The sequence below is a fragment of the Pseudomonas sp. GW821-FHT07B01 genome, assembly GCF_059419065.1.
Window position 1 is genome coordinate 1 of record NZ_JBWKRA010000013.1, and the last position, 170,791, is coordinate 170,791.

At 60.3% G+C, this 170,791-nt stretch carries 148 protein-coding genes, 1 tRNA gene and 3 pseudogenes; 83 read left to right on the forward strand and 69 right to left on the reverse strand.

What is annotated here, in order from left to right:
• Positions 1 to 107 precede the first annotated feature (107 nt).
• Positions 108 to 1,313 carry a tyrosine--tRNA ligase gene (gene tyrS / locus AC07S6_RS15790; protein ID WP_054896812.1) on the reverse strand — a complete coding sequence of 402 codons (1,206 nt, stop codon included), beginning with the start codon at positions 1,311 to 1,313 and terminating at the stop codon, positions 108 to 110.
• 209 nt (positions 1,314 to 1,522) lie between these two features.
• Here tyrS and AC07S6_RS15795 point away from each other — a divergent pair, with 209 nt between their 5' ends.
• Positions 1,523 to 2,935, forward strand: coding sequence for a peptidoglycan DD-metalloendopeptidase family protein (locus tag AC07S6_RS15795; RefSeq protein WP_054920661.1), 1,413 nt, complete (start codon positions 1,523 to 1,525; stop codon positions 2,933 to 2,935).
• 3 nt (positions 2,936 to 2,938) lie between these two features.
• Entirely contained in the window at positions 2,939 to 4,030 is a 1,092-nt protein-coding gene (locus AC07S6_RS15800) for an anhydro-N-acetylmuramic acid kinase (RefSeq protein ID WP_495112608.1), read from the forward strand.
• 64 nt (positions 4,031 to 4,094) lie between these two features.
• Here the strand turns inward: AC07S6_RS15800 and erpA are convergent, their stop codons facing one another.
• Complete coding sequence (erpA, locus tag AC07S6_RS15805) at positions 4,095 to 4,445, reverse strand: iron-sulfur cluster insertion protein ErpA (RefSeq protein ID WP_003176443.1); 351 nt, start codon at positions 4,443 to 4,445, stop codon at positions 4,095 to 4,097.
• A gap of 165 nt (positions 4,446 to 4,610) precedes the next feature.
• The gene (argC, locus tag AC07S6_RS15810; RefSeq protein ID WP_014720162.1) at positions 4,611 to 5,645 is read right to left on the reverse strand and encodes an N-acetyl-gamma-glutamyl-phosphate reductase; all 1,035 of its coding nucleotides are present in this window, start codon (positions 5,643 to 5,645) and stop codon (positions 4,611 to 4,613) included.
• Positions 5,646 to 5,779: 134 nt separating this feature from the next.
• Here argC and hemJ point away from each other — a divergent pair, with 134 nt between their 5' ends.
• The 6 genes from hemJ (at position 5,780) to coq7 (ending at position 10,186) form a co-directional block, all read left to right on the forward strand.
• A complete protein-coding gene (gene hemJ / locus AC07S6_RS15815; RefSeq protein ID WP_495112609.1) occupies positions 5,780 to 6,208 on the forward strand; it encodes a protoporphyrinogen oxidase HemJ in 429 nt (142 codons plus the stop codon).
• Between the two features lie 24 nt (positions 6,209 to 6,232).
• A complete protein-coding gene (locus tag AC07S6_RS15820) occupies positions 6,233 to 7,195 on the forward strand; it encodes an NAD(P)H-dependent flavin oxidoreductase (protein ID WP_014720163.1) in 963 nt (320 codons plus the stop codon).
• Positions 7,196 to 7,262: 67 nt separating this feature from the next.
• Complete coding sequence (locus tag AC07S6_RS15825) at positions 7,263 to 8,219, forward strand: DUF805 domain-containing protein (RefSeq protein WP_197880471.1); 957 nt, start codon at positions 7,263 to 7,265, stop codon at positions 8,217 to 8,219.
• A gap of 61 nt (positions 8,220 to 8,280) precedes the next feature.
• Positions 8,281 to 9,069 carry an SDR family NAD(P)-dependent oxidoreductase gene (locus AC07S6_RS15830; RefSeq protein WP_003194680.1) on the forward strand — a complete coding sequence of 263 codons (789 nt, stop codon included), beginning with the start codon at positions 8,281 to 8,283 and terminating at the stop codon, positions 9,067 to 9,069.
• Between the two features lie 45 nt (positions 9,070 to 9,114).
• Positions 9,115 to 9,453 (forward strand): histidine triad nucleotide-binding protein, encoded by a 339-nt coding sequence (locus AC07S6_RS15835; RefSeq protein WP_003194682.1) that lies wholly within the window; start codon positions 9,115 to 9,117, stop codon positions 9,451 to 9,453.
• A gap of 85 nt (positions 9,454 to 9,538) precedes the next feature.
• Positions 9,539 to 10,186, forward strand: coding sequence for a 2-polyprenyl-3-methyl-6-methoxy-1,4-benzoquinone monooxygenase (gene coq7 / locus AC07S6_RS15840; protein ID WP_197880472.1), 648 nt, complete (start codon positions 9,539 to 9,541; stop codon positions 10,184 to 10,186).
• A 47-nt stretch (positions 10,187 to 10,233) separates the two neighbouring features.
• Here coq7 and AC07S6_RS15845 read toward each other — a convergent pair whose 3' ends face one another.
• Entirely contained in the window at positions 10,234 to 10,656 is a 423-nt protein-coding gene (locus AC07S6_RS15845; RefSeq protein WP_003194686.1) for an OsmC family protein, read from the reverse strand.
• Positions 10,657 to 10,901: 245 nt separating this feature from the next.
• Between AC07S6_RS15845 and crp the strand changes: the two genes are divergently transcribed.
• Positions 10,902 to 11,546, forward strand: a complete 645-nt coding sequence (crp, locus tag AC07S6_RS15850) for a cAMP-activated global transcriptional regulator CRP (RefSeq protein WP_054896815.1) — start codon at positions 10,902 to 10,904, stop codon at positions 11,544 to 11,546.
• Here crp and AC07S6_RS15855 read toward each other — a convergent pair.
• The 4 genes from AC07S6_RS15855 to AC07S6_RS15870 form a co-directional block, all read right to left on the reverse strand.
• Positions 11,543 to 12,238 (reverse strand): lipoate--protein ligase family protein, encoded by a 696-nt coding sequence (locus AC07S6_RS15855; RefSeq protein ID WP_054896806.1) that lies wholly within the window; start codon positions 12,236 to 12,238, stop codon positions 11,543 to 11,545. The two genes, crp and AC07S6_RS15855, sit on opposite strands and share 4 nt — an antisense overlap.
• A gap of 142 nt (positions 12,239 to 12,380) precedes the next feature.
• The gene (trpC, locus tag AC07S6_RS15860) at positions 12,381 to 13,217 is read right to left on the reverse strand and encodes an indole-3-glycerol phosphate synthase TrpC (protein ID WP_034128811.1); all 837 of its coding nucleotides are present in this window, start codon (positions 13,215 to 13,217) and stop codon (positions 12,381 to 12,383) included.
• Positions 13,214 to 14,263, reverse strand: a complete 1,050-nt coding sequence (trpD, locus tag AC07S6_RS15865) for an anthranilate phosphoribosyltransferase (RefSeq protein WP_003194694.1) — start codon at positions 14,261 to 14,263, stop codon at positions 13,214 to 13,216. Before trpD ends, trpC begins: the two co-directional genes overlap by 4 nt.
• Positions 14,264 to 14,272: 9 nt before the next feature.
• Entirely contained in the window at positions 14,273 to 14,866 is a 594-nt protein-coding gene (locus AC07S6_RS15870; protein WP_044269431.1) for an aminodeoxychorismate/anthranilate synthase component II, read from the reverse strand.
• A 411-nt stretch (positions 14,867 to 15,277) separates the two neighbouring features.
• Between AC07S6_RS15870 and estP the strand changes: the two genes are divergently transcribed.
• A complete protein-coding gene (estP, locus tag AC07S6_RS15875) occupies positions 15,278 to 17,200 on the forward strand; it encodes an esterase EstP (RefSeq protein ID WP_495112610.1) in 1,923 nt (640 codons plus the stop codon).
• Positions 17,201 to 17,322: 122 nt separating this feature from the next.
• Here the strand turns inward: estP and trpE are convergent, their stop codons facing one another.
• The 4 genes from trpE to AC07S6_RS15895 form a co-directional block, all read right to left on the reverse strand.
• Positions 17,323 to 18,804: an anthranilate synthase component I gene (gene trpE / locus AC07S6_RS15880; protein ID WP_495112611.1), complete on the reverse strand. Its 1,482-nt coding sequence runs from the start codon at positions 18,802 to 18,804 to the stop codon at positions 17,323 to 17,325.
• Between the two features lie 69 nt (positions 18,805 to 18,873).
• The gene (locus AC07S6_RS15885; RefSeq protein WP_044269436.1) at positions 18,874 to 19,692 is read right to left on the reverse strand and encodes a phosphoglycolate phosphatase; all 819 of its coding nucleotides are present in this window, start codon (positions 19,690 to 19,692) and stop codon (positions 18,874 to 18,876) included.
• The gene (rpe, locus tag AC07S6_RS15890; protein ID WP_003194703.1) at positions 19,689 to 20,363 is read right to left on the reverse strand and encodes a ribulose-phosphate 3-epimerase; all 675 of its coding nucleotides are present in this window, start codon (positions 20,361 to 20,363) and stop codon (positions 19,689 to 19,691) included. The genes AC07S6_RS15885 and rpe overlap by 4 nt, the downstream gene beginning before the upstream one ends.
• 84 nt (positions 20,364 to 20,447) lie before the next feature.
• On the reverse strand, positions 20,448 to 21,596 hold the full coding sequence (locus AC07S6_RS15895; RefSeq protein WP_003194705.1) for an iron-containing alcohol dehydrogenase: 1,149 nt from the start codon (positions 21,594 to 21,596) through the stop codon (positions 20,448 to 20,450).
• A gap of 213 nt (positions 21,597 to 21,809) precedes the next feature.
• Here AC07S6_RS15895 and AC07S6_RS15900 point away from each other — a divergent pair, with 213 nt between their 5' ends.
• Positions 21,810 to 22,784, forward strand: coding sequence for an alpha/beta hydrolase family protein (locus tag AC07S6_RS15900; protein ID WP_060764001.1), 975 nt, complete (start codon positions 21,810 to 21,812; stop codon positions 22,782 to 22,784).
• 75 nt (positions 22,785 to 22,859) lie between these two features.
• Here AC07S6_RS15900 and AC07S6_RS15905 read toward each other — a convergent pair whose 3' ends face one another.
• Together AC07S6_RS15905 and murU are read right to left on the reverse strand one after the other, a co-directional pair.
• Positions 22,860 to 23,627: a TerB family tellurite resistance protein gene (locus AC07S6_RS15905; RefSeq protein ID WP_198863113.1), complete on the reverse strand. Its 768-nt coding sequence runs from the start codon at positions 23,625 to 23,627 to the stop codon at positions 22,860 to 22,862.
• A 1-nt stretch (position 23,628) separates the two neighbouring features.
• Positions 23,629 to 24,303: an N-acetylmuramate alpha-1-phosphate uridylyltransferase MurU gene (gene murU, locus AC07S6_RS15910; RefSeq protein ID WP_034128818.1), complete on the reverse strand. Its 675-nt coding sequence runs from the start codon at positions 24,301 to 24,303 to the stop codon at positions 23,629 to 23,631.
• 182 nt (positions 24,304 to 24,485) lie between these two features.
• Here murU and AC07S6_RS15915 point away from each other — a divergent pair.
• Positions 24,486 to 24,578, forward strand: a pseudogene (locus tag AC07S6_RS15915) (hypothetical protein); the annotation flags it as partial.
• Positions 24,579 to 24,611: 33 nt separating this feature from the next.
• Here AC07S6_RS15915 and AC07S6_RS15920 read toward each other — a convergent pair.
• A pseudogene (locus AC07S6_RS15920) lies at positions 24,612 to 25,325 on the reverse strand (aminoglycoside phosphotransferase family protein); the annotation flags it as partial.
• A 130-nt stretch (positions 25,326 to 25,455) separates the two neighbouring features.
• On the opposite strand from AC07S6_RS15920, the gene AC07S6_RS15925 reads away from it, so the two are divergent.
• From AC07S6_RS15925 to AC07S6_RS15975, 11 genes are all read left to right on the forward strand, one after another.
• A complete protein-coding gene (locus tag AC07S6_RS15925) occupies positions 25,456 to 28,230 on the forward strand; it encodes an LPS-assembly protein LptD (protein WP_034128820.1) in 2,775 nt (924 codons plus the stop codon).
• Positions 28,211 to 29,545: a peptidylprolyl isomerase gene (locus AC07S6_RS15930; protein ID WP_136624693.1), complete on the forward strand. Its 1,335-nt coding sequence runs from the start codon at positions 28,211 to 28,213 to the stop codon at positions 29,543 to 29,545. The genes AC07S6_RS15925 and AC07S6_RS15930 overlap by 20 nt, the downstream gene beginning before the upstream one ends.
• Positions 29,542 to 30,531 carry a 4-hydroxythreonine-4-phosphate dehydrogenase PdxA gene (gene pdxA / locus AC07S6_RS15935; RefSeq protein WP_054920698.1) on the forward strand — a complete coding sequence of 330 codons (990 nt, stop codon included), beginning with the start codon at positions 29,542 to 29,544 and terminating at the stop codon, positions 30,529 to 30,531. Before AC07S6_RS15930 ends, pdxA begins: the two co-directional genes overlap by 4 nt.
• Positions 30,528 to 31,340 (forward strand): 16S rRNA (adenine(1518)-N(6)/adenine(1519)-N(6))-dimethyltransferase RsmA, encoded by an 813-nt coding sequence (gene rsmA / locus AC07S6_RS15940; RefSeq protein ID WP_034128823.1) that lies wholly within the window; start codon positions 30,528 to 30,530, stop codon positions 31,338 to 31,340. Before pdxA ends, rsmA begins: the two co-directional genes overlap by 4 nt.
• A gap of 232 nt (positions 31,341 to 31,572) precedes the next feature.
• Positions 31,573 to 31,953: a Co2+/Mg2+ efflux facilitator ApaG/CorD gene (apaG, locus tag AC07S6_RS15945; RefSeq protein WP_003194726.1), complete on the forward strand. Its 381-nt coding sequence runs from the start codon at positions 31,573 to 31,575 to the stop codon at positions 31,951 to 31,953.
• On the forward strand, positions 31,953 to 32,804 hold the full coding sequence (locus AC07S6_RS15950; RefSeq protein WP_495112612.1) for a symmetrical bis(5'-nucleosyl)-tetraphosphatase: 852 nt from the start codon (positions 31,953 to 31,955) through the stop codon (positions 32,802 to 32,804). The genes apaG and AC07S6_RS15950 overlap by 1 nt, the downstream gene beginning before the upstream one ends.
• 9 nt (positions 32,805 to 32,813) lie before the next feature.
• Positions 32,814 to 33,143 carry a thiosulfate sulfurtransferase GlpE gene (gene glpE, locus AC07S6_RS15955; protein WP_495112613.1) on the forward strand — a complete coding sequence of 110 codons (330 nt, stop codon included), beginning with the start codon at positions 32,814 to 32,816 and terminating at the stop codon, positions 33,141 to 33,143.
• Positions 33,144 to 33,428: 285 nt separating this feature from the next.
• Positions 33,429 to 35,351: a PrkA family serine protein kinase gene (locus AC07S6_RS15960; RefSeq protein WP_003194732.1), complete on the forward strand. Its 1,923-nt coding sequence runs from the start codon at positions 33,429 to 33,431 to the stop codon at positions 35,349 to 35,351.
• Between the two features lie 113 nt (positions 35,352 to 35,464).
• Positions 35,465 to 36,736 (forward strand): YeaH/YhbH family protein, encoded by a 1,272-nt coding sequence (locus AC07S6_RS15965; RefSeq protein ID WP_003194735.1) that lies wholly within the window; start codon positions 35,465 to 35,467, stop codon positions 36,734 to 36,736.
• A complete protein-coding gene (locus AC07S6_RS15970) occupies positions 36,733 to 38,298 on the forward strand; it encodes a SpoVR family protein (protein WP_003194736.1) in 1,566 nt (521 codons plus the stop codon). The genes AC07S6_RS15965 and AC07S6_RS15970 overlap by 4 nt, the downstream gene beginning before the upstream one ends.
• Positions 38,299 to 38,361: 63 nt before the next feature.
• Positions 38,362 to 39,591, forward strand: a complete 1,230-nt coding sequence (locus tag AC07S6_RS15975) for a multifunctional CCA addition/repair protein (RefSeq protein WP_495112614.1) — start codon at positions 38,362 to 38,364, stop codon at positions 39,589 to 39,591.
• A 134-nt stretch (positions 39,592 to 39,725) separates the two neighbouring features.
• Here AC07S6_RS15975 and folK read toward each other — a convergent pair whose 3' ends face one another.
• Positions 39,726 to 40,244 carry a 2-amino-4-hydroxy-6-hydroxymethyldihydropteridine diphosphokinase gene (gene folK, locus AC07S6_RS15980; RefSeq protein ID WP_034128829.1) on the reverse strand — a complete coding sequence of 173 codons (519 nt, stop codon included), beginning with the start codon at positions 40,242 to 40,244 and terminating at the stop codon, positions 39,726 to 39,728.
• Entirely contained in the window at positions 40,235 to 40,588 is a 354-nt protein-coding gene (folB, locus tag AC07S6_RS15985) for a dihydroneopterin aldolase (protein WP_032895029.1), read from the reverse strand. Before folB ends, folK begins: the two co-directional genes overlap by 10 nt.
• A gap of 74 nt (positions 40,589 to 40,662) precedes the next feature.
• Here folB and plsY point away from each other — a divergent pair, with 74 nt between their 5' ends.
• Positions 40,663 to 41,232, forward strand: coding sequence for a glycerol-3-phosphate 1-O-acyltransferase PlsY (gene plsY, locus AC07S6_RS15990; RefSeq protein WP_014720187.1), 570 nt, complete (start codon positions 40,663 to 40,665; stop codon positions 41,230 to 41,232).
• A 31-nt stretch (positions 41,233 to 41,263) separates the two neighbouring features.
• On the opposite strand, the gene tsaD is transcribed toward plsY, so the two are convergent.
• A complete protein-coding gene (tsaD, locus tag AC07S6_RS15995; protein ID WP_003194748.1) occupies positions 41,264 to 42,289 on the reverse strand; it encodes a tRNA (adenosine(37)-N6)-threonylcarbamoyltransferase complex transferase subunit TsaD in 1,026 nt (341 codons plus the stop codon).
• 203 nt (positions 42,290 to 42,492) lie between these two features.
• Here tsaD and rpsU point away from each other — a divergent pair, with 203 nt between their 5' ends.
• From rpsU to pqqE, 14 genes are all read left to right on the forward strand, one after another.
• Entirely contained in the window at positions 42,493 to 42,708 is a 216-nt protein-coding gene (gene rpsU / locus AC07S6_RS16000; protein WP_002551877.1) for a 30S ribosomal protein S21, read from the forward strand.
• A 442-nt stretch (positions 42,709 to 43,150) separates the two neighbouring features.
• Positions 43,151 to 45,121, forward strand: coding sequence for a DNA primase (gene dnaG, locus AC07S6_RS16005; protein WP_014720188.1), 1,971 nt, complete (start codon positions 43,151 to 43,153; stop codon positions 45,119 to 45,121).
• 67 nt (positions 45,122 to 45,188) lie between these two features.
• On the forward strand, positions 45,189 to 47,036 hold the full coding sequence (gene rpoD / locus AC07S6_RS16010) for an RNA polymerase sigma factor RpoD (protein ID WP_034128833.1): 1,848 nt from the start codon (positions 45,189 to 45,191) through the stop codon (positions 47,034 to 47,036).
• A 134-nt stretch (positions 47,037 to 47,170) separates the two neighbouring features.
• Positions 47,171 to 50,914, forward strand: coding sequence for a bifunctional diguanylate cyclase/phosphodiesterase (locus AC07S6_RS16015; protein ID WP_288855038.1), 3,744 nt, complete (start codon positions 47,171 to 47,173; stop codon positions 50,912 to 50,914).
• Positions 50,915 to 50,929: 15 nt separating this feature from the next.
• Positions 50,930 to 51,006 (forward strand) — tRNA-Ile (locus AC07S6_RS16020).
• A gap of 108 nt (positions 51,007 to 51,114) precedes the next feature.
• The gene (locus AC07S6_RS16025; RefSeq protein ID WP_096144789.1) at positions 51,115 to 51,561 is read left to right on the forward strand and encodes an Lrp/AsnC family transcriptional regulator; all 447 of its coding nucleotides are present in this window, start codon (positions 51,115 to 51,117) and stop codon (positions 51,559 to 51,561) included.
• A gap of 147 nt (positions 51,562 to 51,708) precedes the next feature.
• Complete coding sequence (locus AC07S6_RS16030; protein ID WP_034128835.1) at positions 51,709 to 53,412, forward strand: flavin monoamine oxidase family protein; 1,704 nt, start codon at positions 51,709 to 51,711, stop codon at positions 53,410 to 53,412.
• A gap of 10 nt (positions 53,413 to 53,422) precedes the next feature.
• Positions 53,423 to 54,217, forward strand: coding sequence for a carbon-nitrogen hydrolase family protein (locus AC07S6_RS16035; RefSeq protein WP_057976574.1), 795 nt, complete (start codon positions 53,423 to 53,425; stop codon positions 54,215 to 54,217).
• A 48-nt stretch (positions 54,218 to 54,265) separates the two neighbouring features.
• Positions 54,266 to 56,641, forward strand: coding sequence for a pyrroloquinoline quinone biosynthesis protein PqqF (pqqF, locus tag AC07S6_RS16040; RefSeq protein WP_495112615.1), 2,376 nt, complete (start codon positions 54,266 to 54,268; stop codon positions 56,639 to 56,641).
• 158 nt (positions 56,642 to 56,799) lie between these two features.
• Positions 56,800 to 56,874, forward strand: a complete 75-nt coding sequence (gene pqqA / locus AC07S6_RS16045; RefSeq protein ID WP_003194766.1) for a pyrroloquinoline quinone precursor peptide PqqA — start codon at positions 56,800 to 56,802, stop codon at positions 56,872 to 56,874.
• Positions 56,875 to 56,945: 71 nt separating this feature from the next.
• Positions 56,946 to 57,857, forward strand: coding sequence for a pyrroloquinoline quinone biosynthesis protein PqqB (gene pqqB, locus AC07S6_RS16050; protein ID WP_034128837.1), 912 nt, complete (start codon positions 56,946 to 56,948; stop codon positions 57,855 to 57,857).
• 11 nt (positions 57,858 to 57,868) lie between these two features.
• Positions 57,869 to 58,621 carry a pyrroloquinoline-quinone synthase PqqC gene (pqqC, locus tag AC07S6_RS16055; protein WP_003194770.1) on the forward strand — a complete coding sequence of 251 codons (753 nt, stop codon included), beginning with the start codon at positions 57,869 to 57,871 and terminating at the stop codon, positions 58,619 to 58,621.
• Positions 58,618 to 58,893, forward strand: a complete 276-nt coding sequence (pqqD, locus tag AC07S6_RS16060) for a pyrroloquinoline quinone biosynthesis peptide chaperone PqqD (protein ID WP_034128838.1) — start codon at positions 58,618 to 58,620, stop codon at positions 58,891 to 58,893. Before pqqC ends, pqqD begins: the two co-directional genes overlap by 4 nt.
• On the forward strand, positions 58,886 to 60,016 hold the full coding sequence (pqqE, locus tag AC07S6_RS16065; protein ID WP_495112616.1) for a pyrroloquinoline quinone biosynthesis protein PqqE: 1,131 nt from the start codon (positions 58,886 to 58,888) through the stop codon (positions 60,014 to 60,016). Before pqqD ends, pqqE begins: the two co-directional genes overlap by 8 nt.
• A gap of 5 nt (positions 60,017 to 60,021) precedes the next feature.
• Here pqqE and AC07S6_RS16070 read toward each other — a convergent pair whose 3' ends face one another.
• From AC07S6_RS16070 to AC07S6_RS16085, 4 genes and pseudogenes are all read right to left on the reverse strand, one after another.
• Positions 60,022 to 60,180, reverse strand: a complete 159-nt coding sequence (locus AC07S6_RS16070; protein ID WP_003194776.1) for a YqaE/Pmp3 family membrane protein — start codon at positions 60,178 to 60,180, stop codon at positions 60,022 to 60,024.
• A gap of 93 nt (positions 60,181 to 60,273) precedes the next feature.
• Positions 60,274 to 60,591, reverse strand: a complete 318-nt coding sequence (locus AC07S6_RS16075) for a helix-turn-helix domain-containing protein (RefSeq protein WP_014720197.1) — start codon at positions 60,589 to 60,591, stop codon at positions 60,274 to 60,276.
• Positions 60,575 to 60,940: pseudogene (locus tag AC07S6_RS16080) on the reverse strand (type II toxin-antitoxin system RelE/ParE family toxin). Before AC07S6_RS16080 ends, AC07S6_RS16075 begins: the two are co-directional and overlap by 17 nt.
• Before the next feature lie 225 nt (positions 60,941 to 61,165).
• Positions 61,166 to 62,428 carry an aspartate aminotransferase family protein gene (locus AC07S6_RS16085; RefSeq protein WP_495112617.1) on the reverse strand — a complete coding sequence of 421 codons (1,263 nt, stop codon included), beginning with the start codon at positions 62,426 to 62,428 and terminating at the stop codon, positions 61,166 to 61,168.
• Between the two features lie 209 nt (positions 62,429 to 62,637).
• On the opposite strand from AC07S6_RS16085, the gene AC07S6_RS16090 reads away from it, so the two are divergent.
• Entirely contained in the window at positions 62,638 to 63,537 is a 900-nt protein-coding gene (locus AC07S6_RS16090) for a LysR family transcriptional regulator (protein ID WP_205548384.1), read from the forward strand.
• 226 nt (positions 63,538 to 63,763) lie between these two features.
• Here AC07S6_RS16090 and AC07S6_RS16095 read toward each other — a convergent pair whose 3' ends face one another.
• The 10 genes from AC07S6_RS16095 to bioB form a co-directional block, all read right to left on the reverse strand.
• Positions 63,764 to 65,542, reverse strand: a complete 1,779-nt coding sequence (locus AC07S6_RS16095; RefSeq protein WP_495112618.1) for an acyl-CoA dehydrogenase C-terminal domain-containing protein — start codon at positions 65,540 to 65,542, stop codon at positions 63,764 to 63,766.
• Between the two features lie 186 nt (positions 65,543 to 65,728).
• Positions 65,729 to 67,498, reverse strand: a complete 1,770-nt coding sequence (locus AC07S6_RS16100) for an acyl-CoA dehydrogenase C-terminal domain-containing protein (protein WP_495112619.1) — start codon at positions 67,496 to 67,498, stop codon at positions 65,729 to 65,731.
• Between the two features lie 90 nt (positions 67,499 to 67,588).
• Positions 67,589 to 68,878 (reverse strand): GGDEF domain-containing protein, encoded by a 1,290-nt coding sequence (locus AC07S6_RS16105; protein WP_014720203.1) that lies wholly within the window; start codon positions 68,876 to 68,878, stop codon positions 67,589 to 67,591.
• A gap of 220 nt (positions 68,879 to 69,098) precedes the next feature.
• Positions 69,099 to 70,904 carry a phenylacyl-CoA dehydrogenase gene (locus tag AC07S6_RS16110; protein ID WP_034128845.1) on the reverse strand — a complete coding sequence of 602 codons (1,806 nt, stop codon included), beginning with the start codon at positions 70,902 to 70,904 and terminating at the stop codon, positions 69,099 to 69,101.
• Positions 70,905 to 71,226: 322 nt separating this feature from the next.
• Positions 71,227 to 71,508, reverse strand: coding sequence for a hypothetical protein (locus AC07S6_RS16115; RefSeq protein WP_054896780.1), 282 nt, complete (start codon positions 71,506 to 71,508; stop codon positions 71,227 to 71,229).
• A gap of 106 nt (positions 71,509 to 71,614) precedes the next feature.
• Positions 71,615 to 72,295, reverse strand: coding sequence for a dethiobiotin synthase (bioD, locus tag AC07S6_RS16120; protein WP_197880494.1), 681 nt, complete (start codon positions 72,293 to 72,295; stop codon positions 71,615 to 71,617).
• On the reverse strand, positions 72,292 to 73,104 hold the full coding sequence (gene bioC / locus AC07S6_RS16125; RefSeq protein WP_495112620.1) for a malonyl-ACP O-methyltransferase BioC: 813 nt from the start codon (positions 73,102 to 73,104) through the stop codon (positions 72,292 to 72,294). Before bioC ends, bioD begins: the two co-directional genes overlap by 4 nt.
• Positions 73,097 to 73,828, reverse strand: coding sequence for an alpha/beta fold hydrolase (locus AC07S6_RS16130; protein WP_054896778.1), 732 nt, complete (start codon positions 73,826 to 73,828; stop codon positions 73,097 to 73,099). The genes bioC and AC07S6_RS16130 overlap by 8 nt, the downstream gene beginning before the upstream one ends.
• On the reverse strand, positions 73,821 to 75,002 hold the full coding sequence (gene bioF / locus AC07S6_RS16135; protein ID WP_495112621.1) for an 8-amino-7-oxononanoate synthase: 1,182 nt from the start codon (positions 75,000 to 75,002) through the stop codon (positions 73,821 to 73,823). The genes AC07S6_RS16130 and bioF overlap by 8 nt, the downstream gene beginning before the upstream one ends.
• Before the next feature lie 65 nt (positions 75,003 to 75,067).
• Positions 75,068 to 76,123: a biotin synthase BioB gene (gene bioB, locus AC07S6_RS16140; protein ID WP_014720209.1), complete on the reverse strand. Its 1,056-nt coding sequence runs from the start codon at positions 76,121 to 76,123 to the stop codon at positions 75,068 to 75,070.
• Positions 76,124 to 76,215: 92 nt separating this feature from the next.
• Between bioB and AC07S6_RS16145 the strand changes: the two genes are divergently transcribed.
• The 5 genes from AC07S6_RS16145 (at position 76,216) to rarD (ending at position 81,951) form a co-directional block, all read left to right on the forward strand.
• Positions 76,216 to 76,953 carry a ComFC family protein gene (locus tag AC07S6_RS16145; protein ID WP_495112622.1) on the forward strand — a complete coding sequence of 246 codons (738 nt, stop codon included), beginning with the start codon at positions 76,216 to 76,218 and terminating at the stop codon, positions 76,951 to 76,953.
• A 58-nt stretch (positions 76,954 to 77,011) separates the two neighbouring features.
• Positions 77,012 to 77,776, forward strand: coding sequence for a TOBE domain-containing protein (locus tag AC07S6_RS16150; RefSeq protein ID WP_236452388.1), 765 nt, complete (start codon positions 77,012 to 77,014; stop codon positions 77,774 to 77,776).
• Between the two features lie 79 nt (positions 77,777 to 77,855).
• Entirely contained in the window at positions 77,856 to 79,754 is a 1,899-nt protein-coding gene (locus AC07S6_RS16155) for a PhoX family protein (RefSeq protein WP_495112623.1), read from the forward strand.
• 161 nt (positions 79,755 to 79,915) lie between these two features.
• Positions 79,916 to 80,890, forward strand: a complete 975-nt coding sequence (locus tag AC07S6_RS16160) for a serine/threonine protein kinase (protein ID WP_122735979.1) — start codon at positions 79,916 to 79,918, stop codon at positions 80,888 to 80,890.
• Positions 80,891 to 81,066: 176 nt separating this feature from the next.
• A complete protein-coding gene (rarD, locus tag AC07S6_RS16165) occupies positions 81,067 to 81,951 on the forward strand; it encodes an EamA family transporter RarD (protein ID WP_057976553.1) in 885 nt (294 codons plus the stop codon).
• Positions 81,952 to 82,173: 222 nt separating this feature from the next.
• Here the strand turns inward: rarD and AC07S6_RS16170 are convergent, their stop codons facing one another.
• The gene (locus tag AC07S6_RS16170; RefSeq protein WP_003194815.1) at positions 82,174 to 82,686 is read right to left on the reverse strand and encodes a glycine cleavage system transcriptional repressor; all 513 of its coding nucleotides are present in this window, start codon (positions 82,684 to 82,686) and stop codon (positions 82,174 to 82,176) included.
• Positions 82,687 to 83,004: 318 nt separating this feature from the next.
• Here AC07S6_RS16170 and AC07S6_RS16175 point away from each other — a divergent pair, with 318 nt between their 5' ends.
• Positions 83,005 to 85,182, forward strand: coding sequence for a malate synthase G (locus AC07S6_RS16175; RefSeq protein ID WP_495112624.1), 2,178 nt, complete (start codon positions 83,005 to 83,007; stop codon positions 85,180 to 85,182).
• A 159-nt stretch (positions 85,183 to 85,341) separates the two neighbouring features.
• On the opposite strand, the gene AC07S6_RS16180 is transcribed toward AC07S6_RS16175, so the two are convergent.
• Positions 85,342 to 85,788, reverse strand: coding sequence for a response regulator (locus AC07S6_RS16180; protein WP_019817416.1), 447 nt, complete (start codon positions 85,786 to 85,788; stop codon positions 85,342 to 85,344).
• A gap of 246 nt (positions 85,789 to 86,034) precedes the next feature.
• Here AC07S6_RS16180 and AC07S6_RS16185 point away from each other — a divergent pair, with 246 nt between their 5' ends.
• The 8 genes from AC07S6_RS16185 to AC07S6_RS16220 all read left to right on the forward strand — a co-directional run bounded on the left by AC07S6_RS16185 (position 86,035) and on the right by AC07S6_RS16220 (position 95,079).
• The gene (locus AC07S6_RS16185) at positions 86,035 to 87,957 is read left to right on the forward strand and encodes a putative nucleotidyltransferase substrate binding domain-containing protein (RefSeq protein WP_495112641.1); all 1,923 of its coding nucleotides are present in this window, start codon (positions 86,035 to 86,037) and stop codon (positions 87,955 to 87,957) included.
• A complete protein-coding gene (locus AC07S6_RS16190; RefSeq protein ID WP_495112625.1) occupies positions 87,954 to 88,661 on the forward strand; it encodes a 3'-5' exonuclease in 708 nt (235 codons plus the stop codon). The genes AC07S6_RS16185 and AC07S6_RS16190 overlap by 4 nt, the downstream gene beginning before the upstream one ends.
• A 148-nt stretch (positions 88,662 to 88,809) precedes the next feature.
• Positions 88,810 to 89,328, forward strand: coding sequence for an RNA polymerase sigma factor (locus AC07S6_RS16195; RefSeq protein ID WP_073525848.1), 519 nt, complete (start codon positions 88,810 to 88,812; stop codon positions 89,326 to 89,328).
• Complete coding sequence (locus AC07S6_RS16200) at positions 89,325 to 90,293, forward strand: FecR domain-containing protein (protein ID WP_495112626.1); 969 nt, start codon at positions 89,325 to 89,327, stop codon at positions 90,291 to 90,293. The genes AC07S6_RS16195 and AC07S6_RS16200 overlap by 4 nt, the downstream gene beginning before the upstream one ends.
• A gap of 219 nt (positions 90,294 to 90,512) precedes the next feature.
• Positions 90,513 to 92,942: a TonB-dependent siderophore receptor gene (locus AC07S6_RS16205; protein WP_495112627.1), complete on the forward strand. Its 2,430-nt coding sequence runs from the start codon at positions 90,513 to 90,515 to the stop codon at positions 92,940 to 92,942.
• A 62-nt stretch (positions 92,943 to 93,004) separates the two neighbouring features.
• The gene (locus AC07S6_RS16210) at positions 93,005 to 94,108 is read left to right on the forward strand and encodes a PepSY-associated TM helix domain-containing protein (RefSeq protein ID WP_259038923.1); all 1,104 of its coding nucleotides are present in this window, start codon (positions 93,005 to 93,007) and stop codon (positions 94,106 to 94,108) included.
• The gene (locus AC07S6_RS16215) at positions 94,105 to 94,287 is read left to right on the forward strand and encodes a hypothetical protein (RefSeq protein ID WP_014720221.1); all 183 of its coding nucleotides are present in this window, start codon (positions 94,105 to 94,107) and stop codon (positions 94,285 to 94,287) included. The genes AC07S6_RS16210 and AC07S6_RS16215 overlap by 4 nt, the downstream gene beginning before the upstream one ends.
• Positions 94,288 to 94,449: 162 nt before the next feature.
• Positions 94,450 to 95,079, forward strand: a complete 630-nt coding sequence (locus tag AC07S6_RS16220) for a glutathione S-transferase (protein ID WP_495112628.1) — start codon at positions 94,450 to 94,452, stop codon at positions 95,077 to 95,079.
• Positions 95,080 to 95,286: 207 nt separating this feature from the next.
• On the opposite strand, the gene creD is transcribed toward AC07S6_RS16220, so the two are convergent.
• Genes creD through rloA2 form a run of 4 tightly spaced genes read right to left on the reverse strand, consistent with a single transcriptional unit; the run spans position 95,287 to position 99,304 of the window.
• Positions 95,287 to 96,636, reverse strand: a complete 1,350-nt coding sequence (gene creD, locus AC07S6_RS16225) for a cell envelope integrity protein CreD (protein ID WP_032902314.1) — start codon at positions 96,634 to 96,636, stop codon at positions 95,287 to 95,289.
• 51 nt (positions 96,637 to 96,687) lie between these two features.
• Positions 96,688 to 98,127 (reverse strand): two-component system sensor histidine kinase CreC, encoded by a 1,440-nt coding sequence (creC, locus tag AC07S6_RS16230; protein WP_495112629.1) that lies wholly within the window; start codon positions 98,125 to 98,127, stop codon positions 96,688 to 96,690.
• Positions 98,127 to 98,795 carry a two-component system response regulator CreB gene (gene creB, locus AC07S6_RS16235; protein ID WP_495112630.1) on the reverse strand — a complete coding sequence of 223 codons (669 nt, stop codon included), beginning with the start codon at positions 98,793 to 98,795 and terminating at the stop codon, positions 98,127 to 98,129. Before creB ends, creC begins: the two co-directional genes overlap by 1 nt.
• A gap of 8 nt (positions 98,796 to 98,803) precedes the next feature.
• Entirely contained in the window at positions 98,804 to 99,304 is a 501-nt protein-coding gene (gene rloA2 / locus AC07S6_RS16240) for a retropepsin-like aspartic peptidase RloA2 (RefSeq protein WP_014720226.1), read from the reverse strand.
• A gap of 171 nt (positions 99,305 to 99,475) precedes the next feature.
• On the opposite strand from rloA2, the gene yihG reads away from it, so the two are divergent.
• Positions 99,476 to 100,360 carry a 1-acylglycerol-3-phosphate O-acyltransferase, YihG family gene (gene yihG / locus AC07S6_RS16245; RefSeq protein WP_054896763.1) on the forward strand — a complete coding sequence of 295 codons (885 nt, stop codon included), beginning with the start codon at positions 99,476 to 99,478 and terminating at the stop codon, positions 100,358 to 100,360.
• On the opposite strand, the gene AC07S6_RS16250 is transcribed toward yihG, so the two are convergent.
• On the reverse strand, positions 100,357 to 100,929 hold the full coding sequence (locus tag AC07S6_RS16250) for a DUF2780 domain-containing protein (RefSeq protein WP_034128869.1): 573 nt from the start codon (positions 100,927 to 100,929) through the stop codon (positions 100,357 to 100,359). The genes yihG and AC07S6_RS16250 overlap by 4 nt on opposite strands.
• A gap of 136 nt (positions 100,930 to 101,065) precedes the next feature.
• On the opposite strand from AC07S6_RS16250, the gene AC07S6_RS16255 reads away from it, so the two are divergent.
• Positions 101,066 to 101,524, forward strand: coding sequence for an anti-sigma factor domain-containing protein (locus AC07S6_RS16255; RefSeq protein WP_034128870.1), 459 nt, complete (start codon positions 101,066 to 101,068; stop codon positions 101,522 to 101,524).
• Between the two features lie 189 nt (positions 101,525 to 101,713).
• On the opposite strand, the gene fdhA is transcribed toward AC07S6_RS16255, so the two are convergent.
• The 8 genes from fdhA to AC07S6_RS16295 all read right to left on the reverse strand — a co-directional run bounded on the left by fdhA (position 101,714) and on the right by AC07S6_RS16295 (position 111,670).
• Positions 101,714 to 102,913, reverse strand: a complete 1,200-nt coding sequence (gene fdhA, locus AC07S6_RS16260; RefSeq protein ID WP_014720230.1) for a formaldehyde dehydrogenase, glutathione-independent — start codon at positions 102,911 to 102,913, stop codon at positions 101,714 to 101,716.
• Between the two features lie 181 nt (positions 102,914 to 103,094).
• Positions 103,095 to 103,952: a formyltetrahydrofolate deformylase gene (gene purU / locus AC07S6_RS16265; protein ID WP_005792124.1), complete on the reverse strand. Its 858-nt coding sequence runs from the start codon at positions 103,950 to 103,952 to the stop codon at positions 103,095 to 103,097.
• Positions 103,953 to 104,077: 125 nt separating this feature from the next.
• Complete coding sequence (locus tag AC07S6_RS16270; protein ID WP_014720232.1) at positions 104,078 to 104,710, reverse strand: sarcosine oxidase subunit gamma; 633 nt, start codon at positions 104,708 to 104,710, stop codon at positions 104,078 to 104,080.
• 136 nt (positions 104,711 to 104,846) lie between these two features.
• Positions 104,847 to 107,864, reverse strand: a complete 3,018-nt coding sequence (locus AC07S6_RS16275) for a sarcosine oxidase subunit alpha (RefSeq protein ID WP_236282383.1) — start codon at positions 107,862 to 107,864, stop codon at positions 104,847 to 104,849.
• The gene (locus tag AC07S6_RS16280) at positions 107,861 to 108,163 is read right to left on the reverse strand and encodes a sarcosine oxidase subunit delta (RefSeq protein WP_003194855.1); all 303 of its coding nucleotides are present in this window, start codon (positions 108,161 to 108,163) and stop codon (positions 107,861 to 107,863) included. The genes AC07S6_RS16275 and AC07S6_RS16280 overlap by 4 nt, the downstream gene beginning before the upstream one ends.
• A gap of 15 nt (positions 108,164 to 108,178) precedes the next feature.
• Complete coding sequence (locus AC07S6_RS16285) at positions 108,179 to 109,429, reverse strand: sarcosine oxidase subunit beta (protein WP_003176546.1); 1,251 nt, start codon at positions 109,427 to 109,429, stop codon at positions 108,179 to 108,181.
• A 22-nt stretch (positions 109,430 to 109,451) separates the two neighbouring features.
• Positions 109,452 to 110,705 carry a serine hydroxymethyltransferase gene (gene glyA / locus AC07S6_RS16290; RefSeq protein WP_003194857.1) on the reverse strand — a complete coding sequence of 418 codons (1,254 nt, stop codon included), beginning with the start codon at positions 110,703 to 110,705 and terminating at the stop codon, positions 109,452 to 109,454.
• A 236-nt stretch (positions 110,706 to 110,941) separates the two neighbouring features.
• The gene (locus tag AC07S6_RS16295) at positions 110,942 to 111,670 is read right to left on the reverse strand and encodes a TraX family protein (protein WP_495112642.1); all 729 of its coding nucleotides are present in this window, start codon (positions 111,668 to 111,670) and stop codon (positions 110,942 to 110,944) included.
• 90 nt (positions 111,671 to 111,760) lie between these two features.
• Between AC07S6_RS16295 and AC07S6_RS16300 the strand changes: the two genes are divergently transcribed.
• Positions 111,761 to 112,801, forward strand: coding sequence for a threonine aldolase family protein (locus AC07S6_RS16300; protein WP_003194862.1), 1,041 nt, complete (start codon positions 111,761 to 111,763; stop codon positions 112,799 to 112,801).
• 193 nt (positions 112,802 to 112,994) lie between these two features.
• Positions 112,995 to 113,195 (forward strand): hypothetical protein, encoded by a 201-nt coding sequence (locus AC07S6_RS16305; RefSeq protein WP_003194864.1) that lies wholly within the window; start codon positions 112,995 to 112,997, stop codon positions 113,193 to 113,195.
• Between the two features lie 73 nt (positions 113,196 to 113,268).
• Here the strand turns inward: AC07S6_RS16305 and AC07S6_RS16310 are convergent, their stop codons facing one another.
• Positions 113,269 to 115,086: a flavin monoamine oxidase family protein gene (locus AC07S6_RS16310; RefSeq protein ID WP_495112631.1), complete on the reverse strand. Its 1,818-nt coding sequence runs from the start codon at positions 115,084 to 115,086 to the stop codon at positions 113,269 to 113,271.
• A gap of 277 nt (positions 115,087 to 115,363) precedes the next feature.
• On the opposite strand from AC07S6_RS16310, the gene AC07S6_RS16315 reads away from it, so the two are divergent.
• Complete coding sequence (locus AC07S6_RS16315) at positions 115,364 to 116,806, forward strand: purine-cytosine permease family protein (protein ID WP_197880516.1); 1,443 nt, start codon at positions 115,364 to 115,366, stop codon at positions 116,804 to 116,806.
• Positions 116,803 to 117,618 (forward strand): nitrilase-related carbon-nitrogen hydrolase, encoded by an 816-nt coding sequence (locus AC07S6_RS16320; protein ID WP_197880517.1) that lies wholly within the window; start codon positions 116,803 to 116,805, stop codon positions 117,616 to 117,618. The genes AC07S6_RS16315 and AC07S6_RS16320 overlap by 4 nt, the downstream gene beginning before the upstream one ends.
• A gap of 3 nt (positions 117,619 to 117,621) precedes the next feature.
• Here AC07S6_RS16320 and gbcB read toward each other — a convergent pair whose 3' ends face one another.
• A complete protein-coding gene (gene gbcB, locus AC07S6_RS16325; RefSeq protein ID WP_014720237.1) occupies positions 117,622 to 118,722 on the reverse strand; it encodes a glycine betaine monooxygenase reductase subunit in 1,101 nt (366 codons plus the stop codon).
• A 282-nt stretch (positions 118,723 to 119,004) separates the two neighbouring features.
• On the opposite strand from gbcB, the gene gbca reads away from it, so the two are divergent.
• Positions 119,005 to 120,300: a glycine betaine monooxygenase oxygenase subunit gene (gene gbca, locus AC07S6_RS16330; protein ID WP_127881615.1), complete on the forward strand. Its 1,296-nt coding sequence runs from the start codon at positions 119,005 to 119,007 to the stop codon at positions 120,298 to 120,300.
• Between the two features lie 848 nt (positions 120,301 to 121,148).
• Here gbca and etfB read toward each other — a convergent pair.
• The 6 genes from etfB to AC07S6_RS16360 all read right to left on the reverse strand — a co-directional run bounded on the left by etfB (position 121,149) and on the right by AC07S6_RS16360 (position 128,893).
• Positions 121,149 to 121,925: an electron transfer flavoprotein subunit beta gene (etfB, locus tag AC07S6_RS16335; RefSeq protein ID WP_420030036.1), complete on the reverse strand. Its 777-nt coding sequence runs from the start codon at positions 121,923 to 121,925 to the stop codon at positions 121,149 to 121,151.
• A 4-nt stretch (positions 121,926 to 121,929) separates the two neighbouring features.
• The gene (gene etfA / locus AC07S6_RS16340; protein WP_495112632.1) at positions 121,930 to 123,150 is read right to left on the reverse strand and encodes an electron transfer flavoprotein subunit alpha; all 1,221 of its coding nucleotides are present in this window, start codon (positions 123,148 to 123,150) and stop codon (positions 121,930 to 121,932) included.
• Positions 123,150 to 125,093 carry a dimethylglycine demethylation protein DgcB gene (dgcB, locus tag AC07S6_RS16345; RefSeq protein ID WP_495112633.1) on the reverse strand — a complete coding sequence of 648 codons (1,944 nt, stop codon included), beginning with the start codon at positions 125,091 to 125,093 and terminating at the stop codon, positions 123,150 to 123,152. The genes etfA and dgcB overlap by 1 nt, the downstream gene beginning before the upstream one ends.
• A 137-nt stretch (positions 125,094 to 125,230) precedes the next feature.
• Positions 125,231 to 127,291 carry a dimethylglycine demethylation protein DgcA gene (dgcA, locus tag AC07S6_RS16350; RefSeq protein ID WP_014720244.1) on the reverse strand — a complete coding sequence of 687 codons (2,061 nt, stop codon included), beginning with the start codon at positions 127,289 to 127,291 and terminating at the stop codon, positions 125,231 to 125,233.
• Positions 127,292 to 127,306: 15 nt separating this feature from the next.
• Complete coding sequence (locus tag AC07S6_RS16355) at positions 127,307 to 127,837, reverse strand: DUF5943 domain-containing protein (protein WP_008033249.1); 531 nt, start codon at positions 127,835 to 127,837, stop codon at positions 127,307 to 127,309.
• Between the two features lie 78 nt (positions 127,838 to 127,915).
• Complete coding sequence (locus AC07S6_RS16360; protein WP_032879065.1) at positions 127,916 to 128,893, reverse strand: dipeptidase; 978 nt, start codon at positions 128,891 to 128,893, stop codon at positions 127,916 to 127,918.
• Between the two features lie 218 nt (positions 128,894 to 129,111).
• Here AC07S6_RS16360 and AC07S6_RS16365 point away from each other — a divergent pair, with 218 nt between their 5' ends.
• From AC07S6_RS16365 to AC07S6_RS16375, 3 genes are all read left to right on the forward strand, one after another.
• A complete protein-coding gene (locus tag AC07S6_RS16365) occupies positions 129,112 to 129,513 on the forward strand; it encodes a lysozyme inhibitor LprI family protein (RefSeq protein ID WP_014720247.1) in 402 nt (133 codons plus the stop codon).
• A gap of 96 nt (positions 129,514 to 129,609) precedes the next feature.
• A complete protein-coding gene (locus AC07S6_RS16370; protein WP_197880520.1) occupies positions 129,610 to 130,224 on the forward strand; it encodes a hypothetical protein in 615 nt (204 codons plus the stop codon).
• A 40-nt stretch (positions 130,225 to 130,264) separates the two neighbouring features.
• Entirely contained in the window at positions 130,265 to 130,681 is a 417-nt protein-coding gene (locus AC07S6_RS16375) for a DUF3010 family protein (protein ID WP_495112634.1), read from the forward strand.
• 131 nt (positions 130,682 to 130,812) lie between these two features.
• Here the strand turns inward: AC07S6_RS16375 and AC07S6_RS16380 are convergent, their stop codons facing one another.
• The gene (locus tag AC07S6_RS16380) at positions 130,813 to 131,757 is read right to left on the reverse strand and encodes a GlxA family transcriptional regulator (protein ID WP_019817453.1); all 945 of its coding nucleotides are present in this window, start codon (positions 131,755 to 131,757) and stop codon (positions 130,813 to 130,815) included.
• A 194-nt stretch (positions 131,758 to 131,951) separates the two neighbouring features.
• Here AC07S6_RS16380 and AC07S6_RS16385 point away from each other — a divergent pair, with 194 nt between their 5' ends.
• From AC07S6_RS16385 to AC07S6_RS16405, 5 genes are all read left to right on the forward strand, one after another.
• Positions 131,952 to 132,896 (forward strand): choline ABC transporter substrate-binding protein, encoded by a 945-nt coding sequence (locus tag AC07S6_RS16385; RefSeq protein WP_034128887.1) that lies wholly within the window; start codon positions 131,952 to 131,954, stop codon positions 132,894 to 132,896.
• 86 nt (positions 132,897 to 132,982) lie between these two features.
• Positions 132,983 to 133,870 (forward strand): 3-dehydrocarnitine:acetyl-CoA trimethylamine transferase CdhC, encoded by an 888-nt coding sequence (gene cdhC, locus AC07S6_RS16390; RefSeq protein WP_034128888.1) that lies wholly within the window; start codon positions 132,983 to 132,985, stop codon positions 133,868 to 133,870.
• A gap of 143 nt (positions 133,871 to 134,013) precedes the next feature.
• Positions 134,014 to 134,979, forward strand: coding sequence for an L-carnitine dehydrogenase (locus AC07S6_RS16395; protein WP_060763975.1), 966 nt, complete (start codon positions 134,014 to 134,016; stop codon positions 134,977 to 134,979).
• Positions 134,980 to 135,080: 101 nt separating this feature from the next.
• The gene (locus tag AC07S6_RS16400; RefSeq protein ID WP_014720255.1) at positions 135,081 to 135,575 is read left to right on the forward strand and encodes a thioesterase family protein; all 495 of its coding nucleotides are present in this window, start codon (positions 135,081 to 135,083) and stop codon (positions 135,573 to 135,575) included.
• A gap of 222 nt (positions 135,576 to 135,797) precedes the next feature.
• On the forward strand, positions 135,798 to 136,061 hold the full coding sequence (locus AC07S6_RS16405; protein ID WP_105228800.1) for a hypothetical protein: 264 nt from the start codon (positions 135,798 to 135,800) through the stop codon (positions 136,059 to 136,061).
• A gap of 87 nt (positions 136,062 to 136,148) precedes the next feature.
• Here AC07S6_RS16405 and gbdR read toward each other — a convergent pair whose 3' ends face one another.
• Positions 136,149 to 137,252 (reverse strand): choline metabolism transcriptional regulator GbdR, encoded by a 1,104-nt coding sequence (gene gbdR / locus AC07S6_RS16410; RefSeq protein WP_003194907.1) that lies wholly within the window; start codon positions 137,250 to 137,252, stop codon positions 136,149 to 136,151.
• Positions 137,253 to 137,746: 494 nt separating this feature from the next.
• The gene (locus tag AC07S6_RS16415; RefSeq protein WP_014720257.1) at positions 137,747 to 139,123 is read right to left on the reverse strand and encodes an L-serine ammonia-lyase; all 1,377 of its coding nucleotides are present in this window, start codon (positions 139,121 to 139,123) and stop codon (positions 137,747 to 137,749) included.
• A gap of 416 nt (positions 139,124 to 139,539) precedes the next feature.
• On the opposite strand from AC07S6_RS16415, the gene AC07S6_RS16420 reads away from it, so the two are divergent.
• The 3 genes from AC07S6_RS16420 (at position 139,540) to choV (ending at position 142,577) form a co-directional block, all read left to right on the forward strand.
• Positions 139,540 to 140,487, forward strand: a complete 948-nt coding sequence (locus tag AC07S6_RS16420; protein WP_034128893.1) for a choline ABC transporter substrate-binding protein — start codon at positions 139,540 to 139,542, stop codon at positions 140,485 to 140,487.
• Positions 140,488 to 140,556: 69 nt separating this feature from the next.
• Complete coding sequence (gene choW, locus AC07S6_RS16425; protein ID WP_003194913.1) at positions 140,557 to 141,402, forward strand: choline ABC transporter permease subunit; 846 nt, start codon at positions 140,557 to 140,559, stop codon at positions 141,400 to 141,402.
• Positions 141,399 to 142,577 (forward strand): choline ABC transporter ATP-binding protein, encoded by a 1,179-nt coding sequence (gene choV, locus AC07S6_RS16430; protein ID WP_054922367.1) that lies wholly within the window; start codon positions 141,399 to 141,401, stop codon positions 142,575 to 142,577. Before choW ends, choV begins: the two co-directional genes overlap by 4 nt.
• Before the next feature lie 168 nt (positions 142,578 to 142,745).
• Here the strand turns inward: choV and AC07S6_RS16435 are convergent, their stop codons facing one another.
• Positions 142,746 to 144,680, reverse strand: coding sequence for a BCCT family transporter (locus AC07S6_RS16435; RefSeq protein ID WP_229999343.1), 1,935 nt, complete (start codon positions 144,678 to 144,680; stop codon positions 142,746 to 142,748).
• A gap of 389 nt (positions 144,681 to 145,069) precedes the next feature.
• On the opposite strand from AC07S6_RS16435, the gene betI reads away from it, so the two are divergent.
• From betI to yccS, 10 genes are all read left to right on the forward strand, one after another.
• Positions 145,070 to 145,663 (forward strand): transcriptional regulator BetI, encoded by a 594-nt coding sequence (gene betI / locus AC07S6_RS16440; protein ID WP_054898188.1) that lies wholly within the window; start codon positions 145,070 to 145,072, stop codon positions 145,661 to 145,663.
• Positions 145,664 to 145,773: 110 nt separating this feature from the next.
• On the forward strand, positions 145,774 to 147,246 hold the full coding sequence (gene betB / locus AC07S6_RS16445; RefSeq protein ID WP_120247525.1) for a betaine-aldehyde dehydrogenase: 1,473 nt from the start codon (positions 145,774 to 145,776) through the stop codon (positions 147,244 to 147,246).
• A 194-nt stretch (positions 147,247 to 147,440) separates the two neighbouring features.
• Entirely contained in the window at positions 147,441 to 149,144 is a 1,704-nt protein-coding gene (gene betA, locus AC07S6_RS16450) for a choline dehydrogenase (RefSeq protein ID WP_054898187.1), read from the forward strand.
• A gap of 219 nt (positions 149,145 to 149,363) precedes the next feature.
• Positions 149,364 to 150,806 (forward strand): TldD/PmbA family protein, encoded by a 1,443-nt coding sequence (locus AC07S6_RS16455; RefSeq protein ID WP_054922362.1) that lies wholly within the window; start codon positions 149,364 to 149,366, stop codon positions 150,804 to 150,806.
• Complete coding sequence (locus tag AC07S6_RS16460) at positions 150,806 to 152,122, forward strand: TldD/PmbA family protein (RefSeq protein ID WP_495112635.1); 1,317 nt, start codon at positions 150,806 to 150,808, stop codon at positions 152,120 to 152,122. The genes AC07S6_RS16455 and AC07S6_RS16460 overlap by 1 nt, the downstream gene beginning before the upstream one ends.
• A 164-nt stretch (positions 152,123 to 152,286) precedes the next feature.
• Positions 152,287 to 153,177, forward strand: coding sequence for an alpha/beta fold hydrolase (locus AC07S6_RS16465; RefSeq protein WP_197883874.1), 891 nt, complete (start codon positions 152,287 to 152,289; stop codon positions 153,175 to 153,177).
• 36 nt (positions 153,178 to 153,213) lie between these two features.
• On the forward strand, positions 153,214 to 154,641 hold the full coding sequence (gene mdtD, locus AC07S6_RS16470; protein WP_197883876.1) for a multidrug transporter subunit MdtD: 1,428 nt from the start codon (positions 153,214 to 153,216) through the stop codon (positions 154,639 to 154,641).
• Positions 154,642 to 154,771: 130 nt separating this feature from the next.
• Positions 154,772 to 156,109 carry an ATP-dependent RNA helicase DbpA gene (dbpA, locus tag AC07S6_RS16475; RefSeq protein ID WP_229999345.1) on the forward strand — a complete coding sequence of 446 codons (1,338 nt, stop codon included), beginning with the start codon at positions 154,772 to 154,774 and terminating at the stop codon, positions 156,107 to 156,109.
• A gap of 150 nt (positions 156,110 to 156,259) precedes the next feature.
• Positions 156,260 to 157,438 (forward strand): BaiN/RdsA family NAD(P)/FAD-dependent oxidoreductase, encoded by a 1,179-nt coding sequence (locus AC07S6_RS16480; RefSeq protein WP_034129071.1) that lies wholly within the window; start codon positions 156,260 to 156,262, stop codon positions 157,436 to 157,438.
• Between the two features lie 207 nt (positions 157,439 to 157,645).
• Positions 157,646 to 159,829, forward strand: coding sequence for a YccS family putative transporter (yccS, locus tag AC07S6_RS16485; protein WP_495112636.1), 2,184 nt, complete (start codon positions 157,646 to 157,648; stop codon positions 159,827 to 159,829).
• Between the two features lie 106 nt (positions 159,830 to 159,935).
• On the opposite strand, the gene AC07S6_RS16490 is transcribed toward yccS, so the two are convergent.
• Complete coding sequence (locus tag AC07S6_RS16490; RefSeq protein ID WP_288855297.1) at positions 159,936 to 160,673, reverse strand: substrate-binding periplasmic protein; 738 nt, start codon at positions 160,671 to 160,673, stop codon at positions 159,936 to 159,938.
• Between the two features lie 197 nt (positions 160,674 to 160,870).
• Here AC07S6_RS16490 and AC07S6_RS16495 point away from each other — a divergent pair, with 197 nt between their 5' ends.
• Positions 160,871 to 161,323: a GNAT family N-acetyltransferase gene (locus AC07S6_RS16495; protein WP_495112637.1), complete on the forward strand. Its 453-nt coding sequence runs from the start codon at positions 160,871 to 160,873 to the stop codon at positions 161,321 to 161,323.
• 97 nt (positions 161,324 to 161,420) lie between these two features.
• Here AC07S6_RS16495 and AC07S6_RS16500 read toward each other — a convergent pair whose 3' ends face one another.
• The 3 genes from AC07S6_RS16500 to AC07S6_RS16510 are packed head-to-tail and all read right to left on the reverse strand — an operon-like array spanning position 161,421 to position 164,383.
• Positions 161,421 to 161,717, reverse strand: a complete 297-nt coding sequence (locus AC07S6_RS16500; RefSeq protein WP_495112638.1) for a winged helix-turn-helix domain-containing protein — start codon at positions 161,715 to 161,717, stop codon at positions 161,421 to 161,423.
• A gap of 17 nt (positions 161,718 to 161,734) precedes the next feature.
• Positions 161,735 to 162,235: a M48 metallopeptidase family protein gene (locus AC07S6_RS16505; RefSeq protein ID WP_103451971.1), complete on the reverse strand. Its 501-nt coding sequence runs from the start codon at positions 162,233 to 162,235 to the stop codon at positions 161,735 to 161,737.
• A gap of 42 nt (positions 162,236 to 162,277) precedes the next feature.
• On the reverse strand, positions 162,278 to 164,383 hold the full coding sequence (locus AC07S6_RS16510; RefSeq protein WP_197883884.1) for a putative bifunctional diguanylate cyclase/phosphodiesterase: 2,106 nt from the start codon (positions 164,381 to 164,383) through the stop codon (positions 162,278 to 162,280).
• Positions 164,384 to 164,695: 312 nt separating this feature from the next.
• Here AC07S6_RS16510 and AC07S6_RS16515 point away from each other — a divergent pair, with 312 nt between their 5' ends.
• A complete protein-coding gene (locus tag AC07S6_RS16515; protein WP_133633513.1) occupies positions 164,696 to 165,361 on the forward strand; it encodes a polysaccharide lyase family 7 protein in 666 nt (221 codons plus the stop codon).
• 292 nt (positions 165,362 to 165,653) lie between these two features.
• On the opposite strand, the gene AC07S6_RS16520 is transcribed toward AC07S6_RS16515, so the two are convergent.
• The 6 genes from AC07S6_RS16520 to epd form a co-directional block, all read right to left on the reverse strand.
• Positions 165,654 to 166,082, reverse strand: coding sequence for a hypothetical protein (locus AC07S6_RS16520; protein ID WP_495112639.1), 429 nt, complete (start codon positions 166,080 to 166,082; stop codon positions 165,654 to 165,656).
• Positions 166,083 to 166,574: 492 nt separating this feature from the next.
• Complete coding sequence (gene fba / locus AC07S6_RS16525) at positions 166,575 to 167,639, reverse strand: class II fructose-bisphosphate aldolase (protein ID WP_003177554.1); 1,065 nt, start codon at positions 167,637 to 167,639, stop codon at positions 166,575 to 166,577.
• Positions 167,640 to 167,763: 124 nt separating this feature from the next.
• Positions 167,764 to 168,096 (reverse strand): MliC family protein, encoded by a 333-nt coding sequence (locus AC07S6_RS16530; RefSeq protein WP_014720277.1) that lies wholly within the window; start codon positions 168,094 to 168,096, stop codon positions 167,764 to 167,766.
• Positions 168,097 to 168,157: 61 nt separating this feature from the next.
• Positions 168,158 to 168,385, reverse strand: coding sequence for a hypothetical protein (locus AC07S6_RS16535; protein WP_003194953.1), 228 nt, complete (start codon positions 168,383 to 168,385; stop codon positions 168,158 to 168,160).
• 31 nt (positions 168,386 to 168,416) lie between these two features.
• The gene (locus tag AC07S6_RS16540) at positions 168,417 to 169,580 is read right to left on the reverse strand and encodes a phosphoglycerate kinase (RefSeq protein WP_495112640.1); all 1,164 of its coding nucleotides are present in this window, start codon (positions 169,578 to 169,580) and stop codon (positions 168,417 to 168,419) included.
• A 17-nt stretch (positions 169,581 to 169,597) separates the two neighbouring features.
• Positions 169,598 to 170,653: an erythrose-4-phosphate dehydrogenase gene (gene epd, locus AC07S6_RS16545; protein ID WP_003194958.1), complete on the reverse strand. Its 1,056-nt coding sequence runs from the start codon at positions 170,651 to 170,653 to the stop codon at positions 169,598 to 169,600.
• Between the last annotated feature and the right edge of the window lie 138 nt (positions 170,654 to 170,791).

Below are 170,791 nucleotides of genomic sequence, written 5' to 3' on the forward strand. Positions count from 1 at the left end.
CTGTCGAGAACTGCGTAACTTATTGTTTACCAAGAAGTTTTCCGTTTCGACTGCGCCGGAAGTGGGGCGAATTATAGACAGTTATAATTCGCCGTCAACACCTATTTTCAGACTTGTTCGGATTTGAGCGTAATTCGCGCAAATGCCTTCTTGCCCGCCTGGCAAACGTGAGTGGCGCCCAGCTCGTATATAAAGGTGCGATCAACCACCTCACCATCTATACGTACACCGCCCGAACCCAAGAGATCACGCGCGACCGCCGAATTCTTCACCAGGCCAGCCTTATTAAGCACAGCCGCAATCGGCATCGCCTCGGCAGCAGTCAATTCAATCTCCGGCAGATCGTCAGGCAGCTCGCCGTCTTTCATGCGATTACCTGCCGCGCGGTGAGCGCTGGCCGCAGCCTCCTCACCATGGAAACGCGCAACGATTTCTTCAGCCAGCTTAATCTTCACATCGCGAGGATTAGCGCCCGCCTCGACATCCGCACGCAGCGCATTGATCTCGTCCATCGAGCGGAAGCTCAACAGCTCGAAGTAGCGCCACATCAGCGCATCCGGAATAGACACCAACTTGCCGTACATCACACCTGGTGCTTCCTGGATACCGACATAGTTCCCCAGAGACTTGGACATCTTCTTGACGCCATCCAAGCCTTCCAACAGCGGCATGGTCAGAATGCACTGAGCCTCCTGACCATAGGCGCGTTGCAATTCACGCCCCATCAGCAGGTTGAACTTCTGATCGGTGCCACCCAACTCAACGTCCGCGCGCAGCGCCACCGAGTCGTACCCTTGAACCAGCGGGTAAAGGAACTCATGGATGGCGATTGGCTGATTGGTCGAGTAGCGCTTGTCGAAGTCATCGCGCTCGAGCATGCGTGCCACGGTGTACTGGGACGTCAGACGAATGAAATCTGCCGGCCCCATTTTGTCCATCCAAGTGGAGTTGAACGCCACCTCAGTCTTGGCTGGATCAAGGATCTTGAATACCTGGGTCTTGTAGGTCTCGGCATTATCGAGCACCTGCTCACGAGTCAGCGGCGGGCGCGTAGCGCTCTTGCCGCTTGGATCACCGATCATCCCGGTGAAGTCACCTATAAGGAAGATGACCTGATGGCCCAACTCCTGAAACTGACGCAGCTTATTAATAAGCACGGTATGACCCAGGTGCAGATCCGGCGCAGTCGGATCAAAGCCAGCCTTGATACGCAGGGGTTGGCCACGCTTGAGCTTTTCGATCAGCTCGGCCTCGACCAACAGTTCTTCCGCACCACGTTTTATCAGCGCTAGCTGCTCTTCAACCGACTTCATAACAGACCCGCAAGGCTCAGATTCAAAAGGGAACCAACCATACAAGATCAGGGACTAATTACAAGTTTTGCCCTGCGCACGGACACCGTTCAGCAAGCCCAGCGTTCGCGAGCTTGCGCCACAGATGATTTGGTTATATTTTATACAGTTATTTCATCTTCATCATGTCATTCATCTTTTCCATTTCATCTTCAAAGTCAAAATTACTTATGACCACTGAACCGTCTAAAGCGCCGCCGCTTTACCCGAAGACCCACCTGCTCGCCGCAAGTGGTATCGCCGCCCTTCTCAGCCTGGCACTGCTGGTATTCCCTTCCAGTGACGTTGAAGCCAAACGAACATCCCTGAGCCTCGATCTGGAAAGCCCAGTTGAACAACTGACACAAGATCAAGACGCTTCCGACGCTCAACAAGCCACAAATGCTCCGGCCGAATCACCTTTCGCACAGATCGAAAGCGCTCCAGAAGACACTCAACAAGCCACCCAGGAAGCACCTGCGGCAGCCGCAGCCAAGAATCCCCAGCACCGCGAAGTCATCGTGGGCAAAGGCGACACACTATCTACCCTGTTCGAAAAGGTTGGATTGCCTGCCGCCGCTGTAAATGAAGTGCTCGCTAGCGATAAGCAAGCCAAGCAATTCACTCAGCTCAAACGTGGCCAAAAGCTCGAGTTTGAGCTGACGCCAGACGGCCAGCTGAACAACCTGCACACCAGTATCAGCGACCTGGAAAGCATCAGCCTGAGCAAAGGCGCCAAAGGCTTCGCATTCAACCGAATCACCACCAAACCCGTCATGCGTTCCGCCTACGTACATGGCGTGATCAACAGCTCACTGTCGCAATCGGCCGCGCGTGCGGGCCTGTCGCACAGCATGACCATGGACATGGCCAGCGTATTTGGCTACGACATCGACTTTGCCCAGGACATCCGTCAAGGCGATGAGTTCGACGTGATCTACGAGCAGAAAGTAGCCAACGGAAAAGTCGTGGGCACTGGCAACATCCTGTCTGCACGCTTCACCAACCGCGGCAAAACCTACACCGCCGTGCGCTACACCAACAAACAAGGCAACAGCAGCTACTACACAGCTGATGGCAACAGCATGCGCAAGGCTTTCATCCGTACCCCCGTTGACTTTGCTCGTATTAGCTCGCGTTTCTCCATGGGCCGCAAGCATCCAATTCTGAACAAAATTCGCGCACACAAGGGCGTCGACTATGCCGCGCCGCGTGGCACGCCAATCAAAGCGGCGGGCGACGGCAAGGTCTTGTTGGCAGGGCGCCGGGGTGGTTACGGCAATACGGTGATCATCCAGCACGGCAACACTTACCGCACGCTGTACGGCCACATGCAAGGCTTCGCCAAGGGCGTCAAGACTGGCGGCAACGTGAAACAGGGGCAAGTGATCGGCTACATCGGCACTACCGGCCTCTCCACCGGCCCGCACTTGCACTACGAGTTCCAGGTCAACGGCGTACACGTCGACCCATTGGGCCAGAAGCTGCCGATGGCTGACCCGATTGCCAAGGCCGAACGCGCGCGCTTCATGCAGCAGAGCCAGCCGCTGATGGCACGCATGGATCAAGAGCGCTCCACCATGCTGGCTTCGGCGAAGCGTTAAGGTATGCCGCTCTATATCGGTGTGATGTCCGGGACCAGCCTCGACGGCCTGGATATCGCCCTTATCGAACAAGGCGCGGCGGTCAATCTGATCGCCACCCATTACATCCCGATGCCTGACGCCTTGCGCACAGAACTGCTGAGCCTATGCGCCAGTGGCCCGGATGAAATCGCCCGCTCGGCAATTGCACAGCAACAATGGGTAACGCTCGCTGCGCAAGGCATCCACGCCTTGCTGGATCAACAGAACCTCAAGCCTCAGGACATTCGGGCGATTGGTAGCCATGGCCAGACGATTCGCCATGAACCCGCCCGAGGCTTTACCGTTCAGATCGGCAACCCTGCCCTTCTCACCGAGCTGACAGACATCACCGTCGTCAGCGACTTCCGTAGCCGCGATGTCGCTGCCGGCGGCCAAGGCGCTCCTTTGGTTCCAGCCTTTCATGAAGCATTGTTCGGCGAACAGACGGGCAATCGCGCGGTATTGAATGTCGGCGGGTTCAGCAACCTCAGCCTGATCGAGACGGGCGAGCCTGTCGCCGGTTTCGACTGCGGCCCGGGGAACGTCCTCCTCGATGCCTGGATTAACCTGCAGCGCGGCGAACACTTTGATCGGAACGGGCAATGGGCGGCCAGCGGCAAGGTCCAACCCCAACTGCTCAATACGTTGCTCAGCGATCCGTTCTTCATGACCAAAGGCCCGAAAAGCACGGGCCGCGAAGTGTTCAACCTGGCCTGGCTGCAGCAGCACCTTGGCCGTTTGCCCGCCTTTGAACCCCAAGACGTACAGGCCACCCTGCTGGAGCTGACGGCCCTGACCATCGTCGAGTCCCTGCAAAGCGCCCAGACTGACACAACAACCTTGCTGATCTGCGGGGGCGGCGCCCATAACGGGGCACTGATGAGCCGGCTGACAACGTTGCTGCCTTCCACTCATGTCAGCACTACAGCGGCCTACGGCGTAGATCCTGACTGGGTAGAAGCAATGGCCTTCGCCTGGCTGGCACATTGCAGCCTGGAAGGCATCGCCGCCAATCGCCCCAGCGTCACTGGCGCACGTGGGCTTCGAGTGCTTGGCGCGATCTACCCCGCCTGACCCCAGACAGCAAAACGCCGCTTGGCCCGTAAAAGCCAAGCGGCGTTTTTGTACCTGCTACCGATCAGATCGAGAACGAAGACCCGCAACCACATGTCGTGGTGGCATTAGGGTTCTTGATCACGAAACGCGAGCCTTCCAGACCTTCCTGATAATCCACCTCGGCACCTGCCAGGTATTGGAAGCTCATCGGATCCACGACCAGGCTCACACCCTCGCGCTCAACGATAGTGTCGTCATCGGCCACATCTTCATCGAAGGTAAAACCGTACTGAAACCCTGAACAACCGCCGCCCGTAACGAATACGCGCAGCTTCAAGCGATCATTACCCTCTTCATCGACCAGGCTCTTCACCTTGTGCGCAGCACCGTGGGTGAATTGCAAAGCCGTGGGGGTGAAGGATTCAACGCTCATGCTGATAATCTCCCGGCGTAGCGCCGCCATATGCGTAATGGCCGGTATTATCCGCTTCTCCTAGAAAAGCGGTCAACTATTGTTACGGTATATCAATCCGCCCAGCGACCATTAAAAATGCAAAAGGCCCGATCAAAGGGCCTTTTGCGCAACGGTGATCCCGCGTTAAGGCAACATCCCCGCGTGGGACAGGCCCAACTTCTCGTCCAGGCCGAACAGGATATTCATGTTCTGCACCGCCTGGCCCGAAGCGCCCTTGACCAAATTGTCGATCACCGACAACACCACCACCAGGTCGCCATCCTGCGGACGATGCACCGCAATACGGCACACATTGGCACCACGCACGCTGCGCGTTTCCGGATGGCTGCCGGCCGGCATCACATCGACGAACGGCTCATTGGCATAACGCTTTTCAAACAGCGCCTGCAGGTCTACCGAGCGATCAGTGACGGTCGCATACAGCGTGGAGTGAATCCCGCGGATCATCGGTGTAAGGTGCGGCACGAAGGTCAGCCCCACATCCTGGCCGGCAGCGCGACGCAAACCCTGGCGGATTTCCGGCAAGTGCCTATGACCTTTTACCGCATAGGCTTTCATGCTTTCCGACGTTTCGGAGTAAAGCGAACCTACCGCCGCACCACGGCCCGCACCACTGACGCCCGACTTACAGTCCGCGATCAGGCGCGACGCATCCGCCAAGCCAGCTTCCAGCAATGGCAGAAAGCCCAATTGCGTCGCCGTCGGATAGCAACCCGGCACGGCAATCAGGCGCGCTTGCTTGATCTGCTCGCGATTGACTTCCGGCAGGCCGTAAACCGCCTCTTCCAACAGCTGCGGCGCACCATGGGGCTGGCCGTACCACTTGGCCCACTCATCGGCGTCTTGCAGGCGGAAGTCTGCCGACAAGTCGATAACCTTGGTACCGGCCGCCAGCAGCTCACCGGCCAGAGCATGGGCGACACCGTGAGGCGTGGCGAAGAACACCACGTCGCAGGCACCCAGGGTCTTGGTGTCCGGCACACTGAACGCCAGACCGTCATAGTGGCCTCGCAGGTTCGGGTACATATCGGCCACGGCCAGCCCGGCTTCGGATCGGGAAGTGATGACCACCACCTCAGCTTGCGGATGCTGAGCCAACAGACGCAGCAATTCGACACCGGTGTAACCCGTGCCGCCGACGATACCGACCTTGACCATAAACCTGCCCTCAACGAACCCACTGGAAAGCCGTCGATAATAGGGGCCGTATCGTCCTGCGACAACCGTCAACGTGACGTACGGGCGCATGAGCCACTACTATCTTCGCTACCGTGAACCTGGGAATAACTAAAATGCTCTATCTATGGGTCAAAGCCTTCCATATCGTCAGCATCGTTTGTTGGTTTGCCGGGCTGTTCTACCTGCCGCGCCTGTTCGTCTACCACGCCCAAAGCGAAGACACCGTCAGCAAGGAACGCTTCAGCATCATGGAGCGCAAGCTGTACCGGGGCATCATGGGCCCGGCGATGGTTGCCACACTGGCCTTCGGCATCTGGATGCTGGCCCTCAACCCCGGCATTTTCCAGTCGGGCGCCTGGATCCACGCCAAGCTGACCCTGGTCGTCCTGCTGATTGGCTACCATCACATGTGCGGCGCACAGGTAAAGCGCTTCGCCCGTGGCGAAAACACCCGCAGCCATGTCTTTTATCGCTGGTTCAATGAAGTCCCGGTTCTGATATTGCTGGCTATCGTAATTTTGGTCGTGGTCAAACCGTTCTAACGTCAATTACTCGGGGAACCTCCAATGTCGCTGCCCGCTCTGCTGGAACAACGTCTGCGCCTGCCCGTGGTGGCCGCGCCGATGTTTCTGATCTCTAATCCGCAACTGGTCCTGGCCTGCTGTCGCAACGGGGTAGTTGGGAGTTTCCCGGCGCTCAACCAACGCGAAAGCAGTGGCTTCAAGGCCTGGCTGGAAGAAATCGAAGCGGGCCTGGCTCAGTTGGACAACCCTGCGCCCTATGCCGTGAACCTGATCGTGCACAACAGCAACCCGCGCCTGGAGGCAGACCTGGCGATCTGCGTCGAGCACAAGGTGCCCATCGTCATCACCAGTCTCGGTGCGGTAAAGGAGTTGGTGGACGCGGTTCATAGCTACGGCGGCCTGGTATTTCATGACGTCACTACCCGACGCCATGCCGAGAAAGCCGCTGAGGCGGGTGTTGATGGCCTCATTGCCGTCGCCGCTGGTGCGGGTGGCCACGCTGGCACCTGGAGCCCCTTTTCACTGATTGCCGAAATTCGCCAGTTCTTCGACAAAACCCTACTGCTGGCGGGCTGCCTTAACCATGGGCATGAAATCCTTGCCGCCCAGGTGCTGGGGGCAGACCTCGCATATTTCGGCACGCGCTTTATCGGCACCACCGAAAGCCAGGCACCGGATGCCTATAAGGAGATGCTGCTCACATCGCGCGCCGCCGACATCGTGCACACTCCAGCAGTCTCCGGCGTACCTGCCAGCTTCATGCGCCAGAGCCTGGAAAATGCCGGGTTTGACCTCGCTGCGCTTCAAGGCAAAGGTGAAGTCAACTTCGGTTCCAAGCTCAAGCCATTGAGCGATGAGGCCAAAGCGTGGAAAACTGTATGGTCTGCTGGCCAAGGCGTCGGTGAGATCAATGATGTACCCAGTGTGGATGACCTCGTTGCCCGCCTGGATGCCGAATACCGCAAAGCACGCGAGCACGCCGCGCAACTGCGCTGGCCACGCTGACCCACTGGCAGGCCTGCCGATTGGGAGGCCTGCATACTCTCCCTGATTAAGTGACAAGGATGCCCGCATGAGCGACAGCCGTTTCAAGATTGTGTTTGACGGAGCCTTGCGCCCAGGTGTCGAAAGCACCACCGCCAAGCTGAACCTCGCCGAGTTATTCAAAAGTGATGTTGAAGCGATCGAAAAGCTCTTCACCGGCCGCCCCGTCGCGCTCAAGCGCGACCTGTCCCACCCCGACGCGCAAACTTACCTCACGGCACTGCACAACGCCGGGGTCGACGCTCGCATCGAGGCCGAACAACCCGTGGCGTTCAACCTTGCAGAAACCCACGAGACGGACTCGTCAACCTCTGACCGCGCCACTGCGTCGCCTTATGCACCGCCACGCGCCGCAGTTGGCGACGACCTGCCGGAGTTCGCAACCCTCAAGGTCTTCACCATCCACGGGCGCATCGGGCGCCTGCGCTACCTGGCCTGGACGCTGGCACTGACCGTCGCGATGCTGGTGGCAGCGGGCATCATCAGTACGGTGGGCTTCGCGGTGGCGACAGCCTCGCCAACCATCGCCATCATTATTGGCTCGCTGCTGGGTTTCGCGCTGTTTGTGGCATTGGTAGTGGTGAGCGTGCAAATCGGCGTGCAGCGCCTGCATGACCTGGGCTGGTCTGGCTGGCTGTACCTGCTCAACCTGGTTCCGCTGGTAAACAGCGTATTCCCACTGTTGTTGCTGGTATTGCCAGGCAATACGGGCGCCAACCAGTACGGCGCGCCACCACCACGCAACTCCACTGCGGTGAAAATCCTGGCCTCGCTGTGGCTGGCGTTCATTCCCTTGATGCTCATCATCGTCGTCACCCTGGGCATGAATGGCTACCTGGACCAGCTTGAAGCCAACATGGACAGCAGCTACGAAAGCAGCTCCATTACCTCCGATGCAGACGCCGATCAAAGCGCTATCGTTGACGAAGCCGAAGCGCAAAGTGCTGACGATGCAGCCGAACCTGTAGACTCTCCAGAACAGTGAAGAAACGCCCGCCGCCTGTGACGCACTGTCATAGGCCGGTGGCGTTGCGATGGAGAAAGGCATGACCCGTTACGCTCTGATCACCGGCGCCTCCAGTGGCATCGGCCTGGCATTGGCCGAGGCCTTGGCACGGCGCGGCCGTAGCTTGATTCTGGTGGCCCGCCAGCGTGATCAGTTGGAAAGCATTGCATTGGAGTTGACCCAACGCTTCGGCGTCGAGGTGCTGTTTCGTGCCTGTGACCTGGGCGAGCCGCTGCGTTTGTCCGGCTTTTTGCTGGAGCTCGAAGAGGGTGAGCGACAGATCGACCTGCTGGTCAACTGCGCCGGCATCGGCACCAGCGGGCCGTTCCTGGCCCAGGACTGGATGACCGAGCAGGACCTCATCGAAGTCAATATCCTGGCCTTGACCCGCATGTGCCACGCACTGGGCAATGCCATGGCCCTGCATGGCGGCGGGCAAATCCTCAATGTGGCTTCGGTCGCCGCCTTCCAGCCTGGGCCGTGGATGAGCAGCTACTACGCCAGCAAAGCCTACGTGCTGCACTTCTCCGAAGGGTTGCGCGAGGAATTGAAGACCTGCGGCATCAAGGTTTCAGTGCTGTGCCCCGGCCCTACGCGCACCGCATTCTTCGGCACCGCGCAGATGGATACGGCGAAACTCGACCGCAGCCAGCAGCTGATGAGCCCGGAAGAAGTCGCGCTCTACACCGTGCGGGCGCTGGAAAAGAACAAGGCCATTATCATTCCCGGGCGCCGCAATCGATGGCTGACGTTCAGCCCACGCCTGAGCCCACGCTGGCTCACTCGCAAAATTGCCGGCGCCATCAACAAGGCCTATTGCCCACGCTGATGGCCTACGTACACTCACCTCACTTTTCACGATGGAGATACAGCTGTGGATACTCTGTTCACCAAGATCATCAACAGGGAAATACCGGCGAAGATCATCTATGAAGATGACCAAGTCCTGGCTTTTCACGATATCGCCCCGCAGGCACCAGTACATTTCCTGGTTATCCCGAAAAAACCCATTCGCACCCTCAACGACCTGACCGAGGACGATAAGGCACTGGCCGGCCATATCCTGTTCACCGCCCAGCGCCTGGCCGTGGAACAGGGCTGCGAAAAAGGCTTTCGCGTGGTGATGAACTGCAATGAAGACGGCGGGCAAACCGTTTACCACATCCATATGCACGTGCTGGGTCAGCGCCAGATGAACTGGCCACCGGGCTGAGTGCACAAGGGCAAATTGACTCAGCACAAACGCTGGACGCTCTCTTGCGGTAAACTGGCCGCCGAGATTCTTCCCGGAGGTCAGCATGACTACCCAACGTCACTACTCGCCGATTGACCGTCTGTTGCTGCAAGCCGACATGGCCATGCGCACCCTGCTGCCATTCAGCGGCCAGCCCTACCGTCCATCGCCCGCCATCGTGCAGCCGGATGTACAGCTGAGCGAGACCGATACCCGTCACGTCGCTGGCCTGATGCGCATCAACCATACCGGCGAAGTCTGTGCCCAGGCGTTGTACCAAGGCCAGGCGCTGACCGCCAAGTTGCCACAGGTACGCACGGCGATGGAGCATGCGGCCGAGGAAGAGATCGACCATCTGGCCTGGTGCGAACAACGCATCCGTCAGTTGGGCAGCCATCCCAGCGTGCTCAACCCACTGTTTTATGGCTTGTCGTTTGGTATCGGCGCGGCTGCCGGGCTGATCAGCGACAAAGTCAGCCTGGGGTTTGTGGCCGCGACAGAACATCAGGTGTGCAAGCACCTGGATGAACACCTGGAGCAACTGCCGGCCGAAGACGAAAAGTCACGGGCCATTCTTGAGCAGATGCGCATTGACGAAGAGCACCATGCAGAAAGCGCGCTGGGCGCGGGCGGCTTCCGCTTTCCAGCCCCGGTACGGTTCGGCATGAGCCTGTTGGCCAAGGTCATGACCAAAAGCACTTATCGAATCTGAACCGAAAAAAAGGGCGCCCGAAGCGCCCTTTCTTTTGCCTGCTGCAATCAACCCAGCTCGATGATTTCGTAGTCGTGGGTAATGACTACGCCCGCGGCCCCCAGCATGATCGATGCTGAGCAGTACTTCTCTGCCGACAGCTCGATGGCACGCTTGACCTGGGCTTCTTTCAGCGCCCGGCCCTTGACCACGAAATGCATATGGATCTTGGTAAAAACCTTGGGGTCTTCAGTGGCGCGTTCAGCTTCCAGGAAGGCTTCGCAGCTTTCTACGGCCTGGCGGGACTTCTTCAAGATGCTGACCACGTCAAAATTGCTGCAACCGCCCACACCCAGCAGCAACATTTCCATGGGGCGTACACCCAGGTTACGACCGCCGGCTTCCGGCGGACCGTCCATGACCACCACATGGCCGCTGCCCGACTCACCGAGGAACATGGCTTCGCCCGCCCATTGGATGCGTGCCTTCATCGCCCAGACTCCACTGCTAAAAAAGGGTCGCCAGCTTAGCACAGGGCCTTGAAACAGCAGCGCTCTGCATAAATTCGATAAATGACAGCGTTTGCCGCTAAATTGGCTAATCGCGACAGAAGGTGTCTGGTAAGCTGGCGCCAAATGAATGGCGCATGGCCATGACTTGTACAGCGTATATCAATGAGATGCCGCTGGATAAAAACAACGCCAACGACACCGCGCAGTCTTTTCGGGATACAACCATGGTTGCTCTTACTCCCACACCCAAGATCAAGAACCTCGACAAGCTTTTGCTGCATTGCCAGCGCCGACGTCATCCGGCCAAGCACAACATCATCTGCGCCGGCGAGCGCTCAGAAACCCTGTTCTTCATCATCAAGGGCTCAGTCACCATCCTGATCGAGGATGAGGATGGCCGTGAGATGATCATTGCCTACCTCAACGCCGGAGACTTCTTCGGGGAGCTGGGTTTGTTTGAACAAGCAGGCAAAGAGCAGGAACGTAGTGCTTGGGTACGGGCCAAAGTTGAGTGCGAAGTGGCCGAAATCAGCTATGCGAAATTTCGCGAATTGGCCCAGCATGATCCGGACATCTTGTACGCCCTGAGCGGCCAGATCGCCCAGCGCCTGCGTGACACCACCCGCAAAGTCGGCGACCTGGCGTTCTTTGATGTCACCGGCCGCGTCGCTCGCTGCCTGCTGGAGCTATGCAAGCAACCCGATGCCATGACCCATCCCGACGGCATGCAGATCAAAGTCACGCGCCAGGAGATCGGACGTATTGTCGGGTGTTCGCGGGAAATGGTCGGCCGCGTGCTCAAGGATTTGGAAGAACGCAACCTGGTGCATGTCAAAGGCAAGACAATGGTGGTATTTGGTACCCGTTAAACCGGCAGGAAGCCAGTCAGCATCTGCCGGTACAACGTGTCGAGCCGACTGATCGCGTCCGGCGCGGGAAACGCTTCGTGCAGTGCGATATGGCTATCGGCGCGAACCCGCTGCTCCAAGCCGCAGGCTTGATTGAAGCGGTTGACCGCCGCAATCAATTCCTCCCGATCATTCTCCAGCAACATCGCCCCGTGCACCAACCCGACCGGGCGGCCACCGCTTTGTCGCCAACGCTGGGCAGTGCCCACCATTTTGCGGCCATTGAGGTTGACGTTGTAACGACCGTCGCAAAAAGCACCGTCAATTTCGCCGACGGACGCATCGCCACCCAACTCGATCAACAGATCACAGATCGGTTGGCACAAGCGCTGATAGCCGGTTTCGATGCGCCCCTGGTCGCCTTCGCTACGCGGTGGGGCATAGACCAGGGCGATGTTGACCGTGGCGCCGGACTGCGGCACCGGCTCACCGCCGGTTTCACGCAGCAATACCGGCCAACCCGCATCGGCCGAAACCTGGCTCGCCACCGCGAATGCCGGCAGCCGGCTCAAACGGCGCGGCATGACCAGTGCTTGGTCACTGGGCTGCCAGAACAGCAATCCGAATGCCTGCTCACCCGCGCAAACGGCTGCCAATAGGTCTTGCTCGGCGGCAAGGCCAGCTTCGACAGTCATGATCACGGGCTGGAGCATCGAACACCTACCTACCTGAATAAACACAAAACCAATGTGGGTGCTGGCTTGCCTGCGATAGCGGTGTGTCAGCTACACAGAGGTTGGCTGACCCGCCGCTATCCAGACAAGCCAGCTCCTACAGTTCCGAGCGTATTTCAAATCAGTCTAGTGTCGAACCGCTGATCGTCGTACCGCGCTCCGGGAAGAACAAACGCTGCAGTTCCGCCCCCGGGTTCTCGGCGCGCATAAAGGTCTCGCCCACCAGGAACGAGTACACACCACTGATTTCCATCAATTCCACATCGGCGCGATTGACGATGCCACTCTCGGTAATCACCAAGCGATCGCGCGGAATACGCGGCAGCAGGTCGAGGGTAGTTTCCAGGCTGACGTCGAAGGTATGCAGGTTACGGTTGTTGACGCCTACCAGCGGAGTATCGAGGGTCTTCAATGCGCGCTCCAGCTCGTCGCCGTCATGCACTTCGACCAGCACGTCCAGACCGACGCTCTTGGCCACGGCCGCCAGCTCGGCCATCTTCACGTCATCCAATGCCGAGACAATCAGCAACACGCAGTCGGCACCCAAGGCACGAGCTTCGACGATTTGGTACGGGTCGACCATGAAATCCTTGCGGATCACCGGCAGCTTGCACGCAGCGCGCGCCTGTTGCAGGAACGGGTCGGAACCCTGGAAGTAGTCAATATCCGTCAGCACAGACAAGCAGGTTGCCCCACCCTTCTCGTAACTGACGGCGATCTCAGCGGGTACGAAGTGTTCGCGAATCACGCCTTTGCTCGGCGAGGCCTTCTTGACCTCGGCGATCACGGCCGGCTGCTTGAGCTTGGCCTGGGCGATCAAGGCATTGGCAAAGCCGCGTGGTGCCTCGGCGCTTTTCGCCTGCGCTTCCAACTCGGCCAGGCTCACGCGGGCGCGGCGCTCGGCCACTTCTTCAGCCTTGCGGGCCAGGATCTTTTCCAGAACAGTTGGCACACTCATCCTTCATTCTCCATCTTGAATACGGCGGTGAATGCTCCCAGCTCTTCGAGCTTCTCACGAGCCAGGCCGGTGTGCAGCGCATCGTGGGCCAAGGCGACACCTTCCTTGAGACTATAGGCATGGTCGGCGGCGTAAAGGGCTGCGCCAGCATTGAGCACAATCATTTCCGCAGCTTTCTGACCGTTTTCGGTCTTGCGACGCCCCAAGGCGTCACGAATCAGCTCCAGTGAAGCTGCCGGGCTTTCCACCGCCAGGCCGTGCAAGCTCTGGCTTTTCATACCCAGGTCTTCGGGCTCGACCCAATATTCGGTGACCTCGTCGTTCTTGAGCTCCGCCACGAAGGTCGGCGCCGCCAGGCTGAATTCGTCGAGGCCATCCTTGGAATGCACCACCAGCACATGCTTGCTGCCCAGGCGTTGCAAGACTTCGGCCAGCGGCCGGCACAGCGCCTGGCTGAACACGCCTACCACCTGGTGCTTCACACCGGCCGGATTCGTAAGCGGGCCGAGCATGTTGAACAGGGTACGCAAGCCAAGGTCCTTACGCGGGCCGGCAGCGTGTTTCATTGCGCCATGATGGGACTGGGCAAACATGAAGCCGATACCAACGCTGTCAATGCAGCGCGCTACTTGCACCGGCGTGAGGTTCAGGTAAATACCGGCCGCTTCCAGCAAGTCGGCACTGCCGCTCTTGCCAGACACTGCACGGTTACCGTGCTTGGCGACGGTGCAACCAGCGGCGGCCACCACGAAGGATGAGGCGGTCGACACGTTGAAAATATTCGCACCGTCACCGCCGGTACCCACCACATCGACGACGCCGTCGAGGGTCTTGAGTTCGACCTTGTCCGCCAGCTCACGCATCACCGACACCGCACCGACGATTTCGTCGATGCTTTCGCTCTTCATGCGCATCGCCATCATAAAAGCACCGATCTGAGCATCGGTGCATTGACCGGTCATGATCTCGCGCATCACATCGCTCATTTCCGCGGTGCTCAGGTCCAGATGGCCGACGATACGGCTCAGGGCAGTCTTGATATCCATGAAAAGTCCTTAGCGCGTGCCGCCGCTCTGCTTGAGAAAGTTGGCGAACAGCTCGTAGCCCTGCTCGGTCAGGATTGATTCAGGGTGAAATTGCACCCCTTCGATGTTCAGCGTCTTGTGACGCAAGCCCATGATCTCGTCGACCGAGCCGTCTTCCAATTGGGTCCAGGCGGTCAGTTCCAGGCATTCGGGCAAGGTTTCACGCTTGACCACCAGTGAGTGGTAACGGGTCACGGTCACCGGCAGGTTCAGGCCCTGGAACACACCCAGGTCACGATGGAACACCGGGCTGGTCTTGCCGTGCATGACCTCCCGCGCGCGCACCACATCACCGCCAAACGCCTGGCCGATGGACTGGTGGCCCAGGCAGACGCCCAGGATCGGCAGCTTGCCGGCGAAATACTGGATAGCTTCCAAAGAGATGCCCGCTTCGGTCGGCGTGCACGGGCCAGGTGAGACGACGATGCGCTCGGGGTTCAACGCGGCGATTTCGGCAACAGTGAGTTCATCGTTGCGCACCACCTTGACCTCGGCACCCAGCTCGCCCAGGTACTGCACAACGTTGTAGGTAAAGGAGTCGTAGTTATCAATCATCAGCAACATGTGGGTTCAAACCTCTTGAATTCACTGATTTCAAATGACCGCCTTCCAAGCGTGTGACCCGCTGCCAGACGCACGTTCCGGTTGCCAGGGTGAGTTGGCAAGGGGCGTCAGACAACGGGTGAAGAAGGCAAATCGGTACAGGTCCGGCCAGGCCGGCAGAGAAAAATGTCAGGCGCGCCAACGCCAACGGGCGTGTGCCTTGACTACTCGCATCAAGAGTTTGCTGATGATCAACACGGGGAGGGTCTCATTCATACGTTCAGGCACAGTAACGTAGGCTCGCCAGCGGTGCAATATGGAGCCGCAAATACGGGGGCCAACGTAGGCAGATTCCACATATCCCTACAGAAAATGCTAGAAATTTTGCTAGTGTTTCACTTCCTACATAAAAACAACCGAATGGAATCTTGCATGCTCAGACCAGCGTTTTTCGCGCCCCTTGCCGGCTGCCTCCTGTCATTGGCCTGCGCCCAGGCGTTCGCAGCCCCGTCACCTTATTCAACCATGGTGGTTTTCGGCGATAGCCTGGCTGATGCAGGCCAGTTTCCCGACGGTTCGGCCGGTGCCACGTTGCGCTTTACCAACCGAACCGGGGCGAACTTTCAGGGTGAATACGGCCTGGTCTCTTCAACCCTATTGGGTGCCAAATTGGGGGTAGCCCCCAACGACCTGAATGCCTCCACCTCACCCGTTCGCGCAGCCCAAGGTTTGCCAGACGGGAACAACTGGGCAGTGGGTGGTTACCGTACCGACAATATCCTCGACTCTATTACCTCAGTCTCCGATGCTGCGATTCCCCCCGGCAATGCCGGCGGTGGCACCGTGTTGCGCAGCCGGCAGGGCTATTTGCCGGCCAATGGTGGGAGAGCTGACCCGAACGCGCTCTACTTCCTTTCCGGTGGCGGCAACGACTTCCTCCAAGGCCGGGTACTCAGCCCCGCTCAAGCGGTCGCCGCAGGTGGGCGACTGGCGGACAGCGCCCAGGCCCTGCAACAGGCCGGCGCACGTTACATTATGGTCTGGATGCTACCCGACCTGGGGCTGACGCCGGCCATCAACGGCACCCCACAGCAAGCAGCGACCTCGGCCCTGAGCAATATTTTCAACCAGTCCCTGGTACAGCGCCTGTCACAAGTGGATGCGCAGGTTATTCCGCTGAACATCCCGCGGTTATTGAACGAGGCTTTCGCCGATCCGTCCCGTTTCGGCCTCGCCACCGGCCAGAACCTGACCGGCACCTGCTTCAGCGGCAACAGTTGCACCGCCAACCCAACCTACGGCATCGGCGGTACCAATCCGGACCCGACCAAGCTGATCTACAACGACTCGGTCCACCCTACTGTGGCCGGGCAACGCTTGATTGCCGACTACGCCTATTCGCTACTCGCCGCGCCGTGGGAACTGACCTTGCTGCCGGAAATGGCCCAAGGCACATTGCGCGCCCATCAGGACGAGCTGCGTAACCAATGGCAAGCGGACAACGGCAGTTGGCAAGCCGTCGGCCAATGGCGCGCCATAGTGGCCGGCGGCGGCCAACGCCTGGATTTCGATGATCAGAGCAGTTCGGCCAGTGGCGACGGCAGCGGCTACAACCTGAATATCGGTAGCAGCTACCGGCTCGATGAAAACTGGCGCGTGGGCGTTGCCGCTGGCCTGTATCGGCAGACCCTCGAAGCCGGTGCCAATGATTCGGACTATAAGCTCAACAGCTATATGGGCACGGCTTTCGCTCAGTATCAGCAAAATCACTGGTGGGCCGATGCCGCATTGACCGGCGGCAAGCTGGACTTCGACAGCCTCAAGCGCAAGTTCGCCCTGGGTGTCAGTGAAGGCTCGGAGAAAGGTGATACCGATGGCTGGCTCTGGGCTCTGAGCGGCCGCATGGGGTATGACATCGCCGCACCGGGCAGCGAATGGCACCTGTCGCCGTTCATCAGCGCCGATTACGCGCGGGTTGAAGTCAATGGTTACTCGGAGAAAAACAGCCGCTCCACCGCCTTGACCTTTGATGATCAACAACGCGACTCCAAGCGCCTGGGCGTCGGCCTGCAAGGCAGCTACCGCATCACGCCGCAAACCCAGGTTTTTGGCGAAGTGGCACACGAGCATGAGTTTGAAAATGACACCCAGAAGGTGAACATTTCGCTCAACAGCGTCCAGGGAATCGACTTCAAGCTGGACGGGTATACGCCTCGCAGTAATTCTGACCGTTTGAGCCTGGGTGTCAGCCACAAGCTGACTCAGGACCTGGCGTTGCGGGCGGCGTATAACGTGAGAAAGGATGACAACTTGACCCAGCAAGGCATCAATGTCGGAGTCAGTCTGGATTTCTAAATACTGCGCAAAATAAATGTGGGAGCTGGCTTGCCTGCGATGGCGGTGGATCAGTCACTGAATATCTCAAGTGACACACCGTCGTCGCGGGCAAGCCCGCTCCCACATTTTTTATTCCAGCTTCAGTCTTGTGGAGTTTGCTCTGCCAATGCCACGGCGCGAAACATCGCACGACGCTTGTTCAGGGTTTCTTCCCATTCAAGGGCCGGCACCGAGTCCGCCACAATCCCGCCGCCCGCCTGCACATGCAGTTCGCCGTCCTTGATCACCGCCGTGCGGATCGCAATGGCGGTGTCCATATTGCCGTTCCAAGCAAAATACCCGACGGCGCCGCCGTAGACACCACGCTTGACCGGCTCCAGTTCGTCGATGATTTCCATCGCACGGATCTTCGGCGCCCCCGACAATGTGCCCGCCGGCAAAATCGCCCGCAGTGCGTCCATCGCTGTCAGCCCGGCCTTCAGCTCGCCGGTGACGTTGGACACGATATGCATCACATTGGAGTACCGCTCGATGACCATCTTCTCGGTCAGTTTCACCGAGCCGATTTCCGAGACACGCCCGGTGTCGTTGCGCCCCAGGTCGATCAGCATCAGGTGTTCGGCGATTTCCTTGTCGTCGCTGAGCAGGTCTTCTTCCAGCGCCACGTCGGCTTCTTCGGTCGCGCCACGGGGGCGCGTGCCGGCAATCGGGCGCACGGTGATCAGGTTGTCTTCAACCCGCACCAGCACTTCCGGCGAACTGCCGACGACGTGGAAGTCGCCAAAATTGAAGAAGTACATATATGGCGTCGGGTTGAAGCAACGCAGTGCGCGGTACAGGTCAATCGGCGCCGCATTGAAGTCGATGGACATGCGTTGCGACGGCACCACTTGCATACAGTCACCGGCGAGGATGTATTCCTTGATGGTATCGACGGCACGCTCGTAGTCATCCTGGGTAAAGCTTGAGCGGAACACCGGGTCGGCCGCCGGTGGGCGGCTGAGGTCCAGGCCGCGACGCGGGGTGATCGGCTGGCGGAGTTTCTCAAGCAGCGCTTCCAGGTTGGCCTGGCCTTGCTCGAAGGCATCAGCCTGGGCCGGGTCGGCAAGGACAATCGCATGCATCTTGCCGGCGAGGTTGTCGAACACCACCACCGCGTCGGACACCATCAGCAAAATGTCCGGTACGCCCAGCGGGTCCGGGTTCGGGCATTTGCCCAAGCGCTTCTCCACATAGCGCACGCAGTCATAGCCGAAGTACCCCACCAGGCCGCCATTGAAGCGCGGCAGGCCAGCGATGGTCGGCACGTTGTAGCGCGCCTTGAAGGTTTCGACAAAAGCCAGCGGATCTTCTACGTCATGGCTTTCGATCTCCACGCCATCATGGGAGATGCTCACATGATGGTCGTGTACCCGCAGCACCGTACGGCATGGCAGGCCAATGATCGAGTAACGACCCCACTTCTCACCGCCCTGTACCGACTCGAGCAGGTAGGAGTTGGGCTCGTCGGCCAGCTTCAAGTAGATCGACAGTGGCGTATCGAAGTCGGCCAGGGTTTCGCAAGCCATGGGGATACGGTTATAGCCGGCAGCGGCCAAACGCAGGAATTCTTCGCAGGTCATGAGGTGCCTCGTGGTGTGAGGGTCAAACAGTCAGGTAGGCAAACGTGCCGCAAACGCGGCCAGGATCAGTCAGGCGCGCCAACGCCAGCGGGCCAGGGCCTTGATGACTTTCATCCAGAGTTTGCGAGTGACCACCACGATGGAATTTCCAGAAGGGGACGAATCAATGTCGGGCAACGTTATCTCAGCGCCAGCGCCCAAGCAACCGGGGATTAGCAGTCGCAGGTCATCAATGACCAGCGCTGGGGATTCCTCCGCAATCGGCCGGCCATGGTTGTAACCATAACTCAAGGCCACACACTGCACGCCCGCCGCTTTGGCCGCCAGCACATCACTGCGCGAATCGCCGACAAACAGCGACTGAGACGCCGGAATATTGGCCATTTTCATCACGAAAAACAGCGCCGCCGGGTCGGGTTTTTTCTGCGGCAAGGTATCGCCGCCGATGATCCAGCGGAAGTAGCGCCCGATTTTCATCTGGTCCAACAACGGCGCAACGAAGCGCTCCGGCTTGTTGGTGATCAGGGCCATTTCCACGCCCTGCTTGCTCAACCACTTGAGGGTGTCGCGAACACCGGGGTAAACCACGGTCAGTTCGTGGCTGCTTTCATAAGCGGCATTGAACAGTTCCAAGGCATGCTCTGCCTCTACCTCATCCACACCCGTGGCATCGATGTCGTTGGCCAGGGCCCGGCGCACCAACATCGGCGCGCCATTGCCGACCCACTCGCGCACCGACTCGATGCCTGCCGGCTTGCGCCCCAGCTTGAGCAGCATCTGGTCCACCGCGGCCGCCAGGTCGGGCACCGAGTCGATCAAGGTACCGTCCAGATCGAACATCACCAGCCGTGGCAATTTGCCGGGGAACAACTGCTCAAAACCGCTCATGGACGCGCCAGCGCCAGTTCGGCACGCATCTTGTCGATGACGGCCTGGTAGTCCGGGGCGTTGAAGATCGCCGAGCCGGCCACGAAGGTATCGGCACCCGCTGCGGCGATCTCACGGATATTGTTGACGTTGACCCCGCCGTCGATCTCCAGGCGAATGTCACGCCCCGACGCATCGATCAGCGCACGGGCCTCACGCAGCTTGTTCAAGGTGCCAGGGATGAACTTCTGCCCGCCGAAGCCTGGGTTGACGCTCATCAGCAAGACCATGTCGACCTTGTCCATCACGTACTCAAGCACGCTCAGCGGAGTGGCCGGGTTGAATACCAGGCCCGCCTTGCAGCCGCCTTCGCGGATCAGTTGCAAAGTGCGGTCAACGTGCAACGTAGCTTCCGGGTGGAAGGTGATGTAAGTCGCACCCGCCTCGATGAAGTCACCGACGATACGGTCCACCGGGCTGACCATCAAGTGCGCATCAATCGGCGCAGTGATGCCGTACTTGCGCAACGCGGCGCACACCATCGGGCCGATGGTCAGGTTGGGTACGTAGTGGTTGTCCATGACATCGAAGTGCACGAAGTCGGCACCGGCGGCCAACACCTTGTCCACTTCCTCACCCAGGCGGGCGAAGTCGGCAGAGAGAATCGATGGAGCAATGACGAAGGGCTGCATGACGCACCTTTTTTGAGCTAAATCACGATGGCGCGCATTGTATACCTCATGCTTTGCTGCGCGCACCGTGACCTATCTCAACGGTTAGTAAGCTGCCCGGTAGATTTTTTCGATATCGGCGGCGCTGAGCTTGCGCGGGTTGTTACGCATCAAGCGTTCAATGCCTGCAGCTTCGCTGGCCATGGCCGGGATGGCGTCCTCGGGCACGCCGAAACTGCGCAGGCCGGACGGGATCTCCACCGCCGCACACAGCCGCGTCATCGCCGCTACAGCCTGGTCAGCAGCATCATTCACACTCAGCCCGGCAATATTGACGCCCATGGCTTGGGCGATGTCCTGCATACGCTCGACGCAGGCCAATTTGTTCCAGTGCATGACATACGGCAGCAACAGCGCATTACTGACGCCATGGGCAATATTAAAGCGCCCACCCAACGGGTACGCCAGCGCATGCACGGCACCGACGCCCGCGTTGCCAAAGGCCATGCCGGCCATCAGGCTGGCGGTGGCCATGTCGTCACGGGCTTGCAAGTTGGCCGGGTTGGCGTAAGCCTTGGGTAACGCGCTGGCAATCAATTTGATAGCACCGATGGCCAGGGCGTCGGTAATCGGCGAGGCATTCAGCGACAGGTAGGACTCGATGGCGTGCACCAAGGCGTCCACGCCACTGGCGGCCGTGACACCGCGTGGGCAGGTCAAGGTCATTTGCGGGCTGATCAGCGCGACATCCGGCAGCAAGTAATCGCTGACGATGCCTTTTTTCAGCTGTGCAGCCTTGTCGGACAGTATCGCCACATTGGTCACCTCCGAGCCGGTACCGGCCGTGGTGGGGATGGCGATCAACGGCGGGCCTTTGCGCGGCACCTGATCGACGCCAAACAAGTCCGCCAGCGCGCCGTGATAACCGGCATAGGCCGCCACGCTCTTGGCGATGTCGATGGCACTGCCGCCGCCCACACCGATCAGGCCGTCATGCCCCCCTTCGCGGTACGCACGCATGCAGTCTTCGACGATGGCAATTTCCGGATCGGGCAGCACGCGGTCGAAGATTTCGTAGGCTCGGTCACCCAGATGCTCCAAGGCCAGCGCCACGGTACCGGACTGGACCAGCGCGGCGTCGGTGACGATCAACGGATTATCCACATCCAGGCGCGTGAGTTCGGCAGCCAGTTGTTCGATGGCACCTGCACCGGTCAGCAGTTTGTGGGCGATCTTGAATGAGGAAGTACTCATGTGCGCGGCCTCTTATGAATGATGGGCTGGCACAAGAATAGCCGCACCTGGCGTGTTGTCTGCCATTCACTGGTTGAATGGTCGCGCCGCGCCCATCAAGGCAGCCAACAAACCGCCGATAGCTTGTTGGTAACGAGAACCACGCCTCATACCCCTGACAAATACCGACCAACCCATTAGGCTGCTGGAATCACTTCTGGCCGGAAATCAACGATGCTTTTTCTTCACCGTTCGGCACTGCCAGCACTGTGCCTGTCACTCCTGTTTACCAGTGTCTTGCCTGTTCAGGCCGAGGATGCGCCCTCGCCTGCCGTCGAAAAACCGGCTGAACGCCAGGCCTTGCCCGAGCGTAGCCAGCAAGAAGCCAGTGCGCTCGAACGGCAGGTGCCGCAGCAGGAGCAACAGCAATTGCAAGCTGGTAGCGATTCGTTCCTGGCGCTATGGAAACCCGCCAACAGCGCCGAAGCCGAGGGTGTGGTGATTCTCATACCAGGTGCTGGGGAGAACGCGGACTGGCCGCAAGCAATCGCGCCTCTGCGGCGCAAGTTACCGGACGCAGCCTGGGGCACCCTCAGTCTGTCATTGCCTGACGTCAGTGTGGACACCCTGCCGCCACGGCTCATCGAACCGCCGACAGCGGCGGTCGATACCAGCAGCAAGGAAGGCAGCACCGCAGCCAAGCCGGTCGAACAAGCCGCCAGTGCCGAGGCCGAGGGCACAGACCCGGCGGTGGTGCCGGGGGCGGATGAACAGGACAAGACCGACGCCAAGCGCATCTTCGACCGTATCGACGCCGCCGTCGCCTTCGCCCAGACCCAAAGCGCCCGCAGCGTGGTGTTGCTCGGCCATGGCACCGGGGCCTGGTGGGCGGCACGCTACCTCAGCGAGAAACAACCCTCCCAGGTGCAGAGGTTGGTGATGGTGGCCGGCAAGACGCCCGCAGCTCGCCAACCGGACCTGCAGCAACTGGCGCCGGCCTTGAAGGTACCCACGGCGGACGTGTTCTATCAAGAAGGCGCCCTGGAACGCAAAAACGCCCAGGAACGACTCCAGGCGGCCAAGCGCTCGAAGAATGACACCTATAAACAGGTATCGCTCACCGCGCTGCCCGGCAATAGCGCGGCAGAGCAGGAGCAGCTGTATCGCAGGGTTCGCGGCTGGTTGAGCCCACAGGGCGGCGCCGACTGACACTCCACTAACGGGGCGACATCGCTCCTACAATCAGGGCTTGCCACTGCCACATAGAGTTGAGTGGCGATAGCCTCAGCGAAAATCGCGCCGCTCACGAATCAACGCATAGGCGTTATGCAATTCACGGGTTCGTTCAGTCGCCTCCCGTACTTGCGCGGGGCTGGCACCCGTGCCGGCGATCTTGTCCGGATGGTGACGGCTGAGCAGGCGGCGGTAGGCGCGCTTGATCACCGAAGGCTCAGTGGTTGCCGTCACCCCCAGGATACGCAACGCCTCCTGATAGGCCCCCCCACGATTGGCCACTGGCTTGCGCTCCGGCGCGTAATCGGTCGCCAATGCCTGAAGCTGCTGCGGCGTCCAGCCCAACCACTTGCCCCACTGGTCGATCAGGTCGCGCTCGGCAGCATCCGCTCGACCGTCCGCCCACGCCATGCGCCAACAGGCGCGCAGTACGCCTTCCGCCGCATGGGGCTGCGTCTTGAGCACCCGCAGGTAACGGCGAACCCGGTCGCTGCCGGACTTGCCACGGTTGAAGGCGCTGATCGCGCGGCGCTGGGCCGGCTCACTCATGTCCAGTGCGCGCATCTCCTGGCGCGCTTGCTGGATATGTCCGTCGACAACCCGGCCATTACTCTTGGCCAGGCGTCCCAGCAGCACAAACAACAGTTCGTCGTTGCGCAAGGCCGGGCGCCCACCCAGGCGTTCACGTAACTGCGCCCAGCTGTGCAGTTGCAGACGGCGATCCAGCGCCTGCCCCAGCAATGCCCCCAACAGAGCCCCCGGAATACTGGCAATGGCAAAGCCAGCCCCGGCGCCGATCAGCGTCCCTGGCCACAACATCCTACTGCCCCGCTGTCAGCAAGGTTTCGACCTGCGCCAGTCGCTCCAGCGTCCCCACATCCACCCAGCGTCCTGCCATGTGCTCCCCCGTTACCAAACCTTTGGCCATGGCCTCGCGCAAAAGCGGGGCCAGCTTGAAGGCACCGGCGCTGCAACCCGCGAACAACTTGGGGTCGAGCACTGAAATGCCACTGAAGGTCAGGTTATCGGCACCGGGCGCAGCATCATGAAGCACACCGTGATCCAGGTAGAAATCCCCGCCCGACGGGTGGTGCGCAGGGTTGTCGACCATCACCAAGTGCGCCAGGCCCCGGATCGGCTGCTTGAGCTGGGTGAAATCGTAGTCAGTCCAGATATCGCCATTGACCACCAGAAACGGTTCGTCGCCCAGCAGCGGCAATGCCTGGAATATGCCGCCCCCCGTTTCCAGCGGTTCACCCTCCGGGGAGTAGCGGATGCGCAGACCGAACTGGGCACCGTCGCCCAGGTAGCTTTCGATCTGCTCGCCGAGCCAGGCGTGGTTGATCACGATCTCGGTAAAACCGGCCTTCGCCAAGGCTTCAAGGTGATACTCGATCAGCCGCTTGCCGCCGGCTTGCACCAGCGGCTTGGGCGTATGCAGGGTGAGCGGGCGCATGCGCTCGCCCTTGCCCGCCGCCAGGATCATCGCCTTCATACGCTGGCCTCAGCAGGTTCGCGCAGGCTGGCGAGCAATTCGCCCAGGTCACTCAACTCAGGTCGGTCGGCCAGCACCGCTTCTATATAAGCAAAGAAACGCGGCACGTCGGCCAGGTAGCGTGGCTTGCCGTCACGGTGGCAGATACGCGAAAAAATGCCGATAACCTTGAGGTGACGCTGCACGCCCATCAGGTCGCTGGCACGCAGGAACTCTTCAAAGTCGTCCTGTACGGGAATTCCCAGCTGCCCGGCGCGCTGCCAATAGCCGCGCTGCCATTCACGAACGCGGGCCTGGGGCCAACTGAGGAAGGCGTCCTTGAACAGGCAGGTAATGTCATAGGTCACCGGGCCGTAGACCGCGTCCTGAAAATCCAGCACGCCTGGGCTTGGCTCACTGACCATTAGGTTGCGCGGCATGTAGTCGCGGTGCACCAGCACCTTGGGCTGGGCCAGCGCGCTGTCGATCAACTGCTGGCTGGCACGTTGCCAGAGGGCTTGTTGCTCAGGGTCGAGGTCGATGCCCAAGTGACGGCGCACGTACCATTCCGGGAACAGTTCCAGCTCGCGACGCAATAAGGCCACGTCATAGCTGGGCAACGGCGCATCCATCGGCAATTGCTGGAAAGCCAGCAGCGCTTCGATGGCATCGGCAAATAATTGATCAGCATTTTCACCGTCAATCACGTCTAGATAGGTTTTTCTGCCCAGGTCATTGAGCAAAAGAAAGCCACGGGGCAAATCTTCTGCATAAATTTTTGGCACATTTATTCCCGATTTCGCGAGCAAATGCGCAATATCGACGAAAGGTTTGCAGTTTTCCTGGGGGGGTGGCGCGTCCATGACGACGAACGTATGGGCACCGCCCTCCCATCGGAAATAACGCCTGAAACTCGCGTCGCTGCTGGCCGCGGTCAATGTGGCCGGGGGCACGGGGCCCCAGTCCTGAGCGTTGAAGAGGATCGGCAACTGCTCATCCAGCCAGACTTCCAGCTGTTGTAAACGTAGATCTTGCTCGGGCATTACAAGGGTCTCCGACGGCGCTAGCCGTCAAGCGGGGCATGCTTTATTATCACGCATCTTTTTCAGACCATCGAGAGGCGTGCGGCCCAAACCGCGGGCAGATGGCACGCAGGAAGCCCGGACTAATAAGATGGCATTGAAATCCCCCGCGTTTCGTAGAAAATTTCCGTTGCTGGTAACCGGCAGTCTGCTGGCCTTGCAACCTTTCGCCACCTCATTCGTGGTCGCCGCGGAACAGTATGACTGCTCAGTCTCTGCTTCGGGTGCCTGGGATTGCGCGCCGAAGACCGCCGCCGCCCCATTGCCACCGCGCCCGGTGCATGACGGTGCTGCCGTCAGCTCGGCCAACAGCACGCCGCAAGGCAAAGCTGGCGGCAGCGTCGACGCCGAACCCAAGACCATGCTGGTCACCGAAGCCAAGGGCCGTGGCCTGCGTTCGCGCAGTGCCGACTACAGCCACCTTGACTGGGTACCTCGCGACAAGCTGACCGCAGCACAGCTGGCCGAAACCGGCCCTTACTGCGGCGGCGCCTACATCGAGCCGACTCGTCCTGGCATGAACGACAAGACGAACAAGAGCGATGCGCCGACCTTCATCGGCGCCAAGGCTTCTCGTTACGAGCAGGAGCAGCAGGTCGCTACCCTGGCCGGTGACGTGGTCATGCGCCAGGGCAGCATGCAGCTGGAATCGGACGAAGCCAGCCTGTACCAGGCGGAGAACCGTGGCGAACTGAATGGCAAGGTGCGCCTGCGCGACAACGGCGCCCTGATCGTGGGCGACCATGCCCAGGTCCAGCTCGACACCGGTGCCGCCCAGATCGACAACGCCGAATACGTGATGCACAAGTCACGCATCCGCGGTAACGCGCTGTACGCCAAGCGTGCAGAAAACGCGATCATCCGTCTCAAGGACGGTACGTACACCACCTGCGAGCCGGACAGCAACGCCTGGCAGCTCAAGGGCAACAACATCACGTTGAACCCGGCCACCGGTTTCGGTACGGCGACCAACGCGACGTTGCGGGTCAAGAACATCCCGATCCTGTACACCCCGTACATCTACTTCCCGATCGATGACCGTCGTCAATCCGGCTTCCTGCCGCCGAGCTTCAGCACCGGCAGCGAGACTGGCTTTACATTGGTAACGCCGTACTACTTCAACCTGGCACCGAACTACGATGCCACGTTGTACCCGCAGTACATGACCAAGCGCGGCTTGTTGATGGAGGGCGAATTCCGCTATCTGACCAAGTCGAGTGAAGGGCAGTTTGGTGGGGCGTATCTCAACGACGATAACGATGAGCGCAAGAACCAGACCGATTACGAAAAGACCCGCTATATGCTCAATTGGCAGCATAAAGGTGGGTTGGATTCACGTCTGACGTCACAGGTGGATTACACCCGGATCAGCGATCCTTACTACTTCCAGGATTTGAAGTCGTATGAGGAAGGGGTTGAGAGCCAGGACTTCCTGAATCAGCAAGGTTCCCTGACGTACCGGGGCGACTCATATCAGGCTCGCCTGAATCTCCAGGCATACCAGTTAGCGACGATTTCTCAGATCACACCGTATGATCGGTTGCCGCAGCTCACTCTCAACGGTCAATTGCCATTCCATCCGGGTGGCTTGAACTTTAGTTATGAGACTGAAGCCGTCCGCTTTGATCGTGACTTGGAAAATGGCACCTTTACCGACGAGAACGGTGCAGTGACACCTCGTTTGGATACCAATGTCAGAGGGCTCACCCGCGCAAACGGCACTCGTTTAAACCTTGCGCCAGCGGTTGAATACCCGATGAACTGGACTTACGGTTTTATTACGCCGAAGCTCAAGTACGTCTATACAAAGTATGACTTGGACCTTGATACGATCGGTAAAAACTCACTGGCTGCCGGAGATAAATTCAAAAGCTCCCAAGACCGTGCGGTACCTATCGCCAGCGTAGACAGCGGCCTGTACTTCGACCGCAAAACCAATTGGTTCGGCAAAGACTTTAACCAGACCCTCGAACCGCGGGCGTACTACCTCTACGTACCGAACAAAGACCAGAGTGATATTCCGGTCTTCGATACCAGCGAATACTCGTTCAGCTACTCCTCGCTGTTCCGCGACAACCGCTTCAGCGGCTCCGACCGGATCGGTGACGAGAACAAACTATCCCTGGGCGTAACCAGCCGTTGGATCGAAGAAAACGGCTTTGAACGCCAACGTGTTTCCGTCGGCCAAGCGCTGTACTTCAAGGATCGCGAGGTTCAACTGCCGGGTGTACTGGCCGCTGATCGTGACGACGCTCGCACAGACGTCTCGCCTATCGCTCTGGAATATGAGTTCCGCTTCAACCGCGACTGGCGCGCCACGGCTGACTACAACTGGGACACTGAGAGCCATGCCCCACGTTCCGGCAGCGCAATGTTCCACTACCAGCCGGAAGACAACCCGAACAAGGTCGTCAACCTCGGTTATCGCTATCGCAACGACCAAGTGGTCTACAACCAGTTGACCGGTAAATGGCAGTTCGGTGGCGACTACGGCCAACCAGGCGATCCGAACTTCGTGAAGGATTACTACAAAATCCAGCAACACGACTTCTCGATGATGTGGCCGATCATTCCGCAGTGGAATTTGATCACCCGCTGGCAGTATGACTATGCCCGCAACCGTACCCTGGAAGCCTTCGGTGGTTTCGAGTACGACAACTGCTGCTGGAAACTGCGCGTCATCAACCGTTACTGGGTTTCCAACGACGAATATACCCAGATCGCCCCCCTTAACGAAAAGGGTGACCACGGGCTCTTCTTCCAGATCGTCCTCAAAGGACTCGGCGGCCTGACCGGCGCCAAGGTAGAGAGCTTCCTCGACAAAGGCATTGAAGGTTATCGTGAACGTGAAGACAAAGCTTTCTGAGTGTTTGCGCCCGCTAGTGCTGGGCGCGCTGTTCCTGGGTACTGTTTCGGCACACGCCGCAGTTCAACAGCTGGATAAAGTAGCGGCCATCGTCGACAACGACGTGATCATGCAGAGCCAGCTGGACCAGCGGGTCAAGGAAGTTCAGCAGACCATCGCCAAACGTGGCGGTGGGGTGCCACCGACCAGCGTCCTGGAATCTCAGGTACTGGAACGCCTGATCGTCGAAAACCTGCAACTGCAGATTGGCGAACGTTCCGGCATCCGTATTTCGGACGAAGAACTGAACCAGGCTGTTGGCACCATTGCTCAACGCAACAACATGAGCATTGATCAGTTCCGCGCCGCCCTGGCCCACGATGGCCTGTCCTATGAGGACGCCCGTGACCAGATCAAGCGCGAAATGATCATCAGCCGTGTGCGCCAGCGCCGTGTGGCCGAACGGGTTCAGGTGTCCGAGCAGGAAGTGAAGAACTTCCTGGCTTCGGACCTGGGCAAGATGCAGCTCTCCGAAGAGTTGCACTTGGCCAATATCCTGATTCCAACCCCGGACGGAGCCAACTCGGAGCAGCTCAATGCCGCTGCCGCTAAAACCCAGGCGATCTACGAGCGCCTGAAAGCGGGTGCAGATTTTGCCCAGATGGCCATTGCTCAGTCCGGCAGCGATAACGCCCTCGAAGGCGGTGACATGGGCTGGCGTAAAGCCGCTCAATTGCCACCTCCGTTTGATCGCGAATTGAGCGCCATGGAAGTCGGCGGCATTACCCAGCCAGCCCGCACCCCGGGTGGTTTTATCATCCTCAAGCTGCTGGAACGTCGCGGCGGCGAAACCTCGTTGAAAGACGAAGTTCATGTTCGTCACATCCTGGTCAAACCGAGCGAAATCCGCACCGAAGCACAAACCAAGGAACTGGCCCAGAAGATCTATGACCGCATTGAAAGCGGTGAAGACTTCGCCACCCTGGCTAAAAGCTTCTCGGAAGACCCAGGCTCTGCCCTTAACGGCGGCGACCTGAACTGGATCGACCCGAGGGCACTGGTGCCCGAGTTCCAGCAGGTCATGGCCGACACGCCACAAGGTGTATTGTCCAAGCCGTTCAAGACCCAATACGGTTGGCATGTCCTGGAAGTCCTTGGCCGTCGCGCCACTGACAACACCACCCAGGCGCGCGAGCAGCAAGCCCTGACCGTGCTGCGTAACCGCAAATACGACGAAGAGCTGCAAACCTGGCTGCGTCAGATCCGTGACGAAGCTTATGTAGAGAACAAGCTGCCAGGCGCCGAGCAAACAGGCACCGACCAGGCAACCCAGTGAAACCCCAGTGTTTCGCGGTGACACCCGGCGAGCCGGCCGGCATTGGTCCAGACCTGTGCCTGCTGCTCGCCTCGCAACCCCAGCCACACCCCCTGATTGCCATTACCAGCCGCGACCTGCTCCTCGAGCGGGCCGCGCAGCTGGGTGTGGCCGTCAACCTGCTGGACGTGGGGCCAGGCAACTGGCCCGACCTGCCGGCCCCCGCAGGCAGTCTGTATGTGTGGGACACCCCGCTGCAAGCCAAAGTGGTTGCCGGGCAGTTGAATACGGCCAACGCGGCATTTGTGCTGGAGACGTTGACCCGTGCGGGCCAAGGCTGCATCGACGGCGACTTCGCCGGCATGATCACCGCACCGGTGCACAAAGGCGTGATCAACGAATCCGGCATCGCCTTTTCCGGCCATACCGAATTCCTAGCGGAACTGACCCATACCGCTCAAGTGGTGATGATGCTCGCCACCCGTGGCCTGCGTGTGGCGCTGGTGACCACCCACTTGCCGCTGCGTGAAATCGCCGATGCCATCACTGCCGAGCGTGTGGAGCGTGTCACGCGCATCCTGCATAGCGACCTGCAACACAAATTCGGCATTGCCCAACCGCGCATCCTGGTCTGCGGGCTCAACCCCCACGCCGGTGAAGGCGGCCACTTGGGCCATGAAGAAATCGACATCATTGAACCAACACTAGAGCGCCTGCGCCAAGAAGGCATGGACCTACGCGGCCCATTGCCTGCAGACACTCTGTTCACCCCCAAATATCTGGAGCACTGCGATGCAGTGCTGGCGATGTACCACGACCAGGGGCTGCCCGTGCTGAAATACAAAGGCTTCGGCGCCGCAGTCAACGTGACACTGGGCCTGCCGATCATCCGCACCTCCGTCGACCATGGCACCGCCCTGGACCTCGCAGGCAGCGGCAAGATCGATACCGGCAGCCTGCACGTGGCCCTGGAAACCGCCTATCAGATGGCCGAGACCCGTATATGACTGAGCATTACCAACACCGGGCGCGCAAGCGTTTCGGGCAGAACTTCCTGCACGACGCAGGTGTAATCGATCGCATCCTGCGCTCAATCCACGCCAAGCCAGAAGACCGCCTGCTGGAAATCGGCCCGGGCCAGGGCGCGCTGACCCAGGGCCTGCTGGCCAGCGGCGGGCAACTGGACGTCGTGGAACTGGACAAGGACCTGATCCCGATCCTCAACCAGCAGTTCGCCGGCAAAGCCAACTTCAACCTGCACCAGGGCGACGCGCTGAAGTTCGACTTCAACAGCCTTGGCGCTGCGCCCAACAGCCTGCGGGTGGTGGGTAACCTGCCGTACAACATTTCCACGCCGCTGATTTTCCACCTGCTGAACAACGCCGGGATCATCCGCGACATGCACTTCATGCTGCAAAAGGAAGTGGTGGAGCGCCTGGCCGCAGGCCCTGGCGGTGGTGATTGGGGTCGTTTGTCGATCATGGTCCAGTATCACTGCCGCGTGGAGCACCTGTTCAACGTCGGTCCGGGCGCGTTCAACCCGCCGCCGAAGGTCGATTCGGCCATCGTACGCCTTGTACCGCATGCCGTGCTGCCGCACCCGGCCAAGGACCACAAACTGCTGGAACGAGTGGTGCGGGAAGCGTTCAACCAGCGCCGCAAGACCTTGCGTAACACCCTCAAGGCCCTGCTGAGCAATGCCGAGATCGAAGCTGCCGGCGTTGATGGAAGCCTGCGCCCCGAGCAACTGGACCTGGCCGCGTTCGTACGCCTGGCCGACCAACTTGCCATCCAGCCTGCATCCGTAGTGGAATAGGCCGTAAGAACTCGATGCAATCCAATGTGGGAGCGGGCTTGCTCGCGAATGCGCAGTATCAGTCACCAAATGTGTAACTGATGCACCGCCTTCGCGGGCAAGCCCGCTCCCACATTTGCTCCGCGTTATACCGATAACGCTTGCCGGCTGCCCGACACATGTCTGGCCTAGCGCCCTCCTCTTGGCCTAGACTGACCCGCATCTGCTGTCCTTCGCTTTTAAGGCCTCTTGCATGTCCGACCCTCGCTATCAGATAGACGTCAGCGTCGTCACCCGCTTCCTGGCGGACCAATCGCAACCCGAACATAACCGCTTCGCCTTTGCCTACACCATTACGGTGAAGAACAACGGGCTGGTGCCGGCCAAGCTGCTGTCGCGCCACTGGGTCATCACCGATGGCGACGGCCAGGTCGAGGAAGTGCGCGGGGCAGGCGTTGTCGGCCAGCAACCGTTGATCGACAGCGGCGCCAGCCACACTTATAGCAGCGGCACGGTGATGACCTCCAAGGTCGGCACCATGCAAGGCTCGTATCAAATGAAGGCCACCGACGGCCAACTGTTCGACGCAATCATCAAGCCCTTCCGCCTGGCCGTGCCAGGAGCCCTGCACTGATGGCGACGTACGCTGTCGGCGACCTGCAAGGCTGCCTGGACCCTCTCAAGCGCCTGCTGGATCGCGTAGCCTTCGACCCCGCAAATGATCGCTTGTGGTTGGTGGGCGACCTGGTCAACCGCGGCCCCCAGTCCCTGGAAACCCTGCGCTACCTCTATAGCCTGCGTGATTCTTTGGTATGCGTGCTGGGTAACCATGACCTGCACTTGCTTGCGGCCGGCAACAACATCGAGCGCCTCAAAAAAGGCGACACCCTGCGGGAAATTCTCGAAGCCCCGGACCGCGCTCAACTGCTCGACTGGCTGCGCCGGCAAAAACTCATGCACTATGACGAGGACCGCAACATGGCCTTGGTGCATGCCGGTATCCCGCCGCAGTGGACGCTGAAAAAAGCTCTCAAGTGCGCCGCCGAAGTTGAAAGTGCATTGGCCGATGACAACCTGTACACCGCTTACCTCGACGGCATGTATGGCAACGACCCGGTGAAGTGGGACAACGAGCTCACCGGCGTCGCCCGCCTGCGAGTGATCACCAACTATTTCACACGCATGCGCTTCTGCACGGCCGAAGGCAAACTGGACCTCAAGAGCAAGGAAGGTGCCGACAGCGCCCTCCCCGGCTATAAGCCCTGGTTCGCCTACAAGGAACGCAAGACCCGTGACACGAAGATCATCTTTGGTCATTGGGCCGCGCTGGAAGGCAAGTGCGATGAGCCCGGCGTGTTCGCCCTCGACACCGGTTGCGTGTGGGGCGGCGCCATGACCCTGATGAACATCGACACGGGCGAGCGCCTCGACTGCCAGTGCGAATCCCGCCTTTCCATTACCCAGCCGGCCGCCATCAAGCCATAGGAGCCCGCCATGACCGAATTCAAACGTATCTCCCCCGAACAAGCCCAGGCCCTGCGCGAGCAAGGTGCTGCAGTCGTCGACATCCGCGACCAGCCTACTTACGCCGCCGCCCACATCAGCGGCGCGCAGCATCTGGACAACGTCAACATCGCCGACTTCATACGCGCCGCCGACCTCGATGCGCCGTTGATCGTCGCCTGCTACCACGGCAATTCCAGCCAGAGCGCAGCCGCGTACTTGACCAGCCAGGGTTTCTCCGACGTCTATAGCCTGGACGGCGGGTTTGAGCTGTGGCGTACGACCTATCCTGCGGAAATTTCTTCAGGCGATTCGCAATAATTTTTTTCACACCCCGCTACCCCGCGTGACGCTTGGGCTTGCGCCGTTTCTGACGAACGGCGCAGCCAAACTAATTGCGCATCGCGCCTTGACCTCCCGGATTCCGAACTATCCTTAAGCGCAGGCCATCCGAATCAGGGGAGAGCCGGTACACCGGCGTACGGGTCATCGGTAACGTTTCAGGGTGTTCTGGGGGGAAAACAGCCATTGGCGTGCGTCAATGACTGCCAGCATCGACTGATTGATCCGGCGTCGGCTCCACGTATCGAGCGAGGTGACGACGTCATGAGTATCTTTAGCCACTTCCAACAACGCTTCGCGTCCACACAGCAGGAAGAACTCACGCTTCAGGAGTATCTCGAGCTGTGCAAGCAGGACCGCAGCACCTACGCCTCTGCCGCCGAACGCCTGCTACTGGCGATTGGCGAGCCAGAACTGGTGGAAACCGCCAATAATTCGCGCCTGTCGCGGATATTTTCCAACAAGGTGATCCGCCGCTATCCGGCCTTTGAAGACTTCCATGGGATGGAAGAATGCATCGACCAGATCGTTTCCTACTTCCGCCATGCCGCCCAAGGCCTGGAAGAGAAGAAGCAGATCCTCTATCTGCTGGGCCCGGTCGGCGGCGGCAAGTCGTCCCTGGCGGAAAAGCTCAAGCAATTGATCGAGAAGGTGCCCTTCTATGCGATCAAGGGCTCGCCCGTCTTCGAGTCCCCCTTGGGCCTGTTCAACGCCACGGAAGATGGCGCGATCCTCGAGGAAGACTTCGGTATCCCGCGGCGCTACCTCAACACCATCATGTCGCCCTGGGCCACCAAGCGCCTGGCCGAGTTCGGCGGTGATATCAGCCAGTTCCGCGTGGTGAAACTCTACCCGTCGATCCTCAACCAGATCGGCGTAGCCAAGACCGAACCAGGCGATGAAAACAACCAGGATATTTCTGCGCTGGTGGGCAAAGTCGATATCCGCAAGCTGGAAGAATTCCCGCAGAACGACGCCGATGCCTACAGCTATTCGGGCGCACTGTGCCGGGCCAACCAGGGCCTGATGGAATTCGTGGAGATGTTCAAGGCACCGATCAAGGTGCTGCACCCACTGCTCACCGCTACCCAGGAAGGTAACTACAACAGTACCGAAGGCCTTGGGGCGATTCCGTTTACCGGGATCCTGCTGGCTCACTCCAACGAATCGGAATGGCATACCTTCCGCAACAACAAGAACAACGAAGCCTTCATCGACCGGATCTATATCGTCAAGGTGCCGTACTGCCTGCGGGTCAGCGACGAAATCAAGATCTACGACAAACTGCTGTTCAACAGCTCCCTGGCCAAGGCCCATTGCGCTCCGGACACTCTGAAGATGCTTGCCCAGTTCACCGTGCTGTCGCGCCTCAAGGAGCCGGAGAACTCGAACATCTACTCAAAAATGCGGGTGTATGACGGCGAGAACCTCAAGGACACCGATCCCAAGGCCAAGTCGATCCAGGAATACCGTGACACGGCGGGTGTAGACGAAGGCATGAACGGTCTGTCGACGCGCTTTGCGTTCAAGATCCTGTCCAAGGTTTTCAACTTCGACCCCCACGAGATTGCCGCCAACCCGGTGCACCTGCTCTACGTGCTGGAACAGCAGATTGAACAAGAGCAGTTCCAGGCCGAAACCCGTGAGCGCTACCTGCGCTTCCTCAAGGAGTACCTGGCGCCGCGCTACATCGAGTTCATCGGCAAGGAAATCCAGACCGCCTATCTGGAGTCCTACAGCGAATACGGCCAGAACATCTTCGACCGCTACGTGCTGTACGCAGATTTCTGGATCCAGGATCAGGAATACCGCGACCCGGAAACCGGCGAAATCCTCAATCGCGTGGCCCTCAACGAAGAGCTGGAAAAAATCGAGAAACCCGCCGGCATCAGCAATCCGAAGGATTTCCGCAACGAAATCGTCAACTTCGTACTGCGCGCCCGTGCCAACAACAACGGCAAGAACCCCACTTGGCTCAGCTACGAGAAGCTGCGGGTGGTCATCGAGAAGAAAATGTTTTCCAACACCGAGGACCTGCTGCCCGTCATCAGCTTCAACGCCAAGGCCAGCAAGGAGGATCAGCAAAAACACAACGACTTCGTCACACGCATGGTCGAGCGAGGCTACACCGACAAACAGGTACGACTGCTCTCCGAGTGGTACCTGCGGGTTCGCAAATCGCAGTAAGGCAGCGGCAAGCGCGCACTGCCAGGCATCCGGCCTGGCAGTTGACCGCTTGTCTCTAAGCTTCCAGCCCGCGGCTTGAAGCTTGTAACGTGAAGCTGCCCGGAGGGCTCCCCATGAGCTATGTGATCGACCGACGCCTCAATGGCAAGAACAAGAGCACGGTTAACCGCCAGCGTTTCCTGCGGCGTTACCGTGACCACATCAAAAAGGCGGTAGAAGAGGCCGTCAGCCGCCGCTCCATCACCGATATGGAGCATGGCGAACAAATCAGCATTCCCGGACGGGACATCGACGAACCGGTGCTTCACCATGGCCGCGGCGGCAAACAGACCGTGGTGCACCCCGGCAACAAGGAATTCACCACCGGCGAACATATCCAGCGCCCACAAGGCGGTGGCGGCGGCAAAGGCCCGGGCAAAGCCGGCAACTCTGGCGAAGGCATGGATGAATTCGTATTCCAGATCACTCAGGAAGAATTCCTTGAATTCATGTTCGAAGACCTCGAACTGCCCAACCTGGTCAAACGCAACCTGACCGGCACCGATACCTTCAAGACCGTACGTGCAGGGATCAGCAACGAGGGCAACCCGTCGCGCATCAACATCATCCGCACCCTGCGTTCAGCCCACGCACGGCGTATCGCCCTGTCCGGCAGCAGCCGCGCCAAACTCAAGCAGGCCAAGGAAGAGTTGGCACGCTTGAAGCGCGAAGAACCGGACAACTTCGGCGATATCCAGGAAATCGAGGCGGAAATCGAAAAACTCAGCGCGCGCATCCACCGCGTGCCGTTCCTCGATACCTTTGACTTGAAATACAACCTGCTGGTCAAGCAACCCAACCCCAGCTCCAAGGCTGTGATGTTCTGCCTGATGGACGTTTCCGGCTCCATGACCCAGGCCACCAAGGACATCGCCAAGCGCTTCTTTATCTTGCTGTACCTGTTCCTGAAACGGAACTACGACAAGATTGACGTAGTGTTCATCCGCCATCACACCAGCGCGCGAGAGGTGGACGAAGAGGAGTTTTTCTACTCGCGGGAAACTGGCGGCACCATTGTTTCCAGCGCACTGAAGCTGATGCAGGAGATCATGGCCGAGCGCTACCCCGCCAACGAGTGGAACATCTACGCCGCCCAAGCCTCTGACGGCGACAACTGGAACGACGACTCGCCGATCTGCCGGGACATTTTGATCAACCAGATCATGCCGTTCGTGCAGTACTACACTTACGTCGAAATCACCCCCCGTGAGCACCAGGCCCTGTGGTTCGAATACGAGCGCATCGGCGAAGCCTTTGCCGACACGTTCGCTCAGCAGCAACTGGTCTCGGCCGGCGATATCTACCCGGTCTTCCGTGAACTCTTCCAGCGCAGGTTAGTGACATGACCGCCAAAAAAGAGAACAAGCGCCAACCCATTTCCACTGGCTCCGAGTGGACCTTCGAACTGATCCAGGCCTATGACCGGGAAATCAGCCGTATCGCGGCGGGTTATGCCCTGGACACCTACCCCAACCAGATAGAAGTCATCACCGCTGAACAGATGATGGATGCCTATGCCTCGGTGGGCATGCCCCTGGGCTATCACCATTGGTCCTACGGGAAACACTTCCTCAGTACCGAGAAGTCCTACACACGCGGCCAGATGGGCCTGGCCTACGAGATCGTGATCAACTCCGACCCGTGCATCGCGTACCTGATGGAAGAAAACACCATCTGCATGCAGGCGCTGGTAGTGGCCCATGCCTGCTATGGGCATAACAGTTTCTTCAAGGGCAACTACCTGTTTCGCACCTGGACCGATGCCAGTTCGATCATTGATTACCTGGTGTTCGCCAAGCAATACATCATGCAGTGCGAGGAGCGCCACGGTATCGATGCGGTGGAAGACCTGTTGGACTCCTGCCATGCGCTGATGAATTATGGGGTCGATCGCTATAAGCGTCCCTATCCTATTTCCGCCGAAGAGGAACGCCTGCGCCAGAAGGAGCGCGAGGAGCACCTGCAGAAACAGATCAACGACCTGTGGCGCACCATCCCCAAGCGCGCCGACAAGAACAGCGACAAAGACAATGCACGCTTCCCCGCCGAACCTCAGGAAAACATCCTGTATTTCCTGGAAAAACACGCACCGCTGCTGGAGCCCTGGCAGCGTGAAATCGTGCGGATCGTACGCAAGATCGCGCAATATTTTTATCCACAGCGCCAAACCCAAGTAATGAACGAAGGCTGGGCAACCTTCTGGCATTACACCCTGATGAACGACCTGTACGACGAGGGCCTGGTCACTGACGGCTTCATGATGGAATTCCTCACGTCCCATACCAGCGTGGTCTTCCAGCCAGGCTTCGACAGCCCGTATTACAACGGCATCAACCCCTATGCACTGGGTTTTGCCATGTACCGCGATATCCGCCGCATGTGCGAGCACCCCACCGAGGAAGACCGCCGCTGGTTCCCGGAAATCGCCGGCAGCGACTGGCTCTCGACCATCAAGTTCGCCATGAGCAGCTTCAAGGATGAGAGTTTCATCCTGCAGTACCTGTCGCCCCAGGTGATCCGCGACCTCAAGCTGTTCAGTATCCTGGACGACGACCTCAAGGACGACCTGGTCGTACCTGCCATCCACGACGAACCCGGCTACCGCATCATTCGCGAAACCCTGGCCGCGCAATACAACCTCGGTAACCGCGAACCTAACGTGCAGATCTACAGCATCGATGTGCGTGGCGACCGTTCGCTGACCTTGCGTCACCAGCAGCACGACCGCAAACCCTTGGGCGAATCCACTGAGGAAGTGCTCAAGCATCTGCATCGGCTCTGGGGCTTTGATATTCATCTGGAAACCCTGCAGGGCGACCAAGTGATGAAAACCCATCATGTACCACCGCGCAGCGATCATAACGACAACGACTATGGCCGCCTGGACATGGCCGTCGTGCATCTCTGAAACAGCAAAGCCTCCATTGGCCAGGCTCAGGCGTTATCCTGTGCCGCTAATGGAGGCTTTTTCATGAAAATCTACAAAGTCGGCGGCGCCGTGCGTGATCGCCTACTGGGCATCGAGGTCACCGATATAGACCGCGTCGTCGTTGGCGCGACGGCCGAAGAGATGCTCACCAAGGGTTATAAACCGGTGGGCGCCGATTTCCCGGTATTTCTCGACCCGAAGAACGGTGACGAATACGCCCTTGCTCGCACCGAACGCAAGAATGGGCGGGGTTACGGCGGCTTTATATTCCATGCGAGCCCCGACGTTACGCTGGAAGAAGACCTGATTCGGCGTGACCTGACCATCAACGCCATGGCGGAGGATGACGAGGGTAACCTGACTGATCCTTATCAGGGACAGCGCGATCTTGAAGCGCGTCTTTTACGGCATGTTTCTCCCGCGTTCGCCGAAGATCCCCTCCGCGTATTGCGCGTTGCGCGTTTCGCCGCGCGCTATGCGCCTCTTGGCTTCACAGTCGCCCCTGAGACTCTGGAGTTAATGCGCCAACTCAGTGAGTCCGGCGAGTTGGAGGCCCTTACCCCCGAGCGCAGCTGGAAGGAAATCTCACGGGCGCTGATGGAAGATCAACCCCAGGTATTTATCCAAGTACTGCGTGACTGCGACGCGCTGAAAACCTTGATGCCGGAGGTGGATGCGCTGTTCGGCGTGCCGCAGCCCGCAGCTCACCACCCGGAAATTGACACCGGCGTGCACACCTTGAGCGTGCTGGAACAAGCTGCCCTGCACAAGCAACCGCTGAGCGTGCGCTGGGCCTGCCTGCTGCACGACCTGGGCAAAGGCCTGACACCTGTGGATAAGTTGCCGCAGCACATTGCCCACGAACATCGCGGCTTGAAGCTGATCAAAGCGGTGAACGAGCGTTTCAAGGTGCCGAGGGATTGCCAGGAGTTGGCCTTGCTGGTGGGGCAATATCATACGCACGGGCATCGAGCGCTTGAACTCAAGGCCTCGACATTGCTGGAGTTGCTGCAAAGCTTCGACGTGTACCGTCGGCCGCAACGCTTTGAGGAGTTCGTGGTGGCCTGCGAAATGGACGCTCGTGGCCGCAAGGGTTTTGAACAGCGCAGTTATCCACAGGCCGATTATTTGCGCGGAGCGGCAAAGGCTGCACGCGAAGTGCCGGTCGCGCCGCTGCTAGAAAAGGGTTTCAAAGGCCCCGAGCTGGGCGAGGCGCTCAAGCGCGAACGGTTAAGCGCATTGAAAGCCTACAAGGAAAACCCCTCTCCTTAGGCGATGGCCGTTGTGGCGAGGGAGCTTGCTCCCGCGGGACCGGTCTGGCGCTCCAGTGCGAAGCGCTCCCAAGATAGTGGGGCTGCTGCGCAGCCCAGCGGGAGCAAGCTCCCTCGCCACAATAAGCTCGGCGCCTACAAAAGAGCTTGAGGCGTGAGTGGTTGACCCTGCCACTCGAACGCCACAGGTGCCAATACCTGATCAATCTGCGCGTCTCGCCATAATTCGGCCATTGTCTTGCCCGCCTCAGGGTGCATACGGTCCGGCGCCATCATCGACAGCGGCCACAACACAAAGGCGTTTTTCAGGATTTCGGCTCGCGGCAAGATCAAGCCATCGAAATTGCCCACCAGATCGCCATACAACAACACATCGATATCCAGCGGCAGGCCTTTGCGGTCGGGCGCGTAGCGGCCATTGTCAGCCTCGATGGATTTCAAGCGACGATCCAACTCCATCAACGGCAGGTCGGTATAAGCAGACACCACCAGATTGAAAAACGGCCCACTTTTGATCCCCACCGGCTGGCTTTCGAACACCGCCGAACAGCGCATATCCGTCAAGAAACCCGCCAACGCATCCAAGCCGGCACATAGACGAGCCTCGCGGTCGATATTGCTGCCAAGCCCGAGGTAAACCTGAGTCAACGACATCCGCGCTCGATCTCCACGCCCACGCCCTTGGCAGCCGGTACCGCGCCGGGCTTGGTCAACTTGAGGTGCAGCCAGGGAATCTGGAACTCACTCATCAGCACTTCGGCCAGACGCTCGGCAAAGGTTTCCACCAGTTGGTACTGGGACTGCTCGGCAAAGGCCTGGATACGCGCAGACACCCTGGCGTAATCCAGTGCCAGGGTCAGGTCGTCACCTGCCGCAGCTGGGCGATTATCCCAGGCGAAGCTCAGGTCCAGGCGCAAGCATTGCCGGATTCCGCGCTCCCAGTCGTAAGCCCCGATCACGGTGTCGACTTCCAGGCCTTCGATAAACACTCTGTCCAAGCACTTTTCTCCGCAGCACGACAAGGGCGCGATGCCCCGTTAGAATCAGGGCGTCCTCGCCCGGAATAGTTAGCATGTTTTGGTCACTGGCGATTTTCGCCTACCTGCTCGGCTCGCTGTCCTTCGCCATTTTGCTCAGCCGCCTGACGGGAAATCCCGACCCGCGAATGAGTGGCTCAGGCAATGCCGGCGCCACCAACATGTTGCGCCTGGCCGGCAAGAAACTCGCCGTCCTGACCTTGCTGGGCGACGTCTGCAAGGGCCTGCTGCCCGTGCTCATCGCCAGCCTCGTCGGCCTTAGCTTGCAACAGCAAGCCTGGGTGGGCCTGTGTGCCGTCCTGGGCCACCTGTTCCCGTTGTACTTCCGCTTTCGCGGCGGCAAGGGCGTCGCCACGGCGGCCGGCATGCTGCTGGGCATTTACCCCCCTGCGGCGTTACTGGCCATGCTCGCCTGGCTGCTGACGTTCTACCTGACCCGCACCAGCTCGCTGGCCGCGCTGATTGCCACGCCGCTGACCCTGCCGCTGCTGGCCTGGCAGGAACCAGAAGCGCTGCTACCGATGAGCGTGCTGACACTGCTGATCGTCTGGCGCCACCGCGGCAATCTACGCGACCTGTTTGCCGGGCGCGAACGGCATTTTTAAATATCCCGCCGGGACCCGGTGCCCTTGAACCTTACAACGGCGGCAATTGTTCCATCGGCCAGCGCGCCTGCACGCTGATCGCCAGGCTTTCGTGCTGCCCGGCCTGCAAGCGCTGGCAACCGGCATAGGCGATCATTGCGCCGTTGTCAGTGCAGAACTCAGGGCGTGCGTAGAACACATTGCCATTCATGTCGCCGAGCATTTTTTCCAGGGAACTGCGCAACGCCTTGTTGGCGCTGACGCCGCCTGCGATCACCAGCCGCTTCATGCCCGCCTGTTTCAGGGCGCGCTTGCACTTGATGGTCAAAGTCTCCACCACAGCCTGCTGGAACGCCAGCGCGATGTCGCAACGGGCTTGCTGGCCGTCGTCCCCGGCGCTGACGCTCTGCTGCCAGGTGTTCAAGGCAGAGGTTTTCAAGCCGCTGAAACTGAACATCAAGCCAGGGCGATCACACATCGGCCGCGGGAAGGTGTAGCGACCGGCAACGCCGTTCTCGGCAAGGCGGGCGATTTCCGGACCACCCGGATAATTAAGTCCCATCATCTTTGCGGTTTTGTCGAACGCTTCACCGGCGGCATCGTCCAGCGACTCGCCCAACAGTGTGTATTGGCCGATCCCGTCCACCTGAACCAGCTGCGTATGCCCCCCCGACACCAACAAAGCGACGAACGGGAACTCCGGTGGTGTTTTTTCCAGCATGGGCGCCAATAAGTGGCCTTCCATATGGTGCACACCAAGGGCAGGAATGCCCCAGGCAAACGCCAACGCCTGGGCGCAAGAGGCCCCAACCAGCAGGGCTCCGACCAATCCGGGGCCGGCGGTGTAAGCGATGGCATCGATCTCGGTTGCCACACAGCCGGCTTCATCCAGCACCTGGCGGATCAGCGGCAGCATGCGCTTGACGTGATCGCGGCTGGCAAGCTCCGGCACCACGCCGCCATAGGCGCGATGCAGGTCGATCTGACTGAACAGTGCATCGGCCAAAAGCCCGCGTTCACTGTCGTATAGTGCGACTCCGGTTTCGTCGCAGGAGGTTTCAAGTCCCAGTACTAGCATGGGTTTGCGCCTTGTAGAGGCTGAATTCGAAGGCGCGCATAATAGTCGCCACTCCCCCTCCCGACTAGCGGTTTTCGATCAGAGGCTTTGCATTCCGGGCAATGAGGGGTTAACATCCGCAACCCTTAAAAACCGACGACCTCAGCCGCGAATTTTTTGCGACGAGAACGTTGATTCCCGGTAATGAAAGAAGGTAGCTCTGGATGCCAGCCGTCAAAGTAAAAGAGAACGAACCCTTCGACGTAGCTCTGCGTCGTTTCAAGCGCTCCTGCGAAAAAGCCGGTGTTCTGGCTGAAGTTCGTAGCCGCGAATTTTATGAGAAGCCAACTTCTGAGCGTAAGCGCAAAGCAGCAGCCGCTGTTAAGCGTCACGCTAAGAAAGTTCAGCGCGAACAGCGCCGCGCCGTTCGTCTGTACTAATACACAGACGTTCGTAGCAAGCTTCTGCCAAGCCCGGCCCTCAGCCGGGCTGTTGGCATTTGCGGATATCGCTTGATGCTTCACCGTCGACGCCGCACATGCGACCGAGACACTGCTTCACACGTCAGGGCTGGCTCTTTTGCCAGCGGTGCACGTCTCTTCTGACGAGCCTAACAAGGCTACTGACGAGCACACCTATTCTTCAAACAGACGATCAACTGTATCGGCTGTGCCCAACGATGCGTTTCCGAGGCTGCCATTGGCCAAGACCGGACGCCCGGGCAACATTTCCATGCCGAAGACTGATCAGAAACTACCCTCAGTGAATATTCGGCAGATACACTTCCTGATGACCCATGCAGACGATGATGATCGAGCCCCCTATACGTGCGCTTGAACACCTCACGGGTCCTCATTTACACGCAGTGATGACGAGAACGCCATGGCCGGGCTGATTCCCCAGAGCTTTATTGACGACCTTCTGAACCGCACCGACATCGTCGATGTTGTCAGCTCACGCGTACAACTGAAAAAAGCCGGCAAAAACTACACCGCCTGCTGCCCGTTCCATAAAGAAAAAACCCCATCCTTCAGCGTCAGCCCCGACAAGCAGTTCTATTACTGCTTCGGTTGCGGGGCGGGCGGGAATGCCCTGGGTTTCCTGATGGACCACGACAACCTGGACTTCCCCCAGGCTGTCGAGGACTTGGCGAAAGCCGCAGGAATGGAAGTGCCCCGCGAAGAAAGTGGCCGCCCGCACAAACCGCGGCAACCCACCGATTCGCCGCTGTATCCGCTGCTGACCGCCGCTGCCGACTTTTACCGCCAGGCACTCAAGAGCCATCCGCAGCGCAAGGCCGCTGTCGATTACCTTAAAGGGCGCGGCCTCACCGGCGAAATCGCTCGGGACTTCGGTCTCGGCTTCGCTCCGCCGGGCTGGGACAATCTGTATAAACACCTGAGCAGCGACACCCTCCAGCAAAAGGCCATGATCGATGCCGGCCTGCTGGTGGAAAACGCCGAGACCGGCAAGCGCTATGACCGCTTCCGCGACCGGGTGATGTTCCCAATCCGCGACAGCCGTGGCCGCATCATCGCCTTCGGCGGCCGTGTACTCGGGGACGACAAGCCCAAGTACCTGAACTCTCCGGAGACCCCGGTGTTCCACAAGGGCCAGGAACTCTACGGCCTGTTCGAGGCGCGCAAGAACAACCGCAACCTCGACGAAATCATCGTGGTTGAGGGTTATATGGACGTGATCGCCCTGGCCCAACAAGGCCTGCGCAACGCGGTCGCGACCCTCGGCACCGCCACCAGCGAAGAACATCTGAAGCGCCTGTTCCGTGTCGTGCCCAGCGTGCTGTTTTGCTTCGACGGCGACCAGGCTGGCCGCAACGCCGCCTGGCGCGCGCTCGAAGCCACGCTGTCGAGCCTGCAGGATGGGCGTCGCGCACGCTTCCTGTTCCTGCCCGAAGGCGAAGACCCGGACACGCTCGTGCGCTCGGAAGGTACCGATGCGTTCCGTGCACGCATCAATCAACATGCACAGCCGCTGGCGGATTATTTTTTCCAGCAACTGACCGAAGAAGCCGACCCGCGCTCCCTGGAGGGCAAGGCCCATATGGCCACCCTTGCGGCGCCGCTGATCGACAAAGTCCCGGGCGCCAATTTGCGCACACTGATGCGCCAGCGCCTGCTGGAGATCACCGGCTTGAGCGGTGAAGCCGTCAGCCAGCTGGTGCACAGCGCTCCGCAAGAGGCGCCGCCAGCCTACGACCCCGGCATGGATTACGACGCCATGCCGGACTACGCTGACTTTCACCAACCTCAGGAGGCCTTCGCCCCCCAGCAGGAATGGACGCCGAAGAAGCCCGGCGCAGGCGGCAAGAAGTGGGATAAAAAGCCGTGGAGCAAAAACGGTAAACGCGGTGATCGCGATGAAGCCTACGCTCCACGCACACCCGTAGCGGTGGAAGCCCCCACATTGATTGCACTGCGCACACTGATTCACCACCCGCAATTGGCCGGTAAGGTTGAAAGCGCCGACCATTTTGCCAACGAGAGCAACACCTACGCCCAGGTGCTTATTGCACTGATCGAAGCCGTGCAGAAAAACCCTAAGCTAAACTCAATCCAGTTGATGGCTCGCTGGCATGGCACGGAACAGGGCCGTTTATTACGGGCACTGGCGGAAAAGGAGTGGCTAATTGACGGCGACAACCTTGAACAACAGTTTTTAGACACCATTAATAGGTTATCCGCGGGTCAACACACTCAGACCCTCGACGAACTTATCAAGAGAGCAAGGCAGCCGGGATTATCGGCTGAAGAGCAAATTCAGATAGCAAAACAGATGCGCGACCTCTTAAAACAGAATGTTTACGCATCAAACCCGACCTCAGCTGGCGTGTGAGGTCATAGCTCGGGTATAATCCTCGGCTTGTTTTTTGCCCGCCAAGACCTTCAGTGGATAGGGTGTTATGTCCGGAAAAGCGCAACAGCAGTCTCGTATCAAAGAGTTGATACTTCTTGGTCGTGAGCAGGGTTACCTGACTTACGCGGAGGTCAACGACCACCTGCCTGAGGATATTTCAGATCCTGAGCAGGTGGAAGACATCATCCGCATGATTAACGACATGGGGATCAACGTATTCGAAGTCGCGCCAGATAAGGATTCCCTTATGCTGGCCGACGCTGATACCGACGAGGCCGCCGCTGAGGAAGCTGCTGCCGCGCTGGCTGCAGTAGAGACCGATATCGGCCGCACGACAGACCCCGTGCGCATGTATATGCGCGAAATGGGTACCGTCGAGCTGCTGACACGCGAAGGCGAGATCGAAATCGCCAAGCGTATCGAAGAGGGTATCCGTGAAGTGATGGGCGCCATTGCGCACTTCCCTGGCACGGTTGACCACATTCTCTCCGAGTACACTCGCGTCACCACCGAAGGTGGCCGCCTGTCTGACGTCCTGAGCGGTTATATCGACCCGGACGACGGCATTGCGCCGCCTGCCGCCGAAGTACCGCCGCCTGTTGATGCGAAAGCCGCAAAAGCGGACGACGACTCCGACGACGACGAAGCTGAAAGCAGCGACGACGAAGAAGAAGCCGAAAGCGGTCCAGACCCGGTCATCGCGGCCCAGCGCTTCGGTGCGGTTTCCGATCAAATGGAAATCACCCGCAAGGCCCTGAAGAAGCACGGTCGCGGCAACAAGCAGGCGATTGCCGAGCTGGTGGCCCTGGCTGAGCTGTTCATGCCGATCAAGCTGGTGCCCAAGCAATTCGAAGGCCTGGTTGAGCGTGTTCGCAGCGCCCTTGAGCGTCTGCGTGCCCAAGAGCGTGCGATCATGCAGCTCTGTGTGCGTGATGCGCGCATGCCGCGTACCGATTTCCTGCGCCAGTTCCCGGGCAACGAAGTTGACGAAAGCTGGAGCGACGCACTGGCCAAGGGCAAGGCGAAATACGCCGAAGCCATCGGTCGCCTGCAGCCCGATATCATCCGTTGCCAGCAGAAGCTGACCGCGCTTGAGACCGAAACCGGCCTGACGATTGCAGAAATCAAAGACATCAACCGTCGCATGTCGATCGGTGAGGCCAAGGCCCGCCGCGCGAAAAAAGAGATGGTTGAAGCGAACTTGCGTCTGGTGATCTCCATCGCCAAGAAGTACACCAACCGTGGCCTGCAATTCCTTGATCTGATCCAGGAAGGCAACATCGGTTTGATGAAGGCGGTGGACAAGTTCGAATACCGTCGCGGCTACAAGTTCTCGACTTATGCCACCTGGTGGATCCGTCAGGCGATCACTCGCTCGATCGCCGACCAGGCCCGCACCATCCGTATTCCGGTGCACATGATCGAGACCATCAACAAGCTCAACCGCATTTCCCGGCAGATGTTGCAGGAAATGGGTCGCGAACCGACCCCGGAAGAGCTGGGCGAACGCATGGAAATGCCTGAGGATAAAATCCGCAAGGTACTGAAGATCGCCAAAGAGCCGATCTCCATGGAAACGCCGATTGGTGATGACGAAGACTCCCATCTGGGTGACTTCATCGAAGACTCGACCATGCAGTCGCCAATCGATGTCGCCACTGTTGAGAGCTTGAAAGAAGCGACTCGCGACGTACTGTCCGGCCTCACTGCCCGTGAAGCCAAGGTACTGCGCATGCGTTTCGGCATCGACATGAATACCGACCACACCCTTGAGGAAGTCGGTAAGCAGTTTGACGTGACCCGTGAGCGGATCCGTCAGATCGAAGCCAAGGCGCTGCGCAAGTTGCGCCACCCGACGCGAAGCGAGCATCTGCGCTCCTTCCTCGACGAGTGATACCAGAACCCCCGGCCCAGGCCGGGGGTTTTGCTTTCTACCGATTGCTTTGACAGATTAACTGCCCCGCACCACCCCACCCTCGCAATGCCCGTCTACACTCGAGACATTCCCCGTGCCATAACGAGACCGTTATGCCCAGATTGCCGACCGTGATACTGCTGTCGCTGCTGACCTGGACCGCAACGGCTGGCGCGTTGACTCTTACGGATGATGAGCGTAGCTGGTTGGCGGACCATCAGGAGCTGCGCCTAGGCGTGGATGCGTCTTGGCCACCTTTTGAATATCGCGATGAAAATGGCCGATATCAGGGCTTGGCAGCCGATTACGTACGCCTGCTTCAGGACCGCCTGGGTGTGCGAATCAAACTGATCGAACCGGTGAACTGGACCGCAGTGCTTGAACAAGCCCGCAATAATCAGCTCGACCTGCTGCCGGGCATTATGTCCACCCCCGAACGCCAAAACTTCCTGGCCTTCACACGCCCCTATCTCGACTTTCCCATCGTCATCCTGGCCCATGAAGGCGGCGCGAAACCACGCAGCCTCAAGGATTTGTACGGGCTGAAAATTGCCGTGGTGGAGAACTACGCCCCCCATGAATTGCTCCGCACCCACCATCCGGACCTGAATCTGGTCGCCCTACCCAACGTCAGTTCGACGCTGCAAGCCCTGGCCACCGATGAAGTGGATGCCGTGGTCGGCGACCTCGCCTCCAGCGTCTGGAGCCTGCGCCAACTCAAGCTCGACGGCCTGTACGTCAGCGGCGAAACGCCCTACCGCTACCAACTGGCGATGGGCGTGCCGCGGGATGAGAAAATCCTGGTGGGCATCCTGGACAAAGTCCTCGCCGATCTCAGTTCAGCGGAAACTGATGCGATCCAGCAACACTGGGTCGGCAGCTTCACCGATCACCGCACCTTCTGGGCTGACCTGCTCACGTACGGCCTGCCAGCGGTGCTGCTGTTGAGTACGGTGCTGGCGATCGTCATTCGGATCAATCGCCGGCTCAGCTCGGAAATTTCCCGTCGGGTCGCCCTTGAGCAAGAACTGCGAAGCAGCGAGTACCACTATCGCGGTTTGGTGGAGAGCTTGTCCGCCATCGCCTGGGAAGCAAGCATCAGCGATTTCACCTACAGCTATGTGTCGCCCCATGCCGAAGACCTGCTCGGCTATCCCCGCGCCCACTGGCTGATTCCAGGCTTCTGGCGCAACATCATCCATCCCGCTGACCTGACCCGCGCCGAGGCCTATTGCTATCGGGAAACTCGTGCCAACCGTGATCACAGTATTGATTACCGGGTCATCACCGCTGATGGCCGCTGCCTGTGGGTACGTGACATTGTCAGCCTGATCGAACACGGCCACGAGCCAGTGCTGCGCGGCCTGATGATCGATATCAGCGAAGCCAAGCGCACCGAAGAAGCCCTGCAATTGTCCGAGCAGAAATTTGCCTCGGTGTTTCAGCAGTGCCCGGACATCCTGGTGATTGCCCGGATGTCTGATGGCTGCCTGCTGGAGGTCAACAAGGCATTCGAGGACCAGATTGGGCTGCGCGCCGACGAGGTGGTAGGCAAAACCGCCTCAGATCTGAATATATGGGGCATTCAGGGCGTCGGTCCGGATTTGCTGCAGCGGGTACAGACCACCAGTATCCGTAACCTGGAAATGTCCTTTCTGCGCAGCAATGGTCAGGCATTTACCGGGCTGATCTCAGCTGAGCCGTTCCAACTCGATACCACTGAAGCCCTAGTGGTGGTGGTGCGCGATATCACCGAGCTCAAGGAAACCCAACAGCAGTTGCAAACCTCCGAAGAGAAATTCGCCAAGGCATTCCATGCTTCCCCCGACGGTTTACTACTGAGTCGCCAAAGGGATGGCCTGCTGATTGAAGTGAACGAAGGTTTCAGCCACCTGACCGGCTTCACCAGCGCCTCTTCACTCGACCAATCAGCCTTGGACCTGGGCATCTGGGTCGACCTCAACGAACGCAAGCACATGCTGGAATTGATGCAACGCGACGGTTTTGTCCGCGATTTCATCTGTCATATCCGTCGTGCCGACGGCCAGATTCGCCTGTGCGAAGTGTCCAGCCGCCCACTGCCGATTGGCGACGAAGATTGCATGCTGACCATCGCCCGGGACATCACCGAACGCCAGTTGATGCAGGAAAAACTGCAGCAGGCCGCCACGGTGTTCGAAAGCACCGCCGAAGGCGTCTTGATCACCGACACACGACAGAACATCAGCGCCGTCAACCGCGCCTTCACTGAGATAACCGGCTACAGCGAGGTTGAAGCCCTTGGCCATACCCCGCGCCTGCTCGCCTCCGGCCTGCACGACAGCGCGTTCTATGCGGCGATGTGGCACCAGTTGACGACCCATGGCCACTGGCAAGGAGAGATCTCCAACCGCCGCAAGAACGGCGAGGTGTATCCGAGCTGGCTGACCATCAGCGCTGTGCGCAACCGCGAGCAATTGGTCACGCACTTCGTTGCTGTGTTTGCCGACATCTCCAGCCTCAAGCTGGCCCAGGCCCGCCTGGATTATCAGGCCCACCACGACCCATTGACTGGCCTGCCCAACCGCACCCTGTTTGAAAACCGGTTGCAGGCCGCACTCAACGGCCAGCAGGAAAGTGGCAAACAGGGCGCGGTGCTGTTTCTCGACCTCGATCGCTTCAAACACATCAATGACAGCCTCGGCCACCCGGTCGGCGACCTGCTGCTCAAAGACATCGCCGTACGCCTCAAGGAGCAGTTGCGGGACGTGGACACCGTTGCTCGCCTGGGCGGCGATGAATTCATCATCCTGCTGCCCGGCTTGCAACAGGCCAGCGACGCCCAGCACTTGGCGAACAAACTGCTCGACTGTTTTACCCCGCCATTCCAAGCCGGCGAGCATGAGTTCTTTATCAGCGCCAGTATCGGCACCAGCCTGTATCCGCAAGACGGTACCGACGTCGCCACCCTGGTCAAAAATGCCGACGCCGCGATGTATCGCTCCAAAGCCAAGGGGCGCAACCGGGTCGAGCGCTACACCCGCGACCTGACCGCCCAGGCCAATGAACGCGTAGCGCTGGAGCACGAACTGCGCCGCGCCATCGAACGTGAAGAATTGAGCCTGTATTACCAACCCAAACGCAGCCTGGTCACCCAACAACTGATCGGCGCCGAAGCCTTGATCCGTTGGCACCACCCGACCTTGGGCGAGGTCCCGCCCGAGCACTTTATTGCCCTGGCCGAAGAGAACGGCATGATCCTGCAAATCGGCGACTGGGTACTGGAACAGGCGTGCCGGCAGTTGCACGCCTGGCAAGCGGCTTTCAAGGATTTCGGCCCGCTGTCGGTCAACCTTGCAGGCGCGCAACTGCGTCACCCCAACCTGCTATCACGCATCGAACAACTGCTGCGCGATTACCACCTCGAACCCGGCTGCCTGCAGCTGGAGATCACCGAAAACTTCATCATGAGCCAAGCCGAAGAAGCACTGGCGGTGTTGCACCAACTCAAGCGTCTGGGCGTACAGCTGGCAATCGATGATTTCGGCACCGGCTACTCGTCCCTCAGCTACCTCAAACGCCTGCCCCTGGACTTCCTCAAGATCGATCAATCCTTCGTCCGCGGCTTGCCCGACGACCCTCACGATGCAGCAATCGTGCGCGCCATCATCGCCCTTGGCCACAGCATGCAATTCACCATCATCGCCGAAGGCGTGGAAACCCCGGCACAACAAGCATTCCTCGCAAGCGAGGGGTGTGAACAGATGCAGGGCTACATCGTCAGCCTGCCCCTGCCGCCGGAGCTTTTTGCCGCCAGCTTCCTTCGTACACAGCACAAGGATTTTTCGGATGGCACAGTGAACAAACCATCGCTATAATCCGCGACCTACTGAGGGCCTATAGCTCAGTTGGTTAGAGCAGGGGACTCATAATCCCTTGGTCGTAGGTTCGAGTCCTACTGGGCCCACCACACTCAAAGCCGCGCACTGCGCGGCTTTTGCGTATCTGGCATCACGGTTCTTTCAGCCAGGCCAAGCCTGTACCATGCTTGCCCATTGCCCCCGCACTGGAGCCCCCCTTGCCCGTCCTAGACGAAATCGACCGCCAACTGATCGCCGCCCTGCAGCTCAACGCCCGTGAAAGCGTGGCCATGCTCGCCAGGCAGTTGGGCATCGCCCGTACCACCGTCACGTCGCGTCTGGCCCGCCTGGAGAAAACCCAGGTCATCACCGGTTACGGCGTGCGCCTGGGCCAGCGCGTTGCTGATGGGGGGTTGCAAGCTTATGTGGGCATTACCGTGCAACCCCGTTCGGGCAAAGAGGTGTTGCGCAGGCTGAGTGCCATGGCGCAAGTGCAGCAGTTGTGCGCGGTAAGTGGAGAGTTCGATTACGTGGCTTGGCTGCGCACCGATTCGCCGGAGCAACTGGACCAATTGCTGGACCAGATCGGCAGTGTCGACGGCGTGGAAAAAACCACCACCTCGATCATCCTCAGTAACAAATTGGATCGCGGACAACCAATCTGATCACTACCTTCGTCACATTGACTAAAACTAGTACAATCCGACGACACATTGCGTCTTATTAACGAGCGCAACGCTCCCTAAACTGGCTGCCATCTTTTCCTATACTCAACGGGCCCTCCTCCCGCCGAGCCGTCAGTAAGGTCAGCCATGAGCATTCCGTCCAGCACCCTCAGCAAACCCAATCGCCACCCGGGCGACGGCAAGAAACCCATCACTATCTTCGGCCCGGATTTCCCGTTTGCCTTTGATGACTGGATTGAACACCCCGCCGGACTGGGCAGTATTCCTGCGGCCAATCACGGCGCCGAAGTGGCGATCGTCGGCGCCGGGATCGCGGGCCTGGTTGCGGCCTACGAGCTGATGAAACTCGGGCTCAAGCCCGTGGTGTATGAAGCCTCGAAGATGGGTGGCCGCTTGCGCTCGCAGGCCTTTGAAGGCGCCGAAGGCATCATCGCCGAGCTGGGCGGCATGCGGTTCCCGGTGTCGTCCACGGCGTTCTACCATTACGTGGACAAGCTGGGACTGGAAACCAAGCCCTTTCCCAACCCGCTGACGCCGGCGTCCGGCAGCACTGTGATCGACCTGGAAGGCCAGACTCACTACGCGCAAAAACTCTCCGATTTACCGGCACTGTTCCAGGAAGTCGCCGATGCCTGGGCCGACGCCTTGGAGGCCGGTTCGCAGTTCGGCGATATCCAGCAGGCGATCCGCGACCGCGACGTGCCGCGCCTCAAAGAGTTGTGGAACAAGCTCGTGCCGCTGTGGGATGACCGTACCTTCTACGACTTCGTCGCCACTTCCAAAGCCTTCGCCAAATTGTCGTTCCACCACCGCGAGGTGTTTGGCCAGGTCGGTTTCGGTACCGGCGGCTGGGACTCTGACTTCCCCAACTCCATGCTGGAAATTTTCCGCGTGGTGATGACCAACTGCGATGATCATCAACACTTGATCGTCGGTGGCGTGGCCCAAGTGCCCATGGGCATCTGGCGCCATGTGCCGGAACGCTGCGCCCACTGGCCGGCCGGTACCAGCCTGAGCTCGCTGCATAGAGGTGCGCCACGGGCCGGCGTGAAGCGCATCGCCCACGCCGCCGATGGCCGTTTCGCCGTTACCGACAACTACGGCGACACCCGCGAATACGCGGCGGTGCTGACCACCTGCCAAAGCTGGTTGCTGACCACCCAGATCGAATGCGACGAAACCCTGTTCTCACAAAAAATGTGGATGGCCCTGGATCGCACCCGCTACATGCAGTCCTCGAAAACCTTCGTGATGGTTGACCGCCCATTCTGGAAAGACAAAGACCCGCAAACCGGTCGCGACCTGATGAGCATGACCCTCACCGACCGCCTGACCCGTGGCACCTACCTGTTCGATAACGGCGACGACAAGCCGGGGGTGATCTGCCTGTCCTACTCGTGGATGAGCGACGCGCTGAAGATGCTGCCCCAGCCCATCGACAAGCGGGTGAAACTGGCCCTGGATGCACTGAAGAAGATCTACCCCAAAGTCGACATCAAGGCGCGCATCATCGGCGACCCGATCACCGTATCCTGGGAGGCCGATCCGCATTTCCTCGGGGCCTTCAAAGGTGCCTTGCCCGGTCACTATCGTTACAACCAACGGATGTATGCGCACTTCATGCAGAAGGATATGCCCGCCGAACAACGCGGGATATTCATCGCGGGTGATGATGTATCGTGGACGCCTGCCTGGGTCGAAGGCGCGGTACAAACCTCGCTCAACGCGGTATGGGGCATCATGAACCACTTCGGTGGCAGCACCCACCCGGAGAACCCAGGCCCAGGCGATGTGTTCGATGAAATAGGGCCAATCGCCCTGGCAGAATAAGGAGTTGAGCATGCGTGTCGCCCTGTACCAATGCCCGCCGCTGCCGCTGGATGTAGCCGCCAACCTGCAGCGCCTGCATCAACTGGCCCATGAGGCACACGGCGCCGATGTGCTGGTGCTGCCAGAGATGTTCCTCACCGGCTATAACATTGGCGCCGAAGCCGTTGGCGCACTGGCCGAGGCACAGGATGGGCCATCGGCGCAGGCGATTGCCGAACTGGCGCAAAGTGCCGGGCTGGCGATCCTGTATGGCTACCCGGAACGGGCCGAAGACGGCCAGGTCTACAACGCCGTGCAGTTGATCGACGCCCAGGGCACGCGCCTGTGCAACTACCGCAAGACCCACTTGTTTGGCGATCTTGACCATTCGATGTTCAGCGCCGGCCCCGATGATTTTCCGGTGGTGGAATTGAACGGTTGGAAGGTGGGCATGCTGATTTGCTACGACCTGGAGTTTCCGGAAAACACCCGGCGCCTGGCCCTCGCCGGTGCCGAACTGATTCTGGTGCCCACCGCCAATATGGTGCCGTTCGACTTTGTTGCCGACGTCACCGTGCGGGCGCGAGCCTTTGAAAACCAGTGTTTTGTGGCCTATGCCAACTACTGCGGGCACGAAGGCGAGATTCACTACTGCGGGCAAAGCAGCATTGCCGCGCCGGACGGCCAGCGAATTGCCCAGGCCGGCCTGGATGAAGCCTTGATCGTCGGCACCCTGAATCACCAATCTATTGTCGACGCCCGCGTCGCCAACCACTATCTGCAAGACCGTCGCGCCGAACTCTACGGCGCACTGCACAAGCCCTGACCCATTGGGTTTGCTAGCATAGGCACTTCCCACGCCTCGGAAGTGCCCATGCCTGCGCCGGTTCACCCTCATCCCCTTCACCTGACCCTCGCCAATGGCCTGCGGGTTTGCCTGCGCCATGCGCCACGCTTGAAACGCTGCGCCGCCGTTTTACACGTGGCTGCCGGCAGCCATGACGTGCCATTGGCCTGGGCTGGGCTGGCGCATTTTCTTGAGCACTTGTTGTTTCTCGGTACCGAGCGTTTTCCAGCCGGCGAAGGGCTGATGGCCTACGTGCAGCGCCACGGTGGGCAGGTCAACGCCAGCACCCGTGAGCGCACCACCGAGTTCTTCTTTGAACTGCCGGTGCCGGTTTTTGCAGACGGGCTGGCGCGTTTGGCGGATATGCTGGCTCACCCGCGCCTGGCCCTCGACGATCAACAACGTGAACGCGAAGTGCTGGAGGCGGAGTTCATCGCCTGGTCCCAGGATGCCAAGGCCCAACAGCAAGTGGCGCTGCTGCAAGGCTTGGCGGCGGATCATCCCCTGCGCGGTTTTCATGCCGGCAACCGCGACAGCCTGCCGGTGGAAAGCGACGACTTTCAGCATGCCTTGCGAGGGTTCCATACACGCTTTTATCAAAGCGGGCAGATGACCTTGAGCCTCGCCGGTCCACAATCGCTGGCCGACCTGCAGGCCTTGGCCCAGCAGTTCAGTGGCCAACTGACGCCCGGCCCATTGCACCCGCAGGCCGCTCCACCGGCCTTGATGCATGGCCCGGCACACCGTTATCAGCACGTCGCCGGCCAACACCTGCATCAGGTCATTACCTGTAACGCGCCACGGGAAGCGCTGGCGTTTCTCTGCACCTGGCTCAACGCCTCGGCCGCCGGTGGGTTGCTCGCCGAACTGCAAGCACGACGACTGGCCACCGCGCTGCAGGCGTCCGTGCTGTACCAATTCGCGGATCAAGCCGTGCTGGATATCCACTTCACTCTCGGCAGCGCGCGCGAACCGGCCACGTCGATCGAAGAGTTGCTGCACGACTGGCTGAGTTACTTCGCACACAGCGACTGGACAGCATTACGCGAAGAGTTCGCCTTACTCAATGCTCGCCAGCAACAGGTCCAAGGCGCCCTGGCGTTGGCGCGCAACGATGCCCAAGACCTGTCGGAACAAGGCGCCGCAGTCCTCAAGGCCATGCTCGATTCACTGCACCTGCCCGCCTCCCGGCACCCTTGGCAACTGCCGCCCAATAACCCTTTGCTTCGTGCGCCCGCCAAGGAAGAACGCGCGGGCCTGATTCGTGGCCAAACCAGCGCCCACCGTGGCTTGCGCACCTTTGCCCAGGATCGCTCACGGGGCCGACGGGAGCTGTCAGCGTTGACCTTCAGCCAGGCGTTGGCGGAGGACACTGGCGAAGGCGCGCTGTACCTGCAGTGGCGGTTTGACTCGGCGGCACCCACCGGGCTGGAAAGCCTGTTGCGGCCGTTGCGCGAACAGGCACGCCAGGCCGGCGTCGAGTTGTCTTGCGAAACGATCGCCACTGACTGGCAAGTGAAGATGCACGGCCTCCACGAGCCCATGCCGGCGGTGCTCGAAGCGTTGGCGCGGTGTCTGAGTGACTCGGATGAACCTTTGCCACCGACCGCTCCCGTGCCGATGATCGCCATCCGCGAACTGCTCAAGGCGTTGCCCGCTTGCTGCGCGGGTGTTCAGCCCCAGCCTCAGGAGACAACAGCATCATGGGCTACCGCGCGCTGGCAGGCGCTGGGCGCTGGCCTGCCCCCCGCCAGTGAAGCCGCGATCAAAGCCGCAGCGGCCCGGCTGCCTGGGCAACCGGCAAGCGTGCCTTATACACCTCACGTCCTTGACGGACAAAAGCGCTGGCACGCAGTCAGCACCGAATCCAGCGAAGCAGCGCTACTGTTATTCTGCCCGACGCCGACTCAATCCCTAGCCGATGAAGCCAACTGGCGGTTGCTCGGGCACGTGCTCCAGGGGCCGTTCTACCAGCGCTTGAGAGTCGAACTGCAAATCGGCTACGCCGTGTTCAGCGGCATCCGACAGATCAACGGCCAAACAGGCCTGTTGTTTGGGGTGCAGTCGCCCACCCTCTCCCTAGACGGCATCGTCCAACAGTTGCAGGCCTTCCTGGGGCAACTGCCGTCGTTGATCGAGCGCAGTCCCGACTTGGGTAACCAGGCCCTCGCACAGCAGTTCGCGGCCCAGACGCTGCCTATCAACGAAGCTGCCGACTTGCTCTGGCATGCGCACCTGGCAGGCCATTCGTCGGGTTATCTGGATCAGCTTCAACAGTTGATCCAAGCGTGCACGCGCGAGGATGTGCAGCGCGCCGCGCAACGACTCAATGACGCCGCAGGCGGCTGGCAATGCGTGGCCAACGGGCCGCGCATCAGCGACGACTGGCAAGCAGCGCCGTGATCGTTGCCAACCCTGCAACAGGCTTTCTCCACCGAGACAGCGCTAACTTGAATAAAATTGCGTAACATTGCGCAGCAATATCTGAACATCTCCAATGGGAGGTGGACTATATGTATTACTTGGTAGTGAACGTTCCATCCCTTGATAGGAGTAAGAATATGACCTGGTCCAAACCTGCTTACACTGATCTGCGTATTGGTTTCGAAGTCACCATGTACTTCGCCAGCCGTTAATTGGCTGAGTGACACAACGCCTCGGTTCGCCCGGGGCGTTTTTGTTTTGAGCTGTGCTTGATGGAGCGATCATGTTTGTCCAGATTCTAGGTTCCGCCGCCGGCGGTGGCTTCCCGCAGTGGAACTGCAACTGCGTGAACTGCGCAGGTTTTCGCGATGGCAGCCTGCGGGCCCAGGCGCGTACCCAGTCATCCATCGCGATCTCCGACAATGGCGTGAATTGGGTGCTCTGCAATGCCTCGCCGGATATCCGCGCACAACTCCAGGGCTTTGCGCCCATGCAACCGGGCCGCGCCCTGCGCGATACCGGCATCAGCGCAATCATCCTGATGGACAGCCAGATCGACCACACCACTGGCCTGCTGAGCCTGCGCGAAGGCTGCCCGCACCAGGTGTGGTGCACCGACATGGTCCACGAAGACCTGAGCACCGGTTTCCCGTTGTTCACCATGCTGACCCACTGGAACGGTGGCCTGGCCTGGAACCGCATCGAGTTGGACGCCAGCTTCACCATCCCGGCCTGCCCCAACCTGCGCTTCACCCCGCTGCCGTTGCGCAGCGCCGCACCGCCCTATTCGCCGCACCGTTTCGACCCGCACCCCGGTGACAACATTGGCCTGATCGTCGAAGACCTGCGCACCGGCGGCAAATTGTTCTACGCCCCGGGCCTGGGCAAGGTCGACGCACCGCTGCTGGACATCATGGCCGGCAGTGACTGCTTGCTGGTGGACGGCACGATGTGGGACGACGATGAAATGCAGCGCCGTGGCGTCGGCACCCGCACCGGGCGTGAGATGGGCCACCTGGCACAGAACGGCCCCGGCGGCATGCTTGAAGTGCTCGAGCAACTGCCCAAACAGCGCAAAGTGCTTATCCACATCAACAACACCAACCCGATCCTCGATGAAGACTCCCCCGAGCGAGCGGAGCTGGTGCGGCGCAATGTCGAAGTGGCTTACGACGGCATGAGCATTGAATTGTAGGAGCGATCGAAATGACCGACACACCGTTGAGCAAGGCTGAGTTCGAAGCCGCCCTGCGCGCCAAGGGCGCCTTCTACCATATCCATCACCCCTACCATGTGGCGATGTACGAAGGCCGCGCCAGCCGTGAGCAGATCCAGGGCTGGGTCGCCAATCGCTTCTACTATCAAGTGAATATCCCGCTGAAAGACGCGGCGATCCTGGCCAACTGCCCAGACCGTGAAATCCGTCGCGAATGGATCCAGCGCCTGCTCGACCACGACGGCGCGCCCGGTGAAGACGGCGGTATCGAAGCCTGGCTGCGCCTGGGCCAGGCTGTGGGCCTGGACCCCGATCAACTGCGCTCCCAGGAGTTGGTGCTGCCCGGCGTACGCTTCGCCGTGGACGCCTATGTCAACTTCGCCCGCCGCGCCAGCTGGCAGGAAGCCGCCAGCAGCTCGCTGACCGAGCTGTTCGCGCCGCAAATCCACCAGTCGCGCCTCGACAGTTGGCCCCAGCATTACCCGTGGATCGACCCGGCCGGTTACGAATACTTCCGCACACGCCTGGGCCAAGCCCGTCGCGATGTGGAACACGGCTTGGCGATCACCCTGCAGCACTACACCACCCGCGAGGGGCAGGAGCGCATGCTGGAAATTCTCCAGTTCAAACTGGACATCCTCTGGAGCATGCTGGACGCCATGAGCATGGCCTACGAACTCAAACGCCCGCCGTATCACAGCGTGACCGAACAGCGGGTATGGCATAAAGGGATCACCCTATGAGCTTTGATCGCAGCAAAAAACCGACCTGGCGCCAGGGCTATCGCTACCAGTACGAGCCTGCTCAGAAAGGCCACGTGTTGCTCTACCCCGAAGGCATGATCAAGCTCAACGATAGCGCCGCATTGATCGGTGGCCTGATCGACGGCGAGCGCGACGTTGCGGCAATCATTGCCGAGCTGGATAAGCAGTTCCCCGGTGTGCCAGAGCTGAGTGACGACATCGAGCAATTCATGGAGGTCGCCCGTGCTGAGCACTGGATCACCCTTGCCTGAAAAGCCAGCCATCGGCCTGCCTCTGTGGCTGCTGGCCGAGCTGACCTATCGCTGCCCGCTGCAGTGCCCGTATTGCTCCAACCCGCTGGATTTCGCCGAGCAGGGCAAAGAGCTGAGCACCGAACAATGGATCAAGGTATTTCGCGAAGCCCGTGAAATGGGTGCTGCGCAGTTGGGTTTTTCCGGCGGGGAGCCGCTGGTGCGCCAGGACTTGGCCGAGCTGATCGGCGAGGCGCGCAAGCTGGGTTTCTACACCAACCTGATCACCTCTGGCATCGGCCTCACCGAACAAAAAATCAGCGACTTCAAGAAAGCCGGCCTGGACCATATCCAGATCAGCTTCCAGGCCAGTGACGAACAGGTGAACAACCTGCTGGCCGGCTCCAAAAAAGCCTTCGCGCAAAAACTGGAAATGGCCCGAGCGGTGAAAGCCCACGGCTACCCGATGGTGCTGAACTTCGTCACCCATCGCCACAATATCGACAAGATCGACCGCATCATCGAGCTGTGCATTGCGCTGGAAGCAGATTTCGTCGAACTCGCCACCTGCCAGTTCTACGGCTGGGCACAGCTCAACCGCGTGGGCTTGCTGCCCACCCGCGAGCAGTTGGTGCGCGCCGAACGGATCACCAATGAATACCGCGCCAAACTGGAAGCCGAAGGCCACCCCTGCAAGCTGATCTTCGTGACACCGGATTATTACGAGGAGCGCCCCAAAGCCTGCATGAATGGCTGGGGCAGCATCTTCCTGACAGTCACACCCGACGGCACCGCACTGCCCTGTCACGGCGCGAGGCAAATGCCCGTGCAGTTTCCCAATGTGCGCGACCACAGCATGAAACACATCTGGTACGACTCGTTTGGCTTCAATCGCTTTCGTGGTTACGACTGGATGCCTGAGCCATGCCGTTCATGCGACGAAAAAGAAAAGGACTTCGGCGGCTGCCGTTGCCAGGCCTTCATGCTCACTGGTGACGCCAGTAATGCCGACCCTGTATGCAGCAAATCCGAGCAGCACGGCATCATCCTGCAAGCGCGGGAAGAGGCCGAACATGCCACCCAGACCATCGAGCAACTGGCTTTTCGCAATGAGCGCAACTCAAGGCTCATTGCAAAAGGCTGAGGGCCTCAACGCTTGGCGATGATGTACACCGCGTGGATGATGCCAGGGAAGTAACCGCACAGGGTCAGCAGGATATTCAGCCAGAATGCACCGCCGAAACCTACTTGCAGGAACACACCCAATGGCGGCAGCAGAATGGCGATGATGATACGAATGATGTCCATGGGTCAGCTCCAGAAAATCGGCTCGTGTGAGCCGTGTAGCTAATCGACCTTGGCGGTTCGTGAGGGTTCAGTGGATTCTGGCATTGGGCCATCTCAGGCCAGAATCTGCAGGCCATGTTTTTGCACGATACTCAATAACTTGAGCGCCATGCCACTGGGCCGCTTCTCTCCCGACTCCCATTTTTTGACCGTGGACGCGCTGGTGTTCAGGTAGCGGGCGAACACAGGTTGGCTGACATGGCTGCTTTCACGTAGTTGCTTGATCTGTTCGGCAGGGATTTGATCTGGCATGGATAAGCACGCCTCATCATATTCTCGCAGAGTGGTTTTGCTGATGGCGCCGACAGCATGAAGTGCCTTGGCTGACTGGTGAATGGACTCAAACGCCTCGCTTTTATACTTCTTGGTCATGATGTATCTCCACAAACTCCTTGAGATCCAGCATTTGCTGAATCTGTGCTTCGTTTAACCTTTCATAAGTTTTGGCCAGTGATCGAAACCAAACAAGTTCGCTCTACGTAATGTTGCCTTGATCCTTCTTCGCGAACAGCAACTGATAAACCCAATAGTGCCTACCCTTGGCCAATATGATTGAACGATGTCGATTTTGGTTGAGGCGTTTTTTCCAGACACCACCGCCCAGATTATCTGCCTGCCCCCTCAGCATTTCGCCAAACGCCTCCCTCAACTCCGAATCGCAGATCCAGGCTTTGTTGGCCGCCTCGGCAAATCGCCGTGTTTTAAACAACCTGAGCTTCATGGAGGTCCCTTCACAAAAACATACCACCCAGTGGTATAGATTAAAAGTCGAGCACGCTGTGCCCCATCGGCGGTCCTTGCCGACGTCCGCTAAGAAACCACTGCTCCCAGGGAGGCTCAATCAACGTTTTCACACCAGAAATTACCCAGACAAAAAAACGCCCCCAGCCAAAAGAATCAGGCTGGAGGCGCCGCGTATGCCGCGAGACGGTTCAGGAAACTGGGGTCAAACGGCGATGCCCTTGCGGCATTGCACTTGAGCGGTGCGCACCCGAGAAAAGGCGCGGGCAAGCCGCAGCAGCATTTCGTCGATGTGGGTTTTGCTGATATTCAGCGCAGGGGTAAAGCGCAGGCAGTCAGGTTGTGAGGAGGTGAGAATCAGGCCTTCGAGCAGCGCGGCCTTGACCACTGCTGCGGCGCAATCGTCCGACAGTGTCAGGCCCCAAAGCAGCCCGTTGCCGCGCAAGGGCCCATGGTCGTAACGGTAGGCAAGCCGGGCAAGGCCTTCTGCGAGGTACAAGCCGGATTCGCGTAGGTGCTCGAGAAAGCCGTTCTCCAATAGAGCGTCGAGTACGGCGGTACCCGCAGATGCCATCAGTGCATTGCCGTGATGTGTACCGTCCAGCTCGCCCGGTTCGAAGCAACAGGCATTACCACGCGCCACCAGCGCCGCCAAGGGCACACCGCCGCCCAGGCCTTTGCCCAGGGCAATGATGTCGGCGCGCACGCCGTATTGCTGTTCGGCGAGCAGGCTGCCGCAGCGGCCGATACCGGTTTGCACTTCGTCGAAGATCAGCAGGATCCCGAGCTCACGACACAGGCGTTCGACGCCTTTGAGGTAATGTTCTGTCGCAGGGACGACACCGCCGCCGCTTTGTATCGGCTCCAGCATGATGGCGACGGTCTGCGCATCGACCGCTGCATGCAGGGCCGGCAGATCGTTAAACGGCACTTGGCTGAAACCTGGCAACTGCGGTTCGAACCGGTTTTCGCAGGCCATGGCCGACGCCGACATCGCCCCAAGGCTCCGGCCGTGGCAGCCATTGCTTACCGTGATGATGTGGTAAGCGCCGCCACGATGCAGCTGGCCCCACTTGCGTGCCAACTTGATGGCCGCTTCACAGGCTTCGGCACCCGTGTTGAGCAAGTAGGCCTGATCACTGCCGGTGTGGTGGCACAGACGGTCGACGAGGTCCAGTTGCGCGCGGTTGTGCAAACCCAGGCCAGGGTTGATCACGGTGTGCATCTGTTCGGCAATGGCGTCGCGCACGGCCTGAGGACTGTGGCCCAGGCTGTTGGCGCCGCCGCCTTGACTGAAATCCAGATAGGCGCGGTCGTCAGCGTCCGAAAGCCAGGAGCCCTGCCCCTGCACAAACACCTGGGGCGGGCGCGCCACAGTGGGCATCAGGCACTGGCTGGAAACCTCTGCACGCGGGGCATGCACAAGCAGGTCATCCAGACTCGGCGCGAAGCGACGGAACAAGTTCACACTTCACCTCCGTTGGCAACCTGACCTTGGTCGATGCCGCCTGCCAATAAGGTCTTCAGATTTTTTGCCTTGCCTATGTAAACGCTATCAACAAAAACGCTGTTCATTGTCCGATCCGGCCCTGTAAGCCCTGCGAATAGGCGCTAGACTAGGCGCCTCGGGGGCCAGCGGCCATTTCGATTTTCCAGCTTTTTCGATAAGCAAACCTTATGGATTTCAAGCAACTGCGTTATTTCGTCGCGGTGTATGAGGAAGGCCATGTAGGCCGTGCCGCGGAGCGTCTGTCGATCTCCCAGCCAGCGCTGTCGCAACAGGTTCGCCAACTGGAACAGAACCTTGATGTAAGTCTGTTCGAACGTAGCAGCAAGCGTCTGCTGCCAACGCTGGCGGCGCACACTTTATACAACCATGCGTTGCCGCTCATTGATGGGATGCAGCAAGCCGTGGAGGCACTGCGCAACTTCAAGGGCCAGGCCATGCGCACCCTGGCCATCGGCGTGCTGCAAACCGTGCACACCAGCCTGGTGCCGCAGATGCTTGAGCGCGTGCGCAAGGCCCAGCCCCATCTGGTGGTGCAGATCTACGAGCTGACCGGGCTTGAGATTGAGCGGCGGTTGCTCAATGGCTCACTCGATATCGGCATCAGCTACCTGCCACCCCGTCAGCCGGGCCTGCACGGCGTGTTGCTGTATGAAGACGAGCTGAAGCTGGTGATACCCGAAGATCATCCGTTGCGCGAGTTCAAGAAAGTCTCGCTCAAACAAGCCGCCGAATTACCGATGTTGCTGCTGGGGGAAGAGTTTCAGGTTCGGCAGATCTGGCAAGGCCAACTGTCCAACCTCGGGCGGCGTCCGCAAGTGCAGGCGGAACTCAATACCATGGTGGGCATTCTCGACAGCCTGCCTCACACCCGCTTGGCGACCGTGCTGCCTGGGCGGTCCCAGGATGAACACAACAGCAAGGCGCTGCTGTGGAAACCCTTGAGCGAGCCCAGGGTACCGCTGAAAGTAGGATTGGTATGCCGCGATGTGCAACGCCAGCAGGCGACGGTGGCGTTGCTGCGCACCCTGCTGGAAGACGTGATGAATGCCCCGCCGGCAACCGCCTGACTTTTTCGCGGGCAAAAGAAAACCCCGCCGAAGCGGGGCTTTGCAGACTGTTTCCCTGACATCCATTTCACTCCGCCGTCCTGGCAGAATCCTACGTGTCCGTGTTGTTGCTTTGCGCTTCCTGCGCGACGTCCATGTGAAGTAGATTAGCCGTGGATCCAATGTGGCGATAGAGGACGATTAGCAGCACGTCATGTAAGAGAATGCTTACACGCCCTCTTCCCCCTTAAAACAGGGCTTCATCCATCAGGAACAGTGATTCGCTACCGGCTTTTACCGATGCACTCAACGAGTGGATACGCGGCAACAGGCGGGCAAAGTAGAAACGCGCAGTCCCCAGTTTGCTGGCGTAGAAATCCTCTTCGCCCTCCTTGCCCAACGCCGCCTTGGCCATGCGCGCCCACATATAGGCATAGGCCATGTAGCCGAACGCATGCAGGTATTCCACCGAGGCTGCGCCGATTTCATTAGGATTGCTCTTGGCGCGGTCCAGCACCCAGGCCGTCAGCTCATCCAGGTTACCTACTGCCACACCCAGCGGCTTGGTGAACTCGGCCAACTCAGGGCCTGATGCAGCGATGAACTGGCGGATTTCATCGGCGAACAAGGTATAGAACGCACCGCCGCTGCCGACGATCTTGCGCCCCATCAGATCCAGGGCCTGAATGCCGTTGGTACCTTCGTAGATCTGGGTGATGCGCACGTCACGCACCAATTGCTCCTGGCCCCACTCACGGATGTAACCGTGGCCACCAAACACCTGCTGGCCGAGTACGGTGGTTTCCAGGCCCAGGTCGGTGAGGAACGCCTTGGCAACTGGGGTCAGCAACGCTACCAGGTTATCGGCACGCTCGCGCGCCTGCGCGTCGTCGCTGAACTTGGCGATGTCCAACTGCGTCGCCACGTAAGTGGAGAACGCCCGGCCGCCTTCGTTCGCCGCCTTCATGGTCAGCAACATGCGACGGACATCCGGATGCACGATGATCGGGTCTGCCGGCTTGTCCTTGGCCTGCGCGCCTAGCGGGGAACGGCTCTGCAGACGGTCGCGGGCATATTCAATCGCGTTCTGATAGGACCGCTCGCCAGAAGCCAAGCCCTGGATACCGACGCCCAGGCGCTCATAGTTCATCATGGTGAACATCGCAGCCAAGCCACGGTTGGGCTCACCGACCAGGTAACCCACGGCTTCGTCGAAGTTCATCACACAGGTGGCGGAGGCCTGGATGCCCATCTTGTGTTCAATGGAGCCGCAATTCACCGGGTTACGCGTGCCCAGGCTGCCATCGGCATTTACCAGGAACTTCGGCACAAGGAACAGCGAGATGCCCTTGGGCCCGGCCGGTGCGTCCGGCAGTTTGGCCAGCACCAGGTGGATGATATTTTCGGTGAGGTCGTGCTCGCCACCGGTGATGAAGATCTTGGTGCCGCTGACCTTGTAGGAGCCGTCCGCCTGAGGCTCGGCCTTGGTGCGGATCATGCCCAGGTCGGTACCGGCATGGGCTTCCGTCAGGCACATGGAACCGGCCCACTCACCGGAATACATCTTCGGCAGGTAGGTGGCCTTGAGTTCTTCACTGGCGTGGGTGTTGATCGATACACAGGCACCGGAGGTCAACATCGGGTACAGGCCGAAAGCCAGGCTCGACGAGTTGATCATCTCTTCAACCTGCGCCGACACGGCCTTGGGCATGCCCATGCCGCCGTAGGTCGGGTCGCCGCCCACGCCTACCCAGCCGCCTTCGGCGTAGGTGCTGTAGGCCTGGGGAAAACCGTCGGGAGTCGTCACGGCGCCGTCCGCCCAGTGGCAGCCTTGCTCATCGCCGCCGCGGCTGAGCGGGGCAATGGATTTGGCGGTGACTTTGCCGGCCTCTTCCAGGATCGCTTCGACGGTTTCGGCGTCAACGCTGTCTGCCAATGCCGGTAACTGGGCCCAAGTATTAGCGACCTCAAACACTTCGTTGAGGACGAAGCGCATATCACGCAACGGCGCTTTGTAATCAGCCATGGCAAACCTCGTGAGAACGTGAAAAGTAATTCGATAGGATCGGTTTTACAGACGTCGAGTGTACCCGAACAACTTTTCAGACACATAGGGTCAGTTCGTGACCGCTAAGTATTTATAAGTCACATAAACTCATTGTGGGAGCGGGCAAGCCCGCTCCCACATTTTGCCCCGAGCAATCAGTGACCTCTACAGTGCGAAGGCCTGCGCTGGTAATTTCATCAGGCATTCGCTCCCTGCCTCTACCGCAGCACGGTGCATGGCCGTACGCGGCAACAAGCGCTTGAAATAAAAGTCGCAGGTCGCAAGCTTCGCCTGGGCAAACTCTTGGTCGTCCTGGCCGTGCGCCGCGATCGCCATGCGCAACCACAGGTAGGCGAGGATGATGTAACCGCTGTACATCAGGTAATCCATGGCCGCCGCGCCCACTTCATCAGGGTTTTTCATCGCCGCCGTGCCGACCTTCAAGGTCAGTTCGCCCCATTGCTGGTTCAGCTCATTGAGTTGCGCCACATGGGCCTTGAGTTGCGCATGCTCGGCATTGGCCGCGCAGAACTTATGCACAATTTTGGTAAACCCACGCAGCAACTTGCCCTGGCTGCCCAGCACCTTGCGCCCGAGCAGGTCCAGGGCCTGGATGCCGTTGGTGCCTTCATAGATCGGCGCAATCCGTGCGTCACGGGCCAGTTGCTCCATGCCCCACTCGCGAATATAGCCATGACCACCGAATACCTGCATGCCGTGGTTGGTCACCTCCAGGCCGGTTTCGGTCATGAAGGCTTTACAGATCGGCGTGAGGAAGGCCAACAGGTCCTCGGCTTCCTGGCGTTGGCCAGCGTCGCTGCCAAGGTGCGCGGTATCGAGCAGTTGCGCGGTGAAATAGGTCAACGCGCGGTTGCCCTCGTTGAAAGCCTTCATGGTCAGCAGCATGCGGCGTACATCGGCGTGCACGATGATCGGGTCAGCGGCTTTCTCCGGCGCCTTGGCACCGGTCAGCGAGCGCATCTGCAAGCGGTCGTTGGCGTACTTGATCGCGCCCTGGAAGCTCGCTTCACCGTTGCACAGGCCCTGCATTCCCGTGCCCAGGCGGGCGTGGTTCATCATGGTGAACATGCAGTTCAGGCCCTTGTTCGCCTCGCCAATCAAATAGCCTTTGGCGCCATCGAAGTTCAACACGCAGGTGGCCGAGGCCTTGATGCCCATCTTGTGTTCGATGGATCCGCAGTGCACCGCATTGCGCTCGCCGGAGTCGGCATGGAACTTGGGCACGATAAACAACGAAATGCCCTTGGTGCCCGCCGGCGCATCCGGCAGTTTGGCCAGCACCAGGTGGATGATATTGGCGCTCATGTCGTGCTCGCCGGCCGAGATGAAGATCTTGCTGCCGGTGACCGCGTAACTGCCGTCCGCCTGCGGCACGGCGCGGGTCTTGATCAAGCCCAGGTCGGTGCCGCAGTGGGCTTCGGTCAGGCACATGGTGCCGGTCCATTCGCCAGCGGTGAGCTTGCTCAGGTAGGTGGCTTTCTGTTCGTCGGTGCCGTGGGCGTGGATGGCCGACATCGCACCGTGGGTCAGGCCCGGGTACATGCCCCAGGAGGTGTTGCTGGAGCCGATCATCTCGCTCAACACCAGGCCGAGGGAATGAGGCAGGCCCTGGCCACCGTAGGCCGGGTCTGCCGCCACGCCGTGCCAGCCGCCTTCCACATACTGGGCAAAGGCTTGCTTGAAGCCTTTGGGAGTGGTCACCACGCCATTATCGAAATGGCAGCCCTCTTCATCGCCGCTGCGATTGAGCGGCGCGAGTACGTTTTCGCAGAACCTGGCGCCTTCTTCCAGGATCGCACTGACCATGTCCGGGCTGGCATCCGTGGCGCCCAGGGCCGCGTAGTGGCCGTGGAAATCGAATACGTTGTCGATCAGAAAGCGCATGTCGCGCAGGGGAGCTTTGTACTCAGGCATGGCAATGTCTCCGGCAGCAGATAGGGTTAACCTACTGCCGGCCATGGCCGTGGACAATCACTGTAGCGCTGCTGAATACAGCGCCATTACTCAACCGGCAGCGCTCTCCATGCGCACCGCGCCACGGCGGGTTTGCCCGGCTGCGACCACACAATTACGCCCCGCGCCCTTGGCGGTGTAAAGCGCCTGGTCGGCGGATTTGAGCACCTCGTCGGGGCTGCGTTGCTCGGCCTGGCGCTCGGCCACGCCAATGCTTACCGTCACCGACACACTGGACGCGCCGCTGCCGGCACGGCGCTGGCGGCCTTGATGATCGTCCTGGGGGCGGTCCGGGTTGCGCAACTTGATGTCGTAGCTGGCGATGATCTCGCGGATCTCCTCCAGGTGCGGCATGCACTCATCCAGAGTCTTGCCGGCAAACACCACGGCAAACTCTTCACCGCCGTAACGGTAGGCCCGCCCGCCTCCATTGACCTTGGACAGCTTGCTCGCCACCAGGCGCAGCACCTGGTCGCCCACATCGTGGCCGTGGGTGTCATTGAAACGTTTGAAGTGATCGACGTCGCTCATCGCCAGCACATAGTTGCGACCTAGCCGCTGCATGCGCTCGTTGAGGGCACGGCGCCCCGGCAAGCCGGTGAGTTCATCACGGAACGCCATTTGATACGCCTCGTGCGCCACGCCCGCAGCGATCATCAGCATCACTTGGCTGCACATGATGTTGAGGGTGAACGGCAGGATGAAAGTTTGCGGCAACATCCAGAACATGCCCAGCAGCCCCACCAGTTGTGCGGCGTGCAGCGGGCGCGGCTGGTACCAGTATTGAGCGGCCAGGGTGAGAAAGCCGATCAGGAACATTGGGTACGAGAGTTGGATCAGGCTCATCCAGGCGCCATGCAGCATCGGCCAACGGATCTCCGCCAACCAGCCCAGCAAGGCCTGGGGAAAACTTTGCTCCAGGGCCAGCGCCACACTGCCCACCGCCAGCAGCACCGCGCAGCGGGCGACGAAGTCACGAAACAGATGGGTTTTTTCCTGCCACAGCGCATAAATGCTGAACAGCAAGGGCAACAGCAGGCAACACAGGTGGAACACCACCGCAGCGTCTTCACGCACGCGGCCATTGTCGCGGTAGAAGTCGGTCTGGGTGTCCAGCAGGAAATAGGCGACGTACACCGTGACCATCAGGAACAGTTCACGTTGGCGTCGATACACCGCGCAGTAAGCGCCACCGAGCAGCAGAACCAGGGTGGGCAGTACGTTGAACAGCGAGGTGAAGAAGACGCTGAGGTCCTTGACGTACGCAGCCGAGAGCCCGGCCAGCAACAGCAGCAGCGACGGTAAGAAATGGCTGAAACGTACAGCGGACACGCGTGACAAGGGTAAAACTCCGACCCGCAAACAAATAATGGCACTGTGTTTCTAGGCGGTCAGTTAAGCACAACCGACCGGGCACGTATCACATTGCCATCACTGTAACGGCAGCTCATCGCAATCCCTGAGTGCATTGCTGTGGTTTTTTAGACTCGCGCCTACACACGTACAAAAAAACCGCCGCGTCCCGAAGGAGGCGGCGGTTTTCAGAAGAACCCGGTAAGGCTTAGTAAGCCAGGCCGAAGTCTTCTTCTTTCATGTCCATCAGGTTGTTGGCGCCCGACAGCATGGTTGCCACGTGGGTGCGGGTACGCGGCAGGATGCGCTGGAAGTAGAAGCGCGCAGTCTGCAACTTGGCGGTGTAGAACGCCTCTTCGCTGGTGCCGGCGGCCAGTTTCTCGGCGGCCAGGCGTGCCATGTCGGCCCAGAAGTAAGCCAGGCAGGCGTAGCCGGAGTACATCAGGTAGTCCACCGAGGCAGCACCGACTTCTTCACGGTCTTTCATCGCGGCCATGCCGACCTTCATGGTCAACTCGCCCCACTCTTTGTTCAGTGCCGCCAGCGGTGCAACGAATTCTTTAACCGCGTCGTTACCTTCGTTGGCCTGGCAGAACTTGTGCACGATCTTGGTGAAGCCCTTGAGCGCTTCGCCTTGGGTCATCAGCACTTTACGGCCGAGCAGGTCCAGCGCCTGGATGCCGGTGGTGCCTTCGTACAGCATAGAAATGCGGCTGTCGCGAACGTTCTGCTCCATGCCCCACTCAGCGATAAAGCCGTGGCCACCGTAGATCTGCACGCCGTGGTTGGCCGATTCAAAACCGACTTCGGTCATGAATGCCTTGGCGATCGGGGTCATGAAGGCCAGCAGGGCATCTGCCTGTTTCTTGGCTTCGTCGTCGGTACCGTACTTGACGATGTCCACTTGCTTGGCAGTGAAGTACACCATCGCACGGTTACCTTCGGCGAAGGCTTTCATGGTCAGCAGCATGCGGCGTACGTCAGGGTGCACGATGATCGGGTCAGCAGCTTTATCTGGCGCTTTCGGGCCGGTCAGGGAGCGCATTTGCAGGCGATCACGCGCATATTTCAAGCCGCCCTGGAAGCCGATCTCGGCGTGAGCCAGGCCTTGCAGCGCGGTGCCCAGGCGAGCGGTGTTCATAAAGGTGAACATGCAGTTCAGGCCTTTGTTCGCCGGGCCGATCAGGAAACCGGTGGCCGCGTCGAAGTTCATCACGCAGGTGGCGTTGCCGTGGATGCCCATCTTGTGTTCCAGGGAACCACAGGTGACCGCGTTGCGCTCGCCCACAGAGCCATCGGCGTTGGGCAGGAACTTGGGCACGATAAACAGCGAGATGCCTTTGGTGCCAGCCGGTGCATCCGGCAGGCGGGCCAGTACGATGTGGACGATGTTGTCGGCCATGTCGTGTTCGCCGGCCGAGATGAAGATCTTGGTACCGGAGACTTTGTAGGAACCGTCAGCCTGAGGCTCGGCCTTGGTGCGCAGCATGCCCAGGTCGGTGCCGCAGTGTGGCTCGGTCAGGCACATGGTGCCGGTCCATTCGCCCGACACCAGTTTGGTCAGGTAAGCCTCTTGCTGCTCGGGGGTGCCGTGTTCGGAAATAGTGTTCATCGCGCCATGGGACAGGCCCGGGTACATGCCCCACGACCAGTTGGCTTCGCCGACCATTTCACTCACAGCCAGGCCCAGGGATTCCGGCAGGCCTTGGCCACCGTGCTCCACGTCGTGGGCCAGGCTTGGCCAGCCGCCTTCGACGAATTGTTTGTAGGCTTCTTTGAAGCCCGCTGGGGTCTTAACGCCTGACTCACTCCAGGTACACCCTTCGATGTCGCCCACGCGGTTCAACGGTGCCAGTACTTGCTCACAGAACTTGGCGCCTTCTTCGAGGATGGCGTCGACCATGTCCGGGGTAGCGTCCTGGCAAGCCGGCAGGCTCTGATAGTGCGCTTCATAACCGAGCAGTTCGTCACGAACGAAGCGAATATCACGCAAGGGGGCCTTGTAGTCAGGCATAGCGATAAACCTCTGCTGATGTAACTGGGATGAACAACCGCGTGGATTTGTTATGGCGGTCAAACAGGTGTTTGAAACATACGTTTACGACCCAGGGTTGTCAAGCGTCGGCCAGATGCCGTTTGTCTTGACGCGGGTCAGCCAGGCACGGCGAGGCCTGGCGGGATGCCTCATGGATTTAAGGAAGAGCAGAATGTCGCAGTACGACTGTGGGAGCTGGCTTGCCTGCGATGCAGCCGCCAGGGTGTATCAGGTGATAGGCGTGGATGCTATCGCAGGCAAGCCAGCTCCCACAGAGAGAAGCGGGCGTGCGATAGAGAAGTTAAGCGTAGGTATCGATCAACGTACCGAGCATTTCGTCCGAAGCCTTGGCGACTTTCGCCCCCAGCTCGATTTGAAACTTGCCCTGGGCCATTTCCACCATGTTGCTCGCCGAATTGGACGCTTGGGCGCGGTCATTGGCTTGCAGACGGTCGCTTTGCGCGGCAGATGGCTGGGTGGTCGCGGCGCTGGCAATCTTGCCGGCCGCCTGGTCGACACGGTTCTGCCCGGTCTGAATGCTGCTCAGGCCCGAATAAAACGCACTGCTTCCAGAGATTTCCATGGCGTAAGCCTGCCTTTAGAGAATCGTGAAGCCCGATTGAACCAGACATCCTGGCAAAAGGCCCGTCAAAAACACTAATGGCATATTGCCTTAGCGATAGCCAAAATCAGTCAAGCAGGTCCAGTTCCAAGTACTCGGCCACAGCGGCAGCCCCGGCGTGCTTGAGTTTAGGCACTCGCCCCAGGCAAGGCGCGGGCAGGCGCTCAGCCAGGGTGGCGAGGTTTTCTTCCAGACGAGAGGTCTTGGGGTCGATGATATTTGCCACCCAGCCCGCCAGCGGCAAGCCATCCCGTGCGATGGCTTCGGCGGTGAGCAACGCGTGGCTGATGCACCCAAGGCGCACGCCTACCACCAGGATCACCGGCAGCTTGAGCGCCATGGCCAGGTCCGACAGGTTGGCCTGGTCGGCCAAGGGCACGCGCCAACCGCCCGCCCCTTCGATCAAGGTGAAGTCCGCGCCCCGTGCCAGGATCTGCTGCATCGGTTTGAGCAGCGATTGCACCGTGAGCCCGACGCCCGCCTCGCGCGCTGCCAGATGCGGCGCGATAGCTGGCTCGAAGGCCACCGGGTTGACCTCGGCATAACTGAGCGGCACGGAACACTCGGCCAGCAACGCCAACGCATCGGCATTGCGCAGGCCCTGGGCCGTCAGTTGGCAGCCCGACGCCACCGGCTTTCCGGCGGCCGTGCTTTTGCCGGAAAGCCTGGCCGCATGCAACAGGCCGGCGGCGATGGTGGTCTTGCCAACATCGGTGTCTGTACCGGTGATGAAGTAAGCGGCGCTCATAACGGTTTCTCCAGTACGGCATACACCACCTGGTACGTGGCGGGCAGGCCCTGGGCCTGGCGGAACTGCTCGTAGGCCTCTACCAGCGCGACAATCCGCGCACGGCCCGTCAATCCTCCCGGGCGGCCTGGGTTGAGGTTATGGGCGCCCAGTGCCTTGAGTTCATGGGTCAGGCTGCGCACATCCGGGTAATGCAATACGTGGGGCTTTCGCTGCAGGCTGATCACGCGCAAACCACTGGCCGCACACAGTTGCTGATAAGCCTCGAAGGTGCGGAAGCGATTGACGTGGACCAGGCCATCCGCCGCCCGCCAACTCTCGCGCAACTCATCCAAGGTGCCTACGCACAGGCTGGCAAAGGCCAGCACACCACCTGGTCGCAGCACGCGCCGGGCTTCGCTGAGCACCGCATCAAAATGGGCACACCACTGTACCGCGAGGCTGGAGAAGAACAGCTCGAAGCTGTCAGCTGTAAGCGGCAAGCGTTCTGCATCACCGGCTATAAAGTGCGCGGCGCCGCCCAGCGGACGCGCGTGGTTGAGCATGCCCTCGGCAATATCCAATGCCACACCTTGGCTGCCGGGCAAACGCTCGCCCAATACGCGGCTGAAGTAACCCGTGCCACAGCCCATGTCTAGCCAACGCTGGGGCACCAGGCCGTGCGGCAAGCGGCTGAGCAGTTCATGCCCGACCGCACGCTGCAACTCGGCCACGCTGTCGTAACTGGCCGCCGCACGGGAGAACGAGGCCGCGACCTGGCGCTTGTCCGGCAAGCCCCCAGGCAAGGGCGGGTGGGATAGGTCAGTCATCGACACACTCATGCAAAAAAGCCTGGATGGCCCCGGCTACTCCGTGAGGGTCTTCCAGAAGAAACGCGTGACCGGCCTGTTCAATCAGGCCGATTTCTACATCGGGGAGCAAGGCCAGCAGGTCACTGGCGGCTTCGGCAGGCACCAGCCCGTCCAGGCCGGCAAACAGGTGCAACTGCGGCCCACGAAAGGCCTGCAAGGCCGCCCGCGTATCCAGTTGGGCCAACAGCTCCAGGCCGGGCATCAAGACGCTGGGGGAGGTATTCGGCGCACCGCTGACCAACAACCGCGACAAGCCGCGCGGGTCTTCGGCACCCTTGGCGCACAACAGCCCAAAGCGCTTGAGCGTGACCTGGGAATCGGCATGGCAGCCGGCCAAAAATGCGTCGAAGGTTTCCGTAGGCATCCCATGGGGCCAGCCGTCATGGGCGACGAAACACGGATTGCTCGCCAGGGTCAGCAAGCCGCAGCACCGCTCGCCACGGCGCGCCGCCAACTCGGACGCGAGCATGCCGCCCAGCGACCAGCCCCCGAGCCAGGCATTGTCCGGCAGCGTCGCATCGAGCTCATCGAGCCATTCACCGAGTTCGCTGGCCTGCAGCGCCGGCAAGGGTTCGATCTGTACCTGTAAATGCTCGTTCAGGCCGTGCAGCGCAGCGGCCAACGGTTCCAGCGGTGACACACCCAGGCCCCAGCCCGGTAGCAGGATCAGTCGATTACGCATAGCCGGGCTCCGAGACGTCTAACAAGCGAAAACACGCTTGCAACCCGTCTAACAATAGCTGCACCTGCGCTTCGCTGTGGGCCGCCGTCAATGTCACCCGTAGACGGGCACTGCCGGCGGGCACGGTCGGTGGGCGAATGGCAGTCACCATCAGGCCGCGCTCGCGCAGCATCTGCGAGAGGCGCAGTGCCCGGGCGCTGTCGCCAATCAGGATCGGTTGGATCGGCGTAAAGCTGTCCATCAACCCCAGGCCTATCTGCTCGGCGCCGCGACGGAACTGGCGGATCAACGCGTTGAGGTGCTCGCGTCGCCAATGTTCGCTGCGCAGCAATTCCAGGCTTTTGAGGGTGGCGCAGGCCAGTGCCGGTGGTTGGCTGGTGGTGTAGATATACGGGCGTGCGAATTGGATCAGGCTCTCGATCAAGTCCTCACTGCCGGCCACGAAGGCCCCGGAGGTGCCGAACGCTTTGCCCAAGGTGCCAACCAGCACGGGCACGTCGTCCTGGCTCAAGCCGAAATGCTCGACGATACCGCCGCCATTGGCGCCCAGCGGGCCGAAGCCATGTGCGTCATCCACCATCAGCCAGGCCCCTTTGGCCCGGGTTTCACGGGCCAGCGCGGGCAGGTCGGCGAGGTCGCCATCCATGCTGAACACACCGTCGGTGACCACCAAGGTATTGCCGGTGGCTTTCTCCAGGCGCTTGGCCAGGCTGCCTGCGTCGTTATGCAGGTAGCGGTTGAAACGCGCACCGGACAGCAAACCAGCATCCAGCAAGGACGCGTGGTTAAGCCGGTCTTCCAATACCGTATCGCCCTGCCCCACCAGCGCCGTGACCGCGCCGAGGTTGGCCATGTAGCCGGTGGTGAACAGCAAGGCACGCGGGCGACCGGTCAAGTCAGCCAGAGCTTCTTCCAGCTCATGGTGCGGTGTGGCGTGGCCCACCACCAAATGCGAAGCACCACCGCCCACGCCCCAGCGGGACGCACCGGCGCGCCAGGCTTCGATCACTTGCGGGTGATTGGCAAGGCCCAGGTAATCGTTATTGCAGAAGGCCAACAACGGTTGCCCGTCCACCACCACATGCGGGCCTTGGGGGCTCTGCAGCAAGGGGCGCTGGCGGTAAAGATGGTCGGCACGGCGAACAGCGAGGCGCGCGGCGAGATCGAAAGACATGCTGGCCTCGATTTAACAGGTTCAACTCAATCCACTGGAGGAGCTGGAATGCATTCCAAAGGTGGTTACACCACAGCGTTGTAGAACTGCTCGCTGCTCTTTTGCTCCACCAACGCCTGCTCGATCGCCGCCTGGTGCACTTCATCGGCATGCTCTTCACGGGCTTCGGGCAGGATGCCCAGGCGTGCGAACAGTTGCATGTCCTTGTCAGCCTGGGGGTTGGCGGTGGTCAGCAGTTTGTCGCCGTAGAAGATCGAGTTGGCGCCGGCAAAAAACGCCAGGGCCTGCATCTGCTCGTTCATGGCTTCGCGGCCGGCCGACAGGCGCACGTGGGACTGCGGCATCAGGATGCGCGCCACCGCCAGCATACGGATGAAATCGAAGGGGTCGATGTCATCGGCGTTTTCCAACGGCGTGCCCGCCACTTTCACCAGCATGTTGATCGGCACCGACTCCGGATGCTCCGGCAGGTTGGCCAGTTGGATCAGCAAGTTGGCACGGTCGTCGAGGGACTCGCCCATTCCGAGGATACCGCCCGAGCAGATCTTCATCCCCGAATCACGCACATAGGCCAGGGTTTGCAGGCGCTCGCTGTAGGTGCGGGTGGTGATGATCGAGCCGTAGAATTCCGGCGAGGTGTCGAGGTTGTGGTTGTAGTAGTCCAGGCCGGCCTGGGCCAGGGCTTCGGTCTGGTCCTGGTCAAGGCGACCGAGAGTCATGCAGGTTTCCAGGCCCATGGCCTTCACGCCTTTGACCATTTCCAGCACATAGGGCATGTCTTTGGCCGACGGATGTTTCCATGCCGCGCCCATGCAGAAACGCGTCGAACCGATGGCCTTGGCACGAGCGGCCTCCTCGAGGACCTTCTGCACCTCCATCAGCTTCTCTTTTTCCAGGCCAGTGTTGTAGTGGCCCGACTGCGGACAATATTTGCAATCTTCCGGGCAGGCGCCGGTCTTGATCGACAGCAGGGTCGAGACCTGCACGCGGTTGGCGTCGAAATGCGCGCGGTGCACGGTCTGCGCCTGGAACAACAGGTCGTTGAAGGGCTGCACGAACAGGGCTTTGACTTCAGCTAAAGACCAATCGTGACGCAGGGTGGCAGAGGTGCTGGCGCTCATGGGCGATTCCTTGATTATGCTTTGGCAAGCGCTGTGGGAAGGGCAATATCCACAGGCACGACACGGATGCTCGGCATATTTAAGGAAGATTCATGCACTGTCAACCTGAGCACAAACACCAAGTTTACATCTGGTTAAAAAGCACACAGCCTTGTTTGATCTGCGATGAGCGCATTGAATCAGACGAGCCCCTGTGCAGCGCCTGCGAAACAGAATTGCCATGGTTGATGGAACAGTGCGAACGCTGCGCACTGCCTTTACCCATGGACGGACTGCTCTGCGGCCAGTGCCAAAAACAGCCCCCGGCCTTTCATCAGGTGGTCGCGCCATGGACCTACAGTTTTCCCGTGGACACCCTGATCAGCCGCTTCAAGCATCAGGCGCGTTGGCCGCTGGGGCACTTGCTGGCGCGTCTGCTGGGACAGCACTTGCAGCATCGCTTCGATAACGCCGAACTGGAGCGCCCCGACTGCCTGCTACCGGTGCCCATGGCGCGCAAACGCCTGCGCGAACGCGGCTTTAATCAAGCGTTGATGCTGGCCCGCTGGCTCAGTCACGCCCTTGACATTCCCTTTGATGAATACGCGCTATTACGCCCCCATGAAACCGTGGCGCAGCAAGACCTCGATGCCAAGACCCGCAAACGCAACCTGCTCAACGCCTTCGCACTGGCCCCCGGCATTCAGGTTGCCGGGCAACATCTGGCGCTGGTAGACGACGTCCTCACCACCGGCGCCACCGCCCACAGCCTGGCGCGCTTGTTGATAAACGCCGGCGCGCGCCAGGTGGATGTGTATTGCCTGGCCCGTACGCCCAAACCCGGCAGCTGACTTGACTCCCCTGCGCCAGCGCGGCAACGTCGGCGCATCTCACCCAAGCGTATCTGCCATGTCTGTGCCCAGCCCTCTCAGCCAACACATCATTCGCCGCCCCCAGCGTATTGCCTTGCTGGGGCATATCGCCGAGCAGGGCTCCATCACCCGTGCGGCCAAGAGTGCCGGGTTGAGTTACAAGGCCGCCTGGGACGCCATTGATGAGCTGAACAATCTGGCGCAAAAACCGCTGGTGCAACGCAGCGTCGGTGGCAAGGGCGGTGGCGGCGCCAAACTGACTCAGGAAGGCGAACGGGTGCTGCGCCTCTATCAGCGCCTGCAACTGCTTCAGGCCGAAATCCTTGGCTCGGACGAAGCGGCCAGCGACTTCAACCTGCTGGGCCGCTTGATGCTGCGCACCAGCGCGCGCAACCAATTGCACGGCCAGGTCAGCGCCATAGAGAGCCACGGCCACAACGACATGATCCGCCTGCAATTGGCCGGCGGCCTGCACCTCGACGCACAGATCACCCACGACAGCACCCTGCGCCTGGAACTGCAGAGCGGTGTGGAAGTAGTGGCTCTGATCAAGGCCGGGTGGCTTGAATTACTGGCGGACGGGCAAACCGAAACACTTGGACACAATTGCCTGAGCGGGGTGATCGAGACCATTCTCGCCGCCGAAGACGGCCCCAGCGAGGTGCGTATCGCCCTGCCCAACGGCCAAGTGTTGTGCGCGCTGGCGCCGCCCGTCGCACTCAAGGCCATTGATGCAGCGCAGGGCCAGCCGATCCGCGTGCAGTTTGCACCCAGCCATGTATTGCTTGGCACCCCGGTGTAACGGGCGCGCGTCTTCAAGCTGCAACAATTCGGTCACAAGCGCTGCTTAAGGTGTCTGCAAAAACCTTAAGGAGCCTGTGATGAGCCTATTAGAAGAAAACCAAGCCACCGACCTTGAACAGATGGTGGGCCTGACCCGCCGTCGCTTTATCGGCGCAGGCGCCCTGTGCGGCGCTGCGATGTTCCTCGGCGGTAACCTGCTGAGCCGCAGCGCCCTGGCCGTGAATGCCGCTTCCGCCAGCCCGCTGCTGGGGTTCACCAGCATCGCCGCCGCCACCAGCGACACCATCACCCTGCCACCGGGCTACAGTGCTTCGGTGTTGATCAGTTGGGGCCAGCCCCTGCACAAGAACGCCCCGGCTTTCGACCCGTCCGGCCATGGCACCGCCAAGGCTCAGGAACAACAGTTCGGCGACAACAACGACGGCATGAGCCTGTTTCCATTCCCCGGTGACGACAACCGCGCGCTGATGGCGATCAACAACGAATACACCAACTATCGCTACCTCTACGCCCACGGCGGCGCGCCTCAATCGGCCGAAGACGTGCGCAAGGCCCTGGCCAGCGAAGGCGTGTCGGTGATCGAAGTACGCCGCAAGGGCGACACCTGGCACTTCGTCCAGGATTCGCGCTACAACCGGCGCATCCACGGCAATTCACCGATTCGTTTGAGTGGCCCTGCCGCCGGCCATGACTGGCTGAAAACCGGCGCCGACAAGAGCGGCAAAAAAGTCCTCGGCACGTTCCAGAACTGCGCCAACGGCAAGACGCCGTGGGGCACCTACCTGACCTGCGAAGAAAACTTCACCGACTGCTTCGGCAGCAGCAACCCGCAGCAAACCTTCGACGCAGGGCAGAAGCGCTACGGCGTGGTGGCCGCCAGCAAGGACATCAACTGGCATCAGCACGACCCGCGCTTTGACATGGCCAAGAACCCCAACGAACTCAATCGCCATGGTTGGGTGGTGGAAATCGACCCGTTCGATCCGCAATCCACGCCAGTCAAACGCACGGCCCTGGGGCGCTTCAAACACGAAAACGCGGCCCTCGCCGAAACCCGTGACGGCCGCGCCGTGGTGTACATGGGCGACGATGAGCGCGGTGAATTCATCTACAAGTTCATCAGCCGCGATCAGATCAACCACAACAACCCGAAGGCCAACAAAGACCTGCTCGACCACGGCACCTTGTACGTGGCGATCTTCGACGCGGGCGACGGCAACGCCGACCACCCCAAGGGCAAAGGCCAGTGGGTTGAACTCACCCATGGCAAAAACGGCATCGACGCCAGCAGCGGTTTCGCCAACCAGGCCGAGGTGCTGATTCATGCGCGCCTGGCCGCCAGCGTGGTGAAAGCCACACGCATGGACCGCCCGGAATGGATCGTGGTCAGCCCTACCGATGGCCAGGTCTATTGCACCCTGACCAACAACGCCAAGCGCGGCGAAGAGGGCCAGCCGGTGGGCGGCCCCAACCCACGGGAGAAAAACGTCTACGGCCAGATCCTGCGCTGGAAAGCCGACGCCGATAACCACGGTGCCACGGACTTCACCTGGGACCTGTTCGTGGTGGCCGGCAACCCCGGCGTGCATGCCGGTAACCCCAAGGGCGGCTCGTCCAACATCAACCCGCAAAACATGTTCAACAGCCCCGACGGCCTGGGCTTCGACAAAGCCGGGCGCCTGTGGATCCTGACCGATGGCGACTACAGCAACGCCGGAGACTTTGCGGGCATGGGCAATAACCAGATGCTGTGCGCCGACCCGAGCACTGGAGAAATCCGTCGCTTCATGGTGGGGCCGGTGGCGTGTGAAGTGACGGGGATCAGCTTTTCGCCGGACCAGAAAACCTTGTTCGTGGGCATTCAGCACCCAGGGGAAACCGGTGGCTCGACCTGGCCGGAACACCTGCCCAATGGCAAACCCCGGTCTTCGGTGATGGCGATTCGGCGGGATGATGGCGGGATCGTAGGCGCCTGATAGACCGCTATCGCAGGCAAGCCAGCACACACATTTCGATGTGTAAATACATGCCAGTGTGGGAGCTGGCTTGCCTGCGAAGGCGTCCGCACAGCCACCGGCTATCTATGCTGTTACCATACCCGGCCGGACGCGGCGCCCTGCTGCGCGCAGGAGTTCGCATGGCCCACCCGTTTGAAACACTCACCCCAGACCTGGTGCTCGACGCCGTCGAAAGCATCGGTTTCCTCAGCGACGCGCGGGTTCTGGCGCTCAACAGCTACGAAAACCGCGTGTACCAAGTGGGCATCGAAGACGCCGAACCGCTGATCGCCAAGTTCTATCGCCCACAGCGCTGGACCAACGAGGCGATCCTGGAAGAACACCGCTTCACCTTCGAACTGGCCGAGTGCGAAGTACCGGTGGTCGCCCCGTTGATCCACAACGGCGAGAGCCTGTTCGAACACGCAGGTTTCCGCTTCACCCTGTTTCCGCGCCGTGGCGGCCGCGCGCCGGAGCCGGGCAACCTCGATCAGCTTTATCGGCTCGGGCAACTGCTGGGGCGTTTGCACGCGGTGGGCTCCACCCGCCCGTTCGAACACCGCGAAGCCCTGGGGGTGAAGAATTTCGGTCACGACTCCCTCACCACCTTGCTTGAAGGCAACTTCATTCCCAAAAGCCTGTTGCCGGCCTACGAGTCCGTGGCCCGCGACCTGCTCAAGCGTGTGGAAGAGGTTTACAAGGCCACGCCGCACAAGAACATCCGCATGCACGGTGACTGCCACCCCGGCAACATGATGTGCCGCGACGAGATGTTCCATATCGTCGACCTGGATGACTGCCGCATGGGCCCGGCGGTGCAAGACCTGTGGATGATGCTGGCTGGCGACCGCCAGGAATGCCTCGGCCAGCTCTCGGAACTGATGGACGGCTATCAGGAATTCCACGACTTCGACCCGCGCGAACTGGCGCTGATCGAGCCGCTGCGCGCCCTGCGCCTGATGCACTACAGTGCCTGGCTCGCACGACGCTGGGACGACCCGGCGTTTCCCCATAGTTTTCCGTGGTTTGGCAGCGAGCGGTATTGGGGCGACCAGGTGCTGGCGTTGCGCGAGCAACTGTCGGCGCTCAATGAAGAACCGCTGAAGCTCTTCTGACCTGGCCCTGCCTTCTGTGGGAGCTGGCTTGCCTGCGATGGCATCAAGTCGGTGTCACTGATACACCGAGTCGTCCGCATCGCAGGCAAGCCAGCTCCCACCAAAAAGCGGCGCCCATTGTCTGACAAATATCCTTACAATTGCGCTTTGTTAGCTGCCTGAGCAAGGATTCTGCAATGCAAGCCGCCAACCCCCGCAAGGGGTACATCCTGGGCCTGAGCGCCTATGTCATCTGGGGTCTATTCCCGCTCTACTTCAAAGCCATCGCCAGCGTGCCCGCCGCCGAGATCATTGTTCACCGCGTATTGTGGTCGGCACTGTTCGGTGGGCTGTTGTTGATGGTGTGGAAACATCCCGGCTGGTTTCGCGAACTGCGCGACAACCCCAAGCGCCTGGCGATCCTGGCCCTCAGCGGTTCGTTGATCGCCGCTAACTGGCTGACCTATGTGTGGTCGGTGAACACCGGGCGCATGCTCGAAGCGAGCCTGGGTTACTACATCAATCCGCTGGTGAATGTGCTGCTGGGCATGCTGATCCTCGGCGAGCGACTGCGCCGTTTGCAATGGGTAGCGGTGGGGTTGGCAGCGGTAGGTGTGGCGCAGCAGGTGTGGCAAGTCGGTAGCCTGCCGTGGGTGTCGCTGGCGCTGGCGCTGACGTTCGGCTTCTACGGTTTGATCCGCAAGCAGGCGCCGGTCAAAGCGCTGCCAGGCCTGGTGGTGGAAACCTGGATGCTGGTACCCATTGCCGTCGCCTGGTTGCTGTTCAACCCGACCGCCCACAGCGCGCAACTGGCGTTCTGGAGCACCTCCGAGGCCTGGTGGCTGGTGGCCGCAGGACCGGTGACGCTGATTCCCCTGGTGTGCTTCAACGCCGCTGCACGGCACTTGCCCTACACCGCCCTGGGCTTTTTGCAGTATGTGGCGCCGACGCTGGTGTTGCTCGAAGCCGTGCTGTTGTTCGGTGAACACCTGGCGCCGAGCACCTTGGTCGCCTTCGCCTTTATCTGGGCCGGGTTGGTGGTGTACAGCCTGGATGCCTGGCTGACCGTGCGCAAACGCTGATCAAATAACGTACAAACCTCTGCAAGCCACGGCTTTCGTGGCTTGCAGCGTTCCACCCCAAGGTTATCCACAACCTGATCCCCGCCATTTGTGCACAAGCCCTTGAAACTGCTCGTTTTTTGCTCAACTTGCGCAGAAGGCCGGCGGGCGTGGCCTGGCGTCGGGTCTCTACAGGTTATCCACAGGCCCATGCAAGATTTCCCTGCATAACCTTGTGGATCGTTATTCCTCCTGACGCAACTCCACCATCAAGTCATCGGCCAAGGTTTCCAAAGCCTCTTGCAGGGTTTCCAGCGATAGCGTGGCCGGCACTTGCAACAACGCCTCGGCGTTGAACAGCGGATCACCGCTCATGGGCGCCGGGCGCACATCGGTGCTCAGGCGTTCCAGGTTGACGCCCTGCTGGCTCAGCAGCGCGGTGATCTCACGCACGATGCCCGAGCGGTCATTGCCCACCAGGGTCATCAGGATCGGCTTGGACGCCGATGCCTGGCCGCTGCTGCCCTCACCCACCAACACGCGAATGCCATGGGTGGATAAATCCTCCAATGCCCCCACCAATGCCTGGCGCTGCTCGCTCGGCACGCTCACCCGCAGGATCCCGGCAAACTGCCCGGCCATGTGCGCCATGCGGCTTTCCAGCCAGTTACCACCATGACTGGCAATGTTCTGCGCGATGCGTTCAACCAGGCCGGGTTTGTCGGCGGCGATAATAGTGAGTACAAGATGGTCCATGGCGCAGTCCCTCGGTTGGTTGATCCTCGATTATAGACATGCCGCGTTTATCCAGAAGGGACGCGTGATCGTTAACGTCCATGGCAGGCAAGCCAGCTCCCCAGACAAATCGTGTACCATTTTTATATTTATCTGGAACAATCCAATAGTTTTTTGAGAACATCCGGTTCTCCGCTGTGACCGTACGACCAAAGTGGGTCGCTAAACGACGTATTTAGTCTAATTTTCACAACCGCAAGTCATCATGTAGTATGCCCAACCGTGCACTACATAATGAAATCTGATAAAGCGCATAAGCTCCGCAGAGTGAGGCAAGCAATGACTGAACACGTTCAAGTCGGTGGCCTGCAGGTCGCCAAAGTCCTGTTCGACTTCGTGAACAACGAAGCCATTCCCGGTACCGGCATCACTGCCGACCAGTTCTGGGCCGGTGCCGACAAGGTCATCCATGACCTGGCCCCGAAGAACAAAGCCCTACTCGCCAAACGCGACGACTTCCAGGCGCGGATCGATACCTGGCACCAGACCCACGCCGGCCAGGCCCATGACCCGGTGGCCTACAAAGCCTTCCTGCAAGACATCGGCTACCTGTTGCCAGAAGCCGCAGACTTTGAGGCCTCGACCCAAAACGTCGATGATGAGATCGCACGCATGGCCGGCCCACAGCTGGTCGTGCCGGTGATGAACGCCCGCTTCGCCCTCAATGCCTCGAATGCGCGCTGGGGCTCGCTGTACGACGCGCTCTATGGCACCGACGCCATCAGCGAAGCCAACGGCGCCGAGAAGGGCAAGGGCTATAACAAAGTGCGTGGCGACAAGGTGATTGCCTTCGCCCGCGCTTTCCTCGACGAGGCCGCACCGCTCAGCGCCGGCAGCCATGTCGATTCCACCGGCTACAAAATCGTCGATGGCAAGCTGATCGTCAGCCTCAAAGGCGGCAGCAACAGCGGCCTGCGTGACGATGCCCAGTTGATCGGTTTCCAGGGCCCTGCGGCCGAGCCGATTGCGATCCTGCTCAAGCACAATGGCCTGCACTTCGAAATCCAGATCGACGCCAGCACCCCAGTCGGCCAAACCGACGCCGCAGGCGTCAAAGACGTGCTGATGGAAGCCGCGCTGACCACCATCATGGACTGCGAAGACTCCGTCGCCGCCGTCGACGCCGATGACAAAGTGGTGATCTACCGCAACTGGCTCGGCCTGATGAAGGGCGACCTGGCCGAAGAAGTGGCCAAGGGCGGCCAGACCTTCACCCGCACCATGAACCCTGACCGCGTCTACACCGGCGTGGATGGCAGCGACGTGACCCTGCACGGCCGTTCGCTGTTGTTCGTGCGCAACGTTGGCCACTTGATGACCATCGACGCGATCCTCGATAAAGACGGCAACGAAGTACCCGAAGGCATCCTCGACGGCCTGATCACCAGCCTGGCGGCGATCCACAGCCTCAACGGCAACAACACCCGCAAGAACAGCCGTACCGGTTCTGTGTACATCGTGAAACCGAAGATGCACGGCCCGGAAGAAGCCGCGTTCACCAACGAACTGTTCGGTCGCATCGAAGAGGTGCTGAACCTGGCGCGCAACACCCTCAAGGTCGGGATCATGGACGAGGAGCGCCGCACCACGGTCAACCTCAAGGCCTGCATCAAGGCGGCCAGCGAGCGCGTGGTGTTTATCAACACTGGTTTCCTCGACCGCACTGGCGATGAAATCCACACTTCCATGGAAGCCGGCGCGATGGTGCGCAAGGCGGCCATGAAGGCGGAAAAATGGATCGGCGCCTATGAGAACTGGAACGTCGATATCGGCCTGAGCACCGGCCTGCAAGGTCGTGCACAGATCGGTAAAGGCATGTGGGCCATGCCCGACCTGATGGCGGCGATGCTCGAGCAGAAAATCGCCCACCCGTTGGCCGGTGCCAACACCGCCTGGGTACCGTCGCCGACCGCCGCAGCCCTGCATGCGTTGCACTACCACAAGGTTGATGTGTTCGCCCGCCAGGCCGAGCTGGCCAAGCGCGAGCGCGCCTCGGTGGACGATATCCTCACCATTCCTCTGGCCAGCAACACCGATTGGTCCGAAGAAGAGATCCGCAACGAACTGGACAACAACGCCCAGGGCATCCTCGGCTATGTGGTGCGTTGGATCGACCAGGGTGTGGGCTGCTCCAAGGTGCCGGACATCAACGATGTCGGCCTGATGGAAGACCGCGCCACCCTGCGCATTTCCAGCCAGCACATCGCCAACTGGCTGCGCCACGGCATCATCAACGAAGCTCAAGTGATGGAAAGCCTCAAGCGCATGGCGCCGGTGGTGGACCGTCAAAATGCCGGGGATGCGCTGTACCGCCCACTGGCTCCGGACTTCGACAGCAACATCGCATTCCAGGCAGCGGTGGAGTTGGTGATTGAAGGGACCAAGCAGCCCAATGGCTATACCGAGCCGGTGTTGCATCGCAGGCGTCGGGAGTTCAAGGCCAAGAACGGCCTGTAATGGAAAAAAGCCCTGATCGAAAGATCGGGGCTTTTTTATCAGGTGTGTCAGTTAGACCGCGTTGCCTGAATCGCAGGCAAGCCAGCTCCCACAGGGGGATGCATTTCAAATGTGGGAGCCGGGCTTACCCGCGAAGAGGCCAGGCCAGTCACCCCACACTCAGGGCACCATCCCCAACTCCCGCTTTACCAACTTCGCCAACTTCACGCTATCAATCGGCTTGAGCAAGAAATCCACCACGCTCAAATGCATCGCATCAATCACATCCGGCGCTTCCGCGTCTCCAGACATGATGATGATCGGCAACGCCGCACGGGTGGACTCACGCACCTGGCGGATCAATTCCAGGCCATTGCTGGGCGCCATGCGCAGGTCGGTGATCAGCAAACCGATGGAACTGCTCGTCTTCAACAAATCCCACGCAGCCTCGCCACTTTCGGCAGTCATGCAGCGAATACCATCGAGCCCAAGGATTTCCGCCAGCAATTCACGCGCGTCCTTGTCGTCGTCCACGATCAAAACGCGTTGGGGGGGTAAATCGGGCTCCAGCATCACGGCGCTCAGCGCCTCGCGCTCGGCATCACTCAAAATATCGTGGTCGGACATACGTTTCTCAGCAGTTCTCATCAATCTCCCAGCACACTCGTCAGACATCTGCGGAAGGGCGAACAATGTGCACTTCGTCGGAAAGTTTGCCTAGTGGGCTTTCTACGGGTTTTGGACGATTGTCATGTAAGGTTTTTCCCTAGTTTTGCGCGGTATTGCTCGACCTAGACTTACGTCCAATGGGCACCCACTGCGCAGGAGTCGACCATGCAGCACGATAACGACAAAAACACTGCGGTCACTGTTATGAGTAAAGCTGATGCATTCGCACAGGCGGGTAAAACCGCTGTGTTGCAGAACATCCACGGCACCCTGCAATTCCTGCAACGCTTCCCGCCGTTCAACCAGATGGAACAGGCGCACCTGGCTTTCCTGGTGGAACAGTGCCAACTGCGTTTCTACGGCCCCGGCGACAGCATCCTCAAACCGTCGGGCGGCCCGGTCGAGCACTTTTATATCGTCAAGCAGGGGCGGGTCGTGGGTGAGCGGCCAGACTCGGCAGACACCACCTTTGAAATCGCCACCGGCGAATGCTTCCCCCTCGCCGCCTTGCTGGGTGAGCGCGCGACCCGTACAGAACACAAAGCCGCTGAAGACACCTTCTGCCTGCAATTGAACAAACCGGCCTTTATCAAGCTGTTCGCGCTGTCCAGCCCGTTTCGTGATTTCGCCTTGCGCGGGGTCAGCAGCCTGCTCGACCAGGTCAACCAGCAGGTACAGCAAAAAGCCGTGGAAACCCTCGGCACCCAATACTCCTTGAATACCCGCCTGGGTGAATTAGCCATGCGCCACCCGGTCACCTGCAGCCCGCACACAGCGTTGCGCGAAGCGGTGACCTTGATGCACGAACAGCAAGTCGGCAGCATTGTGATCGTCAACGAACACAAGGCGCCCCTGGGCATCTTCACGCTGCGCGATCTGCGCCAGGTGGTCGCCGATGGCACCAGCGACTTCAGCCAGAGCATTGCCGGGCACATGACCCAGGCGCCGTTTTACTTGAGCCCGGAGCACAGCGCTTTCGACGCAGCCATCGCCATGACCGAGCGGCATATCGCCCATGTGTGCCTGGTGCAAGACCAGCGCCTGTGTGGCGTGGTCTCCGAGCGTGACTTGTTTTCCTTGCAGCGTGTGGACCTGGTGCACCTGGCCCGCACCATCCGCAACGCGCCCCGGGTGGAAAACCTGGTGGCGATTCGCGGTGAAATCGGCCAGTTGGTGGAGCGCATGCTCGCCCATGGCGCCTCATCCACCCAGATCACCCACATCATTACGCTGCTCAACGACCACACCGTGTGCCGGGTGATCGAGCTGACCCTCGCGGAAAAAGGCGACCCCGGCGTGCCCTTCAGTTGGCTGTGTTTTGGCAGTGAAGGCCGCCGCGAACAAACGCTGTACACCGACCAGGACAACGGCATCCTGTTCGAGGCCAAGGACGCCGTCGAAGCCGCCGAAAAGCGTGAGCTCTTGCTACCGCTGGCGCAGCACATCAACCAAAGCCTGGCGCTGTGCGGCTTCAGCCTGTGCAAGGGCAATATCATGGCCGGCAACCCCGAGCTGTGCTTGTCCCGCGTGGAGTGGGCGCGGCGCTTCGGCGCGTTCATTCGTGAAGCGACGCCGGAAAACCTGCTGGGCTCAAGCATCTATTTTGACTTGCGCGTGGTATGGGGCGACGAGCGCGGGTGCGAGCAACTGCGTCAGGGCATTCTCGATCAGGTGGCGGATAACCGCTTGTTCCAACGGATGCTGGCCGAAAATGCACTATTGCGACGCCCGCCGGTAGGGCGTTTTCGCGAGTTCGTGCTGACCCGCAAAAATGGCGAAAAGGCCACCCTCGACCTCAAGGTGCAGGGCCTTACGCCTTTTGTAGATGGCGCGCGCCTGTTGGCCCTGGCCAATGGCATCCACGCCAACAACACCCTGGAACGCCTGCGCCAGTTGGTGGACAAGGCCGTGATCGCCCCCCTGGATGGCGCCGCCTATGAAGAGGCCTACCACTTTATCCAGCAGACCCGCATGCAGCAGCACCAATTGCAGACCCGCGAGAACCTGCCCTATTCCAACCGCGTCGACCCCGACAGCCTCAACCACCTGGACCGGCGCATCCTGCGTGAGTCCCTGCGCCAGGCCCAACGCCTGCAAAGCAGCCTGAGCTTGCGGTATCAGCTGTGAGTTTGTTTGGCTGGCTGCGCGCGAAAAAGCCCGGGCTCAACGCTGCGCAACAGCAGCGCCTGGAGCAGTTACCCAAGCCCGCCGAACTGGGCAACGGCCCATTGCGCAGCCAGCGCTGGGTAGTGGTGGACCTGGAAACCAGCGGCTTGAACCTTCACCGCGACCAGGTGCTGTCCATCGGCGCCGTGGTCATCGAAGACGGTGCGGTGGATTTCTCCCAACTGTTCGAACGCACCCTGCAGCGCACCGACACCAAGCTCAGCCCAAGTGTGCTGATCCACGGGCTGGGGCCCAGTGCAATCGCCGCTGGCAGCGACCCGACCGAGGCGTTGCTGGATTTCATGGCGTTCGTGGGCGACAGCCCTCTGCTGGCTTTTCATGCGCCGTTTGATCAACACATGCTGTGCCGGGCGCTCAAGGACAGCCTGGGTTATCGCCTGGCCCATCCGTTCCTGGATGTAGCAGACCTGGCCCCGCTGTTATGCCCAGAGGCGCATATCCGCGAAGCCGGGCTGGACGACTGGCTCAACCACTTCAGGCTACAGGCCGGCGAACGCCACCATGCCAGCGCCGATGCACTGGCGACGGCAGAGCTGATGCTGATCCTGTTCAGCCGGGCGCGGCAGCAACAGATCGATACGCCCCAGGCGCTGTATGAGCGTCTGGCCCAATGGAAACGACGCAAGCAGTCCCCTTCCCTTTAACGCTTCGCGCCCGACGCGGAGCATCGCGGGATGCATTCCTACGCAGAGCGCGGGAACGATCACCCGACAGACGCCAATTGCGCCCACCCTACGCCTCTGACACAATCGCGAATAATTCTCGTTAGTTTAAACCTTATTCGGTGATGCCTTGTCGTCGGTCCATACCCCACGCAGTGAGCTTGTTGGTGCGTTATATCGCGACCACCGTGGCTGGCTGTTGGCGTGGCTGCGACGTAACGTGGGGTGCCCAAGCCGCGCCGAAGACCTGAGCCAGGACACCTTCATGCGCCTGCTGGGCCGTGACGAGTTGCGCGAGCCCCGCGAACCGCGGGCGTTCCTGGTGGCCATCGCCAAGGGTTTGCTGTTCGACTATTTCCGACGTGCGGCCCTGGAACAGGCCTACCTCACCGAATTGATGCTGATCCCGGAAAACGAACAGCCTTCGCCGGAAGCCCAGCAACTGATCCTCGAAGACCTCAAGGCCATCGACCGCTTGCTCGGCAAGTTGTCGAGCAAGGCCCGCGCCGCGTTCCTCTATAACCGCCTCGACGGCCTGGGCCATGCCGAAATCGCCCAGCGCCTGGGCGTGTCGGTGCCCCGCGTGCGCCAATACCTGGCCCAGGGCATTCGCCAGTGCTACATCGCACTGTATGGCGAGCCGTCGTGACCGCGATCGGCTCCAAACCGGTGTCGTCGCGCGTGCTGGATGCCGCGATTGCCTGGCAACTGTCCCTCGACTCGGGCGACGGCAGCGCGGTGGAACAGGAAGAGTTCAGCAAGTGGCTGGCCAGTGATGAGGAACACGCCCGCGCCTGGCGCCAGTTGGGCATGCTCGAGCAGCGTTTCAGCGTGGCCTCGGGCCCGGCTCGGGCGGCGCTGCTGCAGTCGCGCCACGGCATTCGCCAGCGCGTGCGCAAACTGGGCCGGGGCCTGGCCAGTATCGTGCTGGTGTGCGGCCTGGCGCTGTTTGCCGGTGAGCGTTACGTGCCTATTCACTATTGGCTGGCCGACCAGCGCACGGCCACCGGTGAACAGCGCACGCTGAAGCTGGCGGACGGCACGCGGATCAACCTCAACACCCACAGCGCCATTGATGTGCGCTTCGACGAAACACGCCGCTTGATCGTGTTGCAGGCAGGCGAAATTCTTGTCGAAACCGGCCACGACGATTCACGCCCTTTCTACGTGCAAACCCGCGACGGCAGCCTGCGGGCGCTGGGTACTCGGTTTATCGTCAAGCGCGAAGACGACGCTACGCGCCTGAGTGTGCTGCAGTCAGCCGTGGCCGCCCAGCCCGAGGCGTTGCACCACGAACAGGTGTTCAAGGCGGGCCAGCAGGTGCTGATGCGCAGCGACGGCCTTGGCCCGTTGCTGGCCGTCACCCCGGCCACCGATGCCTGGACGCGCGGCATGCTGGTAGTGGACAACGCTCGGCTGGGGGATGTGATCGAGGAGTTGGCGCGCTATCGCACCGGCTACCTGGGGGTGGATAACAACGTGGCCGACCTGCGCATCACCGGCAGTTTCCCGCTGCATGACACCACGTTGGCATTGAATGCGCTGTTGCCGACTTTGCCGGTGCAGATCGAGCAGCACACGACGTGGTGGGTGACCGTCAAGGGTAAGCCTTAGGCTTGATCGTTCCCACGCTCCGCGTGGTAATGCAGCCCGGACGCTCTGCGTCCCAGGCCGTGACGCAGAGCGTCACACGAGGCGTTCCCACGCGGAGCTTGGGAACGATCACACCCTCAAGCACACCTGCGAAAAATATTTTCACTCACCCCTATCACTTTTCGATTCTCGCTCGGCACCTAGGCAATTGAGAAATATTTCCATTCAGGAGCCGCCCTTATGTCCCGCACGCTAGACACCTTGTTGCGCCCCAGTCTGTTAGCCGTGGCGATCGCCCTCAGCGCCCCGCTCGCCAGCACCCCGCTGATCGCCGCCGAACAAGCCTCCAGCGTGCGCGCCTATAACCTGCCCGCTGCGCCCCTGGCCACCACCCTGAACCAGATCGCCAGCCAGGCCGGCCTGGCGCTGACCCTCAACCCTGCACTCGCCGCCGGCAAGACCTCGGCGCCGGTCAAAGGCCAGTTCGATGCGCAGGGCGCGTTGCGGGAAGCGTTGCGGGGGACGGGGTTGCAGTTGGAGCAGAGCAGTGCGGGCACTTACACCCTGATGCCGGTCCCGGAGGGCGTCGTTGCCTTGCCGACCACCAACATCACCGGCCAAGGCAGCTATGAAAGCGCTTGGGGGCCGGTGGAGGGATATGTTGCAAAGCGCACCGCCGCCGGCACCAAAACCGATACTGCGCTGGTCGAGGCACCACGCTCGATCTCGGTAGCCACCCGCGAGCAAATGCAGGACCGTAACGTGCAGAACCTCGACGATGCGGTCAAATACATGCCCGGTATTGTGTCTGCCAGCTACGGCAGCGACACCCGTTACGACTGGATGCGCGTACGCGGCTTCGAGCCGACGCAATTCCTCGATGGCCTGCCACTGCCCCGTGGCGTGTACGCCAACCCGAAAGCCGAAACCTGGAACCTCGACCGCCTCGCCCTGCTGCGCGGTCCGGCCTCGTCAGTCTATGGCCAGACCCCTCCGGGCGGCCTGCTGGATATGGTCAGCCGCCGCCCCAGCGCTGAATCGAGCCACGCCATCCAGATGCAATACGGCAGTGACAACTATCGCCAGATCAATTTCGAAAGCACTGGCAAGATCGATGATGAGGGCCAGTTTCTCTACAGCGTTGGCGGCGTGGTACGCGATGCCGGTACCCAGGTCGATCACATCGACAACAAGCGGTACAACATCGCACCGAGCTTGACCTGGAATATCGACACCGATACCAAGCTGACCTTGCTGTCACAGTTCACCCGTGACGATACCGGCACCACCAGCCAGTTCCTGCCGATCCAGGGCACCAAAATCAAATCACCGCTAGGCGAGGTTTCCCACCACAAGAACCTCGGCGACCCGGACTACGACTTCTACGACCGCACCTACTACGCATTGGGCTACGCGTTCGAGCACCGCTTCAACGATACCTGGCAATTCAAGCAGAACCTGCGCTACACCAAATCCGAATTGGCGTTCCAGCAACTGACGGTAGGCTCGTTTGCCTTCTCCCCCGCCGACGCCAATGGCGACATCAGCCGCTCTTCGACCAATGTGGACGAGGACATCAGCCAGTTCGCAGTGGACAACAACTTCCAGGCTGACTTCGCCACTGGCGACATCTCCCACACCGTGCTGCTGGGCCTGGATCATCAACGCACCGACACCTCGTACCTGGCGATTTTCGGCGACGGTGGCACCACGAACATCTTTAACCCGGTCTATGGCCAGCCGATCGTGCGCCCGGCGCGCTCCACCGCGTTCTACGATTACAACCAGAAAACCGTGCAGACCGGCCTTTACGTGCAGGACCAGATGGCCCTGGATAACTGGCGCCTGACTCTTGGTGGTCGTGAAGACTGGGTGCACCAGGGCACCACCTACTTCAACAAGAACGACGCGACCAATACCGACCGCAGTAAGAATTTCAGTGGCAACGCGGCGCTGAGCTATGTGTTCGACTCGGGCTTTGTCCCCTACCTCTCGTACGCCGAGTCGTTCCAGCCTGCAAGCAACGCCAGCGTCGACCCCCTCCAGTCGTTCAAGCCGACGGAAGGCAAGCAGTGGGAGTTGGGGATCAAATACCAGCCACCCGGCTCCAACACCCTGCTGAGTGCGGCGGTCTACGACCTGACCCAAAAGAACGTGCAAGTCACCAGCTTCCAGTCCGGTGGCGCCTCCGTGACCGACCAGACCGGAGAAGTAAAGGTCAAGGGCCTGGAGCTGGAAGCCGTGTCTGATGTGACCGAAAACCTCAAGGTCATCGCGGCCTACACCCTGGCCAAGTCCGAGGTGCAAAAAGGTCAGTACAAAGGCAACCGCTTGCAACTGATGCCTAATCAGCAAGCGTCCTTGTGGACCGACTACACCTGGCACACCGGCGCACTCGACGGTTTCGGTATCGGCTTCGGCGCACGCTACACCGGCAATACCTATGGCGACCAAGCCAATACTTGGGCCGGCAAGGCCAACGCCTACACCGTGTTCGACGGCTCCGTGCATTACGACCTCGGTCGCCTGGACAACAGCCTCAAGGGCGCGTCGGTGAAAGTGAACGCGACCAACCTGTTCAACAAAGACTACATTTCCACCTGTGATGGCTCCTATTGCTACTTCGGCGACCAACGCAGCGTCGTCGCCAGCGCCACCTACCAGTGGTAATCAGCTGAGCTAACCACCAGGCCGCTCAACAAGGCGGCTTTGGTGCATCTGAAGGCTAGACAATGAAAAGCAAAACCATCCGCCGCTGGTCCTTCATCCACACCTGGACCAGCCTGATCTGCACCGTATTCCTGCTGCTGCTCGCCCTCACCGGCCTGCCGTTGGTGTTTCACCACGAGATCGACCACCTGCTGGGCAATGAGCCCGAACTGGCGCAGATGCCTGCCGATACGCCCCGGCTCAACCTTGAGCAGCTTGTGGCCAAAGCCCAGGCCCATCGCCCCGGTGAGGCCATGCAGTACCTTGCCTGGGACGAAGACGACAACAACGGCGTAATTGCGATCATGGCGGCCACAGCCGGCACTGAGCCGAATTCGTCGCACACCTTCATGCTCGATGCCCGCACTGGCGAAACCGTCGAAATGCCGTCTGCCAATGGGGGCTTCACTCTGTTCCTGCTGCGCCTGCATGTGGATATGTTTGCCGGACTGCCGGGCAAGTTATTGCTGGCGTTCATGGGCCTTCTGTTTGTGCTGGCGATTATCTCGGGCACGGTGTTGTACCTGCCGTTCATGCGCCGCTTGAAGTTCGCCACGGTGCGCCAGGACAAGTCCACCCGTTTGCGCTGGCTCGACCTGCACAACCTGATCGGCGTGGTCACTTTGACCTGGGCGCTGGTAGTGGGGGTAACCGGCGTGATCAGCGCCTGCGCCGACCTGATCATCGCCGCCTGGCGCCAGGACAGCCTCAGCGCCATGATCGAACCTTACAAGAACGCCCCGCCGCTGACCCAACGCGCGCCCGCCACGGAGCTGTTGAGCATTGCCGCCAAGGCCGCTCCGGGTATGGAGCCAGACTTTATCGCCTTCCCCGGCACGCGTTTTTCCAGCGAACATCACTACGCCGTGTTCATGAAGGGCAGCACCCACCTGACCTCCCATTTGCTGACCCCGGTCCTGATCGACGCCAGCACCCTGGCCGTCACCGCCATCGCCGAACGGCCGTGGTACATGGATGCCATGGGCATGTCCCAACCCCTGCATTTCGGTGATTACGGCGGCATGCCAATGAAGGTCCTGTGGGCGGTACTGGATGTGTTGACCATCATCGTGCTGGTGAGCGGCATTTACTTATGGATCGTACGGCGCAAGGCGGCCAAGGTATGAAGCCGCGGCAGTCGAATGTCTGGAAGGTCTTTGCCATACCGCTGGGGATCGGCCTGCTCAGTGCCGCCGGGTTGTTTGCGGCGTTGCTGGGCGATGGGTGGTGGGATTCGTTGAGTTGGATCGGGCTCGGGATACCGGCAATGATGGGGGTATGGGGGTTGGTTAAGCGGCGCGCCTGAGGTCGCTATCGCAGGCAGGCCAGCTCCCACATTTTGACCTGTGAACACAGTCCAATGTGGGAGCTGGCTTGCCTGCGATGAGGCCCGCAAAAACAACGCGGCCCCCTCGCCAGGCACCGCACAACCCTCTAGGCTAGCCACACTTCACCTCGAGGAATGCCCATGTCCGCCCCCAGCATGACCTTGTTCCACAACCCCGCTTCGCCCTTCGTGCGTAAAGTGCGCGTGCTGCTGATCGAGACCGGCCAGCAGGATCGTGTGGCCCTGCACGCGTGCCTGCCCACTCCGGTCAACCCGGATGCCGAAGTGCTGCAAGGCAACCCCGTGGGCAAGATCCCGGCCCTGCGCCTGGCCGACGGTTCGGTATTGCACGACAGCCGGGTGATTCTCGACTACCTCGACCACCAGCATGTCGGCAACCCGCTGATCCCCCGCGACGGCTCGGCCCGCTGGCGGCGCCTGACCCTGGCCTCGATGGCTGACGGCATCATGGATGCCGCCGTGCTGCTACGTTACGAGACTGCCATGCGTCCGCCAGAAAAACACTGGGCTCCCTGGCTGGATGAGCAGCGCAACAAGATCCGCCGCGCCCTCGCCGAGCTGGAGCGGGACGCCATTGCCGAACTGGCCAGCCACTTTGACGTCGCCGCCATCAGCGTGGCCTGTGCCCTGGGCTACATAGACTTTCGCCACCCGGATCTGCAATGGCGCACAGATAACCCCAAGCTCGCCGCCTGGTACGCCGAAGTCAGCCAGCGGTCTTCGATGCAGCAGACCCAACCCCCGGTTTGACCAGCCCCCTGTAGGAGCGAGCTTGTTGTGGCGAGGGAGCTTGCTCCCGCTCGACAGCGCAGCTGGAGCCGGCTTTATCAGGGGCGCTTCGCACCCCAGCGCAAGCAAGCTTGCTCGCCACCACAAGCTCGCTCCTACAGTGAGAGGCGGTGTGATTGAGGAAGTTGACCATCCTCGCTTTCATCCGCTGATCTTCGCGCAGCCCGATCATTGCACTTCCCCCACCTTACGCTTGCCCACCCCATACCAATCCAGTTTGCGCGTCAGCACCATCACCGTACCCAGCAGGCCAAACAGCAGCAGCGAGCCCATCAACAGTGCGTAATCCTCGGCACTGAGCAAGCCGTACAGCAAGCCATACAACGCCGCCAACCCTGCCGAAAACCCCAGGCCGTGGGCGACGCTGCGCAGCACATGGCACACGTAGAAGCCGATCAACACCACACAGGCGCTGGCCGATATCAGATAGGCCAGGGCAAAGCCCAGATGCTCGGACAACGACAACAGCAACAGATAGAAGAACGCCAGCGCCACGCCCACCAAGGCGTACTGAATCGGGTGCACCGCCAGACTCTTGAGCACTTCGAACAGAAAGAAACCAGCGAAGGTCAGCGCGATAAACAACAACGCATATTTGATCGCCCGGTCGCTCTTGAGGTACTGGTCTACCGGGTCGATGAAGTTCACACCAAAGCTGCGGTTGCTGAAGTCTTCACAGCCTTGCCCGTCCAGGCAGTTCTGCAGGGCTTGTTCTAGGTTGGTGGAGAAGAAGGACGTCTGCCAGTTGGCGCTGAAGCCTTGGTCGGTAACTTCACGCTGAGCCGGCAGGAAGTTGCCGATAAAACTCGGGTGCGGCCAGTTGGACGCCAGTGATACCTGGCTGGTCTTGCCCACGGGCACCACTTGCAGTTGTTCGGTGCCTTGCAGGCGCAGGTCGAAGGCGAAGTCCAACACGGCCGCTTTCTTGCCGTCTTGCGCAGGCAACGTCACATGCACGCCCTCACCCAGCCAGTCCACTTGCGAACCCGGCGAGAACTCCAGGCGCTGATCGCCCAGTTCCAGCTTCAACGCGTTTTCAATACCACGAATATCGCTGATCCCCACCGCCAGAAACGCCGGCTCAAAGCGGTAGTCGGCAAAGTCTTCGGTGATCCCCAACTGCGCCGGCAACTCGAAACGGCCGCTGATACGGTTGTCGGCATGGAACAGCCGCGCCTGGTAAATGCCGCGCGCACGCAGTTCGGTTTGCACTTTGCCGTCGAGCTCAAAACGGTCCGGCAGGAAATACAGACGGCCGCGTTCTTCACGGGTTTCTTCGTAGCGCTTGTTGAGCTTCTCATTGAGCTTCCACTCGCGCACCGTCTTGCGAAACGGCACCACCATCACCGGCCCGGTGAGGCGCTGGGCAAAGCTCGAGCTGCGGGCAATGTCCATCAGTACGCCGTCGCGCAGTTGCTGGCGGTCGCTGATGATGCCGTTGATCATCAACAATGGAATCAGCAACAGCAGGATCAGCAGCGCAATCGCGCCCAATTTGAAAAGCAGGTTGCGGTTCATGGGTCTCTCCCTGTTTTGATGGGGAGAGTCTGCCCAGTGGGTATGGGAGGTTTATGTGGGCAATGTGGAGACTGTGTGGAGATGCAGCACCGCTTGCACGCCGCCCGGTACGTTGCCGATCTGCAACGAGCCGCCGTGCAGCTTCATCACCTCCTCGACAAAGTTGAGCCCCAGGCCCGTACTTTTGCGCCCGCTGGCCGGGCGCGGCAGCGAGTAGAAGCGCTCGCTCAGGCGCGGCAAGGCGTAATCGGGAATCGCCTGCGCCTGGTTGAACAGGCTGACCTGCACCTCGTTATGCCGCACCTGCGCGCTGAACCGCAGCGTGCCGCCGGGCGGAGTAAAGTCCAAGGCATTGTCCAGCAGGTTGCCCAGGGCCTGGCGCAGCAGGAAAGGTTCGCCAAATACCCGCACATCGGCGGCGATGGCCTGCTCGACGTGCAAGCCGGCGCCTTCGACCCGCGCACATTGAGCCTTCAACACATCCTCAACCAGGGCTGCCAAAGAAATACTCGACTGCTCTTCCAGACCTTGGCGCTGTTCCACCTGGGCCAGGTTCAACAGGCGCTCGATCAGCTGTTGCAGGCGCGCACTTTCGCTGTCGATATTGCCGACAAACCGCTGCCGCTGCTCGCGGCTCATGTCACCCTGCAACAGCTCTGCTGCACCGCGAATCGCCGCCAACGGGCTCTTCAGTTCATGGGTCAGCGTATGCACGTAGCGCTCTACGTAAGCCTTGCCTTCCAGCTGCGTGCGCATGTGCTCCACGGCGGTGGATAACTGCTTGAGCTCGCCGCCGCGATAATGCGGCAACTCGGCGCGGCGGCCCTCGCTGACGGCTTCGGCATAGGCGGTAAGGCGCCTGAGGGCCGCCGTCAGCCACCACGACAATAGCGCCCCCAGCAGCAGCCCCAGGGTGATCAGCCCGGCGCCGTACCACAGCAGGCGCCGCTCGGTGCGATCCACGTAGGGTTGCAACGAGCTGTTGGGCTTGGCCACCGTGACCACGCCGATGATCTGGCCGTTATCGCGAATCGGCGCCCCCACGTGCATCACCGATGAGGTGGGGTCGTCTGCATCGCTGCGGGTGGAGCGCGCACCGTATTCGCCACGCAGGGTCAGGTACACGTCGTTCCATTTCGAATAGTCCTGGCCCACCGCTTCACCGCTGGAGTCGAGCAATACCCTGCCCTTGGCGTCGGTCACGTAGATGCGATGGTTGACCTGGTTTTTCGGCAGCCCCCAGATCACCGCACCCGGCTGACGGTTGCCATAGGCCTTGAGCAGCTCGGGCCAATGGCTCTGGCCGAGGGTGCCGTTTTTAACGTCTGCACGCAGGATTTCAGCCAGCAGGTTGGCGGTGTCCACCAATGTTTCTTCGGTGGACTGGCGCACGCCGGGGCGGATTTCCTTCATCACGGTGTTGAGCACGAAGTAGCCGGTCAGGCCGATAAACAGCGCATACACCAGGAAAATCCGCAGCCCAAGACGCATCAGCTGTGGCTCGGGCTGTAGCTATAGCCGAGGCCACGATGGGTCTGGATCGGCTCGGCATCCGCCGCCACGCTCCTGAGCTTGCTGCGCAGGCTCTTGATATGGCTATCGATATTGCGCTCATAACCGGCATCAAAGGGTACGCCCACCGCGTCCAGCAGTTGTTCGCGGCTGAACACGCGCTCGGGTTGGTCCAGCAGACTTTGCAGCAGGCGGAACTCATGCCGCGTGAGGCTCAAGGGTTGGCCGCGATAAAGAATCTGCATGCGTTCCAGATCCACTTGGAACAGGGTTGGCGCCACACACGGGCCGACCCGCTTGAGAATCGCCCTGACCCGCGCCGCCACTTCCCGCGGGCTGAAAGGCTTGACCACATAATCGTCGGCACCGATCTCCAGCCCCACCACCCGGTCGATCTCCGCATCCCGTGCGCTGAGGAACATCACCGGCACTTCACTGAAGCGGCGCAATTGCTTGCAGGTTTCAAAGCCGGTGATGTCCGGCAGGCCGATGTCGAGAATGATCAGGTCGGCCGGGGTCTGGCGCTGATGCTCCAGCGCCGCCTGGCCGAGCGTCAGCCAGGTGGTGGTGAAGCCCTCGCCTTGCAGGGCAAAGATCAGCGTGTCGGCTATTGCCGCTTCGTCTTCGACAATCAGGATGTGCGGCATGGGTTCAATCAGCAGTCCGGTTTGTCGGCAGTGTAGCGACGTGCCGGGTTTACCGCAGCGCCAAATTCACGCAAGGCCTTGGCGCCGATCAGCAGCGGGTAGTTGAAGCTGCTGCGGTCGGTGAGGTTGACCTCGACGGTGCGCTTGACGTCGCCCAGGCACATCTCCAGATCGATCACCGGGCGCTTGGCCACACTGGCTTCGTCCTTGTCATCATCTTCGTCGGCGCGGCTCTTGATCTTGCTGATGCGCGACACCTTGTGCTCATAGACCTTGTTACCCGCGTCTTCACCGCCGAGGCGGAAGCGCACCCAGTCATCGCCGTCGCGCTGAAAGGTTTCGATGTCGCGCGCCGACAGCGAGGCGGTCAGCGCGCCGGTGTCCATCTTGGCCTTGAACGTCTGGCCGATCTCCGGCAACTGGATGTATTCGTAGCGACCGTAGAGGGTCGGTTCGGCGGCCATGACAGGCACAGCAACCAGGGCGAACGCGGCAAGGAGCAATTTCACGGCAGGATTTCCTCGAAAGAAGTGGGCGGAGTCTAGACCGCAAACACAGCACTTAGTTGGATGACCGAGCATATCGCGTACAGTGTGAAACATTCGTCGGGCAATTTGCGATTTGGCCTCTAGACTCACCTTGCTTATCATGGCCCGCCCACAGAATTCCAAGAGTTGCTTATGCGCCGCCTGCTCACCGGCTGTCTGGTTACACTGCTGCTGTTAGTCAACACGCTGATCCTGATCGGCCCCTTGATGGTCTTCGCCTTGCTCAAGCTGATGGCGCCGGGCCGCTCGCGTGACTATGCGTCCTGGGCGGTGATGTGGATCGCCGAGACCTGGGCCGAGATCGACAAGCTGATCTTCGCCGCGTGCATCCCCACCCAATGGGATATTCGCGGTGGCGAAGATCTGCGCGGCGATACCTCTTACCTGGTGATCAGCAACCACCAATCCTGGGTCGATATTCCCGCGCTGATCCAGGCATTGAACCGGCGCACGCCGTTCTTCAAATTCTTCCTGAAAAAAGAACTGATCTGGGTGCCCTTCCTCGGCCTGGCCTGGTGGGCGCTGGATTACCCCTTCATGAAGCGCTACACCAAGGCATTCCTGGCCAAGCACCCGGAGCTGGCGGGGCAGGATTTGAAGATCACCAAAGAGGCCTGCGAGCTGTTCAAGCGTCAGCCGGTGACGGTGGTCAATTACCTGGAGGGCACGCGGTTCAACGAGGCCAAGCGCAAGCAGCAGGCGTCACCGTTTACACGATTGCTCAAGCCCAAGGCGGGCGGCGTGGCATTTGTGCTGGCGGCAATGGGCGAACAACTGGACGCGATCCTCGACGTGACCGTGGTGTATCCGCAGCAAAAGATTCCGGGGTTCTGGGACTTGATCAGCGGCGCAGTGCCGAAGGTGATCGTGGATATCCGTACCCGCGAACTGGACCCGGCGTTGTGGCAAGGGGATTACGAGAACGATCCGGCGTTTCGCCAGACCGTCCAGAACTGGGTCAACCAGCTCTGGATGGAAAAGGATGCGCGCATCGAACAACTGCGCCAAGAGCCTTAGCTGCCGGTACCCCAGGCCTGAGCCAATTTGCCCAGCACGGAACTGCTGGCGCCCTCGCCGCCCAGGTATTTCAGGATCACCGGGGCAAACTGGCCGACCATGCCGCTGTCCATGCCCAATGCGCTGAAGGCGGTGTTCAAATCATTGGTGCTTTTCACGTTGCCCAACAGGCCGTCCAGGCCGCTGGTCTTGCTGCCACCGGTTTGGCCGAGCATCCCGCTCAGGGCACCGAGGCTGCCCAATGCGTTATTACCTGACAACTTGTCGAGGCCCGGTACAGTGCTGCTCAACTGTGAGAAGTCATTGCCGCTCAGTTTGTTCTTGGCCAGGCCCAGCATGGCGCCCGTGCCGCCCACTGCTTGCTCGGGGGTGATGTTCAGTTGCGAGGTCAAGGCCGTCAGCAGGTCGGCCGTCTCCGACGTAGGCGCGGCGGCAGCGGCCTTGTTGTTGCCACCCTGCATGCCGGAAATGGCATTGGCTGCATCGCCAAGGCTGAAACCTGCGGCGAACACCGGGCCGGCGGCCACGGTCAACAGGCAGGACAGGGCAAAACCGCGTGAAATCTTCATCGAAACAACCTCTGGGTATAGGGGTAAACGCAGGCGTTGGACTGGGTATCCCGTCGGTTGTTCCGGAGCCCCTGAGGAACCCATCGGGGATAAGCGGGTCCATGAACTGACTACAAAATTTGTCGAGAAGAGACTTATGACTGCGATCCAACCCCCAGTGATTGAGCACAAGCCTGCGTTCTGGAGCCGCCCTCGCCTGTTCATCGGCGCCTGCGTGGTGGTGGTTGCCGGTATCGGCGGCGCGCTCTACACCCAGGACAGCGTCAAATCCGCGGCGACATTGGTGACCACGACCCAGCAGCCAGCCGCACAAATCATGGCCCACAAGGATTACCTTGAAGTGCAGCCGATTGCCTCCACGGCGCCAGCACCGGACCAAAGCCTTGAACTCTGGGCGATTCCCAAAGACGGCACACCCGTGTCCCTTGGCCTGCTGCCGGAGGATGGCAAAGGCATCATCGGCCTGAATCCGCGCCAGCAGGAAAGCATCAGCAAGCCGGTAGAGTTGATGGTGAGCTCGGAAACCAAGGGTGGCTCGGTGAGCAAGCAACCGACAGGCCCGACCGTCTACCAAGGTGCATTGGCCACTCGCTGACCGGGCTGCACACTCGATTCAAACTGTGGGAGCGGGCTTGCCCGCGATGGCGGTGGGTCAGCGACATAGGTATCGACTGATTAGCCGCTATCGCAGGCAAGCCCATATTGGCTCACCAGTGCATTGAAAATTGGCTCCCGGCAACGAATAAGGGCGACCCATGGGTCGCCCTTTTCATTTGGCCAATGCTTACGCAGCGCTGAACAACTTGTGCGGATCAATCACAAACTTCTTCGGCACACCCGCATCGAACTCGCCATACCCGCGTGGCGCATCATCCAGGCTGATCACCTGCACACCGACGATTTCGGCGATGTTGATACGGTCCCACATGATCGCCTGCATCAGTTGACGGTTGTACTTCATCACTGGCGTCTGCCCGGTGTGGAAGCTGTGGGATTTGGCCCAGCCCAGACCAAAGCGAATGCTCAGGCTGCCCATTTTCGCGGCGGCATCGACAGCACCTGGATCTTCGGTCACATACAGGCCTGGGATACCGATCTTGCCCGCCACACGTACCACGCCCATCAGCGAGTTGAGCACGGTGGCCGGGGCTTCGGCCTTGACGCCGTCGTGGCCGTGGCCGCGTGCTTCAAAGCCCACGCAGTCAACGGCGCAATCCACTTCGGGCTCGCCCAATAACGCGGCGATTTGTTCGTGCAGCGGGGTGTCGGTGGACAGGTCGACCACTTCAAAACCCTGGGCCTTGGCGTGGGCCAGGCGGATCGAGTTGACGTCGCCGATGATCACTACCGCTGCACCCAGCAAGCGAGCGGAGGCGGCAGCCGCCAGACCCACCGGGCCGGCACCGGCGATGTAGACAGTGCTGCCTGGGCCGACGCCAGCAGTAACAGCGCCGTGGTAGCCAGTAGGCAGGATGTCGGAGAGGCAGGTCAGGTCACGGATTTTCTCCATGGCCTTGTCACGGTCCGGCAGTTTCAGCAGGTTGAAGTCGGCGTACGGCACCAGCACGTACTCGGCCTGGCCACCGGTCCAGTCGCCCATGTCCACGTAGCCGTAGGCGCCGCCGGCACGGGCCGGGTTGACGGTCAGGCATACGCCGGTGTGTTGCTCTTTGCACGAGCGGCAGCGGCCGCACGCGACGTTGAACGGCACGGACACCAGGTCGCCGATTTTCAGGTTCTCGACGTCGCTGCCTTTCTCGATCACTTCGCCGGTGATTTCATGCCCCAACACCAGGCCGGTCTGGGCCGTGGTGCGCCCGCGCACCATGTGTTGGTCGGAGCCGCAGATGTTGGTGGAGACCACGCGCAGGATGACGCCGTGCTCAATCTTCCTGCCACGGGGGTCCTGCATTTTGGGATAGTCGATTTTCTGTACTTCGACCTTGCCGTTGCCGAGATACACGACACCACGATTACCAGACATGCTTTCACCTCGCTGTTGTTTTTATGGAACTGCGTTGCCCTTGGGGCAGCGCGTTAAGTGCTCGGGTACAGATGCTGTTTCTTGTGTTGCTTGTAAGGGCCTCATCGCAGGCAAGCCAGCTCCCACAGTGGATCGGGTTCACACCTCCAGGAATGGGAGCTGGCTTGCCTGCGATAGTGATCTAAAGAACGACGGTGCGATTGGCGTTCAAGAACACCCGCCGCTCGATGTGATACCCCACCGCCCGCGCCAATGTGAGCCCTTCGATATCCCGCCCCTTGGCAATCAAATCCTCGGGATAGTGGCTGTGATCCACCACTTCCACGCCTTGGGCGATGATCGGCCCTTCATCCAGATCGTTGTTGATGTAATGCGCCGTGGCGCCCACCAGTTTCACGCCCTTGTTGTACGCCTGGTGATAGGGCTTGGCGCCCTTGAAGCCCGGCAGCAATGAGTGGTGAATGTTGATGGCCTTGCCGTCCAGCTTGCGGCACAGCTCTGGTGACAGCACTTGCATGTAGCGCGCAAGGATCACCAGTTCGGCGCCGGTGTCTTCCACCACTTGCCACACCTGGCGCTCCTGGGACGGTTTGTCGTTGGGGTCGAGGGGGAAATGGTAGTAGGGAATCTGGTGCCAATCAGCCAAGGGCTTCAGATCGGGATGGTTGGACACCACCGCGACTACGTCCATCGACAGCTGGCCGATGCGCTGGCGATACAGCAGGTCGTTGAGGCAGTGATCGGCCTTGGAGACCATGATCACCACTTTGGGCCGGTAGTTCGGCGCCGTCAGTTCGAAGATCATGCCAAAGGCTTCACCACGGGTGGCCAAGCCATCGCGGAACGCCTGCTCGTCAAAGCCGTCAGGCTGACGGAACTCAACACGAATGAAAAACCGACCCGAGAGGCGGTCATCAAACGAATGGTGCTCGGTGACGTAGCAGCCTTGCTCAAACAGGTAGCGGGTGACCGCGTCCACCGTGCCGAGCACGCTGGGGCAATCGGCGGTCAAAATCCATGTATCGGGTGCGCGGCTCATGGGTCACTCCTCAGGCTGATCGTTCCCACGCTTTGCGTGGGAATGCCGCCATGGACGCTCTGCGTCCGCTTTTGGGACGCGGGGCGTCCCGGTATGCATTCCCACGCGGAGCGTGGGAATGATCATCATGCGACAACGCTCAGGCCGAACTCAGCCGAGGCATCCTGCAACCACAACCACCAGTAATCCGAGAAGCTGCGACGGATCAGCAGTTCCCAGGTGTCTTCAGCCGTATGACGGATCACCAGTTGCGACTTGGCGAACACCGTACCCACGGCTTTGCCGACCGGGAAGTTGTTGGGGTGTACGTCGTAGCTGGTGGACTTCATCAGCACATCGCGCACATTCGGGCCGCTCAGTTCAAGAATCTGCTGGCCGCCGCTGACGTTGACGATCTGGATATGCAGGTCGCCCAGGGCGGCGCGCAGGTTTTGCTCGGCGGCGAATTCTTCACCGCTCGGCACAATCAACAGCCACTCATCCGGGCCGAGCCACTGAAGGCTGGTTTCACCTTTGAAGACCACGCTCAGCGGGCCGGGCAGTTCGATACCGACGGCCTTGTGTACGCCGGCGGCGAAGGCGGCGTCGTGGCCATCGCCACGGATAGTCAGGTGGCCGAGGAGTTTCTTTTCACGCACGGTCACGCCGGCATTCTTGCGACCCTTGCCGACCAGGCTGGCAAGGTCGGCATGGTGCAGCGACGACTCGGCCTTGGCGCCGGTGGTGGGGCGTTGTTGGTAAACATTGGCTGCTGTCATAAAGCACCTGTTCTGAATTCTGTTGATCGTTGCCACGCTCCGCGTGGGAATGCCGCCATGGACGCTCTGCGTCCGCCCTTGGGGCGCAGAGCGCCCCGGAATGCATTCCCACGCAGAGCGTGGGAACGATCAGGTGTCAGACGTTCTGCCGATCACCTTTGGGGTCAAAGAACACCGAAGACACAATCTCGGCTTCGATCACGCTGCCATCCGCTTGCGGCGAGAACACCCGCTCACCGATGCGCTTCAAGCCGCCCTTCACCACACCCATGGCAAACGAATAGCCCAGGGAGTTATGCGCATAACTTGAGGTAACGTGACCCACCATCTTCATCGGAATCGTCTGCTTCGGATCGAACACCAACTGCGCGCCTTCCGGCAGCCACACGTTCGGGTCGATCGGCTTGAGCCCCACCAACTGCTTGCGCTCTTCACGCACGCAGTCTTCACGGTTCATCCCGCGCCAGCCGATCCACGAGAACGGCTTGGTACGGCCAACGCACCAGCCCATGTTCAGGTCGTCCGGGGTCATCGAGCCGTCGGTGTCTTGCCCGACGATGATGAAGCCCTTCTCAGCGCGCAGGACGTGCATGGTCTCGGTGCCGTACGGGGTCAGGTTGTACTTTTTGCCGGCCTCGACGATCTTTTCCAGCACGCCCATGGCGTAGTCGGCCTGCACGTTGACTTCGTACGACAGCTCACCGGTAAACGAGATACGGAACACCCGCGCCGGCACGCCGCCCACAAGGCCTTCCTTCCAAGTCATGAACGGGAAGCCGTCCTTGTCCAGGTCGATGTCGGTGACTTCACTGAGCAGCTTGCGGCTGTTGGGGCCCGACAGGGTCATGGTTGCCCAATGGTCGGTGACCGAGGTGAAGTACACCTTGAGGTCCGGCCATTCGGTCTGCTGGTAGATTTCCAGCCACTGCAGCACGCGGGCGGCGCCGCCGGTGGTGGTGGTCATCAGGAAGTGGTTGTCGGCCAGACAGGCAGTGACGCCGTCATCGAACACCATGCCGTCTTCCTTGCACATCAGGCCGTAGCGCGCCTTGCCCACGTCGAGCTTGGTCCAGGCGTTGGTGTAGATGCGGTTGAGGAACTCGCGGGCATCCGGGCCCTGAATGTCGATCTTGCCGAGGGTGGAGGCATCCAGCAGGCCGACACTGTCACGCACGGCCAGGCATTCACGCTTCACTGCGGCGTGCAGGTCTTCACCGTTACGCGGGAAATACCACGGGCGTTTCCACTGACCGACGTCTTCAAACTCGGCGCCGTTCTTCACGTGCCAGGCCTGCAGCGCGGTGTAGCGCACCGGTTCGAAAATGTGCCCACAGTGACGGCCCGCTACGGCGCCGAAAGTGACCGGCGTGTAGTTGGGACGGAACATGGTGGTGCCCATCTGCGGGATGGTCACGTTCAGCGAACGGGCGGCGATGGCCAGGCCGTTGACGTTACCCAGCTTGCCCTGGTCGGTGCCGAAGCCCAGCGCGGTGTAGCGTTTGACGTGCTCCACCGACTCGAAACCTTCGCGAGTGGCCAGTTCGATGGCAGCCGCGGTGACGTCGTTTTGCAGGTCGACAAATTGCTTTGGCGCCCGCGCGGTAGCTTTTTCGTGGGGCACCTGGAACAGCGCCAGGGTGGGTTCTTCAAGACGGCTCAAGGCTTTTGGCAGCGTACCTTCAACCGGGGCAAAACCGGCTTCGCTGGCCGCACGCACGCCGCCTTCAAAGCCATCGGCGAGGGAATCGCCAAGGCCGTAGACACCGTTGATGCCGCCCACGCACACGCGTTTTTGCGGTGCTTCACCGGGTACAAACCCGAGAATATCTTCACGCCAGGTCGGCTTGCCGCCCAGGTGCGAGGCCAGGTGCACCACCGGGCTGTAACCGCCGGAGCTGGCGACCAGGTCGCAGTCCAGCCACTCGCCGGGGCTGGTGACTTTGTGCGCCTTGACGTCGATGGCTGCCACACGGGCACCGGTCACGTGCTTACTGCCACGGGCCTCGATCACGGCGCTGCCGGTGAGGATGCGAATGCCTTTGGCGCGAGCTTCTTCAACCAGAGCCCCGCGTGGGTTGTGGCGCGCATCAGCCACCGCAACAACGGTGAGGCCCGCATCGAACCAATCCAGCGCAACGCGATAGGCATGATCGTTGTTGGTCGACAGCAGCAGCTTTTTACCCGGTGCCACGCCGTAGCGACGCACGTAGGTAGACACCGCACCCGCGAGCATATTGCCCGGCACATCGTTGTTGCCATACACCAGCGGACGCTCGCACGCACCGGTGGCCAGCACCACACGCTTGGCACGCACACGGTGGATACGCTGACGCACCACGCCAATCGGCGCACGGTCACCGAGATGGTCGGTGAGACGCTCGTGAATGGTCAGGAAGTTATGGTCGTGGTAACCGTTGACGGTGGCGCGGGGCAGCAGCACCACGTCCGGCAGGGCTTTCAATTCGGCAATGACGCCGGCAACCCATTCAGTGGCGGGCTTGCCGTCGAGGCTTTCGCGGGAATCGAGCAGCGAACCACCGAACTCTTCCTGCTCGTCGGCGATGATCACCCGAGCCCCGCTGCGCGCAGCGGCCAGCGCAGCCGCAAGGCCCGCAGGGCCTGCGCCCACGACCAGCACGTCGCAATGACGGTTGAAGTTGTCGTAGGTGTCCGGGTCGTTCTCGGTGGGCGAACGGCCAAGGCCCGCCGCCTTGCGGATGTACTTCTCGTAGGTCATCCAGAACGATTGCGGGTACATGAAGGTTTTGTAGTAGAAACCCGGCGGCATCAGCTTGCCGCCGACCTTGCCGAGAATCCCCATCATGTCGTTGTTCACGCTCGGCCAGCCGTTGGTACTGGTAGCAACCAAGCCTTGGTACAGCGCCTGTTGGGTGGCGCGCACGTTGGGGATCTGCGTGGCTTCGGTGGCGCCGATCTGCAGCACCGCGTTCGGCTCTTCGGCGCCGGCGGCAAAGATGCCCCGTGGGCGCGAATACTTGAAGCTGCGACCGATGATGTCGACACCGTTGGCCAGCAGGGCGGCAGCCAGGGTGTCGCCTTCAAAGCCCTTGTAGCTCTGACCGTTGAACGTAAACGTCAGGACTTTATTACGGTCGATGCGGCCACCGTTGGACAGGCGATTGATCTGGCTCATACCTTCTCTCCAGAGGCCTTGGCGGTGAACTGAGGCTTCTCACCGATCTTGTAGGTTTCAAGAATTTCGTAGGTCACAGTGTCGCGGGTGGCGTTGAAATACTGGCGGCAACCGGCGGCATGGATCCACAGTTCGTGGTGCAGGCCGCGCGGGTTATCGCGAAAGAACATGTAGTCGCCCCACTGCTCGTCGGTGCAGGCATTCGGGTCTAGCGGGCGCGGGATGTGCGCTTGGCCGGACGCGTGGAATTCCTCTTCGGAGCGCAGTTCGCCACAGTGAGGACAGAAGATATGCAACATAGGGAATTTCTCCTGTTAGTGGGCGACGGCCGCAGCGCCGTGTTCGTCGATCAGCGCACCGTTGTGGAAACGGTCGATGGAAAAAGGTGCGGCCAGTGGGTGCATTTCACCCTTGGCCAGGCTGGCGGCAAATACGTTGCCTGAGCCTGGGGTGGCCTTGAAGCCGCCCGTACCCCAACCGCAGTTGAAGAACATGTTCGGTACCGGGGTTTTGGAGATGATCGGGCAGGCATCCGGCGTGGTGTCGACGATGCCGCCCCACTGGCGGTTCATGCGCACCCGTGACAGCACCGGGAACATCTCGACGATGGCCTGGATGGTGTGCTCGATCACCGGGTACGAACCGCGCTGGCCGTAACCGTTGTAGCCGTCGATACCGGCGCCGATCACCAGGTCGCCCTTGTCGGATTGGCTGATGTAACCGTGCACGGCGTTGGACATGATCACGCTGTCGATAATCGGCTTGATCGGCTCCGACACCAGGGCTTGCAGCGGGTGGGATTCGATCGGCAGGCGGAAGCCCGCCAGCGAAGCCATGTGCCCGGAATTACCGGCAGTCACCACACCGACACGCTTGGCGCCGATAAAGCCCTTGTTGGTTTCCACGCCGATGCACACGCCGTTTTCCTTGCGGAACCCGATCACTTCGGTCTGCTGGATCAGGTCCACGCCCAAGGCATCGGCAGCACGGGCAAAGCCCCAGGCCACGGCATCGTGACGGGCCACGCCGCCGCGACGTTGCACGGTGGCGCCGAGCACCGGGTAGCGGGTGTTCTTCGAGCAATCCAGGTACGGAATCTCGTCGGCCACTTGTTGGGCATTCAGCAGCTCGCCGTCCACACCGTTGAGGCGGTTGGCACTCACGCGGCGCTCGGAATCACGGATGTCCTGCAGGGTGTGGCACAGGTTGTACACGCCACGCTGGGAGAACATCACGTTGTAGTTCAGGTCCTGGGACAAACCTTCCCAGAGTTTCATGGCGTGTTCGTACAGGTGCGCCGACTCGTCCCACAGGTAGTTGGAACGCACGATGGTGGTGTTGCGCGCGGTGTTACCGCCGCCCAGCCAGCCTTTCTCGACCACCGCCACGTTGGTGATGCCGTGTTCCTTGGCCAGGTAGTAAGCGGTCGCCAGACCATGCCCGCCGCCGCCGACGATGACCACGTCGTAGACCTTTTTCGGGGTCGGCGTGCGCCACATCTTCTGCCAGTTTTCGTGATGGCTGAGGGAGTGCTTGAAGAGGCCGAAGCCTGAGTAGCGTTGCATAGTCATTACTCCAAAACCGCGCTCAGCGATAAACCGGGAAATCAGCGCACAGGGCAGACACGTGCTTGGCCACGTTGGCCTCGACGTCGGCGTCGCCGAGGTTGTCGAGGATGTCGCAGATCCAGCCGGCCAGCTCGACGCACTGCGGCACTTTGAAGCCACGGGTGGTCACCGCCGGGGTACCGATGCGCAGGCCCGAGGTCACGAACGGCGACTGCGGGTCATTCGGCACCGCGTTCTTGTTGACGGTGATGTGGGCGCGACCCAGAGCGGCATCCGCCTCTTTGCCGGTGAGGCCTTGGCGGATCAGGCTGACCAGGAACAGGTGGTTGTCGGTGCCGCCGGAGACCACATCGTAGCCACGCTTGATGAACACTTCGGCCATGGCCTGAGCGTTATCGATCACTTGCTGCTGGTACGCCTTGAAGCCTGGCTCGAGCGCTTCCTTGAAGCACACGGCCTTGCCGGCGATCACGTGCATCAGCGGGCCGCCCTGGGCGCCGGGGAATACCGCAGCGTTGAGTTTCTTTTCGATTTCTTCGTTGGCCTTGGCCAGGATCAAACCGCCCCGTGGACCGCGCAGGGTTTTGTGGGTGGTGGTGGTGACCACGTCGGCGTAAGGCAGCGGGTTCGGGTACAGGCCAGCGGCAACCAGGCCGGCAACGTGGGCCATGTCGACGAACAGCAGCGCGCCGACCTTGTCGGCGATCTGACGGAAGCGTGGGAAATCCAGGGTCTTGGAGTAGGCCGAGAACCCTGCCACGACCATCTTCGGCTTGTGCTCGACCGCCAGGCGCTCGACTTCGTCGTAGTCGATCAGGCCGGTGTCGGTGTTGATGCCGTATTGCACCGCGTTGTACAGCTTGCCCGAGGACGACACTTTGGCGCCGTGGGTCAGGTGACCGCCGTGGGCCAGGCTCATGCCCAGGATGGTGTCGCCGGCATTGATCAGCGCCAGGTACACGGCGCTGTTGGCGGAGGAACCGGAGTGCGGTTGCACGTTGGCGTAATCGGCGCCGAACAGCTGCTTGGCGCGTTCGATGGCCAGGGCTTCGACCTTGTCCACATGCTCGCAGCCGCCGTAGTAGCGCTTGCCCGGGTAGCCTTCGGCGTATTTGTTGGTAAGGCCACTGCCTTGAGCTTCCATCACGCGCTTGCTGGTGTAGTTCTCCGACGCGATCAGCTCGATATGATCTTCCTGGCGCTGCTCCTCGGCATTCATCGCCGCCAGCAGTGCGTCGTCATATCCCTGGATCTGGTCTTGTTTGCTGAACATCGCGTCTCTCCCAGCCTTTCGTATTGTTGAGGCCCTCGCAGGGCCCTTTGATGCGATGGTAGGGCTGGCGCGTGCGGGCCAAATGCCTGCGCACGCCACGCAAAGGTGCGTTTACGACATGGACTGAAGAATGTGCAAAAGCTTGTGTGGGAGCTGGCTTGCCTGCGATGGCATCGCTGCGGTGCAACTGGCAGACCAAGGTGTCTGCATCGCAGGCAAGCCAGCTCCCACAGGGGTTAGGCGATGATCTGGCGGATGAGTAGCAGCAGCAAGAAATGCAGTGGATATAAGGCATAGGCCCAACGCCGCATCGCTGGTGGCGAGACATTTTTGGCATGTCGCAACAAGACCAAACCCACCCATGGCGCAATCAGGCATGTTGCCAACCCCAACAGCGCCACCGGTGTGCCGCTATTCAGCAAAATCTGCCATTGGTTGGCGGCAACACAAACCAAGCCTGGAAGCACACTGAAATACCAAGGGCGACTGAACACCAGCAACATCGCCACAGGCAGCAACACACCGAAAAAACCGAACATCAAATGTGTCGCAAACGCCCCCGCGATACTGAGCGCTAACAGCGCTAATCCTCGATCAAAAAGCGCCTTTTGCTGCCAACCTCGGGCAACCAGCAAACCTAACACCAAAGTCGGCAGCACATTCAACGTATCGGCGTCCTCGATAAATAGCCGATACGGCACTTCGCTGATCACGCTGAACAACAGCAACCAACCCAGGTAGCGCCAATGGCCCGTCACTGGGGCGTAACGGACACGGTGCAAATTAGCCGCAATCGCCAGGCAAAACCATGGAAACGCCAGGCGCCCCGGCACATATAGCCCATCCAGACTCAACCCCACATAGCGCAAATGATCGAGCACCATACTCAACAGCGCCAGCCACTTGAGCAGATCCAAAGCGCCATCTCGGACAGGTCCGACAGGCAAGGTTTCAGTACCGTGCATAATTCCCCAACGACTTTGCATTTACAGTGCGTGCGTGCCCCCGGCAATCTTGGGTAAAGTGCGCACCAACATCGACCACAGGAACGGGCCATGACCGACAAGAGCCAACAATTTGCCAGCGACAACTATTCCGGCATCTGCCCGGAAGCCTGGGCCGCCATGGAACAAGCCAACCAGGGCCATCAACGTGCCTACGGCGATGATGAATGGACCCACCGCGCCGCCGACGGTTTCCGCAATCTATTCGAGACCGACTGCGAGGTGTTCTTCGCCTTCAACGGTACAGCTGCCAACTCCCTGGCGCTGTCCTCGTTGTGCCAGAGCTACCATAGCGTGATTTGCTCGGAAACCGCCCACGTCGAGACCGACGAATGCGGCGCGCCGGAGTTTTTCTCCAACGGCTCCAAATTGTTGGTTGCCCGCACCGAAAACGGCAAGCTGACCCCGGAGTCGATCCGTGAGATCGCCCTCAAGCGCCAGGACATCCACTACCCCAAACCCCGCGTCGTGACCCTGACCCAGGCCACCGAAGTCGGCAGCGTGTACACCCCGGAAGAAATCCGCGCCATCAGCGCCACCTGCAAGGAACTGGGACTGAACCTGCACATGGACGGCGCACGCTTCGCCAATGCCTGTGCATTCCTGGGCTGCTCACCGGCCGACCTGACCTGGAAAGCCGGCGTCGACGTGCTGTGCTTTGGTGGTACCAAAAACGGCATGGCGGTAGGTGAAGCCATTCTGTTCTTCAATCACAAACTGGCTGAAGATTTTGATTACCGCTGCAAACAGGCCGGTCAGCTGGCGTCGAAAATGCGCTTTCTTTCTGCGCCATGGGTGGGCCTACTGGAAAATGACGCCTGGCTCAAGCATGCACGCCACGCCAACCATTGCGCGCAATTGCTGAGCAGCCTGGTGGCGGATATTCCCGGCGTGGAATTGATGTTCCCGGTACAGGCCAACGGCGTGTTCCTGCAACTCTCGGAACCCGCGATTGCAGCGCTGACCGCCAAAGGCTGGCGCTTCTACACCTTCATCGGCAAAGGCGGTGCGCGCTTCATGTGTGCGTGGGATACCGAGGAAGAGCGTGTGAGGGAATTGGCTGCCGATATTCGGGAAGTAATGAACGCTTAACGTACGAATTCGGCCAGTTGGTACTGGCCGATTGCCGAGACTGTTTTTTGATATTTCCGACCGCTACGTAGCTCGCTTTCATTGTCTAGCCTCTTGTTACCCGCAAGGAAAACGCAGCGATAACTGCCGCCTTTCGGGTTTCATCGCCAGCCGAATAATCGGCCGCAAAGGCACATCAATGGAGAGTTTTATCATGGAATATCAAAGTAATGGCAACACACTGCAAAGCGGCGGCAGCACTAGCACCACGGTCATTGACTGGGACGAGTTCAGGAAACACGCCAAGATCGGGGACACCATTCAGGAGCCCTCAAGGACGTTGACCATCTACGACAAAGCCTACGAATTGACAAACTCAGGCCAGCACTTCGTTGTTCATATCTATGCCCAATAACTATTAACACCGCAGGCCGCGCCGCAGCCTCATGACCTGCGGCGCGGTCCGAAACAGCTGGGTTACCTGTTACCTACAAAGCCTTCGGCTGGAGCTCCATCCATTCATCAATGGGGCCACTGTTACCGTCAAAGGTGCCGCCATCAAATATCACCGCCAGCTTATTAACTGCATTCAAGGCAGTGGTCACCGCGCCTTCCGCCCAGCCGCCAGTAAAGGACACATCGTCCCCCGCCAGAATGAACCCATCGGGTGTTTTAGCAGACACACCGTTCATGAACTGCGAAAACAATAGGCGCTGGTATTCGTACTGCCCAGGCAAGTTCATCTTGAAAGCTCCGAGAAAAAACGGCTGTTCTTCCCAGTTGATTTCGACAAAGGGATCGGTCATGCCAAACTCCGTCGCAAGGTCCAACTGATGGTGGGCATACACCGAGTCCAACAAGGTCGAACATAGCGCAACATGGGAAGGCAAAGGCGCAGCCCGATCTCCCAGAAACTTGAGGCTGTCGTCGTTCCAGGTATAAGACAAAAACATTCCGCTGCCCTTGTAGGCGCCTTGACTCGCAGCGTAATCCAACAGGTAAGTGCCACGGGTAATCCGGTCCGATAAGGTCACACTCATCTTGTATTGATAGTCCACCCCGACATCAGTCCAGAAAGGCCGCTTAGTCCGGGCAAAAATCTTGGCCGACTGCATGTAATGGGTGTACATCACCGCCTCCCATTCTTTGACAGACAGCAGGCTATTCATGGCGTTGAAATGATCGGTGCCGCTCATATAGCGAAACTTGTCCAGAATCCGCTTATGGGGCGTGTAGATCACGGCAGGAAAGGTGTATTGGCATTCGCTCCCCTGGTTATGATCAAAGATGTACACGTCGAATTCGCCGTCTTGCCGTCTTATGATCTGCCGCACTTCCTGCCCGAAAACCTGGGGAATGACTTGAGCGCTCAGGCTTTCGACGGTCGTACCCGAAGGCCAGTGGGCCACGCTGTCGCCCATCGCATCCGGGCTACGCGCCCATAACCGACGAGGCAGTTCAGTGGAGCCGTCGTACATCAACTTATGGTTGGTGTCCAGGCCGGTGTACAACACCCGTAACACCTCTAGAAAGCAGTTTGGATAGTCGGTATTCCACCCTCCCGTACCAAAACCGATCTGGCCAAACAGATCAATGTCCTCACGACTCCAACCGGCCTGCTCCACCATGGCGGCAAAAAAGCTGAGATTGTCCCAACCTGCCTCCAGTATCGCATTCCACAACGTCTTTATCTTCGCCTGGTCAAGGCTGCCCTCGGACATTGCAGCTTCCATTTCAGTGAAATGGATCGGGGCCTGCTCCAGAAAAACCTCAAACAACTTACGCTCGATTTCCAGATATTCATCGGGCAAATTCTTGCCTTCGTAATAGACCTGTTTTTGTTGATAGTCGACTACCGTACTGGGGGTTGCAGCCGAGCCAGGGTTGGGAAAGTCCGCCGAGTTGGCGGTCATGCCGACCTTGTCGAAATAGTGCATCAGCGCCTTGCCGGAAACGGGGAAACGCATGGCCCCCATTTCGCAGATGACACTGTTGGCCGGGTCTTGTGGGTCGCCCACCACCTGGGAATAGAGTCGCCCACCCATGCGATGACTGGCCTCCACGACCACGGGATGCAAACCCATGCGCAGGGCTTCATAAGCCGCGACAAGGCCGGCTACGCCAGCCCCCACGATCAATACCTTACTGCCGTGGGCACTGCTGGAAACCTGCGCCAGCGCCGTCCCGTTGCTGGCCGCCTGGTTGAGGAAACGGGCGTAGTGAAAAGGGAAATCGGGGATAAGCGCGGTGACATCATTGCTCAGTAAGCGCGTAGCGCCTTTGGTACGGGAAGGTATAGCAGACATGTCGAGCATCCTTGGCTGAAAAAAGGACGTCCACCTACTGCTCTATTACGAAGGGCGACAACGACGCGTTCGAGCATCAGCGTAGAAGATTGTAGGAATTGGCTCTATACCACTTGGAAATAAGAAAGCCTATTGTCAGCCAAACCTCACCTACGCAAGGTTTTGCACAGTCAGTTCAGAGATTCCTGAAGTGATTATTTGCAATTACAGATTCAACCGTACGTTTGCTTGTAAGACTCTTCAACGATCACTCAATAATAAACAGACCGTGAAGCCTATGAACTTGCCCTGCGACCAAGCGGCAGCTCCCCGTCCCGCGCTGAAAATAGAAACCCGTTCCATCGATTATGTGCCGCGCAACGAACGCCACGGCAAGGTCTGGCATCAGGCGCCGTTCTGGTTCACCGGCAACTTCGTACTCACCACCATGGTTACCGGTTTTACCGGCGCCGCATTGGGGCTGAGCCTGGTATACGCAATCCTGGCGATTGTCATCGGCGTATGCCTTGGCACGTTCGCCATGGCCTTCCACGCCAACCAGGGACCACGTATGGGCTTGCCACAGATGATCCAGTCGCGGGCGCAATTCGGCCTGCGCGGAGCCATCGTCCCTTTTATCGCGGTGGTCTTCGTGTACATCGGTTTTAACGTGTTCAACGTGATTCTGGCGACCGACGCCATCAATACCGTGCTGCCCGGCAACCGGGCACCGTGGTATGCCTTGATGATTATCCTGGCAGTGGTGATCGCGGTGATCGGCCATGACCTGTTGCACACCGTGCAACGCTGGCTGACCTACCTGATGATCAGCGTGTTCGCGGTCCTCACGGTCGCTGCCGTAATGACCCTGCAGGCCGACACGGCGGTGGCCGACGCACATTTTTCCTGGTCGGCCTTCCTGATCCAGCTTTCGGCCGCTGCCGGTTACCAGATCAGCTACGCCGTCTACGTTTCGGACTACTCGCGCTACCTGCCCCATAACACGCCGTCACGCAGTGTCATTGCCTGGACCTACCTGGGCGCTGCCGGCTCGGCGCTGTGGCTGATGTCGCTGGGCGCCTTTCTCGCCTCTGCACTACCCTCGCCGGATGCCATCAGTAGCGTGCAGGCGGTGGGCAACCAACTGCTTCCGGGGTTTGGCACCTTTACCGTATTGATCGCAGTCCCCGCGCTGGTGGGTATCATGGCGGTCAACTGCTATGGCGCGATGCTCACCGGGATCAGTGCCATTGACGGCTTTGTGCCGATCAAACCACGGATCAAGAGCCGAATCGTCGGGATAAGCCTGGTGGCCGCAGTCATTTTTGTGATCGCCTTGAGCATCCCCGAAAGTTACCTGAGCAGCTTCAACACCTTCGTCCTCTTGATGCTGTATTTCCTTGTGCCTTGGACAGCAGTGAACCTGGCGGATTTCTACGCGGTACGAAAAGGGCGCTACGCAATCAGCGACATTTTCAACCCGGCCGGAATCTATGGTCGCTGGTCGAGCGCAGGGCTCATTGCATATTTCCTCGGCCTGGCGGCGATGGTTCCGTTCATGTCGCTGGGTTTCTATCAGGGGCCGATCAGCGTGATGCTGGGCGGCGCCGATATTGCGTTCATCGTCGGCCTGGCGATCGCGGCGGGGGTGTACTGCACAATGAGTCGCCACCGCGACCACGCCACCGAAGCGCGCGCCGTACAAGCCAGTGAGCGAGCGTTGGAAGAGGCCTTGCCATGACACCGCTACGCGTCGTTTGTCATCAATTGGCGCCGCGTATCGGCGATACCCGCTATAACAGGGCGCTGACCGAGCACGCGATTCGCGCCGCAGCCGACCGAGACGCCCAGGTAATCGTGCTGCCGGAACTGGTCCAGAGCGGCTATACGTTCACGGACCGGGAGGAAGCCCACAGCGTCTCCGAGACTCTCGACGGCCCGACCTTGGGCCTGTGGAAAAACCTGGGACGTGAGCTGGAGATCATTATCGTCGCAGGCTTCTGCGAGCGTCTGAGCGCGGGCCGGGTTGCCAACAGTGCCGCACTGATCGAGCCTTCGGGGCGGATGACGGTGTATCGCAAGGCCCACCTGTGGGACCGCGAAAAACTAATCTTTACCCCCGGCGAAGCCCCACCTCCGGTGGTCGACACTGCCGTTGGACGAATAGGCATGATGATCTGTTACGACCTGGAGCTGCCCGAGTGGGTACGCCTGGCAGCGCTGGCGCGGGCCGACCTGCTCTGCGCCCCGGTGAACTGGCCGGACGGCCCGCGGCCCGTGGGTGAGCGGCCGGCGGAGATCGTGCGGGTCCAGGCGAATGCGGCGGTCAACCGCATGTTCATCGCTGCGTGCGACCGCCATGGCGAAGAGCGTGGGGTCAACTGGGTCGGCGGCTCAGTCATTGTCGACGCCGATGGCTACCCGCTGGCCGGACCAGCCGCCCATCCGACGGAACAGCAGTTGGTCGCTGACCTGCCACTGGCCCAGGCTCGGCACAAGTCAATCAGCGACCACAACCACGTTCACCAGGACCGTCGACCGGGCTTGTACTGAGTATCAAAACTCGATGCGCACATCCCCTTTCGGCACACTGCAGCACGACAGAATGTAGCCTTCAGCCTCGTCTTCTTCGGTAATCCCGCCGTTGTGCTCCATCTCCACTTCGCCGCCCAGTTTCATCACCTTGCACGTACCGCAGATGCCCATGCCGCAGGCCTTGGGGATCAGCAGGCCGAGCTTGGCCGCCGCGGCATGCACCGTTTCTCCCGGCGCCACGCGAATGCTTTTGCCGGACGCGATAAATTCCACTTGATGCAGGTCTGCCAGGTCGATCTCCGGCGCATCCGCCGCTTGCTCGGCCTGCTCCACCGCATCGGCACGGGCTTCGGGCGGTGTCGCGCCAAAGGACTCTTCGTGATAACGGGTCATGTCGAAACCGGCGACTTCCAGCAGGCGCTTCACAGCATTCATGTACGGCGTAGGGCCGCAGCAGAACACTTCGCGCTCCAGGAAGTCCGGCACCATCAGCTCCAGCATCTTGTGGTTCAGATAGCCGCGATACCCGGCCCATGGCTCACCCAGGCCGTGTTTTTCGCAAATCAGGTGCAGGCTGAAGTTGTCGATCCGCGACGCCATGTGCTCCAGCTCGCGGTGATAGATGATGTCCTTGGGCGAGCGGGCGCTGTGGATAAAGGTCATGTCGACGTTCGCGTTGGTGTCATAGAACCAGCGCGCCATGGACATCACCGGCGTAATTCCAACGCCGCCGCTGAGGTACAGCACTTTCGGGCTCGGGAAGTCGATGGCATTGAACAGCCCGACCGGGCCGTGCACCGCCAGCTCCTGGCCTTCGTGCAAAGTGTCGTGCAGCCAATTGGAGACACGGCCGCCCGGCACACGCTTGATGGTCACCGAAAAGCTGTAAGGCACCGACGGTGAGCTGGAAATCGTGTACGAACGCATGATCGGCTGGCCTTCGATTTCCAGCTCCAGAGTGACGAATTGCCCTGGCTTGAAAAAGAACAGGATCGGCTGATCGGCCATGAAGCAGAAGGTGCGCACATCCCAGGTTTCCTGGATGACTTTGACGCAGCGGACGATGTGCCGACCATTGGCCCAGGTCTGGGTGGTTACCGGATTCAGGAAATTATTGGACATGTTGTTCTCCACCGCCGACGTCGGCCTTATGGTGGCGATTCTGCGTAACGCGAGAACCACCCATTTACCTATCTGCGACATTCACATACTTACGGCGACCAGCCCCCAAAGACAGGGGCTTGCGCGTCGGGATCAGATTGGGCCATGTCGCCCATGGATAAGGTTCGACGTTACGCCGGGCCCACACTCGCTCCCAACAAAGACGCGTTCTTTACGCCTTGCACAGCACCAACCGTAGCCACTATTCGCCGGCCACACAGAATGGCCATGAGGACACACACGATGGACGTCACCGCAACCTTAAGCTTGGGCGATCCGCTGGAACCCGCACGCAAGGCCACCGCGCAAATGCTGCAAGAGCGCGAGCGCACTTTTTCACTGCCGCAGCCGTTCTACTCTGATGAGCGGTTGTTTGATATCGACATGCAGGAGATCTTCCAGAAAGAGTGGTTGATCGCCGGCATGACCTGCGAAATCCCCGCCAAGGGCAACTACCTGACCCTGCAAGTGGGCAAGAACCCTATCATCGTCATCCGTGGCGCCGACGGCGTGGTGCATGCGTTCCACAACGTCTGCCGCCACCGTGGCTCGCGCTTGTGCACCAGCGACAAGGGCAAGGTCGCCAAATTGGTGTGCCACTACCACCAGTGGACCTACGAGCTGGACGGCCGCCTGCTGTTCGCCGGCACCGAGATGGGCGCCGATTTCGACATGAAGCAGTACGGCCTCAAGCCGGTGAACGTGAAGACTGCTGGTGGCTACATCTTTATCAGCCTGGCCGAAAACCCACCGGCCATCGATGACTTCCTGTCGACGCTCAACCATTACATGGAGCCCTACGACATGGAGAACACCAAGGTGGCGATCCAGACCACCTTGTTCGAAAAAGCCAACTGGAAGCTGGTGCTGGAAAACAACCGCGAATGCTACCACTGCAACGCGTCACACCCCGAACTGCTGAAAACCCTGCTGGAGTGGGACGACGTTACCGACCCGCGTGCCGACCAGGCGTTCAAGGATCACGTGGCTGCTTCTGCTGCCGCCTGGGACGCCGAGAAGATCCCTTACGCCCACGCCAGCTTCGGCCTGCGTAACCGCATCGTGCGCATGCCACTGCTCAAGGGCACTGTGTCGATGACCCTGGACGGCAAGCAGGGCTGCGCCAAACTGATGGGCCGCATCAAGAACCCGGACCTGGGCTCGATGCGCATCCTGCACCTGCCGCACTCCTGGAACCACTGCATGGGCGACCACATCATTGTGTTCACCGTGTGGCCCATCAGCGCCCAGGAAACCATGGTTACCACCAAGTGGATCGTGCACAAGGACGCCGTGGAAGGCGTGGACTACGACGTGGAACGCATGCGCCAGGTGTGGGATGCCACCAACGACCAGGACCGCCGCCTGGCCGAAGAAAACCAGCGCGGGATCAACTCCACCGCTTACCAACCCGGCCCGTACTCCAAGACCTATGAGTTTGGCGTGGTGAATTTTGTGGATTGGTACAGCGAGCGCATGCTGAGCAACCTGGGTGCGGCGCCGGCGCCTTATCTTAAAGGCGTAGCTGCTCACGAATAACGCTTGTTTGGGAGCGGGCTTACCCGCGATGGCATGGTGTCTGTCAAAGTCTGTATTGGCTGATAGACCGCTATCGCAGGCAAGCCAGCTCCCACATTTGGACAGATTAGCTGTTCAAAATTCGATCAGCTCCGATACAGCCCTTTACCACCCTGCCCTCCAGCCTTTACCCAACAACTTATCCACAAAGCCACCCACAGCAATTGTGGGCAAGTGCGTCGTGGACGAAAATTAAATCAAGAAAATCCGTGACTTATTCAAACTTCCAGGTTTCAGCTCAAGCTGTTCATTTATTGACCAAACCTCCAAGAGCCTTGTTTGGCGTGGCTTGCAGCGGTAAGCGAACACCTTATCCACAGATGCACCAACAGACTTTGGGGGCAACTTTGTCCGGGTTGTGGAAAAGCCTTTGAAACCCTCATAAATCGGGGATATCAAGCAGTTTAAAAGGCAAAAATTTAGGATTTGATCAATTTTCAACCAGCCTCGTGAAAGCCACGTTTTATATGGCCTGTAGCGGATAGCGAACATCTTATCCACAAAAGCGCCAACAGACTTTGGGGGCAAGTCGAGGCCTCAAGCTGATGAAAACCCGAGCAAAAACCGCAAGTTAGGTTGGTTGTTTTTCGTACAGAGGGCTGCAGAGCTTGATACACCGGGCTTGTGGACACCCGCGAACAGGTTATCCACAGGCGGATCAACAGGCACTGTGGGTAAGCCCAAGATAAAACAGGAAAATGTGGAAGCGGGCTTGCCCGCGATTGCAATACGTCAACGGATGCATGGGTTGCTGACCCACCGATATCGCAGGCAAGCCAGCTCCCACAAGGTTTGGTGGTGGTCAGGGTTCAGCGTACGACGCCCTCTTCTACCAGAAGCTTGAGAATCGCTTGCGCGCCCTCTTCAGCGCTCACGCCCTTGAGCACCTGCCCACCGCCGCCACTGGCCTTGGCCGTTGCGGCCTTCATACGGTCGGCACCACTCTTGGCCTTGATCACCTTGAGGCGCTTTGGCCGTGGCTTGGCCGGTTGCAACAGTGCGCCTGTGAATAACTCGTCGTGTTCAATCTCAACGTCATGGGCGGCCAGTTCACCCCGTTGCGCCGGGCCGTAGGCGCTCTGGCGTGGCTTGGGCGCGGCGTTATCCACCGTCGCCAGAAACGGCAGGCGCACTTTCAAGCGCCGCCGCTGGCCACGTGGCAATGCCTGCAGCACATGGGCCACGCCGCCCTCGATGGACTCCACCTGCGCCAACCCGACGATCAGCGGCCAGCCCAACTGCTCGGCCAGCAGGAACGGCAACATACCCGAGCCTTCACCGGTTTCTGCCTGGCTGCCCGTGAGCACCACTTGGGCTCCCGCATCGCGCAGATAGTCGCTCAATACCGGCAACGCATCGGCGCCCGCCGGTTGTTCCAGTACCTGCAGTTGCGGCAGGCCCATGCCCAGGTAGCTGCGCAGGGTCGGTTCGGCGATGTTGCCGGCGTGCAGCACCTGCAATTTATCCCCAGCCAGTTGCAGCCCCAGCTCAACCGCGCGCGCATCCTGCTCGGCGCGGCGTGGACGCCCGGAGGTGGGGTGAGCACCGATGGACACCAGGCTGAATACAGTGTTCGTCATGGTCATATCCTCAGGCTGCATCGCGCTTGGCGCCGTTGCGGTAGGCCTCGACCGCATCGATCAAGGCTTGCAGAATCGCGGCGCTTTCGCCGATCACCGACAGGTCGGCACGCTTGATCATGTCGCAGCCCGGGTCGAGGTTGATCGCCACCACCTTGTCGCAGGCACCGATGCCTTGCAGGTGCTGGATCGCCCCGGAAATGCCCACCGCCACGTACACCCGCGCAGTCACCCAGGTGCCGCTGGCGCCGACCTGGCGATCACGCGCCATGAAGCCATCGTCCACTGCCACCCGCGAGGCGCCTTCAGTAGCGCCCAGGGCCGCGGCGGTCTGGTGGAACAGCGCCCAATCCTTCACGCCGTTGCCACCGGAGAAAATGAACTCTGCCTCGGCCATCGGAATCGCTGCCGGATCGACCGCCACCGCGCCGAGGTCTTCGATACGCGGCAGACTGCGCGCCAGGCTTGTGGATAACTCCACGGGCAAGACTTCGTGGCGGGTCTCGCTGACCGGGTCGGCACATTCGGCGGCGGCGAGGATCAGACGGGGCAACGGTCGCGCCAGGTCTTCCTGGCCGGCACCGGCACGGCCGATGCATTCCTCGCCCTTGATCTGCCACACCCGCGTCGCCGGGCGCTCCTTGAGGCTGGCGGCAAAGCGCCGCCCCAGCTCACCACCACCGCTGCGGCTGTCTGGCAGCAACCAGTGGCGCGGGCTGAATTGGTTATCCACAGCGCGCAGGCCCTGCACGCGTTGCTCCGGTGCATAACCCTCGAACTCATGCCCCTCCAGCACCAGCAGTCGGTCGACGCCGGCCGTGGCAAAGGCGCTTTCCTTGTGTTCACCGAACACCACCGCCAACACCGCGCCGTCATTGCCGGCCAGTTGGCGCGCCAAGCCAAGCAGGTCACGGTCGTGGCTGCTCAGACGGCCACCGACCATGTCCGGCACCACGTTGATGTAGAACGCCGGGGTCGGCACCTGATGCAGCGGCAATTGCACTTGCACTGCCGCGCTGCGCTTGGCCGCGCCGCCCTGCTGGGCACCGCTGCGGTCGATGCGCTTGATGCCGTTGGGCCCGATAAAACCGACACCATGCACGTTTTTGCGAATGATGCCGTTGGGCCCCATCCAGCTGTGTTGCACTGGCTGCATCGCCGCGTGCAACGGGTGCAGGCGGTTACGGGCGATCCATTCGGCCCGGGGGTCGCGGCGGATAATATCGCTCATCAGTGCACCTCCGCAGGTTCACGCTTGACGGGAGCTTTGGTCGGCGCGGCGTCTTCAAGCAACGCGTCGGCTACCAGTTCGGCGATGTCCTTGATCAACGGGCGCGGTTCGACCACGCCTTCAAGCATCGCGGTGCATTGCGGGCAACCCACGGCCACCAGTTCGGCACCGGTCTCGCGAATGTCGTCCATGCGCATATCGGGGATACGTTGCTTGCCGGGGATGTCGGTGATCGGCGCACCGCCACCGCCACCGCAGCAGCGTGAACGGAAGCCCGAGCGTTGCATTTCCTTGACCTCGATACCCAACGCCTTTAGCACTTGGCGCGGCGCCTCGTATTCGCCGTTGTAGCGGCCCAGGTAGCAGGGGTCGTGGTAAGTCACGCTGTTGCCTTTGTGCTGGCCCAGGTTCAGCGCGCCCTCGCCGATCAGCTCGGCCATGAAGGTGCTGTGGTGCTGCACGCGGTAGTTGCCGTTGAAGGCGCCGTATTCGTTTTTCAGCACATGGAAGCTGTGCGGATCGCAGGTGACGATGCGCTTGAAGCTGTACTTGGCCAGGGTCTGGATATTGCGCGTGGCCAGCAACTGGAATGTCGCTTCGTCACCGAGGCGCCGCGCCACGTCACCGCTGTCGCGTTCTTCCAGGCCGAGCACGGCGAAATCGACCTTGGCGGCCTTGAGCACTTTGACGAAAGCGCGCAGGGTGCGTTGGTTGCGCATGTCGAAAGCGCCGTCGCCGACCCAGAACAGCACATCGCAACTGCCTTTGTCGCTGAGCAACGGCAGGTTCAGGTCTGCCGCCCAGTTCAGGCGGCCACCAGGGGCAAACCCGCCGGGGTTGTCGGTAGCGATCAGGTTCTCCAGGACTTCGGCGCCCTTGTTCGGCGTGGCGCCTTTTTCCAGGGTGAGGTGGCGACGCATGTCGACGATGGCGTCCACGTGCTCGATCATCATCGGGCATTCTTCCACGCAGGCGCGGCAGGTGGTGCACGACCACAGGGTCTCGGCGTCCACCAGGCCGTTGACGATCGGCTGGTGCGGGTTGCCGCCGTGTTCGCCCACCGGTTTGCCGGGGTACGGGCTGCCGGCGAACTTGGCATCGGTGCCACCGGCCAAACCGACCACCATGTCCTGGATGAGTTTTTTCGGGTTCAGTGGCTGGCCCGCGGCAAACGCCGGGCACGCCGCTTCGCACTTGCCGCACTGCACGCAGGCGTCGAAGCCGAGCAGTTGGTTCCAGGTGAAGTCCTTGGGTTTTTCCACGCCCAGTGGCGCGGTTTTATCGCTCAGGTCCAAGGGTTTCAAACCGGTGGAGCGGCCGCCGCCAAAGCGTTCGGCGCGGCGGTGCCAGGCCAGGTGCAGGGCACCGGCGAAGGCGTGTTTCATCGGCCCGCCCCAGGTCATGCCGAAGAACATTTCGGACACGCCCCACAACACGCCCACGCTCAGCAATGCCGCGAGCAGCCAGCCGCCGAAATCGGCGGGCAGAATCCCGGCCACCGGCAAGGTCACCAGGAAGAAGCTCACCGAGAAGGCCATCAGGCTTTTCGGCAGGCGCATCCACGGGCCTTTCGACAGGCGAGCAGGCGGATTGCGGCGGCGCAGGTACATGAAGATCGCGCCGACAAACATCAATGTCGACGCCAGCAGCAGGGCATAACCAAGAATGCGGCTCTGCAGGCCGAAACCGTGCACCACAATCGCCAGCAGCGCCGACAGCACAAAGCCCAGCGCCGTCGCTACGTGGGTGTTGGCGATGTATTTGTCACGGGCGACCACGTGGTGCAGGTCGACCATGTAGCGCTTGGGCATGGCCAAGAGGCCACCCAGCAGGTCGACTTTGGACGCGCGGCCACGGCGCCACATGTTCACCCGGCGCAAGGCGCCGAGGACGGCGAGGCCCAGGGCGGCAAACAAGAGAATAGGCAGCAAGGTATTCAACATGGTGAAGCTCCCACGAAGATCGTTCCCACGCTCTGCGTGGGAATGCATCCTGTGACGCTCTGCGTCACGACCTTAAAAGCAGACGCGGAGCGTCCAGGGCGGCATTCCCACGCAGAGCGTGGGAACGATCAGGTGCGTCAGAAATCCTTGCACAAGCGCAGGGCGTCATAGATGGCGGCGTGGGTATTGCGCTGGGCCACACAGTCACCAATGCGGAACAGCAAGTACCCCTCGCCCGCCTCGCTCAGGCATGGCTGCGGCTTGATCGCAAACAGCGCTTCAACGTCGATCTGGCCCTTGTTGCGCGAACCTTCCTTGAGCCCGTAGTAAATGGCCTCGTCCGGACGCACGCCGTTCTCCACCACGACCTGGTCGACCACCCGCTCCTCTTTGGCGCCGGTGTATTCGTTCTCCAGCACGGCCACCAGCTTGTCGCCCTCGCGGTAGACCTTTTCCAGCATCATGTCGCCGGTCATGATCACTTCCTTGGGGTACATGCTGCGGTAGTACGTGGGGAACGACGTACCGCCGATTGCCACGCCCGGCTTGATGTCGTCGGTGACGATCTCCACCTGGCTGCCTTTGTCGGCCAGGAAGTCGGCTACCGACATCCCGGTGAATTCACAGATGGTGTCGTACACCAGCACGTTCTTGCCCGGCGCAACCTTGCCGTCGAGCACGTCCCAACTGCTCACTACCAAGCCTTCGGCGGCGCCCCAGTGTTCGTTCTGCTCGATGAACGGGTGCCCGCCCACCGCCAGCACCACCACGTCCGGACGCACGTCCAGGATGGTCTCGGCATCGGCTGCAACACCCAGGCGCAGGTCGACTTTCAAACGCGCCAGCTCCAATTGATACCAACGGGTGATACCGGCGATCTGGTCACGCTGCGGCGCTTTCGATGCCGTGGTGATTTGCCCGCCGATAAACTCCTTTTTCTCGAACAGCGTCACGTCGTGGCCACGTTCAGCCGCCACGCGCGCGGCTTCCATTCCGGCCGGGCCGGCCCCCACCACAACCACCTTGCGCTTGGGCCCGGTGGACTTCTCGATGATGTGCGGCACGCCCATGTATTCACGGGAGGTCGCAGCGTTCTGGATGCACAACACATCCAGGCCCTGGTACTGGCGGTCGATGCAGTAGTTGGCGCCCACGCACTGCTTGATCTGGTCGATCTGGCCCATCTTGATCTTGGCGATCAGGTGCGGGTCGGCGATGTGCGCACGGGTCATGCCGACCATGTCCACATAGCCGCCTTCCAGAATGCGCGTGGCCTGGTTCGGGTCCTTGATGTTCTGCGCGTGCAGCACCGGAACCTTGACCACTTCCTTGATGCCGGCCGCCAGGTGCAGGAACGGCTCCGGCGGGTAGCTCATGTTCGGGATGACGTTGGCCAGGGTGTTGTGGGTGTCGCAACCCGAGCCCACCACGCCGATGAAATCGAGCATGCCGGTGTCATCGTAGTACTTGGCGATTTGCTTCATGTCCTCGTGGGACAAGCCGTCCGGGTGGAACTCGTCACCGCACAGGCGCATGCCCACGCAGAAGTCATCCCCCACTTCGGCACGCACGGCCTTCAACACTTCCAGGCCGAACTTCATGCGGCCCTCGAAGCTGCCGCCCCACTCGTCGGTACGCTTGTTGACCCGCGGGCTCCAGAACTGGTCGATCATGTGCTGGTGCACGGCCGACAATTCCACCCCGTCCAGGCCACCGGCCTTGGCCCGACGCGCAGCCTGGGCGTAGTTGCCGATCACACGCCAGATTTCTTCTGGCTCGATGGTCTTGCAGGTGGCACGGTGCACCGGCTCACGCACGCCGGACGGCGACATCAGGGTCGGCCAGTTGAAGCCGTCCCAACGCGAGCGCCGGCCCATGTGGGTAATCTGGATCATGATCTTGGCGCCATGCTTGTGCATGGCATCGGCCAGATTCTGGAAGTGCGGGATGATGCGGTCGGTGGACAGGTTCACCGACGCCCACCATTCCTGCGGGCTGTCGATGGCCACCACGGAGGAGCCACCGCAGATCGCCAGGCCAATACCGCCCTTGGCTTTCTCTTCGTAGTACTTCACATAGCGGTCGGTGGTCATGCCGCCGTCGGTGGCATACACCTCGGCATGCGCAGTGCTGAGCACCCGGTTGCGGATGGTCAGTTTGCCGATCTGGATCGGCTGGAACATTGCTTCGAAAGCCATGGCACGGTCCTCGGCTTACAACGGTTTGACGGTGAACAAACCATCATCGTGGCCCTCTTCGGAGCCTCCGTAGACTTGTTCGGCGACAGTGCGAATCTTGCTGCCACGCGCTTGAAGGATCTGGTCCATGGCGCCGGCAAACCAGCCGGTGAACATGTAGTCCACCTTGCGGCCGACCTTGCCGTACACGTAGACGAACGCCGAGTGTTCCAGCTTGACGCTAGCGGTGCCTTTATCCAGGTCGATGTCCTGGATCTTGAACAGGCCCCAGCCGCGTTGCGACAGGCGCTTCATGTAGTGCTCGAACACCGCGACGCCTTCCAGGCCGTGGCATTCAGCTTCTTTTTCACACCAGTGCCAGGCGGATTTGTAGCCGGCCTTGTAGAGGATCTCGGCGTAGGCATCAGCGCCCAGTACTTCTTCGATACCCATGTGGTTGTTGACGAAGAAATGACGCGGCACGTACAGCATCGGCAGGGCGTCGGAGGTCCAGACACCGGTTTCGCTGTCGACTTCAATTGGCAATTGCGGGGCGATCTTGGCCATGGAAACTTAACTCCAGAAAATTCGTTTTGATGCCCGCCACGCGGATGGCGGCGGGTGAAGGATTAAGCGAGCAGTGGCTTATTCGCCCCAGACGTCCTTGAGCACGTTGACCCAGTTCTCGCCCATGATCTTGCGCACCACGCGCTCGCTGTGGCCGCGCTTGAGCAGGGTCTCGGTGAGGTTGGGGAACTCACCCACGGTGCGGATGCCAAGCGGGTTGATGATCTTGCCGAAGCTGGTCAGGCGGCGGGCGTAACCCTTGTCATGGGTGAGCATTTCGAAGAAATCCTGGCCATGGCCCTGGGTGAAGTCGGTGCCGATGCCGATCGCGTCTTCGCCGACGATGTTCATGGTGTATTCGATGGCTTCGGCGTAGTCGTCGATGGTCGAGTCGATGCCCTTGGCCAGGAACGGCGCGAACATGGTCACGCCGACAAAACCGCCATGGTCGGCGATGAACTTCAGCTCTTCATCGGACTTGTTGCGCGGGTGTTCTTTAAGCCCGGACGGTAGGCAGTGGGAGTAGCACACCGGCTTTTTCGATTCGAGGATGACCTCTTCGCTGGTCTTGGAGCCCACGTGTGACAGGTCGCACATGATGCCGACGCGGTTCATCTCGGCGACGATCTCGCGACCGAAACCCGACAGGCCGCCATCACGCTCGTAGCAGCCGGTGCCCACCAGGTTCTGGGTGTTGTAGCACATCTGCACCACCCCCACGCCGAGCTGCTTGAAGATCTCGACATAGCCGAGCTGGTCCTCAAAGGCATGGGCATTCTGGAAGCCGAAGATGATGCCGGTCTTGCCCTGCTCCTTGGCGCGGCGGATGTCGGCGGTGGTTTTCACCGGGATCACCAGGTCGCTGTTCTCACGGATCAGGGTCTGGCTGGCGACAATGTTATTGATCGTGGCCTGGAAGCCTTCCCACACCGACACCGTGCAGTTGGCGGCGGTGAGGCCACCTTTGCGCATGTCTTCGAACAGGTCGCGGTTCCACTTGGCAATAATCAGACCGTCGATAACGATGCTGTCGGCGTGCAACTCGGCTGGGCTCATCAGGCGTCCCCTTATTGGCGATTCATGCGCCGAATCGTCTGCCGGCGCTTTGGGGCCAGCATATGCCCAGGGACCGACGGAGCCGGGTGCAAAAACGACAGGGGAATTGCCGAAAGCGTCAATCCGCGACAAAGCCTGCGAAGACAGGCCCCACGGTCGGCTGTTCTTTGTCTTACGCTTGAGCCAGAATTGCGCATCACGTGATATGAGACGGCGCAATGAAATCGATTTTCCTGGCTTTGGCACTCATCGCAACCACCGCCCACGCGGCCGAAGACACCGACAGCACGCCGTGCGACGGTATCGAGAACGACCAGCAAACCTTGGAATGCGCCACCTACAACAAGACCACCGCCGAGCAATTGCTCAAAGATAACTATCAGGGGTTGCTGGAGCGCATGGGTTCGACCTACGGCAGCGACAAGACCAAACTGGCGGACATTACCGCTCGTCTGAAGGATGCGCAGCAAAAGTGGGAAAAACTGCGCGACGCCGATTGTGCAGTGGACACCTTCCCGGCAGTGACCGGCACCAAGGCCTATGCGATTGCGCACAACGACTGCCTGGCGCGGATGAGTGATGAGCGGTCGGAGTTTTTGGAGTCAATTGGGCAGGAGTGATTCATTAAGCCCGATTAGCTGACTAAACCAACCACGAGGACCTTCTGGCGTCTCGGAAATGACTTCGTTTCCATCTCTCAAGGATGAGTTATCACCATGCAATGGTTTCCTACCCCACCCACTGACAATCTATACAAATTCTTCGCTATTTCCGGCCTATTGATGCTGGGCGGGGCGCTGTTTGTAATCTTTGCGCTGGCTTACCTGGATTACCGGACAGAGCGTGAAACAGATGATTCGCTCTACCATTTTTCAAGCCAGCAGAATCAACAACAATTTAGAAACCGCATCACCGCGATCAAGAACCTCGAACCGAAAAAGGATTTGATTGCGCATCTGTCAGACAAGTTGAATAACGATCTGGAATTCTTGACTAACGCGTTGAAGGTTCAGACAGAAATAGATGTCGGCTACAAGGCAAGAACGCCCGACACACTCGATCTCGTATTCGATTTCGTCCAAGCCCGAGAAACATTCTCTTTGGTCGCTGGCCTTATATATATTGTCATTGCCGCGTGCTTGACGGTTTTCGGCATCAGTTGCTGGCGCAAAAAAGTCCAAATCCCCGGTGAGCGCTTGAATGAGCTTGACGAAGAAATCAAGAAAGCCAGTTTGTTAAAGTTGCAACTTGAAATCGCTCAAATGCAGCCCATGAGTGACACAGTAAAAAGGCTATTTGAACTTGGCGACCTCATGCGTCCGGCCAAGTAATTCAAATCATCAAGCCTTGCCAACGCTGACGGAGAATTTTATGCAAACTTGCGGCATCGAAATCAAAGGCAGCGAAGCCATCATCGCCGTCGCCTCCCTGAACAACCAGGCGCTGACCCACGTCGCCCTGGCCACCAAGAAAATCGCCCTTGAAGACGACGACGAAGCAGCCAACGTCAAAGCCTTTGCCGCCCAGGTGAAGGCGTTCGTACAGGCGAACGCCATTACCCGTATCGCGATCAAGAAACGCAGTAAAAAAGGCGAGTTCGCCGGTGGCCCGACGACGTTCAAGATCGAAGGGGTGTTTCAGTTGCTGGATGGGGTGGAGGTGACGCTGCTGTCGCCGCAGACCATCAATGCACAGAACAAGAAGCACACCTTCGATCTGCCCGCGACGCTGAACAAGTACCAGCATGAAGCCTACAAGGCGGCATGCTCGGCCCTGCTGAAAAAGTAAGCTACACCACAACTCAACGTGGGAGGGGCGGTGCGATGACGGTGTTATCGCGGCGCGATTAAAGGAGTTTTATACCCAATTATGGAAACGACTATAAATTATAGCCCCCACTATAATTGACTAAAAAACGATCAAACCACCTCCCGTCGCCGATCCTCCCGCGGGCATTTGGCAAACCTTGCGCGATAGCTCCTGGTGAAATACGACGGAGACTCAAACCCGCACGCAATACTCACTTCCAGCACGCTCATGTCGCTCTGGCGCAGCAGTTTGCGGGCTTTTTCCAGGCGCAGGCCCAGGTAGAAATTACTGGGGGTGTCGTTCAGGTGCAGGCGAAACAGCCGCTCCAGTTGGCGTCGGGTGACCTTGATCGTTTCGGCCAGGGCCAAGGTGCTCAGGGGCGGTTCGGTGTGCTGTTCCATTTCGCCGATCACCTGCACCAGTTTCTTGTTATTGATGCCGTAGCGCGTGGCGATCTGCATGCGCTGGTGGTCCTTGCGCGGGCGGATGCGGCCGAGTACGAATTGCTCGGAAACCTGGATCGCCAGTTCCGGGCCGTGGGCCTGAGCGATGAGATCGAGCATCAAATCGATGGACGCGGTGCCGCCGGCGCAGGTGATGCGGCGCCGGTCGATTTCGAACAGTTCCTGGGTCACGCTCAGGTGCGGATAGGCCTCCTTGAAGGCGTCGATGGCTTCCCAGTGCAAGGTCAGGCGGTGGCCGTCAAGCAGGCCCGCCTCGGCCAGCACGCAGGCGCCGGTGTCGATGGCACCGAGGGTCACACCCTCATGGTCGAGGCGGCGCAGCCAATGCTCCAGGGCGGGCGTGGCGAACTGCAGGGGTTCGAAGCCGGCCACCACCAGTAAGGTCGCGCCTTTTTTCAACGGTTCCAGCGCGGCATCGGCGTTGACCGACATGCCGTTGCTCGCCAGTACCGCGCCGCCATCGGCACTCAAGATGTGCCAGCGGTACAGCTCGCCGCGAAAGCGATTGGCCACGCGCAACGGTTCCAGCGCGGAGATAAAACCGAGGGCCGAGAACCCCGGCATCAGCAAGAAATAGACATCCTGGGACATGGTGGCGCTCTCGTCGTACGGGCAGCGTGCTCACTGTGATACGCCAGTTCAACCGGCCATTCAAGAGCCCAGGTCGCTGCAGTGCAAGAGTGGGTCGCCGCCGTGCGCTTTGCGGGGCGCCAAGCTGCGTAACGTGATCCCACGGCGCACAAAGACGCCGGCACCCACAATAACGACTGCCGAGGGCTCCACCCATGAACCGACTGATCAGCCGCTGCGTACTTGCACTCAGCGCCAGCGCCATTTTGAGCACTAACGCCCTGGCAGCGGATGCCGCTTCATGCCAGAACGTACGCATGGGCGTGGTCAACTGGACCGACGTCATCGCCACCAGCGCCATGGCCCAGGTGCTGCTCGACGGCCTCGGCTACAAAACCAAACAAACCAGCGCCTCGCAGCAAATCATCTTTGCCGGTATACGTGATCAGCGCCTGGACCTGTTCCTTGGCTACTGGAACCCGCTGATGACCCAAACCATCACGCCGTTCGTCGACGCCAAGCAAGTCAAGGTCCTCGAAAAACCCAGCCTGGAAGACGCCCGCGCCACCCTCGCAGTGCCGACTTATCTGGCGGACAAGGGCCTGAAAACCTTTGCCGACATCGCCAGGTTCGAGAAAGAGCTGGGCGGCAAGATTTATGGCATCGAGCCGGGCTCGGGCGCCAATACGCAGATCAAGGCGATGATCGCCAAGAACCAGTTTGGCCTGGGCAAGTTCCAGTTGGTGGAATCCAGCGAAGCCGGCATGTTGGCGGCCGTAGACCGTGCCGTGCGCCGCAAGGAAGCCGTGGTGTTCTTTGGTTGGGCACCGCACCCGATGAACGTCAATGTGGCGATGACTTACCTCACCGGCAGCGAAGACGCCCTGGGCCCGAACGAAGGCATGGCCACCGTGTGGACCGTGACCGCGCCGGCCTACGCCGAGCAGTGCCCCAACGTGCATAAGCTGCTGACCAACCTGACGTTCACCGCCGCCGACGAGAGCCGCATGATGCAACCGCTGCTGGACCACAAGGACGCCATCGAATCCGCCAAGCAGTGGCTCAAGGATCACCCGCAAGACCAGGCGCGCTGGCTGGAGGGTGTGACCACCTTCGACGGCAAACCGGCTGCTGCCAACCTGCAATTGACCACGAAATAACCCATCCAGATCACCGCTTCGCAACCCCTGAAGGTTGCGAACGGCGCCCTGCGCCTTGAAATCACCCGCCTGTAAGGAACCGCCTCATGAACCACGACGTCATCATCACCTGCGCACTCACCGGTGCTGGCGACACGACCGCCAGAAGCCCCCACGTGCCGGTCACCCCCAAACAAATCGCCGCCGCTGCCGTGGAGGCCGCCAAGGCCGGCGCCACGGTCGTGCATTGCCACGTACGCGACCCCGAGACCGGCAAGTTCAGTCGCGACGTCGCGCTGTACCGCGAAGTGATGGAGCGCATCCGCGAGGCCGACATCGACATCATCGTCAACCTCACCGCCGGCATGGGTGGCGACCTGGAGATCGGTGGCGGCGAGAATCCCATGGAGTTCGGGCCCAATACCGACCTGGTGGGCCCGCTGACCCGCCTGGCCCATGTTGAAGAACTGCTGCCGGAAATCTGCACCCTGGACTGCGGCACGCTGAACTTCGGCGATGGCGACACCATTTACGTGTCCACCCCGGCGCAACTGCGTGCCGGCGCCAAACGTATCCAGGAATTGGGCGTAAAGGCCGAGCTGGAAATTTTCGACACCGGCCACCTGTGGTTCGCCAAGCAGATGATCAAGGAAGGGCTGCTGGATAACCCGCTGTTCCAACTGTGCCTGGGCATTCCCTGGGGCGCACCGGCCGACACCACCACCATGAAAGCCATGGTCGATAACCTGCCCGCCGACGCGGTGTGGGCCGGCTTCGGCATTGGCCGCATGCAAATGCCAATGGCCGCGCAGGCGGTGCTGCTGGGCGGCAACGTACGGGTGGGCCTGGAGGACAACCTGTGGCTGGACAAGGGCGTGCTCGCCACCAATGGGCAGTTGGTGGAACGCGCCAGTGAAATTCTCAGCCGGTTAGGCGCAAGGGTCCTGACCCCAGCCGAAGGCCGCATCAAGATGGGCCTGACCCAACGCGGCTAACACAGACACCACACAACCCTGTGGGAGCCGGGCTTGCCCGCGATGAGGCCAGTAAATCTGCCACATCTTTGTAGCCTGCAATGCCGCCATGGCGGGCAAGCCCGGCTCCCACAAAGGCTCATCGAACACTTTAGGAATATGCCATGCGCTTTATCACCGAAATCAAAACCTTTGCTGCGTTGGGCAGCGGTGTCATCGGCAGCGGCTGGGTATCCCGTGCTCTTGCCCATGGCCTGGATGTAGTGGCCTGGGACCCCGCCCCCGGTGCCGAGGCGGCCTTGCGTAAACGCGTCGCCAACGCCTGGCCAGCCCTTGAACAACAGGGCTTGGCACCAGGCGCCTCCCAAGACCGCCTGCGCTTTGTCACTACCATCGAAGACTGCGTAAAGGACGCCGACTTCATCCAGGAAAGCGCCCCGGAACGTCTGGAGCTGAAGCTGCAATTGCACAGCCAGATCAGCGCCGCGGCCAAGCCGAACGCATTGATCGGCTCCAGCACCTCAGGGCTGTTGCCCAGCGAATTCTATGAAAGCTCTACCCACCCGGAACGGTGCGTGGTCGGCCACCCCTTCAACCCCGTCTACCTGTTGCCACTGGTAGAAGTGGTGGGCGGCAAAAACACCGCGCCAGAGGCGATCCAGGCAGCGATCAAGGTGTATGAATCCCTCGGCATGCGCCCTTTGCATGTGCGCAAGGAAGTGCCGGGGTTCATTGCCGACCGCCTACTGGAAGCGCTGTGGCGTGAGGCGCTGCACCTGGTCAATGACGGGGTGGCGACCACCGGCGAAATCGACGACGCCATTCGTTTTGGTGCCGGGTTGCGCTGGTCGTTCATGGGCACTTTCCTCACTTACACACTGGCGGGCGGCGACGCCGGCATGCGCCACTTCATGGCACAGTTCGGCCCGGCGTTGCAGCTGCCGTGGACTTATCTACCGGCGCCTGAATTGACTGAAAAGCTGATTGATGATGTGGTCGATGGCACCGCTGAGCAGTTGGGTAACCACAGCATCTCGGCGCTGGAGCGCTATCGTGATGACTGCCTGCTGGCGGTGCTGGAAGCCGTAAAAACAACCAAGGCCAAGCACGGCATGAACTTCGCCGAATAACCCTGTGGGAGCTGGCTTGCCTGCGATGGCGGTGTTGGCCTCACCATTGCTATCGCAGGCCGGCCAGCACATTTGACCGCACACTGAATTGGATTCATGCCATGCCCGCACTGACCACCTACACCACTAAAATCCTGCCCGACTGGGTCGACTACAACGGCCATCTGCGTGACGCGTTCTATCTGCTGATCTTCAGCTACGCCACCGATGCGCTGATGGACACCCTGGGGCTGGACAGCGAAAACCGCGAAGCCAGCGGCCACTCGCTGTTCACCCTGGAGTTGCACCTGAACTATCTGCATGAGGTAAAGCTCGGCGCCGAGGTTGAGGTGCATACCCAACTGATCGCCCACGACGCCAAGCGCCTGCACCTTTATCACAGCCTGCACCTTGTGGGCGAAGAGCGCGAGTTGGCGGGTAACGAACAGATGCTGCTGCATGTCGATCTGGCCGGGCCGCAGTCGGCGCCGTTTGCCGGCGCGACCCTGGAAAAACTCATCGCTCTCAGCCAGGCACACGCCGATCTACCCCGGCCAGCCCTACTCGGCCGGGTGATCGGGCTGCCCGCGCAAAAAAAAGCCCCGATCCAGCCGTGACGGGATCGGGGCAGAGTGCTTTGTGTGAGCCGTGCATTCGAGGGTGACCAAACCTTCAAGCTGCGTGCCTGGGTTCAGTGTGCCCGTTACGGGCCGGGTCAAGCACCTCGAAAACGACCTGTTCATAGCCATCCGAGCCATCGGTGGATTCTGCCCTTGCCGCCAGTCCTGGGGCCTACCAGAATCCAAGTCATTCCCGCTCCCTACACCAGGATGACCGTCATGATGCACGCGGATTTGATTGACCAGGATGACCTGCTGAGCCAACTGCGCTCCCTGGGTTTTGAAGTGTCCAGCGGCGCTACCGCCGAGCAGGCCTGCGAATGTGCGGTGCGCGGGTTGAGCGAAGCGCGGGCCAAGGCGCTCAAGGGCATGGTGGAACAGATGTACAGCGGCAGCGCGACGATTTTGCCAACGGTGAGGCAGGCGATCGACAAGCAATTGCTGCCGGCGCTGATGCAGTTCAAACAGAACTCTGGCGCCTGAAACTCCGCCATCGCAGGCAAGCCAGCTCCCACAGGGGAACGCATTCCGAGGTGGGAGCTGGCTTGCCTGCGATGCAGACGGCTCGGTCTAGAGCCTTACACTGGCAAAAGTCGACTCATTGCGCGCCTGGCTCAACGCCGACATCGGCCCCGACAACGGTGACAACACCAGTGCCGGCGGAATCGGCATCATCGCTACTTGCTGGGTGGTGTTGGAGCCTACGCGCTCATCCCGTGGCGGAATGCCGAAATATTCGCGATAGCACTTGGAAAAGTGCGGCGTAGACACAAACCCGCACACCGAGGCGACTTCGATAATCGACATCGGCGTCTGCTTGAGCAGTTGCCGTGCGCGGATCAGGCGCAGCTTGAGGTAGTAGCGCGACGGCGAGCAGTGCAGGTATTTCTGGAACAACCGCTCCAACTGCCGGCGCGACACGGCGACATACACCGCCAGTTCGTCCAGGTCGATTGGCTCTTCGAGGTTGGCTTCCATCAGCGCGACGATTTCCTGCAGCTTCGGCTGGTTGGTGCCAAGCATGTGCTTGAGCGGCACACGCTGGTGATCCTGTTCGTTGCGGATGCGTTCGTACACGAACATCTCGGAGATGGCGGCCGACAATTCACGGCCGTGGTCGCGGCTGATCAGGTGCAACATCATGTCCAGGGGCGCGGTACCACCGGAGCTGGTGAAGCGGTTGCGATCGAGGGTGAACAGGCGCGTGCTCATGGCCACCCGTGGGAAGGCTTCCTGCATCGACGCCAGGCATTCCCAGTGCACGCTGCAATCAAAGCCGTCGAGCAGGCCGGCGCAGGCCAGGGCCCAGCTGCCGGTGCACACTGCGCCAAGGCGACGAGACTGGCGTGCCTGGCTTTGCAGCCACGACACATGTTCACGGGTGACGGTGCGCTGAATACCCACGCCGCCGCACACGATGACCGTGTCCAGCACGGGTGCTTTGTGCATGGAGGCATCAGGTGTGATTTGCAGGCCATCGCTGGCCCACACCTGGTTGCCGTCGACACTCAGGGTTGTCCAGCGATACAGCTCGCGGCCGGACAGCTGGTTGGCCATGCGCAGTGGCTCCACGGCTGACGCCAGGGAAATCAGCGTGAAATTGTCCAGCAGCAAAAAGCCGATGGATTGAGGCGCACGGTTCTGGGGTTGGGCCCCGGAGTTGGTCGACGTCATCGCGGTATCTCCTCACATCACACAAAGCGGGTGGCGGCCTCAGGCGAGGCTCTTGTTATTGCGCTCGTCCTGAAAAGGAGAGGCTTTGTAATTGATAGAGCAAATGCCATGCCTAAAATTGAATGGCTATTCAAGAACTCCTGAAAACGACCTGTTTATGCGTCTATATGAGCCCACGCGTGAAGTGCGGGATATAACGCATAACGGGCGGGGTTCAAGGGGGGTGAGCAGATCGGTAGCACTTGTGGGAAGGCGCTTTGCGGGCGTAGGAGGAGTCTGTCACCCAAAGCACATCAGGCGTGTGATCGTGTAGGAATTCGTTCGGAAGCTACTTATCTATTTGCGACGCGCTAAAAGGTGGCGATTTTGGCTGGGGTGTTCACTTTGTGAGCAATTGTGTCAGCACTATAGCCATCGCGGGCCAGCCCGGCTCCCACCTTTGACATGCGTTCCCCTGTGGGAGCTGGCTTGCCTGCGATAGCGATATCATTGACTCAACATTCAACCGCACTCACCGCCAACCCACCGCGTGATGTCTCTTTGTACTTGTCATGCATATCGGCCCCGGTATCACGCATGGTGCGGATCACCCGGTCCAACGAGATGAAGTGCTGGCCATCGCCACGCAACGCCATTTGCGCCGCGTTGATCGCCTTCACCGCCGCAATTGCATTGCGCTCGATACACGGCACTTGCACCAGGCCGCCCACCGGGTCGCAGGTCAGGCCGAGGTTATGTTCCAGGCCGATTTCGGCAGCGTTGCACAGTTGCTCCGGCGTGGCACCAAGTATCTCCGCCAGCCCGGCTGCGGCCATGGCACACGCGGAACCGACCTCGCCCTGGCAACCGACTTCGGCACCGGAGATCGAGGCGTTCTTTTTACACAGGATGCCCACCGCCGCCGCGCCCAGCAGGTAGTCGACCACGTTGGCTTCGGTGACTTCTTCACTGAACTTCATGAAGTAGTGCAACACCGCCGGGATGATTCCCGCTGCGCCATTGGTGGGCGCCGTGACCATGCGCCCACCGGCGGCGTTTTCTTCGTTGACCGCCAGGGCGAACAGGTTGACCCATTCCATGGCGCTCAAGGTCGAGCCGATCACATTGGGCTTGTTCAGCTCCTGCAAGCTGCGGTGCAACTTGGCAGCGCGACGGCGCACGTTCAAGCCGCCGGGCAGGATGCCTTCGTGCTTGAGGCCCTGCTCCACGCAATCTTGCATGGCACGCCAGAGTTTCATCAGGCCGCTGCGGATTTCTTCTTCGCTGCGCCAGGTTTTTTCATTCGCCAGCATCAGTTCGGCAACGCGCAGGTTGTGAGTCTTGCACAGTTGCAACAGCTCCACGGCACTGGAAAAGTCATAAGGCAGCTCGGTACGGTCCATGTCCGCCACACCGCTTTGGGCCTGGGCTTCATCCACCACAAAACCGCCGCCCACCGAGTAATAGGTGTCGCGGTGCAACTCGCCGTTTTCGCCAAACACCACCAGGGTCATGGCATTGGGATGGAACGGCAGGTTCTCATCGAGCAGGCGCATATCCCGCGCCCACACAAAGGGCACCGGCAAACGCCCGTCCAGCAGCAGCGTGTCGGTTTCGCGCAGGGTGTGGATACGGGCGCCGATTTGCGTGGGGTCGATTGCGTCTGGCCACTCGCCCATCAGGCCCATGATGGTGGCGGTGTCGCTGCCGTGGCCGATGCCGGTGGCCGACAACGAGCCGTACAGTTGCACTTCGACACGCTGCACCTGTTCCAGCCACCCACGCTCACGCAACCCTTGAACGAACAACGCCGCGGCGCGCATGGGCCCCACGGTGTGCGAACTCGAAGGCCCGATGCCGATCTTGAACAGGTCGAAAACGCTGATAGCCATTAACGTGGAACTCCTCGATAAGCACGGGCCGGGCTTGAACGAGGTGCTACGCTCAGATCGCCCAGATGGCGGCATCATCAAGCTTTTATTCGTCATCACGGCGTCTCACACCGACGCACTCATGCTCACCAGCGGCGCTCGCGTGCGAACGCCAGTTTTGGCCGTTTTTTGCGGTGCAGAAGGGTAAAAACAGCAGTTTTACCTTCGGAAAAACCTGTAAGCGACGTCATCGGTACTGGATGCGACCCTCCCTGTACTGGATACGACGCCCCCTGTAGGCGTCAGATTTTCACTGGTACATGATCAGTCTCGACTCGTTTGCAAGGCACCGCGCCAGAGCTGTTGTCGCACGCTCCAACCGCAACACTTATAAAGCGCGGCGAATGCCGCCAGAAAAGACACAGGAGTCTACCCACATGAAAGGTTCACCCTCGTTGTTGTTGGCCGCCATGCTGAGTCTGCCAGTCGTGGCACACGCCGCAGAACCGGAACAGTGCAAGACCGTCAACTTCTCCGATGTCGGCTGGACCGACATCACCGTCACCACCGCGACCACCAGCGAGATCCTCAAGGGCCTGGGCTACAAGCCGCGCACCACGATGATTTCGGTACCTGTGACTTACAAGTCCCTGGCCGACGGCAAGAACATGGATATCTTCCTCGGCAACTGGATGCCGACCATGGAAAACGACATCAAGCAGTACCGTGATGCCGGCACCGTGGAAACCGTGCGCGCCAACCTGGAGAACGCCAAGTACACCCTGGCGGTCCCAGAGGCGCTGTATGAGAAGGGACTGAAAGACTTCGCCGACATCGCCAAATTCAAGGATGAGCTGGGCGGCAAGATCTACGGCATCGAGCCGGGCAACGATGGCAACCGCACCATCCAGACGCTGATCGACAAAGATGCCTTCGGCCTGAAAACCGCCGGCTTCAAGGTGGTCGAATCCAGCGAAGCCGGCATGCTCTCCCAGGTCGAACGCGCCTCCAAGCGCAACCAGGCCATCGTGTTCCTCGGCTGGGAACCGCACCCGATGAACACCCGCTTCAAGATGAAGTACCTGACCGGTGGTGACGACTCGTTCGGCCCCAACTACGGCCAGGCCACCATCTACACCAACACCCGCAAAGGCTACACCCAGGAATGCAGCAACGTTGGTCAGTTGCTGAAAAACCTGGTGTTCACCCTCGACATGGAAAGCACCCTGATGGGTAACGTCCTGGACGACAAGATGAAGGCCGATGCTGCAGCCAAGGCCTGGCTGCAGAAGAACCCGCAAGTGCTCGACACCTGGCTCGCCGGTGTCACCACCGTTGATGGCAAACCAGGGCTCGATGCCGTTAAAGCTTACCTCGCCAAATAGCACCCGCTGACCCCAGGCCGGTGCGCTGGCCTGGGATGTTTTCCCCTTCGCATGTGGACATTCACTACCATGCTGACTGAACAGAAAATCCCACTAGGCCAGTACATCGCTGCCTTCGTCGACTGGTTGACCCAACACGGTGCCAACTACTTCGACGCAATCGCATCGACACTGGAAACGATGATCCACGGCGTGACGTTTGCGCTGACCTGGTTCAATCCACTGGCATTGATCGGTCTGATTGCGCTGCTGGCTCACTTTATTCAACGTAAATGGGGACTGACTGTTTTTGTCATCGCCTCCTTCCTGCTGATCCTCAACCTGGGGTACTGGCAGGAAACCATGGAAACCCTCGCGCAGGTGCTGTTCGCCACTCTGGTCTGCGTGGTCATCGGTGTGCCGCTGGGCATTGTTGCCGCGCATAAGCCGATGTTCTACACCATGATGCGGCCGGTACTCGATCTGATGCAGACCGTGCCGACCTTCGTCTACCTCATCCCTACCCTGACCCTCTTCGGGCTGGGTGTGGTGCCTGGGCTGATTTCCACGGTGGTGTTCGCGATTGCCGCGCCGATCCGCCTGACCTACCTGGGTATCCGCGATGTGCCGCAAGAGCTGATGGACGCCGGCAAGGCCTTTGGCTGCTCGCGCCGCCAGTTGCTCTCGCGCATTGAACTGCCCCACGCCATGCCGAGCATCGCCGCCGGCATTACCCAATGCATCATGCTGTCGCTGTCGATGGTGGTGATCGCCGCCCTGGTAGGCGCCGACGGCCTCGGTAAGCCGGTGGTCAACGCACTCAACACCGCCGATATTGCCCTGGGCTTTGAAGCGGGCCTGGCCATTGTGTTGCTCGCCATCATGCTCGACCGTATCTGCAAACAACCCGACGCTAAAGTAGGGGGTGATGCATGAGCATTATCCGATTCGACAAAGTCGACGTGATCTTTTCCAAAGACCCACGCGAAGCGCTCAAGCTGCTGGACCAGGGCATGAGCCGTAACGAAATCCTGAAGAAGACCGGGCAGATCGTCGGCGTCGAGAACGCCAGCCTGGATATCGAGAAAGGCGAGATCTGTGTGCTGATGGGCCTCTCGGGCTCAGGCAAATCCAGCTTGCTGCGCTGCATCAACGGCCTCAATACCGTCAGCCGTGGCCAGCTGTTTGTGGAGCATGAAGGGCGTCAGATCGACATCGCCTCCTGCACCCCCGCAGAGCTGAAAATGATGCGCACCAAACGCATCGCCATGGTGTTCCAGAAGTTCGCCCTGATGCCTTGGCTGACGGTGCGCGAGAACATCAGCTTCGGCCTGGAGATGCAGGGCCGGCCAGAGAAAGAACGACGCACACTGGTGGACGAGAAACTCGAACTGGTGGGCCTGAGCCAATGGCGCAACAAGAAGCCCGACGAGTTGTCCGGCGGTATGCAGCAGCGCGTCGGCCTGGCCCGCGCCCTGGCGATGGACGCCGATATCCTGCTGATGGACGAACCCTTCTCGGCCCTCGACCCGCTGATCCGCCAAGGCTTGCAAGATGAACTGCTGGAACTGCAACGCAAGTTGAGCAAGACCATCGTGTTCGTCAGCCACGACCTGGATGAAGCACTCAAACTCGGCAGCCGTATTGCGATCATGAAAGACGGCAAGATCATCCAGTACAGCGTGCCGGAAGAGATCGTGCTGAACCCGGCGGACGACTATGTGCGCACCTTCGTCGCGCATACCAACCCGTTGAACGTGCTGTGCGGGCGCAGCCTGATGCGCACCCTGGATAACTGCACGCGTGTGAATGGTTCGGTGTGCCTTGATCCGGGTGGCGACTCTTGGCTGGACCTGGCTGAAGGCAACACCATTCAGGGCGCACGCCAGAATGGCGTGACGATGAACCTGCAGAATTGGGCGCCAGGGCAAGCCGTGGAAGGCCTGGGCCGCGTACCAACGCTGGTGGACTCGAACATCGGCATGCGCGATGCGTTGCAGATTCGCTACCAGACAGGGAACAAGCTGGTGCTGCATGACAACAACAAGGTGGTAGGGATTTTGGGAGACAGTGAGCTCTACCACGCCCTGCTGGGCAAGAACCTGGGTTAAGGCAACCCTGCAAAACCTACTGAAAAAACTGGGTCAGTGTGGGAGCTGGCTTGCCTGCGATAGCTATGTTGGATTCACCCTTGCTATCGCAGGCAAGCCAGCTCCCACATTCGACCGCATTCAATGCTTGCAACAGCGGCGCCAGTGAGGGCGCCGCCAGCTCAACTATCAGCTATAGACCCGGCCAAGGAGCTGCCGATGGCTTTCAAACTGATCGAGCACATCCCGGGTGATCTGTTCCTGGGTGAAGCCCATCAGGTCATACTCCTGCGGCCCGTTGTGCAGGTACACCTCGGCACGGTAGTAACGGGTGCGCTCTTCCTCAGGCAGGTCAGCCGGCGCCGCCGAGTAGCCATCCAGGCTCACTTCGTAGACAAACGGGTTACCCTCGTCCATCTCGATCCGCACGCCGATGCAGCGTTTGGATTTGCCCAGCAGGGTCTGCACTTCCAGGCCCTGATCACGCAACGCACTCGCGGCTTCTTCCAACGCCGGCGTTACGTGTTTGTCCATAAAGCGCTGCACGGTGGCCTGGCTCGGTTGCAGGTCCAGCGCCGTCAAGCGCTCGCTGAAACCACGACGCCCGCGTTCAGCCAATTGCGCCTGCTCCTGTTCGGTGGCCACGTCCTGGCGCATGGCCTTGTGCAAACCGAACATAAAGAACACCAGCACCACCGAGAACGGCAGCCCCGCCAGCACCACCATGGTTTGCATGGCTTCGAAGTTGCCGGCAAACAGCAGACCGATGGTCACCAGGGTGATCACCGCCGACCAGAAGATACGCAACCAGTGCGGCGCATCCTCATCCACATTGCCGCCTTTGCAGGACAGGTTGGCCATCATCACCGCGCCGGAATCCGCCGGGGTCAGGAACAGCACGAAGCCCACGAAGATCGACACGCCGATCACCACTTTCGACGCTGGGTAATGCTCAAGCAGTTGGTAGATGGCCATGGACGGTTGCTCCAGCGCCGTCTTGCCCAACTCCACCGCCCCGTGGTTCAGCACCAGGTCCAGGGCCGAGTTGCCGAAGATCGACAGCCACGCCAGGGTAAAGCCCAGCGGGATCAGCAATACGCCAGCCACCAGTTCGCGCACGGTGCGACCACGGGAAATACGCGCGATGAACATGCCCACAAATGGCGCCCAGGAAATCCACCAAGCCCAGTAGAACAAGGTCCACAGGCCCATCCAGCGTTCGGTCTTGGCACCGTCGCCTTCGTACACATACAGGTCGAAGGTTTTCAGCACGATACCGTTGAGGTAATCACCGGTGTTCTGCACCAAGCCATTGAGCAGGTGCAAGGTAGGGCCGAACAACAGCACGAAGATCAGCAAACCGCTGAACAGCACGATGTTGAGGTTGGACAGACGACGAATGCCGTTTTCCACACCCGACACGGCGGCAATGGTCGCCACGGTACTCATCACGATGATCACGATCAGCAAATTGGTATTGCTGTGCTCCATGCCGAACAGGTTTTCCAGCCCCGACGACACTTGCATCGAGCCGATCCCCAGGTTGGTCACCAGCCCCAGCAGGGTCACGAACATGCCGAAACCGTCTACAGCATGCCCCGCCGCGCCCTTCACCCAACGCTCGCCCACCAGCGGGTACAGCGCCGAACGCAGTGCCAGCGGTTGGTTGTGACGGTACGCAAAGTACGCCACGGCCAGGCCGACCAGCGCATAGATCGCCCAGCCGTGCAGGCCCCAGTGCAGGAAGGTCAGCTGCAGCGCCTGGCGTGCCGCGCCATTGCTGGCGGCAGCGCCTTCGGGCGGGTTGAAGTAGTGGTCCAACGGCTCGGACGCACCGAAATACAACAGCGAGATACCGATACCCGACGAGAACAACATGCCGGCCCAGGCGCCGTAGCTGAAGTCTGGGGTATCGTCCTTCGCACCCAGCTTAAGTTTCCCATAGGACGAAAACGCCAGGCCGACCACAAACACCAGGTAGGCGGCGATGACCACCATGTAGTACCAGCCAAAGCTTTTCGACAGCCAGGCCTGTGCGACACCGAGCAGGCGCCCGGCCTCCTGCGGGGCGACGATCAGAATGGCGGTCAACAATAAAATCAGCGCGGTGGAGGTGTAGAACACCCAACCGTTGACCCGGACCTTTTCCGGTGGGGTCTTTATAAGAGAGGCAGAACTCATGGCGCAGATGCTCCAGGCAGTGCGAGAGAGAAACACAAGGCAACGGTTATCCCGGGACATCGATTTTTCGGCAGTCGACGGACGGGTGTTATAAAGACACCCCAAAATTCTTGAGCCCGCCTAAGCGGTGATCAGGCTCTGAAGTGGCCTGTTTCAAGGGTTTTTGCAGGTGTCGAAGGTTGCAGCTCGCAGGTAGGAAACATCTGTAGGCAGCGACCATTTGTCGCAGATCTTATTCTTTGTTGATTGAACGTTCAATCAAAACAAAATAGACTGGCCCTCAAGCCGACGGACGTGGATCGCCCATCGGCAGGCCTAAGGAGAGGTGCTACATGCCCAAGGTCGGTATGCAACCCATACGCCGCCAGCAGTTGATCGAAGCCACGTTGACGGCCATCGATCGGGTCGGGATGGGAGATGCCAGCATTGCGCTGATCGCCCGTCTGGCCGGCGTCTCGAACGGCATCATCAGCCACTACTTTCAGGACAAGAACGGCCTGATCGCAGCGACGATGCGCTACCTGATGAATGCGCTGATCGAGAACGTGCAAGAGCGCAGGCGTGCCTTGAAGGATGACAGCCCACGGGCGCACCTTCAGGTGATCATCGAAGGCAACTTCGACGCCAGCCAGGTCAACGGCCCGGCAATGAAAACCTGGCTGGCCTTCTGGGCCACCAGCATGCACCACCCGTCATTGCACAGGTTGCAGCGGATCAACGATCACCGTCTGTATTCCAACCTGTGTTGCCAGTTCCGCCGTGCGATGCCGTTACCCGAGGCACGCAGCGCAGCCCGCGGGCTGGCGGCTTTGATCGACGGTTTGTGGTTGCGCGGCGCCCTGTCGGGAGACGCTTTCGACACGGAGCAGGCGCAACGGATCGCTTACGAATACATGGATTTCCAATTGGCCAAGCAGGTGAGTTAGAGCCCTTATAAATGCTCAACCCCTGAACGTCCGCCGCTCAGTGTTGCCACACCCCCATGGCCCACTGTTCGGCGGGTAACGCCAACCACTTATGCACTTGCGAGGACTTTATGGCCCGTTTCGACCTGCAAAAACTCTACATTGACGGCGGCTACAGCGACGCTGGCAGCGATGCCACCTTCGAAGCCATCAACCCGGCTAACGGTGAAGTTCTCGCCCAAGTGCAACGCGCCACCAAAGATGACGTTGAACGTGCCGTGGTCAGCGCTGAAAAAGGCCAGAAAATCTGGGCCGCCATGACCGCCATGGAGCGTTCGCGCATCCTGCGTCGTGCCGTGGACATCCTGCGCGAGCGCAACGATGAACTGGCTGCCCTGGAAACCCTGGACACCGGTAAAGCCTTCTCCGAAACCAAGTACGTCGACATCGTCACTGGCGCTGACGTGCTGGAATACTACGCCGGCCTGGTACCTGCCATCGAAGGCGAGCAGATCCCACTGCGCGACACCTCGTTTGTCTACACCCGCCGCGAGCCATTGGGCGTGGTTGCCGGTATTGGCGCGTGGAACTACCCGATCCAGATCGCCCTGTGGAAATCCGCACCGGCCCTGGCCGCCGGTAACGCGATGATCTTCAAGCCAAGCGAAGTCACCTCGCTGACCACTCTGAAACTGGCCGAGATCTACACCGAGGCTGGCGTTCCAGCGGGCGTGTTCAACGTACTGACCGGCAGCGGCCGTGAAGTCGGCACCTGGCTGACCGAGCACCCGCGCATCGAAAAAGTCTCCTTCACCGGCGGCACCGACACCGGCAAGAAAGTCATGGCCAGCGCGTCGAGCTCCTCGCTCAAGGACGTGACCATGGAGCTGGGCGGCAAGTCCCCGCTGATCATTTTCGACGACGCCGACCTCGACCGCGCCGCCGACACCGCCATGATGGCCAACTTCTACAGCTCCGGTCAGGTCTGCACCAACGGCACCCGCGTGTTCGTGCCCAAGCACCTGCAAGCCGCGTTCGAAGCCAAGATCGTCGAGCGTGTGGCGCGTATTCGCATCGGCAACCCGGAAGACGAAAACACCAACTTCGGCCCGCTGGTCAGCTTCGCCCACATGGAAAGCGTGCTGGGCTACATCGCCAAAGGCAAAGAGCAAGGCGCCCGCCTGCTGTGCGGCGGCGACCGCCTGACCGACGGCGACTTCGCCAAAGGCGCCTTCGTGGCGCCGACCGTGTTCACCGACTGCACCGATGACATGGTGATCGTGCGTGAAGAAATCTTCGGCCCGGTGATGAGCATCCTCACCTACGAAACCGAAGAAGAAGTGATCCGCCGCGCCAACGACACCGACTTCGGCCTGGCCGCTGGCCTGGTGACCAAGGACCTGAACCGCGCCCACCGCGTGATTCATCAGTTGGAAGCCGGTATCTGCTGGATCAACGCCTGGGGCGAGTCCGACGCGAAGATGCCGGTTGGCGGCTACAAGCAGTCGGGTGTGGGCCGTGAGAACGGGATCAGCTCGCTGAACAACTTCACGCGCATCAAATCGGTACAGGTTGAGTTGGGCGATTACGCCTCGGTGTTCTAACACCTTATGGGCCTGGAATGCTCCTCTGTGGCGAGGGAGCTTGCTCCCGCTGGGCTGCGAAGCAGCCCCATTCCAGACCCAGTAGTTCTTTCAGACAGAACTCGAGCGCTGATTTTGCGACTGCTGCGCAGTCGAACGGGAGCAAGCTCCCTCGCCACAAAAGCAGCCTGAACCCATTTTACGAGGGTACATTCATGTCCCAAGAATACGATTACATCATTGTGGGTGCCGGCTCCGCCGGTAACACCCTGGCGACCCGTCTGACCGAAGACGAAGGCGTCACCGTCCTGCTGCTGGAGGCCGGTGGCCCGGACTACCGCCTCGACTTCCGCACCCAGATGCCAGCCGCCCTGGCTTTCCCGCTGCAAGGCCGCCGCTACAACTGGGCCTACGAAACCGATCCAGAGCCACACATGGACGGCCGCCGGATGGAATGCGGGCGCGGCAAAGGCCTGGGTGGTTCTTCCCTGATCAACGGCATGTGCTACATCCGCGGCAACGCCATGGACTACGACAACTGGTCGAAGCTGCCGGGCCTGGAAGACTGGACCTACCTGGACTGCCTGCCGTATTTCCGCAAAGCCGAAACCCGCGACATCGGCCCCAACGATTGGCACGGTGGCGACGGCCCGGTCAGCGTGACCACGCCGAAAGCGGGCAACAACCCGCTGTTCCACGCCATGGTTGAAGCGGGCGTACAGGCCGGTTACCCACGTACCGAAGATTTGAACGGCTACCAGCAAGAAGGCTTCGGCCCGATGGACCGTACCGTCACGCCGAACGGCCGTCGCGCCAGCACCGCACGCGGTTACCTGGACACGGCTAAAAAGCGCTCGACCCTGACCATCGTCACCCATGCCCTCACCGACAAAGTACTGTTCGAAGGCAAGCGTGCAGTGGGCGTGCGTTACCTGATCGGCGCCGCCGAAGAGCGCGTTGAAGCACGTGCGCGCAAAGAAGTACTTGTGTGCAGCGGCGCAATCGCTTCGCCGCAACTGCTGCAACGCTCCGGTGTCGGCCCGGCCAAACTGCTGGAAAGCCTCGACATCCCGGTGGTCCACGACCTGCCGGGCGTGGGTGAAAACCTGCAGGACCACCTTGAGCTGTACCTGCAATACGCGTGCACCCAGCCAGTGTCGCTGTACCCCTCGCTGCTCTGGTACAACCAGCCGGCAATTGGTGCCGAATGGCTGTTCAACGGCACCGGCATCGGCGCCAGCAACCAGTTCGAAGCGGGCGGTTTTATCCGTACCCGTGAAGAGTTCGAGTGGCCAAACATCCAGTACCACTTCCTGCCGGTGGCGATTAACTACAACGGCAGCAACGGTGTGAAAGAGCACGGTTTCCAGGCGCACATGGGCTCCATGCGTTCGCCAAGCCGTGGCCGTATCCAGCTGAAGTCGAAGAACCCACGGGACTACCCGAGCATCCTCTTCAACTACATGGCCACCGAGCAGGACTGGCAGGAGTTCCGCGATGGCATCCGCCTGACCCGTGAAATCATGCAGCAGCCGGCACTGGACCCGTACCGTGGCCGCGAAATCAGCCCCGGCATTGAAGTGCAAACCGATGAGCAGTTGGACAAGTTCATCCGCGAGCACGCCGAGACCGCGTTCCACCCGTCCTGCTCGTGCAAGATGGGCACCGACGAGATGGCCGTAGTCGATGGCGAAGGCCGCGTGCATGGCATGCAGGGCTTGCGTGTGGTCGATGCCTCGATCATGCCTATCATCACCACCGGCAACCTGAACGCGCCAACGATCATGATCGCCGAGAAAATCGCCGACAAGATCCGTGGCCGCAAGCCACTGCCGCGCAGCACCGCTGACTACTACGTAGCAGGCGATGCGCCGGTGCGTGGCAAGCCTATGCGTGAAGTAGGGCCATTGGCGCAGTAACCGAAACACACCAGTGATTGATCGTTCCCACGCTCCGCGTGGGAACGCATCCTGTGATGCTCTGCGTCACGCCCTTCAAGAGCGGACGCAGAGCGTCCAGGGTGGCATTCCCACGCAGAGCGTGGGAACGATCACACAACAAAACCTCCCTTGATCAGCTCCCCGCCCAGGCCTACTCTGTTCGCCTGCCCGCGCCGAGCCGCCCACAAGGAAGGCCCCATGTTCGAACACCACGCCACGCTCAAGAAACACTTCGGTGCCCTGCGCACCACCGCCGAATTTTTCTCCCTGCGCTACGTGCGCGAATCCGGTCAGTACCTGTCAGTACGCAAGAACGTCGCCGAGCCGCCTCACCTGGGCCATGACGAAGGCGCCATGCTTACCGTGCGTCTCAACGGCGTGGAAGCCTACGCCGCGACCAACGACATTTCCCTTGCCGGCCTGCAAGCCGCCCTTGAGCGCGCTGAACAGCAAGCCCGGTTGATCAAGCCTCACGCCCTGCTCGACCTGCACCAGCAGCCAGTGTCCAGCGACGTCGCCGACTACCTGTCGCCCGACCTCGACCAGCCCTTCCCATCCCTGAGCGACTGCTACCAATTGCTCGGCGATGAGTCCGCCGCCGTGCCCAAGGATGAGCGCTTGGTGAGCTGGGAAGTCAGCCTGGGGACCACGCGGGTTGAACAGATCTATCTCAACAGCGCCGGCGCGCAACTGCGTCAGGCCCAGCGTTTTGTCTTTCCGGGCCTGAGTGTGACCGCCTTCGACGGCAACGACAGCCAGACCCGTACCCTGGGCGGTACCAACTTCGGCCAGCAAGGCAGTGCCGGGGTGATCCAGCGTTTTGGCCTGGTGGGCGCCGCCCGCAAGGTGGCCGACGAAGCCCTGCAATTGCTGCTCGCACCGAATACGCCCCACGGCCCGCGTGACCTGCTGCTGATGCCCGACCAAATGATCCTGCAGATCCACGAGTCGATCGGCCATCCGCTGGAACTGGATCGCATCCTTGGTGACGAGCGCAATTACGCCGGCACCAGTTTTGTGAAAGCCAGCGACTTCGGCCACCTGCAATATGGCTCACCGCTGCTCAACGTCACCTTCGACCCGGACATCCCCGAACAGCTTGCCAGCTACGCTCATGACGACGACGGCACGCCTGCCAGCAAGCAATTTCTGATTCGCGAAGGCCTGCTGCTCAAGCCCTTGGGCGGGGCCTTATCGCAATTTCGCGCCAACCTGCCAGGCGTCGCCAACAGCCGCGCCTGCAGCTGGAACCGTGCCCCCATCGACCGCATGGCCAACCTGAATATCGAGCCTGGGGATAAAAGCCTCGCGCAACTGGTGGGCGGCATTGAGAGCGGCATCCTGATGTCGACCAACCGTTCGTGGTCCATCGACGATGCGCGCAACAAGTTCCAGTTCGGCTGCGAGTGGGGCCAGCTGATCGAAAACGGCGAACTCAAGGGCGTGGTGAAGAACCCCAACTACCGCGCGATTTCCGCGCAGTTCTGGCGCAAGCTCAGCGCGGTAGGCGACGCCAGCACCTTCAAGGTCTTGGGCACGCCGAACTGCGGCAAGGGCGAACCCAACCAGGTGATCCGTGTCGGCCATGCGTCGCCGGCCTGTGTATTCAGCAATGTCGATGTATTTGGGGGAGATGCCTGATGAACCACTTCAAGGCTTTGGTGGATTGGCTCAAGCAGGCGGTCACCGATCAAGAACAATTTCATCTCGGCTACGCGGATGAGGCGTCCGAGTTCGTGCGCTTCAACCACGCGCAGGTACGCCAGGCCGGCCAGGTACAGCAGGCCAGCCTGAACCTCAAGCTGATCAACGATGGGCGCCACGCCGACCTGGGTATCACCCTGTCCGGCGAGGCGCAGCTGGATCGCCAGCGCCTGGCGAATGGCCTGCAACAACTGCGCGAGACCTTGCCGCTGTTGCCGCCTGACCCGTACCTGCTGCTGAATCCCGACGCCTGGCACAGCCATAACGAACAGCTGCGCCCGCTGCCGGAACTGGCCCAAGTGCTGGACGACATCAGCCAGGCCGCCGATGGCGTGGACCTGGTTGGCTTCTACGCCGCCGGCCCGATCAGCCGTGGTTTCGCCAGCTCATCGGGGGCGTTCGGCTGGCACCGGGCTAACAGCTTCAATTTCGACTTCAGCCTGTTCCACGCCAATGGCGAAGCGGTAAAAGCCAGCTACGCCGGGCACACCTGGAACAGCGCCGAATTCGCCGCCCGTTTCCAACAGGCCCGTGAGCAACTGGCGTTTCTCGGTCGCCCGCTGCACAACCTGGCGCCAGGCCAGTACCGCGCCTACCTGGCGCCGGCAGCGCTGGAAGAAATCATCAGCATCATCACCTGGGGTGGTTTTTCGGCCCAGGCCATCGCGAGCAAAGGCAGTTCGTTGCAACGCCTGTACGCGGGTGATCAGTCATTGAGCCCGCTGGTGACGGTGGATGAGCAGATCAGCGGCTCCCTGAGCCAGGCGTTTTCCACTGAAGGCTACCCGCGTGGGGATGTCACCCTGATCAACGCAGGCAAGGCCGAGGGCCAGTTGGTCAACTCGCGCAGCGCCGCCGAATACGGCTTGAGCACCAACGGCGCCAGCAGCGACGAGTCGCCCAGCGCCCTGCAAATGGCGGCCGGCAGCCTGGCCCAGGCCGATATTCTCAAGCAGTTGGGCACAGGTCTGTATATCAGCAACCTCTGGTACCTGAACTACTCCGACCTGCCGGCAGCGCGCCTGACCGGCATGACGCGCTTTGCGACCTTCTGGGTGGAAAACGGCGAGATCAAGGCGCCGGTCAGCACCATGCGCTTTGATGACAGTGTCTATCAGTTGCTCGGTTCGCAATTGGAAGCGCTGACCGCTGATCGGGAGCTGCTGTTGTCGGCCAGTACCTATGACCAGCGCAACACCGCTTCCAACCTGTTGCCAGGCGCTTTGGTAAAACGCCTGACGCTGACCCTCTAAACATCCAAAACACCTGTGGGAAGGGCTGATTTCAGACGGCTCGGCTTCGGTCCTTCCTACCGTAAATTCTCTTCCACCCCGTTTGCACGGGCAACCTGTTGTCGCCCGCAAAAAACCTCGCTATAACAGCTGGTGGCATACCGCCACACACTGGAAGTACTGCGATGAACCATGGAAGTTTCGTCATTGAGAAGTTGTACAAGCACTACAACGTTCACGTAGAGCAACTGGGTAACGACCCGCATAGAAAAACCGTACTGATGGTCAATGGCGCGTTGTCCACCACACGCTCCTTTGCCCGCACCAGCAAATGCTTGGCCGAGCACTTCAATGTGCTGCTGTTCGACTTGCCATTCTCTGGCTTGTCACGCGAGCACAACACCGAACTCGACCTGGTCACCAAGGACGACGAGGTGCAAATCCTGCGTGCCTTGGTAGCGCGCTTTGCGGTCAACCATCTGGTTTCGGCCTCATGGGGCGGCATCTCCACGCTGTTGACCCTGGCGCACAACCCGCCCTCCATCGAAAGCTCGGTGGTGATGGCCCTGGCGCCCAACCTCAACCAGGCGATGCTGGAATATGTCGAGCGCGTGCGTGTGCTGATCGAGGCCGATGACAAGTCGGCGGTCGGCCATCTGCTCAACGAAACGGTTGGCAAATACCTGTCGCCGCGCCTCAAGCGCAATAACCATCGACACCTGTCGACCATGGCCACTACCGAATACCGCCAGGCGCGCTTTCATATCCATCAAGTGCTGGGCTTGGGCGATGGCAACTACTTGCCGGCACTGCGGCAGATTGAAACACCGGTGCACTTTCTCAACGGCGCGCTGGACGAATACACGCCGGCCGACGAAGCCCAGCTGTTCAAACACTACGTAGGCTGCAGCAGCTTTGCGGTGGCCGAACACACCGGCCATCTACTGGACCTGGAGTCCCGCGAAGCCGCGCTGGCAGTGCATCGGGCGTTACTGGATTTCCTGGTGGGCGAGCAGGTGACATTGTCAGATATAGACGAACCGCCAGTGGGAAAAGCGGCGACGGATGGCGCATAATCGCCAACACATAGCCTGCTAATTAAAAGGGATCCCATGCCGAATCGTGCCCCTCTCGATGCCAAGACCGCCCGCTGGCTCCCCTGGGTGGTAGCGATTGCCTTCTTCATGCAGTCGCTGGACGGGACGATTCTCAACACCGCGCTACCGGCCATGGCGCAGGACCTCGCGGAAAACCCGCTGCGCATGCAAGGGGTGGTGATCGCCTACATGCTCACCGTTGCCTTGCTGATTCCGGCGTCGGGCTGGATCGCTGACCGCTTTGGCACCAAGAAGATTTTCTTTGGCGCGATCATGCTGTTCAGCATCGGGTCGCTGCTGTGTGCGCTGTCCAGTAGCTTGAGCATGCTGGTGGGCGCACGGGTGATCCAGGGCCTGGGCGGTGCGCTGATGCTGCCGGTCGGGCGACTGGTGGTACTACGGGCTTATCCACGCTCCGAGCTGGTGCGGATCATGGGCTTCATCACTATTCCAGGCCTGCTCGGCCCCTTGCTTGGCCCGACAATGGGCGGCTGGATGGTGCAATACCTGACCTGGCACTGGATCTTCCTGATCAACCTGCCGGTGGGCATGATCGGTTGCTACGCCGTGTGGAAATTCATCCCCGACCTGCGCGGCAGCGAGCGCACGCGCTTCGACGGCCTGGGCTTTCTGCTGTTCGGCGCGGCGATGGTGTTGATCACCATCGCCATGGAGGGCCTGGGCGAACTGCATCTTCCACACCTGCGCGTGATATTGCTGCTGTTCGGCGGGTTCGCCTGCCTGGCGGCGTACTGGCTGCGCGCCGGGCATATCGATAACCCGCTGTTCTCGCCGGTGCTGTTCAAGACGCGCACCTTTGCCGTGGGAATTCTGGGCAATCTGTTTGCGCGCCTGGGCAGCGGCGCATTGCCGTTCCTGGTACCGCTGCTGCTGCAGGTGGCGCTGGGCTATTCGCCGTCGGAAGCCGGTATGAGCATGCTGCCGCTGGCAGCGGCGGCGATGTTCGCCAAGTCCATCGCGCGGCCACTGATTGAGCGCCTCGGCTATCGTATCGTGCTGACCGGCAATACCCTGGCCCTGGGCATCATGCTGGCGAGCATGGGCCTGGTCAGCGAGCACACGCCGTACCCGCTATTGCTGGTCATGCTGGCGGTGCTGGGCGCGATCAATTCGCTGCAATTCACGGCGATGAACACCGTAACCCTGATTGACCTCGACGACGCGCAGGCCAGCAGCGGCAACAGTTTGTTGTCGGTGGTGGCGCAGTTGTCCCTCAGCCTCGGCGTGGCCTGTGCCGGCGCGTTGCTTGGCGGGTTTACTGCCGAGGCCGGCAATGACGGTGTGGAAAGTGTCCTCGGCGCGTTCCAGCTGACCTTCCTCACCGTGGGCATCATGGCGATGCTGGCGGCGGCGATCTTCCTGCAGCTGTCGCCTAAAGACGGCAAACGGGTGGTCAGCCGCGAGCACGATATCGAGCACTAACGGGCGTCTCGTCGAGAACTTGCGAGGAAAATCCCACGAGACTGGTACACTGCGCGACATTTTGTTTTGCAGAGCCAGTCCCGTGACTACCATCGCCACCGCTTTTAATACTTTGCCCCTGTCCGCCGCCATGCTGGCTAACCTCGACTCGCTGGGTTACGTCGAGATGACGCAGATCCAGGCGCAAAGCTTGCCGGTGATCCTCAAAGGGCTGGACCTGATTGCCCAGGCCAAGACCGGCAGCGGCAAGACTGCCGCATTCGGCATCGGCCTGCTGAACCCGATCAACCCGCGCTACTTCGGGTGCCAGGCGCTGGTGATGTGCCCGACCCGCGAACTGGCCGACCAGGTCGCCAAGGAAATCCGTCGCCTGGCCCGTGCCGAAGACAACATCAAGGTACTGACCCTGTGCGGCGGCGTGTCCCTCGGCCCACAGATTGCTTCCCTGGAGCACGGCGCCCACGTCATCGTCGGCACCCCGGGCCGCATCCAGCAGCACCTGCGTAAAGGTTCGCTGGTGCTGGACGGCTTGAACACCCTGATCCTCGACGAAGCCGACCGCATGCTCGACATGGGCTTCTACGACGCCATCGAAGACATCATCAGCAAGACCCCACCGCGCCGCCAGACCCTGCTGTTCTCGGCCACTTACCCGGTGAGCATCAAGCAACTGGCCTCCAAGTTCATGCGTGCGCCTCAGCAAGTGAAAGCCGAAGCGTTCCACTCCGATGATCAGATCGAACAGCGCTTCTACGAGATCTCCCCGGAAGAGCGCATGGACGCCGTGACCAAGGTGCTGGCGCACTTCCGCCCGGCCTCCTGCGTGGCGTTCTGCTTTACCAAGCAGCAAGTGCAGGAAACCGTCGACCACCTGACCTCCAAAGGCATTTCCGCCGTCGGCCTGCATGGTGACCTGGAACAGCGCGACCGTGACCAGGTACTGGCGATGTTTGCCAACCGCAGCACCTCGGTGCTGGTGGCCACCGACGTCGCCGCTCGAGGCCTGGACATCGACGCCCTGGACATGGTGATCAACGTCGAACTGGCCCGCGACTCGGAAATTCACATCCACCGTGTAGGCCGTACCGGCCGTGCCGGTGAGACCGGCATCGCCATCAGCCTGGTGGCGCCGTCCGAAGCCCACCGCGCCCAGGCCATCGAGCAACTGCAGAAGTCGCCGCTGAACTGGGACCAACTGGACAACCTCAAGCCGCAAAGCGGTGGCCCGCTGTTGCCGCAGATGAGCACCCTGTGCATCGCTGCCGGGCGTAAGGACAAGGTTCGCCCAGGCGACATCCTCGGTGCATTGACCGGTGAAGCCGGCATTCCGGGTGCCCAGGTCGGCAAGATCGCGATCTTTGACTTCCAGGCTTTCGTGGCCGTAGAACGCGGCATCGCCAAGCAAGCGTTGCAGCGTTTGAATGACGGCAAGATCAAAGGCCGTTCGTTGCGCGTGCGCATTTTGTAATAACACCGAGTTCCCATTACAGGAACCGAATCAATGTGGGAGCTGGCTTGCCTGCGATAGCGACGGTGAATCCACTACCGCTATCGCAGGCAAGCCAGCTCCCACAGTGTTGACGGCATTTCAAATCAATAGTTTTGTGAGGACATGGCTGTGCGCTCGACCGAAGTTGTGATCATTGGCGCCGGCGCCGCAGGCTTGATGTGCGCGCTGACCGCCGCCGGGCGTGGGCGCAAGGTGATGTTGATCGACCACGCCAACAAGGCCGGCAAGAAAATCCTGATGTCCGGTGGCGGCCGCTGCAACTTCACCAACATGTACACCGAGCCGGCCAACTTCCTCTCGCACAACGCGCACTTCTGCAAATCGGCCCTGGCCCGCTATACCCAGTGGGATTTTATCGGGTTGGTGGCCAAGCACGGCGTGCCATACCACGAGAAGAAACTCGGCCAGCTGTTCTGCGACAACAAGTCCAGCGACATCCTCGGCATGCTGCTCGACGAGTGCATCCAGACCGGCGTGAGCCTGCACCTGGACACTTCCATCGAGGCAATCGCCAAGCTCGAAAGCGGCTATCAACTGCAAACCACCTTGGGTGAGCTGCGCTGTGAATCCCTGGTGATCGCCACGGGCGGTTTGTCGATCCCGACGCTGGGCGCCACCGGTTTCGGCTACCAAGTGGCCAGGCAATTCGGCCATGAACTGCTGCCGACCCGCGCCGGGCTGGTGCCGTTCACCATCACCGACCAGCTCAAGGAGTTGTGCGGCGAGTTGTCCGGCACCTCGGTCGACTGCCTGGTGAGCTGCAACGGCCAGAGCTTTCGCGAGAATATCCTGTTCACCCATCGCGGCCTGAGCGGGCCGGCGATTTTGCAGATTTCCTCGTATTGGCACTCCGGCGACACGGTAGAAATCAACCTGCTGCCCGACCACGACGCCCATGCCTGGCTGCAACAGCAACAGGCCGAACACCCCAACAGCGAATTGAAAACCCTGTTGGGTGAGATCTTCACCAAGAAGATGGCCAACCTGCTGGCCCAAAGCTGGTTCGAATCCAAGCCTATGAAGCAGTACACCCACGCTGAAATTGCCGATATCGCGCAAAAGCTGGGGAGCTGGCAACTGGTACCGGCCGGCACCGAGGGTTATCGCACCGCCGAGGTAACATTGGGCGGGGTGGATACGCGGGAAGTGTCCTCCAAGACCATGGAATCGCTGAAAAGCCCCGGCCTGTACTTTATCGGCGAAGTGCTGGACGTGACCGGCCACCTGGGCGGGTTCAATTTCCAGTGGGCCTGGGCCTCGGGCTACGCGGCCGCGCAATACGCCTGACCTGCACCTTGAAATGCACAACTCTGTGGGAGCTGGCTTGCCTGCGATAGCGGCGGTGAATCCCACATCGTTATCGCAGGCAAGCCAGCTCCCACAGGGGTTTTGCAGTGATCCTGAAAATTTTGCTGTCCGATGTGATCGCCACGCTTGCCGTGGCGTCATTACTGGCTCAATTTAGCGACAACGTCCCGGAAGACTCCAGACTTCATGTCATCGACCTCGTTCAAGCAGTCCATGCGGCGCCTGTGGGCGCTGGATAAATTCAGCTACAGCGTACGGGTGTTCATCGCCCTCACCGGCAGCATGGCATTGTGTTGGTACCAGGATGAAATGACGCTGCTGATCCCGCTATTCCTGGGGATTATCGCCAGCGCCCTGGCCGAGACCGATGACAGCTGGCAAGGCCGTCTCAATGCGCTGGCGGTGACACTGGTGTGTTTCAGCATCGCCGCGCTGTCGGTAGAACTGCTGTTCCCCTACCCCTGGATATTTGCCGTCGCCCTGGCCGTGGCCAGTTTCGGCCTGACCATGCTCGGCGCACTGGGCGAACGCTATGGCGCGATTGCCTCGGCCACCTTGATTCTGTCGGTCTACACCATGATCGGCGTGGACCAGCGCGGCGGCGCCGTCACGGATTTCTGGCATGAGCCGCTGCTGCTGGTGGCCGGTGCCGCCTGGTACGGCGTGCTGTCCGTGCTGTGGCAGGCGCTGTTTTCCAACCAGCCGGTGCAGCAGAGCCTGGCGCGGTTGTTCCGCGAGCTGGGGCGTTACCTCAAGCTCAAGTCATCGTTGTTCGAACCGATCCGGCAGCTGGATGTGGAAGCGCGACGCCTGGAATTGGCCCAGCAAAATGGCCGAGTAGTGGCTGCACTGAATGCCGCGAAGGAAATCATCCTGCACCGCGTCGGCAATGGCCGGCCGGGCTCGAAGGTCAGCCGCTACCTGAAACTGTACTTCCTGGCCCAGGACATCCACGAGCGCGCCAGTTCCTCCCACTACCCCTACAACGCCCTCACTGAAGCCTTCTTCCATAGCGATGTGCTGTTTCGCTGCCAGCGCTTGCTGCGCCAGCAAGGCAAGGCCTGCCAGACCCTGGCCGAGTCGATCCAACTGCGCCAACCGTTCATCTATGACGACAGCTTTGCCCAGGCCCTGGGCGACCTCAACGCGTCCCTGGAGCACCTGCGCATCCAGAGCAACCCGGCCTGGCGCGGCCTGCTGCGTTCATTGCGCGCCTTGGCGGCCAACCTGTCCACACTTGACCGCCTGCTGGGCGACGCCAGCAATCCCGATGCCCTGGCGGACGCCACCGACAGTAACCTGTTGGACCGCGCCCCGCGCAACCTCAAGGAAATGTGGACGCGCCTGCGCACCCAACTCACACCCACCTCGCTGCTGTTTCGCCATGCCCTGCGCCTGTCCCTGGCGTTGACCGTCGGCTACGCCACCCTGCACGCTATCCACGCGTCCCAGGGTTACTGGATCATCCTCACCACCCTGTTCGTCTGCCAACCGAGCTACGGCGCCACCCGGCGCAAGCTCGGCCAGCGGATTATCGGCACCGCCATCGGCCTCACCGTGGCCTGGGCGCTGTTTGATCTGTTCCCCAACCCGGTGGTGCAGTCGATGTTCGCTATCGCCGCAGGCCTGGTGTTTTTTATCAACCGCACCACCCGCTACACCCTGGCGACGGCGGCGATCACGCTGATGGTGCTGTTCTGCTTCAACCAGGTGGGCGATGGCTACGGGCTGTTCCTGCCGCGCCTGTTCGATACCTTACTCGGCAGCCTGATCGCTGGCCTGGCGGTATTCCTGTTCCTGCCGGACTGGCAAGGCCGGCGCTTGAACAAAGTGCTGGCCAACACCCTGACCTGCAACAGCATCTACCTGCGCCAGATCATGCAGCAATACGCCGCCGGCAAGAGTGACGACCTGGCTTACCGCCTGGCCCGCCGCAACGCCCACAACGCCGATGCCGCGCTGTCCACCACCCTGGCCAATATGCTGATGGAGCCGGGGCACTTTCGTAAGGAAGCCGACGTGGGTTTTCGGTTCCTGGTGCTGTCTCACACCTTGCTCAGCTATTTGTCGGGGTTGGGTGCGCACCGCGATACTCAGTTACCGGCCGACGTGCGCGAGCACTTGATCGAAGGCGCGGGCAACAGCCTGGCGGCGAGTATCGATGAGATTGCTACGGGCCTGGCCAACAAACAGTCGATTGCGATCCAGAGTGATGCCGAGGAAGGGTTGGCAGCCGAGCTGGAGCAAATGCCCGATGAGATCGATGAGGCGCAGCGGTTGGTGCAGACGCAGTTGGCGTTGATCTGCCGGCAGTTGGGGCCGTTGCGTACGTTGGCGGCGCATCTGATCAAGGATACCGGTGCGGCTTAGACCGCTATCGCAGGCAAGCCAGCTCCCACATTTGACCGAGTTCCAATATAAGAATGCGGGCAAAATGTGGGAGCCCGGCTTGCCCGCGATGAGGCCCGCAAGCACGCTACATCCCATGCGCCTTCATCAAGCGCGCATAACTGCCATCAGCCTTCATCCTGGCAATCTCCCGATCAAAGCTGGCGACAATCTGCGCATGCTCGGGGTTCTTCAAACTGACCAGAATGTGCAGGCTGTTCTCGCTCAACGGCTTGCCCACAAACGCCACGGCATTGCGCACCCGCGGCGACTCCCGAGCCAGGTAATAACGCGCTACGTATTCGTCTTCCAGCGTCAACCTCACACGCCGCGCAGCGAGCATGCGCACCGCCATGGCGAAGTTGTGCACCGGTACTTTCTGTAACTGCGTGTCTTGATCGAACGCCGCCGAGTAGGCGTAACCGCGCACCACGGCGATCGTCTCGTCGTGCAGTCGGGCCAGGTTCTGATAAACGATGTCATCGTCGCTGCGCTTGAGAAAGCGCACACGGTTAAGCAGGTACTCAGCAGAAAACTGGCCAAACTGCGTGCGGGCCTCGTCGTACCAGGCGTTGATCAGCACATCGTAGCGCCCATCGCTCACGCCCTTGAGCGCACGGGCCCAGGGCACCTGTTCAAAATCACTCGCGTACCCCGCACGAGCCAGGGCCGTGCTGACGATATCCGTGGCCAAGCCGCCATTGATCAAGGTGGCATCGGTGAAGGGCGGCCAGCCATCCGCCACCAGACGCAGACGCTGTGCCAGCACTGGCTGGGCCAGTAGCAGCACTGCGATCAAAGCAACGGCACGAGTCAATCGCGGCATGCTCAAAGTCCTTGGCGGGCAGGCGGTGGCCTGATAACAGTAGCTCATCAATAAGCTTGCATTGCAGATTACACAAAGAAGCCATCGGCGCACGCACTGAATGATGGCAAATTGACGCCATTCACACATTTGTCAATTTTAGACAGCGGCGCCCGCCGCGCTTACTATCCAGGCACGTCTTTACAAGAGCACACATCATGACGGTTGATTGGGTTTGCAAACATCACGACGACTTGGGCAAGGACCAGCTGTATGCCGTCCTGCGCTTGCGCAGCGAGGTATTCGTCGTCGAGCAGAAATGCGCGTATCAGGACATCGACGGGCAGGACCTGGCGGGGGACACCCACCACCTGATGGCCTGGAATGATAACGAGCTGCTGGCTTACCTGCGGCTGCTGGACCCGGAGTCCCAGGGCGGTGACGTGGTGATTGGCCGCGTCATCGTTTCGCCAGCGGCACGGGGCACCGGGCTGGGGCATCACATGATGGAGGAAGCGCTTGAGCGCATTGAGGATATCTGGCCGCAAACGCCGATTTTTCTCTCGGCCCAGGCGCATTTGCAGGGGTATTACGGGCGGTATGGGTTTGTGGTGGCGGGTGAAGAATATCTGGAGGACGATATTCCACATATTGGTATGCGGCGCCTCTGAGGGCGCCATCGCAGGCAAGCCAGCTCCCACATTGGAACGCATTCAACTGTGGGAGCCGGGCTTGCCCGCGATAGCGTCAGTCCAGCCACCGCTGAACTCAGGGGTAGCCCAACACCTGCTTGATCGACCCCAGATTGGCCTCGATCCACCCCCGATCAATCGCCCCCCAATCCCGAATCCGATAGCGCCCGGTATGGTTACGCGCACCGTCCTCCTGCTCGAACTCACACACAATATCCAGGTCGGCCAACGCCGCAATGGTGTCTTGGGCGGTACGCCGAGGCATGCCGGTGGCCTCGGTCAGCGCCGGGACGCTGCTGGCCAGTTGGCTGTCGATCAGGTACGCCACGTATAGGCGGCGGTAGAAGCTGCTTTTGGTCTTGCTCACATCCATGGTCAATCGCCTTGGGGTTAGGGCTTGCCCTGCAAATCGCGCCAGGTGAGGTACACACGCAGGTCGAATTCCACCTGATGGTAGCCCGGCATCATGTATTGGCAGAGTTTATAGAACGCCTTGTTGTGGTCCGACTCCTTGAAGTGAGCCAACTCGTGTACCACGATCATGCGCAGAAACTCCGGGGCCGCCTCCTTGAACAGCGAAGCGATGCGGATTTCTTTCTTGGACTTGAGATTACCGCCCTGCACCCGGGAAATCGTGGTGTGCAAACCCAAGGCACGATGAGTCAGGTCCAGGCGGTTGTCGAACAGCACCTTGTCGATAGACGGCGCGTTACGCAGGTGCTCCTGCTTCAAGGCCAGGGCATAGGCGTACAGGGCCTTGTCGCTCTGCACCCCATGGCGTTCGGGGTAACGCTGGTCCAGGTAAGCCCTCAACTGGTCCTTGGCGATCAGTTGGCGCACTTGCTCCTGGAGCGCGGCGGGGTATGCCTGGAGGTATTTCAACGCGGTCATGGGCTCTGCAACGCAATTGGGACGGGCGCCAGTGTAGCGAATTCAAAGCGCGCGAGGGTACGACCAGCCGGCAACGTCCTCGGCCATCAACGGTAGCGCCGCCCACGGCCCCTGGATATGGGCGCAGCCATTGGCCTTGAGCCACTGTGTTTGTTCAAGAGTCTCCACGCCTTCGGCGATCACCAGTACACCAAAATGCTCACACAGTTGGATGATGCTGCGCGCCATCGCCCCATCCCGCGCCGAGCCAGGCAGGCGCGCCACTAATTGAGGGTCAAGCTTGAGGGTATCGAATGCCAGATCGCGCAAATGGGCCAGGGAGCACTGGCCGCAGCCAAAGTCGTCCAGGGCAATCCGCACCCCGATCCGGCGCAGTAACTGGAGTTGCTTGGTAGACTCGGCAAGATTACTCATCAAGCAGTCCTCGCCGATTTCCACCTCCAGTTGCCGCCCCTGTAATCCATGCCGCTCCAGCATCTGCTGCAGTTGGTTGGCCAGGTTGGGCATGTTGAACTGGCTGCTGCTCAGGCTCACGCTCAACACCAGTTCGGGGTCGAAGGTGGCTTGCCAGGCCTGGCGCTGGGCAGCGACTTGCTGGTAGATCCAGGCACTCAACTGGTTGATCAACCGCGCCTCTTCCAGCAGCGGCAAGAACAGGCCCGGCGGCACATCGCCGACGCTGGGATGCTGCCAGCGCAACAGCGCTTCGACGCCGCGCAAACGCCCGTCTTCCAGGCAAACCTGAGGCTGGTACACCAAGGTGAAGTCCTTGTTGGCAATGGCGGTACGCACACTGTCTTCCAGCATCAACCGCGAGCGGGCGCGGCCGTTCATTTCCTGGTCGTAGTAACGATACTGCTGACGGCCGGCGCGCTTGGCTTCGTACATGGCAATATCCGCCGCCCGCAGCAGGCCGCTCAAGTCCGAGCCGCAATCCGGGAAGGTCGCGATGCCGATACTGACCCCAAGCATCACCTCCAGCCCATCGACCTGCTGGCACACAGATACCCGTTCGATGAGCTTTTCCGCGATCTTCGCCGCCTGTTCGGGAAACTCCAGCTCCAGCAACGCGGTGAACTCATCCCCGCCCATGCGCCCCAGAATGTCGTAGGAACGCAGGCATGCTTGCATCTGCTCCGAAACCCAACGCAGCACGCGATCCCCGGCGTCATGGCCCAACGTATCGTTGACCCGCTTGAAGCCATCCAGGTCCAGGTACAGCAATACCAGCGCCTGCTCGCTACGTTCGCTGCGCAGCAACGTATTCTCCATCGCCTGATGGAAACCGCGCCGGTTCAGCAGCCCGGTCAGCGGGTCGGTCACGGCCTGGAATTCCAGTTGCTGATGCAGGTGACGCACTTCAGACATGTCCAGCACCGTCACCACCATTGCCTTCTGCTCCGCAGGCAAAGGCGCGCAGGACAACGCTACCGGCACTTGCTGGCCCCGACCGGTGCGCAAAATGGCATCGTGTTGGCGCCACGTCTCGCCCCTGCGATACGCCTCGTACATGGGAAAGCCCAACCAGGCTGGCACATGGGGCTTTTGCAGGAAACTGAGGAAACTTTCGCCTTGCAACTCAGCCATCGTTGCATTCAACAGCCGGGAAATGGCCGGGTTGGCATACTCGATCACACTGTTTTCGCTCACCACCAGAATGCCCTCGGCGGCGTTATCCAGCACCGAGGCATTAAAAGCGCGGGCCAATTCCAGGTCATGGCTCAGGCGCTGCAAGGCACGGCGATTGCGCTGGTGCTCGAGCAACGCCTGCACCTTGGGCTTGAGGATGTGCGGATCAAAGGGCTTGAACAGGTAGTCGATCGCCCCACTGGCGTAGCCTTCCAGCACCGCGTCGGGCGAATGGGCGGTGGCCGTCAGAAAGATAATCGGCGTCATGCGCGTACGCTGGCTGCCACGCATCAGGCGCGCCACCTCGAAACCGTCCATGCCCGGCATGCGCACGTCCAGCAGCACCAGGTCGACGTCGTGGGCCAGCAGTAACTCCAAGGCTTCCAGGCCAGACGCGGCGGTTATCACCCGCCAGTCGTCACGCTGCAACAGCGCACGCATGCTGACGAGGTTTTCCGGGTAGTCATCGACCACCAACAGAACCGAAATTGCATCGTCGTGTTGTGGAGCGCCATCCATGCTACGTCTCTTCCTTAGGGAGCTGCACCGGTCACTTTTGCTACCAAGGCCGGATAAACACTGAGGGCTCACTCTAGCCGCGCGGCCAAAAAAGCAGAAGTGACGTGGGTGCCCTCATTGTGCCAAAGGCCAGGAAGCCGACTAACGGTAAGGCCCTGTAGCCCGCGGTTCACGGGCGACATGGCTTTTTGACATTTAGCTGACGCCAATAAATTGCCAGCAATTGTTTAACAATCTTACCAGCACGGCCTATAAAGAACCTGGAAGGCCCTTTGGGCCAATGCCTACACCCTCTGTAAAAAGGCCAACACCATGATCGACCTTTCCACCTGGAACCTGAGCATTCCGGTCGGCTCCCCACCCACGACCATTGAAACGCCAAGGCTGCTGAGCGGCTTCAACGATCAATACTTCCAGGCCGAAGGCAGCGACGTGCAGTTCTGGACACCTGTGACGGGCTCGCGCACCGAAAACGCCATCTACCCACGCAGCGAACTGCGCGAAACCTACGCCGACGGCCGCCTGCGTAACTGGACCTACCCCGAGGCCGACAACTTCCTGCGCGCCACACTCACCGTCAACCAGGTGCCCTCCTCCGGCAAGATCGTGATCGGCCAGATCCATGCCTACGACAGCCAGAAACCGCTGATCAAGTTGGAGTACCAATTCAAGGAGAAAACCCAGACCGGCAACATCGTCGCCAAAGTGCGCATGCGCCCGGACGAAGCCGAAAGCCAGGTGATCATCGTCGCCTCCAATGTGCCACTGCAGAAGAGCTTCACCTACGTGATCAACCTCAACAAAGCCGGGCTGCTGAGCGTGTATGCCGCCGACAGTGAGTGGAATGAACGCATAGGCGCGGCCTGGGGTGACAAGCCGTTGTACTTCAAGGCGGGGGTGTATGTGCAGGACAATTCGGGCGACACCAATGAGGGCGCGCGGGTGACGTTTGCGAAGTTGGATATTGATCATGAGTGATACTGCTTGGGAGTAGCGCATTCCCGAAAGGAACCCGCTCCAGTGCGGGTTCTTTCTGATTCAAATCAGCTTACTTGACAGACCTCAGCATAAAACTCATTGAAGAATTCCCTGCTGGTTTGTTATCACCTATGTTCAATGTCCGTACGTTGACATAGTTGATGGCCGGCACGTTTCCCAGCTTGGCATACCCGTAATAAACATGTTTACCGGAACGAACATCAACTACCGACACCGAGCAAAATAACGGCACGTCCTTAACATACCGGAACTGCGCAAGCCTTCTTTTAATTCAGTAACCGCGAAACAGGCAATCCGCTACATTGCCTGAGCCTGGCTTGCAGAAGGCGTTATCGTCCCAGTTCGGTTGTACCGGTTGTGGCAGCGTCATGAATCGCCGGGACATACGCAGAAAGGCAAACTGCTCGGGGCCTTCATAATCACAGGCAACAAAAGGCCCATTTTGCCCGGTTCTGATCGCGGCGGAAATGAACTTCAACCCAGCCAGATAGGACTCCTGTGCATAGGGATTTTCTCCATTCCAACCGGCGCCCGGCGCAACAGAGAAGTAAAGATAGCCTTGTTGCTGTTTCTGTTGCTGAATGGCACCGATGGCCGGGCACATTGACGCCGCCACAGGATGCTGCCGGGCACATCCGGCCAAAACTCCCAGCCCCATAAAAGCGACCATAAACAACAGCTTTATATCCTTGCGCTCCATCATTCCACCTTTCATAAATATACATTTGTTTATTCTCGGAAAGCTCATGCTGAAGGCAGACGGCAGCACTTGATACTGTAAGTTCTGACAGTCTCTTAAACAAATTGGAAATAACGGTGATGCTTTCTAGAATTACAGGTATGACCAACAAGCCTAGGGAATGGATTTATTTAACGCCAACGTGCAGCGTAAGCACGTTGGCATAGTTGATTACCGACCTCAACCTGGCGCGCTCGCGATGGTGCAGACTGAGGTTATATGCGACAAATTTGTACTGATCTCAAACCCAATGGCTATTTCCACTCCATTTGATACTTCAAGCGGAGATTACTGGCTGAATGGCGCTAGGCACCGCATAGACTTGAAAAGAACTTATTAGTTGATCGCCAAACGATGAGACCGACACAAAAAGATTAGCTGGTCAGCGACACCGTCTTTACGCTAACAAAAAAGCCCGCATCGCTGCGGGCTTCTTTATTAGACGCTTGAGGCTCAGTTCACCTTGGCGTTCAACTCACCTTTCAAATACCGCTGGTACATCGCTTCCAACGAGATCGGCTTGATCTTCGAAGCATTACCCGCAGTACCAAAGGCTTCATAACGCGCAATACACACATCACGCATCGCGGTCACGGTAGCGCCGAAGAATTTACGCGGGTCGAACTCGCTCGGGTTGGTGGCCATCAGGCGACGCATCGCACCGGTGGATGCCAGGCGCAGGTCGGTATCAATGTTGACCTTGCGCACGCCGTACTTGATGCCTTCGACGATTTCTTCAACCGGTACGCCGTAGGTTTCTTTGATGTCGCCGCCGTACTGGTTGATGATCGCCAGCCACTCTTGCGGTACCGAGGAAGAACCGTGCATCACCAGGTGGGTGTTGGGGATGCGCTTGTGGATTTCCTTGATGCGGTCGATGGCCAACACGTCGCCGGTAGGTGGCTTGGTGAACTTGTAGGCGCCGTGGCTGGTGCCGATGGCGATGGCCAGGGCGTCGACCTGGGTCTTCTTGACGAAATCGGCGGCTTCTTCCGGGTCGGTCAGCATCTGGCTGTGATCCAGTACGCCTTCGGCGCCGATGCCGTCTTCTTCGCCGGCCATGCCGGTTTCAAGCGAACCCAGGCAGCCTAGCTCGCCTTCAACCGAAACGCCGCAGGCGTGGGCCATGGCCACGGTTTGTTGGGTCACGCGTACGTTGTACTCGTAGTCGGTTGGGGTTTTGCCGTCTTCACCGAGGGAGCCGTCCATCATCACCGAGCTGAAGCCCAGTTGGATCGAGCGCTGGCACACGTCAGGGCTGGTACCGTGGTCCTGGTGCATGCACACCGGGATGTGCGGGAATTCTTCGATGGCAGCAAGGATCAGGTGACGCAGGAACGGGGCGCCAGCGTATTTGCGCGCACCGGCCGAAGCCTGGACGATCACAGGGGAGTCGGTCTTGTCAGCGGCTTCCATGATGGCGCGCATCTGCTCAAGGTTGTTGACGTTAAAGGCTGGGACGCCGTAGCCGAACTCGGCTGCGTGGTCCAGCATTTGACGCATGCTGATAAGTGCCATTGTGTTGTCTCTCCCGGTCGAGGGTCGTTAATCGTGCAAGCCTGCCGTAGCGGCGGCTGCTATTCAAGTTATTGCAGATCAAGGGGTTGAGCCTTGTGCTGCTGAATCGTTATTGCTGTTGGGTTCAGTTGGCTTTGCAGCCGCGCCCAATCAAATCATCCGTCGCTACCCAGTAAACCAGGCCTTCCTCACCTTTGGTGTGAAACGCCAACTGGCCGTCGCTGTACAGCACGCCCGAAGCGGCTACCTCTTGCTTGAGCCGATAAACCTGGTCCGAACCGCCGAGGCGTACATCCACTTCGGAACGGGCCTGGTTGGCAAAGCGCCAGTTGACCTCGGCCTTGCTGTCGCAGGTCCAGGTGGTCCATTTGTCGGCTGGCTCTGCCTTGTTGAACAGGTTCATGCTGCTGCAGCCGGCCAACAGGGCCAGAGCTGCCAGGGCGAAAACGCCTTTCATTGCCAATCCTCGCAGGGAGGCCTATGGGCCGCCGTTGCTGTCGGTTAGTGGATCAGACCCGTCATGGGCAACCCTGTTCCTGACCGTTGGGCGCGGAGTCGTATTTCTCCAGCCGTTCGTTGCCGATGCGCTTGTTGATCACCGGCATGGTCTCGGCTTGCCAGTCAGCCTGGTAACAGCTTTTTCTCAACGGTGCCTTGGCGTTATCCGCCTCCGGCGCCGCGCTGGGTGTGCTGCCGCAGCCGGCCAACAGGCCCGCTGCGATCACCAGTGCCAACGACTTGATCATGGGAACGCTCCTTTTCCTGATCACGCGAGCCTTAACCTTTGGCTCGGGTTTCCAGCACTTCCACAGCTGGCAACACCTTGCCCTCGACGAACTCGAGGAAAGCGCCACCACCGGTAGAAATGTAGGAGATCTGATCAGCCACACCATATTTATCGATTGCCGCCAGGGTATCGCCACCGCCAGCGATGGAGAACGCCGAGCTTTCAGCGATCGCCTTAGCCAGCACTTTGGTGCCGTTGCCGAATTGGTCGAACTCGAATACGCCCACCGGGCCATTCCACAGGATAGTCTGGGATGCCTTGAGCAGCTCGGCGAAGTTGGCTGCCGTTTGCGGGCCGATGTCCAGGATCATGTCGTCGTCGGCCACGTCAGCGATAAGCTTGACGGTCGCCGCGGCGCTTTCCGCGAATTCCTTGGCAACCACCACGTCCACCGGCAACGGCACGCTGACCTTTGCAGCAATGGCGCGGGCGGTGTCGAGCAGGTCTGGCTCGTACAGGGACTTGCCCACCGGGTGGCCGGCAGCAGCCAGGAAGGTGTTGGCAATGCCGCCGCCGACGATCAGTTGGTTGCAGATCTGGCTCAGGCTGTTGAGCACGTCCAGCTTGGTGGATACCTTGGAGCCGGCAACAATGGCCGCCATTGGTTGGGCCGGAGCGCCCAGGGCCTTGCCCAGCACATCCAGCTCGGCAGCCAACAACGGGCCCGCCGCGGCGACCTTGGCGAACTTGGCCACGCCGTGGGTCGAACCTTCGGCGCGGTGGGCGGTGCCGAACGCGTCCATCACAAACACGTCGCACAGGGCGGCGTATTGCTGGGCCAGTTCGTCGCTGTTCTTTTTCTCGCCCTTGTTGAAGCGCACGTTTTCGAACAGCACGATATCGCCGGCTTTCACGTCCACGCCGCCCAGGTAGTCTGCGATCAATGGCACGTCACGGCCCAGGGCCTTGCTCAGGTACTCGGCGACCGGCTTGAGGCTGTTTTCGGCAGAGAACTCACCTTCGGTCGGGCGACCCAGGTGGGAGCAGACCATCACGGCCGCGCCTTTTTCCAGGGCCAGCTTGATGGTCGGCAGCGAGGCCAGGATTCGCGCATCGCTGGTGACAACACCGTCCTTGACGGGGACGTTGAGGTCTTCGCGGATCAGTACGCGCTTACCTTGCAGATCGAGGTCGGTCATCTTCAACACGGTCATGGGTCGCAGTTCCTGAATTACTGTTGAGGTTGTTTAGAAGCGATGTGCAGATAGTGTTCGGCAACATCCAGCATGCGGTTGGCAAAGCCCCATTCGTTGTCGAACCAGGCCAGGATGTTCACCAGCCTGGGGCCGGAAACGCGAGTCTGGCTGGCATCGACAATCGCCGAATGCGGGTCATGGTTGAAATCGCAACTGGCGTGGGGCAGCTCGGTGTAGGCCAACAGACCTTTGAGCGGGCCGCTGGTGGCGGCGTCGCGCAGGATCCGGTTGACTTCGGCCGCGTCAGTGTCACTGACGGTTTGCATGGTGATATCCAGGCAAGACACATTCACCGTCGGCACCCGTACGGCTTTGGCCTGGATTCGCCCGGCAAGTTCCGGCAGCAGTCGCTCGATGCCACGCGCCAGGCCGGTGGACACCGGAATCACTGACTGGAACGCCGAACGCGTGCGCCGCAGGTCTTCGTGGTGATAGGCGTCGATGACCGGCTGGTCGTTCATCGCCGAGTGAATCGTGGTGATCGACACGTAATCCAGGCCGATCGCCTGGTCCAGCAGGCGCAGCAACGGCACGCTGCAGTTGGTGGTACACGACGCGTTGGACACCAGCAGCTCATCGCCGGTCAGGCAGTCCTGGTTGATGCCGTAGACGATGGTGGCGTCGACATCCGCCTCGCTGGCCATCGGCTGGGAAAACAGCACACGCGGTGCGCCGGCGTCGAGAAAACGCTGGCCATCGGCACGGGTGTGATAAACACCGGAGCATTCCAGCACCAGGTCGACGCCCAGTGCTTTCCAGTCGATGCCTTCGGGGGTGGCACTGCGCAACACTTGCACGCAGTTGCCATTGATATGCAGACAATCGCCTTCAACCCGCACTTCGCCAGGGAAACGGCCGTGGGTGGAGTCAAAGCGTGTCAGGTATTCGATGCTGGCCATGTCGGCCAAATCATTGATCGCGACAATTTCAAACCCGGCCGCCGCCCCTCGCTCGAACAGAGCACGCAAGACGCAACGACCAATGCGGCCGTAGCCGTTGAGTGCAACTTTGTAGGGACGCGGTTGGGGCATGGGGTTCTCGATCAAGGTTAGTTCAGTGATGAATGTACTGGCGCCATCGCGGGCAAGCCCGCTCCCACAGTGGACCGCGATCCAAATGTGGGAGCGGGCCTGTCTCTTCTACCCACCTGACGCTGCCGACGACTTGCT

Bases quoted from the DNA above. Each gene is read 5' to 3' on its own strand.
- tyrS (WP_054896812.1), bottom strand. From the start codon at position 1,313: ATGAAGTCGGTTGAAGAGCAGCTAGCGCTGATAAAACGTGGTGCGGAA.
- AC07S6_RS15795 (WP_054920661.1), top strand. From the start codon at position 1,523: ATGACCACTGAACCGTCTAAAGCGCCGCCGCTTTACCCGAAGACCCAC.
- AC07S6_RS15800 (WP_495112608.1), top strand. From the start codon at position 2,939: ATGCCGCTCTATATCGGTGTGATGTCCGGGACCAGCCTCGACGGCCTG.
- erpA (WP_003176443.1), bottom strand. From the start codon at position 4,445: ATGAGCGTTGAATCCTTCACCCCCACGGCTTTGCAATTCACCCACGGT.
- argC (WP_014720162.1), bottom strand. From the start codon at position 5,645: ATGGTCAAGGTCGGTATCGTCGGCGGCACGGGTTACACCGGTGTCGAA.
- hemJ (WP_495112609.1), top strand. From the start codon at position 5,780: ATGCTCTATCTATGGGTCAAAGCCTTCCATATCGTCAGCATCGTTTGT.
- AC07S6_RS15820 (WP_014720163.1), top strand. From the start codon at position 6,233: ATGTCGCTGCCCGCTCTGCTGGAACAACGTCTGCGCCTGCCCGTGGTG.
- AC07S6_RS15825 (WP_197880471.1), top strand. From the start codon at position 7,263: ATGAGCGACAGCCGTTTCAAGATTGTGTTTGACGGAGCCTTGCGCCCA.
- AC07S6_RS15830 (WP_003194680.1), top strand. From the start codon at position 8,281: ATGACCCGTTACGCTCTGATCACCGGCGCCTCCAGTGGCATCGGCCTG.
- coq7 (WP_197880472.1), top strand. From the start codon at position 9,539: ATGACTACCCAACGTCACTACTCGCCGATTGACCGTCTGTTGCTGCAA.
- AC07S6_RS15845 (WP_003194686.1), bottom strand. From the start codon at position 10,656: ATGAAGGCACGCATCCAATGGGCGGGCGAAGCCATGTTCCTCGGTGAG.
- crp (WP_054896815.1), top strand. From the start codon at position 10,902: ATGGTTGCTCTTACTCCCACACCCAAGATCAAGAACCTCGACAAGCTT.
- AC07S6_RS15855 (WP_054896806.1), bottom strand. From the start codon at position 12,238: ATGCTCCAGCCCGTGATCATGACTGTCGAAGCTGGCCTTGCCGCCGAG.
- trpC (WP_034128811.1), bottom strand. From the start codon at position 13,217: ATGAGTGTGCCAACTGTTCTGGAAAAGATCCTGGCCCGCAAGGCTGAA.
- trpD (WP_003194694.1), bottom strand. From the start codon at position 14,263: ATGGATATCAAGACTGCCCTGAGCCGTATCGTCGGCCATCTGGACCTG.
- AC07S6_RS15870 (WP_044269431.1), bottom strand. From the start codon at position 14,866: ATGTTGCTGATGATTGATAACTACGACTCCTTTACCTACAACGTTGTG.
- estP (WP_495112610.1), top strand. From the start codon at position 15,278: ATGCTCAGACCAGCGTTTTTCGCGCCCCTTGCCGGCTGCCTCCTGTCA.
- trpE (WP_495112611.1), bottom strand. From the start codon at position 18,804: ATGACCTGCGAAGAATTCCTGCGTTTGGCCGCTGCCGGCTATAACCGT.
- AC07S6_RS15885 (WP_044269436.1), bottom strand. From the start codon at position 19,692: ATGAGCGGTTTTGAGCAGTTGTTCCCCGGCAAATTGCCACGGCTGGTG.
- rpe (WP_003194703.1), bottom strand. From the start codon at position 20,363: ATGCAGCCCTTCGTCATTGCTCCATCGATTCTCTCTGCCGACTTCGCC.
- AC07S6_RS15895 (WP_003194705.1), bottom strand. From the start codon at position 21,596: ATGAGTACTTCCTCATTCAAGATCGCCCACAAACTGCTGACCGGTGCA.
- AC07S6_RS15900 (WP_060764001.1), top strand. From the start codon at position 21,810: ATGCTTTTTCTTCACCGTTCGGCACTGCCAGCACTGTGCCTGTCACTC.
- AC07S6_RS15905 (WP_198863113.1), bottom strand. From the start codon at position 23,627: ATGTTGTGGCCAGGGACGCTGATCGGCGCCGGGGCTGGCTTTGCCATT.
- murU (WP_034128818.1), bottom strand. From the start codon at position 24,303: ATGAAGGCGATGATCCTGGCGGCGGGCAAGGGCGAGCGCATGCGCCCG.
- AC07S6_RS15925 (WP_034128820.1), top strand. From the start codon at position 25,456: ATGGCATTGAAATCCCCCGCGTTTCGTAGAAAATTTCCGTTGCTGGTA.
- rsmA (WP_034128823.1), top strand. From the start codon at position 30,528: ATGACTGAGCATTACCAACACCGGGCGCGCAAGCGTTTCGGGCAGAAC.
- apaG (WP_003194726.1), top strand. From the start codon at position 31,573: ATGTCCGACCCTCGCTATCAGATAGACGTCAGCGTCGTCACCCGCTTC.
- AC07S6_RS15950 (WP_495112612.1), top strand. From the start codon at position 31,953: ATGGCGACGTACGCTGTCGGCGACCTGCAAGGCTGCCTGGACCCTCTC.
- glpE (WP_495112613.1), top strand. From the start codon at position 32,814: ATGACCGAATTCAAACGTATCTCCCCCGAACAAGCCCAGGCCCTGCGC.
- AC07S6_RS15960 (WP_003194732.1), top strand. From the start codon at position 33,429: ATGAGTATCTTTAGCCACTTCCAACAACGCTTCGCGTCCACACAGCAG.
- AC07S6_RS15965 (WP_003194735.1), top strand. From the start codon at position 35,465: ATGAGCTATGTGATCGACCGACGCCTCAATGGCAAGAACAAGAGCACG.
- AC07S6_RS15970 (WP_003194736.1), top strand. From the start codon at position 36,733: ATGACCGCCAAAAAAGAGAACAAGCGCCAACCCATTTCCACTGGCTCC.
- AC07S6_RS15975 (WP_495112614.1), top strand. From the start codon at position 38,362: ATGAAAATCTACAAAGTCGGCGGCGCCGTGCGTGATCGCCTACTGGGC.
- folK (WP_034128829.1), bottom strand. From the start codon at position 40,244: ATGTCGTTGACTCAGGTTTACCTCGGGCTTGGCAGCAATATCGACCGC.
- plsY (WP_014720187.1), top strand. From the start codon at position 40,663: ATGTTTTGGTCACTGGCGATTTTCGCCTACCTGCTCGGCTCGCTGTCC.
- tsaD (WP_003194748.1), bottom strand. From the start codon at position 42,289: ATGCTAGTACTGGGACTTGAAACCTCCTGCGACGAAACCGGAGTCGCA.
- rpsU (WP_002551877.1), top strand. From the start codon at position 42,493: ATGCCAGCCGTCAAAGTAAAAGAGAACGAACCCTTCGACGTAGCTCTG.
- dnaG (WP_014720188.1), top strand. From the start codon at position 43,151: ATGGCCGGGCTGATTCCCCAGAGCTTTATTGACGACCTTCTGAACCGC.
- rpoD (WP_034128833.1), top strand. From the start codon at position 45,189: ATGTCCGGAAAAGCGCAACAGCAGTCTCGTATCAAAGAGTTGATACTT.
- AC07S6_RS16015 (WP_288855038.1), top strand. From the start codon at position 47,171: ATGCCCAGATTGCCGACCGTGATACTGCTGTCGCTGCTGACCTGGACC.
- AC07S6_RS16030 (WP_034128835.1), top strand. From the start codon at position 51,709: ATGAGCATTCCGTCCAGCACCCTCAGCAAACCCAATCGCCACCCGGGC.
- AC07S6_RS16035 (WP_057976574.1), top strand. From the start codon at position 53,423: ATGCGTGTCGCCCTGTACCAATGCCCGCCGCTGCCGCTGGATGTAGCC.
- pqqF (WP_495112615.1), top strand. From the start codon at position 54,266: ATGCCTGCGCCGGTTCACCCTCATCCCCTTCACCTGACCCTCGCCAAT.
- pqqB (WP_034128837.1), top strand. From the start codon at position 56,946: ATGTTTGTCCAGATTCTAGGTTCCGCCGCCGGCGGTGGCTTCCCGCAG.
- pqqC (WP_003194770.1), top strand. From the start codon at position 57,869: ATGACCGACACACCGTTGAGCAAGGCTGAGTTCGAAGCCGCCCTGCGC.
- pqqD (WP_034128838.1), top strand. From the start codon at position 58,618: ATGAGCTTTGATCGCAGCAAAAAACCGACCTGGCGCCAGGGCTATCGC.
- AC07S6_RS16070 (WP_003194776.1), bottom strand. From the start codon at position 60,180: ATGGACATCATTCGTATCATCATCGCCATTCTGCTGCCGCCATTGGGT.
- AC07S6_RS16075 (WP_014720197.1), bottom strand. From the start codon at position 60,591: ATGACCAAGAAGTATAAAAGCGAGGCGTTTGAGTCCATTCACCAGTCA.
- AC07S6_RS16090 (WP_205548384.1), top strand. From the start codon at position 62,638: ATGGATTTCAAGCAACTGCGTTATTTCGTCGCGGTGTATGAGGAAGGC.
- AC07S6_RS16095 (WP_495112618.1), bottom strand. From the start codon at position 65,542: ATGGCTGATTACAAAGCGCCGTTGCGTGATATGCGCTTCGTCCTCAAC.
- AC07S6_RS16100 (WP_495112619.1), bottom strand. From the start codon at position 67,498: ATGCCTGAGTACAAAGCTCCCCTGCGCGACATGCGCTTTCTGATCGAC.
- AC07S6_RS16110 (WP_034128845.1), bottom strand. From the start codon at position 70,904: ATGCCTGACTACAAGGCCCCCTTGCGTGATATTCGCTTCGTTCGTGAC.
- AC07S6_RS16115 (WP_054896780.1), bottom strand. From the start codon at position 71,508: ATGGAAATCTCTGGAAGCAGTGCGTTTTATTCGGGCCTGAGCAGCATT.
- bioD (WP_197880494.1), bottom strand. From the start codon at position 72,295: ATGAGCGCCGCTTACTTCATCACCGGTACAGACACCGATGTTGGCAAG.
- bioC (WP_495112620.1), bottom strand. From the start codon at position 73,104: ATGACTGACCTATCCCACCCGCCCTTGCCTGGGGGCTTGCCGGACAAG.
- AC07S6_RS16130 (WP_054896778.1), bottom strand. From the start codon at position 73,828: ATGCGTAATCGACTGATCCTGCTACCGGGCTGGGGCCTGGGTGTGTCA.
- bioF (WP_495112621.1), bottom strand. From the start codon at position 75,002: ATGTCTTTCGATCTCGCCGCGCGCCTCGCTGTTCGCCGTGCCGACCAT.
- bioB (WP_014720209.1), bottom strand. From the start codon at position 76,123: ATGAGCGCCAGCACCTCTGCCACCCTGCGTCACGATTGGTCTTTAGCT.
- AC07S6_RS16145 (WP_495112622.1), top strand. From the start codon at position 76,216: ATGCACTGTCAACCTGAGCACAAACACCAAGTTTACATCTGGTTAAAA.
- AC07S6_RS16150 (WP_236452388.1), top strand. From the start codon at position 77,012: ATGTCTGTGCCCAGCCCTCTCAGCCAACACATCATTCGCCGCCCCCAG.
- AC07S6_RS16155 (WP_495112623.1), top strand. From the start codon at position 77,856: ATGAGCCTATTAGAAGAAAACCAAGCCACCGACCTTGAACAGATGGTG.
- AC07S6_RS16160 (WP_122735979.1), top strand. From the start codon at position 79,916: ATGGCCCACCCGTTTGAAACACTCACCCCAGACCTGGTGCTCGACGCC.
- rarD (WP_057976553.1), top strand. From the start codon at position 81,067: ATGCAAGCCGCCAACCCCCGCAAGGGGTACATCCTGGGCCTGAGCGCC.
- AC07S6_RS16170 (WP_003194815.1), bottom strand. From the start codon at position 82,686: ATGGACCATCTTGTACTCACTATTATCGCCGCCGACAAACCCGGCCTG.
- AC07S6_RS16175 (WP_495112624.1), top strand. From the start codon at position 83,005: ATGACTGAACACGTTCAAGTCGGTGGCCTGCAGGTCGCCAAAGTCCTG.
- AC07S6_RS16180 (WP_019817416.1), bottom strand. From the start codon at position 85,788: ATGTCCGACCACGATATTTTGAGTGATGCCGAGCGCGAGGCGCTGAGC.
- AC07S6_RS16185 (WP_495112641.1), top strand. From the start codon at position 86,035: ATGAGTAAAGCTGATGCATTCGCACAGGCGGGTAAAACCGCTGTGTTG.
- AC07S6_RS16205 (WP_495112627.1), top strand. From the start codon at position 90,513: ATGTCCCGCACGCTAGACACCTTGTTGCGCCCCAGTCTGTTAGCCGTG.
- AC07S6_RS16210 (WP_259038923.1), top strand. From the start codon at position 93,005: ATGAAAAGCAAAACCATCCGCCGCTGGTCCTTCATCCACACCTGGACC.
- AC07S6_RS16215 (WP_014720221.1), top strand. From the start codon at position 94,105: ATGAAGCCGCGGCAGTCGAATGTCTGGAAGGTCTTTGCCATACCGCTG.
- AC07S6_RS16220 (WP_495112628.1), top strand. From the start codon at position 94,450: ATGTCCGCCCCCAGCATGACCTTGTTCCACAACCCCGCTTCGCCCTTC.
- creD (WP_032902314.1), bottom strand. From the start codon at position 96,636: ATGAACCGCAACCTGCTTTTCAAATTGGGCGCGATTGCGCTGCTGATC.
- creC (WP_495112629.1), bottom strand. From the start codon at position 98,127: ATGCGTCTTGGGCTGCGGATTTTCCTGGTGTATGCGCTGTTTATCGGC.
- creB (WP_495112630.1), bottom strand. From the start codon at position 98,795: ATGCCGCACATCCTGATTGTCGAAGACGAAGCGGCAATAGCCGACACG.
- yihG (WP_054896763.1), top strand. From the start codon at position 99,476: ATGCGCCGCCTGCTCACCGGCTGTCTGGTTACACTGCTGCTGTTAGTC.
- AC07S6_RS16250 (WP_034128869.1), bottom strand. From the start codon at position 100,929: ATGAAGATTTCACGCGGTTTTGCCCTGTCCTGCCTGTTGACCGTGGCC.
- AC07S6_RS16255 (WP_034128870.1), top strand. From the start codon at position 101,066: ATGACTGCGATCCAACCCCCAGTGATTGAGCACAAGCCTGCGTTCTGG.
- fdhA (WP_014720230.1), bottom strand. From the start codon at position 102,913: ATGTCTGGTAATCGTGGTGTCGTGTATCTCGGCAACGGCAAGGTCGAA.
- purU (WP_005792124.1), bottom strand. From the start codon at position 103,952: ATGAGCCGCGCACCCGATACATGGATTTTGACCGCCGATTGCCCCAGC.
- AC07S6_RS16270 (WP_014720232.1), bottom strand. From the start codon at position 104,710: ATGACAGCAGCCAATGTTTACCAACAACGCCCCACCACCGGCGCCAAG.
- AC07S6_RS16275 (WP_236282383.1), bottom strand. From the start codon at position 107,864: ATGAGCCAGATCAATCGCCTGTCCAACGGTGGCCGCATCGACCGTAAT.
- AC07S6_RS16280 (WP_003194855.1), bottom strand. From the start codon at position 108,163: ATGTTGCATATCTTCTGTCCTCACTGTGGCGAACTGCGCTCCGAAGAG.
- AC07S6_RS16285 (WP_003176546.1), bottom strand. From the start codon at position 109,429: ATGCAACGCTACTCAGGCTTCGGCCTCTTCAAGCACTCCCTCAGCCAT.
- glyA (WP_003194857.1), bottom strand. From the start codon at position 110,705: ATGTTCAGCAAACAAGACCAGATCCAGGGATATGACGACGCACTGCTG.
- AC07S6_RS16295 (WP_495112642.1), bottom strand. From the start codon at position 111,670: ATGCACGGTACTGAAACCTTGCCTGTCGGACCTGTCCGAGATGGCGCT.
- AC07S6_RS16300 (WP_003194862.1), top strand. From the start codon at position 111,761: ATGACCGACAAGAGCCAACAATTTGCCAGCGACAACTATTCCGGCATC.
- AC07S6_RS16305 (WP_003194864.1), top strand. From the start codon at position 112,995: ATGGAATATCAAAGTAATGGCAACACACTGCAAAGCGGCGGCAGCACT.
- AC07S6_RS16310 (WP_495112631.1), bottom strand. From the start codon at position 115,086: ATGTCTGCTATACCTTCCCGTACCAAAGGCGCTACGCGCTTACTGAGC.
- AC07S6_RS16315 (WP_197880516.1), top strand. From the start codon at position 115,364: ATGAACTTGCCCTGCGACCAAGCGGCAGCTCCCCGTCCCGCGCTGAAA.
- AC07S6_RS16320 (WP_197880517.1), top strand. From the start codon at position 116,803: ATGACACCGCTACGCGTCGTTTGTCATCAATTGGCGCCGCGTATCGGC.
- gbcB (WP_014720237.1), bottom strand. From the start codon at position 118,722: ATGTCCAATAATTTCCTGAATCCGGTAACCACCCAGACCTGGGCCAAT.
- gbca (WP_127881615.1), top strand. From the start codon at position 119,005: ATGGACGTCACCGCAACCTTAAGCTTGGGCGATCCGCTGGAACCCGCA.
- etfB (WP_420030036.1), bottom strand. From the start codon at position 121,925: ATGACCATGACGAACACTGTATTCAGCCTGGTGTCCATCGGTGCTCAC.
- etfA (WP_495112632.1), bottom strand. From the start codon at position 123,150: ATGAGCGATATTATCCGCCGCGACCCCCGGGCCGAATGGATCGCCCGT.
- dgcB (WP_495112633.1), bottom strand. From the start codon at position 125,093: ATGTTGAATACCTTGCTGCCTATTCTCTTGTTTGCCGCCCTGGGCCTC.
- dgcA (WP_014720244.1), bottom strand. From the start codon at position 127,291: ATGGCTTTCGAAGCAATGTTCCAGCCGATCCAGATCGGCAAACTGACC.
- AC07S6_RS16355 (WP_008033249.1), bottom strand. From the start codon at position 127,837: ATGGCCAAGATCGCCCCGCAATTGCCAATTGAAGTCGACAGCGAAACC.
- AC07S6_RS16360 (WP_032879065.1), bottom strand. From the start codon at position 128,893: ATGAGCCCAGCCGAGTTGCACGCCGACAGCATCGTTATCGACGGTCTG.
- AC07S6_RS16365 (WP_014720247.1), top strand. From the start codon at position 129,112: ATGAAATCGATTTTCCTGGCTTTGGCACTCATCGCAACCACCGCCCAC.
- AC07S6_RS16370 (WP_197880520.1), top strand. From the start codon at position 129,610: ATGCAATGGTTTCCTACCCCACCCACTGACAATCTATACAAATTCTTC.
- AC07S6_RS16375 (WP_495112634.1), top strand. From the start codon at position 130,265: ATGCAAACTTGCGGCATCGAAATCAAAGGCAGCGAAGCCATCATCGCC.
- AC07S6_RS16380 (WP_019817453.1), bottom strand. From the start codon at position 131,757: ATGTCCCAGGATGTCTATTTCTTGCTGATGCCGGGGTTCTCGGCCCTC.
- AC07S6_RS16385 (WP_034128887.1), top strand. From the start codon at position 131,952: ATGAACCGACTGATCAGCCGCTGCGTACTTGCACTCAGCGCCAGCGCC.
- cdhC (WP_034128888.1), top strand. From the start codon at position 132,983: ATGAACCACGACGTCATCATCACCTGCGCACTCACCGGTGCTGGCGAC.
- AC07S6_RS16395 (WP_060763975.1), top strand. From the start codon at position 134,014: ATGCGCTTTATCACCGAAATCAAAACCTTTGCTGCGTTGGGCAGCGGT.
- AC07S6_RS16400 (WP_014720255.1), top strand. From the start codon at position 135,081: ATGCCCGCACTGACCACCTACACCACTAAAATCCTGCCCGACTGGGTC.
- AC07S6_RS16405 (WP_105228800.1), top strand. From the start codon at position 135,798: ATGATGCACGCGGATTTGATTGACCAGGATGACCTGCTGAGCCAACTG.
- gbdR (WP_003194907.1), bottom strand. From the start codon at position 137,252: ATGACGTCGACCAACTCCGGGGCCCAACCCCAGAACCGTGCGCCTCAA.
- AC07S6_RS16415 (WP_014720257.1), bottom strand. From the start codon at position 139,123: ATGGCTATCAGCGTTTTCGACCTGTTCAAGATCGGCATCGGGCCTTCG.
- AC07S6_RS16420 (WP_034128893.1), top strand. From the start codon at position 139,540: ATGAAAGGTTCACCCTCGTTGTTGTTGGCCGCCATGCTGAGTCTGCCA.
- choW (WP_003194913.1), top strand. From the start codon at position 140,557: ATGCTGACTGAACAGAAAATCCCACTAGGCCAGTACATCGCTGCCTTC.
- choV (WP_054922367.1), top strand. From the start codon at position 141,399: ATGAGCATTATCCGATTCGACAAAGTCGACGTGATCTTTTCCAAAGAC.
- betI (WP_054898188.1), top strand. From the start codon at position 145,070: ATGCCCAAGGTCGGTATGCAACCCATACGCCGCCAGCAGTTGATCGAA.
- betB (WP_120247525.1), top strand. From the start codon at position 145,774: ATGGCCCGTTTCGACCTGCAAAAACTCTACATTGACGGCGGCTACAGC.
- betA (WP_054898187.1), top strand. From the start codon at position 147,441: ATGTCCCAAGAATACGATTACATCATTGTGGGTGCCGGCTCCGCCGGT.
- AC07S6_RS16455 (WP_054922362.1), top strand. From the start codon at position 149,364: ATGTTCGAACACCACGCCACGCTCAAGAAACACTTCGGTGCCCTGCGC.
- AC07S6_RS16460 (WP_495112635.1), top strand. From the start codon at position 150,806: ATGAACCACTTCAAGGCTTTGGTGGATTGGCTCAAGCAGGCGGTCACC.
- AC07S6_RS16465 (WP_197883874.1), top strand. From the start codon at position 152,287: ATGAACCATGGAAGTTTCGTCATTGAGAAGTTGTACAAGCACTACAAC.
- mdtD (WP_197883876.1), top strand. From the start codon at position 153,214: ATGCCGAATCGTGCCCCTCTCGATGCCAAGACCGCCCGCTGGCTCCCC.
- dbpA (WP_229999345.1), top strand. From the start codon at position 154,772: ATGCTGGCTAACCTCGACTCGCTGGGTTACGTCGAGATGACGCAGATC.
- yccS (WP_495112636.1), top strand. From the start codon at position 157,646: ATGTCATCGACCTCGTTCAAGCAGTCCATGCGGCGCCTGTGGGCGCTG.
- AC07S6_RS16490 (WP_288855297.1), bottom strand. From the start codon at position 160,673: ATGCCGCGATTGACTCGTGCCGTTGCTTTGATCGCAGTGCTGCTACTG.
- AC07S6_RS16495 (WP_495112637.1), top strand. From the start codon at position 160,871: ATGACGGTTGATTGGGTTTGCAAACATCACGACGACTTGGGCAAGGAC.
- AC07S6_RS16500 (WP_495112638.1), bottom strand. From the start codon at position 161,717: ATGGATGTGAGCAAGACCAAAAGCAGCTTCTACCGCCGCCTATACGTG.
- AC07S6_RS16505 (WP_103451971.1), bottom strand. From the start codon at position 162,235: ATGACCGCGTTGAAATACCTCCAGGCATACCCCGCCGCGCTCCAGGAG.
- AC07S6_RS16510 (WP_197883884.1), bottom strand. From the start codon at position 164,383: ATGGATGGCGCTCCACAACACGACGATGCAATTTCGGTTCTGTTGGTG.
- AC07S6_RS16515 (WP_133633513.1), top strand. From the start codon at position 164,696: ATGATCGACCTTTCCACCTGGAACCTGAGCATTCCGGTCGGCTCCCCA.
- AC07S6_RS16520 (WP_495112639.1), bottom strand. From the start codon at position 166,082: ATGGAGCGCAAGGATATAAAGCTGTTGTTTATGGTCGCTTTTATGGGG.
- fba (WP_003177554.1), bottom strand. From the start codon at position 167,639: ATGGCACTTATCAGCATGCGTCAAATGCTGGACCACGCAGCCGAGTTC.
- AC07S6_RS16530 (WP_014720277.1), bottom strand. From the start codon at position 168,096: ATGAAAGGCGTTTTCGCCCTGGCAGCTCTGGCCCTGTTGGCCGGCTGC.
- AC07S6_RS16535 (WP_003194953.1), bottom strand. From the start codon at position 168,385: ATGATCAAGTCGTTGGCACTGGTGATCGCAGCGGGCCTGTTGGCCGGC.
- AC07S6_RS16540 (WP_495112640.1), bottom strand. From the start codon at position 169,580: ATGACCGTGTTGAAGATGACCGACCTCGATCTGCAAGGTAAGCGCGTA.
- epd (WP_003194958.1), bottom strand. From the start codon at position 170,653: ATGCCCCAACCGCGTCCCTACAAAGTTGCACTCAACGGCTACGGCCGC.